This window comes from Microcoleus sp. S36b_A4 (genome assembly GCF_036700645.1).
Classification (GTDB): Bacteria; Cyanobacteriota; Cyanobacteriia; order Cyanobacteriales; family Microcoleaceae; genus Microcoleus.
Genome location: NZ_JAUBPI010000002.1, coordinates 1 through 162,539, shown reverse-complemented (window position 1 = coordinate 162,539; position 162,539 = coordinate 1). Strand labels below are relative to the sequence as shown.

The 162,539-nt window shown below is 45.4% G+C and carries 133 protein-coding genes, 29 tRNA genes and 1 pseudogene; 62 read left to right on the top strand and 101 right to left on the bottom strand.

Annotated features, from left to right (window positions below):
* Positions 1 to 89: 89 nt before the first annotated feature.
* Positions 90 to 887: a HEAT repeat domain-containing protein gene (locus QUA03_RS01720; protein WP_333209149.1), complete on the top strand. Its 798-nt coding sequence runs from the start codon at positions 90 to 92 to the stop codon at positions 885 to 887.
* A gap of 342 nt (positions 888 to 1,229) precedes the next feature.
* Entirely contained in the window at positions 1,230 to 4,046 is a 2,817-nt protein-coding gene (gene secA / locus QUA03_RS01715; RefSeq protein WP_333209147.1) for a preprotein translocase subunit SecA, read from the top strand.
* A gap of 72 nt (positions 4,047 to 4,118) precedes the next feature.
* Here secA and QUA03_RS01710 read toward each other — a convergent pair whose 3' ends face one another.
* The 4 genes from QUA03_RS01710 to QUA03_RS01695 all read right to left on the bottom strand — a co-directional run bounded on the left by QUA03_RS01710 (position 4,119) and on the right by QUA03_RS01695 (position 8,504).
* Positions 4,119 to 4,412 (bottom strand): DUF3288 family protein, encoded by a 294-nt coding sequence (locus QUA03_RS01710; protein ID WP_333209145.1) that lies wholly within the window; start codon positions 4,410 to 4,412, stop codon positions 4,119 to 4,121.
* Between the two features lie 143 nt (positions 4,413 to 4,555).
* On the bottom strand, positions 4,556 to 5,473 hold the full coding sequence (locus tag QUA03_RS01705) for a hypothetical protein (protein WP_333209143.1): 918 nt from the start codon (positions 5,471 to 5,473) through the stop codon (positions 4,556 to 4,558).
* Between the two features lie 55 nt (positions 5,474 to 5,528).
* Positions 5,529 to 6,098, bottom strand: coding sequence for a tetratricopeptide repeat protein (locus tag QUA03_RS01700; protein ID WP_333209141.1), 570 nt, complete (start codon positions 6,096 to 6,098; stop codon positions 5,529 to 5,531).
* 360 nt (positions 6,099 to 6,458) lie between these two features.
* Positions 6,459 to 8,504 (bottom strand): serine/threonine-protein kinase, encoded by a 2,046-nt coding sequence (locus tag QUA03_RS01695; protein WP_333209139.1) that lies wholly within the window; start codon positions 8,502 to 8,504, stop codon positions 6,459 to 6,461.
* Between the two features lie 496 nt (positions 8,505 to 9,000).
* On the opposite strand from QUA03_RS01695, the gene msrP reads away from it, so the two are divergent.
* Positions 9,001 to 9,984, top strand: a complete 984-nt coding sequence (gene msrP, locus QUA03_RS01690) for a protein-methionine-sulfoxide reductase catalytic subunit MsrP (protein WP_333209137.1) — start codon at positions 9,001 to 9,003, stop codon at positions 9,982 to 9,984.
* A 131-nt stretch (positions 9,985 to 10,115) separates the two neighbouring features.
* Here msrP and miaA read toward each other — a convergent pair whose 3' ends face one another.
* A complete protein-coding gene (gene miaA / locus QUA03_RS01685) occupies positions 10,116 to 11,036 on the bottom strand; it encodes a tRNA (adenosine(37)-N6)-dimethylallyltransferase MiaA (RefSeq protein WP_333209135.1) in 921 nt (306 codons plus the stop codon).
* Positions 11,037 to 11,293: 257 nt separating this feature from the next.
* On the opposite strand from miaA, the gene gyrB reads away from it, so the two are divergent.
* A complete protein-coding gene (gene gyrB, locus QUA03_RS01680; protein ID WP_333059513.1) occupies positions 11,294 to 13,234 on the top strand; it encodes a DNA topoisomerase (ATP-hydrolyzing) subunit B in 1,941 nt (646 codons plus the stop codon).
* 277 nt (positions 13,235 to 13,511) lie between these two features.
* Positions 13,512 to 14,228, top strand: a complete 717-nt coding sequence (locus QUA03_RS01675; RefSeq protein WP_333209133.1) for a heme oxygenase (biliverdin-producing) — start codon at positions 13,512 to 13,514, stop codon at positions 14,226 to 14,228.
* Positions 14,229 to 14,484: 256 nt separating this feature from the next.
* Here the strand turns inward: QUA03_RS01675 and QUA03_RS01670 are convergent, their stop codons facing one another.
* Both QUA03_RS01670 and mfd read right to left on the bottom strand, forming a co-directional pair.
* Complete coding sequence (locus tag QUA03_RS01670; RefSeq protein ID WP_333209131.1) at positions 14,485 to 15,150, bottom strand: S-layer homology domain-containing protein; 666 nt, start codon at positions 15,148 to 15,150, stop codon at positions 14,485 to 14,487.
* A gap of 114 nt (positions 15,151 to 15,264) precedes the next feature.
* Positions 15,265 to 18,828: a transcription-repair coupling factor gene (mfd, locus tag QUA03_RS01665; protein ID WP_333209129.1), complete on the bottom strand. Its 3,564-nt coding sequence runs from the start codon at positions 18,826 to 18,828 to the stop codon at positions 15,265 to 15,267.
* A gap of 423 nt (positions 18,829 to 19,251) precedes the next feature.
* On the opposite strand from mfd, the gene QUA03_RS01660 reads away from it, so the two are divergent.
* Complete coding sequence (locus tag QUA03_RS01660; RefSeq protein WP_333209127.1) at positions 19,252 to 20,580, top strand: hemolysin family protein; 1,329 nt, start codon at positions 19,252 to 19,254, stop codon at positions 20,578 to 20,580.
* Between the two features lie 67 nt (positions 20,581 to 20,647).
* On the opposite strand, the gene QUA03_RS01655 is transcribed toward QUA03_RS01660, so the two are convergent.
* From QUA03_RS01655 to QUA03_RS01615, 9 genes are all read right to left on the bottom strand, one after another.
* Positions 20,648 to 21,982 carry a hypothetical protein gene (locus QUA03_RS01655; RefSeq protein ID WP_333209125.1) on the bottom strand — a complete coding sequence of 445 codons (1,335 nt, stop codon included), beginning with the start codon at positions 21,980 to 21,982 and terminating at the stop codon, positions 20,648 to 20,650.
* A gap of 6 nt (positions 21,983 to 21,988) precedes the next feature.
* A complete protein-coding gene (locus QUA03_RS01650) occupies positions 21,989 to 23,314 on the bottom strand; it encodes a hypothetical protein (protein WP_333209122.1) in 1,326 nt (441 codons plus the stop codon).
* 13 nt (positions 23,315 to 23,327) lie between these two features.
* Entirely contained in the window at positions 23,328 to 24,560 is a 1,233-nt protein-coding gene (locus tag QUA03_RS01645) for an SGNH/GDSL hydrolase family protein (RefSeq protein ID WP_333209121.1), read from the bottom strand.
* A 4-nt stretch (positions 24,561 to 24,564) separates the two neighbouring features.
* Entirely contained in the window at positions 24,565 to 24,729 is a 165-nt protein-coding gene (locus QUA03_RS01640; RefSeq protein ID WP_190657062.1) for a DUF5989 family protein, read from the bottom strand.
* On the bottom strand, positions 24,730 to 25,137 hold the full coding sequence (locus tag QUA03_RS01635; protein WP_333209119.1) for an SxtJ family membrane protein: 408 nt from the start codon (positions 25,135 to 25,137) through the stop codon (positions 24,730 to 24,732).
* 86 nt (positions 25,138 to 25,223) lie between these two features.
* On the bottom strand, positions 25,224 to 27,200 hold the full coding sequence (locus QUA03_RS01630) for a carbamoyltransferase (protein ID WP_333209117.1): 1,977 nt from the start codon (positions 27,198 to 27,200) through the stop codon (positions 25,224 to 25,226).
* A 169-nt stretch (positions 27,201 to 27,369) separates the two neighbouring features.
* Positions 27,370 to 27,855 carry a hypothetical protein gene (locus QUA03_RS01625; RefSeq protein ID WP_333209116.1) on the bottom strand — a complete coding sequence of 162 codons (486 nt, stop codon included), beginning with the start codon at positions 27,853 to 27,855 and terminating at the stop codon, positions 27,370 to 27,372.
* A 236-nt stretch (positions 27,856 to 28,091) separates the two neighbouring features.
* Positions 28,092 to 29,012, bottom strand: coding sequence for an NAD(+) kinase (locus QUA03_RS01620; protein WP_333209114.1), 921 nt, complete (start codon positions 29,010 to 29,012; stop codon positions 28,092 to 28,094).
* Positions 29,013 to 29,113: 101 nt separating this feature from the next.
* Positions 29,114 to 29,272, bottom strand: coding sequence for a hypothetical protein (locus QUA03_RS01615; RefSeq protein ID WP_333209113.1), 159 nt, complete (start codon positions 29,270 to 29,272; stop codon positions 29,114 to 29,116).
* Positions 29,273 to 29,479: 207 nt separating this feature from the next.
* On the opposite strand from QUA03_RS01615, the gene QUA03_RS01610 reads away from it, so the two are divergent.
* A complete protein-coding gene (locus QUA03_RS01610; protein WP_333209111.1) occupies positions 29,480 to 31,558 on the top strand; it encodes a M64 family metallopeptidase in 2,079 nt (692 codons plus the stop codon).
* A 29-nt stretch (positions 31,559 to 31,587) separates the two neighbouring features.
* Positions 31,588 to 32,322 (top strand): hypothetical protein, encoded by a 735-nt coding sequence (locus tag QUA03_RS01605; protein WP_333209109.1) that lies wholly within the window; start codon positions 31,588 to 31,590, stop codon positions 32,320 to 32,322.
* Positions 32,323 to 32,427: 105 nt separating this feature from the next.
* Here the strand turns inward: QUA03_RS01605 and QUA03_RS01600 are convergent, their stop codons facing one another.
* The 5 genes from QUA03_RS01600 to QUA03_RS01580 all read right to left on the bottom strand — a co-directional run bounded on the left by QUA03_RS01600 (position 32,428) and on the right by QUA03_RS01580 (position 40,827).
* Positions 32,428 to 34,089, bottom strand: coding sequence for a hypothetical protein (locus QUA03_RS01600; protein WP_333209107.1), 1,662 nt, complete (start codon positions 34,087 to 34,089; stop codon positions 32,428 to 32,430).
* 85 nt (positions 34,090 to 34,174) lie between these two features.
* Complete coding sequence (cobN, locus tag QUA03_RS01595; protein WP_333209106.1) at positions 34,175 to 38,059, bottom strand: cobaltochelatase subunit CobN; 3,885 nt, start codon at positions 38,057 to 38,059, stop codon at positions 34,175 to 34,177.
* Between the two features lie 192 nt (positions 38,060 to 38,251).
* The gene (locus QUA03_RS01590; protein ID WP_333209104.1) at positions 38,252 to 39,112 is read right to left on the bottom strand and encodes an EamA family transporter; all 861 of its coding nucleotides are present in this window, start codon (positions 39,110 to 39,112) and stop codon (positions 38,252 to 38,254) included.
* Positions 39,109 to 39,846 carry an ABC transporter ATP-binding protein gene (locus QUA03_RS01585; protein WP_333209102.1) on the bottom strand — a complete coding sequence of 246 codons (738 nt, stop codon included), beginning with the start codon at positions 39,844 to 39,846 and terminating at the stop codon, positions 39,109 to 39,111. Before QUA03_RS01585 ends, QUA03_RS01590 begins: the two co-directional genes overlap by 4 nt.
* Positions 39,847 to 40,014: 168 nt before the next feature.
* Positions 40,015 to 40,827, bottom strand: a complete 813-nt coding sequence (locus QUA03_RS01580; RefSeq protein WP_333209100.1) for an ABC transporter ATP-binding protein — start codon at positions 40,825 to 40,827, stop codon at positions 40,015 to 40,017.
* Positions 40,828 to 41,042: 215 nt separating this feature from the next.
* Here QUA03_RS01580 and QUA03_RS01575 point away from each other — a divergent pair, with 215 nt between their 5' ends.
* The 5 genes from QUA03_RS01575 to QUA03_RS01560 all read left to right on the top strand — a co-directional run bounded on the left by QUA03_RS01575 (position 41,043) and on the right by QUA03_RS01560 (position 45,541).
* The gene (locus QUA03_RS01575) at positions 41,043 to 41,909 is read left to right on the top strand and encodes a HEAT repeat domain-containing protein (protein ID WP_333209098.1); all 867 of its coding nucleotides are present in this window, start codon (positions 41,043 to 41,045) and stop codon (positions 41,907 to 41,909) included.
* A gap of 46 nt (positions 41,910 to 41,955) precedes the next feature.
* Entirely contained in the window at positions 41,956 to 42,396 is a 441-nt protein-coding gene (locus QUA03_RS01570; RefSeq protein ID WP_333209097.1) for a hypothetical protein, read from the top strand.
* A 252-nt stretch (positions 42,397 to 42,648) separates the two neighbouring features.
* Entirely contained in the window at positions 42,649 to 42,801 is a 153-nt protein-coding gene (locus QUA03_RS28930) for a hypothetical protein (RefSeq protein ID WP_445304752.1), read from the top strand.
* A gap of 4 nt (positions 42,802 to 42,805) precedes the next feature.
* Positions 42,806 to 43,600, top strand: coding sequence for a Uma2 family endonuclease (locus QUA03_RS01565; protein ID WP_445304829.1), 795 nt, complete (start codon positions 42,806 to 42,808; stop codon positions 43,598 to 43,600).
* 72 nt (positions 43,601 to 43,672) lie between these two features.
* A complete protein-coding gene (locus QUA03_RS01560; protein ID WP_333209096.1) occupies positions 43,673 to 45,541 on the top strand; it encodes a tetratricopeptide repeat protein in 1,869 nt (622 codons plus the stop codon).
* Between the two features lie 194 nt (positions 45,542 to 45,735).
* On the opposite strand, the gene QUA03_RS01555 is transcribed toward QUA03_RS01560, so the two are convergent.
* Positions 45,736 to 46,371: a L,D-transpeptidase gene (locus QUA03_RS01555; protein ID WP_333209094.1), complete on the bottom strand. Its 636-nt coding sequence runs from the start codon at positions 46,369 to 46,371 to the stop codon at positions 45,736 to 45,738.
* Between the two features lie 670 nt (positions 46,372 to 47,041).
* Between QUA03_RS01555 and QUA03_RS01550 the strand changes: the two genes are divergently transcribed.
* Together QUA03_RS01550 and QUA03_RS01545 are read left to right on the top strand one after the other, a co-directional pair.
* A complete protein-coding gene (locus tag QUA03_RS01550; RefSeq protein ID WP_333209092.1) occupies positions 47,042 to 47,542 on the top strand; it encodes an autotransporter in 501 nt (166 codons plus the stop codon).
* A gap of 313 nt (positions 47,543 to 47,855) precedes the next feature.
* Positions 47,856 to 49,202, top strand: a complete 1,347-nt coding sequence (locus QUA03_RS01545) for a sorbosone dehydrogenase family protein (RefSeq protein ID WP_333209090.1) — start codon at positions 47,856 to 47,858, stop codon at positions 49,200 to 49,202.
* A 208-nt stretch (positions 49,203 to 49,410) separates the two neighbouring features.
* On the opposite strand, the gene QUA03_RS01540 is transcribed toward QUA03_RS01545, so the two are convergent.
* The 4 genes from QUA03_RS01540 to QUA03_RS01525 form a co-directional block, all read right to left on the bottom strand.
* Positions 49,411 to 49,977 (bottom strand): DUF924 family protein, encoded by a 567-nt coding sequence (locus QUA03_RS01540; RefSeq protein WP_333209088.1) that lies wholly within the window; start codon positions 49,975 to 49,977, stop codon positions 49,411 to 49,413.
* A 289-nt stretch (positions 49,978 to 50,266) separates the two neighbouring features.
* Positions 50,267 to 50,713 (bottom strand): peptidoglycan-binding domain-containing protein, encoded by a 447-nt coding sequence (locus QUA03_RS01535; RefSeq protein WP_333209086.1) that lies wholly within the window; start codon positions 50,711 to 50,713, stop codon positions 50,267 to 50,269.
* Positions 50,714 to 50,753: 40 nt separating this feature from the next.
* Positions 50,754 to 51,392: a ThiF family adenylyltransferase gene (locus QUA03_RS01530; RefSeq protein ID WP_333209085.1), complete on the bottom strand. Its 639-nt coding sequence runs from the start codon at positions 51,390 to 51,392 to the stop codon at positions 50,754 to 50,756.
* A gap of 40 nt (positions 51,393 to 51,432) precedes the next feature.
* Positions 51,433 to 52,260, bottom strand: coding sequence for a hypothetical protein (locus tag QUA03_RS01525; protein WP_333209083.1), 828 nt, complete (start codon positions 52,258 to 52,260; stop codon positions 51,433 to 51,435).
* Positions 52,261 to 52,412: 152 nt separating this feature from the next.
* Here QUA03_RS01525 and QUA03_RS01520 point away from each other — a divergent pair, with 152 nt between their 5' ends.
* The gene (locus QUA03_RS01520; protein WP_333082037.1) at positions 52,413 to 52,805 is read left to right on the top strand and encodes a DUF4189 domain-containing protein; all 393 of its coding nucleotides are present in this window, start codon (positions 52,413 to 52,415) and stop codon (positions 52,803 to 52,805) included.
* A 143-nt stretch (positions 52,806 to 52,948) separates the two neighbouring features.
* Here the strand turns inward: QUA03_RS01520 and QUA03_RS01515 are convergent, their stop codons facing one another.
* Positions 52,949 to 53,290 (bottom strand): hypothetical protein, encoded by a 342-nt coding sequence (locus tag QUA03_RS01515; RefSeq protein ID WP_333209081.1) that lies wholly within the window; start codon positions 53,288 to 53,290, stop codon positions 52,949 to 52,951.
* Positions 53,291 to 53,761: 471 nt separating this feature from the next.
* Between QUA03_RS01515 and QUA03_RS01510 the strand changes: the two genes are divergently transcribed.
* Positions 53,762 to 54,028 (top strand): DUF433 domain-containing protein, encoded by a 267-nt coding sequence (locus QUA03_RS01510; protein ID WP_333209079.1) that lies wholly within the window; start codon positions 53,762 to 53,764, stop codon positions 54,026 to 54,028.
* 74 nt (positions 54,029 to 54,102) lie between these two features.
* Here the strand turns inward: QUA03_RS01510 and QUA03_RS01505 are convergent, their stop codons facing one another.
* The 9 genes from QUA03_RS01505 to QUA03_RS01465 form a co-directional block, all read right to left on the bottom strand.
* A complete protein-coding gene (locus QUA03_RS01505; protein WP_333209077.1) occupies positions 54,103 to 54,426 on the bottom strand; it encodes a type II toxin-antitoxin system prevent-host-death family antitoxin in 324 nt (107 codons plus the stop codon).
* 47 nt (positions 54,427 to 54,473) lie between these two features.
* Positions 54,474 to 54,761, bottom strand: coding sequence for a Txe/YoeB family addiction module toxin (locus QUA03_RS01500; protein ID WP_333209076.1), 288 nt, complete (start codon positions 54,759 to 54,761; stop codon positions 54,474 to 54,476).
* A gap of 101 nt (positions 54,762 to 54,862) precedes the next feature.
* Entirely contained in the window at positions 54,863 to 56,302 is a 1,440-nt protein-coding gene (locus QUA03_RS01495) for a hypothetical protein (RefSeq protein ID WP_333209074.1), read from the bottom strand.
* A gap of 211 nt (positions 56,303 to 56,513) precedes the next feature.
* A complete protein-coding gene (locus QUA03_RS01490) occupies positions 56,514 to 56,999 on the bottom strand; it encodes a hypothetical protein (protein WP_333209072.1) in 486 nt (161 codons plus the stop codon).
* Positions 57,000 to 57,129: 130 nt separating this feature from the next.
* Positions 57,130 to 57,202 (bottom strand) — tRNA-Lys (locus QUA03_RS01485).
* A 383-nt stretch (positions 57,203 to 57,585) separates the two neighbouring features.
* On the bottom strand, positions 57,586 to 57,786 hold the full coding sequence (locus QUA03_RS01480) for a hypothetical protein (protein WP_333209070.1): 201 nt from the start codon (positions 57,784 to 57,786) through the stop codon (positions 57,586 to 57,588).
* A gap of 751 nt (positions 57,787 to 58,537) precedes the next feature.
* On the bottom strand, positions 58,538 to 59,500 hold the full coding sequence (locus QUA03_RS01475; RefSeq protein ID WP_333209068.1) for a GNAT family N-acetyltransferase: 963 nt from the start codon (positions 59,498 to 59,500) through the stop codon (positions 58,538 to 58,540).
* 227 nt (positions 59,501 to 59,727) lie between these two features.
* Positions 59,728 to 59,801, bottom strand: a tRNA-Lys gene (locus tag QUA03_RS01470).
* Positions 59,802 to 59,998: 197 nt separating this feature from the next.
* The gene (locus QUA03_RS01465) at positions 59,999 to 60,571 is read right to left on the bottom strand and encodes a dihydrofolate reductase family protein (protein ID WP_333209066.1); all 573 of its coding nucleotides are present in this window, start codon (positions 60,569 to 60,571) and stop codon (positions 59,999 to 60,001) included.
* A gap of 237 nt (positions 60,572 to 60,808) precedes the next feature.
* Here QUA03_RS01465 and QUA03_RS01460 point away from each other — a divergent pair, with 237 nt between their 5' ends.
* Together QUA03_RS01460 and QUA03_RS01455 are read left to right on the top strand one after the other, a co-directional pair.
* Positions 60,809 to 60,973, top strand: coding sequence for a ribbon-helix-helix domain-containing protein (locus QUA03_RS01460; RefSeq protein WP_333033738.1), 165 nt, complete (start codon positions 60,809 to 60,811; stop codon positions 60,971 to 60,973).
* A gap of 77 nt (positions 60,974 to 61,050) precedes the next feature.
* Positions 61,051 to 61,281, top strand: coding sequence for a hypothetical protein (locus QUA03_RS01455; protein ID WP_333209065.1), 231 nt, complete (start codon positions 61,051 to 61,053; stop codon positions 61,279 to 61,281).
* Positions 61,282 to 61,826: 545 nt separating this feature from the next.
* On the opposite strand, the gene QUA03_RS01450 is transcribed toward QUA03_RS01455, so the two are convergent.
* The 9 genes from QUA03_RS01450 to QUA03_RS01410 form a co-directional block, all read right to left on the bottom strand.
* Positions 61,827 to 61,909: transfer RNA gene (locus QUA03_RS01450), tRNA-Ser, on the bottom strand.
* 4 nt (positions 61,910 to 61,913) lie between these two features.
* Positions 61,914 to 61,987 (bottom strand) — tRNA-His (locus tag QUA03_RS01445).
* Positions 61,988 to 61,992: 5 nt separating this feature from the next.
* A tRNA-Ala gene (locus QUA03_RS01440) sits at positions 61,993 to 62,065 on the bottom strand.
* Between the two features lie 47 nt (positions 62,066 to 62,112).
* Positions 62,113 to 62,189: transfer RNA gene (locus QUA03_RS01435), tRNA-Ala, on the bottom strand.
* 7 nt (positions 62,190 to 62,196) lie between these two features.
* Positions 62,197 to 62,270, bottom strand: a tRNA-Arg gene (locus tag QUA03_RS01430).
* A gap of 335 nt (positions 62,271 to 62,605) precedes the next feature.
* Positions 62,606 to 62,678, bottom strand: a tRNA-Arg gene (locus QUA03_RS01425).
* Positions 62,679 to 62,760: 82 nt separating this feature from the next.
* Positions 62,761 to 62,832 (bottom strand) — tRNA-Gly (locus QUA03_RS01420).
* A 59-nt stretch (positions 62,833 to 62,891) separates the two neighbouring features.
* Positions 62,892 to 62,962, bottom strand: a tRNA-Gly gene (locus QUA03_RS01415).
* A 44-nt stretch (positions 62,963 to 63,006) separates the two neighbouring features.
* The gene (locus QUA03_RS01410) at positions 63,007 to 63,450 is read right to left on the bottom strand and encodes a retroviral-like aspartic protease family protein (RefSeq protein ID WP_333101624.1); all 444 of its coding nucleotides are present in this window, start codon (positions 63,448 to 63,450) and stop codon (positions 63,007 to 63,009) included.
* A 103-nt stretch (positions 63,451 to 63,553) separates the two neighbouring features.
* On the opposite strand from QUA03_RS01410, the gene QUA03_RS01405 reads away from it, so the two are divergent.
* Entirely contained in the window at positions 63,554 to 64,159 is a 606-nt protein-coding gene (locus tag QUA03_RS01405) for a macro domain-containing protein (protein ID WP_333209063.1), read from the top strand.
* Positions 64,160 to 64,179: 20 nt separating this feature from the next.
* On the opposite strand, the gene QUA03_RS01400 is transcribed toward QUA03_RS01405, so the two are convergent.
* The 18 genes from QUA03_RS01400 to QUA03_RS01315 form a co-directional block, all read right to left on the bottom strand.
* Positions 64,180 to 64,251 (bottom strand) — tRNA-Thr (locus QUA03_RS01400).
* Between the two features lie 95 nt (positions 64,252 to 64,346).
* Positions 64,347 to 64,420 (bottom strand) — tRNA-Leu (locus tag QUA03_RS01395).
* Positions 64,421 to 64,544: 124 nt separating this feature from the next.
* A tRNA-Pro gene (locus tag QUA03_RS01390) sits at positions 64,545 to 64,617 on the bottom strand.
* 4 nt (positions 64,618 to 64,621) lie between these two features.
* Positions 64,622 to 64,702 (bottom strand) — tRNA-Leu (locus QUA03_RS01385).
* 23 nt (positions 64,703 to 64,725) lie between these two features.
* Positions 64,726 to 64,802, bottom strand: a tRNA-Leu gene (locus QUA03_RS01380).
* Between the two features lie 29 nt (positions 64,803 to 64,831).
* Positions 64,832 to 64,905 (bottom strand) — tRNA-Gln (locus tag QUA03_RS01375).
* Between the two features lie 5 nt (positions 64,906 to 64,910).
* A tRNA-Gln gene (locus QUA03_RS01370) sits at positions 64,911 to 64,989 on the bottom strand.
* Between the two features lie 10 nt (positions 64,990 to 64,999).
* Positions 65,000 to 65,074 (bottom strand) — tRNA-Asn (locus tag QUA03_RS01365).
* A gap of 6 nt (positions 65,075 to 65,080) precedes the next feature.
* A tRNA-Phe gene (locus QUA03_RS01360) sits at positions 65,081 to 65,153 on the bottom strand.
* Positions 65,154 to 65,157: 4 nt separating this feature from the next.
* A tRNA-Ser gene (locus QUA03_RS01355) sits at positions 65,158 to 65,244 on the bottom strand.
* Between the two features lie 4 nt (positions 65,245 to 65,248).
* A tRNA-Tyr gene (locus QUA03_RS01350) sits at positions 65,249 to 65,322 on the bottom strand.
* Positions 65,323 to 65,356: 34 nt separating this feature from the next.
* A tRNA-Tyr gene (locus QUA03_RS01345) sits at positions 65,357 to 65,438 on the bottom strand.
* A gap of 13 nt (positions 65,439 to 65,451) precedes the next feature.
* Positions 65,452 to 65,526: transfer RNA gene (locus QUA03_RS01340), tRNA-Lys, on the bottom strand.
* A 5-nt stretch (positions 65,527 to 65,531) separates the two neighbouring features.
* Positions 65,532 to 65,606 (bottom strand) — tRNA-Glu (locus QUA03_RS01335).
* Between the two features lie 6 nt (positions 65,607 to 65,612).
* Positions 65,613 to 65,687, bottom strand: a tRNA-Trp gene (locus QUA03_RS01330).
* A 3-nt stretch (positions 65,688 to 65,690) separates the two neighbouring features.
* Positions 65,691 to 65,765 (bottom strand) — tRNA-Met (locus QUA03_RS01325).
* Between the two features lie 102 nt (positions 65,766 to 65,867).
* Positions 65,868 to 65,941: transfer RNA gene (locus QUA03_RS01320), tRNA-Cys, on the bottom strand.
* 206 nt (positions 65,942 to 66,147) lie between these two features.
* Positions 66,148 to 66,221: transfer RNA gene (locus tag QUA03_RS01315), tRNA-Asp, on the bottom strand.
* A gap of 496 nt (positions 66,222 to 66,717) precedes the next feature.
* Between QUA03_RS01315 and QUA03_RS01310 the strand changes: the two genes are divergently transcribed.
* The gene (locus tag QUA03_RS01310) at positions 66,718 to 67,542 is read left to right on the top strand and encodes a biotin--[acetyl-CoA-carboxylase] ligase (protein ID WP_333209060.1); all 825 of its coding nucleotides are present in this window, start codon (positions 66,718 to 66,720) and stop codon (positions 67,540 to 67,542) included.
* Positions 67,543 to 67,646: 104 nt separating this feature from the next.
* Here QUA03_RS01310 and QUA03_RS01305 read toward each other — a convergent pair whose 3' ends face one another.
* Positions 67,647 to 71,258, bottom strand: a complete 3,612-nt coding sequence (locus tag QUA03_RS01305; RefSeq protein ID WP_333209059.1) for an OmpA family protein — start codon at positions 71,256 to 71,258, stop codon at positions 67,647 to 67,649.
* Positions 71,259 to 71,378: 120 nt separating this feature from the next.
* Positions 71,379 to 72,476 (bottom strand): 4-hydroxythreonine-4-phosphate dehydrogenase PdxA, encoded by a 1,098-nt coding sequence (gene pdxA, locus QUA03_RS01300; protein ID WP_333209057.1) that lies wholly within the window; start codon positions 72,474 to 72,476, stop codon positions 71,379 to 71,381.
* A gap of 70 nt (positions 72,477 to 72,546) precedes the next feature.
* Here pdxA and petM point away from each other — a divergent pair, with 70 nt between their 5' ends.
* The 5 genes from petM to QUA03_RS01275 all read left to right on the top strand — a co-directional run bounded on the left by petM (position 72,547) and on the right by QUA03_RS01275 (position 75,540).
* Entirely contained in the window at positions 72,547 to 72,651 is a 105-nt protein-coding gene (gene petM / locus QUA03_RS01295) for a cytochrome b6-f complex subunit PetM (RefSeq protein ID WP_172189541.1), read from the top strand.
* 197 nt (positions 72,652 to 72,848) lie between these two features.
* Positions 72,849 to 73,826 carry an NmrA family NAD(P)-binding protein gene (locus QUA03_RS01290; RefSeq protein WP_333209055.1) on the top strand — a complete coding sequence of 326 codons (978 nt, stop codon included), beginning with the start codon at positions 72,849 to 72,851 and terminating at the stop codon, positions 73,824 to 73,826.
* A gap of 1 nt (position 73,827) precedes the next feature.
* Complete coding sequence (locus tag QUA03_RS01285; RefSeq protein ID WP_333209053.1) at positions 73,828 to 74,745, top strand: NAD(+) kinase; 918 nt, start codon at positions 73,828 to 73,830, stop codon at positions 74,743 to 74,745.
* Between the two features lie 191 nt (positions 74,746 to 74,936).
* On the top strand, positions 74,937 to 75,155 hold the full coding sequence (locus QUA03_RS01280) for a hypothetical protein (RefSeq protein WP_333209051.1): 219 nt from the start codon (positions 74,937 to 74,939) through the stop codon (positions 75,153 to 75,155).
* A 43-nt stretch (positions 75,156 to 75,198) separates the two neighbouring features.
* Positions 75,199 to 75,540: an aspartyl protease family protein gene (locus QUA03_RS01275; RefSeq protein ID WP_333209154.1), complete on the top strand. Its 342-nt coding sequence runs from the start codon at positions 75,199 to 75,201 to the stop codon at positions 75,538 to 75,540.
* Positions 75,541 to 75,701: 161 nt separating this feature from the next.
* Here QUA03_RS01275 and QUA03_RS01270 read toward each other — a convergent pair whose 3' ends face one another.
* From QUA03_RS01270 to QUA03_RS01260, 3 genes are all read right to left on the bottom strand, one after another.
* Entirely contained in the window at positions 75,702 to 75,932 is a 231-nt protein-coding gene (locus QUA03_RS01270) for a DUF2281 domain-containing protein (protein ID WP_333209050.1), read from the bottom strand.
* A 319-nt stretch (positions 75,933 to 76,251) separates the two neighbouring features.
* Positions 76,252 to 79,119, bottom strand: coding sequence for a type I restriction endonuclease subunit R (locus QUA03_RS01265; RefSeq protein ID WP_333209048.1), 2,868 nt, complete (start codon positions 79,117 to 79,119; stop codon positions 76,252 to 76,254).
* Positions 79,120 to 79,150: 31 nt separating this feature from the next.
* Positions 79,151 to 79,747 carry a Uma2 family endonuclease gene (locus QUA03_RS01260; protein WP_333209046.1) on the bottom strand — a complete coding sequence of 199 codons (597 nt, stop codon included), beginning with the start codon at positions 79,745 to 79,747 and terminating at the stop codon, positions 79,151 to 79,153.
* 242 nt (positions 79,748 to 79,989) lie between these two features.
* Between QUA03_RS01260 and QUA03_RS01255 the strand changes: the two genes are divergently transcribed.
* The gene (locus QUA03_RS01255) at positions 79,990 to 80,217 is read left to right on the top strand and encodes a hypothetical protein (RefSeq protein WP_333209044.1); all 228 of its coding nucleotides are present in this window, start codon (positions 79,990 to 79,992) and stop codon (positions 80,215 to 80,217) included.
* Complete coding sequence (locus QUA03_RS01250) at positions 80,214 to 80,570, top strand: type II toxin-antitoxin system PemK/MazF family toxin (protein ID WP_333209042.1); 357 nt, start codon at positions 80,214 to 80,216, stop codon at positions 80,568 to 80,570. Before QUA03_RS01255 ends, QUA03_RS01250 begins: the two co-directional genes overlap by 4 nt.
* Positions 80,571 to 80,595: 25 nt before the next feature.
* Here the strand turns inward: QUA03_RS01250 and QUA03_RS01245 are convergent, their stop codons facing one another.
* From QUA03_RS01245 to QUA03_RS01220, 6 genes are all read right to left on the bottom strand, one after another.
* Positions 80,596 to 81,786, bottom strand: coding sequence for a restriction endonuclease subunit S (locus tag QUA03_RS01245; protein WP_333209040.1), 1,191 nt, complete (start codon positions 81,784 to 81,786; stop codon positions 80,596 to 80,598).
* A gap of 66 nt (positions 81,787 to 81,852) precedes the next feature.
* Positions 81,853 to 82,812 (bottom strand): Fic family protein, encoded by a 960-nt coding sequence (locus tag QUA03_RS01240; protein ID WP_333209038.1) that lies wholly within the window; start codon positions 82,810 to 82,812, stop codon positions 81,853 to 81,855.
* Between the two features lie 12 nt (positions 82,813 to 82,824).
* Positions 82,825 to 84,447 carry a type I restriction-modification system subunit M gene (locus tag QUA03_RS01235; RefSeq protein ID WP_333209036.1) on the bottom strand — a complete coding sequence of 541 codons (1,623 nt, stop codon included), beginning with the start codon at positions 84,445 to 84,447 and terminating at the stop codon, positions 82,825 to 82,827.
* A gap of 388 nt (positions 84,448 to 84,835) precedes the next feature.
* Positions 84,836 to 86,410 carry an AAA family ATPase gene (locus tag QUA03_RS01230; protein ID WP_333209035.1) on the bottom strand — a complete coding sequence of 525 codons (1,575 nt, stop codon included), beginning with the start codon at positions 86,408 to 86,410 and terminating at the stop codon, positions 84,836 to 84,838.
* Between the two features lie 260 nt (positions 86,411 to 86,670).
* The gene (gene era / locus QUA03_RS01225; RefSeq protein WP_333209153.1) at positions 86,671 to 87,582 is read right to left on the bottom strand and encodes a GTPase Era; all 912 of its coding nucleotides are present in this window, start codon (positions 87,580 to 87,582) and stop codon (positions 86,671 to 86,673) included.
* A gap of 68 nt (positions 87,583 to 87,650) precedes the next feature.
* Positions 87,651 to 87,824 (bottom strand): hypothetical protein, encoded by a 174-nt coding sequence (locus tag QUA03_RS01220; RefSeq protein ID WP_333209034.1) that lies wholly within the window; start codon positions 87,822 to 87,824, stop codon positions 87,651 to 87,653.
* A 267-nt stretch (positions 87,825 to 88,091) separates the two neighbouring features.
* Between QUA03_RS01220 and QUA03_RS01215 the strand changes: the two genes are divergently transcribed.
* Positions 88,092 to 88,523, top strand: coding sequence for a hypothetical protein (locus QUA03_RS01215; protein ID WP_333209032.1), 432 nt, complete (start codon positions 88,092 to 88,094; stop codon positions 88,521 to 88,523).
* 439 nt (positions 88,524 to 88,962) lie between these two features.
* Here the strand turns inward: QUA03_RS01215 and QUA03_RS01210 are convergent, their stop codons facing one another.
* Positions 88,963 to 89,235 (bottom strand): hypothetical protein, encoded by a 273-nt coding sequence (locus QUA03_RS01210; protein WP_333209030.1) that lies wholly within the window; start codon positions 89,233 to 89,235, stop codon positions 88,963 to 88,965.
* Positions 89,236 to 89,519: 284 nt separating this feature from the next.
* Here QUA03_RS01210 and QUA03_RS01205 point away from each other — a divergent pair, with 284 nt between their 5' ends.
* The 4 genes from QUA03_RS01205 (at position 89,520) to QUA03_RS01190 (ending at position 92,345) form a co-directional block, all read left to right on the top strand.
* A complete protein-coding gene (locus QUA03_RS01205; RefSeq protein WP_333209028.1) occupies positions 89,520 to 90,206 on the top strand; it encodes an NUDIX hydrolase in 687 nt (228 codons plus the stop codon).
* Between the two features lie 184 nt (positions 90,207 to 90,390).
* Positions 90,391 to 91,146 carry an ATP-binding cassette domain-containing protein gene (locus tag QUA03_RS01200; RefSeq protein ID WP_333209026.1) on the top strand — a complete coding sequence of 252 codons (756 nt, stop codon included), beginning with the start codon at positions 90,391 to 90,393 and terminating at the stop codon, positions 91,144 to 91,146.
* Between the two features lie 53 nt (positions 91,147 to 91,199).
* Positions 91,200 to 91,661 carry a DUF29 domain-containing protein gene (locus QUA03_RS01195; RefSeq protein WP_333209024.1) on the top strand — a complete coding sequence of 154 codons (462 nt, stop codon included), beginning with the start codon at positions 91,200 to 91,202 and terminating at the stop codon, positions 91,659 to 91,661.
* 33 nt (positions 91,662 to 91,694) lie between these two features.
* Entirely contained in the window at positions 91,695 to 92,345 is a 651-nt protein-coding gene (locus tag QUA03_RS01190; protein WP_333209022.1) for an ABC transporter permease, read from the top strand.
* Here the strand turns inward: QUA03_RS01190 and QUA03_RS01185 are convergent.
* Both QUA03_RS01185 and QUA03_RS01180 read right to left on the bottom strand, forming a co-directional pair.
* Positions 92,332 to 92,967, bottom strand: a complete 636-nt coding sequence (locus QUA03_RS01185; RefSeq protein ID WP_333209021.1) for a DUF1802 family protein — start codon at positions 92,965 to 92,967, stop codon at positions 92,332 to 92,334. The genes QUA03_RS01190 and QUA03_RS01185 overlap by 14 nt on opposite strands.
* Positions 92,951 to 93,232 carry a hypothetical protein gene (locus QUA03_RS01180; protein WP_333209020.1) on the bottom strand — a complete coding sequence of 94 codons (282 nt, stop codon included), beginning with the start codon at positions 93,230 to 93,232 and terminating at the stop codon, positions 92,951 to 92,953. Before QUA03_RS01180 ends, QUA03_RS01185 begins: the two co-directional genes overlap by 17 nt.
* Before the next feature lie 226 nt (positions 93,233 to 93,458).
* Here QUA03_RS01180 and QUA03_RS01175 point away from each other — a divergent pair, with 226 nt between their 5' ends.
* A complete protein-coding gene (locus QUA03_RS01175; protein ID WP_333209018.1) occupies positions 93,459 to 99,392 on the top strand; it encodes an AAA family ATPase in 5,934 nt (1,977 codons plus the stop codon).
* A complete protein-coding gene (locus QUA03_RS01170) occupies positions 99,385 to 100,929 on the top strand; it encodes a response regulator (protein ID WP_333209015.1) in 1,545 nt (514 codons plus the stop codon). Before QUA03_RS01175 ends, QUA03_RS01170 begins: the two co-directional genes overlap by 8 nt.
* Before the next feature lie 661 nt (positions 100,930 to 101,590).
* On the opposite strand, the pseudogene QUA03_RS01165 reads toward QUA03_RS01170, so the two are convergent.
* Both QUA03_RS01165 and QUA03_RS01160 read right to left on the bottom strand, forming a co-directional pair.
* Positions 101,591 to 101,997, bottom strand: a pseudogene (locus QUA03_RS01165) (DUF4277 domain-containing protein); the annotation flags it as partial.
* A gap of 474 nt (positions 101,998 to 102,471) precedes the next feature.
* Positions 102,472 to 103,386, bottom strand: coding sequence for an alpha/beta fold hydrolase (locus tag QUA03_RS01160; RefSeq protein WP_333209011.1), 915 nt, complete (start codon positions 103,384 to 103,386; stop codon positions 102,472 to 102,474).
* 273 nt (positions 103,387 to 103,659) lie between these two features.
* On the opposite strand from QUA03_RS01160, the gene speB reads away from it, so the two are divergent.
* The 10 genes from speB (at position 103,660) to QUA03_RS01110 (ending at position 114,533) form a co-directional block, all read left to right on the top strand.
* Positions 103,660 to 104,589: an agmatinase gene (gene speB / locus QUA03_RS01155; RefSeq protein WP_333209009.1), complete on the top strand. Its 930-nt coding sequence runs from the start codon at positions 103,660 to 103,662 to the stop codon at positions 104,587 to 104,589.
* 133 nt (positions 104,590 to 104,722) lie between these two features.
* Complete coding sequence (locus tag QUA03_RS01150) at positions 104,723 to 105,280, top strand: thioredoxin family protein (protein ID WP_333068721.1); 558 nt, start codon at positions 104,723 to 104,725, stop codon at positions 105,278 to 105,280.
* A 179-nt stretch (positions 105,281 to 105,459) separates the two neighbouring features.
* Positions 105,460 to 106,266, top strand: a complete 807-nt coding sequence (modA, locus tag QUA03_RS01145) for a molybdate ABC transporter substrate-binding protein (protein WP_333209007.1) — start codon at positions 105,460 to 105,462, stop codon at positions 106,264 to 106,266.
* Positions 106,267 to 106,336: 70 nt separating this feature from the next.
* Positions 106,337 to 108,160, top strand: coding sequence for a molybdate ABC transporter permease subunit (gene modB / locus QUA03_RS01140; RefSeq protein WP_333209006.1), 1,824 nt, complete (start codon positions 106,337 to 106,339; stop codon positions 108,158 to 108,160).
* Between the two features lie 90 nt (positions 108,161 to 108,250).
* Entirely contained in the window at positions 108,251 to 108,649 is a 399-nt protein-coding gene (gene msrB / locus QUA03_RS01135) for a peptide-methionine (R)-S-oxide reductase MsrB (protein ID WP_333209004.1), read from the top strand.
* A gap of 130 nt (positions 108,650 to 108,779) precedes the next feature.
* Positions 108,780 to 109,508, top strand: coding sequence for a UMP kinase (gene pyrH, locus QUA03_RS01130; protein ID WP_333076369.1), 729 nt, complete (start codon positions 108,780 to 108,782; stop codon positions 109,506 to 109,508).
* The gene (frr, locus tag QUA03_RS01125) at positions 109,495 to 110,043 is read left to right on the top strand and encodes a ribosome recycling factor (protein ID WP_333209003.1); all 549 of its coding nucleotides are present in this window, start codon (positions 109,495 to 109,497) and stop codon (positions 110,041 to 110,043) included. Before pyrH ends, frr begins: the two co-directional genes overlap by 14 nt.
* A gap of 171 nt (positions 110,044 to 110,214) precedes the next feature.
* Positions 110,215 to 110,520, top strand: a complete 306-nt coding sequence (locus QUA03_RS01120) for a hypothetical protein (RefSeq protein WP_333209001.1) — start codon at positions 110,215 to 110,217, stop codon at positions 110,518 to 110,520.
* Between the two features lie 184 nt (positions 110,521 to 110,704).
* Positions 110,705 to 111,157, top strand: a complete 453-nt coding sequence (locus tag QUA03_RS01115; protein WP_333208998.1) for an NADAR family protein — start codon at positions 110,705 to 110,707, stop codon at positions 111,155 to 111,157.
* Between the two features lie 370 nt (positions 111,158 to 111,527).
* A complete protein-coding gene (locus QUA03_RS01110) occupies positions 111,528 to 114,533 on the top strand; it encodes a GAF domain-containing protein (RefSeq protein WP_333208997.1) in 3,006 nt (1,001 codons plus the stop codon).
* Between the two features lie 156 nt (positions 114,534 to 114,689).
* On the opposite strand, the gene QUA03_RS01105 is transcribed toward QUA03_RS01110, so the two are convergent.
* From QUA03_RS01105 to QUA03_RS01090, 4 genes are all read right to left on the bottom strand, one after another.
* Positions 114,690 to 115,466: a pentapeptide repeat-containing protein gene (locus tag QUA03_RS01105; protein ID WP_333208995.1), complete on the bottom strand. Its 777-nt coding sequence runs from the start codon at positions 115,464 to 115,466 to the stop codon at positions 114,690 to 114,692.
* Positions 115,467 to 115,725: 259 nt separating this feature from the next.
* Positions 115,726 to 116,370 carry a pentapeptide repeat-containing protein gene (locus QUA03_RS01100; protein WP_333208993.1) on the bottom strand — a complete coding sequence of 215 codons (645 nt, stop codon included), beginning with the start codon at positions 116,368 to 116,370 and terminating at the stop codon, positions 115,726 to 115,728.
* 36 nt (positions 116,371 to 116,406) lie between these two features.
* A complete protein-coding gene (locus QUA03_RS01095; protein WP_333208991.1) occupies positions 116,407 to 116,541 on the bottom strand; it encodes a hypothetical protein in 135 nt (44 codons plus the stop codon).
* A 358-nt stretch (positions 116,542 to 116,899) separates the two neighbouring features.
* A complete protein-coding gene (locus QUA03_RS01090; protein ID WP_333208990.1) occupies positions 116,900 to 117,022 on the bottom strand; it encodes a hypothetical protein in 123 nt (40 codons plus the stop codon).
* A 435-nt stretch (positions 117,023 to 117,457) separates the two neighbouring features.
* Here QUA03_RS01090 and QUA03_RS01085 point away from each other — a divergent pair, with 435 nt between their 5' ends.
* A complete protein-coding gene (locus QUA03_RS01085; RefSeq protein ID WP_333084315.1) occupies positions 117,458 to 117,895 on the top strand; it encodes a helix-turn-helix domain-containing protein in 438 nt (145 codons plus the stop codon).
* Positions 117,896 to 118,191: 296 nt separating this feature from the next.
* On the opposite strand, the gene QUA03_RS01080 is transcribed toward QUA03_RS01085, so the two are convergent.
* On the bottom strand, positions 118,192 to 118,548 hold the full coding sequence (locus QUA03_RS01080) for a metal-sensitive transcriptional regulator (protein ID WP_333084317.1): 357 nt from the start codon (positions 118,546 to 118,548) through the stop codon (positions 118,192 to 118,194).
* A gap of 179 nt (positions 118,549 to 118,727) precedes the next feature.
* Between QUA03_RS01080 and QUA03_RS01075 the strand changes: the two genes are divergently transcribed.
* Together QUA03_RS01075 and QUA03_RS01070 are read left to right on the top strand one after the other, a co-directional pair.
* Positions 118,728 to 119,972, top strand: coding sequence for an HhoA/HhoB/HtrA family serine endopeptidase (locus QUA03_RS01075; RefSeq protein WP_333208988.1), 1,245 nt, complete (start codon positions 118,728 to 118,730; stop codon positions 119,970 to 119,972).
* Positions 119,973 to 120,070: 98 nt separating this feature from the next.
* The gene (locus tag QUA03_RS01070; RefSeq protein ID WP_333208987.1) at positions 120,071 to 120,721 is read left to right on the top strand and encodes an RNA ligase family protein; all 651 of its coding nucleotides are present in this window, start codon (positions 120,071 to 120,073) and stop codon (positions 120,719 to 120,721) included.
* Positions 120,722 to 120,982: 261 nt separating this feature from the next.
* On the opposite strand, the gene QUA03_RS28925 is transcribed toward QUA03_RS01070, so the two are convergent.
* The 5 genes from QUA03_RS28925 to QUA03_RS01050 all read right to left on the bottom strand — a co-directional run bounded on the left by QUA03_RS28925 (position 120,983) and on the right by QUA03_RS01050 (position 127,518).
* The gene (locus QUA03_RS28925; protein ID WP_445304830.1) at positions 120,983 to 121,090 is read right to left on the bottom strand and encodes a type II toxin-antitoxin system PemK/MazF family toxin; all 108 of its coding nucleotides are present in this window, start codon (positions 121,088 to 121,090) and stop codon (positions 120,983 to 120,985) included.
* A 26-nt stretch (positions 121,091 to 121,116) separates the two neighbouring features.
* Positions 121,117 to 121,347 carry a hypothetical protein gene (locus QUA03_RS01065; protein WP_333208986.1) on the bottom strand — a complete coding sequence of 77 codons (231 nt, stop codon included), beginning with the start codon at positions 121,345 to 121,347 and terminating at the stop codon, positions 121,117 to 121,119.
* 111 nt (positions 121,348 to 121,458) lie between these two features.
* Positions 121,459 to 122,652: a glutathione S-transferase family protein gene (locus QUA03_RS01060; protein WP_333208984.1), complete on the bottom strand. Its 1,194-nt coding sequence runs from the start codon at positions 122,650 to 122,652 to the stop codon at positions 121,459 to 121,461.
* Between the two features lie 235 nt (positions 122,653 to 122,887).
* Positions 122,888 to 123,769: a tetratricopeptide repeat protein gene (locus QUA03_RS01055; protein WP_445242593.1), complete on the bottom strand. Its 882-nt coding sequence runs from the start codon at positions 123,767 to 123,769 to the stop codon at positions 122,888 to 122,890.
* 488 nt (positions 123,770 to 124,257) lie between these two features.
* A complete protein-coding gene (locus tag QUA03_RS01050; RefSeq protein ID WP_333208981.1) occupies positions 124,258 to 127,518 on the bottom strand; it encodes an ATP-binding protein in 3,261 nt (1,086 codons plus the stop codon).
* 396 nt (positions 127,519 to 127,914) lie between these two features.
* On the opposite strand from QUA03_RS01050, the gene QUA03_RS01045 reads away from it, so the two are divergent.
* The 6 genes from QUA03_RS01045 (at position 127,915) to QUA03_RS01020 (ending at position 134,764) form a co-directional block, all read left to right on the top strand.
* Entirely contained in the window at positions 127,915 to 128,850 is a 936-nt protein-coding gene (locus QUA03_RS01045) for a circadian clock protein KaiA (protein ID WP_333208980.1), read from the top strand.
* Positions 128,851 to 129,038: 188 nt separating this feature from the next.
* Complete coding sequence (kaiB, locus tag QUA03_RS01040) at positions 129,039 to 129,353, top strand: circadian clock protein KaiB (protein ID WP_006632119.1); 315 nt, start codon at positions 129,039 to 129,041, stop codon at positions 129,351 to 129,353.
* A gap of 345 nt (positions 129,354 to 129,698) precedes the next feature.
* Positions 129,699 to 131,261: a circadian clock protein KaiC gene (gene kaiC / locus QUA03_RS01035; RefSeq protein ID WP_333068315.1), complete on the top strand. Its 1,563-nt coding sequence runs from the start codon at positions 129,699 to 129,701 to the stop codon at positions 131,259 to 131,261.
* 421 nt (positions 131,262 to 131,682) lie between these two features.
* Positions 131,683 to 132,144 (top strand): EAL domain-containing protein, encoded by a 462-nt coding sequence (locus QUA03_RS01030; RefSeq protein ID WP_333209151.1) that lies wholly within the window; start codon positions 131,683 to 131,685, stop codon positions 132,142 to 132,144.
* Positions 132,145 to 132,326: 182 nt separating this feature from the next.
* Positions 132,327 to 133,142: an alpha/beta hydrolase gene (locus tag QUA03_RS01025; protein WP_333208978.1), complete on the top strand. Its 816-nt coding sequence runs from the start codon at positions 132,327 to 132,329 to the stop codon at positions 133,140 to 133,142.
* A 5-nt stretch (positions 133,143 to 133,147) separates the two neighbouring features.
* Entirely contained in the window at positions 133,148 to 134,764 is a 1,617-nt protein-coding gene (locus tag QUA03_RS01020) for a diguanylate cyclase domain-containing protein (protein ID WP_333208975.1), read from the top strand.
* 302 nt (positions 134,765 to 135,066) lie between these two features.
* Here the strand turns inward: QUA03_RS01020 and QUA03_RS01015 are convergent.
* Positions 135,067 to 135,139 (bottom strand) — tRNA-Arg (locus QUA03_RS01015).
* Between the two features lie 368 nt (positions 135,140 to 135,507).
* Between QUA03_RS01015 and QUA03_RS01010 the strand changes: the two genes are divergently transcribed.
* The 4 genes from QUA03_RS01010 (at position 135,508) to QUA03_RS00995 (ending at position 142,927) form a co-directional block, all read left to right on the top strand.
* Positions 135,508 to 138,375 carry a response regulator gene (locus QUA03_RS01010; RefSeq protein ID WP_333208973.1) on the top strand — a complete coding sequence of 956 codons (2,868 nt, stop codon included), beginning with the start codon at positions 135,508 to 135,510 and terminating at the stop codon, positions 138,373 to 138,375.
* Positions 138,368 to 139,804, top strand: a complete 1,437-nt coding sequence (locus tag QUA03_RS01005) for a response regulator (protein ID WP_333208972.1) — start codon at positions 138,368 to 138,370, stop codon at positions 139,802 to 139,804. The genes QUA03_RS01010 and QUA03_RS01005 overlap by 8 nt, the downstream gene beginning before the upstream one ends.
* Positions 139,805 to 139,928: 124 nt before the next feature.
* Positions 139,929 to 140,324 (top strand): response regulator, encoded by a 396-nt coding sequence (locus QUA03_RS01000; protein WP_333208971.1) that lies wholly within the window; start codon positions 139,929 to 139,931, stop codon positions 140,322 to 140,324.
* Positions 140,321 to 142,927, top strand: coding sequence for a PAS domain S-box protein (locus tag QUA03_RS00995; protein ID WP_333208969.1), 2,607 nt, complete (start codon positions 140,321 to 140,323; stop codon positions 142,925 to 142,927). Before QUA03_RS01000 ends, QUA03_RS00995 begins: the two co-directional genes overlap by 4 nt.
* Positions 142,928 to 143,031: 104 nt before the next feature.
* Here the strand turns inward: QUA03_RS00995 and QUA03_RS00990 are convergent, their stop codons facing one another.
* The 6 genes from QUA03_RS00990 to tkt form a co-directional block, all read right to left on the bottom strand.
* The gene (locus QUA03_RS00990) at positions 143,032 to 144,120 is read right to left on the bottom strand and encodes a response regulator (protein WP_333208967.1); all 1,089 of its coding nucleotides are present in this window, start codon (positions 144,118 to 144,120) and stop codon (positions 143,032 to 143,034) included.
* A gap of 124 nt (positions 144,121 to 144,244) precedes the next feature.
* Complete coding sequence (locus tag QUA03_RS00985) at positions 144,245 to 145,747, bottom strand: ATP-binding protein (protein WP_333208965.1); 1,503 nt, start codon at positions 145,745 to 145,747, stop codon at positions 144,245 to 144,247.
* 91 nt (positions 145,748 to 145,838) lie between these two features.
* Complete coding sequence (locus QUA03_RS00980; RefSeq protein WP_333056783.1) at positions 145,839 to 145,991, bottom strand: hypothetical protein; 153 nt, start codon at positions 145,989 to 145,991, stop codon at positions 145,839 to 145,841.
* A 306-nt stretch (positions 145,992 to 146,297) separates the two neighbouring features.
* A complete protein-coding gene (locus QUA03_RS00975; RefSeq protein ID WP_333208963.1) occupies positions 146,298 to 146,744 on the bottom strand; it encodes a response regulator in 447 nt (148 codons plus the stop codon).
* A 48-nt stretch (positions 146,745 to 146,792) separates the two neighbouring features.
* Positions 146,793 to 149,591, bottom strand: coding sequence for a PAS domain S-box protein (locus QUA03_RS00970; protein ID WP_333208961.1), 2,799 nt, complete (start codon positions 149,589 to 149,591; stop codon positions 146,793 to 146,795).
* A gap of 471 nt (positions 149,592 to 150,062) precedes the next feature.
* On the bottom strand, positions 150,063 to 152,078 hold the full coding sequence (gene tkt / locus QUA03_RS00965; protein WP_333208959.1) for a transketolase: 2,016 nt from the start codon (positions 152,076 to 152,078) through the stop codon (positions 150,063 to 150,065).
* Between the two features lie 540 nt (positions 152,079 to 152,618).
* On the opposite strand from tkt, the gene lysS reads away from it, so the two are divergent.
* The gene (lysS, locus tag QUA03_RS00960) at positions 152,619 to 154,172 is read left to right on the top strand and encodes a lysine--tRNA ligase (protein WP_333208957.1); all 1,554 of its coding nucleotides are present in this window, start codon (positions 152,619 to 152,621) and stop codon (positions 154,170 to 154,172) included.
* 144 nt (positions 154,173 to 154,316) lie between these two features.
* On the opposite strand, the gene QUA03_RS00955 is transcribed toward lysS, so the two are convergent.
* The 5 genes from QUA03_RS00955 to QUA03_RS00935 all read right to left on the bottom strand — a co-directional run bounded on the left by QUA03_RS00955 (position 154,317) and on the right by QUA03_RS00935 (position 159,087).
* On the bottom strand, positions 154,317 to 154,916 hold the full coding sequence (locus QUA03_RS00955) for a TerD family protein (RefSeq protein ID WP_333208955.1): 600 nt from the start codon (positions 154,914 to 154,916) through the stop codon (positions 154,317 to 154,319).
* An 81-nt stretch (positions 154,917 to 154,997) separates the two neighbouring features.
* Positions 154,998 to 156,452 carry a TerD family protein gene (locus tag QUA03_RS00950; RefSeq protein WP_333208953.1) on the bottom strand — a complete coding sequence of 485 codons (1,455 nt, stop codon included), beginning with the start codon at positions 156,450 to 156,452 and terminating at the stop codon, positions 154,998 to 155,000.
* Positions 156,453 to 156,551: 99 nt separating this feature from the next.
* Positions 156,552 to 157,124, bottom strand: a complete 573-nt coding sequence (locus QUA03_RS00945) for a TerD family protein (protein ID WP_333208952.1) — start codon at positions 157,122 to 157,124, stop codon at positions 156,552 to 156,554.
* Between the two features lie 54 nt (positions 157,125 to 157,178).
* Entirely contained in the window at positions 157,179 to 157,712 is a 534-nt protein-coding gene (def, locus tag QUA03_RS00940; protein ID WP_333208950.1) for a peptide deformylase, read from the bottom strand.
* Between the two features lie 133 nt (positions 157,713 to 157,845).
* Entirely contained in the window at positions 157,846 to 159,087 is a 1,242-nt protein-coding gene (locus QUA03_RS00935; protein ID WP_333208948.1) for an HhoA/HhoB/HtrA family serine endopeptidase, read from the bottom strand.
* 207 nt (positions 159,088 to 159,294) lie between these two features.
* On the opposite strand from QUA03_RS00935, the gene dnaA reads away from it, so the two are divergent.
* The 3 genes from dnaA to dnaN all read left to right on the top strand — a co-directional run bounded on the left by dnaA (position 159,295) and on the right by dnaN (position 162,445).
* Positions 159,295 to 160,665, top strand: a complete 1,371-nt coding sequence (gene dnaA / locus QUA03_RS00930) for a chromosomal replication initiator protein DnaA (RefSeq protein WP_333208947.1) — start codon at positions 159,295 to 159,297, stop codon at positions 160,663 to 160,665.
* Positions 160,666 to 160,676: 11 nt separating this feature from the next.
* The gene (locus QUA03_RS00925; protein WP_333208945.1) at positions 160,677 to 161,024 is read left to right on the top strand and encodes a hypothetical protein; all 348 of its coding nucleotides are present in this window, start codon (positions 160,677 to 160,679) and stop codon (positions 161,022 to 161,024) included.
* A 281-nt stretch (positions 161,025 to 161,305) separates the two neighbouring features.
* The gene (gene dnaN, locus QUA03_RS00920; RefSeq protein WP_333081191.1) at positions 161,306 to 162,445 is read left to right on the top strand and encodes a DNA polymerase III subunit beta; all 1,140 of its coding nucleotides are present in this window, start codon (positions 161,306 to 161,308) and stop codon (positions 162,443 to 162,445) included.
* The last annotated feature ends 94 nt before the right edge of the window (positions 162,446 to 162,539 follow it).

Genomic DNA, 162,539 nt, shown 5'->3' with positions numbered 1-162,539 from the left:
TTGATCGCTGGTATTTATAATTATGAACTTTTTTTGAAGACAAACTAGCGCTCGTCTGAGACTTTCGCAAGAGGTCTAATGCTTTACTGTTGTGTGTCGAAGATGGGGATAACTCGGTGCGTCGTGAGGCGGCAAAAGCTCTCGGCAACTTGAAAAATGCTTCAGAAATCGTGATTAATGCTCTACTGCTACGTCTTGAAGATGGGGATAACTCGGTGCGTCGTGAGGCGGCAAGAGCTCTCGGCAACTTGAAAAATGCTTCAGAAATCGTGATTAATGCTCTACTGCTACGCCTCAAAGATGGGAATTACTCGGTGCGTGCCGGGGCAGCATACGACTTGGGTGAGTTAGGAAATGCTTCAGAAACCGTCATTAATGCCATGCTGTTATGTCTCGAAGATGCAAATGAGAATGTACGTTTATTCACAGCACAATCCTTGGGCTTCTTGGGAAATGCTTCAGAAGCCGTGATCAGTGCCCTGCTGCTACGTCTCGAAGATGGGGATAAGGATGTGCGTGCCTGCACAGCACAAGCGTTGGGCAAGTTGGGAAATGCTTCAGAATCGGTGATTAGAGCCCTGCTGCTACGTCTGGAAGATGGGGATGAGGGTGTACGTCGCTCAGCACCACAAGCCTTGGGTAAGTTGGGAAATGCTTCAGAAGCCGTCATCACTTCGCTGCTTTTACGTCTCGAAGATGGGAATGAGTGGGTGCGTCGTGATGCAGTAGAAGCCTTGGGCAAGTTGGGGCTGAAATCTGGTGAGGTTTTGCCTGCTGTCGTGCAATGGATCGATCGCCATCAGGATACAGAATATGTCGGCTCAGGTATTGATGCGTTGTGGGATTTGGTGGCGGGTGAGGGAAATCGATCGCCGCTGGATTTTTAGAAGTATGTAGCTTTTGCGCCAGTAAAACCCGATCGCACTTCCGGAAATTTCACCAAAAATGCGGTCAGTCTGATGTTTGACGATTAGGGCCCTCCATCCCCTTAATAACCCGGAACAGAGGTCAACTATTCAATCGAAAATCCAAAATCCAAAATCCAAAATCGAGCGATTATTCAATCTAAAATCTAAAATCTAAAATCCAAAATCGAGCGATCGCCCGCAGCGACGGCCCAGGAGAGCCAATGGTTGCTACAATCGGGGAGGGTATATGTTGTGGCTAACACTACAGCCCGTAACCCTGAAAGCTAATAGCTAAATTATTAAAAATCTGCCTCTCCTGCCATGTTTAAAAATCTGCTAGGCGATCCCAACGCGCGCAAACTGAGAAAATTTCAGCCTTGGGTAGCTGATATCAATATTTTGGAAGAAGACTTCCGCGCACTCTCAGACGACGGCCTCAGAGGCAAAACGGCGGAGTTTCAAGAACGTTTGGCAAAAGCTAAATCTCTCAACGAGGAGAAAGAGATCCTAGACGAAATCTTGCCGGAAGCTTTTGCAGTGGTGCGGGAAGCGGGACAGCGGGTTTTGGGACTGCGCCACTTTGATGTCCAACTCCTCGGCGGCATTATTCTGCACAAAGGCCAAATTGCCGAAATGAAAACCGGTGAAGGCAAAACTCTCGTGGCGACGCTGCCGGCTTACCTCAACGCCCTCAACGGTAAAGGCGTACACATCATCACCGTCAACGATTATCTCGCAAGACGGGACGCGGAATGGATGGGACAGGTGCACCGCTTCCTGGGATTGACTGTCGGACTGATTCAGCAGGGCATGGATCAGGTGGAACGAAAGAAAAATTATAACTGCGATATTACCTACGCGACTAACAGCGAAGTCGGCTTTGATTATTTGCGCGACAACATGGCTACTGTCATGGAAGACGTTGTGCAGCGTCCTTTTAATTTCTGCGTGATTGACGAGGTTGACTCGGTGCTGATTGATGAAGCACGGACGCCTTTAATTATTTCCGGCCAGGTGGAACGCCCCAGTGAGAAGTATATGCGGGCGGCTGAGGTAGCTGCTGCTTTGAGAAAGGAAAATGAAGAACATTACGAGGTTGACGAAAAGGCTCGAAATGTGCTATTGACCGATGAAGGCTTTGGTGAAGCTGAGCGGTTGTTGGGTGTTACGGATTTGTACGACCCGGCTGACCCTTGGGCGCATTACATTTTTAATGCGATTAAGGCCAAGGAATTGTTTATTAAGGATATTAACTACATCGTCACTCCCGATCGCGAAGTGGTGATTGTGGATGAGTTTACCGGCCGGGTGATGCCGGGACGGCGCTGGAGTGACGGTTTGCACCAGGCGATCGAAGCGAAGGAACGGGCGGAAATTCAGCCGGAAACTCAGACGCTGGCGACGATTACTTATCAGAATTTCTTTTTGCTTTATCCGAAGCTGTCGGGGATGACAGGGACGGCGAAAACTGAGGAGACGGAGTTTGAGAAGATTTACAATCTGGAAGTGACGCTGATTCCCACTAACCGGATTACCAGCCGCACAGACCTTTCGGATATGGTTTACAAGGCCGAGGCCGGCAAGTGGAATGCGATCGCCCAGGACTGTGCAGAAATGCACGATATCGGTCGGCCGGTGCTGGTGGGTACTACTAGCGTGGAAAAGTCGGAGTTGCTGTCGCGGCTGCTGCAGGAACGGAAAATTCCTCACAATTTGCTTAATGCTAAACCGGAAAATGTGGAGCGGGAATCGGAAATTATTGCTCAAGCCGGACGCAAGGGTGCTGTGACGATCGCCACGAACATGGCCGGGCGCGGTACAGACATCATTTTGGGCGGTAATTCTGAGTACATGGGCCGCCTGAAGTTGCGCGAGTATCTGATGCCCCGGATCGTGCGGCCCGATGATGAGGACGGGTTTTCGCTGGTGCAAGCGCCCGGTATTGGCGGCCGCCCCGCACCTCAAGGTTTTGGTCAAACTGCCAAAAAGGTAAAGTCTTGGAAAGCTTCGGCGCAGATTTTCCCGACGCAGCTATCGAAAGATGCCGAGCAACTGCTTAAGGCGGCGGTGGAATTGGCGGTGAAAGAGTACGGCGAGCGATCGCTCTCGGAATTGCAAGCCGATGATATCGTGGCTATAGCTTCGGAAAAAGCGCCGACAAAAGACCCCGTAATTCAAAAGTTGCGGGAAGCTTACAATTTGACTCGCCGCGAATACGATGCTTTTACCAGCACCGAACACGATGAAGTCGTGCAGTTGGGAGGCTTGCACGTCATCGGTACCGAACGCCACGAATCGCGCCGGATCGACAATCAGTTGCGCGGCCGGGCGGGACGCCAAGGAGACCCTGGTTCAACGCGGTTTTTCTTGAGTTTGGAAGACAATTTGCTCAGGATTTTCGGCGGGGAACGGGTGGCCGGTTTGATGAAGGCTTTCGGTGTTGAGGAAGATATGCCGATCGAATCTGGAATGCTGACTCGTTCCCTCGAAGGCGCTCAGAAAAAAGTCGAAACCTACTATTACGATATCCGCAAACAGGTATTTGAATACGACGAAGTGATGAACAATCAGCGTCGAGCAATCTATGCGGAACGTCGCCGAGTATTGGAAGGTTTGGACTCCAAAGAACAGGTAATTAGGTATGCCGAACAGACGATGGATGACATCGTGGGAGCATACATCAATCCCGATTTACCGTCGGAAGAATGGGAACTCGACAAACTTGTGAGCAAGGTTAAGGAATTTGTTTATCTGCTCGCCGACATGACACCGGATCAGCTAGAAGATTTGTCCGTTGAGGAAATTAAAACATTCCTGCACGAACAAGTCCGCAATGCTTACGACATTAAAGAAGCGGAAGTTAATGCAATCCGAGCTGAATTAATGCGAGATGCGGAAAGGTTCTTTATTTTGCAGCAAATTGATACTTTGTGGCGGGAACACTTGCAGCAAATGGATGCTTTGCGCGAGTCTGTAGGGCTGCGCGGTTACGGTCAGAAAGACCCGTTAATTGAGTACAAAACTGAAGGTTACGAGCTGTTCTTGGACATGATGACGGATATCCGTCGCAATGTGGTTTATTCGCTGTTCCAGTTCCAGCCGCAGCCGGCAATGCAAGTTTCGCCAGAGATGGTTTGAAGATAGTTAACTGTTGACTGTTGACTGTTGACTGCAACTTCCAGGCTCTTCCTGGAAGTTGCATATTTGAGATTAAACCCAATCTTCTTGATCGCTTTTTTGCTTTCTATAAACCTCACCTGTAGCGTGAATTTTGCGGGTTTGTTCATAAAGAGTTTCTTCGGTATGATTCCATTTTTGCAGGACTTTTTTTAAGTCTGATTGGATATCTCTAGCGCCGGGAAAGCCTCGGTAGCGAATTATTAATCTTGCTAATTCCGATAAATTGTAGTCGGTTGCTTCTCCTGCTAATAAAGTATTGACACTGGCTCGATCGCGCTTGTATTGCGGATGCTGCTGATCTTGAGTTTTTGCTACTGAATCCATACTATTTTATGTTTCCCAATCATTTGAAAATGTTGCTACAAGCAACCGCCACCCAAAAGCGCGGACATAAATAACTATCATGAATAAAGTCTTAAATCCGCGCTTCATAAACGGTTTGATTCGGGTATCATAACAGTCAACAGTCAACTGTCAACTGTCAACTGTTCAGTCATTCCCAGAAATTTTTGTGTTTGTTCAGTAATACCAAATAGTCGATCGCCGTGACAAAAGATTTCCCAGGCGCGAATTCCCATAACACCAATACCTGCAACCGCCAAGGGCATCGCTGCGGCACCTAAAAGCGCGGCAATGGGGGGAAATATCATGCACAGCGTTAACAGAATGCCAGTAACAACACCCCCAGCAATGCCAGCTTTGGCGGTGGCAGTGGCGACTTGTTCGACTAACTCTGACTGCGTAATTTTGCCTTCCACGCACAGTAGCGAGTTTTCTAATATCGAAAATACTAACTCAATTACTGCGGCGGCGATCGCCCCTTTCATTGCAGCCCCAACGATTTCGGCAACTGCTGCTTTAAACGCTGCATCCGCTAAAACTTGCTTAGCGACTGCTAATTCTGCAGCAGTCATATCTACACCACCGCGAGCACGATTCACCCAAAAATGTTCAAAAATCCCGTTAGCAGCTTCGCTTCCGCCTCCATTGACGTGCGCTTGGATGTGACTCCAATCTTTATCTTGACAGAAGTTGCGAATTGCTTCTGGGCCTTGGGCACGAATTTGGGCGGGTATGGATTCAAATACTTTTGCTGCTTCTTGAACATCTCGGATGCCGTCACGTACCCCAGCCCTAGCAAATTTGGATTGCAGATTTCTGGGCAGGTTCTCAAAACGGATGTTGTGTGCTATTTTAAAAGCTTCTTGAGTGGCGATCGCCCCGGCACTAACCATTGAACTTGGCGCTGATTGTACCCACGCCGTTAATACAGTTGCATTTTCCTCAACTTTAGCAGCGATTTCGTTGGCTAAGTTTTGGGTATCGGCAACAGTTTTTTGTACTTTAGCCGTTAGGAATTCGAGCGGATTCTGGCTAATTTCCATGTTGATCCAGCTTGCATTGTTAATGATTGAATTATTCTGACTATAACATTCCTCTTCAGTAAGTGTTACTTTTTACTAAATTGCTTCTCGCTTCTAACTCCGGCTGTAAATTTAGAGCTTTTTTTTGATAAAATAAACCTTCATTGATTCGACCTTGCTCTTCCAAACTTTTGCCTAAATTCCAATAAGCGACTGCTAAATCTGGTTGAAGAACGATAGATTTTTGGTAGTAACTTATGGCCTCATCTAGCTGGCCTTGTTTGTAAAACATACTGCCCAAATTAACATAGGCTTCGACAAAATTAGGATCAAATTCGGTCGCCTTCGAGTAGGCGCGAATCGCCGCGTCTATTTTGCCTTGGGCTTGCAAGATATTGCCTAGAGTTTTGTAGGCGGCGGCGAAATTAGGTTGCTGGCGAAGTGCTTGGTAACAGGAGGCGATCGCCTCTACATATTTCTGTTGCGTATAATAAATTTCTGCTATCTTGTTGAGTGCGATCGGACTATCCGGTTGAATGGCTAGTGATTTTTGATATTGAGCGATCGCATCCTCAAGTTTTCCTGATTTCTGAAGGCTATCGCCCGCTGACAAATGCTGTGAGGCTAACTCGGAATTTGCGGTCATATATTTTAGTTTAACAGCCGAAACTACTTTACCACATGTGTTAGTTAGCAACCGGGATTTCTAGGGATATAGTGACTATTTGATATTTTAAATTTGTTTGTGTAGCAACATAGGACTTACGCAATCATTCCAGGTATGGGGGCAACCACGGGGGGTTTGCCCCTACAAAACACTATAGATTGAGGCTGTGCGTAAGTCCTGCAACAGTTCGGACAGTTTTTGATTACCAACAGCTTAGGAACCGGGTTGCTAACACCCATGCGTCAGCTTTGAAAAGGTGCGAAGTGTTGATAGATAAATTAACTCAATGTTCGATCGCCCTAGCTGTTCAAAACTGGATCGAACGGGCGATCGAAAAAATTAAGGAGACAGTCGCCACACCTTAATCGTGTCGTCAAAACTGCCACTGATCAGAGTTTTGTCTTGAGGATTAAAAGCCAAATCCACCCAGGTAGAATGACCCTTCAGCGTGCCCGCGATTTCGCCGGAACTCATGCGCCACAGCTTGATAGTCCCGCTCAAATCGGCGCTGGCCAGCTTGTCTCCGTCGGGACTGAAAGCCAAGGACTTAACCTTGTCGGAATGGCCGATCAAAGTCCGTAGCAAAAAACCGTTGGGCTGCCCGGAGTGATTATTTGCGCTGATATCCCACAGCTTCACCGTCTTGTCCCAACTGCCGCTGGCGAGAGTTTTACCGTCTGGGCTGATGGCCAAAGACCAAACCGCTTCGGAATGACCCCAAAGAGTTTCTTTCAATTCCCCAGTCTGCCAGTTCCACAGGTTGATCTTACCGTCGCTGCTGCCGATCGCCAAAGTTTCTCGATCGGGGCTGAAAGCCACCGACTGCACCTCGTCAAAAACCCGCTTGAGAGTTTCCAACTCGGCCCCGCCTTCGACTTGCCACAACTTCAAAGTTTTGTCCTTACCGACACTGGCGACGGTCTGGCTATCGGGACTGAAAACCACCGAGAACACGCCGTCGGTGTGTCCGTCCAAAGTCCGAATTAACTTGCCCGAATAGAAATTCCACAATTTAATCGTACCGTCAACGCCACCGCTGGCGATCGTCCTGCCGTCGGGACTAACAGCCACCGACCACACCGGCCCCAAATGTCCTGCTAAAACCTTCAGCAGCTTGCCGTGACGCTTGTGCAGCAGGTGAATTGTGCCGTCGTTGTTCCCGCTGACTATCACGCGGCCCTGGGGAGCAACTGCTACCGCCCAAACCGGGTTTTTGTCTTGATCCGCCAGAGTCCGCACTGCGGGCCGGGACGGCGATGCCTCACCCCTGAAATTCTGCATCGGGGGCGGATTGAACCGAATTTCGGGAATGCTAGAAACAGGCTCAGAAGAAGTGAAAGCCTGCGGTGCAGGAGATGGCAAGCGAACACCCAGCACTACGGACAGCAGGGCAACCGTACTTGCTCCCCACATGGCTAAACTCCACTTGGGTTTGCTGAGAATCACTTGTGCCGATGCCGGGCCGTAATTCATGTCTGTGAGAATTGCCTCGGTCGATCGATAGCGTTTTGATGGTTCTCGCTGCACCATTTTATCCAGAATGCGGCCGAGTCGCGCCGAAACTGGTACTTTCAAATAATGTCTCCAGGCCCAACTTTCGGATTTGATGTCAAACAAATCAAAGGGCGATATTCCCGTTAACAAGTGAATGCAAGTGACGCCCAAACTGTAGATGTCGCTGCTCTGAATCGCTTGGCCTTTAATTTGTTCTGGGGCCGCGTATTCTGCAGAACCTGTCACCGTTTCTGTTTTGATCGGGCCACTATTAGCCCGAATTGCCGCGCCGAAATCGACTAAAACTAGCCCAGAGGAACGTTCTTGGGACAGGGGATGTAGATCCTCTTTCCCTGCCAAAGCTGGGGATGCTTGGGGATTTTTGCGGTGAATAATATTCGACGGTTTGATATCTCCGTGAATCAGTTGATTTTCATGAACAAATTGCAGGACTGGCAACAATTCGCTCAGCAGATACCAAATTTGAATTTCTTTAACAACACCTTTTTCTGAAAGCCGATCGGCTAAATTACGGCCTTCGATGTATTCTTGCACTAAATACTGGCAGCCTTCGAGTTCAAAAGATGCCAGCAGTTTCGGTATTTGGGGATGTTGGCCCAATTTGTCGATAACTGAGGCCGAGCGGCGAAATGCCCAGTTTTCTTGTGTGCAACCTGCAGCCGGCGCGCATAACTGTTGAATGACGCAGGGGGGTTGCGAAGGTTGGTCTTCATCGACTGCTAAGAAGGTGCGGCAAGTGAGACTTTGACCGAGGGTGTGAAAGACTCGGTAGCGGCCTTTTAGCAGCAAGTTCGACTCGCAACTTTTGCATACTGTCGCGCGATCGAGATTTTGGGGATTCTGGCAATTGGGATTGGTGCAGTAACTCATTTGTCTTTCCGCTGGAGACCCCCGTCCGACATTATTGCTGGTGGGGGAGGAAAGCGGGGCGGTGCGTGCCGCTTCCTGTGGACAAATTAAATAATAGGAATCTTTGCTTGATCATAATTGTTTCCCAGATTTTCGCCACAATTGCTGCGGGCGATCGCACGTTAATTATTGCTGACTTTCCTGCGAGCGAGGTTTAATAGGTCGATCGTACGGGCGGGCTCTCCTGCCCCCCCCACAAGAAAATCATTCTTTGTGGAACAGGTGGGAAAGCCTGTTATTGAGAATAGTGCAATATCTCAGTTGTTACCGAATTAAGCTATACTGTCATTGCGAATACTTGCATTGCTATCGCTGCAAAGCAATCGCGAGGCCTTGCCAAATATCCGCGATTCTTTGTCCTATGGAGTTAATCTAAAACTACAAATCTCCAATCGACTAACAGATTAAAACTTAGGCAATTTTCGCCCAACTAGCTACTAACTTTTAACTATTACTTATGCCATTAATTCGCGTTCCCAAACCTTGGGAAATTCTCGAACCCCAAATTACTCCAGAAACAGCCTTTCTCAACCGCCGCCGCTTCATGACAAATTTAATTGGCGCCGGCGTGACAGCTTCGCTGCTGCCGCTGACCGGCTGCCAAAGCAATCCTAGCTCAAAAACCGCTCTGGATCAAAGCTCAACCCAAGCATATTCGGGATTGAGCCGGAATCCCGACTTTGCGAAAGTCGATCGAGCGATTACCGACGAAGCCTTAGCTACAAAATACAACAATTTTTACGAATACGGCGGCACAAAATCTATATGGCAAGCCGCTCAAGCTTTGCCAACAGAAAACTGGAAAGTAGAAGTAAACGGTTTAGTAAAAAATCCCCGCACTTATGATATTGACGACCTCTACAAAAAATTTCCTATCGAAGAACGAGTTTATCGATTTCGCTGTGTAGAAGCCTGGGCGATGGTAGTTCCTTGGGTCGGATTTCCCATGAAATTACTAATGGCTGATGTCGAACCGCAATCGAAAGCTAAATTCGTTCGCTTTACCTCATTTTACGACCCCAAAATTACTCCCGGCCCAGGTTTGATGTCGCAATTTTATCCTTGGCCTTATACCGAAGGTCTGCGAATTGAAGAAATGGCCAACGATTTAGCATTTTTTGCCACAGGCTTATATGGCCGAAGGCTACCAAAACAAAATGGTGCGCCGCTGCGGCAAGTGATTCCTTGGAAATACGGTTTTAAGGGCGCAAAGTCGATCGTCAAAATTGAATTTGTCGAACAACAGCCCGCCACTTTTTGGAATACAATCGGCCCCAACGAGTACGCTTTTGAAGCAAATGTGGAACCCGACAAACCGCACCCCAGATGGTCGCAGGCCAGCGAACGCATAGTCGGCCCCGGTAACAGTTGGTCGTGGGAAACTCGCCCAACTTTGCCCTATAACGGTTACGGCGAATATGTGGCGGGTTTGTACAGTTAATTGATGGATTTTCCCTGGTTTCTAGGCTCTGCCTAGGAACGCATATCCGGAGGCTCTGCCTCTCAATTCCCGCGAGGCAGAGCCTCGGATTCAGGCATTCCCAGGCTCTGCCTGAAAACGAAAAATTGAAATTACATCAGTCTTGATATGCGTCCCTCAAACTCTTCAACTCTCTGCCAAACTCTTTCTAGCAAATCTGGCGTGCTAACATCAAACCATTCAATTTCAGGATAGGCCCGAAACCACGTCCGTTGTCTCTTCGCAAATTGCCGCGTGTGCAAAATTGTTAATTCTTTGGCTTCTTCAAGCTTAATCTCGCCGGCCAAATATTGTTTCATTTCCTGATAGCCCAGCGTGTTCAACAGGGGCAAGTCGGAGCCGTATCTTTTACACAAATATTCTACTTCAGCCAGCCAACCGCATTCTAGCATTTGTTCGGTGCGCTGTTTGATACGATCGACCAAAACTTCGATCGCGCAATCCAACCCAATTTGTAAAATAGGATAATTGGGAGGATTTTCGCCCTGCTGTTCGGAAATAGGGCGACCGGTCGCATAAAATACTTCCAGTGCTCTTAAAGTTCTTACTGGGTCATTGAGGTGAATTTTCTCAGCGGCAGAGCGATCGACCTGCTGCAACATGGCGTAACATTGAGATTGTCCGAGTTCTGCAAGTTGCGATCGCAATTCGGGCATCGGCCCTACCCTCGGAATTTTTAAACCGCGCACGATCGATTTAATATATAAGCCCGTCCCTCCAACCAACAACAGAGGAGGAGACAGCGGAAAATCGACAGCAGCAATTAAATTTTGAGCTTGTTGCTGGTAATCTGCTAGTGTCAGAGTTTCTGTCGGATCGCAGATGTCAATTAAGTGATGCGGTACACAAGTGCGATCGACCGCCGTCGGTTTTGCGGTTCCGATGTCAAATTCGCGGTAAACTTGACGCGAGTCCGCACTCAGGATCGAAGATTGCAGTCGCCCCGCCAAAGCCAAAGCCACTCCCGACTTCCCCGTCGCCGTCGCCCCGCAAATCGTAATTAATCTAGGCATAAGCTGTCGCACATTTCCCTATAAAAACTTTCAAACCCTCTCCTCTCAATGCTTTCCCCTCTCTCCTACACTGATTCACCGCGCTACGCCTGGGGAGTCGCGAAGCAATATCAAAACTATTCCCCTCCGTCCCCCCGATAAATTTCCCTTCAGAAAGCCCTAGCATCGCCTTTAACGGTTTTGTGCTATAATTTTAGGAGTTTTCCCATTTTAGAAGCTTTCGGGGCTTTAGGCCTCATTATTGGAGCTATTTTTGTATGACCAGCAGCTACAGCGCCGACCAGATTCAAGTTCTCGAAGGTCTCGAAGCAGTCCGTAAACGACCGGGGATGTACATCGGTACCACCGGCCCGCGAGGACTCCACCATCTAGTTTACGAGGTTGTGGACAATTCCATAGATGAGGCGCTGGCTGGCCACTGCACTCACATCGAGATTGACATCAACGCCGACGGTTCCGTTACCGTGACAGACGACGGCCGGGGTATTCCCACCGGCATCGTTGCCAAGACTGGCAAATCGGGAATAGAAACAGTAATGACTGTACTCCACGCCGGCGGTAAATTTGGCGGTGGTGGCTACAAGGTTTCTGGAGGATTGCACGGTGTAGGTATTTCTGTTGTTAACGCGCTGTCCGAGTGGGTAGAAGTGACAGTTTGGCGCGACCAAAAAGAACATTTACAGCGCTACGAAAGAGGCAATCCAGTTACTGAACTTACTGCCAAGCCCAACAAAGGCACTCGCACCGGCACTTCAGTTTCTTTCTTGCCAGATACTCAAATATTTAGCACTGGCATTGAATTTGATTACACTATACTCGCCGGACGCTTGCGAGAATTGGGTTACTTGAATGCGGGCGTGAGAATTACATTCAGCGACCACCGTTTGGAACTGCTTAAAAGTAGCGAACCTCGCATCGAAACATACTGTTATGAAGGCGGAATCAAGGAATATATCGCCTACATGAACCGCGAAAAGCAGCCTCTGCACGAAGAAGTGATCTACGTGCAAGGAGAACGCAACAATGTGCAGATAGAAGTGGCTTTGCAGTGGTGCGTCGATGCTTTTAGTGACAACGTTCTCGGTTTTGCTAACAACATTCGGACGATCGACGGAGGCACGCACTTAGAAGGTTTGAAGGCTGTTTTAACGCGGACGATGAATTCGATCGCCCGCAAGCGCAACAAAATCAAAGAAAACGAGCCCAACCTCGCCGGCGAAAACGTTCGCGAAGGCTTGACAGCAGTCATTTCGGTCAAAGTCCCAGACCCGGAATTTGAAGGCCAAACTAAAACTAAGCTAGGAAATACAGAAGTTCGGGGAATTGTCGATTCCTTAGTAGGCGAAGTATTAACAGAATATTTGGAGTTTCGCCCCCAAGTAGCTGACGCTATTTTGGAAAAAGCTATTCAGGCATTTAAGGCTGCTGAAGCAGCCCGTCGTGCCCGCGATTTAGTGCGCCGAAAATCCGTCTTAGAATCGTCTCCTTTGCCCGGTAAACTAGCGGATTGTAGTTCCAGAGACCCGGCCCTGTCTGAGATCTACCTGGTGGAAGGGGATTCTGCAGGCGGATCGGCAAAACAAGGGCGCGATCGCCAATTCCAAGCAATTCTGCCTTTGCGCGGTAAAATTCTCAACATTGAGAAAACCGACGACGCCAAAATCTACAAAAATAACGAAATTCAATCGTTAATTACAGCCTTGGGTTTGGGCATCAAAGGTGAAGAATTCGATCCGGGTCAATTGCGGTATCACCACATCGTAATTATGACTGACGCTGACGTAGATGGTGCTCACATCCGCACGCTATTGCTGACTTTCTTCTACCGCTATCAGCGCGCCCTTGTAGACCAAGGTTACATCTACATTGCTTGTCCTCCTCTCTATAAAGTGGAACGGGGACGCAATCATTACTACTGTTACAGCGATCGCGAAATGAACAATCTCATCCGCAATGAATTTCCGGCGAATGCTAACTACACCATTCAGCGGTTCAAAGGTTTGGGTGAAATGATGCCGACACAGTTGTGGGATACAACGATGAACCCAGAAACTCGGACGCTGAAACGAGTGGAGATTGAAGACGCTGCTGAGGCCGATCGCATCTTTACGATCTTAATGGGCGATCGTGTCGCCCCTCGTCGCGAATTCATCGAAACCTACGGCCCCAAACTTAACCTCCTCGACTTGGACATCTAAATTAGTTGACAGTTGACAGTTGACAGTTGTTTGCTGGCGAGGATGAGTCATTAGTCATTAGTCATTAGTTAGTGGCTGATGACTACTGCCAACTGCCAACTGACTACTGACTACTGCCAACTGCCAACTGACTACTGACTACTGCCAACTGCCAAGTTTTGTTATAAAAATTAATACAATCTCTCATCAAATCGATCTAAGGTAAATGCTTAGGTAAATTTTAGATTTTTGGCGCATCCATCAGCTACCACAAAAATAGAAGGTTGGACAGTATAGCATGAGCATCAATTTAGCGACCAAATTGCGTGAGGGAACGAAAAAGTCCCACACAATGGCAGAAAACGTCGGTTTTGTCAAGTGTTTTTTAAAAGGCGTTGTAGAAAAAACTTCTTACCGGAAGTTAGTAGGAAACCTCTACTTTGTCTACTCGGCAATGGAAGAGGAAATGGAACGCCAAAAGCAGCATCCGGTTGTTTCAAAAATTTACTTTTCTGAGTTGAATCGCAAACACAGCTTAGAGCAAGATTTATTTTACTACTACGGTGCGAATTGGCGCGAACAAGTAGCCCCCTCAGCCGCAGCTAAAGCTTATGTGGAGCGAATTCGCGAGATTTCGGCGACCGCACCGGAACTGTTAGTAGCTCACTCTTACACTCGCTACTTGGGCGATTTATCCGGCGGACAAATCCTGAAGGGAATTGCCCAGCGCGGGATGAATCTTTCCGAGGGAGAAGGCACTGCTTTCTATGAATTCCAGGATATTCCTGATGAAAAAGAATTCAAGGCTAACTACCGTCAGGCAATGAATGAACTGCCGATTGACGAAGCAACAGCAGAACGAATTGTTGACGAAGCTAATGCAGCTTTTGGCATGAACATGAAGATGTTCATGGAGTTAGAAGGCAATTTGATTAAAGCAGTCGGTCAGATGCTTTTCAATACCCTGACTCGGAAGCGTGGCGGTGCCAGTACCGAATTGGCTACTGCTGATTGAGCCAACACCCATTGGCAATAATTTAAGCCTCGTTTAAGAGGAAAACTTTAAATCCTGGGGGTTTGATGGCTGCTTTTACAGTCACCAAAGCTCCGGGATTTTGCATAGTGTTTGAATTGCGGGCGATCGACTTTTTATAGAAGAAGGAAGAAGGAAGAAGGAAGAAGGAAGAAGGAAGAAGGAATAATGCCCAATGCCCCATCCCCAATGCCCAATTACCAATTACCCATTCTCATGCAAAGGAAACTTACTATATTTACCTTCCCACGCCGCGATTAGGAGGCTGCTCGTCCGGGACAGGCAAAGAAGTTGGCCTTACTTGCCGCTCCAAATACTTACTCAAAGCGTAAGCGATATCCCAGCGAGTCATCGGCTTCAAAGGATTAATCTTATTAGTTGGGATATCAACATTAACAAACCCTTCATAAAGTGCAGTAGCTATAGACTTTCTAGCCCAATTAGGAATTTCACCTGCATCGGGATACTTAGCTAAAATTTCGGAAATGCTGGCATCAGGAAACTGAAAAACCCCGTAAGCTTGAGCAAAAATAGCTAAAGCTTCCGCGCGAGTCACCCTTTGATTAGGGAAAAACATTCGGTCGCGATATCCACTCATTGTTCCCGTTTTCAAAACTGTTTGAATCGCACTGTAAGCCCAGTAACTCTTCGGTACGTCCGGCAATTCTTTATCCGGTTTCTGAGCGGTTTTCCGCCGTTCCAAACCAAAAGTTTTTACTAAAATCACCGCCAAATCAGCACGACTGACAAGACCCTCAGCATTAAAATTGCCACTGGCATCTTTATTCATCAACCCTGCACTCACAACCCGGTCGATCGGGTCAATTATTTCTTGAGATTGAACCGCCATAGGCACTCCTTGCAGTAGGGCGATCGCCAAAAAAATACTCACTAACCTTTTCACGATTTTAATCCTTTCTGTCGCTAAAACAATCATGAAAACAGCAGTAATATTTTTTCCAGTTTCCTCGGTATTATTCTGTGGTTTCCGCGGTGTGCTAGATTTGGGGATTATATATTAAAATCCAACATTTGCTTCCGGCAAAGCCCCCTGCATTTTACCCAACCAATCAATCAAATTATCCAATTGCTTTTGAGCCGTTAAAACCGCCATACCTCGAATAGTAACCTTCCCCTTGCTGTAGACAAAACGAGAGCGCAAATGTTCCGGCAAATTAGCCTTGAGCAAATTCCAAGCAGGCTCTTCCATCGCAGTTTCCAAAACTATGTTCTGCTTATTCTCCGGTTTGATACGAGAAAAACCGATTTTTTTAGCAATTTGTTTGAGTTCGACCACACGGATAAGTTGCTGGGCTGGCAGAGGAATTGGCCCATAGCGATCGCACCAATCAGCCTGAATCTGCTGTAATTCTTCAGGGGTATTAGCAGAAGCCACAGACCGGTAAGCGCTCATCTTTTGATCCAAATCTGCGATGTAATCGGCAGGAATAAACGCCGTCAAAGTTAGGTCAATTTGCGCGTCCTCAACTTTCGGAATTTCCTGACCCTTAATTTCCCGAATAGCTTCCTCTAACATTTCAGCATACAAATCAAAACCGATCGCCTCCATTTGACCAGATTGTTCAGTACCCAAAACATCACCCGAACCGCGAATTTCCATATCTCGGACAGCCAACTGATAGCCTGAACCCAACTGGGCAAACTCTTGAATTGCCCGCAGCCGCTGCCTTGCCGCATCAGAAAGTTGGTTCTGCTTGGGATAAAACAGCCAAGCATGAGCTTGAATCCCCGCGCGTCCCACCCGTCCCCGCAACTGGTAAAGCTGACCCAAACCAAACTTCTGCGCGTCTTCAATTAAAATGGTATTGACTCGCGGAATATCCAAACCCGACTCAATAATCGTCGTACACACCAAAATATCGAAATCTGCCGCACTGAAAGTCAGCATGATTGATTCTAGTTCCGAGGCCTCCATTTGACCGTGGGCGATCGCAATTCTGGCAGACGGAACCATCTCCTGCAACTGAGTGGCCAACTCATCAATCCCCTCAATCCGCGGTACCACGTAAAAAACCTGGCCGCCCCTGTCCAATTCTTGACGAATTGCCGATCGGACCGTTTCTGCGTTATAGGGAGCCAAATGCGTCTGAATCGGGCGTCTGCTGGGAGGCGGAGTCGCAATCAAACTCATCTCGCGAATCCCCGACAGCGACATATACAAAGTCCGGGGAATCGGCGTTGCTGTCAAAGTCAGAACATCTACCTCTGTTTTGAGAGATTTAATTGCTTCCTTTTGCTTAACTCCAAACCGCTGTTCTTCATCCACCACCAACAAGCCCAAATCCCGAAATTTAATCGCTTTGCTCAAAACAGCTTGAGTACCCACAATCACATCTAATTCCCCAGTCGCCAAACGCTTGTGAATCTCCCGGCGCTCGGTTTCCGTCCGAAAGCGATTGAGCAAACCAACTTCGATCGGATAAGGGGAAAAACGCTCCGAGAGCGTGTGATAGTGCTGTTGGGTCAAAATCGTCGTCGGCGCGAGCAAAGCCACCTGTTTGCCCGCCGTAACCGCCTTAAAAATTGCTCTCAGAGCAACTTCTGTCTTACCAAAACCAACATCGCCACAGACCAAGCGATCCATCGGTCGATCGCCCTCCATGTCGCGTTTCACATCCTGAGTTGCCTTCAACTGATCCGGCGTTGGCTGGTAAGGAAAAGAATCCTCTAATTCTTGTTGCCAAGGCATATCAGGAGGAAAAGCATAACCTGTTTGTTTAGCTCTTTTAGCATAAAGATTCAGCAAATCTACCGCTAATTTCTTAACAGCTTTGCGAACCTTTGTTTTAGTTTTTTCCCAAGTTTGGCCTGTCAGCTTGTTGAGATCCGGTACTTTATCGCCTACAGTCCGAAACCTCGACAAAGCGCCCAATTGATCGGCCGCCACTCTCAGAGTACCGTCAGCGTATTGAAGCACCAAATATTCGCGAGTTTCGCGATCGATCGTCAAACGCTCCAACTTGATAAATTTGCCCACTCCATGCTGGCGGTGAACCACATAATCACCAGGGCTTAACTTATTCGGATCTACTTGCTTAGAAGCAGCACGACGGCGCTTGCGGACGTAGCTAAAGGTAGCGAGAGAATGCTGACCGTAAAATTCCCGATCGGTAATTAAAACTATCCGAAAAGTCGGCAGAATAAAACCTTCCAATTCGGCCAGCCCGCTGTACTTCAAAGCAACCGGAACGTGCTGCAATTGCAACTTGTCGATCGCCAAATAATCGCGTGGATTCACCACAAACTGAGCCGGACAGTCGTGTTCCGACAGCAGAGAAACCGATCGACTCGGTTGAGCAGAAACCAGAAAAATGGTAAAACCTCGATCGCGCTCTTCCCTGAGCATTTGAGACAGCTTCGCAAATTGGTGAGGCATCACCGGCACAGGCCGAGAAGCCAAATTAATCGCAGACGGTAGCTGGTCGCCCTCGGCAGAGTTTTGAATTTTTTTAGTAGTAGAATCTTCTGCCAATTCTGAAAGTTCTAGCCGCTCGAAAGCTGCGACATCTGCCATAGATTCAGCAAAAGTGCGGTGAATTTTTGGAACTTTCAAATTAGCAATTGGCAATTTTTCTGTAGCCTCACCAGCAACTGCCGATTCCCGATTGCAATTATTCCACTGTTCCTGTGCATTCTCATACCAGCGGTCGCTGTGACCTTCGCACCCTTGCGGTTCGTCAATAACAACTAAAGTATTTTCTGTCAAATAATCCAACAAAGATGCAGGTTGCTCGAACGCTAAACCCAACAGCCTGCGGACAAATTTTTCGGCTTCATTTTCTGGATCTACAGAGCCTAGTTGGTTAATTTCGTCAATATTTTTTTCAGATAAAACTGCTTTAATAATTGTGTTAAAATTAGTGGGAGTTAAAACTAATCGATCGACCTTATCGAGCGATCGCTGGGAAGACGGATCGAACTCCCGAATTTGCTCCAAATTATCTCCGAACCATTCCAGCCGTACTGGCAACTCCGCCGCTACGGGAAAGACATCGACAATATCGCCCCGGCGACTCCACTGGCCCTCCATTTCCACCAGAGTCACCCGATCGTACCCCATCGATACCAGTTGACGATCCAGTATCTTTGAGTCTTGAACCGCACCTCGCTTCAGCGTCAGACAGTAGGGTTCAAAAGCATCCGGTGGGGGCAAGTGAGACTGGAGAGCTCTTTCGGTAGCTACAATCGCGATCGGCTTAGAATTAGCGTTTGTTTCTTGTTTCTCGACCAAATCCGCCAGCACCTGCATTTGCCCCCAAGTCATTTCGTTCTCGTCGGAGTAAGATAGCTCGTAGGGTGAAGCCTCCGAAGTCGGGTAAAAATGTACGGTTTGCCAGCCCATCGCCTCTAAAGAGGCAACCCAGCGGCCGGCTTCTTCCAGAGTTGCTGTTACTGCCAATAAGTTTCGCCCCTCTTGCTGTGCGAGGGCAGAAGCTACCAAAGCTTTAGGCAAACGGGCGAGGCCGGACAGTTGCACGTAGCGATGGCGCTTGAGCTTGTTGAGGAGTTCTGTTGCTAGGGGCGATCGCCCCAGGGTACGAATTATTGAAGAGAAAGTCATGCGCTTTTAATTTTAATCCCTGATCGGCGAAGGCTCTTTCCCTTTGCCTGTTAAGGAGATTGTACGACAAACATCCATGATTGTGCCGCTCTGCTGTTGAGGCATGGGAACTTAACTAGAGATAGATTTCTGCTTTAATATGTCGATCCTGCGATCGCGATCGAGCCAGTTCCGTTAATATAGGGCCAGGTTTAGAAAAAATTTCGATTTTGCGATCGAGATTCGCAGCTTCCAGACCTCTCCTGTGACTGCACCCAAAGACGGATACAAGCCCCCGACTCAAGTTGTGAAGATCGAAGAATTTTAGACATTAGGGAAATCCCCCAGATACTGGCGGCGTCGTCAATCTAAAATCTAAAATCTAAAATCTAAAATCGACTAACCGGGCACATCGCTTTGCCGTTACTACCGAAAATTTTAGAAATGTCCCCAAGTACCGATATTCTGATTGTTCTCCTGCTGGTTTTCCTCAATGGCTTATTTGTGATGTCAGAGATGGCCATCATCTCTGTACGGAAGGTGAGACTGCAACAGATGGCCAACCAAGGTTCGATCAATGCCCGTGTAGCCTTGGATCTGGCTAATGCCCCCAATCAGTTCTTGCCGACAGTTCAAATCGGGATTACGATGCTGGCCATTCTGTCGGGCGCTTTCGGAGAAACGACAATTGCTAAAAGGGTAGAGCCTTTGTTGCGGCTGATTCCTGCCCTGGCGCCCTATTCTCAGACGATCGCCTCAGTAGTAGCAGTTTTAACCATCACTTATCTGACCTTAATTATCGGCGAGCTTGTGCCGAAGCGCCTAGCCCTCAACAACCCGGAACCCATCGCCTCAAGCGTAGCAATTCCCATGCGAATGCTCTCAAAAATTGGCGCTCCTGCGGTTTATCTGTTAAGTTATTCCACTGACTTAGTGATGCGGATCATGGGGATTGTGCCTTCTACAGAACCGCAAGTTACAGAGGAAGAAATTAAAGTTTTGATCGAGCAAGGAACAGAAGCCGGAACCTTTGAAGAAGCCGAACAAGACATGGTAGAAAGAGTCTTTCGTTTGGGCGATCGGCGAGTCAGCGCCTTAATGACTCCGCGTCCCGATCTTACCTGGCTTGACCTCGACGACTCAGTAGAAGAAAACCGCCAAAAAATGCTCGGCAGTGGTCATTCTCGGTTTCCCGTGTGTCAGGGAGGACTCGACAACGTTGTCGGTTTAGTACACGTTACTGATATGCTGTCTCGGACTTTAACTGGTCAACCGCTAGATTTAAGCGCTTCTTTACGACGACCGTTATTTGTACCGGAAAGCACGCGAGGTTTAAAGGTATTAGAACTTTTCAAACAATCTAGCAATCAAATTGCCTTGGTAGTAGACGAATACGGCGTCATTCAAGGATTGGTTACAGTCAACGACATTTTAGTGGAACTCGTTGGCGACTTTCCCTCGATTGAAGATGCTGACGAACCTCAAACCGTGCAGCGCGAAGACGGTTCTTGGCTGTTAGACGGAATGCTAGCAGTCGAAGATTTTTTTGAGCTATTTGGAATCGAAGAGTCAGCAGAACACAAAGGAAGTTACCACACAATGGGCGGTTTTGTGATTACAAATTTGGGCAAAATTCCCACAGCAGCAGAGCATTTTGAGTGGAACGGTTTGCGCGTGGAAGTAGTCGATATGGACGGGAATCGAGTTGATAAAATCTTGGTAATGCCGATCGACTCAACGGGCGATCGACCTAAAACCCAACCAAAAACCTAAAATTTAAACTCAGCGGTAAGGTGCGCTAGGCGCACCCTATATCCACCATTCAGCGGATATTTCAGACCTACTTTTTTTTGCTTCTAGCCTCATCTTTCCGCAAAGATTCCACAATAGAACGACCCACATAATTGCTAAAAACCACCTCTCCAGCTTGATTGTAGTGGCAGCAGCTATCTACATAAACAGCTTCTTTAGTCTTGTCAAAAACATTAACAGCATTCACTAGAGTGATATTATTTTTTTCCAAATTCGGAAACTTCTTGAAAAGAGCCGGATATCCAATTTGTACAGATTTAGCATAAGGAGTATCCTTGTTAAAAGCAATCTGCTTTTCGGCTTCACCAAACACCCTTTTCGTCTGATAATATTGATTAGGCTGAAGAACATGAAAATAAGGCACGTTACTAGCAGACAGAACTTTGTGCATAAAAATTGAACTTTTCACCCAATTCTGTGCCATTTGCTCAAAAGCTAATGAATCTTGTAAAACAGACTTATTAGTATTGATGTAAATAACACTACCACTGTCATCTTTTTTTTGTTGAGTCCGTTCTTTTTCAAACTTAATGACATCGGTTTTATAGTTATTAACTAGATTTTGAACGTAAACCGAAGTCAAAGCATCGCACGCAGCTAAAGAGCAGTTTTGCAAACGTTCCAAACCCTGATTAATCCTAGATTTATTTTCTTGGATTCTGATAGTTGCTTTCATCGCTTTTGTAGAAAGGCTATTATTCGCCAAGCTAGTCAGTGGCAAAATATGCTGAATGCTTGGCATCGCCAAATCGACTTGATTTTTATTGTTTAAATTAGAAAGTGCTACTTCATTAAAACCATCTATATTGACGACCATATCCAGTTCTTGTCCTAAAGCCAAAAAATAATTTAAAATTAATAATTGCTGCGGTTGTTTATACCCTCCGGTAGCAAAAGACAAAATTATAAATTCTTTATCTTTCAAACCCGGAAGCTGCTTTAGGTATTGAGGTAAAATTTTGTTTTGAACTTCAAATACTCCATAATTAGAAGCCACAGAACCGCCAAAAACTCCGATAATAAATTGATTTTTCTTGGTTTTTTTCAAAGGGTAATCGTAAGGAGAGATAAATCCGTAGTTGTTAACCTTAAAACCAGGTCTAAAATCAGCGCTGGGTTTTTGAATAAACCCAAAAAAAGGATGAAACCTTTCAACAATAGACTGATTCAGCCGCACTCCTTCTAAATTAATTCCTAAAGCCGACTTATCTTGCGTCTTTTCTCTAGTATAGAAAAATTGCTTATGCTTGACAAAATACCATCCCAAGGAACCGAGTTCCAGGAAAACCAGTAAAAGGACTAAATTAATCAAAGTTATCTTGAGAAATTCTTGTCCTTTTTTGAGGAACTTTAAATCTTTCATAAACCTCTATTTCGACTCTCTTACTACTTTAATAATGGAACTAGAAACATAGTTTGCCAATACTTCGTCTCCGACTGAATTATAGTGGCAGCAGGCATCTTTGTAAACCGTCTCTTGGGTATTGTCTAAAATATTCACTGCGCTAAAAACATTAACCCCAGCTTTTTGCAAATCATCGACTTTGGACAACAATACCGGATAACCTTTTTTCACCCCTTCAATGTAAGGACTCTTCTGGTCGATCGCAATTTCATTTTCCTTGGCGGTAAACGCTCGCTTAGTGGGATAATACTGGTTGGGCTGGATAAAGTGAAAATACTTAATCTTTCTACTTGATAAAATTTGATTCATCCCGATCGACGATTGGTACCACATCGATGCCATTTTGTCAAAAGCAACGGCATCCTGCAAAACAAAGTCAGCTTTGGGAATGTATACTATACCGCTATTCGCGGTGTCTGGGTTAGATTGTTTGACTTGCGAATCGTACTTGACAACGGCTTGCTGGTAATTGTTGACTAATTGTTTCACCTGTAGCGAGGTGACAGCGTGACACAAAGCAAGTTGACAAGTTTGCAATTTGTCAATACCTGCTTTCAACTGTTTTTTGTTTTCGTTAATTTGCACGATCGAGCTCATCGCTTCCGGTGACAAGTTGTTGTTGGCTAAACCAGTCAGAGGCTGTATGTGCTGAACGCTGGGCATTCCTATTTCTACTTGGGCTTTGTTGTTTAAATTTGACAGGGCTACTTCGTTAAAACCATCAATATTTATGACTAAATCTAACTCTTGACCCAACGCCAGAAAGTAATTTAAAATTAATAATTGTTGGGGCTGTTTGTAGCCACCGTTGCCAAAATTTAAAACAATAATTTCCTTGTTGGCAAATTCTGAATAAGTCTTCAATTTGTTAGACAATCTGCGATTTACGTATTCATCGACTGCAAAGTTATTCGCAACTGAACCGCCAAAAACTCCGATAATAACTTGATTTTTATTGGTTTTAATAAACGGATATTCGTAGAGTGAAAAAAAGCCGTGTTTGTTGACTTTTAACTTTAATTTTTCATTAGTAAAAGCACCTTGTTTGAGTACATAGCCAAAAAGTGGGTGCAGTCTTTCTACGATAGATTCATCAAGTCTAATGCCGATCCTTTCAATATCTTCTACTACTTTTTCTTTGGCTTTAGTTCGGGTATAAAAAAACTGCTTTTGGTTGATAAAATAAAAAGCTAGCGATAAAGCTTCCAGACAAATAAAGGCGATCACCAAATTAACCGCGACTATAATTAATATGTTTTTGCCTTTTTTCAAAGCCGTTGAATCTTTCATGAAATTTGACTGATTACGGTTGTTTTTTGGGTACTTGAGACTGCTTCAAATTTTCGCACAAATTTCGGTTGATGAGGATACTAGCCAGTCGGTGTCCGAGTTCATTCCAGTGACCCCCACAGGGGACAGAATTATCAAAACCGTGGGCGCAGACTTGATATTTTTCAGTGTAACCTTGGATCTGTTCGGATAAATTCAGTACCCGAAAACCCTCGCGCGCGCCCAAATTTTCCAGCCGCCTATCGGGATAAAACAAATCCTGAATGTTGTTCTTTCTCATAAAATTTTTTCGCCTCTCGGCCTCCGGTATAACTTGCATCGGATCGCCGATCGTCACAACCAAGAAATCAGCATTTTTCTGCACGACTTCATTCCGCATCGTCACAATCAAACCCTCTGTCACCCTCCAAGCCTCTTCCCAAGCTGCATTTTGAGGTTCCTTGAGGTTCAGGGTACTTAAAGTGGTAAAGTGTCCCGATAACTCCCGCTTTTTCCGATCTAAGTCTACTTTTTTAATGACCTGCAAAATGCGCGAATTGTTGACGATAAAACTGGGCATTCTGTCTACGAAGGAAACTGCTCTTTCGTTGCGATCGATCGGCGCCAGATTGCGAAAAGACATATCTGGTACTAACTTGCCGCTAGCATCATAAGCAAAAAATGGTCGGTAGTGATCGTATTCCAATTGTGGCGAATTATTGATCACATCATTGCCAATAAAAAAAGCAAGAATTACTATATCAGGACTGTAATCCCATACTTTTTTTCGCAGCATTATCAATTCTTGAGCAGTACCGTAGCCCTGCACCCCGAAATTCATTACCTCAACATTTTTGCGTCCCTTAACAGCTTCGCAGTTGCCTAACTTTCGTTCCAATTTTGACCAGAAAGTTTGTTCGACAGGTACGTGAATTGCTTCGGTGAAAGAATCGCCCAAAACCGCAACGCGCAAAGTATTTGGAGGTTTTGCTTTTGTATGTTCACGATCGCGCAAACCCTCGCTATTCACCTGCACAAAACTCGCACCTTCCCCATTCCACTCCCCCGACGCGCCCGGTTTCAGCTTCCAGCCCAAATTTGGATCGGAAGTATGGAAACGAGTTGGCGCCGAGTCTACAAAATCTCCTATTTTTGGATAGCCCTCGACTTTAGCAACTCGCAATCCAATTTCGCCAATTACCACCCCCATCAATAAACCACCGAGTGTCAAGCCCAAATTGACACCCAAATTTTTCAACTTGCTCATTATTTCAAAACAGCGTGTAAATAAATGGAGCAATCACAGAACCCTGACTCAATACAATCAAAGCTCCCAAAAAGACTAAAGTCACAATGAGCGGCAACAGCCAATACTTTTGGCGTTCTTTCATAAACGCCCACAAATCTTTGAGAAAATCTAAAGTTGCTTCAAACACTTAAAAAGGACGCTCCATACTAACTTTGGTTCTTTCTTTACTTGGGACGCGGTAAGTATCCATTTTCGGATTTAGTTTTCGCCGCATTGCATCTTCGCCGAAAATCTTTTTGATTGCTCCCATCGGCCAAATTATAAGGTAAAAAACTATCCCTAAGACGATCGGCGTTTCGATTTTGTTAAGAATAATTCCAAAGCGCATCCACGCGTGATAGATGGGATTCAGCGATTTCGGCGCAACTAATCCTAGCACGATTAGGACTGCGCCGATTGCCCAGGGCCACCAAGGTAGAGAATGCCGCCGCAGTAAAGGTACTGCTAAACCGAACAGCACTGCAATCAAGCCGCCAATTAGCAGCCCGAAATCGCGCAAGCCTTTTTTGTCGAGTTTTTTAATTTCGTCGCTCATTAGAAATGGGGAATGGGGAATGGGGAATGGGGAATTAGTTATTAGTTATTCGTTCCAACTAATAACTAATGACTAATGACTAATGACTAATCTAGTTCAAATTCATTTTTCCAAGCATCATCTTGTTTCCAAGGAATTTGTTCGGACTTGGGAAGCAAGTAATTTTCCAAAACCAGATAGTCCATTTCGGTTCGCATGAAACAGCGGTAAGCATCCTCTGGAGTGCAAACAATGGGTTCCCCTCGGACGTTGAAAGAAGTATTTACCACAATAGAACAGCCCGATCGCTTTTCAAAATGGCTAATTAAGTCATAGTACCGAGGATTAGTTTCTTTGTGAACTGTTTGAATGCGAGCCGAGTAATCGACGTGGGTGACAGCCGGAATCTCGGAACGGGGAATGTTGAGCTTTTCAATGCCAAACAACTGCTCTTGTTCGGGAGTCATCGGAATGCGGAGACTGGATTTGACAGGTGCTACCAATAGCATATAAGGACTAGAATGGTCAATCTCGAAATAATCCGCAACTCGTTCGGCTAAGATTGACGGAGCAAAAGGTCGAAAAGATTCCCGATATTTAATTTTCAGGTTCATCACGGACTGCATTTTAGCACTGCGGGGATCGCCAATGATCGATCGACCGCCCAGAGCCCGCGGCCCAAATTCCATCCGCCCCTGGAACCATCCCACCACATTTCCCTGTTCCAAAATTTCAGCCAACTGCGGCATTAATTCAGCATCGTCCAATCGGTGATAGCTGGCTTTGACAGCATCCAAATATTCGAGAATTTCTGCGTCAGTAAACCTCGGCCCCAAATATGAGCCCCGCATTTGATCGTGACAAGTTAAATGAGCAACCGACTTCGCCACAGTTGCCACCGCTTGGTTGGCAGTGAGAACTTCAGTCCTCTCCTCAACCGCTACGTTTGTAGTGGCAAGTTCAGTTTTGAGGGATTCTATACTATTTGCTGTCGAGTTGGCGCTCACTGTGCGAGTTTGTTCGCAATACTGATACCAAATCGCCAAAGCCGCACCCAAAGCACCACCAGCATCTCCCGCTGCCGGCTGAATCCAAATATCTTTGAAAATACCTTCCCGCAAGAGTCTGCCGTTAGCAACACAGTTGAGAGCAACGCCGCCCGCCAGACAAAGATAATCGACATCCAATTCTTTTTTAACTGTTCTGCAAAGCCGCAAAACAACTTCTTCGGTAACAACTTGAATCGAAGCCGCAATGTCCATTTCTCGCTGAGTCAATTTTCCTTCAGCTTGGCGTGGCGGTCCTTCAAACAGTTCGTCAAACTTCTTGTTTGTCATGGTTAAGCCAACAGTATAGTTGAAATAATCCATGTCCAAACGGAAAGTTCCGTCATCTTTGAGGTCGATTAAATAGTTGAGAATCTTGTCTACATACTTGGGTTCGCCATAAGGTGCTAAACCCATGAGTTTGTATTCACCAGAGTTGACTTTGAAGCCAGTGTAATAGGTGAAAGCTGAATAAAGCAAACCCAAGGAGTGGGGAAAATCGATTTCCCACTGAGGTGTAAGTTGGTTCCCGTCTCCCAACCAAACCGAGGTTGTGGCCCACTCGCCCACGCCGTCGAGGCACAAAACTGCTGCTTTTTGAAACGGGCTGGGGAAAAATGCCGATGCTGCGTGGGATTGGTGGTGTTCGGTAAATAGCAGAGATGGCAGTTTATTTGTTTTGCAGTTTGCTATTGCTGCCAGATCTCTTTTGAGCATGGTTTTGAGGTAAAGCTTTTCTTTGAGCCATATTGGCATGGCTTTTAGGAAAGAGCTAAAACCTTGGGGTGCGTAGGCTAAATAAGTTTCGAGAAGGCGCTCGAATTTGACTAAAGGTTTGTCGTAAAAGACTATTCGATCAAGTTCCCGCAAATCTATTTTCGCTTCTTTCAAGCAATAAGCGATCGCATTCTTAGGGAATCTGGCGTCATGCTTTTTGCGGGAAAATCTTTCTTCCTGCGCTGCTGCTATAATTTCTCCGTCGCGAATTAAGGCTGCGGCGCTGTCGTGATAGTACGCCGAGATTCCAAGTATGTTCATCGCTCTCCTCACAAATCGCAATGCGTTTGCTTTTGACTATTTAGAATAGCTAACGATTATAGCTGCTTAAGTGCTGATTGGGAATTGAATTTTGCGATCGCCTCTAATTTTACCTGGATCGATGTCGGTGCAAAGTCCTCGGACGATCGGCTGTTGGACAGCATTGAAGCTAGCGTCGGCTTATCCTGCGCCTCCAAGCTCTGAAGTAAGTGACCACCGGGAATTGATAAAATTCACCTACCAACCACAGCACAATGCCTAAATGCGACAAAAAAGCTAAGCCTGTCCAAGCTAGGGGCAGCCATGACAACCGGCTGCCGGGAACCGGGGGAAAATAGTAAGCTGAAAGTCCCAGCAAGGTGGTGGGAAGGAAAATTAGACCCAAAGCCGCTGCCAAGTAGGGCCATCCGAATTCTACGCCTTCGAGGTGGGCTCCTATCCACTGTTTGCCGTTCCAGTGCCAAGTTACGGGCGGTTGGCGATCGGCCATTTGGAGCGATTGTCTTTCAACGCTTGCGGTATAAATGTGCTGGCAGAAGTTGCAAGCTAGGGCGTCCATCAGCGCTAGGGTGGAAATTTGACCGGTGCGGCACACGGGACAGGGATATGTATCTTGAGGGTTGAAAGGTCGGGTTGATTTTTTGAAAAGCTGCATAGATCAGGCTGTTTGTCAAGATATTGAGCGATCTTAACAAAGTACAAAGATTATGGGTTGGCTGAAGGTGGTTTTTGTATCTAGATTGTTGGTGATTTAACAGGTTTTTTCACGCTTACGGGCCCCACGGGTTAATGCGGGTTGATATTAGACCTCTCCAATCATTATTATGGTGGAACAGGCATCCTGCCTGTTCAAGACTAGCAATTCTTGCGATGTCTATTGAATGATTCGGATTAATTGCGGTGATTGTTGCTGTACCGAATTCGGGCTCCTGCCCAGTGAAGTTTTTCCCTCAAAGTGTTGAAATAAGAATAGTTTTCCCGCAAAATGATAAACTTGGCTTCGCAGTCCGCCCTCCGCACGTCTACGCGCTGTCCTGGCCAAATTGCAGTACCCAAAATGCCGTCTGTCCAGAGTTTGGTACTGAGTTCGTAATCTGCTAAAGGCCAAATGCTGACGACGGAACCGGGGGGGAGGACGATCGCCCGACTAGATAAACTCAAAGGGCAAATCGGAGTAACGGCGATCGCCTCCATTCCCGAGTGCATAATCGGCCCGTTGGCAGATGCGGTGTAGCAAGTCGAACCGGTGGGAGTTGCCACAATTAAACCGTCGCCTTGATACTGATCGACTACTTCGCCGTCAACTTCCATTTCTAGAATACAGCTCGGCATTCGATCGGCTGAAGCAGGTTTGACACACATTTCATTTAGTGCCAAAAATCGATCGCTTTGGGGTTCGAGATTGCTTCTGTTTCCCTCAAAAACTGTTGCCTGCAACATCATCCGCTTCTGCACAGCATACCTATCTTCCGAAAGTCTGTCCCAAATCTCCTCAGTATTTTGGAAATCCTCAAAAGACTCGGTTAAAAAACCCAGATGTCCCCCCACATTCGCTGCCAAAATCGGAATGCCGTCAGCCGCCAAATTCCGCGCGGCAGCTAGGGCCGTACCGTCGCCGCCCAGCACTACCGCTAAATCAATTGGGCTGTTACTAGAAGCTAAAAACACAGGATACGGGTTATCTTTCGGGCCACTGGGCCCCATTAAAACGTGACACCCGCGACTTTCTAATTGGCGAGCACACTGTTCTGCCCACCGCTGGCTGAGGGTATCTCTGGCTTTGTGGGCGATAATTACTTGTTTTAGTTGCACAACCTATCGATTTTAGATTTTAGATTTTGGATTGTGAGATTTTAGAGTGAGTGAAAGATCTTAAAATGTTCGATTGTCGATCGGCAAATACGGCAATGACATCAACCCTCTGCTCTATCGACACTGACAACTCCCTCTAATCCTTTCTGATTGTAATTTAAATCGCACTCACTGCGGTTAAATTGATAAATATTCATCATTGGGACGATATTGGGATTGCTATCAAACAACTTGCTGACATTTTTATCTGAATAAACCACAGCCCTGCCGCTCGTGGGGTGGTAACCACTAATAACAAGGAAACCCGGACGGTGGCTGTGATGGTGGTGCTGGAAAGGTTGAGGCTACTCAAAAGGTAGTTTGTTGCAATTTATTCATAATCATATACGCGGATCGTCGTATTGTTTCCAAAGTTTATTTTGAGCAGTATTGATCTACAACTAGCAGAAATAAAGGAGGCGTTAATTATGCCTGATAGCATGACGCAAATTCTCAAAGCTGGTCCTCCAGGAAATAAACGCAACATCGCTGTCCTTGGAGACGGCTTCGCAGAAGCCGACCAGAACGTTTATAACCAAAAAGTCAAAGAGATTCTTCTAGATGGAGTGTTCGGTCATGATTATTTCTATGAAGATGCTCAAGCTTTCAACATTTACCGAGTCAACCTGATCTCTAACGATTCAGGGGTCAGCCAGCGAGTTTATGACGAAAAGGGAACTCCCGCCGACCCCAGCGATGACGTAATTGTCAGTACGACCCTGCGAAATACAGCACTTAGGTACATTTTCAACGGTTCTTGGGCGCACTGTTGGTTGGAAGAGGGTGCTAACACGGCAACCCTCGTTCAAAATGCCCTCAACACCTGGGTCCCCGATTACGACCTTGTTTTGATTATCCTCAATGAATCTGGCTTCGGTGGCTGCGCGTGGGGGAATAAACAACACGTTACCCTTGGCTCAAGTTGGGAAGTGATGGCTCATGAATTTGGACATGGGATTGGCAATTTAGCAGACGAGTACTGCCAACCAGGCACTTATATTGGTGGAGAGCCAGGATCTGTCAATATTACCGTCAATAGTAACCGAGCAACGCTCAAGTGGAGGCGATTTGTCAACCCCGCGACCCCAGTTCCCACGGGAGTCAATGCCTCGCCAAACTCGGGAGCCTGCACTAACCATAATCAGGGAACGAAACCGTTAGGTTGGAGCAGTAGTCAGGATGTGGGTCTATTTGAAGGGGCACAATATCGCGACAAGGGTATTTACCGACCAGTGGAAAATTGTCGCATGCGCGGGAACTCGCCCCCATTTTGCCCGGTATGTTACACTGCGCTCAAAGAAAAACATCACCCGTATACGGGACGAACCTTTTCCAAGTGCTATGCGGGGGACTTTAACGGCGACGGTAAGGACGACCTGCTCGTTCATAACGACAACTCGATCCAAATCTACCGCTCCAATGGCTCTAAACTCGACATGGTTTTTAGTGTAGTGGAAAGAGTTCCAGGTTCCTGGCAATTTAAACCGAATGACCAATTCTATATCGGCGATTTTAATGGGGACGGTAAAGATGAAGTCGTAATTTACAATAGTACTGATTGGGGGATGGAATATCTTGGGTTGCTTGTCGATGATGGCAACAATGGTCTAGAGTTGGTTGCTCGTTACGATGACTCGATGCCCGGTTGGCAATTCCAAAAGAGCGATCGCTTTTATGTGGCTGACTTTGATGGCGATGGCAAGAAAGACCTGTTTGTCTTCAACGGTGTGGAGTGGCCTACCCCCTATCTGGGAATGTTGAGGTCTACAGGGTCAGGATTTTCCCTGGTGAAACGCTACGACGGTAGCCTCCCCAGTTGGCAGATGGGCAAGAACGATCGGCATTACGTGGGTGACTTCGACGGAGATGGAAAAGAAGACTTGTGGGTGTTCAATGGCTCAGACTGGTCCATACCGTATTTAGGCATTCTGCGTTCACAGAGTACCTTCCTATCCATGGTGAAGCGTTATGACAATACTCTACCGGGCTGGCAAATGAAACCCAATGACCAGCACTATGTGGGTGACTTCAACGGAGATGGGAAAGCGGATCTGTATATCTTCAATGGGCAGGACTGGTCGATGGCATACCTGGGGATGCTCAGCTCGAATGGTGCTGTCCTGAACATGGTGAAGCGTTATGATGACACCGTTCCTGGTTGGCAGATGCGTAAAAATGACTCTCACTACCTTGCCGATATCAATGGTGATGGCAAAGTCGATCTCTTTGTATACAACTGCAAAGACTGGTCGCGGGAATACCTTGGAACGATGATTTCCAATGGTTCTGCTCTAAGCTCTAATTGGGTTGAGGATTGGGTCGGCGAATGGAATTTAGGAGCAGTTGACCAGTTTATTCCTTGTAATTACGAGGGAGTTGCTGGCAAGCGCGATCTATTTGTTCATAACCAAAACTGGTTTGGCATGATCCGAGCAAATCCCGTCCTCTCACTCCAGAAAATTTACTACCGCTGGATTCACAACTATCGCTACGGTCGCAATTGGTAATAAGAAGGAGCCTAACCATGATTGATAAATTGACATCCAAATCTAGGAAGGAAGAGGAACTGCCTTCCTCCAGAGAGAACGTTCAACTTCCTCAGATGAGTGAGGTAGCCCAAATTCAACCGGGAGTCATGCCCAGCCAGCCAGAACCTGGTAGCGAAGGTCTGAGCTTCATGTCAGCCATATCAGAAGAAGAGGGTATGGGATTGATGGCTCCAGTATCGTTGGAAACCCAGGCTAGACCAGACCAAGTAGAGCAATCAGACAAGCTCATGCAGCAGCAGTTGGCTCAAGAGAAATATATTCGTTTGCGTTTGCACATTGAGAACGGAGAACTTTCTGTCATTGGTGTACGTGCAGTGGAAGGTTCCCTGACTATGGAGAAGCACTTACAAGGTGAGGTACTCTATGAAGTCAACTCTGGTCAGACGCTAATAGCGGTTGGCTCGCTCCCCACACTGGGTGAAGTGCGAGGACTACCATATCCTGATGGTCTTCCAGAACAGCAGATGCATCATATCACTGAGCTATCGAGCGATGAATTTACGGTTCGGATTCCGCAGCAGGATATCTCCTTGGCATCTCTACCGGATCTGCAAATCACCGTCTATCGAGCCAAAGGCGGTTCTCCAGGTCAAGAACTCACTGCTGAACCACTCAGCATACAGTTTGGTGAGCAACTGCGTAAGGTCGCTCAGCTCCAGGGCATTCACTTGGAGACATTGCCAAACACTCTACAAGGGGAACTACAACAGGCACTCCAATAAACTGTTTGTGACGGAAATTTCTTTCCTCAATAGAAAGCTGGATCTGCGTTACCAGGCAGAGCCTGGTAACGAGAAAAATTCCCCATTCTTTAATCGAAAATTGTATTACCCTTCCATACCTCGGGATTTCGGGCGGGGCCATGTAATGCTGGAGTCGGCCGCGAGTAGGCTAGAAACTGCACTCGCCCCAAAGCGGTTGAGGTGACTGGGGTCAACAAAATAGTCATTGCGGCCCGGCCACCGCTGCGAAAAGTCGCGGAAAGCGAAGCCTTTTTGCCGCGAGAGTTGCTGCATTCGTTGCCGGAACTGCTGTTCTGCCCGCAGGCGAGTTCCGTCTAAGTAGTCGTTGGTGAGGGGTAAATTGACGAAAATTAGGGGAATTTTGCGAGCTTTGGTAAATGCTACAACTGAGTTAAAGGCTACTGCTTGTTTGCCTCCGAGGTTGAAGTTTTTGTAGTCGCCATCGTACTGACCTGAAACGTAAGCGCGTTCTCGATAATAAGTGTTGGGATTGTACTTGCCCGACATTGCCATGAATCCGTTGGAGTCGATCGATTCTGCCAATTGGTTGAGTTGTCTGATGGCTACTGTTGTGCGTCGCGAAACTGGAATCAATTGTGCTTTATGAGTTGCTGCATTCGCTGCGATCGGTTTTAACTCATATCTTGTAGCATTTGAGGCAACGGGCAAGATGCCCGTTCCACTCGACAGGGATTTGATTGGGGGGTGGGTGTCAGCAATGGGCAAGATGCCCGTTCCACTCGACAGGGATTTGATTGTGGGGAATAGGGGTTGGGCATCTTCCCCGCCCCTGAAAGGTCGATCGACAGATGCCAATGCTTTGCGGAAAGTGTTGTTATCGCATGGCTGCGGGAATCTGTAACACTCGGGAATCACATTCGGTTCATCCAACTCTAGTTCGGGGCGAACGCCTGCGGCTAAAAGTTGACTGCCTTCAGAATCGACGATCGAATTAAAAGTGCGATCGTCCCGGCCGCTGTTAAATGCCCGCACACCATCGGCCCAGACAATCATTTGAGGCAAATGACCGGGCTGCAAAAGCCGCCGCAGTTGAAAGTCAACTACTTGTGCAGTTGCGCCATTGACTGAAAAGTTAAATACTTTTAAGCCCGGACGGCCCCTTTGGGCCAAAGATTGTTTTAGCTGTCTGGGATCGACCCCCTGCAATGCGCGGGAACTGCCGACAATCAAAACATCTGGTGGGCCGACTGCAGCAACGTAGGATAGGTAAAGTTGTAGTTGTTCGTTTAGCAAATCGCTGCTGAAGCTGACTGTACTGGCTTGCGATCTGGTTGCGCTCGCTTGCTGCTGGGAATAAACCAGGTTTCTCATGTACTCGATTACTTTTTTCTCCGCAAACGCACGTCTGGGACTGCCGGGGGGAACGGCTTGCATCCAAGCGACGGCCTGCACCCACAGGGCGGCTACTTCGTCCCAGTCTTGTTTTGAATTGGCTGATTGAGCCAAATTAGAAGCTTGGGTGGCAAAGTTAACTGACTCCGTGAAGGCATCGTTTTGCGGGCAAGAGGGAAGGCTGAGGGTTTTTCTGGTTTTGTTGCGGTTTTGAGCTAACAAAGACGTTGGGGACTGCGCTAGGACTGCGGATTCGTCGATCGAACCCGATGGCGCTGCGGTGTTGGGCGGCTTCGTTGACGAACATCCCAAAGTTACGGCTAATACAGCGGCTGCGGCGCAGGTACGTTTGAGGATGCTGGTGCTGATGCTAGCAATGTAGCGGCGAATCATAAAGCTTTCAGCGATCGCGAAACATTACTAGATATTACCGCAAACTGCCCATTCGTCTGCCGCCGCGATCGTGACTTTTGAGTATTTATGTATGGGATTCGATAACTGCTTCGGCTTGCAGGGCGATCGACCTCAATTTATCCAATGTATCCTGGTTCGCACTCTCCCACAACCCGCGCTGACGAGCTTCTAGCAATCTTTCCGCCATATCTCGCAGTGCCCAAGGATTGTTTTCTTGAATAAATGCCTGCACTTTCTCATCAAAAATGTAAGCCTCTGCGATTCCTTCATACATAAAATCCTCTACACAATTTGCCGTAGCATCGTAAGCAAACAAAAAATCAACAGTTGCTGCAATTTCAAATGCACCTTTATAACCGTGTCGCATCGCACCTTCTATCCATTTGGGATTTACAGCCCTGCTGCGATAAACCCGCGCAATTTCTTCTCTCAGTTGCCGCACTTTCGGATTTTCGGGAATCGAGTTGTCGCCGAAATAGGTTTCAGGATTTTTGCCTTGCAAATTGCGAATTGTGGCCGTCATTCCGCCTTGGAATTGATAATAATCATCCGAGTCGAGGATGTCGTGTTCGCGGTTGTCTTGGTTTTGCAGAACTATTTGCATTTGGCCGAGGCGTTTTTCAAATGCTTCGGGTGCAGAACATCCCCATTCACCCCCCCTAGCCCCCCCTTGTAAAGGGGGGGGACAAGAGTTGGAATTAGCCCCTCCTTGTAAAGGAGAAGAATTAGATTTAGCCCCCCCTTGATAAGGGGGGGTTGGGGGGGTACTTGTATAGGCGTAACTGCTCCAATTAATGTAAGCTTTTGCTAAATCGCTGTCGTCTGTCCAGTTTTGAGCTTCAATTATGCCTTGAAGTCCTGCGCCGTAAGCACCTGGTTTTGAGCCAAACACTCGAAATTGCGATCGCCCTTGCGCCGCTTCCTGACTCAAACCTGTAGATTCCCAATACAAAATCTCTTCCTTAACTTGTGCTGCTAAAGGGTTGTCTTCTGCCGATTCCTCTAAATCAGCCACAGCTTTTACCGCACTGTCAAACAAATCAATTAAATTAAAAAAAGCATCGCGGAAAAAGCCAGAAATTCGCAAAGTAACATCAACGCGCGGTCGCCCCAACACAGAAACGGGCAAGATTTCAAAATCTACAACCCGGCGCGAAGGGCCATCCCAAACTGGTTGAACTCCTATCAGTGCCAAGGCTTCGGCGATGTCGTCTCCCCCCGTCCGCATGGTGGATGTTCCCCACACTGACAAACCCAAAGTTTTCGGATATTCGCCATTTTCTTGGGTGTATCTTTCGATTAAATTTTCAGCAGCAACTCTGCCAACTCTCCAGGCGGTTTCTGTGGGAATGGCGCGGATATCTACTGAGTAAAAATTGCGACCGGTGGGCAATACATCTGGTCTGCCGCGAGTGGGCGCGCCGGATGCGCCGCTTGGTATGTGCCGCCCATCTAATCCGCGCAAAAGGTTGGTAATTTCTTGGTTTGTTTGGAGGAGGGAAGGTAAAAGATAGTTATTTATCCACTCTAATTCTTGTTGGGTTGCTTCTCCTATTTGTTGGATATTTTTAACCGCAGATAAACGCGGATAAACGCGGATATTTTCGATTAAGCTATCTACTAATTCAGCGGCTTTTTCTTCGAGTTCTGCTGTTAAATCACCTGCTGTACGGTGCTGAATTATCGACGTTGGATCGCAGGTTAAAGGGTCGAAATCGTAGCCTGAGTCTTCTGCTAGGGCGCGGGTTAGGCCCGATCGCCCGTTGGTGGGATGGCGGGCGATCGCAATTATCAAATCTCTCAACTGTCTACCTTCGGGACACTGCCCGAAAATGTGCAATCCGTCACGAATTTGGGATTCTTTGAGTTCGCAAAGATAGCCATCTGTGCGGGTGATAAATTCTGTAAATTCCGATTTATTTAGTTGTATTCCTAAGTCTTTATCTAAGTTTTCTTTGTTGGTGAGGGCGAGAATGCGATCGCGAATCATGGGCAATCTGGACGGATCTAAACTTTGGGCTTCGCAATACTCGTCAATTAAGGTTTCCAACTGCTGCAAAGGCCCGTAGAGTTCGGCGCGAGTCATCGGCGGTGTCAGGTGGTCGATAATCACAGCTTGCGATCGTCTTTTTGCTTGGGAACCTTCCCCCGGATCGTTGACAATGAACGGATAAAAATTCGGCAACGCCCCTAACGCTACTTCTGGATAACATTTGTTAGACAAGGCTATACTTTTACCGGGAAGCCATTCTAAATTTCCGTGTTTTCCAGCATGAATTATAGCGTCAATTCCCAACTTTTCGCGCAGCCAATAATAGTAAGCTAAATAATTGTGAGTTGGTTCTAAGTCTGGGGCGTGATAATTTAATGCGGGGTCAATTTCATATCCCCGCGACGGTTGAATTCCTACAAACACATTCCCAAACTGAATCCCCGGAATCGGAAAAGACCTATTGTTACTTATAAAGTCTTGTGCATAGCTGCCCGGAAGCCCCCATCTTTTACAAATTCCCTCTTGCACTTCCTGGGGCAAACTCGCAAAATATTCTTCATATTCTGCCAAATCCAAAGATTGATGAACAGGCCGCAATTCGCGTCCTTCCGGGTCATTTGTCACGCCCGAAGTCAGGAGTTCAATTAACTCGTTGCCGTTAGCAGGGATGTTTTCAATTTGATAGCCTGCTTGCTGCATAGCTTTGAGGATTTCGACACAGCTAGCGGGCGTATCTAAGCCGACGCCGTTGGCTAAGCGGGCGTTGCGGGTGGGATAATTTGCGAGAATTATGGCGATGCGTCTGTTAGTGGCTGGGGTTTGTTTCATCTTCACCCAATTCGCGGTTAAATCTGCTACAAATGAAATGCGATCGCCCGCTGCTACATAGCCTACTACATCTGTTTCTAATTCGCTGTTCCAAGTCTGTACCGCTTTAAAAGAAACAGCCCTAGTAATAATTTTTCCGTCTACTTCCGGCAATGCTACATTCATCGCCACATCGCGGGGAGAAAGTCCTTGTAATTCAGTTTCCCACTGTCCCAAACCGCCGCCGCTGAAGATTGCTTGCAATACAGGGACATCTAAGGATTTTAAACTATTTTGTTCCGGTTCTTGGCTGCTAAAACCGGAGACTGCAAAACTTGTAGTGTTGAGCAATAATTGAATAGGTTCTGATTCTTTGGGTTGAAAATATTCCAGCAATTCTATTTGCAAATCTGGTTCACGTAGAGAAGACACAAAGACGGGAACTGGTACTAAGTTTCGCTCTGCTAGAGCTTGACAAAGTGCATCAATTGGTGCTAAGTTTCCTGATAAGTAATGAGCGCGATAAAATAAAATCCCGACTTTAGATGTAGAACTAATATCCCCGTGTCCGCAAGTTGGAGACGATTCAATTTGCTTTTTCCAATCATAAATTCCGACGCGGGAAACTGTTTGAGGTAGGGGCGGATTATAAGCAGTTTTTAGGCAAGTATCGGCAGCAAATTGGAGTGCATTAACAAGGTTTTGGACTCCACCTTCTGTAAAATAGCGCCAAAGTTGATTTACTGCTGACAGCGATACATTGGAATGGCTGATTAAATCAGGGTCGGGACTGTCTTCTCCCGGCATTACAATCAGTGAGGCGTTAGTTTTTTGCACCGTTTCCCGCAGAATCTCTAACCCGTAAGACCAATAAGAACGCCCTCCTAAAAGTCTTAAGATTATGACCTCGGCGCGTTCTAAAACTTCTTCGGCATAAGTGTCAATTGTTAGTTGTTGCTGCAATTGAAGCAGGTTTACAGCGCGCACTTTGGGGAATGCTGCCGGCATTTTGGATGCCGCCGCTGCGAGAGTTTGAATGTCGGTGTCAGCAGCACTAATAAATACTATTGGTGCTGGGGTTTGCTGAATAAAAATTACTCCTTCTGATTCAGGGTTCCAACCTCCGGGTGTGGCTGCTATTTTGTGCATTAATTTTTTTTATTTTAATAAATAGTGAGAGAAAGTGCGATCGCCTTGAGTATAACATGACTTATACGTAAATAAAGACTAGGGCCTGTTTCCCAACCCGGTCATTCCCGCCCAACCGAGAGAGGGCCAACACGGGCGCACCGTCCCTACATTCGGGGTGAGAATGAGCCTCAAAGTCCCCGAAATCTCAACCTATAAACTGATAAATAAAACTCCTAAAATCATGATTCCGGCCCCTAATAATCTTTGCTGAATATCTTTTTCCTTAAAAATGAAATGACCGAACAATACACCCATTAACACGCTAGTGCGCTTAATCGCGATCACTTGCACTACCAAAGTTAATGTCAAAGCTTGCATTTGAAAAAGCACTGCAATAGCATTGAAAGACCCCATAGCAGCTAGCATGGGTAATTGTTTGAGAATTTTTTCTCCTGAATTTGGGGTTTTGTACAATAAAACTGGTAGTAGCAAGACAGTGATTGTACCAAACAAAGAGAATACCCAAAAAACAGGGGATGAATTTGTAACTCCTATTTTGTCAAAATTGGAGGCAATACTCCATAGTAATGCGACAATTAACATCAATTTGGGCCCAGGTTCATCCAGCAGTGCTTTGAATGGGGCTAAATATCCTTTATGTTTCTCTTTTATATTTAATAAATAAGAGCCTACTACGATTAGTAAAATGCCAATATAGTCAAAAAGTTTGGGATATTCACCGACAATTAGCGGTGAAGTTACCAACATGAATAATGGTGTCAAAGCTACCAGCGGTAGTGTGAGGGATAAATCTGATACTTTAATGGCTTTGATGTAGAGGAGGGATGTGACAGCGTTGATGCTACCTCCGATTAATAGAGCGAGCCAAAATTGAGAGTTTAATGGCGGAATTCCTGTATAAAATACCCAGGGAATCAAAAAGATGACTGAAAAAAATGAGAGAGACCAAGCTACAACATATTCGTCACTTTTTTTGAGGTTTTGTTTGCCAAAAACGTCTTTGACGGCTTCAAAGAAAGCGGTCAAGATTCCAAAAATTAACCAAGTCAACCTAAATATGCGCTCCTGACTCGCTCGTCGTTTAGCAAATCTGCTCCAATACCTGTGAGGGTAATATTACCAGCTTCTAGCACGTAACCCCGATCGGCAATTTGCAGCGCTAAACTGGCGTTTTGTTCCACTAAAAGGATTGTAACGCCCGTGGAGCGGAGGTTTTGAATGATTGCAAAAATTTCTTTGACGATCGCAGGTGCTAAGCCTAAACTAGGCTCGTCTAATAATAGCAGTTTAGGGCGCGACATCAACGCGCGGGCGATCGCCAACATTTGCTGTTCCCCACCGCTGAGGGTTCCTGCTAGCTGGCGGCGCCTTTCTGCTAAGCGCGGAAATATCTCAAATTGGCGCTCTAAATCGGCTTTTACTGCCGCTGAGTCCGATCGAATATAGGCCCCCAATTCCAAGTTAGTTAACACCGTTTGCTGGGCCAAAACCCGCCGCCCTTCGGGACTGTGGGCGATTCCCAATTTCACAACTTCGTGAGCTTGACGGCGGCTAATATCGCGCCCGCTATAAAGAATTTGTCCTTGCCGCAAATTAACTATTTTGGAAATCGCTCTCAGGGTGGTACTTTTGCCCGCACCGTTGGCACCGATGAGACTGACAACCTCGCCTGCATTAATCGTGAGATCAATATTTTGTATGGCTTGAATTCCGCCATAATTTACAGAAACATTTTTGAGTTCTAAGAGGATGTTTTTGTTTGTTTTAGGTGGGCTATGTTGCATTTTGTTTGACGGGATTTTTGATAACAAAACTGTCTCTTTTCTAGCAGTGGGCCAGGGGTTGAAACCTGGCTCATAGCTGAATTACTCTTCAGATGGCTGGAAGATTCATTTAAGGCTAACTATTAATTTTACTCGTTTCCCGTCAGAGCAGGCAAACATTTATATTTTTTACGTTTCATCTCCCAAATAAGCCTCAATTACCGCCGGGTCATTCCTCACAACAGCAGGTTCTCCCAAAGCAATAAGCTGACCGAAATGCAACACGGCAATCCGATCGCACAATCCCATAACTAGCGGTACATGATGCTCGATCAATATTACAGTTAAATTGAATTGCTGGCGTATTTCTCGGATAAATTCGCTTAATTTATGCTTTTCATTGGGATTCATCCCCGCGGCAGGTTCATCTAACAAGAGTATTTGCGGTTCTAGGGCTAAAGCGCGGGCAATTTCTAAGCGCCTCTGGTCGCCGTAGGGCAAGTTTTTGGCTTGTTCGCCCGCGCGATCGCCCAATCCGACTAAATCCAACAATTCTAAGGCTTTTCGCTGGGTTTTGCGTTCCATTGCGTTAGATGCTGGCAAGCCGAAAATCCCCGCCAGCACGGATAAAACTGGATTGCCCGATCGACTGTGGATGTGTCGGGCGATCGCCACATTTTCCACAGCAGAAAGTTCCCCAAACAACCGGATATTTTGAAAAGTTCTGGCAATACCTTTATTAGCAATTTGATAAGGCTTCAATTGGGAAATATTTTCATTTTGATAAATCAGGTTGCCACTAGAAGCAGGTATCAGTCCAGTCATTAGATTAAATAGAGTTGTCTTGCCCGCGCCGTTAGGGCCGATTAATCCAAAAATTTCGTGTTTTTCAACTGTAAAAGATACGTTGTTTACAGCAATTAAACCACCAAAACGACGAGTTAATCCTTTTGCCGCTAAAACAGGATTGCTTGTTGAGAGGGTAAGGGGTTCGGAAATCATAAACACATCATAGAACGAATATAAGATATCTAATTATGCCTTAGACTGCCGAATGTTCTTAAAGTCACCCTTTTTAAGCAGTATTTAGGGCGATCGATTGCACCACGGGCAAGCACAAATTTAGATCGCCCGGAGTCCTGAAACAGTTTGATGAGAATGTATACACAATTATTCAAATGGCTGAGACGGCTCATCAAACACAAGGATTCTAGCCCATGACGAAGCACTACCGACACAGATTAGCTGCCGTAATTGCCCTCTCGTTTCTATCTTTCACATCGCCTTTGCTGTTGACTCGCAATGCTGCGACTGGAATTGGGGAGGAACCCACAGCTAATCCCAAACAGATTGCCTTCCTCACCGAGAAGTTAAATATTAACGATGAAATAGCACTTGATCCAGCTATTAAGCTGTTACGAAAAATAGGTGAACCAGCCATCCCTGATAGGATGGAAGCTTTGCAGGATCAGAATTTGTCAGTCGCTCAGAGTGCTGCTGAGGTTCTAAGACAAATCGGTCTTCCTGCTATTCCTGCCTTTGTCAAAACCTTGAAAGACTCAGATGTGTCGGTTGGTGCAGAAACTAAAATTGCTGTGCCGCAGCTAATTCTGTTGCTGAAAGACTCCGATGCCACTGTGCGTAGCCGTGCTGACTATGCTTTGGGCAGGATAGGTGCAGAAGCTAAAACTGCTGTGCCGCACCTAATTCTGTTGCTGAAAGACTCCGATGCAACTGTGCGTAGCCGTGCAGCCAATGCTTTGGGAAAGATGGGTGCAGAAGCTAAAACTGCTGTGCCGCAGCTAATTCTGTTGCTGAAAGACTCCGATGCCACTGTGCGTAGCCGTGCAGACTATGCTTTGGCAAGGATGCGTGCAGAAGTTGAAACTGCACTACCACAGCTAATTTCCCTGCTTCAAGACTCAGATGCAACTGTGCGTAGTAGTGCAACCAATGCTTTGGGAAGTTTCGGTGCAGAAGCTAAAACTGCACTGCCGCAGCTAATTGTCTTGCTGAAAGACTCCAATCCAAATGTGCGTAGTAGTACAGCCTCTGCTTTGAATAAAATCCGTGCAAAAGCTTAAACTGCATTGCCGCAGCTAATAGTCTTGCTGAAAGACTCCAATCCAAATGTGCGTAGGTAGTGCAGCCTCTGCTTTGGGGACGATTGGTGCAGGAGCTAAAACTGTTGTGCCACAAATAGTTCCGCTGCTGAAAGACTCCGATGCCAATCTGCGTAGCCCTGCGGCCCCTGTCTTGCTAAGTATTGCTCTTCACCTTCAAGAAAAAGCAAAGACGCTAACCTCACCGGAGTTAAATCAGGCTGTATCAAACCTAGAATCAGCCTTAAAAATTTTGGATGAACCTAAAGCTAATTTGTCACAACCAAAAATCGCAAATCTCCGTGTATACATCAATGCTCTCAAAGCTGAACCAAGCAATTGCCACTGCATCAAATCACTTCCAAAAAGTCCCTACATCTGGGAAATTTACTTGTTTTTCCTCTTCCGAATCTTTGGCATCCGCCCACTGTGGCTGCTCAAAATCTACCAAACCTTAAAATCGAAATAGTCGGCGTCAGAAACATCACCGTTTTGCTAGCAAAACTCTATACCAAACAACTCATTGCCAAGAAAAAAGGCACAGCACAAGGCAATTCACCCGCTAGTATTTTTGAGTAAATACTGCACTATTTAAACCGAACAAACCGCAGCGTAACAGAGGATGAAGTCAGCGATTACACCGCTAGATATTAACGGCAACGATGAGAGTTAATGGCAAGATTTATTGAAGGTAGCCGACTCCCAAAATTAATCAGAAGCGATCGCAGGCTTTCTGTTAGCCGTAAAAAATTGCTATCTCGATAAAATTCCCGGTCCAAAAGATACTGACTTTCTGCCGCAAGAAATCACATCGCGCTATAATATTACAATTACCGTACCGCTTCAATCTCCTCAAGCCGTCTCGCCTGGGTAATCTTATGACGATGTACGAACCGGATTCGCCACCTTCCCAAACAAAAGTCCTCCCTACGATGTATGATTTACCCAGTGAAGACCCGGAGGAACCCGGTTTGCCTGACGAATTCCACGACTTTCAACCTGAACTGCTGCGTTTAACCTGTCGCCCCGCAAACCATCCGCCAGAACAAATATTTATAGCGAGAGACCTTAATCTCTACTACGATTCTAACCATCTCAATTGGTACAAAAGACCTGATTGGTTTGTCGTCTTGGGGGTTCCGAGATTTTATCGAGGTGACGAATTACGCCTCAGCTACGTGATGTGGCAAGAAAATGTCAGTCCTCTGGTAGTAATAGAACTGCTATCACCTGGAACTGAAGATGAGGATTTAGGAATTACAGAAGAATCCCGAAATAAACCGCCTACTAAGTGGCGAGTTTACGAACAGATTTTGCAGATTCCTTACTACTTTGTTTTCAGTCGGTACAACAATCAACTGAGAGTATTTCGTTTGATTAGCAATCGTTACCGCGAACAAGTTTTAACCGAACCCAGATTCTGGATACCGGAATTAGAATTAGGTATAGGTTTGTGGGAAGGTTGTTATCAAGGTTGTTCGAGGTTGTGGCTGCGTTGGTACGATGTCAGTGGCGATTGGGTTCTGACTCCAGAGGAGTTTGAAAGGCAGCGAGCCGAATTAGAAAGTCAGCGAGCCGAATCAGAAAGTCAGCGAGCTCAATTAGAAAGTCAGCGAGCAAATCGTTTAGCCGATCGCCTCAGAGCAATGGGCATTAATCCAGATGAGCTGTAAAATTAAATAGCAGCATGAAATGGTGCAAGCTGCAAGCGCTGTCCATAAAAACTTATTAACTAAAAATAAATTATGCCAGACTCTACCTCACTGCGCGATCGCTACCTAGCCCTAATCGACAAAATTGTCGAAATCACCCTCAAAGGTCAAATTCGCTCCAAAGAACAAGTTTATCAAATGCTGGTGCAAGACATTAGTACCGGTACTGGCGAAATCTTTGAACGCTGTTTCGGCGAACGCCTTGATGCCGCCGAAAATCAACTCAGAAATGAAAAAGACGAAATCAAACAAGCAAAGGCAAATCGCACCCTCAGAGCTCTCAAAACCATCCAAGGAGAATGGGAACGTTGGCAGAAAGATAACCGCGTCGATCGCGCAATTGCCTCCTCAATCCAACAAATCGTTAGTGCTGAATCTAATGCCCGCCTCTTGGCATTATTGCAAGTAATTGATCCGAATAAAGAACATCCGCTGACTCTAGATCAATTGCAGCAATTAGCCAAATCTCTGCACCAACAAATGCTGCAAACTGCCAATCCCGAAACCGAACAAGATTTGCAGCAAATCACCGCCGGCATCGCCAAAGGTTTAGAATCTTGGCAGCGTTTGGAACCGGAACTTGTGGGCTGGATTTATCAGCCGCAGCAGCTAGGATTTGCCGGTAGTCCCGAACAAAATGGGCCTTGGGCTTTTTGGGCAAAAAAAGTTAACAGTCCCTTTCCCCAGGCTCTTTTGAATACTATTGCGATCGGTGAATCTGTAGTTCAATTCGCAGCCCAGCAATCGAATTTAGATTTAGGCATATTGGTGGAATTAGCGATTATTTTGCAGTGCTTGCAGCGGGCGTTGGCGACATGGTTTGACAAGCAAGTTTACGATTCCAAAGTGTCAACAAAAGCTTCTATTTCTACTTACATTACTTTTGCGGTAATTTGGAGTCAGCTAGCTAGTGGGTTTAATAATTCTACCAAGAGCGGGGAGCAGTTAGCCAATGCTTGTTTTCAAGTAACTTTGCAAATTTTGCGGGCTTTTTCTCAACGAGAATACTTTCCGCTTTACGGGGGAATTTTTGCTTCATTTGATGGTAAAGCTCTGCGTCATACTTTGGATTATTTAGATGAACCGCTGCGGCGAGTTGAAGGCACTCAAGCAAAAGCTCGAATTCTGACGCTTTTGGGTTATTCGATGCAGGCGGCTGGGGCTTACGAGCGATCGATCTTGTTGCACAAGCAAGCGCTGGAAATTGCCCGTACCGAAGGAGACAAAGCTTGCGAAGTTGCCAATCTCAATCACATCAGCCGCAACTATGTTGCTCAAAAAAATTATCAGGAAGCGATTAATTACAGCCAGCGGGCTTTAATTATGGCACGACAAGCGGGAGAGCGACAAGGCGAGGCAAATGCTCTGGCTAATTTGGGTTACAGTGAAGTGTTTCAAGCGCGGCAGTTGGAGGAGGTGGAACCGGAGGTTTACGAGAGTGCGATCGGCTATTTGGAACAAGGTTTGTTGCTATCGGAAAAATTGGGCGATCGCCAAAGTCAAGCTTTTTGTTCCAGCAGTCTCGGTATCGCTAAAATTGCCCTGGAAAATGCTGAAGCTGCGATCGAATATTTGCTCAAAGGTTGGCAAGCGGCTCAATTCTCAGGGGATTTATATTTGCAAGGTCTGAATTTGGCTTACTTGGCTCAAGCTTATTACAGAATCAACTCACTAGAAAAAGCCATATTTGCTGGCAGTTTGGGGATGTATACTTTGGAGCAAATTGGTGCGATGGAGTGGCGTCAATCGGCTGGCTTGTTGACTATTTTGCGGGGTCAAATGGGGGCTGAATCTTTTAAACAAGCTTTGGCTAAAAGTCGAGCGAATATCATTCCGGCGATCGGTGTTGATGGGTACGATTACATCCCGGAGTTGCTGGAAAAATATCAGCAATCTATTTAACTCTTTGTGGAACAGGCCAAAAAGCCTGTTGCTGAGGGGGGTGCAAAATGTAAGTTTTAACTCACCCAATAGCTGCATTATCAATAAGTCTTTCATGGGCGGGCATGATGCCCAGCCCACAACCAAATTTAAGTCTTTGTGGAACAGGCATCTTGCCTGTTCATTTGTTTTTATGCACCCCAACCTCGGAATAACTAATGCTCAACTATCACCGGTGTGCCAACTGCGACTTTCTCAAATAAAGCCTGTGCGTCTTTGTCAAACATTCTGACACAACCGTGAGAAGCCGCCCCCCCGATCGACTCTGGATTCGGAGTACCATGAAAACCAATCACATTCTTGCCATCCGTCCAAAATCCCATCCACCTACTCCCTAATGGATTATCTGGCCCAGCAGGAATAAGTTCTCCTGTCCAAGGATTTTGCCAAACTGGATCTTTGATCATTTGCATCACTTTAAAATTGCCTGTAGGAGTTTCCCACCCGCCTTTTCCCACAGCAACCGGGAAACTGGTTTGCACCTTATTTTGTCGGTAAACATAGACGCGGCGTTCTCGCAATTTCAGGACTAAACGTACTTCCTCAATAGGATTTACCGCAGGCTTTGGTTCCTGGGGAATATAACGAAATGGTTCTCCCAAGGGCGGCAGTTCTGGGGTTCCAAGATTCGGCAATTGTGTCTCGGATGTGGGCCGCTGCGCTGCGATCGCACTATTACTTGAATTAGCCACCAATTCGGCAGTCGCCTGCTGCTGTAGGCCGACCGACAGCGCGGCTGCACTCAAGCTCAGTACAATTAACTTGTTAAACGAAAATTTGCTCTTCACCATTGTTTTCTTCGCTAAACTCCTCACCAGCATTTCCTACAAAGTTCCTATCTAATTATCCGCCAACCGCACCTGATGAGAAAATTTTTGAGATGGCTTTTTGACGGCAACTGCGCTGTACAGTTTTTAGTTGAAATTTCACCACTGATAACTTGTAGCTCAACACAAAGCTTAAGCAATAATACCAAAACAACAAGGTTTTTATAAGTAGCTCAGTGGAGTTACGCAATAGAATGTCGTTAAAAAACCCGGTTTATGGGTAAATCTTGCAAGAAAATGATTAAGTTTTCCCTCCGACTAATTGGATTTTTTAGTAATGGCCGACTGGCGATCGAGTATTCAAACTATGGCGCTGCTGTATCCGGCAAGCACAATCTGTCTTTGGGTAGAGTTCCCCCCAGCAACAGTTAGGTGGGCGGAAAAAAACTGCAACGGTCGATCGAATAAACTCAATATATCACGGCAACACTCTAGAGATGCAAACCGCTGAACTTGTTGTAAATCGGGAACTTATGATGTAAAATTTAGTCTTTCAATACTTGTTCGATAATCTTTTTTTGAGATTGTCATAAATTTCCTACTCTGGGGATTAAACTGGATTAGGTATAGAAGTTGGGACTTTCGTGCAGCGGAAGCAAACCCGACCCTGAATAGCAGTTAATGTGAGGTTTCAATGCGTCTTCAGAACATCAAATTATTGACAGGTGCAACACTGTCGGTGGTAATTTCGGCGGTCTCAGTAAATCCTGCGATGGCTAACCCTGCAACTCAAATAGCCCAAACGCAGACCACCACAACAGCAAACACTACAACCATTGTCGGTTTTGTCAAAAGTATTGTCGGCGATGTAGTAACTATTCGCGAAGAAAGCGCGCCGTACAGGACTCTCAGGATTCAAAGATGCGTCCTGAGAATTATTGGCTTAGTACCGGGAATGAAAGTCAGAGCCACCGTCGCCGGATCTCAGATCCAAAATATCGCGGTGATCCCCGATTATAAGGTGGTCGCCACAACGGTTGCTCGTCCCGCAACCCCAGCACCGGCACCGCGTCCGGCTCCAGAACCGCCACCGCGTCCGGCTCCTCGTCCGGCTCCGGCTCCGGCTCCTCGTCCGGCTCCCCGTCCAATTCCGGCTCCGGCTCCGGCTCCGGCTCCTGTGAGAGGACTTTGGTAGACCTAGGTTATACGATTTTAGATTTTTGATTGTCGATTTTCGATTGAAAATTGGCAATGACAATCAAGCAATTTGATCCGGGCCCCCCGGATTTATTAGTAGGATCGCTTTCTTCAATCAACAATCTAAAATCGCAAATCTAAAATCGATTGACTGATGAAGCTCAAGGTTTGAAACACGGGCCTACAGTTGCCTTCTTTTTTTGCAACTGGTATGAGTAAGCGAAATTAAGTCACCGCGCACGCGGTGGCTTCGCTGTTTAATAGCAGTTAGAATAATATAATTGTCTAGCAATTGTGGAGAAATCGCTGCTATGTATTACCTGCGTTTCTTGCTACTAATTCTGCTGTTGCCGATGATTGCGTGCGATCGAGCTACAGATGCGATCGCCCCTGCTGTGGGCGACAACGGCCCCGTGTCGCAAATTCCCTCCCGTGCACCGCTGGGAAATGTTGGGACAAATCAAATTGTACCGACCAAACCGCTTTCGCCGCAGCCAATCCGCATTGTTGCTACTTCTTTGCCGCGGCCAGGAGCCAGCGAAAGCGCCTCAAAACCTCCTCAAGTAATACCGATTCCCGCATCGCCAGTGCTGCGAGTGCCTCCTGGCTTTGTCGTCAACGTTTTTGCTGACAATTTAGACGCTCCCCGATGGCTGGCTTTGACGCCGACAGGCGATGTTTTGGTAACAGAAACCCGGCAGAATCGGATTACACTGTTGCGGGATGCCAACGGCGACGGCGTTGCTGAGGTTCGCAAGACTTTTGCAAGTGCTCAAAACGGGTTAAATATTCCCTTTGGCATGGCTTTTGCCGATCGCTATTTTTTCCTCGGAAATACCGATGAAGTTCGCCGATTTCCCTACACAAAAGGGCAGGAACAATTGACCGGTACTGGTCAAAAAATTGCTGATTTACCGGGCGGTGGCTACAACCAACACTGGACGCGAAATGTTGTCGTTTCCCCCGACAACAGCAAGCTTTTCGTCTCAGTTGGATCGCAGTCTAATGCCGATGTCGAACCGCTGCCGAGGGCGTCTGTTCAAGTGATGAATTTGGAAGGCAAGAACCAGCAAATTTTTGCTTCGGGTTTACGAAATCCGGTGGGATTGGATTTTCACCCAAAAACCAATCAACTCTACACGACAGTCAACGAACGCGACGGTTTGGGAGATGATTTGGTGCCGGATTACTTGACAAGAATTCGTCAAGGCGAGTTTTACGGCTGGCCTTACACTTATTTTAAGCCGAATTTGCTCGACCCGCGCCACTCCAGAAATGGCAATAGCGATCGACCTGATTTAGCGACTAAAACATTAATGCCGGACGTTTTGTTTCAGGCGCATTCGGCGGCTTTGGGGCTTCAGTTTTACGACGGCAAAACGTTTCCCAAAAGATTTCTCAACGGGGCATTTGTGGCGTTTCGCGGGAGTTGGAACCGGAACGCTGGAACTGGTTATAAAATCGTGTTTGTACCTTTTAATGCCGCGAACGGGCGCCCTCAAGGTTATTATGAGGATTTTCTGACTGGTTTTCTCACAGATCCGTCGGGCCCGACAACTTGGGGAAGGCCGGTTGGTTTGCTGGTTTTACCTGACGGGAGTTTGCTATTTACTGAGGAAGCGAACAACCGGATTTATCGGGTGCAGTATCGCGGGTGACGATGGGGGGATTAATAAATTCTTCACCAGCGTCTACTTTTTGTTGAATCAACAATGGATCTTCTTTTCTAATTTCTATTCAATTTGAGATTCGCTGGGTTGGGGCGGGTTTTGTAGACAGATTGCCTGCTGTTGGTTGTGATTGCGCGCTAAAACCGCCTCTACAACCTCGAATATATCAGAACGATCGAGATTTTGCGATCGCCCTTTAAAATCCAGAACCGGGTTGTTTGAGAAATTCCGCTTCTTCGGGGGTTGTTTCGCGTCCTAGAATTTCATTGCGGTGGGGAAATCTCCCAAAACGTTCGATTATTTCCAAATGCTTCTGCGCGTATTCAATGACTGAATCGCTGTCAGGTTCGCCGCTGAGTTGGCGAAATAGTTCCACAGATTTTTGCTGGTTTTCTAATTTTTCGCTGTGTTCAAAAGGCAGATAAATAAACCATTTTTGTACAGTAACCAATTCGCGATCGAAGTTATGATTAATAGCGTATTCGGCGGTGGCTAAAGCTTTGCTGTCTGTGGCGAATGCTTGGGGCGTTCCGCGAAACATATTGCGCGGAAATTGATCGAGCAGTATAATTAATGCTAGGCAGTATTCGGGGGAATCTTGCCATGAGTCGAGTTGACCGGAGGCGGCTAGTTCGTATTGCGGGAGAAAGCCCGATCGCACTTCTGCATCAAAATCCGCATCTTTTTCAAACCATTTCTTGTGGACTTTGCCAAACTCAGGAGAGTGCGCTCGACCAAACCAAAAATCTAAAACTTCATTCATTACCAATCTAGTGTGCGATTGATTCTTGATGGGAATTTAGGTATCTGTAGTTGCACAAAATCTACTTAATATGCAACTACAAATCCCAGGGATTAATTATTACCAAAGATGACTCCACCCAAACACAGGTATTTGCTTTCCGACGCTATCGAGGGTCGAGAAAAAAAATTAGATTACAGAGTTTAAGCTTCCAGATTCATCTGTTATCGAGTAAATCTAAAATCTAAAATCTAAAATCTAAAATCTAAAATCGACTGACTTAGGAACCTTTGTTGTCCAGTGCTTAAATTTACGAACTAGCAAACAATCTGTCCCAAGTTTTGCCTCCCACAACTCCGTCTACAGGAATATGAGCTTGCCGCTGAAATCTTTTCACTGCATCTTCGGTTGTCGGACCGAAAACGCCATCAATTACGATCGGGTGTCGGGACAAGCCCCGCGCGTTCAACAACTTTTGCAGTTTCTTCACATCGTGCCCTTTCGAGCCACATTTTAAAATCCTTTTATGGTGTCTTACTACTGGTTCGTGGCAATCATTAGTGGGGCAAATTGCGCTGCCCGCTGTATAGTTTGCTGCATTTGCGCCAGTCAAAACTAATAAGCCCAGAACTGCAAGTAAATAATAAAAAGTCTGCGATCCAACCATACTTTCCCTGTTAATTTTCTCAAGCGTTTTTTGCAAGTTGGACGATTGTTTGAGGGTGAGAAACCGGGTTTCTGGGATGGGGGCATCCAATCTCGATTCACCTGGTTTCTGGCAACAGTCAACCGACATTCTACAATATAAGTGGCTTTACTGCAAAATCTCCGATCGTGCAAGTTAAATTTTGTTGCTGTTTGGTAGCAGCAAAGGTAACAATAACTTCGCAGGCAACTGCAACTGTCAGGATTACCAAGTTTCGCGCCAGCGGGTAATCGCAAACGTCATCATTCGTCGCTGAAGGAACCCGATAGTGTTGGTTCCAAATTATTTCGGAGTAATCGGCAGCTAATCCGACGTGCACGCAGGGAAGGGAGACACTCGCACAGTAATCCTTGACTGCTTGCCGCCCGACACTGTTATCAAAAGTATCGATGATTGTGGCGCTGTTGGCAAGCAGCCGATCGACATTTGCGGGTGTCAATTCTTTTGAGTGCGCGTCAATGCTGACTCCCAAAGCGCGGTAGAGGTTGTTGGCGAGAATTTTGGCTTTGAATGCGCCGATGTCCGATCGATAATAGGGTTGAGTGGAAAGGTTGCGTTCCTCGATGCGATCGCGATCGATGACTTTTAACTGACAAAAGCCCGATCGCGCCAGACTTTCTGTAATATTCGCACCCAAAGCGCCCGCGCCGCACACCGTTACCGGAAAATTTTTGATCTGCGACATCACTGCGGCACTTCTGTAAAGTTGTTCGTGAAAAAATATACTCATGGTCAGTAGTCAGTAGTCAGTAGTCAGTAGTCATTATTTCCTATCTATCTTCAACTACTCCAACTAATGATTGCAAGTCGAAGTCTTTGTCCAATCCGCTGAGACAAATGCCAGCACTCATAACAGTCAAGTCATTTTTGGCGATCGCAGAAGTGTGGTGTTCTCCTGTTCCGCTAGTCCATTCAACTAGCCAATAATTTTCGCGATCGAAAAAATCCCGCAATTCACCGCCTCCCATTTTCAACGCCCGCTGCAAGCGCTTTTCTTCCCGCACTTTCGGATCGAAACCTTTAATATTTCGGGACACCAATTCGTAAACTGTTCGCATTTCCGGTGTCATCCCTTTGAAGCGAACTTCTTGAGGCAAAATCAACTTTTTTAAAGCTGCTTTCAACTTTTCAGATGGCAGCGGATCGGCGCGCCTGTCAATCTCTTCAAACCACAAACAATGACCGTCCCACCGCGCAACAATCGGCTCAAATTGCGAACCTTCAGTTACTAAATGAACTGGTACGGGTTTCGCAACACCTGTGCGCTGTTTAGCATCAGATTCGTTAACAGGATAAGCCAGCCAACTTTGCCCTTGCAGCACACAAGCCAAGTGCAAGCGAACAGGTACGAGCAGTTGCAAATACTCGGCCACTTGCGGCAAAATCGGCTCCTCAATTACCGCAACAATTTTCTCATTTACTGGCGCAAAAATAGCCCATCCTTCAAAGCTGCGTGGCTGCGGTTGAAAAGTATAAACCATTGAGCTAACTCTTATCCGCACGCTTCCCCCGCGCACGCAGGGAGCCAGGAATTGGGTATCGAGTAGTTGCCCTTCTTTGGCCGCAAGTTGGCTGAGAATTCTGCGAATATCTGCCAATGGATTGACCTCCGTAATCTTACTTATTGTACATAACGCACTTTTAATTAAAGCCACTACAAAGAATTGTAAACACTCTTGACACGAATGAATATCCTAATATAATATTGAGCGAGGATAGAATTTTAACCTTGTAAATATCTCAAGTAAATATGCTGCCAAAGCTTTTTTCTAAGTTGGTTGTAGTGACAGCTCTGACACTTCCTATTTTGGGGTCAGCCCAGGTAGCTAAAGCTCAGACCACCTATGGAGCTACTGCTTATTCTGCGACTTCTGGCGCCACTGGTATTAGTTGGAATCATGATTCACAGAGAGGCGCACTAAACGCAGCAGTAGCCGCTTGCAATGAAGAAACAGGAGGTGCTGACGACTGTGAAGCGCTGACCTATAATACCAATAATTGTGGAGCGATCGCATTAGGCGAAGGAGGAGCAGGTGCGGGCTGGGGTGACGACAAATCAGCAGCAGAAGCTCAAGCTCTCGCCGCTTGCAGCGAACTAGAGGGTGGCCGTTGTAAAGTGAAGCTTTCAGCTTGCAACGAATAATTAAACTGATAAAAATCGGTCGGAGTTGTTTATATTTTCGCTGGTAAAACAGCTTATAAAATGGTAAGTGTAAAGTGCTCTTCGGCGCACCTTCCACTTACCATTCGGCTAAACGTAGGGTGCTATCAGAGCGCACCTTACAGTTAATCTCCTACTTCGGAAGTAACTGCATCAGGTGGCAGCAAACTTTCTAATCTATCTTTAGACCAGTATTCAGTAGGATAAGCGAGTGCAATAATATCAGAGAGTCGAATCAGCCACGTAACTTGTCCGTAAGCATCGATATTTTCCGCCTGTTCGTTAGGGGGAACTATCACCAAAAGTTCCACGAAGTCCGCAAACAAATTAATCGGGATGCCGCCAAAACTGCTATTATTTGTTTTAATCCAAACTTTGCTGCCTCGATCGAGAGCTTCTTGCAGTCTGGTGCAAAGCAAACTGGATTTTTTGACCTGGGATTTTTTGGCTTTCGACTTTTTTCCCATAGTTTTAAGAAGTTAAAGTAGTTGTATTGTGGGTTGCACAGTTCGTTGAACCGTGGGTTGAGATTTAGTGCGATCCTCTTCGTTGGCGTAGCCCCCGTAGGGGCGGGCTTTCTTTCGGATCGCAACGCTTTCGCTAACGCGGTTTGGTATTGAAACGGACAAAAGGAAAAAGGGCGATCGCCCCCTCGCTACCCCATTACTCTAGTCTATAAGAAAGTGCTGTACTGCGATCGTAATAACAATTTAATCGCAAAATCGGGAAATGACACCAGTTCGCAAAAAATGCGACTCTAGCCAAGGTTCAAACCCTTAATTCATCAGTGATGCCCAATCTAAAATCTAAAATCTAAAATCTAAAATGGTAGGACCTGCGGTGGCACTGTTACAAAGTCAGTCCACAAGACCCGTGTTTCTACTGTGCCCAAATGCAGTATAATTGGCGGAATCTTCCCCAATCGTTTAAGTAAAACAATGGACTGGCGAAAGCTCATTAATCCAAACCCGAAAGCTTCAACAAGTCAACCAGCAGCCCCAGAAACTCGATTGTCTGTAGAATTTTTGCTAGGGCTCTTTGCTGCGGGATGGACTCAACAGCAGGTGTTAGAGAAATATCCTGCACTGACTGAGGGAAAGTTGCGCGCTGCTTTGGCTGCTGCTGATTCCCAGTTACTGTCATCCATCGCTAATCCAGAATTACAAGAAATTATCGCAGAAGGAAGAAGAAAGAAGTCGATGTGAAAATGCAATAATACGAATCGCTTGAGGAAAGGCAGTCGGGAGTTTGGGAATAAAGGGCGATCGGATTCCTCACTCTATGAGTTTACTCTCATTTGTAGGATTTTTTCAGTATCATTCTCTTCATCAAGCCCAAATTTTTTGCAAACTTCATCGAGTGTCTGAGGTTGAATGACTCTTGCTTTAGCTCTTTTTAATGCTGTAAACAAACGAGTTGCATTTGCAGGCGACCTCAGCAAATAAAGCGTTTCTAGCAAACTTTCTAATTCTGCCTCAGAAATCAAAACGGCATTTTTGCCGCTAGGCCTAGTAATAACTATTACTTCCCCAGTTTCAACAGCGCGATTACAGAGATTTTCTAAATTTGCTTCTGCTTCAGTGTATGTAATCTCAGTTGACATAAAATTCTAACTCCGACTAATTTAATGACTCAACTTTTCTCACTTTACTAATAGTGATAGCGCCCTTTCAGAAAATCAATACGGTCCTCACTTACTAAATAAACAATACGATGTTCTTTATTCAAGCGACGCGACCACGCGCCCGAAAACTCGTATTTCAAGGGTTCCGGCTTGCCAATGCCTTCAAACGGGTCTCGCAGAATTTCTCTGACCATTTTGATTAAGCGTAACGCCATCTTGCGGTCAGTTTGTACCCAATATTCTAGGTCTTCTAAAAACTCCGGCTGAAAAACGGCCTGACGTTCTACGCGATCGCTCTCACCCTCAGCACTCATCTGGCAAACCCTGAATCATTTTTTCAATTTTATGCTCCCTCCTAGAAAAAATAAAGTGAGCATTGGCCGCAAGCTTAACTCACGAGCCATGCTCAATTATATCACTTGTCATCCCTCACAGGCAGCGACGTGTCCATAATTTCCATCAACAATTCCAGTCGCGAAGGACGACTCAACATCGGCACTAAATTCGGCAAGGAGTAATAATCACCTGCAAAGGTAAAGGTTTCCACCGATACTTTTTTGTCCTTCAATTGCTTCTGGACATATTCGCACCAAGAACCAACTCGCACAATCACAACATCAGGATTTACCCCCAAACTGCGGCAGTAATTCTGATAAGCATCTGCAAAATAAGGTGCAGCATTTTCGCCTTCATCTGTTACGATAATGAATTGCTCGACAACCTGCTTTTTAATTCGCATTGCTTCCACCGCGCAACCGCAACTTGTGCCGCCGCCGCTGCGAATGTGTTTGAAAGCGGCTTCCCAGTCTGTCAATTCGCTGCCGTTTGCTTGCACTGGATACGGTATCGTGTCAAAGGCATAAACGAACAAAGCAGCGTCGGAGATGCCGGAAATCAAAGCAGCGAGACGCTTGCCGACTTCGATCGCACTTTCCATCGAACCCGACTTGTCAATCAACAAACCGGTTGCTTTCGCAATCTTGCCGCGCTTCTTCACCTGTTCGTTTGTCACCGCTTCCAGCTTCGCCGCCGTTGCTGCGTCGAAGTTCGCGCCCGCGCCCGCAACACTCGCTTTGTAAGCAGAAACCCGATCGCACTTTGCCGCTTCATCCAGCTTCGAGTCAATCAACTGCTTAACTTCGGCGTGATCCATCGCGCCACGCGACTGAATCGATTTCAAATTGTTGATGACTTCCTGCGGCGACATCGAATTAATCAGCGCGGCCAAAACCGTTGGCGTTAGCTGTCTGATCGCACCAACTGCGATCGTATACGGAATCTTGTACTCAACAATCAAATTCGCCTGTTCCGCAGGTGTCGCCGCCTTTGCTAACTGCTTCAAAACGAATGCCAGAGAGTCTTCCGGCGGATTGTCTTTAAACAGGATAGCATTAGCGCGATCGCTCGGCTTGACGTGCAGCGTTGCGTACAAATGCTTCATCGCCTTGCGGTTGCGGATGGCGGCGCGATCGAAAAACTGTGCATTCTTTTCCCGCGATTTCAGATAGCGAGTGACAGCAGTGCGCGCGCTGCGGGGAACCTTATTCTGGTGCTGCTTCATAAAGTCCACAATCCGCGAAACCTCGTAGGGAGGGAACTCTTGCAGCATCATAAAACCGGCATCTCGGTGTTCCGTCAGCGCCGAAGTCAGCAAATTTCCAGCAAAAACTTCCTTGTGATCGCGCACGTCGCCGTGACGTTGATACCACACTGCTAAATGACCGTAAAATATTGGGTCTAATTCGATAATTAACTTGTGAATTTCTGCTACTTTTTCTAATTGACGGTGCGGAGTTGTGAGGAGACTGTTGAACATTTCCAAACGCAAATCGCGCTCTGCTGTATTCATATTCATTGGTGTTACCTTCCTATTCGATTTTGGATTTTGGATTTTAGAAGTATTCAAAATCGGTGGTTGGCAGTTGTTGCACGCTAGCAAGTGAAATTTAAAAATCACCGCGCAAGTTTGGGGAGCTTTTTTTTAGTAAACCTATGGCTAAACCTAATAGGGTCTGTATGTAAGCTCTCGCGATTGGGGCGCGGCAAAAACTGCGATTTTAAATTAACTATTTCAGGGAAACTCTTTCTAATTCGATCGCTCTCAAGTCTGGTTCAACCCAGCTATTTCGGGCTTCCCAAGACATCAGCCGATCGCGCGTGTAGTAGCGAAATGGTAAATTGCGTGAAGCGGAGCTATCCCGTAGGGAATCGGCATATTTGGCAATCAAACCATTAGCCAGATATACGATCGAGCGATTTTGGCTTTCATCGGCGAGATATCGGCGAATAATTCGTACCCAAAACAGCGTTAGCGTTTCGTGATACCCACTGTTTTTTGTGGTTTCAATTCCTTGAGCCGAGTTGTAACTTTTAATGCCATTGCGAATCGCATTTATCACTTCTTGCTCCGAGTCATAACACAGATACCACAGGGCAACAGTTAAATGTGCTTCGTGGGTCCATTGACTTCGCGACAGGTTGCCTTCTTGGAAGGCATGAATCAGACTGTCTATCTCCTTGGGCGATCGGTAAATTGCCAGTTTTTTTCTCATGGCTAATACCCAATTTATTTTTGAGGACGGAAGTCTTCAATACAAACAGGATTACTTAATTATTATCCTGAATTAACAACAAGAGTTTATAGCGCCTAAAAGGTCACTTCGCGCAAGTCAAGAAAGCCGTTGGCACATACGCAGGAGTTGAACCCGCGACCAGTCCCTTAAGAGGGAATTGCTCTACCAATGAGCTAGTATGTAAGCTTCCTTTGTTGGGGCGCCAAGTGGAACTTTTAAGCGCCGGATAGATATAACAAATTCAGCTATAAGAGGCAGCGCACAAGTCAGAGAAGCTTTAGCCTCACGGCAAGTAGGAAGAGACTGTTGGCGAATTCGCAGGGGGTGTTACCCATCACCTCTGGGAGGCAGTATTTCCGTTCACTATTGGTAGTTAATGGCTATATGGTCAATTTGAAATTTAGTCTAGAACCACTATTTTTAGGGGTGAGAGGTGAAGCCCTTTATTGATTCGCCAACAGTCTCGTAGGAATTGAACCTACAATTCGATTTTAAGTCGAACGTATCCAGTTTGTAAGCTTCTTTTGTTAGGGTGCGCTGCCTAATACGTGCTTTAAATGAATTTCTAGCCGTAAACGGCTTCTGGGCGGACAATTAAATCGCCGCTGGGACGGCGATCCAGAACGTAAGACTCGAAGCGATCGCCTTTGACATCAAAATGATTTGCTAGACGTTCCTTAATAGCCTTGTCGCTCATGCCTGCCGCGATACCCAGTTGGTCTTCTGCCAGATCGTAGGAACGTCCTTCAAAACGAATGTGAACCATCACCGATACCTCCTAGAGCAATTTTGGATTTGGGATTAGTAGCTTATCTGCTCTCGACTTTGGCTTTTTGTGAGACTTAGCAAATTGCCAGTATCGGTAAAGATTCACGAAATCTGATAATCTTTACTGAAAGAAGCGCCGTTCTCAATGATAAGCTTGTTTGATTTTACGGATTTCCTCAGCCTTTTTGCTTGATTTAAATCTGGCTGAAATTGTCTGTTCTGAATCCGCATGAAATTCGTCGAAATTAGACTGATTTCGTACAATATCTGACTCTGTTCGAGTCAGTTTGTAACCGAACAGTCTCGTATAAAGTAACAACATGACCATCGAGTCTATATTACAAGACTTTCAAATTGATGTTCGTTGAAATTTTGAGCAATATTTAGTTGTCAACGTTCAGAATTTGCACGAAAAATACAGGTTTTTGCTTGTCCTGCGCTTTCCATACTTATATACTACATACATACTACACAGGTGTCAAGGGGGTAGCAAAAGTTTTTTAGATAAAACTTACACGAGTGGCGAGAAACCGGGTTTTTTCACGAAAATATTTGGTTGCTACCCGCATATCCGGTAAAAAACCGGGTTTCTTGGGTCGGAGTGCGTAAGTCCTGAGATATTGCACCATTCTCAATAAGCTTTTTATGAATAGGCAAGATGCCTGTTCCACAAAGAGTAAATTTTCTTGTGGAACAGGCATCTTGCCTGTTCGTGAGAATGGTGCAAGATGTGAGTAAGTCCCTATCAATTAAATATCCTTAACATAAGAAATGCTCTTGCGAATATTGTGAAAGCCTACTGATTCGTAAAGCCGCAGCGCACCGCAGGAATTTTCAGCATCGACGCCGAGAATAGCCGTCTCGACACCGGCAGCTTTGAGTCGATGCAAACCAGCCAGCAACATTGCTCGTCCCAATCCAATTTTGCGGAAGCCGCGCCGCGTACCGAGAACACCAATCCAGCCTTCGTTTCTGCCGGTGCGATCGTTTTCATCGGGGTTAATTTCGCAGTAGCAAAAAGCGGCAAAAGTGCCGTCTGCTGCAACAGCGATCGAATCTAGATCGTTTCTATAATTGGGTAGAGTTGAATAGTAATTGGATTTCTCTACTGTAAAATCGTGGTGGTTCCAGTGGTCGATAAACGACTGGTTGAACATTTCTACCCAAGCTTCCGCATCCTGTTCGCAGGAGACTTGACGCAGCAAGAAACCTTCGGGAAATTGCGGTTCTGGGATTGGTTCACAGAGCGATCGCGCCATGCGGAAAAAATAGCGATCGGCCCTGAAACCGCAACTTGCGAGCACAGAAATGCGATCGCAATCCTCAGCGCGAGCCCAAGATCGCAGCTTCACGGGCGCGCTCCGCATCGCAGACACCTCGCGCATCCGCACTTCACCCCAGGCGATCGCGGCTGCTTCCACATCGCCGGATCGCGCGTCGGGGTGGACGCGAAACCACAGCCAACCGTCAATTACTTCCCCCGGTTCAGAAACCGACAACTGAGCAAAACCGATTAATTTTCCTTCCGCATCTTCCCAAAGGCGGATATCGCGGGCTTTGTCTAGGGACGGTTGGTTAAATTCTTGTTCTAATTCCGAGATGGAAGTACCTTCATCGAGCCGATCAACTTCTTCGCAAGTATTGATTAAATGTGCGATCGCATCTAAATCGCGATCGCCCCCATAGCAGCGCGCCGAGAGACTTGCCATCATAGCTAATCACCATTTCCTGTTGTTATTCAGTTTAAAAATAGCTTGGGCGATCGCACTTTTATCGATCGGGCGGGTCGATTGACCTTAAAAATCCGAAAACGCAAACACTCACTGTAATCCAACCGCTACCGCCCTTGGCTGCTATCGTGAGCGAAAAATGGGCTAAAAGCGACATACTAGAGACAGTTTAAAGTCTCAAAGCCTTGTGAATAGTAGGTTATTGGGGATGGGAGTAGAAGGACTTGAACCTTCGACCTTGAGATTAAGAGTCACCTGCTCTAACCAACTGAGCTATACTCCCGCATCTAAGCTATTATAACACAACCGTTCTGAAAAATCAACTTTTTTTGTAAAAATTTGTGGCGATCGGTCTGACTCAACATTGAAATAGAGAAAATACCGCATACAATTTTTGTGTAATTCCTAGAAGATCATTTTGTAGTAAGGACTTCAGTCTTTTTTCGCCCGCAGTAATTGCAACTAATAAAGTCCTTATCGCTAATGCTTCACTCGATAATGAAGCAACATGAAACCGTTGCTGTAGATTTTGCGATCGGCAACTTCCAAATTGGTCGGCTCGATTGCACCGGAAAAAAGAGGAATTCCCGCTCCAATTACTACCGGATTCAACTTCACAATCATCTCGTCAATCTCAGAAAAAAGAGTTGCCGCTAAAGCCCCACCACCGCACAGCCAGATGTCTTTAGCTGTTTCTTTTTTCAATTCCCTAACAAATGCAACAGGATTGTCCGCAACAAGTTGAATATTCTCATCAGGACTGGCTTCCATAGTGCGCGAAAATACATACTGCTTCAAGCTGGGATAAGGATTAGTTACACCAACATTTAGCCCTACCTCATAGGTTTTCCGTCCCATCAAAACCGCATCAAACTGCTTGTTTTCTGCACGAATGCCTCGTGCTTCCTGAAAGTGAGCCGGAAAAGTTTCAGGAAAGGAATCGAACAAATCAGCGAAATGCTCTCCTTCCATGGGAAAACAATCAAATGAGCCATCTTCGCGAGCAATAAACCCGTCAACGGTGCAAGCAACGTAATATTTTAGTTTTCTCATGTTTCACCTTATTTTATTAAGTTGTTTGGTTACTGCTTGTTTCTGAATGTAACTAATATATCCAATCGCTCCCTTGGTTAGAGATTTGCGATCGACCTTTTTATTTGTTAGCGCACAGTTTCGCAGCAGCAGCCATTTTATCGCGCTGCGCCCGCATCCCTACAGACGATCAGAGCAAAGCGCGATCGGTACTCGGAAAGAGGATAAGCTGATGTCAACTAAACATGACTGCTTGAAATGGCTGACAAAGAAGAGACTGCTGTGATCAAAGTCACAGTTCCCAAGCGTTTGCACGAAAAACTGAGAAACATCTCCCAGCAGACAGGAGTTCCTATGTCCACTCTGCTAGTCATGGCGGCTATCAAGGAATACAACCTCGTGGAGGAAACTGAAAGTAAGTAACTAATAGCATACTGTAAGTACCCTTGAAAGGTACTATATGGTACAACCCAGGAATAGTCAGCCCTGGAGGTGTGCTTGTGAATCAAGAAGAACTCGAAGCCCTTGTCGATGAACTCGGCTTAGTGTCAGTCGTCAGCCTGCTGGCAAATATCTGCCACAACAAAGCCCGACAAACCTTGTGCCTGAAAGGACAAGGGGCTACTCCTTATACCGCTTGGAACAGCAATGGCTTCTTGCTGAAGCAGTTGATGACCAGACTGCGGCCAATCGGCAGCTACGATCGCGATTTAGACCTCAAGAACAACTGAGGTTCTGAGGTTCAACCCGTGCAAGTGCGTAAAGCATTGGTTTTGGTCGGTTAACAGCCGAGTATGTATGCTTTAACTGTTAGGGCACGGGTTGAAACTCTTCGATTTGGACTTGAACCTTGAATGGAGAGGACGGGACTCGAACCCGCATCGATCGACAGCAACTTTCAGGAAACGCGCTTCCTTACTGCCCGCAAGCAGACGGGAACTGCCCCCATCTCGGACTGTTAATTCCTTTCAGTGCCTCCGCAACCCGCTGCCAGTTTGCGTTTTCAGGGAACGTCGCGAAGCAACTTTTTACCCTACTCAACAAACCCGATCGTCCTTTTGGGAGCCGCTTTTCCAAAGTTTTTACGGTGCCATTCCACTTAGGTGACCTCCCCATAATTTTGCTCGCTGTATGATAGTAAATCTCGTGAAAATAATTAACCATAATTCTCCCTTATTTATATATAAAATCATAAGAAATCCACCGAGGAGGTACTGCCCCTCCTATCCCCGCGTTATCAGCACGGTGTCTCGCTTTTCGACTTCCGGTGGTTAAAAGGAAGATGAAGGAATCGAACCCTTACAGTTACCTGTACCCCAGTTTTCAAGACTGGTTGCCAACCATTTAGCGGCATCTTCCAAGGGGTGTCTGACGGGGATTGAACCCGCTATTACTGGTTCCACAAACCAGCGCCGCGACCGCTTTGGCTTCAGACACCGCAGTGGAATCAAGGAGAATCGAACTCCTAACCTCTTGCGTGCAAAGCAAGCGCTCTACCAATTGAGCTATGACCCCGGGTAAAAGATTCACCTGTCGAGTAAATCTAAAATCTAAAATTGGTGTGGTGGATTGCGATCGGATTTGAACCGATATCTTTCTAACAGCCAGTTAGATGCTTTACCAATTAAGCTACGAACCCCAGACAGCAGGAGCGGTAGGACTCGAACCCACAACATTCGAGGTAGAAGCTCGACACTCTATCCACTTGAGTTACACTCCCGTATTTTTTGTTGATTTGTACGATTCCCTACGGGATAGCTGCGCTTCACGCACTTTGACGTGCAAGTTATCAGAGCATTGCGTTTTCTCAGTTACTAGAGGGACTGGGCCGATGAGTTATTACACACTCTTTAAAGGATGGCTACCTTTAAGCCAACCTGCCGGGTTCAATGCACTCCTCGTTCTCAAACGCCCGCTGAATTTGACAGCGTTACCTTTCCTCTCGTACTAAAGTATGTAGGCTCCAAAGATAGGGACACGCAAAGGGCGATCGCTCTTACTAGAAAAAATTATCCATTCAATGGAATCAACCTCCTTAAATTAAAGCAAAAACAACGAGAGTGGCAGGACTTGAACCCACAACATCCGCGTCCGAAGCGCGGCGCTCTATCCATTGAGCTACACTCCCATAAATTAGTAGTCCTGACAGGAGATTACCCCGCGTCTGCTTGTAAGGCAAACGCTCTACCATCGAAGCTCAGGACTACAAAAGCGGATGATGGGACTCGAACCCATGCGCTGAGAATGGCATACTCAGATGCTAGCCGCTACATGACATCCGCAAACCGATTTTAGATTGGAAATTTGAGATTTTGGATTGAAAAAACCTCTCGTTTAGCCAAGCGGATAACGAGGCTCGAACTCGTGCCTAGAGTTTGGAAGACTCGAATGCTACCGTTACACCATATCCGCAATTAGTTTAGCGATTGTATCTCTTTAACCTCAACATACAGCCTTTACAAAATTGTCAAGTAAGTTTGCGTTGGACTGATGGGTAAAGTTACTAATCGCTGATTTTTTAAATCTAATTCAATTCCCAGGGCTTCGAGAGGAATCACGCCTAATAAAGGATTCATACCTCCGGGCAATTCCAAACACTCAAACGTGCCTTCGCGTCCTACTAAAGAAATTTTAGCATCCTGAAAAATTCTGGCTTTACCAATGCCATTAGCAGTCTCTACATCCACTTCTTTGAGCAATTCTAAACCGAGTTGTGCAATGATACTTGCAGGCAAACACAATGTTGTTGCACCTGTATCAACTAGCACATTATTTAGAGTGACTGAACGGATTTGGTCGGAAGGCATAAATCCTCTGGCTGCGACATTTTGATCGGCGCGGTTAGTCACGGTGAGTGTGGTAATAATTTTTCCCATTGAGGTGTTGTCAGTTGCTAGCATAGTTTAACCTTGAACTACTCAACCTCAATTATGACAAGTTTTTGGAAAAATGAGTACGATCGTCCTTAGCTATTTGCTAAACTAGCGTTCGGAGATAAAACACATGAAACTTATACTTACAGCACCAAATCCCGAACTATTCGCGGCATTCCAAGAACATTTTTTCTACTTACCCAATCTCGAAATTACCAACAAATGTTTCGAGGATTTAACCGAGTATGACTGTTTGGTGAGTCCCGCTAATTCATTTGGCATGATGGATGGCGGTATCGACGCAGCTATCGTTAGTTTTTTCGGTCATTCTCTGATGGTTAGGGTTCAGCAGCATATCTTGGAAGACTATTTAGGCGAACAACCAGTTGGCACGTCATTCATCATCGAAACTCACCATCCCAAACATCCTTTTCTCGCTCATACTCCCACCATGCGCGTACCTATGTCTGTTGTGGGTACAGACGTTCCGTATGTGGCAATGTGGGCAATGCTATTAACAATTCGGCGCTACAATCGACACGCAGAACGTAAAATTGAGAGTGTCGTTTGTCCGGGTTTAGGAACGGGGATAGGCAGAGTTCCTTATCGCGAAGCCGCGCGGCAAATGGCGCTGGCTTACGACTATTTTGTTTATCCCACGCCGTATGTAAACTGTTTTGTTGCCGCAGAACGACAACTGCAAATTTGGGAAGGTGGCGATCGCAATTCTGGCTAAATAGCGATCGTATTTTCCCAAGCAGGTGACAGGAGTTGAACCTGCAAGAAAGCTTTACAAGAGCCTCATGTTGCCAATTACATCACACCTGCATTTTTGGTGGCGGGGGCAGGAGTTGAACCTGCTATTAAGAGGCTTATGAGACCTCCAAGCCTACCCAGGCTACTTCACCCGCAATGTCACCAAATACCCCTGACTGGCATCGAACCAGCACTGACTAGATCCTAAATCTAGCGCCTCTCCCAATTGGGCTACAGGGGCAAAACCGATTTGAGATTTGAGATTTGAGATTGAATAAAACCTCATACCCCTGACAGGCCTCGAACCTGCAAAAAACACTCGTTCTGAGCGAGTGATGTTTTCCAATTACATCACAGGGGTAAAGTCGGGATGGTTGGATTTGAACCAACGACTCCATGCTCCCAAAGCATAGCTTCTGGCCGCTGAATTACATCCCGCTCATGCTCCTAGTGAGACTCGAACTCACACTCAAAATAAAACAGATTTTAAGTCTGCCGCGTCTGCCAATTCCGCCACAGGAGCAAGTAGAAACTTAGTTAAAAATTTGGTACTCCTGGTGAGATTTGAACTCACACAACACAATTTTTGAAATTGCGGCCTCTGCCAATTGGGCTACAGGAGTGTAATTTATCTGCTTTGGTAATAGCAGAACTGGGAAGGCAGGGATCGAACCTGCATTTTGCCGCTTTCAAAGAGCGGTGCCATACCGATTAGGCGACTTCCCAATTATTGGGTGCCGGGGTAGGCTTTGAACCTACAGAAACTCCTATTTCAGAGATAGGCGACTTTACCAATTTGTCTACCCGGCAATTAAAAAAATGGCTGCCCCAGTAGGACTCGAACCTACAACCTAGCGGTTAACAACCGCTTGCTCTACCATTGAGCTATAAGGCAATGCAATCCCCCAAGTCAGTATCGAACTGACGACCTCTTGTTCTTCAGACAAGCGCTCTACCAACTGAGCTATCGGGGGAAAACGGAGAAGGAGGGATTTGAACCCTCGACGGCTGTTAAACCGCTCTTTCTTAGCAGGAAAGCGCCTTAAGCCACTCGGCCACCTCTCCACAGCGAGAACGAAGGGATTTGAACCCTCAATCTTCAGTTTTATTCACTGAGATGTTATCCGGCTACACCACGCTCTCAAGATTGCAACTGCATATTAAATACAGTTACAAATGGGTCGGGCTGGAATTGAACCAGCAACGCTTTAAGCTACTGTTTTACAGACAGCTACCCACACCAATAGGAGGGCCGACCCAAGATAGAAATTTTGGTAGGTCGTCGAGGAATTGAACCTCGATCCATCCGCTTAAAAGGCGGCTGCAAAACCATTCTGCCAACGACCCACGAGAAGTGCTGACGGGAGTTGAACCCGCAAATCACTTGGGTGAAAACCAAGCGGCTTAAACCATTTGCCTACAGCACTATAAATTGGCACAGGAACTGAGATTTGAACTCAGAATTCTGGTTTTGGAGACCAGAGTGTTGCCAGTTACACCATCCCTGCTTTTGGTGGCAGCGGCGGGATTTGCACCCGCATTGACCAAGGTATGAACTTGGCGCTTTACTATTAAGCTACGCTGCAATGTCACTTTCGCTTCGTTCCTTTTCAAAGTTAAAAATTTCAATTAAAAGACTGTTAGTTTAATCTTTTAATTTCTAATTTTTAATTTCTGATAGGGAACAGAGGTTAGGGCGGGATTTGAACCCGCGAAAATCGGTTTTGCAGACCGACGCTTTGAGCCACTCAGCCACCTAACCTGGGAGTCCCGACGAGGTTTGCACTCGCAATCTTCACGCCAGAGGGGAAGACGGCTTGACTTTTGCCTACGGGACTTTGACCCGCCGAAAAACGGATACTTGCTTTCCGACAGGATGTGTGGATTTTAGACCAAAGTTCCAATTCCCAGATTCTTCTCCTGTGGAGTAAATCTAAAATCTAAAATCTAAAATCTAAAATCGACTGACGGGAGTAACGAGACTTGAACTCGCAACCTTTCGCTCGACAGGCGACTGCTCTGACCGATTGAGCTATACCCCCGCGAAAATGAACAATTTTCTGTCCTTGAATTACTCAAGTTGGGACAGGGTGGCGGTTGATTCCGCGTACTACAACCCGATCGGGCTATTGTTGCCGGAGTCTACACCGCCGATGTCCACAATTATGTGACATGATTAACTTCCTATTCAGTTTTCAAGGTTCATATTGCTTGAGGGGCAAGGCTTTGAAGCTCTTTCCCCTTCGCCATACATTTATACTACATTGCGTAATACAAGACTGTCAAGGGGGTAATACAACTTTTTTTTAAATTGGGTTTTTTAAAGGGGTGTTGATCGCTCCCCCCAACCCTCTACGTTCGCCAAAACCCTTATAAATAAAGAGATATTGCGGCTCAACTGATGTTGTAGCGTAAGGTAAATCTGATGCTGAAACTGTACTACACTCCAATTTCGCAGAATTCTCGCCGTCGCCCGAGGTGGCACTTCTGGAAAATGCGATAATCAGCTTTTAGATATCAAATACTACAAATCAAACCTTGTCGGAATTGCCCTTAACTCCCGTGCCCGCATCCCCAGAACCCGATCGCCCAAACGTCCATCACTGGCTACACTCGTTAGATACCTGTCCGAGTACCAACAGTTGGGCGATCGCCCGCGCGGCCGGGCTCCACCACGGAGATGCAGTATTTACGAAGCGACAAACCAGCGGGCGCGGCCAACACGGGCGCACCTGGCACGCCCCAAGCGGTGTCTTGACTGTTAGTTTTGTACTCGAAAACCTCAACCCTACTCTGTTGCCGGGACTCAGTTTAGCAGCGGGTTTAGCGGTGATTTACGCGATCGAAGATTTAGTTCCTGACTGTCGTGATATGCTGCGCCTGAAATGGCCAAACGATGTCTGGATCGATCGCCACAAATTAGCCGGAATTCTCTGCGAAGCCACTTCGGGCAATGCTTTGGGCACAACTCGCGCGGTTGTCGGAATTGGGCTCAACCGCTGCGTAGATTTCGCGGCTGCGGGATTGGATGAAAGGGATCTCGGCAATGCGGTAAGCTTGCATTCTATTGCTAGTACAGTACCAGATGAACTGTGTTTGCTCGATCGACTGCGGCACTATTTACTCGAACTAGCCGATATGTTTTCTACCACAGACAAGCCAGCCTCCAAGTCCGGTTTAGCGCTACTTTTGCCGGAATTGCGCCGCCGCGATGCGTTGATTGGCTGCCCGGTGGCGATCGAACTTTCCTCCGAAACCATCTGCGGAGAAGCCGCCGGCATTGATGGAAGCGGCCGCTTGCTAATATGCTTGGCGGGCGATCGAATACAAGCCTTTACCTCTGGGCGAGTTCGATTAATTTAAGAGGAAGAAGTCATTAGTCAGTAGTCATTAGTCAGTAGTCAACAGTCAACAATTCCCCATTCTCAATTACCAATTCCCAATTCCCAATTCCCCATTCCCTATTTCTAATTTATCACCTCAAATACTACCAATCTGCTCAGCCACAGCGGTTGATTGGCCTCCACACCTTCGGGACGACCCTTGGTAGAAGCAACTTGTATTCTGTTGCCATTTATCCCTTGTCTAACCAAAATATTTTTCACATTTGTCGCCCTTTCCAGTGCCAACTTTTGAGTTTCTACCGGAGTGCTTTTAAAATCGCTGTAGCCAACTACCCTTAAATTCTTCGTGCGATTTTTCTCCATATATTCCTTGACTTTGCTAAGCTTTTCTGCTACATCTTTCGCCTGCAAACTTGCCGAACCTGCACCGAAATATACGCGAACTGGCATTATTATCTTGGGTGGCGGTGGAGTTCCTATTATCACTGTATTTGTTACAGACTTCACCCCCGGAATTTTCTCAAAAGCTTGAGTTATTTTCTGAGCATCTGGTACTTTGCTTACGCTGCCTGCAACGGCGACTTTTCCCTCTGCATAGCGAGCTGAGATATTAATGCTTTCTACTTTATTCAAAAGAGCTGCTGTCCGCTTGACATCGGCTTCGACTAAAACCGGATCTGGCGGTACTTCAACGGCTATAATTTTATTTTCAATTCTTGATTGGGGAGCCGCTTGCTGAGCGATTTTTTCCGCTTTCGATCGCAGATTTTGATTCGGCACTCGTCCCGAAATCTCCAATACTCTATCTTTAACATCAGCCACGAGGCGATAAACTGATAAATCGGGAGCAGATTGTAATGCTAAATTTGTATCTGCTTCTAAGCTCGCTGCAACTCTGCTGCGGTATTGATGAATTCCCCAAGGTACGCCAATTAAACCTAACGCTGCCAAACCGATCATGGGTAAAATTGGACGTTTACGAGATTTAACTTTTACCTCTGTATCGATTAATTTTTGCAATTTCGAGTTTACTTCGGGTGGCACAGTCGCTGGATCGCCGTTGAATGACTGGATTCGATCCCCGTATTCTTGAACAATATTGTTGAATATCGATCGCATTTTATACTTAAACCACTGGCGGGTTTCTCCTTGCATAACTACGGCCAGATAACACGAACCCGCTACTTCCAATACTATCTTAGATGTCCCGTATTCGATAGCATCAATCTCTGCAATATTTCCCGACTGAGATATGCAATCGTTAACAAAAGCCCGAATAGCAGTCAGCATCCCTGCTACCATCTCTGATTCTAGCTGTTCGCGTTCAGACTTCTGCACTGCTGAAATTACTAAGCCCGATTGCGTTTGAATTAAAAAAACCGCTTTAACACTCAGTGGTGTTGTTTCTTTCATCAGCAATTCTGCTTCAGAAATGCCCTGTAATTTGGCTTTAATTTTGCGACTAATTCCCTCTGGACTTAAAGATGCTTCGAGTTTTTCATTAATCTCCCGCATCCTCTCGGCGATGTATTTTAAAATCGTGCTGCCGATGATCGGATAAAGTGCATCCGACATTGCTTCTCGCTTGAGATGAATTTGCTGTTTGATAGCGGCAGCCATTTCCGGCGCGATCGCCATGGCAATTTCATCGGGCGATTCACTCATTCTGTGGCTGATTCCCACAGGAAGGGCCGACGATATGGCTACTCCCATCGATTGTCTATTTTCTCGGGTTTTCGTATTAATTATTTCATCAATTATCGGACTTATGGTTTCGACAAATGATTTTCTCGACTCATTAATTGTTTGGAGCATCATTTCGGGAAACATGATTTTAATTCGGGCGATTAATTCTTCCCGATCGCCTCCCCATTCAGCATCAGTAATTTTGCGATCGAGTTCCCCTACTTTATCGTTGAGTCTGTAATTATAACTTACAACTTCATCTAACAATGGTAAAATAGATTCGATCACCGACTTTTGTAGTTGAGCGTGATGGCTAACCATCAGCTCGTCAATCAAAGGTTTCAGTAAATCGGTAAACAAGTCTGTCGATTCATAAATCCGGTGTTCGATCGCCACAATCTGTTGTTCGATCTTCGCGAGTCTTTGATCGATCCTTTTATTCTGAATGATGGCATCGACAGCCGGGGCGATCGCAGATTCTATCTCTAGCTGGGCTTCCCCGATGTTTCGAGACAGCATTTCTACAATCACTGGCATTATTCTTGCCATCAACCCTTCTATCTCGGCTAAAACTTGCTGCTGAACTTCGAGAATCTTAGTTTCATTATTTAATATTTGTGCTGCAATACCGCTGTTTTGAATAGCCGTATTGACACCAGGCGCGATCGCCTCTCTCACCTCTAACTTTGTCTCCTCGATTTTCCGGTTCAGCGACTCAATCATTAACGGCATTAGCCTTGCCATTATATCTTCCGGCTGAGTTTTTTGCTGTCGTTGAAGATTATTTAGTCTACTTTCTACGTCGCTCAATTTTCCTTGAACTTCTCTTTGAAGAATTGCTGATTCTATCAAAGGTTGGATCGTCGCTGCTACTTGTAATTTTGATTCATCGATTTTCTGATTCAGCAAATCAGTTATTGCCGGCATTAGCATCGCCATTATCTCTTCTGGCTTCTGAATTGGCGACTGTTGCGTAGCCAGCCGCCGCTCGATGATGCTCAATACTTTTTCTTCTATTTCTACCCAAGCTATTCTTACCTGCACTGAGGGGGCGACAGCTTCTACAACCTCTAATTTTAATTCACTAATTTTGCGGTTCAGTAAATCGCTAACTACTGGTACTAGCTGCTTGATTAAATCTTCCGGTTGCTGCTGGTAACGCTGCTGAATATTTGCAACTCTATCTTCAATTCTTACTACCTGTTCTTCAAGTCCGTTTTGATTGTGAATTACTTGATTGACTCTCGGTGCGATCGCCGAAGCTACCTCTAACTTAGACTCCTCTACCTTACGGTTGAGCAGATCGCCCACCACTGGCATCAGCCGTTGGATTAAGTGTTCTGTATTCGGCAGTGGCTGCTGGTTCAAGTTAGCAATTTGATTTTCCCAATCTGCTAATTTTGCCTCCAACTCGATGCGATTAATTTTATTATTGCTCGCGAGGTCGATCGCCTTTTTTAATTCCGACTTCAACTCCTCTAATTCTTCTCTCACTAATTCAGGAATTAACGGTTTCAGCAAAATCATCAATTCTTCGGGTTGAGACATCAATTTCTCAAAATTTTCTAACCTTTGTTCCACGCTCAAAACATTACTGTAAAATTCCGGTAAATCCCTTTCAAACAGTAGTTGTTGCAACTGCTTAAACTGCTCTACTGCTTGTTCTAATTCTTCTTCCGACGGTCGAGTTTTTTTAGCTACTTTCCCCGCTATAGATAAATCGGGTTCCTCATTATTGTTTTCTCGTCTTTGATGTGGGATCTCTTCCTCGTTAGTTAATACTTCCGGTACAATACTCGGTGATTCGATCCGAAAAGACAATTGTTTGCGCCGATTTTCCTCATCCTCCAACCGCTGCACAGACTTTTCCGAAAGCGGTAACTTCAGCTCGCTTGGTTCTTTTTTTGATTTCTTTAACAACTGAAATTCAGTCAGTATGGTTAGCAATTCCTGAAGTTGCTCTCCAGCTTTAGAACTTGCCAGAGTTGCATCAGAAACCTCTTTTTCTGACTGATATATTTTGCCTGAATTATCATTAGATGCTGCCATACTGCGCTACCAAAAGTTGATTTTAATCGACCGAAGGAAATTACCAGCTTGCTTGCCGCCTCACCCCAGCGAAAATCAATAGGAATGACACAATTGTTCCAAGCGTCAGGCGTACTAAAGCTATCGCCCTATTTTAACTGCTGCTCTGCGACTAGCCAACTGAGCCGCCAACTGCAATGCTGCCTTCATGCTGGAGGCATCCGCAATCCCTTGACCTACAATATCAAAAGCTGTGCCGTGATCCGGAGATGTGCGGACAAAAGGCAAGCCAATTGTAGTGTTGACTGCTTTATCGAAAGCCATCAATTTTACTGGAATCAACCCCTGGTCGTGGTACATTGCCAAGTAACCGTCGTGAGCTTCCTTGGCTAAACCGTACCAAACTTTAGCCGGTTTTACCCACAGGGTATCCGGGGGGACTGGCCCGTCTAACTGCACTTGAGGAAAGCGATCGCGCTGCGTTTCCAACCAAGGTATCATCCAGTCTTGCTCTTCATTTCCCAGTTTGCCATTTTCGCCGCTGTGAGGATTTAAGCCAGAAATCGCAATTTTCGGTCTTTCCAGCCCAAAATCTTCCCGCAAACAGTCTATCAGTAATTCTAGTTTTTCACTCAGTAATTCTGGACTCAAAGCATCGGGTACTTGACGGAGGGAAATATGTGTGGTAGCGAGTAAAGTTACGAGCGTCCAACCGCTGTGTGGAGATGTGGCGGCAAACAGCATTCCGAATCGCTGCGATTTCGCTCTTTCTGCGAGGAGTTCTGTTTGTCCGGGATAATTGTAACCTGCCGCCTGCCAGCAAGTTTTGGAAATCGGGCCTGTGACGATGGCCGAGAATTCGCCGGCGATGGTACGGGCGATCGCACTTTCCATATAAGCAAAGCTAGCCGCCCCGCTAGCTGCACTCCCGACACCGGGTACTATTTCGCCCCACTTGCTGTCTGGTTCGATATCAATAATATTTAATGTTTCGGGATTTACCGCTTCTGCTGCGGGATTGCTCGATCGCAACTTATCGTAAGTTTGCTGCAAAACTCTCTTAGATCCGAAAACCGTCACCATCAAAGCAGCAGCGGGATCTGCCAATGCCTTGAGAATCACTTCCGGGCCAATTCCCGCCGGATCTCCCAGAGTTACAGCTAGTTTTGATTCCCGATCGAGACTCAAGGCAGTTTTCTCCAACAAAATACAGGAATTGCGGCACTGAAATTTTAGCATTCATGTACCGGGTTGCCCCAAATTATATTATCTTTATTTAATGCGATCGCCCAATTAGACTTATCAAATCATGAATCCTGAAATTTTCAATGCAGCCTTTTTGTCCTTTTCCCTAATTTTCGTGGGTATAGGTGGAGGCTTCCTCCTGCTCAAATTGCAAGGCGGCGAAGAATAAGTTTTTTTCAACCAATCCTTCAGAAGCCTTCTACCTTCTGCCTTCTAGAGTCTACTTGCTGCCGAAAGCAAGCCTGCTGGCGAATATCTCAAGCCTAAAATGAGAAATTATCAGGTTTTTGTTAAGTTTTTATAACAAACTTAACAAAAACCTGATACCATCTTATAGAAAGTTTAAGATTCATAATTAATCCCTAGATGACTTTATTGATTTTAGGTGCCACCGGCACTCTCGGCCGCCAAATAGCCCGCCGCGCCCTAGACGAGGGCTACCAGGTGCGCTGTTTAGTCAGAAGTTACAGAAAAGCTGCATTTTTGAAAGAATGGGGCGCTGAACTCGTACCGGGAAACCTTTGCCAGCCAGACAGTCTGCCTCCGGCCCTAGAAGGCGTCAGTGCTATTATCGATGCAGCAACAGCCAGTGCAGCAGATTCTGTCAGCATCAAAAGAGTAGACTGGGACGGAAAAGTATCGCTGATCCAAGCAGCAGCAGCAGCAGGCATCAAGCGTTACATATTCTTTTCCTTTCTCGACGCCGAGAAATATCCCCAAGTCCCGTTGTTGGAAATCAAGCGTTGTACCGAACTGTTTTTAGCAGAATCCGGTTTAGACTACACAATCTTGAGACCTTGCGGCTTTTTGCAAGGACTGGTGAGCCTGTATGCAATGCCGATTTTGGACAATCAGGCAGTCTGGCTGCCCAACAAGCCATCCGCCCTTGCCTACATGAACACTCAGGACGTTGCTAAATTTGCCGTCCGGGCTCTTTCGGTTCCTGAAACCGAGAAAAAAAGCTTTCCGGTGGTGGGAAATCGCGCTTGGGATGCTGACGAAATCGTGCGGTTGTGCGAACGGCTGTCAGGGAAGCAAGCCAAAATTACGCGCACCCCAGACGCCTTGTTGAAGGCTACTCGTAAATTAGCTACCTTCTTTCAGTGGAGTTGGAACGTAGCTGACAGATTGGCTTTTTCAGAAGTTTTGGCAGCCGGAAAACCCTTGAAAGCTCCGATGGATGATGTTTACAGTGTCTTCGGAATCGACCCCAAAGAAACTACTACTTTGGAGTCTTATCTCGAAGAATACTTTAATCTGATTATGAAGAAGCTCAAGGAAATAGAGTACGAGCAGCTTAAGACTAAAAAACGGAGTAAACAAAAAATGCCCTTTACATTTTAAAGTGCCGAAAGCAGGGATTATATACAACGACGTTAAACCTGTGGCTTGTCGCATCGCCGCAGAGTTGGAAGACAAGCTGACTGCCCGCGGCTGGGAGGTTTGCTCGGTTTCTGGTTCCGGAGGAATTCTGGGCTATTCTAGCCCCGATCGCCCCCTGTGCCACACTCAGATCGAACAACTCGTCCCCCCCGGTTTTGACAGCGACATGGAGTTTGCAGTGGTTTTGGGCGGCGACGGTACGGTGCTGTCGGCATTTCGCCAAGTCGCTCCGATTGGAGTGCCGCTGCTGACTGTCAATACCGGTCACATGGGCTTTTTAACAGAAACTTACCTGAACTTGCTGCCGCAAGCTTTGGAAAAGGTAATCGCTGGAGAATACGAAATAGAAGAAAGATCAATGCTGGCGGTGCGGTTGTTTCGAGAAAACGACTGCCTCTGGGAAGCCCTTTGTCTCAATGAAATGGTGCTGCACCGGGAACCGCTGACTTGTATGTGTCATTTTGAAGTGGCGATCGGCCAGCACGCCTCTATTGACATTGCCGCAGATGGAGTCATCATCGCGACTCCCACAGGTTCGACAGCTTACGCCCTTTCTGCCGGTGGCCCTGTCATCATTCCCGGAGTGCCGGTGCTGCAGTTGCTGCCTATTTGCCCGCATTCAATGGCTTCGCGGGCTTTGGTGTTTTCCAACACTGAGCCGATCAAGATTTTGCCGGCGAGTCCAAACCGCCTGGTAATGGTGGTAGACGGGAACGGCGGATGTTATGTTCTGCCGGAGGATTGGGTGCAAGTCGAGCGAGCTCAGTACCCAGCCCGCTTTATTCGGGTGCAATCTTTTGAGTTTTTCCACATTTTGCGGGAAAAATTGGGCTGGGGCTTGCCTCACATTGCTAAACCGAGTTCGGTTGAGTTGCCTTGATATTTGTTGGTAATGAGCGGAGGGCTAAAGTCCCGTCCTTTTAGGGCGGCTTTTTCTTTGTTTTTGGGCAGGATAAAGTTTGATCGGAATCTCGTAAGGAATCCTTAATTCTCGATCGAGATTCCGAACCATCTCCAAACTCAGGCAGCGTTTATGATAGATGTATTCTCGTACTTCTGGGAGTTTAAACCATGTCTCTCGCTGAGTTAATTCCTTTGGTGAACAATCTGAGCCAGTCAGACAAATTATCACTCTTCAAACTCCTAGCAGTGCAAATCCCAGACGCTGAATTACAAGTCATCTTTTCTGCATCAGAGTATCCAGTTTGGTCGCCCTACGATGCAACGGAAGCTGCAAACATTATGATGCAGATGATTCAGGACGATCGAGAGGCATCTACTCATGCCTAGTTAGATCGAGTTTCCCTTTTCTGACGATGAAGCATTACCCACGATTCCCATCACTCTGATTCATGCAGGCTTTTCTGTCTCGGCGAATGCACTGCTAGATACTGGGTCTGCGGTCAATCTATTACCTTATGACATTGGTCTGCAATTGGGTGCAATTTGGGAGGAACAAACTGTCCGCTTGCCATTGGCTGGAAATCTGGCAACGGTTGAGGCGCGGGGTGTATTTGTAGATGTTCAAATTGGGAATCTGGAACCCGTTCGCCTAGCATTTGCTTGGGCACAAGCCTCTCAGGTTCCATTAATTCTCGGGCAAACCAACTTCTTTCGAGAATTTGATGTTTGTTTTGTGCGATCGCGAGGCACGATCGAAATTATTCGCTTCTAATAAGCATCGATGCAGAACTCGGAGTTTTATTTAGCTTAACTCTCGATCGAGCTTCCGAACCATCTCCAAAGTCAGGCTGCGTTTACGAGATAACGCTCCCAATCAGTGATTGTTTTTATAGAATTCGATGAGAATATTGGTGTCACACAAAATCATTGGTTTTATTTGCCCCAGGCGTCTTTGCGAATGTCGTCTAGAGTGATATTTTTTTCTTCCCAGATTCCAGCTAGCTCAAAAAAGGATTGTTCTTGATTGGAGTCATCTTTTTTTTGTTCTATCGTTTGAGTTTGGCTGGCTTGAAATTCTAGAAATTCGATAAATTCAATAACTTTATTGCGTTGTTCGGGGGAAAAATGTTTGATTTTTTGGATTGCCATTTCTAGGGTTAACATGGGTTTCTCCTTAATTGTTTTTGGTACTATTTTAACGATTTACACAAACATCTTTTTTTGGGATCTACTAGCTTGTTGCATGGGTGCGCGATCGAAGCGTATCTATTGATTCTACCAATTTTCTGTAGGTCAAGCTCTCGATCGAGCTTCCGAATCATCTCCAAAGTCAGGCAGCGTTTGCGAGATAACGGCTAAGATAAGCGGTGGCAGATAATCTCGGCATCCCCACTAGAATCTCTTGCCCGTCCGCTTTATCGACTTGTTAGACCACGTATGAAGATCGCCACTAATTTGGCGATCGCCTGCTTTGAGGGTTGTTTTATTGTTCCTCTTCAAATGCGCCAAGAGCATCATCGAACTTGTTGATAAGGTCGAGTAATTGCAACACGACGCGATCGAAGATTTTTTTGCGCTCTAATAGTTTGGGTTTTTCGTTACAGGCATTCAGAACTGTCTCGCGTAATGGTTCCTTGCCTGAGAATTTGTAGTCGGCGATCATTTGGTGGACGGCTTCGAGCTTCAGATTCTCCTTGAGACAGAGTTGGCGCACGGCGACCGTGCGTTCCTGATTCCAGAAGCTCTGAAATGCGGTTTCGATCGCATCTTCTGGCTTAATTGTGGGCATCTGCTCATCAATGAACTTTTCAATGAGATCGCGTTTACTGCGTAACTGGACTTCTTGCCCAACGAGGTCGAGGATAGATTCTTTTTTCTTCTGATAGTCTTCCTCGCTAGTTTTGATGTTTCGTCGGAGTTCTGCTAGGAGTTTGAGAATGTAGGAGACATTGATTTCATCGCGTTGAATCAATTCCAATTCAAAATCAACTTCTTCAATGAGAGACTTATCTTCTTCGTCATTGCGCGATCGCGTTCTGTCGTAAATGTCGAGGTACTTGCTCTTATAATCTTCAAAGGTCTGTTCGTCCATGTTCAGGTCAGTAAAATTAAACTCGGTGAAGGATTTAGTGACGTTTAATAGACGGATGAGATTACGAAAGGCTTTGACAAATTCCACTTGATCGTCTTCGCTGATCAGTTTATTGACATCGTTGGGGATAGTGGCGATCGCCGTCAATTCCTGCACGCCTTGATTAAATGCTTCAATGTAATGTTCGTAGGGTTCGATAAAGATTTCTTCATTGGCGTTGGCATCGGAGAAGAGGGCGACGGCTTGGTCGGTGTTCTCTTTGAGGTTACGGAAGCAGACAATATTGCCTTGGGATTTGAGTTCGCCCAAAATGCGGTTGGTGCGGGAATAGGCTTGAATGAGTCCGTGATACTGGAGGTTTTTATCAACGTAGAGGGTATTGAGCTTTTTGACATCGAAGCCCGTGAGGAACATATTGACGACTAACAAAATATCGGCCCGATCGCGATCCTGAGCGTTTTCCCGATCGCGGTCTTTCATCCGTTTGGAGATGTCTTTGTAGTAGGTGTAGAAAGCTTTGCTGTCTCTGACCGAATGCTGGGTTTGATAGAGGACGTTGTAATCGTTGATAAATTCGGCCAGTTTGTCGCGGCTGTGGGAACTGTTGCTGGTTTTTAAATCAAAATCGGGTTCGCCGATTAAGCCATTTGCCTCTTCGTCGTCTTCGTTAATGCTGGGGGTGAAAATCGTCACGACTCGCAAGTCATGTAAACCCTGTTTTTGCTTATTTTTAAAAGTTTCGTAATAGGTCAGTAAGCTATCAATATTACTGACGCAGAGTATGGCGGAGAATTTTTTATTGTGGGTTTTGCGATCGTGGTTGGCGATTATCCAATCAACGACACCTGCGATTCTCTTGGGGTCTTCAAAAAAGGTTTTATCGGATAGGGGTTGTAATTCTAAACTGCCATCTTTGCGGCGAATTCTCCCCCAATATTCAACGGAGAATTTAAGGACGTTTTCGTCGGCGATCGCATTAGTGATCACATATCTATGCAGGCATTCTTGGAATAGGTCTTTGGTGGTGCGTTTGCCATAGGCGTTACTGGCGGCATTGTCGGCGAAGATGGGTGTGCCAGTGAAGCCAAACATTTGGGCGTTGGGGAAGAATTTGACAATATTTTTGTGGGTTTCGCCAAATTGGGAACGATGGCATTCGTCGAAGATGAAGACGATACGCTGATTCCGCAGGGGTTCCATGACAGATTCATGGCGAGGGTTTCTGATGGCGTTATTGAGTTTTTGGATGGTGGTGACAATGAGATTGCTGTCGCCTGTCATCTGATTGACAAGTTCTTTGGTGTTGTCGGTTGTATCTACGCAGTCGGGGCTAAAGTAGTTGAATTCCCTGCTGGTTTGGTAGTCGAGGTCGGCGCGATCGACCACAAACAGCACTTTATGGACCTTGGGGAGTGCGGTGAGGATTTGGGCGGCTTTGAAGCTGGTGAGGGTTTTGCCTGATCCTGTGGTGTGCCAGATGTAGCCGTTTTTGTCGGTGTCTTTGACGCGCTCAATGATGGCTTCGACAGCGTAATATTGGTAGGGTCGCAGCACCATTAGCACTTTGTCGGATTGGTGCAGGACGATGTATTTGCAGATCATTTTGGAGAGGTGGCATTTCTCCAGAAAGGCGGTTGCAAAATCTTCGAGTGGGGTGATTAGGTTATTTTCCGCATCTGCCCAGTAGAAGGTTTGTTTGTATTCTTGTTTGCGGTTGTTGGCGTAGTAGCGGGTGTTGACTCCGTTGGAGATGACAAAAATTTGCACGTATTGAAATAGCCCAAAGTCTGCACCGTAGGAGTGGCGTTGGTAGCGGTTGATTTGGTTGAATGCTTCTTTTAGTTCGAGTCCTCGGCGTTTGAGTTCGATTTGGACGAGGGGGAGTCCGTTGATTAATAAAGTTACGTCGTAGCGGTTTTTGTATTTGCCTTGTTGGGCGATCTGGTGGGTGACTTGGTATTGATTTTGACACCAGTGTTCGGTGTTTAAAAATTCTAAATAAAGGGGTGTACCATCATCGCGGATGAGTTGCATTTTGTCGCGGAGGCGTTCGGCGCGATCGAAGACGTTGCCTTTGTCGAGGTGGTTGAGGACTCGTTTAAATTCTTCGGGGCTGAGTTGGGTATTGTTATGTTTTTCGAGTTGGGTTTTGAGGTTGGCGGTGAAGTCGGCGGCGTTGCGGATGGTGACAGGTTCGTAGCCGAGTCCCGTCAGGCGATCGATCAAGTTTTGTTCGAGTTCTTGTTCTGATTGAGTCATGGTTTAGGGAATGGGGAATGGGGCATGGGGTTTAGAGTAATTTAGTTGATTCAGATTCTGGGGTAAGGTCGAGATTGCGATAAATTTGCTCAATGGGAAAACTTAAATTGATGCTTTTGAGTTCTATAGTGTCGCCTGCTTGGTAGTTAATAATCAGCCATTCACCTGTATCTTTTTTATGATACAAATCTATTTCAATGCTGGTGGAACTTACTAATAAATAATCTTGTAAAACTGGATTTTTGCGGTACATCCTAAATTTGCCGCCTCTGTCGTAGGATTCCGTGCTAGGAGAAAGAACTTCCACGATTAGGCAGGGATAGGTAATGTATTGGGTTGTGGTTTTATCCCGTTCGTCGCAGGTTACACTAGCATCGGGGTAAGTAAAGTTACTGGTTTCAACGATGTTAATCTTGACATCAGAATTGCCCGTTATACAGCCGCTATTTTCTACATGATTATCGAACATAGCAGTAAGTCTGATGGCAATGCGTCCATGGTTTACGCTGCCGCCACTCATGGCGTAGACTTGACCGTCAATATACTCATGCTTTTCTAGCTGCTGTTCTTCCCAGGCAAAGTATGCTGCTGGGGTAAGTTGGGGCAAGTTTTCTTTGGCGGCGAGCATTTTTTTTGGTAATGGATAGTAGGTAATGGGTAATGGAGTTTATTTCTATTCCCTATTTTAGTCTCACACAAACATTTTTTGCAGCAAGCCTTTTTAAAGTTGTTCGATTAAATTGATTTGTTGCCCGATCGTAAAAATTGACATAAATTTCACGCACTCAGTACGGGACTTCTCTGAGATGGCAAGGAGTGGATTGTGCAGGGTGCTACACTAGGGAATATGGCGTTTGGGAGAGGTGTTTTATGGTGCAAGCGCAGTTTAATTTAGATGAGTCATTGTGGGCATTTGTGCAAAAATCGCGGCAGTATGGTTTTCAGAATCAGGATGAATTGATTCGGGTGGCGCTGGGGAAGTTGCAGCAGGAGTTAGATTCGTTGGAGATGTCGGCGGATTTATATACGGAGGTTTATGCGGAGGATGCGGATTTGCAGGCTTTGACGGATAGCGCGCTGGCGGGTTGGCCAGAATGAATAGTTTGCGGCGCGGGCAGATTATTGATGTTGATTTGGAACCGACGAGAGGTTCTGAAACGGGGAAGGTTCGGCTTTGTATCATTGTGACGAATGATGTTTACAATGCGCGTGTGCCTGTGATTCAGGTTGTGCCGATTACGGAATGGAATGAGAAAAAGGCGCGCATCTCGACGAATATTGATTTAGATCCATCGGCGATGAATGGACTGGCGAAACGATCGATCGCGGATTGTTTACAGACTCGTCCGATCGACCATCGGCAACGGCTGGTAAGGGTACGTGGAGAGTTGAGTGGGGAGGATTTGGCTAGGGTTGATGGGGCGATTAAGCAAGTATTTGGCTTTAGTTAACGATAAACAGCAGCAATTCCAGGGACTACACAAACATTTTTTGTAGTAAGCCTTTTTTGAATTGTTCTGTTAATTCGATTTGCTTGGCAACGGCTTCGATCTTTTGGTCGATCGCCGTCAAAAAATCAGCTATTTTCTCTTGTTCTTTAATACAGGGAATTGCAATCCTACAATTTCCAATTTCTCCCAAATTGATCTTTTTGGGAAATGCCACGTGAATCGTTCTCTTATGCAGTTCACGCTGAAAATAAATACTCGACATGAAATAAGTGAGAAAACCTGAAATAGCAATTTTGTTCGACTTAATCAGGGCCAGACTCACATAAAATGATGCTCGAACATCCCAATCTATTAAACGACAGGTTCCAATATCACCAATTCGAGTCATAAGAATATCACCTTTCTCTAAACAAACTCGCTTATTTTCCTGAATAAATACTTCTTCTGAGATCAACTTTGTGTCTGTAAAATTGTTAGAAGTTAGGTGTTCTACGCTGTAGAATGGAACCCCTTTGCTTACATAATTCGGAGTTTGATGTGTTCCATCATATATTTTGGTAATGCTCCCTAGTTTTTTCTTCTCCCAATCAGGAAAAGGCTTCCCACGATCGCACTTAAACCGAATTTGTTGCGAAAAGAGTTTCTGCATTACGCCCCGTTTATAGGTTTGCAGGAGTTCGTGCTTGCGGCGCAGTTGGGTGAGGCGGGTGTCTACTGCCCCCAGAAAACTCGCAATCTTTTCCTGTTCGGCGATCGAAGGGCAAAATATTTTTATCTTCAATATGTCATCAATGTTAATTCTCGTAACAGTTGATCCAATCACATATTCATATATTTCACGCCTACATTGTTTTGTCGTTAAATAGAAAGATAGAAAATGAGGATTAATGAGATTTTTGTTTGGGCGCAACAGTACCATTCTTTGACCCATGCAAATTTTTAGGGATGGAGGAACTAAGCAAGTCTCACCCGCCGGAGCTTCTCTTGTAAACAAGACATCTCCATGTTCAGGAACTGCTCTTTGTGTCCATTCAATAAATCCCTCTTTAGTTGTGTATTTAATATCGTCAAAAAGCAAAGCTCCATTACGGACATTGCTTGTTCGCACAACAAGATATTCTGAAAAATCTACATATGGAGCGGTTTTATGTTCACAATCAATTACCTCACAAAGTTGACTAACTGAATAATATGTTTTATTTGCCTTCCTACTCATAACGGCACCTCAATCCCCAACTCCTCACAAAACCCACGAATCACCCGATCGTTCCTCTCCATATCTTTATCCATCTGCCTCAACTCCTGCGCGAGCGAGAAAATCCGTAATTTCCTGATAAAAAGCCTCTCCCTTTCCCCTGCTACTGCTTGCCGTCACCAACAACCTTAAAACCTCTACCAGTGACGCGATCGCCGCCTCAAAAACCAAGTCATAAAGCTGACTTAAATCGTCTTGGTTTTGTTGTCCATAGGCTAAAGCATTAATATAATTATTGCGAACTTGGTTATTAATCACCACAATCGGATAGCCCGCTCGAATTAACAGTAAATTCATTAATAATCGAGCCGTTCGACCATTCCCATCCCGAAAAGGATGAATCGAAACAAACCGATAATGGGCGATACTTGCATATTCAACCGGATGGAGACTCAAAGCGGCTTCCGAATTGAGCCAACTCGCAAAATCTCCCATTAATTGAGACAGTAAATAGTGAGGAGGATAACGATAATTTGTCCCTGCTGCCATCACATCTAGAGTCCGATAACTCCCCGCCTCCTCTGGGTTGATTTTGCGGAGAATTAGATTGTGAATTTGCTTAATTTCCCATTCGTTAATTTTCGTGTCTTTTTGGGCTAAATGTTCGATATAATCGATCGCCTCCTTGTGCCCGATCGCCTCTAAATGTTCGTCTAGGGTTTTGCCCCCCACCGTAATCCCCTTGGTTAACACTAATTCCGTCTCGCTTTGAGTTAAAGTATTCCCCTCAATGGCATTTGAGTTATAAGTAAAGCGAACATCATAGAGCTTCTTGAGTTCGGCAACGATCGCAGGTTCAAATGGTCTAAACTCATCCAGCCAAGCTTTTAGTTTATCGATCCGTTCTAATTTAAGCCGATAATTCATCGTTAAATAATCCTCGATCGCAGCACTTAATGAAAAATTGGCTTGTTGACTTAAACCAATGAGCCGCCGCATAAAATTCTCATACAGATGAGAAGAAGAAAGCAATAACTGAGTATCCATATTCCCCATACCCTAAAACGGCACCTCAATCCCCAATTCCTCACAAAATCCCCGAATCACGCGATCGTTCTCCTCCATCGCCCGATCCATCGATTGTAATTGTAAAGCGATCGCCCCCAAATCAATCTCCTCCTCCTCCTCAAACGTATCCACATAACGGGGAATATTCAAATTAAAATCATTCTCCGCAACCTCCGACAGCGGTGCACAATAACTATATTTGTTTTCTTGTAACCGTCCTCGATAGGTCTCAACAATCTTCTCTACATCCTCATCCCGCAAAAAATTTTGATTCTTTGCCTTCTCAAAATTCGCACTCGCATCAATAAACAAAATATCATTCGGATGCTCGCGACACTTCTTAAACACCAACACGCAAGTTGGAATGCTCGTGCCATAAAAAATATTCGCAGGCAACCCAATCACCGCATCCAACCAATTGCGCTCATCGATCAAATACTTGCGGATCTGCCCCTCCGCCGCACCGCGAAACAAAACCCCGTGGGGCAGTACCACCGCCATTGTCCCATTATCATCCAAGTGATGCAGCATATGCTGCACAAACGCAAAATCTGCCTTAGAACTCGGCGCTAACCGCCCATACTGACTAAAGCGATCGTCTGACTCAAACAGCTTATTCGCACTCCAATGTGCCGAAAACGGCGGATTTGCTACCACCGACTCAAACCGCATCCCCTCATGCTGCGGATGCTCCAGCGTATCCTCTTGCCGCAGATCGAAATTCCGATAATGCACCCCGTGCAAAATCATATTCATCCGCGCCAAGTTATAGGTGGTGCGGTTCATCTCCTGCCCGTAAAAATCCCCGACAGACTCCACCTCTCGCGCCACCCGCAACAACAACGAACCCGATCCACAAGTCGGATCGTAAACAGACTTCAGCCGCCGCTTCCCCGTCGTCACAATTTTCGCCAACACCTTAGAAACCTGCTGCGGCGTATAAAACTCCCCCGCCTTCTTCCCCGCCCCACTCGCAAACTGCCCAATCAAATACTCATAGGCATCGCCCAGCACATCGCTCTCGCTGTCCTGCAACCGAAAATCAATCTTATTCAAATGCACCAAAATCTTCGCAATCAGTGCATTCTTCGCCTTCGGAGTTCGCCCCAACTTTGTCGAAGTCAGATCCAAATCCTCAAACAAATGGTCGAAATCCTCCTCACTCTCCTTCCCCATCGTCGATCGCTCAATGCTATTGAGCACCTGAGTCAAATCGTCCAAAATAAAAATGGAACTCGCTTCCAACTCCTCATCACTAATCTCTTCCTCCTCCGCCTTATTCCCCAATGCCCGCTTTGCCAAAGCACCAAACAACTCCGACGGCTTCAGAAAATACCCCAACCGTGCGATCGACTCCTCTTTGATTGCCTCTAAATATTCCTGCCCTTCTGCTGAAGATTCATCAAGCTCTAGAAAATCAATCTTATCCTCAGCCAAGATTTCATTAGCGTAAAGATACTGACGCTCCGACAGATACTTATAGAAAATAAACCCTAAGCAATAATCCCGAAACTCATCAGCATTCATCTTGCCCCGTAGCGAGTCGGCAATATTCCAGAGTTGAGTTTCTAATTTTTTCTTTTGTCCGTTTTGCCCGTTTTGTCCGTTTGCCATTTATTTCTCGTACTGGGCGATCGCTAGCACCGCCAAAAAGTATTGTCCGATCGGAGTATAGACCCTAACCAGTGTCTAAACATTGAAATCAGGCAAGGAAGCTTTACAGGAATCCAGTCACCCTCATCTCGAAACCCGTAATTGTGCTGCAAGGAAACCTCAAGGTTTTGACTGCGATGGGTTTAAGAGATGAAGTTGCCTAACTTATAATTGTATCGCAGTTGCGGTACAATACTGGATATAATCGAATAATACCGCAGCTTGATGATGTAGGTCAACCCGTTCTTGCTAGCCATCGCATCTCCTTTCCTCGATCGAGTTCGCCGCACGATTCGACTCAATCACTTAAGCCGTCGCACTGAAAATCGAAACATTCATCACAACTTCTTCACGCACGAATCACTGTAATTAACCGACCCATCGGGGTAGTCTGAATTTCAGTTTTCAGTCGTTCTTCTAACTCCGGTGCATTATCTCTGCGATCGAATATCACCAACCACCCTTCATCTTGTCCCAATCGAGCCAAATATCCATCTAACTGTTCCAACCCTTTACTCAACGGATACTCCTGCGGAGTCGCTGCGCTAACGACTTTCCGAGTTCGCCAAACCTTCAGTTCAATTCCCAATGTTACCTCACCATAACGCAAACATAAATCCATTCTGTCGCGTCCGATCGCATATTCCCGCTCCAATGTTCCCCCACCATTAATCACGCGATGCAGAAACGCCATCAACACTAAATGCGGTGCAATTTCGGGATAAGACGCACTTTTGAGTAACGGTTCGCCATGCTGTAGCCAAAAGGCGAGAAACGCTTGCAGAAGTGCCTCGGTTATCAGTTCGCCGCGATCGTTCAACCAACTCGGACTGATAATCGGTAAACTATCTTGCGGCCCTTGCGCCAAAACTCGCGGCAACACTTCTCGATAAATCGGATTGGCGATGACTAAACCCCCGGCTGGATCTCGTTTGAGCAAGCCCAAATCTACGAGATATTGGCGATCGTCACTAGAAGATTCTGGCAATTCTCGTCCGGCTAGCATCGGCTCAATAATGGCTTTAACTCGGTTTTCTCGCAGTCGTTCTGCCAAGCTATCTAAATGCGTATCTTGTCGTTTGATTAAAATTTCTTTGGCTGCCCAAATATGTTCTGATGTTATTTTTATAGATTCATCTGTAACTAATTCTTCTACGATTTCTTTAGCTAAAGCATTCACTAACCAAGGTTGTCCCTGAGTCAGTTCAAAAGCTAAGGCTACGGCTTCAGGTGTAAAAACTTGTCCGGTATCTTGGGTATGTTGCGCGTAGAGTTCGGCGACTTCTTCTGCATTAAAATCTCTCAGAGTAATCGATCGCACTTTAATATTAAACGGACTGGATGTATTGAGTCGATCGCTTCCCCCCGCAGCCACTTTGTAATCGCGAACATCCCGCAAACCAATTAAACCCACCGATTGCGGAAACGCTTTCGGGCGATTGGGATAACCATCGCGCAGTTGTCGCAGAATAGAAATCAACGCTTGGTCTTGCAATGCGTCAATTTCATCGATGAAAATGACCAAAGGACGAGGAGAAGATTGTGCCCACAGGCTGAGTACATGGCCGATTTGCTGTCCCGGTTCCGACGAGGGCCAAGCAGGCGGCTGCAATTCTGGGGGAAGTCGAATCGAAATCGCCCGTCGCCAAGCCCCCAAAATAGCCTCTTCTGCACCAGCAATGTCTTGACTGAAGGGTGCGCCGACTTCTACCGACAGCATCACGGCGGTGTATTGTCCGCTTTCGGTGAGTTGTTTAGCTAACGCTAGCATAGCAGTGGTTTTTCCCACTTGCCGGGGTGCATGGATGACGAAATAGTTGCGTTGAGCGATTAACCGTTCTAAGTTTGGTAAGCGTACCGTGGGCGACAGTGCGTAATGAATGTCTTCTTGGCATGGGCCAGCAGTATTGAACCAACGTGGCATAGGTCAACTGGGGCGAATGGGGCTGCTCTCAGTTTACTGTACTGTTATTGGAAAGGCGTTCTAGTTGTTAAGCGGGGGTTTGTACCGACTCTCGGTACCCGATGAAACTCTCTATGAGCGAAATTCGTGCTCGATTCTTGATTCAAAAAACCTCTTGCAAAAATAATTAGGACGGGCTCTCCGTCCCATCAATTGATGAAAAGGATTTTTTGCAAGAGGTCTAAAGAACGGAAGAACCCCAACTGCCAACTGCCAAAGTTTCACTCTTCCACCCGATAGCCCAATTCCGCCAAACGAGTGCGGGACTGCCGCCACTTCGGCTGTACCTTGACAAATAACTCCAAATATACTTTGCCTTCAATTAACTTTTGAATCTGTTCGCGGGCCGCACTGCCGATCGACTTGAGCATACTGCCGCTTTTACCGATTAAAATGCCTTTTTGGGAATCCCGTTCGACGTGAATTGTCGCCAGAATGCGAGTTATTTTTGCTTCTTCTTGAACTATGTCGATCGCAATTGCTACGGAATGCGGCACTTCTTCCCGCGTCAGCAGCAAAATCTGTTCCCGAATCAATTCGCCCATAATAAAGCGTTCCGGCTGGTCAGTCACCAAATCTGGCGGATAATAGTAAGGCCCAGCCTCCAAATGTTCGATTAACAATTGTTGCAGCGGCTCGACACCCTCGCCCGTGAGAGCGGAAAATTTCACCACTGGCCACTCAGGATTGACAATTTGCTCGTAAGTTCGATCGATCAACACGGAATCCTCCGGTTGTTCGTCCAACTTATTCATCCCCAAAATCACCGGAACTTTGCAATTGCTGAGAATTTCGATAATATATCGATCGCCCCCTCCCGATTCCACGGAACCATCCACCACAAACAGCACCACATCCACCGACTGAATCGCTGTGCGGGCATTCTGCACCAAAACCTTGCCCAATTGGTGGTGCGGCTTGTGAATTCCGGGAGTATCTACAAAAATAATTTGTGCTTCCGGTGTCGTTAGGATGCCCCGCAGCCTGTTACGTGTCGTCTGAGACACCGGCGAAGTAATCGCAATTTTCTGCCCCACCAACTGATTCATCAGCGTTGATTTTCCGACATTCGGGCGTCCGACAATACCCACAAAGCCCGATTTGTAACCCGCCGGAGCCGCGGGAACACCCATAATGTCCGATACGTCGATAAATTTACTGTCTTCCACTAAAATCACCTATTTTCAAGCCCCTTCTCTGTCTATTGTCGCCTGAAAATACTCAAACGGCCATTGGTGCACTCTAGCATCTTTCTCGCCCTGGTATAGCGCGCCACACTCAAAGCTCGATCGAGCCACAAACCAGTGTTAAAACGTGATACGCGATCGGCAAAACTTGATATCTGAGACAAAATTTGATAAAGTTCCAATGACATCGCTCAAAAATGAATCATTCTGGTAAAACCGACTCCCCAATGCTGTAACAACTTCAGATGTGTAAATGTCTAACTCAACTGAAACTCTTTTACAGTTTGTCATGCCAACCAGTTTTAACATTTTTGAAGATGTTTGGTAATAAATTAGGTAAGTTGAACTCAAACTCAAAAGCTCAATATCATCAGGCGCTTTCTCAATAAAAGCTAGTGTCTTTTGAGCATACCTAAATTAGTGCTAATCGTCATAAAGTTGAGGAGATGAATCAGATGAAATCGAAATTATTTTGGAGTTGCTGCACCGTTTTGGTAGCAAGCTTGCCTGTTTCCGCCTTGGCTCAAACAAGCCCTCCTACAAGCCCTCAAGCAGGTATTGACTACAAGGGTGGCTCTAAGAATTACCAGTTGGTACCGGGCAGAATCCAGGACAGAACCTTGCCCAGAGCCTTTGACTTTCCCATTATTACCAATGTTGGTACTGACACTAGCATCACCTCGGATTTCCTAATTACCGATCAGTTTCGTGCCCCAGCGGGTCGTACAGAATACACCGGAGCTCTCACCGCCTGGGCAACATCAATCAGAGAATGTCTGGCCAAACAACCACTCTTGATTCGAGCCAGCACTAAGAACCCGATTCAGATTAATGGTAGAGTAGGCACGATTGTCAGAAACGCAAATAACCGTGCAGTTTGCAAATAAGCCAGCAATATCACGGCGGCTAAATTGACCGTAATTGCTGTAAGGGCGGGTTCACCAATATCTCCCATGCAAGCATCGATACAGTAAACCCGTCACCGCAGCGATATTGGGGTCAATCGAAGCCAGTTGATATAACTTCCGCTATCTTAAAGATAAAAACTAGAGAGTGTTTTTGAACAAAAAGAGCAATAGAAAACCTATTGCTCTTTTTGTTGGCGAAATTGCAATTAATATCTATTAGGACTTCTATGATCGGCTGAAACGACATCATATAAGAGGTTTGTAGTGAGGAATGCAAGTCTTTATCAAAGTTTAAGGACTTGCATTCCTCACTGCAAACGAGATAATTACGCAGAAACCAGCTTTTTTCCCAAAAATCCCGTGAAACCCTAAGAATATGGATTTTAACACCTGGTTTATGAAAGTTTGTCTGCGTAATTCACGATTTAGTAGCGCAAAATTCATGTGTACTCAGTAAAATTTCGCCATAATCAGGAATCCAAGCTAGCCACTGTTCTTCCGAACATTCACACAACAGCCACGCTTCGTCAAAGCTGAATGCGGTTGGCGGATTGAACAATTTAACCCACATAGAAGGAGTCAATTTTGGTGCAGGTACGGCGCAGCCAAATCTTTCCCAGTCGCGGACACTAGCGAAGCTTCCGGGGGTTGGTTGGGATTGCCAAGTACGAATATCTGTTTGCAGTTGCATAACTACTCCTGTCTAGCTAAGAGTCTGCACCAGGGCGCGGTTGAAACAACCCAGAGCGAAGGCGCAGATAAATTTTGATTATGTAGTCTATGTTACCGAATTATATAGGCGAATGTGTAACGTTGTAGCAAAAATTTACAATCGAGAGGAAAAAACGGGCTCAAAGCTGAAAAGGTCGATCTTTTATTGTTGGGTTCGGCAACGATCGCCTACCATAACAAACAACACCTGATATCGTTTCCGGCTGCATCGGAATGATAAATTAGAGGGCAATTCATGAAGGATTGTTACAAGTCGCCACCTATCTCGGCGCAATTTTCAGTTGTTCGATTCACAGTCAACAGTCAACAGTCAACAGTCAACATCATTCCGGTGCAACCGGAATTGATATGATTTATTTCAAAAATTCCCACATGAACCCAACTGCCAAATCCCAGTGGAAAACTCTAGATCGCTTTGTAGAAATCAAGTCTCATTGGGTAAAACTAATCGCCGAACATCTCGAAACAACCGAAGGAAAAACAGTAGAATATTGGCGAGTAGAAAGAGCAGATTCAGTTGTAATCTTGACAATTAAAGCTGAAAAATTTGTGTTTCCCTCACCGATGTATCGCCCCGGCGTGGCATCCGCAACCCTGGATTTTCCCGGCGGTCGCGTACCAGCCGAAGCGACGCCAGCAGAAGCAGTTCCACCTATAATTCAGAGGGAACTAGGCGTGACAGAAAGTGCGATCGCCCGCATCGAACCGATCAACACCGTCGGCTGGGCAATAAACAGTTCCTTCTCCAATCAAAAACTCTACGGTTTTGTTGCAGAATTGCATCCGACAGCAATAGTAAACCCCGAACTGATCGGTGCTGAATATCCTGTCACCCCAGACGGAATTCGCGACTTGCTTAAAAAATTAACTTGCCTCCAGTGTCGAGCCTTACTGCTAGAATGGCAAAATCAAGTCGATTTTAGATTTTAGATTTTAAAATTGGGAATTGTCCCCCGATGCTCGCTGATTTGAATTTTAGGACTTACGCTCATCAACCCGGTTTTTCTGACAAATCTTGGGTTAAGCAGCAAATTATCTAAGAAAAAAACCGGGTTTATAGCCCCTTGTCTGTAAGTTCTAAAATTCCTGAAAACCCAAATCACCGGAACTAATCATGCCTCTTAATAATGAAGTTGCTGTCGAATGCCTCGACGTGACATATCGCCTTAACCGCAGGCATTTAGTAGAAAAACTCAATTTCAAAGTGCTGCAAGGTGAAGTTTTAGTATTGCTGGGACGCAGCGGGAGTGGCAAAACTACTACCATGAAATTGATTAACAATTTACTAACGCCAAGCAGCGGCGAAGTTCTTGTCATGGGAAAACCGACAACTCAGTGGAACCCAATTCAACTGCGCCGAAACATTGGTTATGTGATTCAAGAAATTGGTTTGTTTCCCCATTTTACCGTCGAGCAAAACGTCGGTTTAGTGCCGAAATTGGAAGGTTGGGAGGGCGATCGTATTCAATCTCGCGTCCGCCAACTGTTAGAATTAGTCAACCTAGACCCCCAGCACTTCGCCAAACGCTATCCCCATCAGTTATCTGGCGGACAGCGGCAGCGGGTAGGCGTCGCTAGAGCACTGGCGGCTGACCCTCCGATATTGTTAATGGATGAACCGTTTGGTGCTTTAGACCCGATTACTCGTCTGGAATTACAGCGGGAATTCGGTCAATTGCAGCAGCAACTCGGCAAAACTGTGATTTTTGTGACTCACGGCATTCAAGAAGCTTTTTTGTTAGCTTCTAGAATTGGTTTGATGCAAGATGGACGGTTGGTTGAATTGGGATCGCCGGATGATTTTCTAAAATCTCAGCATCCAGAAGCTGGGGCATTTCTTGAATGTTTGCAAGTAGCTAGATTTGAATAATTTTAGCAAAATTTTGATACTATAGTTTTAGTAACTAAGCTGATAATCAAACAATGCACAGTCTTTACGAGACAGACTTCTATGCTTGGACGCAAGAACAAGCCAAGTTACTTCGCAAGTGTCAGTGGAGTCAACTTGACTTGCCAAATTTAATTGAGGAGATTGAATCTTTGGGCAAACAAGAACGTCAAGAACTTAGAAATCGTTTGAGCATTTTGCTGGGACATTTGCTGAAGTGGCAATATCATCCCCAGCAGCGGAGTCGTAGCTGGCAGTCTACAATTCGAGTGCAGCGGCGGGACACTCAGAGACTGATACATGATAACCCAAGTCTGAAACCTTACTTGCAAGAAGCTTTCCAAGAAGCTTATCAAAACGGTAGAGATTTGGCAGTAGGAGAAACCGATTTACCTCTCAAAACATTTCCTCAAAATTGCCTTTACAGCTTAGAGGAAATTCTGGACTTTCACTTCTATCCTGGTGCACCAAGTCCTGAAATAGAAAATGATTTATAACGTTAACAGCAATCAGCAATAACCAATTACCCAATGATAATTTTTATCAACCGCTATGGCGCTGAGATAATTAAGCACGCAAGTGAACACTTATATTTAGTAACTGTTGCAATTTTTATCGCTATTATTGTGGGGATTCCTCTGGGGATTTTAGCCACGAGAAAACCCAAATTGAAAAAGTCCATTTTGGGATTTGCTAATATTATGCAAACAATTCCCAGTTTAGCTTTGTTTGGCTTGCTAATCCCGGTGCCGGTAGTGGGTGGAATAGGCGATCGCACGGCAATTATCGCCCTCACTCTGTATTCTTTACTGCCCATTATCCGCAATACTTATACTGGTATTGTCGGGGTCGATCCAGCGATTACGGAAGCCGGAAGAGGCATGGGGATGACTGATATGCAACTGTTATGGCAAGTGGAAATTCCCCTGGCGCTGGGCGTGATTCTGGCGGGCGTGCGAGTTGCTGCTGTAATTGCGATCGGACTCGCTACAATCGCCGCTGCAATTGGCGCGGGTGGCTTGGGGGTGTTTATTTTTCGTGGCGTTGCTACCGTCAACAATCAGTTACTTTTGGCTGGGGCAATTCCGGCGGCTTTAATGGCCTTAGCTGCGGATTTTGGGCTGGGTTTGGTAGAAGCGCGCCTCTCGAAAAGTACATTAAAAACTATTAATGAGGACTAGAATCCTGGCTACCTTCCGTCAGCGTTGTCACTATCTGCGAACCCGAAGCATTCGCAGGATTTGCTATCAGATTGCGGATTTCATTGGAGCGTTCCATGTACTCGCGATCGCTCAAAACAGCTTGGCTTCCCTCGATCGAAATAGCATCGGCTAAATCGATCCAAGAACGGCAACCGCCGTATTCAGGAAGGTATGGAATTTCGCGGCTTTCTGCAAGGCGATAAGCCCGCAGCAATAAAATATAAATTGGCTGAGCTTGTTTCCATTTTAGGCGATCGCTGACAAAACTTTCATTCCAAATATGGTAAGGAAATAGCGCAGTAATTGCCGGTTCCCAAGCTACCAAAAAAACATCAGTAATCTCCGCCCAACTGCCAATTCTAATAACTTCAGGATGCCAACCAGATTCGACAGTCTTGACTTGATGTGCAAACTCCGGCTTTAATAAACCCGGCTGTTGGTGTTCAAAAGTTGGATACAGCAAAACCTGTTTGTCAGTGACATTAAACTGTCCTGCTTGCTCGCGAATTCCCCCCTTCCGCAACAGCACAATCGTTTGACCTTGTTCCAAAGCATTAACTGCTACATCCCATTCTTTCAGCGCCCTAGTAGTTGATTTCATAAAAAGTTAGTTGAGTTTTAACCAAAATAACAAAAATCGGTAATTCCAAGCAAGTACAGCCATTTCTTCCTGTTAAAATAAGGTAGTGCTGACCATGCAAGACTACCTTATTTTGATAAAGACAATAATTGGTTGCACTACATACTGAGCTAACTACTTTTCTTTTTATTACTCTAACCGATAAAATAATCCTCTCTTCAGTGTCCCAGCTATCCTCTACTATCACACCCGGTAGATTCAGCAGTTTTGTCGTTAATTTTTTCATGAGTTTACTTAAATACTTAATAAAGTTTAAAGATTTTCGCATATATATTAAGTACCAAACAAGCATATTGAGATTTGTTAAAATTTAAATATTATTCAAAAAGCTTAGATTATACTTTTTTAAAGTGCATAGAAAATAGTTTTTTTAATTCGGTTCTGTCATAAATATCAGTATCTTTACTAAAATACCGCCTGCAGTTCAATTTTTTATTAGTGAAATTACGGACATGAGTATTACTATTTTCGGTTACAACCTCAGTGAAGCCATTTACGAAAGTGTCAATACTATTATTTATCGCGGCACCAAAGATATTGATGGAACCTCAGCAATTATCAAAACCTTCAAAGCTGAGTATCCGACAATCGAAGAAATTTCCCGCTTAAGACACGAACATAAAATCCTCAGACATTTAGACAGTGAAGGAATAGTTAAGCCCATAGCCTTAGAAAACTATCATAACAGTTTAGCACTGATAGTAGAAAATTTTAGCGGTCAATCTTTAAAAGATTTTCTTAACAATCAATCCTTGGCGATAGACGCATTTATAAAAATCGGAATTCAGTTGGCAACAACTCTTGGAGACATCCATCAGAGTAATGTTATCCATAAAGACATTAAACCCCAAAATATATTAATTAACCCAGATACAAACGAAGTAAAAATCATTGATTTTAGCATTGCTTCTCTCTTAGAGCGAGAAAATCCAACCGTCACCAATCCCAACGTATTAGAAGGAACTCTTGCTTATATGTCGCCGGAACAAACTGGCAGAATGAACCGCTCATTTGACTACCGCACCGACTTTTACTCTCTCGGTATTACATTTTATGAAATGCTGACGGGTAAGCTACCTTTTTCCGCAAAAGACCCCCTGGAATTCGTTCATTGCCATATAGCTAAAGCACCAATAGCACCTAAAAAGCTGAATCCAGAAATCCCGGATGCAGTTTCTGAAATTGTAATGAAATTATTATCTAAAACTGCTGAAGATAGATATCAAAGTGCTTTCGGAATAAAAATTGACTTGGAAACCTGCCAGCAGATGCTTTCTTCTGGAGAGATTTCCCACTTTATTATAGGTCAACTAGATTCCTACAGCCAGTTTCTGATTCCGCAAAAACTCTATGGACGGGAAATAGAAGTTGCTAGTTTGCTAGAAGCCTTCGCTCGCGTCAGTAATGGTACAACGGAAATGATGTTAGTTTCCGGTTATTCAGGTATCGGCAAATCTTCCTTAGTTAACGAAGTTGATAAACCTATAGTCGGAGCACGAGGGTATTTTATTTCGGGTAAATTTGACCAATTTAAGCGGAATATTCCTTATGCTTCTTTAATTCAAGCATTTCAAGGATTGATGCGGCAACTGCTGACTGAAAATTCGGATAAAATAGCAATTTGGAAAGCTAAAATTCTCGAAACACTTGGTACCAATGGGCAAATTATTATTGAGGTTATTCCCGAAGTAGAAAAGATTATTGATCCACAGCCTGCGGTTCCGACTTTGGGACCCACTGAATCTCAAAACCGATTTAATCGAGTGTTTCAAAAATTTATACAGGTGTTTAGTAAAGCCGAACACCCCCTAGTTATATTTTTGGATGACTTGCAGTGGGCAGATTCGGCTTCCCTCAAGCTTATCCAGCTAATTATGACCGATCCAGATAGTAAATATCTGCTATTAATTGGAGCTTATCGGGATAATGAAGTCAGTGCCACTCATCCCTTAATTTATACTTTAGAGCAAATTCAAAATACCAGGGCGATAGTAAATAATATTATCCTCCAACCTTTGGATATATCTCATGTCAACCAATTAGTGAGTGAAACCCTTCGCAGTCAAATTTCCCAAGTTTTGACCCTGGCTGAGTTAGTTTTTCAGAAAACCCAGGGGAATCCCTTCTTCTTAACTCAACTGCTCAAGTCTCTTTATCAAGACAAACTCCTATCCTTTGATTTCAATCAAGTTTGTTGGCAGTGGGATATCCAACTGCTTCAAAGCATTGATATCAGCGATAATGTTGTCGAATTGATGGTCAGCCAAATTCAAAAGCTATCGTCCCCGACGCAGAATGTCTTAAAATTAGCTGCTTGTATAGGAGATAAATTTAGTTTAGAAGTTGTGGCAATTGCTAATAAAAAATCTCAGTCAGAGACGGCAAGGGATTTATGGGAAGCGCTACAAGCTGGTTTCGTTATACCACTAAATAATTCCTACAAAATCCCCCTGCTATTTGACTCGGAAATATCTACAGAAGACTCAACGGATCAGTTTAATGTCACCTACAAGTTTTTGCATGACCGAGTGCAACAGGCATCTTATTCTCTGATACCCGACGAGCAGAAAAAAGAAACTCACCGAAAAATTGGTCAGCTACTGCTGAATTCCACAACCCCTGAAGAACGAAAAGAAAATATCTTTGCACTGGTTAACCAACTAAATTATGGAACGGATTTAATTACTTTGGAGTTGGAAAGATATGAGTTGGCAGAACTCAATCTGATCGCGGGACAGAAAGCCAAAACTGCCACAGCTTATGAGTCGGCTGTCAAATATTTGAATGTAGGTTTAGGACTACTCCCGGAGAATAGCTGGGAGAGTCAATATAATCTGACGTTTAACCTCCATCTGGAAGCAGCAGAAACTGAATATATAAACACTAATTATGAGCGAGCGGAACACTTATCTAAGACGACCCTGAAACAATCGAAAACTCTTTTGGAAAGAGGCAAGGTCTACGAACTTATAATTCAATTAGAGATGTCTCAAAATCGGAGAATATCAGCTATAGATAATGGACTCGTGGTTCTGGAAATGTTCGGGATTAGCTTAGAGCCAGAACCACCTCAAGAACTGATAGTTGATGATTTAGCAAACTTGCCGACAATGACAGCTCCCGATAAAGTCGCGGCTATGCGAATATTAAATCTTATTATAACACCAGCTTTTATTGTAAATCCGGCGATGTTTCCGCGAATTCTTTATACAAAAATAGCCTTGTCTATTAAGTATGGGAATTCGCCTGAATCGGCTTTTGCTTATGTTTGGTATGGAGTGCTACTCTGTGGAGGATTAGGAGACATAGATTCTGGATATCGATTTGGCAACTTAGCTATTTATTTACTAGAAAAATTTAACGCTATTACCCTTAAATCAAAAATAGTTTGTATATTTAATTGTCTAGCAAGGTTTTGGAAAGATCCGCTTAATGCCACCCTAGAATCTTTGGTTGATGCAATTCAAAGTGGTATAGAAACGGGAGATATAGAATATGCTTGTCACAGTATAGCAAATTATTGCAATCACTTACTTTTTAGCGGGGGAGAGCTACAAAAAATTGAGCTAGAACAGGCAAAGTATGTTTGTATGACCATTCAGCTCAAACAAGAATATGATACTTTGTTTGTGAAAGTTCACCAGCAAATAGTTGACAATTTACTGGACAAAAACTCAGACAAATACCATTTACTAGGCGCAAGCTTTAATGAAGAAGAACTACTGCCGGGAATTATAGCTTCTAATAATGGGACTTTGCTCTATGCCTATTATGCCGGTAAAATGATGCTATCTTATTTATTTAAAGAGTTTGATCAAACAGTGGTAATTGCTCATTTAGCATTAAAATATGCCAGCATGGGTGCCGGATTAATCCACATGAGTATCGACAACTTTTACCATTCTCTTTCCCTCCTAGCACTTTATCCAAAAGCCTCGCAAAAAGATAAAGAAAAATATCTAAGTGTAGTAGCAGCTAACCAAGGAAGAATGAAGACTTGGGCGTTCCATGCGCCGTGCAATTTTCAGCACAAGTATGAGTTAGTAGAAGCAGAAAAAGCGCGGATTTTGGGACAACCTTTAGAAGCCAGCGATTATTACGATCGCGCCATAGCAGGAGCCAAAGAACAGGGATATATCCAAGAAGAAGCATTAGCCAACGAATTAGCAGGAGACTTTTATTTTTCCCGGTCTAAAGATAAAATTGCTCGGATTTATTTAACTGATGCTCGCTACGGATATATTCGCTGGGGAGCTAAAGCTATAGTCAAAGATTTGGAAGCCAGATATCCTCAAATTTTTTCCCGGATAGCCAAGCCCGAAAGTCAAGGTAGCCAGGTCACGACGATCACTAGCTCGACGAGTGGAGGAAGTGCAGGATCTCTAGATTTAGCTACTGTGATTAAAGCATCTCAAGCTCTTTCTGGTGAAATTGTACTGAGTAGGCTGTTGGCGAAATTGATGAAAATTGCGATCGAGAATGCGGGTGCTCAAAGTGGCATTTTCATTTTAGACAAAGCTGGAAATCTACTGATTGAAGCTTATGGCACTGTAGATAGCGATGTAGAAGTGCTGCAAAGAATACCAGTGGAAAATACTAAGCAACTACCCCTATCTTTGATTAACTATGTTGCCAGAACTCAGGAAAATGTGGTATTAAACGATGCGAGTTGTGAAGGAACCTTCACGGCGGATACTTATATCGTCAACCAAAAACCCAAGTCAGTATTATGTACTCCCATAGTCCATCAAGGAAAACTTACTGGCATTCTTTACTTAGAAAATAATCTCACAACTGGTGCTTTTACTCCAGATCGTTTAGAAGTTTTACAACTTTTATCTTCTCAAGCAGCTATTTCAATTGAAAATGCCCGTCTTTATAACGATTTGGAAGGAGCAAATGCTACTTTAGAAGCGAAGGTGGCAGAAAGAACGCAACAGTTACAAGAAAAAAATATCGATTTACAAAAAGCAGAAGAATTAGCGAAGGCCGCCAACTCTGCCAAGAGTGAGTTTCTTGCTAATATGAGCCACGAGCTCCGAACGCCACTTAATGGCATTTTGGGTTACACCCAAATCCTCAAACGACAAAAAAACTTGGCTGACCAGCAAAAAGATGGTCTGAACGTGATTAGTCAGTGTGGCGAACACCTCTTAACCCTAATTAACGATATTTTAGATCTCTCCAAAATCGAAGCCCGAAAAATGGAAATCCACTTGAGTAATTTCCATTTCTCACAATTTTTGGAAGGTCTGGCTGAAATTTGCAATATTCGGGCAGAACAAAAGGGAATCTCCCTGATTTACGAGCCCATTACCCAACTACCTATTGCCGTCCAAGGTGATGAAAAACGCTTGCGTCAAGTTTTAATCAATTTACTCGGCAATGCGATTAAGTTTACCGAAAAAGGTGGCGTGGCATTCAAAGTAGGATATCAAGATGGCAAAATCCGGTTTCAAGTGGAAGATACCGGAGTGGGTATGGCATCAGAGCAATTGCAAGACATATTTTTGCCTTTTCACCAAGTAGGAGAAGCCAACCTGAAGGTTGAAGGAACCGGGTTGGGACTCGCAATTAGTCGCCAATTAGTCCAGATGATGGGCGGTGAAATAAAGGTGAAGAGTACATTAGGACAAGGGAGCATTTTCTGGTTCGATTTAGATTTGCCAGAGGTATCGGAATGGGCGACTAATGCAGCCAAAGCCAATGCCCACACAATCGTTGGTTTCAAAGGCCGAAAGCTAAAAATTCTCATAGCTGACGACAAGTGGCAGAATCGCTCGATCATAGCGGGAATGCTTCAGCCGTTAGGATTTGAAATTCTGGAAGCAACGGAGGGTCAGGACTGTTTAAACAAGGTGGTGGAGTATAATCCCGACTGTATTTTGATGGACTTGATGATGCCAGTAATGAGCGGCTTAGAAGCAACGCGCCGGATTCGCAAATCATCAGATCAGACTAATTTAGTGGTGATTGCTACTTCGGCCAGCGTTTTTGATTTCGATCGACAACAAAGTGTCGAGGTAGGTTGTAATGATTTTATTCCCAAACCGATACGGATAGAGGAGCTTTTAGAAAAATTACGTACTCATTTAGGGTTAGAATGGATTTATGAAGAAAATCTGGAAAAGATTAGGAAAGCAGAAGGAGAAAAAAAATCTTTAAGTTCTGAAATTGTAGCTCCCCCCGATGAGGAAATCGCCGTTCTATTCGATCTAGCGATGATGGGCGATCTCCGAGGGATTGCGGAGCGAGCTGCAAAACTAGAACAACTCAATGAGCAATGGGTTCCCTTTGCTACCCATCTGCGCCAGTTAGCGAAAGGATTTGAAGAACAACAAATCCTAGAGTTTATTAAACAATATAGGACGACAACCAATGAGTAGTGAAATTGCCGAACAAAGCACCATTTTAATCGTAGATGACACCCCGACTAATTTAGGTGTCCTGTTCGATTTTTTGGCTGATTTTGGCTTTAAAGTATTGGTAGCTAGGGATGGTCAAAGTGCTCTCCAGAAGGTCGCATATGCTGCGCCCGATCTGATCCTGTTGGATGTGCTTATGCCAGGAATAGATGGGTTTGAAACTTGTCGCCGTTTGAAAGCTAATGAATTAACGAGAGACATTCCCGTGATTTTTATGACGGCTCTTGCTGATACGGTGGATAAGGTTAAAGGTTTGAGTCTGGGTGCGGTCGATTATATCACTAAGCCTCTTCAGCATGAAGAGGTTTTGGCTCGTGTTAATGTCCACATGAAGCTCCGCAATTTGTCGAAGAAACTCTTAGAGCAAAATGTGTGCTTGCAAGCAGAAATCGAACAGCGTGTTAAAGCGGAATCTTTGCTCTTGAAGCTGGCATCGGAGTTGGAAAGGCGAGTTGAGGAAAGGACGGCTGAACTTTTCCAATCCAATCAATTGCTTCAACAGGAGATTCAAGAGCGTCTGCAAGCAGAGGCAGGATTGCAACAATCGGAAGCTTTATTGCGAACCCAAACTCAATGTTTAGAAAAGGCTTTTAGAGAATTGCAAATCACGCAGACTAAACTTGTGCAGAGTGAAAAAATGTCTTGTCTAGGTCAGCTTGTTGCAGGTGTAGCCCATGAAATAAATAATCCCGTTAATTTTATTTTTGGGAATATTTCTTATGCCGATGATTATACCCAAAATTTGATTGATCTCGTCAATCTTTATCACCAAGAATTTCCGGATGCAGGGCAAAAAGTTGAACAGAAAATAGAGGAAATAGAACTAGGTTTCTTGGTTGAAGACTTACCTAAATTGCTGAGTTCAATGAAGGTAGGTGTTGACCGGATTCGCGAAATTGTTCAGTCGCTGCGAATCTTCTCGCGATTGGATGAATCTGAAATGAAACCGGTGGATATTCACCAGGGTATTGATAGCACTCTGTTAATTTTGCACAACCGTGTTAAAGGAAGGGGCGATCGACCTGCAATTGAGGTGGTCAAAGAATTCGGCAATCTGCCTCTGGTAGAGTGTTATGCGGGTCAGCTTAACCAGGTGTTTATGAATCTTGTTGCTAATGCGATTGATGCCATAGATGATTATAATACGACGCGATCCTTAAGTGAAATGAAAGCTAATCCTTCTCAGATTTTTATTCGCACTGAGGTCACGGAATCTAATCGAGTGTTAATTCATTTTACGGATAACGGGCCGGGGATGACAGAAGAAATTAGCCAACACCTATTTGAGCCATTTTTTACTACTAAGCCTATCGGGAAGGGTACTGGTATTGGGCTGTCCATTTCCCATCAGATTGTAGTGGATAAACACGGGGGCAAGCTCAATTGTATTTCAGCTCCTAATCAGGGGGCAATCTTTATTATTGATATTCCAATTCACCAGAAAATTTTGGCTACTAATTTAATTACGATGTCTAAAACAGCTATGGGTATTTCTTAGTTAATTTTAACTGAAGGCGAGTTCAATAAGTTTTAAGGGTTGCACGACTATATCAAAATCGATCAGGCAGGGGGATATTCCCCTACTTTAGGTAATGAAGTAAGAGACGGATAGAAGCCTTCGGGAGCATCTCAATGAAAGCCGCGAAGCTAGAAATTGGAGTTTTGAGGCATGAGGCAGAAGGAAGGAACGAGAAGAAGTGTTTTTATAACCCACATTCGGCACCCCCAACTGGCACATACGCGGGTTGAGGGGGTAAAAGTGAATCATCCCAGATAATAGTGAGTAAAAACACCCGAAAATCTGTGCAACGCTCGCATCACCCAGTTAGGAATTCCTAAAAATTGCCATGAGCTCATGAATTAAATCTTCTTCAGCCATAAAAAGTCAAAAATCTAACCATTACTAACTATTACTTCCCAGCATATGTCGCCAGCATTATGACCATGAGGCATCACTTCTGTATCTACATTACTTAAATGTCAATAAGTTTTTCCAATCAATTTTAGACTTAATTCACAACAAGAAATAATCAAGCCTACAGGTGAATGCCAATAAAATTACTATCGCAAACCGTTCAGATATCAAATTAAAAACTTATTGAATTCTTTGAATACAAACGGTATGAATAAATTGTACAATTGGGAATGTCCAGCGTAGAGTAAAATGAGCTTGAGTCTAGGTGAGATGTGTCGGTATTTATCGGGAATTTTTGAGCCACTGACAGGGCAAGGGTTGTGAATATTTCGGTAAGTTCGGCTTTTATAATTTATCTAATACTCTTCCTAAACGGTCATCATTCAGATGTGATGCTTGAATTCCTGACCCCAGTAAATGTTCTATTGCTTTCCCTTCAAAAAATTTAGAGAATAAGTATAGTCGGGCCGAGACCAACCCTAATCCATTGATAATTATGGCTTTGACTACCAGGCCGGGACTGACTATATTGCCCGGTTGTTTGCCTACTAATTCATTGATTTTTTGGACACTTCCTAGGTCATCAATTAAACCTGCTACTAAGCCTAGATGATCTAAGTTTTCTATTGTCATCTCAGATGCTTTCTGCATGGTCTGCTGAATTCGGATTTGAGCGTTGATCGCGATCGCAAGTTTACGCTATTCTTGGTGATGATTGACTATGCTTGCCATCGCAATTAACGCATTTTCGTCATCAATCAGGTAACAGTGAGGTAATAAACTTGGTTTGTGACGATCGCAATTTTAACCTACATCAGATTTAACTCACGCCCTCATGTCTATTATCAGGAATGCTTAACTAGGTGATGCCAGCGTGACCGAAATAATTGAGTATTTTTACTCACTATTGTCTGGGATGATTCACTTTTACCCCCTCAATCCGCGTATGTGCCAGTTGGGGATGCCGAATGTGGGGTGTAATATCACTTCCGGCTGCACTCCTTATAATACTGAGGACACGGCACTGCCGTATCCTAATTTCTTCTTCCTACTTCTTCCTTCGTGTTCTTCGCGCCTGGGCGGTTCAATCAAACCAATTCTTCCCGCACCAAAGGAGCAAATGCACTAATTTTCTGCAATTACCGATCGCTCTTTAATCCAATCGAGTAAAATAGGATTGACCAATTCCGGCGCTTCATCCTGGGGACAATGGCCCACTCCCTCCAAAGGAATAAACTTTTCAACAGCCGGAAACTTTGCCAATTCTCGCCCCAATGCGATCGGCTCCCAAGGGTCATCCGTACCCCACAAAATCAAAGCCGGACAGCTTAAATGAGGCAACAAATCCTCCGGTAGCGGGCCTTGAGAATAACTGATAAATGCCACAAATACTTCGACTGCGCCGCTGTCTTTAGCAGGTTCCAGCAGCATATTGACCAGTTCGTCGCTGACAGCTTCAGGACGGCGATATGCTTGCAAAAGCACTTTTTTTACTGTTTTTGGCGTTGCTAATTGTTTAAAAAATAATTGACTTATCCACTTGACATTTAGAATTTTTTGTGCAATCGGCGCTCCAAAACTGCGATACCAAGGCAATTCGGCGCGTTTGCGCTCGTGCAGCAAGCGTAGGGAACAATTGAGTAAAATTACGCCCTCAGCAATATCGGGAAAATCAACAGCGGCTTGCATAATTGCTACACAGCCGATCGAATTTCCCACCAAAAAAGCCGGCCCGCCCGCAACTTCCCGACAAAAATCAGCAATTAGCTGTCCCCAAGTTTCAAAAGTATAGTCAATCTCAAGCTTGGGCGCGGGTTTAGCAGAACCGCCAAAACCGATGAGGTCGATCGCATAACAGCGACAATCAGCAGCCAGCGCCGGCAAATTCTTGCGCCAGTGGCCCCAAGACGCACCAAAACCGTGGACAAACACCACCGCAGGCCCCTGGGAACCCGCAGCCTGATAGCAAATCGGAAAGCCTTTCCACAGCCAAGTTTGAGGTGCAACAGCAGTTGACGAAGTGGGAGTAGAAGATGTCATACGATTTTAGATTTTAGATTTTAGATTTTAGATTGGGCATGGGGCATAGGGCATGGGGCATAGGGCATGGGGCATAGGGCATTGTCAACACTGCCAAGTGCCAACTGCCAAGTGCCAACTGCCAATTGCCAACTGCCAACTGCCAACTGCCAACTGCCAACTGCCAACTGCCAACTGCCAACTGCCAACTGCCAACTGACTACTTTGCAGTTAGAGCCGATATTATGTCACGATTAAACCTGCTGACTTCTTTGCTGTATTAAAATTTCCCTTATGCCAACGATCGTTTCCACTGCTGTCGTACCGTTTCTGGGGTCAGAAATTGTACCCGACTACGACACCGCCAAAGTAGTAATCTTGCCAATTCCCTACGAAGCTACCACCACTTACCGCCGGGGGTGCGAAAACGGGCCCGCTAAACTTCTAGAAGCTTCTCATCAACTCGAGTGCTACGACGAAGAATTGGATTCCGAAGTTTGCTACGATGTCGGAATTTATACAAAAGATCCGATCGCCGATACCCGCAACAGGCAACCAGTTTCATCCTCAGAAATGCTGCGAGTCACCCAAGCAGCAGTCTACCAGCTAGTTACCGAAAATAAATTTGTGATCTCCCTCGGAGGCGAACACAGCATCACTGCCGGCGTTGTTGAAGGTTATCGCCAAGCATACCCAAACGAACCTTTCACAGTCGTGCAAATCGACGCCCACGGCGACTTGCGACACGAATACGAAGGCTCGATTCACAACCACGCCTGCGTGATGCGACGTGTTGTAGATATGGGCTTACCGACACTGCAAATCGGGATTCGCGCTATCTGCAAGGAAGAAGCCGACTTGATTAAAGCAAAACAGCTAAACGTGATTCGAGCCAGAGAAATCGCTACTCAACCGGATTGGGCCGATCGGGCAATTGCCAGCATAACAACTAAGCGAGTATTTTTGACGATCGACTTAGACGGCATCGATCCGACTTTGATTCCAGGGGTGGGAACACCCGAACCGGGCGGGTTAAATTGGTATTCCCTCACCGCATTTTTGCGCCGCATCTTCGAGTCCTACGAAGTAATCGGGTGTGACATTATGGAATTAGCACCTATTGTAGATTCTGTAGTCTCAGAATTTACCGCCGCCAAATTAGCATACAAACTTATTGGATACCAAGCTCTGGCTCAAGGTTGGCTAAAGCCAGGCGAGGAATAAATCGCGAAGTACGAATCACAATAGGCTGTTGGCAAGGCTAGAATTAAGCTAAAGCCAAACCACAGCCAATTTTATTCGTGCTGACAGTTTCATCTTTCATGCTGGCAAATACTGCTCTTCACCTCCTGAAAACATGAGTTTACTAATCGATACAACGGGTACTCCCATTAACGGCTACGCTCCTGATTTTGAACTGCCGGGAGTTGACGAAGAAGTTCACCATTTAGCTCGATATTTAGAAAAATTTCGGGCGATAGCGGTGATATTTATGTGCAATCATTGCCCTTACGTGCAGTTGTATCTCAATCGTATGAAAGAACTTCAAGCAGATTTTCAAGATCGAGATGTTACTTTAATCGGGATTAATGCTAATGATGCAAACCAGTATCCCGACGACAGTTTTGAGAACATGAAAATTTTTGCCGCCAACAATCAACTCAACTTCCCGTACATCCGAGATGTTGCTCAAGATGTGGCTGAAAGTTTTGGGGCTTCTAAAACGCCGGAGGTTTTTTTGTTAGACCAAGACGGCAAACTACGCTATAAAGGTTTAATTGACGACAACGCTGACGATCCGGCGGCGGTGCAGGTTTCTTATCTGCGGAGTGCGATCGACCAATTGCTCAACAGTCAACCCGTTGAGCCTTCAACTACAGAGGCAATAGGCTGTTCCGTCAAATGGCGAGCATAGGCAGATTTAAAATTAACGTTCCGGCACTAATTATTAACTGGTTCCCTGGCTGTGCCTGGGAACCTATCTCCAGAGGCTCTGCCTCGTCAAAGAGTGGAGGTCAATTCGAGGTACACCCTCCGCATCTGCTTTACCAGGCAGAGTCTGGTAAGGAGTAAAAAGATTCAAAGCAATTTTCTGTGAACCTGAAAAGTAGACGTATTCCCAACTTAATTCTCGCAGTCGCCGTTATGCTAGCACTGCTAATTAGTTGGAACTTATTTCAGAACTTTTCCTCAGTCGATACGCAGCAGCGCACCTCTTTAAACGTATCCGCTGCTATCAGTCTCTCGAAAGCTTTAGGGGAAATCAAAACTGTTTATCAAAGCAGTAATCCGAATTTTACTATTACTTATAATTTTGGTGCTTCCGGCGCTCTAGAACAGCAAATTCAGCAAGGCGCTCCGGTAGATGTATTTTTCAGCGCCGCCACCAACCCAATGGATGCTTTGCAGCAATCTAACCTGCTAATTAACGACACACGCCGCAATTTGCTCACAAATCGTCTAGTTTTGATTACTCCCAAAAACGGTGTTGCTTTGAGCGATTTCAAACAGTTGACAGATGCCAGAATCAAGAAAATTGCGATCGGCGAACCCAAGAGCGTACCTGTCGGACAATATGCTCAGGAAATGTTAACTAAGCTTGGATTGTGGCAGCAACTCCAGCCAAAATTAGTGCTAGGAAATAACGTCCGCCAAGTGCTGACATTTGTCGAAAGTGGCAATGCGGATGCTGGCATAGTTTACACGACTGACGCCAAAGCATCGGACAAAGTAACTGTGCGGCTAACGGCTGCGGAAAATTTGCACTCGCCCATTGTTTATCCGCTGGCAGTTATCAGAAACACCCGCAATCCCGCTGCTGCAAAAGCGTTTGTTGACTTTTTGGCGGGCGATCGAGCTACAATAGTATTTCAGAAATACGGATTTGGCATAGTTCGATAACTCATTAATTAGGGATTTTTTACCGCTGATGGCAGCAGATAAGCGCTGATTAACGCGGATGTATTTATAGATGGAATTTGATATTTCTCCGCTCTGGATATCTCTAAAATCCTCCGCTATTGCGACATTTATCACCTTTTTTCTGGGAATAGTCGCCGCCCGGTGGATGCTTTCAACTCGCATCAGAGGTAAAGCTTTAATTGAAGGCATTTTCATTTCTCCCTTAGTTTTGCCGCCGACAGTAGTGGGATTTTTGCTGCTGCTGCTGTTTGGGAGGAATGGGGCGATCGGTCAATTGTTGCTACAATTCGACTTTACTATAATTTTCACTTGGCAAGCCGCCGCCATTACTGCCACAGTTGTATCATTTCCCCTCATGTACAAAACTGCTTTGGGAGCTTTTGAGCAAATTGATGCCAATCTTCTCAATGCAGCCCGCACTTTGGGAGCCTCAGAGTGGCAAGTTTTTTGGCGCATTATGTTGCCGCTAGCATGGCCGGGAATTTTAGCAGGAACTATTCTCGCATTTGCCCGCGCTTTGGGTGAATTCGGCGCGACGTTGATGTTAGCGGGGAATATTCCCGGACAAACTCAAACTATCCCGATGGCAATTTATTTTGCTGTGGAAGCTGGGGATATGAGGCAAGCTGCTATTTGGGTTTTGATTATTCTGAGTATTTCTCTGAGCGTGCTAACTGCTGTTAATTTTTGGATTGATTTACAAAGGATATCGCTCAAACCGAATTCGAGCCAAAGACTGCAATTAAATATTCCTAAATTCGCGTCTACTTTTACTACTACAAAATCCCAAAAACAACAACCGAAAAGCGGACTTTGTTTAAGCATTTTTAAACCTTTGTCCAGCTTTGCCTTGGATGTCGGCTTCGGTATCGGCACGGAAGTGCTCGGAGTTTTGGGCGCGTCGGGTTCCGGCAAAAGCATGACTCTGCGCTGCATCGCTGGTTTGGAAACTCCAATGAGCGGTAAAATTTCAGTCAATGGCAGGGTTTTGTTTGACTCAGCACAGGGTATTAATGTAGCTTCTAAAGACCGCCGCATCGGTTTTTTGTTTCAAAACTATGCTTTATTTCCTCACCTGACTGTTGCTCAAAATATTGCGTTTGGCTTGCAGCATTTATCTGAAAGCGAGCAAAAAATTCGGGTAAAAGAACAACTAATTTCGGTGCAAATGTCGGGACTGGAAAACCGCTACCCGCACGAACTTTCGGGGGGCCAACAGCAGCGGGTGGCTTTAGCTAGGGCGATCGCCCCTTCTCCAGAATTGCTACTGTTAGACGAACCGTTTTCTGCTTTGGATACTCATTTACGCAGTCAACTGGAACGGGAGTTAATGCAGACTCTGGCTAATTATCGGGGAATTACTTTGTTTGTCAGCCACAATTTAGAGGAAGTTTACCGGGTGTGCAAAAATCTGTTGGTGTTGGCGGAGGGAAAGCCGATCGCCTTTGATACCAAAGAGAACATTTTCGATCGCCCGCGCAACTTCACCGTCGCCCAGTTGACGGGCTGCAAGAATTTCTCAGCAGCTAAACCGATCTCCGTAACTCTCGTGGAGGCGATCGACTGGGGCTGTACTCTGACTGTAGTCGAACCAATTCCCAAATCTCTAGTTTCTGTGGGAATTCGGGCTCATCAACTGATTTTTGTTAGCGGGTGCGATCGTGAAAATACTTTTGCTTGTTGGATCGCCTCAACTGTGGAAACTCCGCACCGGGTGACATTATATCTCAAATTGCACTCGCCTCCCAATGATTCCCAAGATTATCACTTGCAAGCCGAAGTTTTCAAGGAAAAGTGGAGGACTATTAAGGACAATCCTTTTCCCTGGTATGTTCATTTGGAGCCAATTAGGTTAATATTAATGGAAGGCTGAGTTAACTAGCAATATACCGTTAACAGTCAACACTCAACAGTTAACAGTCAACACTCAACAGCTAAATCCCTCTTAACAAAACATCAAATCATGACTCAGAAAGTTCAAAAAACCGACGCAGAATGGCAACAACAACTCACGCCAGAACAATTTAAAGTCACCCGCAAAAAAGGAACGGAAAGAGCTTTTAGCGGCGAATATCACGACAACAAAAAAACCGGAATTTATAAGTGTATTTGCTGCGGCACTGAGCTATTTAAATCAGAAACCAAGTACGATTCCGGTACCGGTTGGCCGAGTTTCTACGCTCCAGTTAGCGAAGAAAATGTCAAGTGCGAGTCGGATAATACCTTGTTCATGCGCCGCACGGAGGTACTGTGTGCTGTCTGCGACGCTCATCTCGGTCACGTATTTAACGACGGCCCGAAACCTACGGGTCAGCGTTACTGCATGAATTCTGCTGCTCTTAATTTCGTCCCCAAGGATTAAATTTAGTCAACCGTTCTCAGTCAATTGCCCGGAACAGACTTTTGGGTCTGTTCCGGGCAATTGATGTTCAAAATGCACCCGTACTGCTATCTTATGGTGGAGGCAAAAAGAGTAAAAAAATAGTGGCGGCATGGGGATGGTATATCAGCGAGTTTTGCTGAAGCTCAGCGGTGAAGCGCTGATGGGCAGCTTGGGCTACGGCATCGATCCGATAGTCGTTCAGTCGATCGCCCAGGAAGTGGCCAAAGTCGTGTCCCAAGGCATTCAAATCGCGATTGTTGTCGGTGGCGGCAACATTTTTCGCGGGGTGAAAGCTGCTTCGGCAGGGATGGATCGGGCAACGGCTGATTATGTGGGCATGATTGCTACGGTGATGAATGCTATCACTTTGCAGGATGCTCTGGAACAAGCAGGAGTGCCAACGCGAGTGCAATCGGCGATCGCCATGCAAGAAGTAGCTGAACCCTACATCCGGCGGCGGGCAATTCGCCACCTAGAAAAAAAACGAGTAGTGATTTTTGGTGCCGGTTCTGGCAACCCTTTTTTTACTACTGATACTACAGCCGCTTTGCGGGCTGCTGAAATTGATGCAGAGGTGATTTTTAAAGCTACTAAGGTAGATGGGGTGTACGATTCCGACCCCCACCTCAACCCCAACGCGCGCAGGTATCAAACCCTCACCTATGCCCACGTCTTGAATCAAGATTTGCGGGTGATGGACAGTACGGCGATCGCCCTTTGCAAAGAAAATAATATTCCTATTATGGTATTTGACCTCTCGGTGTCGGGCAACATCTACCGAGCTGTAATGGGAGAATCTATTGGAACTCTTGTCGGAGGTTTTTGTGAAGTTAGCTGAATCAGAAGATCATATGCAAAAGGCAGTTGAGGCTACTCAACGGTCTTTTAATACTATTCGGACGGGACGGGCCAACGCCTCCCTCCTCGATCGAGTCATGGTAGACTACTACGGCTCTCCAACTCCGATCAAATCCCTTGCCAACATCGGCACCCCGGATGCGACTACGATCACCATTCAACCGTTCGATCGTACAGCGCTTACCTCGATCGAAAAAGCAATTTCCCTGTCCGATGTAGGACTCGTTCCCAACAACGACGGTTCAGTTATTCGCTTGAACATTCCGCCGCTGACGAGCGACAGACGCCAAGAATTTGTCAAAATGGCCAGTAAGTTTGCTGAAGAAGGTAAAGTTGCAATTCGCAATATCCGCCGCGATGCCGTTGACTCGATTCGCAAGCAGGAAAAAAGCAGCGATATCTCTAAAGATGAATCCCGCGACTTGCAAGATAAAATTCAAAAGCTGACGGACAAGTACATTGCCAAAATAGAAGAAGTTTTGGCAGCCAAAGAGAAAGATATCACGACTGTTTAGGGAATGGGAAATTGGGCAGGGGGAATAGGAAGAGTTTTGAGATTGCCGAGATACGGCCGCCAACAACGAGCAGACGCTTAATGATTTGTGAGTTGTGAGTTAAAAACTCAAGATTTAACACTCATTAACTTACCAATTCCTCCTGCCCCATGACCAATCACCCATTACCAGTTGTCCGCTGAAGGAATTCGTCCTGCCATTGTTAGCGGATTTAAGGTTGCTGAGGCGATCGATCGAGTTCTTGGAGGTGCCGACGACGCTAAGGAGCCGTACACTCAATCGATCGCCCAAGAATGGAACACTCATATGATTTGGGCCAGTCGCTTGGCTATAGCATTCTATCAGTTTACAGGAGCTGCTTACAGAGCGGGGGTCAAATTGCCGATGACTACTCAGTTGATGAGCAAAATTTTGTGTGGCGAACTGCGTTATGCCGATATCGCTAACCGCGCTCTTAAAAAGCTGATGCCGTTTTAGAACGAAGGAAGTTCGGCAACGGATTTAACACATGGATTTTGAGGGAAGAAAGAAGAGAGAATCTTCTTAAATTCCAATTCCTTATTCTCAATTCCTCATTCCCAATAGCGGTAAGGTGCGCCCCTAAGCACCCTAGATAATTGGATTTTGCCTAAATCCTGTAAAATTTAAAATCTAAAATCAAATGATAATTTATTTTTATAAAGTAGAGGAGCCTTATGGCTGCTTTTCTAATTTTTCACTACACGACATTTCTCTGCACGGTCAATATTGGTTGACTGTGGAACATTACTATCAAGCCCAAAAATTTGTCAGCACAGATAAAAGATTAGTGGCGGCGATTCAAGCCGTAGCAACTCCTCAAGAAGCCGCTAAGTTAGGTCGCGATCCCAAGCACCGGATTCGTGCTGATTGGGAAGCAGTGAAAATTCCCATTATGCGCGAAGCAGTTTTAACTAAGTTTCTCACTCATACAGACATTCAAGCTATTCTTCTTGCCACAGGGGATCGAGTGATTGTCGAGGATTCGCCAACGGATTACTACTGGGGGTGTGGCTGCGACAGAACCGGTCAAAATCATTTGGGTAAAATTCTGATGAGCGTGCGCCAAGAAATTAATCAGGGCCAGGGGCGCTGAGAGAAACTCAAATTCTTTCGTTAATTATCATTATATGAAGTTATACAACAAATGTCAAGTTATCCTAACAATGAAGAATTTTCATAGTGAAAGTTTAAGATTGCGAGAATTTTATAAGAGCATTAAAATAATAATAATTATTTGCTTAACTCGCTCTGCCTGTTGAAGGCAAGGATTAAACTGGCGCGATCGCAGATTTTCCTTACGCCAGTGCGCCAGAGGCGATACACCGTCGTCTGTCTACGTTGCGCTAGCCATTAATTGTACAGATCGGTTGAGTCAAAAACTCAGGGTGAGGCATTTGAGTTTGAACGATCCAACAGCACATCAAAACTTCTTATTATCATTGTATAAGTACAAAAGGAGATTTATGCAACTCAGAGAAAATACGCAAGAATTACATTATAAACTAGACAGAGAAGTTTTGATACGGCGGATAACAGAACGCATCCGCCAATCTCTAGAATTAGAAGATATTTTAACCAGTACGGTAGCAGAAGTGCGGTCTTTTTTGAAAACAGATCGCATTATGATTTACAGGTTTAGTGCTGACGGCAGCGGAGAAGTTGTTGCTGAGTCAATTAATAACAACCATCTCCCTTCCTTGAAAGGGCTGCACTTTCCAGCAGACGACATTCCCGCGAGCGCCAGGGAAATGTATGTCACTTTGCGCCAGCGGACAATAATAGATGTTAACTCAGGGACGATCGTCCTGAGTCCCCTCGATGCTGCAGACACCGGTCAACCTTTAGTAAAGGAAGAGATGCACTACAGATCGCTCGATCCTTGCCACACAGCTTACCTGATGGCAATGGGAGTGCAATCTTCCTTAGTCGTGCCGATTTTGCACCGCAGGATCGCGTCGGAAAACAGCAAAACAGATATTTGCGAGGCCGCGACGTGTCTGACTCGATACGAGCCAGGAAATAATCAAAAAATTCACATCGAACTGTGGGGACTTTTAGTGTCTCACCACTGTGCGCCCCTCAATATTTCACCAGCAGATTTAGAAGTAGTTCAGCTCGTATCAGATCAATTATCTAGCGCTATAGCCCACGCGCTCCTCCTCGAGCAAACCCGCTCTCAAGCCGCCCGCGAAGCTACCGTGAGCAGCATAGCAGCCCTGTTATATGGTCACGAAAACATTCAACTGCAACAGGGTTTAGAAGCCACCGTCACCGCTTTGGGCGGCAGCGGTGGCCGACTCTATCTCAACCCGCCGAAAATCAACGGTGAAAATTTATCCCCTCCCAATATTGAAGGAGGATTGCCAATTGCCCCGGCCCACAGTGATGCTACCTTTGAACTGTTCACCACAGGAGAACAACCGACACTTCCCAACTGGGAAAAAGTTAAGGCGCTCGAAGCTCACCTCCTCTGGCAGGAATGGCTAACCAAAGGATTTAAAAATCCTGAAGAACTTCCCAAAATTTCAATTTTTACTAACTGTCAATTCCCAGTTTTGATAATTACTGACTTATACAAAGAACCTCTATTTAGAGTTTTAGTTCCCGCTTTCCAATCTACTAAAATTAGGGGTTTGCTGGTAATTCCCCTCCACTACAAACAACAAGTAGTTGGCTGTTTGACCATTTTTCGTAATGCAATTGATACCGAAAAAATGTGGGCGGGGCGCTTTGACACCAGCGCTGCACAAACCCTTCCCCGACAATCCTTTGAAGTCTGGCGAGAAATAAAAAAAGGTCAGTCGCCCGAGTGGAAGTACGAGGAAATTGAGCAAGCTTTAGCTATAGGCAGCCAATTTTGTTCGGCAATTGGGCAGTACGTTCTTTATAAAGAAGTGCAGACCCTAAATGCCAACTTGGAGCGCCAAGTTCAAGAACGCACCGCCCAATTGCAAAAATCCTTGGACTTTGCCAAAGTATTGACTCGAGTTAGAGACCAGATTTGCAGCACCTTAGATTTAAAGATCATACTGCAAACTATTGTGCGAGAAGTCAGAGTTTTGTTGGATACCGATCGCACGGTAATCTACCAATTTGCGGCCGACAAACAGGGCGAGGTAGTTGTCGAAGCTGTTTGTGGCGAGTGGCGATCCATTTTAGGTATCACATCTCCAAAAGAATGCTTTCCCGAAGGCTCAGACTGCTTTTATCGAGCCGGACGGGTGCGAGCAATTAATGATATTTATACTGAGGATTTAACACCCTGTCACCGCGAATTTTTGGAAGAGTTGCAGGTGAGAGGAAGTTTAATTGTACCCATGAGAGGCAAAGATTCCCAATTGTGGGGGTTGCTGATTGCTCATGAGTGTTCGGGACCGAGAGTTTGGCACACAGCAGAACAGGAATTGCTGCAACATTTAGCGGCTCAAGCTGCGATCGCCATTCACCAAGCAGAACTTTATCAAGAAAGTCTCAATGCAGCAACTGCCGATCGATTAAAAGCCGAACAGCTAGCTAAAACAGTCACAGAATTGCACAATACCCAAGCCCAACTGATTCAAACCGAAAAAATGTCCAGTCTCGGACAACTCCTGGCCGGAGTCGCCCACGAAATCAATAACCCCGTTAACTTTATCTACGGCAATCTGTCCCACGCCAGCGAATACACCAAAGATTTACTCTGCTTGGTGGAACTCTACCGCCAGCACTACCCCAATCCCAACCCAGAAATTAGCGAGTGCTCCGAAGCAATCGACATCGAATTTCTTGCCGAAGATTTGCCAAAAATTTTGGGTTCCATGACAGTCGGAGTTGAGCGCATCCGCCAGTTAGTTGTATCTTTGCGTAATTTTTCCAGGAGCGATCAAGCCGAGAAAAAAGCCGTTGACATTCACGACGGCATTGACAGTACCCTGTTGATTTTGCAGCACCGGATCAAAGCCAATTCTGATCACAACACCGTAGAAATCATTAAAGAATACGGCAATTTGCCCTTAGTAGAATGCTATGCCAGCTCGCTCAATCAAGTATTTATGAATCTGATCGGTAATGCCCTTGACGCCCTAGAAATGGGAAAAAAAGAGCGAGTTATGAATCTTCCCTTGAAAGCGGCAAGTGCAGCAGCTACACATTTAAGCTCCCAAATACGGCCTATCGAGTCAGGAGATATAAATGCCACCACCGAGTGTTTGATTCCTGATTTCCCATCCCCTTGCATTCGGATTCGCACTGAATTAATCGATGAAAAAACGGTAGGAATTTGCATTGCCGACAATGGTCACGGCATCCCCAAAGAGTTAATCTCTCACATATTTAATCCATTTTTTACTACTAAACCCGTCGGTCGGGGCACGGGTTTAGGACTGTCTATCAGTTACCAAATTGTAGTTGAGAAACACCAAGGCGTACTTAAATGTGTTTCTGTACCCGGTCATGGTACAGAGTTCTGGATCGAGATTCCCCTGAATTAGGCAACCGTCAATCGATTTTAGATTTTAGATTTTAGATTTTAGATTTTAGAGGCGACCCCACGAATAAATGCGGGGGCTGGAGGATTTTCGATTTTCGATTTTGGATTGATTCCACGGATAAATCACGTGGCGGGTACCACCTTTGAAATTCGCTTGTCAAGGCAAGATTAGCTTCACCAGCACAGAACCGATCGAACCGAGAAGACTCATAAAGTCGCCGCGGCTGGAAGTGCGGGGTTCCGTAGGCTTTTGGCGTGCAACAATGGCTTCGCCTAACTGCTTTGACAACTCCTGACCTTGGGGATTTCCTTGATCTGCAAAGAGTTTGTTTGCTATTGCAGCGTCTTGAGTCGCGCCGGCGAAGTCTCCCAAGTCAGCGCGAGACATACTGCGCGCAAAATAAACGGCGGCTAAATCCGATTTCAGATTCAGCGCTTGATTGTAATAATCAATGGCGTTTCTGTAGTTTCCTGCTTGAGCTTCCAGCACTCCCAACCGGTAGAAGTCTTCAGCGGTGCCGATATTGGTTGGCATTCCTCTAACTCCGAGCAGTTGCGCGTTAGTTAAATTAGCGCCTTGCAAATTGGCGTCGCTGAGATAGGCACTTCTCAAGTCAGCACCGCTGAGGTTCGCACCGCTGAGGTTGGCCCCCGTCAGGTTGACGCCAAACAGGCTGGTGCCGCTGAGGTTGGCACCGCTGAGGTCAGCCCCGGTAAGGTTGGCTCGACTGAGGTTAGCCAACCTTAAGTCAGCACCTTTGAGATTGGCTCCGGTTAAATTGGCTAAAACCAAGCCCGCACTGCTGAGGTCGCAGTTGGGGCACTGTCGGGTGGCTAGTAATTGTTGCGTGTGTTGGATGTTCTCGGCGGGTGCAGGAGCGATCGGGGCGATCGCGCTCAGCAGCGTTGCAGCAGCGAGGATTCTGAGTTTCATTTTAACCGTCCCAAATCCAAAATATTAAATCTAAAATAGCTTTTCTCGAAGCAATTGAAAATCACCCTAACACAAGTTCACCCAACAAATCTTTGACTTGGCGTATGTAGGAGTTCTGTGCGCCATCAGCACCCTACATTGAAGTTCTCGGCCTTACCTTAGTGTCAAATAAAGATTTCGCTGCCAATAAATTAGGGTAATGAAAAGCTCATTACCCTTTAGCCGCTGTTCTCGGCAACCATAAAAATTAACAAATAAATTAGTCGTGAATCGTGCCGTCGGGCATCGTTGTACCCTTAAGATATACTCCGCTCAGGTTGACTTTTGTAAGGTTTGCTCCCAACAGGTTTGCTCCGCTTAAGTCTGACGCACTTAAAATCGCTTCAGTCAAGTCTGCCCTAATTAGACTCGCCCCCATTAAGTCGGCTCCGCTAAGGTCTACTTTACTCAAGTTTGCGCCAATTAAATCGCATTCTGTGAGCACCGCCCTACGCAAGTTTACTCCGTAAAGATTTACTCCGTGCAAGTCTGCACGGCCGAGTGTTGCGCGAGATATGTTGGCTCCAATTAATGTTGCTTGGATCAGGGAAGCTCCGCTCAAGTCTGCTTTGCTGAGATTTGCTCCCATCAACTCAGCTCGATTCAGGTTAGCTTCAAGTAAAAGTGCTTCTGTGAGGTCGGCTCCACCTAAGTCTGCTTTGCTCAAATTAATTTTGCACAAATTGGCTTTGCCAAAGTTGACTCTGTTGAGTTTGGCTTTGCTGAGATTGGCTCCAATCAGGTCGGCTTCATACAGATTGGCTCCAATCAATTCTGCTTCGTAGAGGTAGACCTCGTGCAGGTAGACCCCGCTAAAATTTCTTTCTCCTATTGCGTATAGCTTGAGCAGTTCGTCAACGTTCATTGTGGCTTCTCTACACCTTTTAAATGAAGAATACTGTCAGCAAGCTGGTTGCACCGGATGTTCTGCAATTTTAGATTCTGAAATATTCACACCCTGGGTGAAACTTCCCTCAATCTGCAAGGTTTGAGTATAAATTAGATGGTTTGGTGAGGGTGAAGGACAAAGCTGCATTCTCTTTTCCCTTTGGTTACCAATTAAAATTTAAAAATTTTAACAACAAGTTTGATCGCACTTCCTAACTAAAGCCCAAAGATTCTACGTGGAAACTCCGATCCCAGCCATAACTTTTTATGGGTAGTTGAGCTTACTGAGTAAGCGTGTGACCTAGATCACAAAAAAAAGCTAGTAGTATCACATAGAAACTTTGCTTTCGATCACAGCAGGCGGGCAAAAATAGCCCATACTTATACTGTAATGCTGATAAATTGACAATGCCACCCTTGTCGTGTTTTACTAAATTGGCGATAAAGCCAGTAGTTTCACGGATACTTGCCCGCGGCAAGAAAGTCGGTTGCAAGGTCACTCGGCGCTACGCGCTCTGACCGATGAGAGTGCTGAGATCTAAGGATTTTTCGCACAGCGAAAGCCAAAAATGTACTTCGGGGGCGAGGGAAATGTCTGTAGAAAAATGCGATCGCTGGTGTACAGACATTCCCCTGTTTGCTAGCACCTAATGGCTAAAAATCGCTTATACGTTCGCAAAAAATACCAATAAATACCAGGAAAACCATGATAAATGTTTAACAATAAGAGAATAAATGGTATTCCTTAAGAGTCACCTATTGCCGGTAATGTTACAGTCGAGCGGTTCACTGCTATCACTATTAGCAATGACGCTTGTCCATCAAATACAAAAATGATCCAGAAACCGGGTTTTTTACCCAAAAAAATCATGGCAACCTTGCTCCAGGTTAAAATAATCCGGTTTCTGAGCGTCTGACTGCCTCCAGGAAGGAAAAAGTTTAATGAGAACGATCGCTTTTGTATTGCTTCAGGGCAAACAAAAGGTCAGCATTTAGGATAGGAGCAGCTTTCGCTCCCTTGTCAAACAAAGGTATTGTAGAACGCGAATCGTGAGGTAATTGATATGGCTGGAGTATGTAAACTTAGCATCACAGAGACAAGTGAAGAGCTAAAAAACCTGTTAACTGAACAAAAAACGGCAAGCGGCTTTCAAAAAATTCAAGCACTTTACCTGTTCAAAATTTGTCATGTTAAGACAGTTAAAGAATTGGCAATGACCATTGGGGTAAATCGAATTACAGTGCAGCGGTGGCTGAGAAAGTACAGATCTGATGGACTAGAAGGACTCCTCGAAACAAAGCACAGCGGCGGCCGCAAGCCGGCCATTCCTCCGCTGGCACGCGCTAGTTTGGCAATGCGCCTCAGCGACCCCCATAAAGGCTTTAAAAGCTATGGAGAAATTCAAGAGTGGTTGCAGCAGGAATATAGCATCGAGGCTTCCTATAAAGCCGTTTACGCAACAGTCAGATACCAGCTCAAAGCTAAGCTGACGAAAGTCTAGACTGTTCATACCACGTAGGATTAAGCACCGATTATCTAATTGTTTGCCGTCAGCTTTTGAAGATTTTGAGGAGTTGCGTCATCACGACAAACCGGACTAATTCTTTTTTAACAAAACTCGCTCTCATAAACTGCGGAGCATATAAATTGTATGTTGTGGCAATGGGGTGAAGGGGAGAAGATTTGATGCTTTTCCCGCGTTTGTGAAAGATGCTTAAAAAATTGGTTAGAAAGCATAACTTGCAAGTTTTGTCTAATTTGCAAGTTTTGTTATATGGATGGAAAAATTGGCAGTGGCTAAGGCAAAAACCGATCCAAAGCCGCTTTCAATTCTTCGATTTCCGTATCGATATTACCTTCTTTAGCGGCTCGGGCAATGCACTCGGTTAAGTGTTCGTCAAGAATGATTCTCGCTACGCGATCGAGCGCGCCTCGCACCGCAGCAACTTGCACCAGAACTTCGGGACAGGGACGGTTTTCTTGAACCATTGTTTTAATGCCGCGGACGTGCCCCTCAATCCGAGACAAGCGATTTACCAGCCGTCGCATCGATTCTTCATCGTGATGGTGAGGGTGGACTGATTGATCGTCGTGATGGTGGTGGTGGGAATTTGAGGGCAAGGATTTGTCAGTAGAAGTATCAGATATAATCATTGGGGTTACGAGAGAAATTTTTAAAAGTTAGAATTCAGAATATGTTGAGTTGGTGCGGGCTCGTGACTCATGTATTGTAACTGTCTAAATACATTTAGGATCTTCATAATGGCAGATTATTGAGTCCGCACGATCGCACACCTTTACCAGACTAACCCAGACTAACAAAGATTGACGCTATGCGACTATTTAAGTTTTTTCGGCCCGCACCTCGAATCGGTGCTCGTTGGTTCGCCCTAATTTTAGGAATGACGATCGCCCTGAGTGCGTTAACAATCAATGCTGCACCCGCTGTCGCCGCTGATGGCACAAATCCGCCCAACTTACAGTTTCAGAGTTCCCCGGCCACTCCCCGGAATCCGCAACCGTTAGCGCTGCGGAGCTCGGAACTCCCGGCGGATACTGGCAGTTTTGTGACGGCGGCTGTCGATCGAGTCGGGCCAGCAGTTGTTCGTATTGATACCGAGCGCACTGTCAGTCGCAACCTCGACCCTTTAATGGAAGACCCCTTCTTCCGCAGATTTTTGGGAGAAGATTTACGGAGCATGACCCCCAGACAAGAACGCTTACGCGGTCAAGGTTCGGGCTTCATCATCGACAAAAGCGGGATTGTTTTAACCAACGCTCACGTAGTTGACAAAGCCGATCGAGTGACTGTCACCTTAAACGACGGCAGGACATTTCCAGGAGAAGTGCAAGGTACTGACGAAGTAACAGATTTGGCTGTTGTCAAAATTAATACTAAGCAATTAGACTTGCCGACTGCCATCTTGGGAGATTCCGACGCGGTGAAAGTGGGAGATTGGGCGATCGCCGTGGGCAACCCCCTCGGATTTGACAACACCGTCACCTTGGGCATTATCAGCACCCTCAAACGCTCTAGTGCAGCCGTCGGCATTCCCGACAAGCGCCTTGATTTCATTCAAACCGACGCCGCCATCAATCCCGGCAATTCCGGCGGCCCCCTGTTAAATAGCAGAGGAGAAGTGATTGGCATCAACACGGCGATTCGAGCCGACGCAATGGGTATTGGGTTTGCGATTCCGATCGCCAAAGCCAAGGCCATCTACGCGCAGTTAGCCAAGGGAGAACAAGTCAGCCATCCGTTTTTGGGGATTCAGATGATTGCTTTGACCCCTGAAATGGCCAGAGAGAATAATTCTGACCCCAATGCTCCTTTGATTGTCCCGGAAGTTAACGGAGTGTTAGTGATGCGAGTTGTGCCAAATACGCCTGCTGAGAAAGCAGGGATTCGCAAAGGGGATGTGATCGTTCAAATTGACGGTGAGGGAGTGACTGAGGCCGAACAGTTGCAAAGTTTGGTGGACAACAGTGAAATCGGTCAAATTCTAAAACTGAAGGTGCGCCGCGGTTCCCAGATTAAAGAAGTAGCCGTTCAAACTGCTCAATTGCAAGATTTTTAGATATGAAGAGGAAGGGGGGAAACTGTTAGAAAACCTTTCCTTCTTCGTTCTTCCTTCTTCCTTCTTCGTTCTTCCTTCTTCCTTCTTCCTTCCTCTATATGACACGAGTTCAACTTGCCTATCCCAAAATTCCAGATAGTAAAAATTGCCCTCACGAACAATGTATAGCTTTCGAGAAGTACGATGGCACTAATTTGCATTGGGTTTGGGAAGTTGAACTTGGTTGGTATGCTTTTGGTACGCGCCGCAGTAAATTTGATTTGGATGAGATGGGAATTGCAGAATTTAATGCTGCACATCCCGGTTTAGAAGCAGCACCTGAAATATTTAAAAGAGACTTTGCTAGTCCCTTAGAGTCTATATTTCGAGAGAACGAACAGTATCACTGCGCTGAAATTACTGTGTTTACAGAGTTTTTTGGTGCTAACTCGTTTGCGGGAATGCACCAAAAGGACGATCGCAAACAACTGGTTCTTTTTGATGTGGAAACTGAGGGCGGTATGGTTGTTCCCGATCGGTTTATTAAAGACTTTGGTACATTAAATATTGCGCGAGTGATTTATCGTGGTAAATTAACTGGCAAGTTTATGGATGATATTCGCAAGGGGAAATACGGTGTGGATGAAGGTGTTATGTGCAAGGGAGGCGGAAATGCTAATAATCTGTGGATGGTGAAGATTAAGACTGATGCGTATATGCAGAGATTACAGGAAGCTTTTAAGGATGATTGGGAAAATTACTGGGAGTAATATCAAATCTGAAGAGTAAGTTTTTTCATGAATCGATCGAGTAGTGCGATCGGATTAAACCTTATCTTTTGCATTTCCCTAGTCTTCAAGCTCTAAATATCGAGCCAAAATCTGTTTAATTTCTGGTATTTGGTGCAACCCCAATTGCCCAAGACAGCGGACAAGTCTGCGTTTATCAAAGGTTATCGGATCTACGCACACGATAAAACTCTCGGTACTCAGACCATTGAGAGTCGAAGGAATTACTGGCAAAACAACAGCTCATAAACCTTCGTTTGGAACAGCAGAAGTGATGGGCAGAACTGTGACTTTACTGCGTTGATTAAAAGCATTTCCTGAAATAATTACCGCCGATCGACTCTGGCGGATTTCTGTACCGACTCAACGATCGAAATTCACGAGCCAGATGCTTCCCAGTCGGTAATCGCTGCTTGCTGCCATGCTTCATCCTCATCGGTTAATCGATCGCTCAGTTCATCGAGCAATAAACAGGCTTCTACCATTGCCTGCTGTTCTTGTTGTTTGCGCCACGCTTGCAATAAAATCTCAATTAGCCGACTGCGATTTTCTACACGATCGTCAATGTAACGCACTAGCTCATCTGGCAAATAGATAGATACTTTCATATTATTTATGCCACTTTTAATACTACCATTGGTCGCACAACGATCGAGCAGATAGCAAGCTGATGAAGTAGAGCAGCAGCAACGCCGATTTTGTCTGATTCCGATCGCCCCCTACACAAAATTAGCCGGATCTTGATCTCGCCGATGCTTCAGCAGAATCGGAGAACCTTGACCATCACCCACCAAAGCCGCCGTTTCCTCCAACGCTTCCCTCAATCGCTTAGCCGCGTAGATCGACATATCGCGGGGCACATTCACCCGAGCGCGCAAATACCGCAAAGCCGCATCAGAACCAGCCGGCGGCGTACAAACTTCGCCAGTCATCATCAAAGTTAAAGCACAACGCAAAGCCTCATCAAATAAGTTGTCATCAGCAGGATTGACTCGAACGATATTGCGGTGGTGCTTAATGACGCGGTGAAGTGCTTCAGCGCGGGAGGTTTCCGGTTCTGGATACATCACATCCGGCAGTCCAGCCCAAGGCCCATTATCCACGCGGGCTTTATTGAGTAGCATCTGAGGTTCGCCGTTTTCATAACACCCGCCCATCTGAGGCGGTAAATCGTGGACGTGGGTGTGAAAATCGCTCTGAGTGCCCCGATAGGTAGGGCGGGTTTCCATCGCCGCAAACCAGTCAGCAAAGCGCGGGTTTTCTTCCCGCATCGAGTAGCCTTTGTAGTAGTAAAGACTGGCATTCATCCGTTCGACGTAGGGCGTAAAGATGACATCTGCAGTGCCAAATTCATCGAGGAAATAAGGCCCCGGAGTGCTGCCGAGAGCCTTTTCTACCTGGGCGACGACGCTGATAAATTGGTTGCGGTTGTGCTGTTCTACTTTCGCTGAACTTGCTGGGTAGCACAGCCAAGAGCACCAGGCCCTAAACAGCAGTCGCTCTAACCGCCGCATGGGTATTACTGCCGGGTTTTCCATGCCCAAACCCAAGGGGCCATAGACTCGTTCGAGGGCGATTAAGATATCATCGCTTTCGGTGATGATGCGGCCGTCTAGTTCGATCGCCGGTAGCATTCCCGATGGCACTTTGCGTTTGTACCAGCTTTCCTTTTCCCCATAGCAGAACATGGTAACTTTGTCAATACGGTAGGGGATTTGTTTTTCTTCTAACCACAACCAGATTTTTTGGCAGTAGGGACACCAAGCATGGTTATCGCGGTACAGAGTGACTCGCACATCGGATTCGGTTTTACCGAAGAGGCGCAAGCGGGATTGAGCGTTGGTGGGGCCGTTGGTGCGATCGACTTCAAAGTCTGTGAGGGCTTCTAATTCTGTCCAGCTTAGAGGGGTCATGCGATTTTAGATTTTAGATTTTAGATTTTAGATTGGAGAATTGAAGACAGCGACTGCTTCGTGGCAATAATAGAACTTACGCACCAACTCAATCGGTAGGGTGCGCTGTGCGCGCACCTTACCCCTACCGATAGCGCATTCAACTATTTTTTGGTCTTAGTCGTGAATAAGATAGTTGGTTCTCAGTTAAAAAAAGCTTTGAGGACTGAAGTCCTCACTACAAACTTAACTACAATTAAGGCGACATTTGGGGAGGGGGTGGGGCGTCTTGAATTTTAGCCAGTGCTGCTTTCATTTCAGGAGTGGCTAGCAACTTTTGCGTATCTGCGATTAAACGATCGCCCCAGAGGTTTTCTTTGAGATATTCTACGGTAGCATAACGTTTGTCGAGTTTCAGAGCTGCTTCTCCCATCGCTAAGCCTTTTTCTTTGTCACCTTTGGTGTAGAATGCTACTGCTAGAGCTAGCATTGCTTCGGCTGCTTTGTCGTCGATCGTGATCGCTTCTTGCCAGCGTTTGATGGCGCTATCAACATCTCCCATTTCGTATTTGACTAATCCGATATTGTTGACAGCAGGCCAAAGATTTTTTTCTAAAGCAAAGGCTTTTTCGTATTGGGCGATCGCCTGATCAAACCGCTTCAGCTTATAAAAAGCATTACCTAAATCAAATAATGCACCTGGAGTGTCTGGTTTGAGTTTTAATCCTGCTTGCAAATATTCAACTGCTTTCTCGTAGTTCGCTTTCCGAAAGTAAGCTTCTCCCAAGACAAATTTAATTGATGGATTTTCTGGCGACAGAGATTGAGCTTGCCCCAAAGCTTCAATGCCTTTGTCAAACTGTTCGACTTGAAGGTACAAGCTACCTAACAAAGTCCAAGTTTGAGCATTTTTGGGGGCTAACTGTGTGGCGAGTTCGGCTCTAGGTACCGCTAGTTGGTACTGCTGGAGTCTGGCTAGCTGGACGGCTTCTTCTGCAAGGCTCAAGGCCGTTTGTTCGAGTTGGGCCGAGTCGATTTGCAGGGTGTAAGGCAGGAGTGCCTGTGCCACAGCAGGCTGGGGCATTGCCCCCAAACCGAGTGCGAGTAGCAGAGATATTAAAGGAATGCGATTAGGCACTGTACAGCCCCAGAAAAAAATATAAGGGTTTCTCGATCGCCTATAATAACTCATATTTTTGAGTTTTGATATTGCTTCTTGACTCGCAACACTTTTGGGTTTTCATTTAAATATAGTAATCCTAAATGATTCAGATAAATTTGTAGGGGTAGTGCTAATAGTGCCTACCCCCTATCTATCGGGCAACCACGGGAGGATTGCCCCTACAATAATTATGCAAATGAATGATTTAGGATTGCTATACTTGTCAAATTATATTTACACTCAGGGTAGTCGTTTTTATTCACTGTTTTATAAACCACTGATCACCTCACTACAAATACGCAAAATGATGAGTTATTATAAACTTGACTGACTTGATAAATAACGCTTGGCGGTTGACAGTTAAATAGTTGCCCAATTGTGCTTTTCCTCATAAATAATAGTTAATTTTTACAGGTTGAGAAACGAGTTACTTCCTCACTAAAAACCTGGGAAATTCTTCATTTTTAGGAACTTGAATGAGTTAATAAACTCTGTTGAATTTTGTCTAACAATTGTGCTGCTGATAAGGAAGAAGGCAAAATTTTGGCAGATACTTCTTGCAGTAGAAAGTCGATCGCCTCGGATTCCGAATTTACAGCAGATCGATAATCCCAAACTAAAATTGGCAATTTTACTGCCATTTGGCGCAAGTTCGATAGCGCCTGCAGCATAGCGGTTGATTCTGAGGGGGCATCTCGCAAACACAGCAAAACTAAGTCAACGCTTTGATATTGCAACTGCTGCAAAACTTCTGTCCAGCTCTGAGCGATCGACCCTCGAAATCCTGCGGTTTGGATGTACTGAATCAAAGCTTGAAAGTTGGGAGTAGAAAAATGGGAATTGGGAAGGGGAATCTCGGCATTTGTCGATCGATCGCAATGTTCCAATTCTCCCGTCGGGTTCCCCCCAGAAGAGGAGTGCAAATCGGGTAAAGTCGAAATGTCGGCAAATAAAATGCTGGGTTTCCAACTCATGCCCGCAGCAACTTGAATCACTTGCCACAAAGCACTTGGTACCAAACCGGTTGGTGAAGTTTCACTGTCGTCGGGACTGCGGGTAGCCAAACAGGGAAATACCGACAATCCTTTGACTTGATTTGCCAGTTGCGTAGTGGTGGGGTCTAAAGTCACTAACGGGAGAGAACCCAAATTTCGAGACCGACTTAACTGTTCGATAAAAGCTAAGGGGTTTTGCAGTTGACTTGTACCATCCAAGACGATCGCATCGGGGCGCCAAATTCTGGCCACGAGTTCTGCTTGGCCGAGGTCGTCTGCTTCTAAAACCCGGCAGTAGTTGGGGTTGAGCAGTAAAGCGGAACCTTGAGACGAACTGTTTTGCGGGCTGAGCCACAAAACGGTTAAAGAACTCCTTACTTTGGGGCTACTAGAATTACTGTGGCCGATCAAGTCTGCCAGCAGCCGCCGCAAAGCGGGTTCTTCCACCGGCAAGGTCAAAAAGCCTTCAGCTCTGTTGACACTAGCCCGTTCTTTCTCCCCTCTGGTGGCTGTGACGATCGCCGGAATCGATCGGGTATCCGGGTCACTCTTGAGCAGCGTCAGCACGTCCCAACCCGACAGCAGCGGCAGCAGCGGGTTGAGGAAAATCGCTTCGGGACTGAACCTGCGAGCTTTTTCTAGCGCTTCGGTGCCGGAACGGGCGACTATTACTTGGTAGCCCAAACCTGAGATGACGTTGGTTAAATCTTCGATATATTTGGGAACTGCTTCGACTATTAATACTAAACGAGAGCGAGAATTGGCGGTCAGAGTCGGATATTGGGGTTGTAATAATTCTTCCTCAACGGCTCCCGATGCGGGGACTTCTTCACTGCTGTTTCCCGGAGGATTTGGTGGCAGCAGCAGGGTAAATTGAGAGCCTTGGTTTTCTGAGGAAATAAACGAAACGTCCCCGCCGTGGAGCCGAGCTAGGCGTTGAGTCAGTACCAGTCCCAGTCCGGTTCCTTGAAAGCGGCGGGTGAGGGGGCTTTCTAGCTGTTGGAATTTCTGAAAGATCAGATGCTGTTTGTCGGCGGGGATGCCGATGCCAGTGTCCCAAACTTTGAATGCGATCCAGCCTTCCCAAACATTTACTTTCAGTCCGATTTTGCCGCCGAGTTCGGTGAATTTTAGGGCGTTGGAAAGGAGGTTGACGAGCATTTGCCGCAGTCGCAGTTCGTCGGCAATTAATTGGCTCAGTCCCGGTTCTATTTCGAGTGTAAATTCTATTTGGGCGGAGGGTTCTGCGTTTGCTGTGCCATCAGTTTTGCTTGGTTCGGGTGGTTTTTTTTCTTCTTGCTGTTGCAGTTGTTTTGCTTGTTCAAACGCTCTTTGGCAGGTTGATTCTATTTCGACTGCTTCGGGAATTAGTTCTAGCTGCCCGGTTTCCATCCGGGTCAAGTCTAATATATCGTTAACTATTGTCATCAAATGCCGCCCGCTTTTATGAATTAGTTTGGCGTAGCGTGTTTGGCGATCGTTGAGTTCTCCGATCAATTTATCTTTGAGGAGGCTGGACAAACCTAGCACGGCGGTGAGTGGCGTTTTTAGTTCGTGGCTGATGCAGGATAAAAATTCGTCTTTGAGTCGGTTGAGGTGGATTAAATCTGCGTTTTTCGCTGCTAGTTCTTTGGCGACTAAATGTTCTTCGGTGACATCTTGTCCCATTACTAAAATTAGCTTGTCTGAGAGCGGCTGTTTGACAAATTGCCAGATCCGTTCTTGACCTTTTTGTACGGGACACTCGCAAATGTAGGTGTCTGGTTTGCCGGCCATGGGGCACCAAGCTGGAGCGGTTAATGTTGAGGGGGAGGCAGCAGCGTACAGGGGCAGCGGACAACTGGTGGCTGCGGTTGAATCACGCGCGGCGAAGCTATCCCGCAGGGAATCGCCCGATCTACTTGCTCCTACTAGGCTCCTGCAGTCGGTGGTGATGCCCTCTAACTGCAGGCTCTTATATTCGCTTGTTAAATGGCTTGGTTTGCGGGGCGAGTGTTTACCCAAATTTGCTGCTGGTTCTGGAACTGGTTCTGGGCCAGCTCCCAGCAAAATCCGCCACGCTGCGTTTTGGCTGACTATTTGTGCGGTGGGGGTTTGCAATCTCAGGGGCAGGGGTAGTTTTTCCAGTAGTTCGACTAGGGAGTTCAGGTTTTCCGAAGGTTTCAATCCTGCTTCTAGAAAGCGTACTTGAGCGTCTAGGACCGTGGCGATGGCTTCGGAAATTGGTTTTTTTAATTCGATTTCTTTGACTGCTGTTCCCTGCTCTGTGAGGCTGCAGAGCGAGCTGCTGTTGAGTGCGGCGAATTGCAGCAGGCTCAGGTTGTCTAGCATTCCTAAGAATTGACCACTGGCATCTGTGAGGGCGATCGGAGTTTTGGGGGGGGTGTCGGCGGTTTGGCGGTTTGGCCGGGCTGGGGTGTTCTGTTCCTCTGTTTGCAGGTACTCCCAGAATTCGCTGACGCTCATAGCGGCGGGTAATACCCTGACTGGTTCGATCGCGATCGAGCTTTCTGACAAAGGTTGCTGCCCGTCGTTTGTGCGATCGGCTCCCCAAGCCCAAAGGCTGCGGAGGTACACTAATCCCAGCGGCTGTAGCTGTTCGTTGACTACTGCAACTCGATCGCAGTTGCAGGATCTGAAAATTGACTGCAGCGATGCTAGCACACCCGTTTGGCGGCACAGCGGCACTGGCTCGATAAAATTTTTGAGACTGGGGGTGGTGAGTGGCATAACAAACCTGAGAGTCTGCTCACGAGAGCAGTAATATTTTTGATGCTCAATGTAGCTGCGAATTTCTGTATCTTATTAGTTTTATATCAGTTCGCTATCAGGCTCCGTATCTGCACCGACACCGGGGAGTTCGATGCCTACGCCTGATTTGAGGCGACTAGCAATTATTTTAAGGCTTAAGCTTAATTGCAGAAATCACGCTCAGGGTGCTTGACACAAAAACCACGGAGTACACTTTGATTCTTCTTCCGGTAGAAGCGCATCACTTATTTTGCGGTTAAGATTGGTTAAAATAAATGTTGAGATGATTGTTAAAATGTTAAGTTTTTTGTAAAGGAGATATCAACTCTGAGCGATCCAGCACTTTCAGGCAACTTAGGTGGTGCACCTACAGCTTTGCTTCCTCAACTTTCTATCGGTATTTTTGTCCGCTCTGAGGAAATTGCAGCCTCTGCGATCGAGCTTTTGAGAGGCGAGCGCTATACTTTAATGCACATTAAGTCGGCAGTGGAGCTTTTGGGGTTCCTTAAGCACAATTATCACCTTGATTGTTTGGTTTTGGAGGTGGATGGGGATCTGCGATCGCTTCTGGGCAAGCTGCAAGAACGATCGATCTTTTTGCCTGCTGTGATTTTTTCGCCTCACGCGCAGGTAGATGGCAAGGCCGAAGCACCATTTTCAGATGGTTTTGAGGCGGCAGCCAGTACCGCCAACCAGAGTCGAGACGAAAGCTGTGCTTTTTTTTATCACCCTGCTGAGGTGCAACTGGCAATCGCTCGATCAAGTGAAATAGCTGCCGGTATCGATCGGGCGATCGCACAATTTCTGAAACTTTCAACTCCGGTTCCTGTCAATTACCAATCCGTAACGGTAGATGCGACAGCCCAATTGACTGCTCAAAGTTTGCTCAGCCGACAGCAGCGGCGGCTGGCGGAAAAATTACGGGAGCGATTAGGATACTTAGGTGTGTATTATAAAAGAAATTCCCAGATTTTTTTGAAAAATCTGTCGGGACCAGAGAAGCAAAAGTTTTTGGAGCAACTCAAGTCAAGTTATCGCGACATCGTTTTGAATTATTTTTCTCAAGATGCTGCGGTCAACAATCAAATAGATGAATTTGTGAATTTGGCTTTTTTTGCTGACGTTCCTGTGACTCAAGTTGTAGAAATTCACATGGAATTGATGGACGAGTTTGCTAAACAGCTAAAAATAGAAGGGCGCAGTGAGGAAATATTGCTTGATTACCGTTTGACCCTGATTGACGCGATCGCTCATATGTGCGAGATGTATCGGCGATCGATTCCGAAAGAAACCTCTCAAGGTAGAATGTAGAAGGGATTCGGCATAATTTAAGAAACAAAAGGTAGAAGGTAGAATCTAACAAAAAAGAAAGGAGCCGAGCAACGGCCGCGCGAGGGCGAGGCGGAAATTATTATAAAATAACAAAGAACAGCGGATTTAAGACAAATAACAACTACAACTAACATCTGACAACTAATACTCAACATTTAAAAAAGTTCATGAGTCCTCTGAAGAAAACCTACGTTCTGAAGCTGTACGTTGCGGGGAATACTCCCAACTCAGTGCGAGCTTTGAAAACCCTAAAGGACATCCTAGAACAAGAATTTCAAGGCGTCTACGCGCTGAAAGTCATAGATGTTCTCAAAAATCCTCAGCTAGCAGAAGAGGACAAAATATTGGCAACCCCGACGCTGGCAAAAATCCTGCCGCCGCCGGTGCGAAAAATTATTGGCGATTTGTCCGATCGTGAGAAAGTTCTGATAGGATTAGATTTGCTCTATGAAGAACTTCGCGAAGAAGACCTCAATTCATAAGATAATCAAGTGAGAGTCTGTCGATTTTAGATTTGAGACTTCGGTTTGGCGTGAAACGTTTGGCGAGCGCTAAGTCGAAGCATCGAGTCGCGCTTAGTCGAACGATTTTAGGTTTTAGATTTACTCAACAGATGAACCGGGGAGGTTGAACAAAAGTCTAAAATTTTCATCTTTCCACGACAGAAGTACGTGGCACGGTATCGGTTTTTGAGCGGGGTTATTAGTCACCAGTCAGCAGTCATTAGTTATTGAGCAAGAGCCAAAACTAAAAGCTGGGTACAAAGACTCATGATCGGCGGTTAATGAGTGACAACTAAAGAATACTGAGAGTTGACAAAAATCGACATGAATGAAATTAGTCAAACGGTTAAACGAGAAGGATTGGTAACGGCAGGAGTTGAAAAAATTCGCACGATGATTGAGGGTTTCGATGACATCAGTCACGGCGGAATGCCGCTCGGCAGAACCACCCTAGTCAGCGGCACATCAGGAACGGGAAAAACTTTATTTGCCGTACAATTTCTCTATAATGGAATTACCCATTTTGACGAAGCTGGAGTGTTCGTAACTTTTGAAGAATCTCCCACAGATATTATTAAAAATGCTTGCAGTTTCGGTTGGGATCTGGCACAGTTAATCGAGGAAGGCAAGCTATTTATTTTGGACGCTTCCCCCGATCCGGAAGGTCAAGATATCGTAGGAAATTTTGATTTATCAGCCTTAATCGAGCGAATTCAGTACGCCATTCGTAAGTACAAAGCCAAGCGGGTTTCAATAGATTCTGTTACCGCCGTATTTCAGCAGTACGACGCCGCATCGGTGGTGCGCCGAGAAATTTTTCGCTTAGTTGCGCGCCTCAAACAAGTCGGAGCAACTACAGTTATGACGACGGAACGGGTGGAAGAATACGGCCCGGTGGCTCGGTTTGGAGTGGAAGAGTTTGTGTCGGATAATGTGGTGATTGTTCGCAACGTATTGGAAGGAGAACGTCGCCGCCGCACCATCGAAATTTTGAAGTTGCGCGGTACAACTCACATGAAGGGTGAATATCCTTTTACTATGACTAATGACGGAATTAATATTTTCCCATTGGGGGCGATGCGATTAACTCAAAAGTCTTCAAACGTGCGGGTTTCTTCAGGTGATAAAACTCTCGATGAGATGTGCGGTGGCGGCTTCTTCAAAGACTCGATTATTTTGGCTACGGGTGCAACGGGAACCGGCAAAACTCTGTTGGTGAGCAAGTTCTTGCAGAATGCTTGTATGAACGGCAATCGGGCGCTGCTGTTTGCGTATGAAGAGTCGCGCGCTCAGTTGTTCCGCAATGCTTATTCTTGGGGCATTGATTTTGAGGAAATGGAACAGAAAGGAATGCTAAAGCTGCTGTGTACTTACCCGGAATCTGCCGGTTTGGAAGACCACTTGCAGACTATTAAATCAGAAATTGCTGAGTTCAAACCTTCTCGAATTGCTATAGACTCGCTGTCTGCCTTAGCTAGGGGTGTCAGCAATAATGCTTTCAGGCAATTTGTGATCGGAGTGACAGGTTTTGCGAAGCAGGAAGAAATAACCGGCTTTTTTACGAATACAAGCGACCAGTTTATGGGTTCTAATTCGATTACTGACTCCCATATTTCTACGATTACTGACACGATTATTATGCTGCAGTATGTAGAGATTCGAGGAGAAATGTCGCGGGCAATTAATGTGTTTAAGATGCGCGGTTCGTGGCATGACAAAGGAATTCGGGAATACACAATTACTGAAAGAGGCCCACAAATTAAAGATTCGTTCCGTGGTTACGAACGGATTATCAGCGGTTCTCCGACTCGGATTACTATTAATGAGAAGAGTGAGCTATCGCGGATTCTCCAGGGTGTGCAAGGTCAAGACGATGAGGATATTTGAGAGTTGGCAGTAATTCATCGTTGTTAAAAGTAAGTTGGGTTGAGCTAGGAAACCCAACTTTTTTAATTTTTTAATTTGAGGAGTTTGGGAAGATTGATAGCAACCGCGACAATGTTTTACAGGTTCTTAATTGCGGAAATAGGAGTTCTTATTGCCTCTATAACCCAATACCTATAGTTTTTACACAGCAACAATAACTTTGGCCAAATCCAATACCCTGGCGATCGTAAATCTCTTGAATTGTGCTTGGAAAGCAAATACTTGCTGTATGATCAAACTCAGCTCGATTGGTAAACAGGTAACCTTGCTGGTGTTAAAGTTATACTAGGAGTGTATTCTCCTGAACTAGGTTGGATTCATCGCCATCGATGTATTCCCATTGCCGAAAAAACTGGATTGATTTTGCCCGAAGAGCAAATGGATTTTAGAGCAAGCTTGGCAATATCAGCAGTGGCTAGCAGCAGGACTAATTCTGCCTAATATCGCGGTGAATCTGTCGGCACGTCAACTCAGCCAACCGACTTTAATCGCTAAGAGCGATCGCATCCTTGAGCGCACCCAGATGAAGCCGAAATATCTAGGGCTAGAGATTACCGAAACGACAATGATGCTTAATTTTGACATTACATACAATGTTTTAAGCCAATTATCAAAGCGTGGTATTGGGATTTTAGTGGATGATTTTGGACCTGACTATGCTGCTTTTAACAAGTTGAAAAATTTTCTGATGAAGTCGCTCAAAATTGATCTTTCACTTGTCCGCGATTTAGCCAGCCTTCCGAGCGTTCGAGCGCGGAATTCACAAACCCATAGTTGTAATCCCAGATGGCTTAAATCGAGCACAATTGCCGAAGGAATGGAAACCCCAGCGCAATGGGAATAGTTACAAGCTAGCGCCTAGGAAATTCGGCTGCATTATATGTTGAGGAAGACGGCTATTGCTGAGTTTGCAATTCAATTAATCCGATATCCTGAATTGTTGTCCACCACTATGTGGGATCATCAATCCTCCCTCATAAAAGCGCGCCAAAGTCTTATAATTAATTTAATGCTCGTGTCGATCAAATGACTAAAAAATTTTTCTTACGGAATAATATAAAAGTGTTTGGACAAGGCACCCAGACGATGATGTTTGCTCATGGATTTGGGTGCGATCAAAATATGTGGCGTTTCGTAACACCGGCTTTCGAGAAAGACTACAAAATCATCCTATTTGATTATGTAGGTTCGGGACAGTCTGATATTAGTGCCTACAGTTATGAACGGTACAGCGACCTCAATGGCTATGTTCAGGATGTCCTCGATATTTGTAAAGAATTGGCGTTGACGGATGTGATTTTTGTCGGTCATTCGGTCAGCAGTATGATCGGCCTTCTGTCCTCAATTCAAGCTCCTAATTACTTTAATCGCCTGATTTTCGTAGGGCCTTCACCCTGCTACATCAATGATTTACCAAATTATTACGGAGGGTTTGAGCGCAAAGATATTGAGGATCTCCTCGATATCATGGAGAAAAATTACATTGGTTGGGCAAGCTTTCTGGCGCCAATGGTGATGCAGAATCAGGATCGTCCTGAGTTAAGTGAGGAACTTGAGACAAGTTTTTGCTCGACTGATCCAGTGATTGCAAGTCGCTTTGCCGAGGTGACTTTTTACTCTGACAATCGCAGTGATTTACCCAAGGTATCAGTACCTTCACTGATATTGCAATGCGCTGATGACGTGATTGCTCCCACCGAGGTAGGGGATTACCTCCACCGCCACCTACCTAAAAGTACGCTACGGCTGATGAAAGCTACGGGACATTGCCCGCACCTGAGTCATCCACAAGAGACGATCGAGATGATGAAGGAGTATTTGAGTGTACCTCATACTACCTGATTTGTATGGCAAACATGACCTACCAGATAGACGAGCTACTCAACACGTCACCCTGTGGATTCCTCTCGTTTGCTGACGATGGTACGATCGTAATGGTCAACGCCACATTACTGCAATTACTCGGATACGAAACCGATGAACTGCGGGAACGCAAAATAGACTCCATTCTGTCAATGGCCAGCCGGATTTTTTTTCAAACCCATTTCTTCCCCCTGTTGAAGCTCGACGGTAAAGTAGAGGAAATTTACTTCTCATTAAGGTCAAAGCAGGGTAGTGATATACCTATGCTGATCAACGCTGTGCGTCGGGAGAAGGGGGGAAGCTTCGTCAACAATTGCATCTTGATCTGTATCCGCCAGCGTATCCTATACGAAGGTGAAATTATTAAAGCCAAAAAAGCAGCAGAGGCAGCTATTCTCGCCCAAAAGCAAGCGGAAATTGCTCTGCGGCAACAGTACGACAAGGCTATATTACTTCAAGAGATTACTCAACACATCCGTCAATCTCTTGATTTGTCTACAATTTTTGAGATTGCTTCGCAGGAGATTCGCCTGTTTCTGGATGCCGAGCGCGTTGGCATATTTAAGTTCGATCCTGACAGTAAATTTGGATATGGTGAGTTTGTTTCAGAATCCGTAGGCGAAGGATGTAAATTGGTAAGCCGAAATCAATTTAACGACCCGTGTGGTGGTGAACAAGGTCCTGATTCATATAAAGAATGGAGAATGCAGGTAGTTGAAGATATCAATAAGATTGACCTTCAACACTGTTGCCGCGCTCTTTGGAAACAATTTCCGGTTCGGGCTAATTTAGTTGCGCCGTTGCTCAATGGACAAGATTTGTGGGGGTTGTTATGTATTCATCAATGTTCTGCTCCTCGGCAATGGGAAGAATTTGAAGTTGACCTTGTTAAACAAATTGCTAATCAGTTAGCGATCGCCATTAAGCAAGCGGATATTTTTCAGAAGTTACAGAAGGAATTGGCAGAAAGGCAGCAGGCCCAAGCGCGCATGAGAGAAATTAATCAGCAACTGGCACTCTCTAACGAAGAACTAGCCCGCGCTACTCACCTCTTAGAACAAGTGGTAAATATTGATGGGTTAACTCAAATTGCTAATCGCCGCTGTTTTAATGACCGCTTAGAGCATGAATGGCAGCGGCTATACCGGGAACAAAAACCTATTTCTCTTTTGTTGTTTGATGTGGATTATTTCAAACGTTATAATGATTGCTACGGTCATCAAATGGGGGATGATTGTCTGTTCAAACTTGCTCAGACTGTGCAAGAGGTGGTGTACCGTCCAGCGGATTTGGTGGCGCGTTACGGCGGAGAAGAATTTGCCATCATTTTGCCTAATACTGATCTTGAAGGAGCGAGTTCGGTGGCCCAACGGATTCACGCTGCTATTCAAGCTTTACATATTCCTCACAAAACCTCTGATGTGAGCGATGTAGTTACTATTAGTATGGGTATCGCCAACTTGATTCCGATTTCGGAACTATCATCGGTTGACTTAATTGCGATCGCCGATCGTTCACTGTACCGTGCTAAGGAACAGGGGCGGAATCAGTCCGCGATAGGCGACTACAGGGGCGATTCGATTTTTGACACTGGCGCTTAAATCACAATAATTGAGACCGAGGGTAAAAATTTGTCCCCGGTCTCTCAAAATCAGTCATTTTATAAATTTAAATAAGTACGGAGCTATTTGAAAACTCCGCTCCGACCGTCGCAGAATTTCCAGAGCCAGCCGACCTGCTCAACCAGTTGAAAGCCAGACGTCAAAAGTCCGGCGCAAACTTGGCAGATATGGAGGGGGTTTTGGAGATACTTGGAACAGATGGGAGCGAAATTTGAGCGGAAAATAGGAGTATCGGTAATACAATTAACCTGAAACCCTTACTCCACAAAATAAATATAAAATGAGCACGGAGGGATTTGAACCCCCGACCCTCAGGACCGGAACCTGATGCTCTATCCACTGAGCTACGTGCCCTCGACTTTTTAGAGTATAACACGTCTTGCGGAAAATGGCGAGTGCCGATCGCAAATTTCCTGGCAGGCCTCCAAACCGCTTGACCCATGCGGATTAAACTCGCCCGTGCGATCGAATATCAGCCTATTCTCGCAGGCAGAGACTGCAACTTTTAGCTAAATGGTAACAATAATACGACAATGGGTAAAATAATAGACTTTAATCGAGCAAACATTAGGTTCACATTCGATCGGGGTCGAGCATCTACCACAGCTAAAATAGCCCGCATCAATTCCTCCTAGCTAAGCGGCAGTAAATAAATGGTGCTGCTGTTAATACAGATTCTGCAAAGACGGTTGTAGACTAAGTTCACCAAACCCCTCAATCTTATGGTTGCTAAAATTTTAGACCAATTACCGCTGCGAACTGTTCTCATAGTTCCATTTGTATTGCAAATCGTGGGAACCGTGGGACTCGTAGGATATCTGTCTTTTAGAAACGGACAAAAAGCAGTTAATAACCTTGCCAGTCAGTTAATGAGTGAGGTGAGTTTGCGTGTCGAGCAAAACCTGCAAGTTTACCTGACTACTCCCCATCAAATCAATCAAACCAAGCTGGATGCTGTCAAGCTCGGCTTGTTAAAGATGGAAAAATTATCAGCTTGGGATAAATATCTTTGGCGTCAAGTACAATTATATCCATATATCAATTTTACCTCGGTTGGCAACAATAAGGGAAATTATAGAGGCGGTCAACAACTTTCTAACGGCTCCCGAATGATTAATGTGATAGACCCATCTACTGGGTTTAATTTTAATTCTTACAATACGAACGCTCTCGGCGATCGCACTACAATTACCACCCTGGCCAAAAACTATGATAATCGGCAACATCCTGCGTACAAAAAAGCCGTAAAAGTCGGCAAACCTACTTGGAGTTCTGTTTTTGTTTCCTTACTAGAGCCTACCTTAATTATCAGCGCTCTCCAACCAGTATACAGCGACAAAAATCAGCTAGAAGGAGTCTTATTTACTGCCTTGCGTCTAGACCATCTTGGGAGATTTCTTAACAGTCTCAAAGTTGGCAAATCCGGTCAAACATTTATTATAGATCGCCAGGGTACTATGTTAGCAACTTCCACCACCGAAAAACCATTTCGCACCAAAGATAATAAAAAACAATTGTTTAAAGTGGAAGAAAGCAGCAACCCCTTTACTCAAGCGACAGCTAAATATTTGACGGCAAAGTTTAAAAATTTAGACCAAATTAAAAAATCCGAGTTATTGAGCTTTGAAATAGATGACAAGCGACATTTTTTAAAAGTCTTGCCGTTCCAAGACGGCAAAGGTTTAGACTGGCTGATTGTCGTAGTTGTTCCCGAAGCAGATTTCACCAAAGAAATCGATGCCAATACCCGCACAGCGGTTTTACTTTGTTTCGCAGCTTTAGGAGTAGCTGTGGTAATTGGCATTCTGACTTCTCAGTGGGTGACAAATCCTATTTTGAGCTTAAATACAGCCGCCAAAAACATTGCTAAAGGTGAATGGGATAAAACAGTACAAAGCGAACGTTCTGACGAATTGGGGGAATTAGCAAAGTCATTTAACAGCATGGCTCAACAACTGCAACAATCTTTTGAAACTTTAGAAAATAGAGTACAAGAGCGGACGACAGAATTGGCTGTAGCTAAAGACAAAGCGGAAGTAGCAAATCAAGCTAAAAGCACCTTTCTGGCTAACATGAGCCACGAATTGCGATCGCCTCTCAATGCAATTCTCGGCTTTTCCCAACTGATGACTCGCAGCCAAACTCTATCCCCCGAACATCAAGAAAATATTAGCATAATTAGGAGCAGCGGAGAACACCTCCTTACCCTGATTAATAACGTGCTGGATTTATCTAAAATTGAATCGGGGCGCACCACCCTCAATCCCCATAAAATCGACCTCTATCGCCTCCTAAACGACTTGGAAGATATGTTTCAGCTCAAAGCAGATGACAAGCACTTGCAGTTGGTTTTTGACCGCAGCCCCGATGTGCCACAATACATAGAAACTGATGATTTAAAGTTGCGGCAAATCTTAATTAATCTGCTCAATAACTCTCTTAAGTTTACCGATGAGGGCGGTATAGCGGTCAGAGTTGGGAAGCAGTCATTCGGCAAAAATCAGCAGGCAGAAGGGGGAAACTTTGAGCAGTCGAAAGTATCAAAAAATACAAAAAGTTCCGCTATTAATGGTGTTAAAATATCTCAAGTCAGTCCGTCCAGCAACCAGATTATTGCAAACCCAGATGACGATGCAGCTTCTACCTGTTCCTTCTTCCTTCATTTTGAAGTCGAGGATACTGGTTCCGGTATTGCTATCAATGAATTAGACGATATTTTTGAACCTTTCGTGCAAACCAAGACAGGCAAAGATTCGCAAGAAGGTACCGGCTTGGGATTGCCAATCAGTCGCAAATTTGTGGAATTAATGGGCGGCGAAATGAGCGTCTGTTCTGCTGTTGGCACGGGAACTAATTTTAAGTTTGACATTCAAGTTATTGCGGTCGATCCGGCTGATATTGAAAGCCCAAAACCGAGCCGGAATGTTATTGCCTTGGCACCCAACCAACACACCTATCGAATTTTGATAGTAGACGATAAACAGCTCAATCGCCAACTGTTAATTAAAATCCTCTCTCCTCTTGGTTTTGAACTAAAAGAAGCTACTAACGGTCAAGAAGCTATTGAGATTTGGGATAGTTGGGAACCGCATCTAATTTGGATGGACATGAGAATGCCTGTGATGGACGGCTACGAAGCTACGCAATACATTAAAGGTACTATTAAAGGTCAAGCTACTGCGATTATTGCGCTGACAGCGAGCGTTTTGGAGGAAGAACGAGCAGTTATTTTGTCGGCGGGCTGCGATGCTTTTATGAGGAAGCCTTTCCGGGAAGCCGATATTTTTGATGCGATGCACAAACATATCGGAGTGCGCTATATTTATGAAGAGCTGGGTTTAACTAATTTATCGGCAATCAAAGAAGGCGATCGCGCTATGAGTGCGGCTGATTTCGTAAAATTGCCTGATTCACTGGTAGCTGATTTAAAGCTAGCAATACTGAATGCAGATATGGATTTAATTGATACCTTGATAGAGCAAATTCGATTAAAGGATGCAGTAACGGCAGGTGCGATCGCAAATTGTATGGAAAATTTTGAGTACGACAAAGTTTTAAAGCTAATATCTCAAGCAATATCACATGAATAACGACATTCCTAGCACCGATCGCGGTAATATTTTAGTAGTTGATGACACCCCAGCTAATTTGCGGCTGCTAGCCGGAATTTTGAACAGCAAGGGCTATAAAGTGCGCCCGGTACCTAGCGGCGAGTTAGCGCTTTCGGCGGCAAAAGGTATGCCTCCCGATTTGATTTTGCTGGATATTATGATGCCCGAAATGAATGGATATGAAGTGTGCGAAAAAATCAAAGCTGATGAACGAACTTGCGACATCCCGGTGATTTTTATTAGCGCGATTAATGACGTACTTGATAAGGTCAAAGCCTTTGCTGTGGGCGGGGTAGATTATATTACCAAGCCCTTTCAGGTGGAAGAGGTTCTAGTGAGGGTAGAAACCCATTTAGCAATATGCCAGTTGCGAAAAAAACTTCAACAGAAAAACAATGAACTTACAGTTACTTTAGACCAACTGCAAGCTACTCAGAATCAATTAGTGCAATCGGAAAAAATGGCGGCATTAGGGCAACTGATTGCGGGCATTGCTCACGAAATTAATACGCCGTTGGGGGCGATTCGGTCGTCTATTGGAAATATTACCAGCTTTTTGGATAACAATCTAGAAAAGTTGCCAGTTTTTTTTAAAGAACTGTCAGCAGAACGCCAGCAAGATTTCTTGCGTTTGATGTACAGTTCTAGCCAACAAAATTACTCTTTATCTACTAGAGAAAAACGGGTATTGAAAAAAGACGTGAAGCAGCAACTAGAGTCGGAAGGCATTGACAATTATGACAGCCTTGCTAGCATTTTAGTCAATATCGGATTGCAAGGAAATCTGCAAGAATTCTTGTCGTTGCTCAAAGATCCTGACAGCGAAAATATTATCAAAACAGCCTACGACTTTGCTAGCATTCACAGAAGCGCCCGAACCATCGCTACCGCTACTGAACGCGCTGCAAAAGTCGTCTTTGCCCTGAAAAATTATGCGCGTTACGATATAAATGGGGAAAAAATACAAGTGAATATTACGGATGGACTTGAAACTGTATTAACTCTTTATCAAAACCAAATCAAGCAGGGTGTGGAAGTTGTCAGAAACTATCAAGATCAATTGCCTGTGGTACTGTGTTATCCCGACGAACTCAATCAAGTTTGGACAAATTTAATTCACAATGCCTTACAAGCGATGGACAATCAAGGAACTTTAACAATTGACGTGGTACAACAAGATACCAGCGTCTTGGTAAAAATTAGTGACAGCGGTAAAGGGATGCAACCAGAGATTATTCCAAAAATTTTTGAGCCTTTTTTTACTACCAAACCTGCGGGAGAAGGCAGCGGGTTGGGGCTGGATATTGTCAAAAAAATAATGGAAAAACATCAGGGTAAAATTGATGTGGAGTCGATGCCCGGTAAAACAGCATTTACCGTGTCTTTGCCGATTAATTTAACTGAGTAGGTAAAGCGCCGGAGACTGAAGTCGGGGGCGAAAATTTGCAGTCTACCCGCGCAGAATGTAGAATTTGGAAAACGGTGTGCTGCCCATGGGGTGCACCCTGCCACACTAAAGAAGGAAACTAGCGATGTCTAAATCAGCAATTTTGTGTGTGGACGATGAAGTAGGAGTGTTGGAAAGTCTTGAAATTGAACTGCAACAGGCATTTAACGGTAAATATCTTTGCGAATTTGCTGAAAGTGCTGCCGAAGCCCTGGAAATTATTGAAGAGCTATGTGAAGCTGAGGTTAACATTTTAGTAATTGTCTCTGATTGGTTGATGCCCGGAATGAAAGGAGATGAGTTGCTGATTAAAATTCATCAAAAATATCCGCAAATTGTGACAGTGATGCTGACAGGACAAGCAGACCAAGAAGCAATAGAGCGCACAAAAAGTCAAGCAAATCTTCATGCTTTCATAGAAAAACCTTGGCAAAATCAAGAATTAATTGAAGCGATTAAGTCTGGTCTAGCAAATTTATGAAAAAACCAGTGATTATTTGTGTCGATGATGAGCAGACTATACTCGATAGTCTGGAAATAGACCTGCTAAAAGCCTTTGAAGATAAATATTTAATTGAAACGGCCCAAAGTGGCGAAGAAGCTTTAGAGTTGCTGTCCGAACTTTTAGCAGAACAGTATGAAGTTCCTTTGGTGATTTCGGATCATATCATGCCTAGTATGAAAGGAGACGAACTATTAAGGAGCGTTCATGCTATCTCGCCGAACACTCTCAAGATCATGCTGACGGGGCAAGCTGATTTGGATGCGGTAGCCAATGCTATTAACTATGCTAAATTGTACCGATATATACCTAAACCTTGGCAATGTGATGACTTAAAATTAACTGTAACTGAGGCAATATATAGATATTTTCAAGATAAAGAATTAGCTGAAAAACAAAGAGAACTTCAGGAAATGAATCAGGAGTTGATAAAATTAAACCGCAAGCAGGCGATGCTGATTGCCAAACTCCATGAAAACGAAAGTCGCTTGACACAGTATCTAGAAGCTATGCCATTGGGCGTGTGTGTACTTGATGCAAACGGGCAATCTTTTTACGCTAATCAGAAGGCGCGGGAGGTATTTGGCAAAGGCACTGTGCCACATATTAATTCAGAGCAAAAAGCAGCTATTTATCAATTCTATAAAACCGGGACTAATCAGAGATGCCCAGTGGAAGAATTGCCAATTATGCGGGCACTTAGGGGCGAAAATGTGCGGACTGAGGGTGTAGAAATTCGTACAGCTAATAAAATTACTCCTGTAGAGAGTTGGGCAACTCCAATTTATGATTCTACAGGCGACATTTCCTATGCGATTATTGCTTTTAGTGACATAACTGAACGCAAGGAAGCTGAAGCGGCGTTAATTCAAGCTGAAGAGAAGTATCGCGGGATATTTGAAAATGCTCTAGAAGGTATTTTTCAGACGACTCCGGACGGACATTTTATCAGTGCGAATCCTGCTCTGGCGGAAATTTACGGCTACGATTCCGCATCAGAATTGATAGAAAGTATTAATGATATTCAGCAGCAATTGTACGTGGAACCTAACCGCCGTCAAGAGTTTCTGGCGCTGATGAAACAGCACGGTACTCTGTGTGAGTTTGAGTCTCAGGTTTACTGTCGAGATGGCAGCATTATCTGGATTTCTGAGTATGCGCGCACCGTTTATGATGCTAACGGTGAAGTGCTTTACTATCAGGGTTTTGCTAAGGATATTAGTTTGCAAAGACAGGTAGAAGTAGAACGAGTCAGGTTTACTAATGATTTAGAAAAAGCTTTGGCAGCCGAAGAAAAGTTAAATGAGGCACTGTCAGAAAACGAAAGTCGATTGACTCAATTCCTGGAAGCGATGCCAGTGGGAATATTTGTTGTCGATGGTAAGGGGAAACCTTTTTACATGAATTCTTGGGGGGAAAGGATACTAGCCCAAGGTTTAATTTTTGATGGGGGTACTGACCAATTTCCTGAAGCTTATCATTTTTACGACGCTGCAACTAATCAATTGTATCCGAGGGATAGCCAACCGATTGTTCGGGCGTTGCGGGGAGAATTTGTGCGTATGGACGATCTAGAAGTTCATGGGTCGGATCGGATTGTGCCGATCGAGGTTTGGGCGACTCCAATCTACGATGAACGGAAAAACATAGTTTACGCGATCGCCGCTTTTCAAGACATCACGGAACGTCTAGAGGTAGAAACCGAACGCCGCCAATTCACAGACGAGTTACAAAAAGCTTTAGCAGCAGAAGAAAATTTAACAGATGCTTACGGGCGGTTTGTGCCGCACGAATTTCTCCACTTTCTGGGATATGAAAGTATTCTGGAAGTCAAATTAGGCGATCAGGTACAGAAAGAAATGTCGGTGCTGTTTTCAGATATCCGCGATTTCACTTCTCTTTCTGAAAGGATGAATCCCGAAGAGAATTTTCAATTTATCAATGGTTATTTGTCGCGAATGGAACCGGCAATTACTAATAATTTTGGGTTTATTGATAAATACATGGGCGATGCGATTATGGCGCTGTTCGATGGCAGTGCGGATGATGCTGTGAAAGCTGGAATTGCAATGCTAGAAGAGCTTAATGAGTATAATATTAGTCGCAATCGACCCGATCGCCCGCCGCTGCAAATTGGCATAGGAATCAATACGGGTTCTTTGATGTTAGGCACGGTTGGTGGCCAAAGTCGGATGGACAGCACAGTGATTAGCGATGCGGTAAACTTAGCCTCTCGTGTGGAAACTTTGACAAAAGAGTATGGAGTTTCCATGTTAATTACTCACCATACTTTTATACAGTTGAACGATATTTATGATTTTAGGTTGATCGATCGCGTAGCAGTTAAAGGCAAATCGCGAATGGTAACAATTTATGAAGTATTTGCGGCCGATCCGCCAGAGTTACGACAGAAAAAGTTAGAGACCAAGACAATCTTTGAGCAAGCTTTGGTACTCTACAATAGTGACAAGTGTGTCGAAGCTAAAAGATGGTTTTCGGCCTGCTTGGAAATTAACCCTAATGATAAGGTAGCTCAAATTTATCTGCAGCGGTGTCTGAAAGAAGCGATCGCTCCTGCATAATACCATTTGAGAGTTTAGATTTGAGAATAGGGAATGACTTATGCCATAAGAGTTGGGAGTTTACCTACAGTTGTATTCTTTTTGGAAACTGGTATAATCATTGTTTAGACAGGCAGGGAAACGCAAACTATGGTTTCTTGCTGCGGCAAACTTTCTATTTTAAATTCTCCTCCGTGTAATTCTACAAGTAGTTGAACAATCGCCAGGCCCAATCCCAAACCTGCTTGTTGGTAAAGTTTGCGATCGAACTGCCTGTAAGCTTCTAGCTGTGAAATCTGATCGGTAGTCATGCCGCGGCCTTGGTCTTTGACAGACAGAATAAAAGTCTGATTTTCGACGAAAGTGCTTAATAAAACAGGCGTTCCTTCTAAAGAAAATTTGAAGGCATTGTCCAATAGTTCTTCAACAATTTTTGCGAGTCTGACAGAATCAATAGCAACCGAGGAATCTTGCAAGTTTAATTGTAAATCGTCTGTTCTATTCGCGTGTTTTGCTTGCTGGCGCGCTTTTTGACTCAGCAAAGATTTTACACAGCTAAATTCGCTGTTACGCATCTCCTTTAACAGTTCGGGATTTGTAGCTGCTATCTCCAGTTCTGCATACAGCAAAAAGTTTTGAATGAGTCGATACAAGCGATGACCAGAAGTTTGAATTTGACCAATCATCTCTAAGATATCTGCTTCCTCTAAGACCTGATATTCTGACAAAATCAGCTCAGAAAAACCCAGAATTGCATTCAAAGGAGTCCGCAATTCGTGGGGCAGCGACATACTAATATTAGTGCGTAATTCGTCTAGCGTCTTTTGAGATTGTCGGCTAATTGTTTTTTGTTTCTCAAGTCTAATAGCAATGGCTTTTAGCAGTTCTTGCGGCGTACATGGCTTAGTAATGTAATCGTCAGCTCCCAGTTCCATGCCCGTGCGAATGTCAACTTTATCGGCTTTTGCTGTGAGGAAAATAAACGGAATTGTGGCAGTCAAGGGTTCCGAACGCAAAGCTTTGAGGACGCCGTGACCGTCTACTTCCGGCATCATCATGTCGCACAAAATTAAATCAGGGATTTGTTCGATCGCCAATTTGATGCCGAGTTTGCCGTTAATTGCTCCTATTCCTTCAAAATTCTCGGCTTCCAGCAACTCTAAAATATTCTCTCTAATCGCTTCTTCGTCTTCTATTACCAAAATCTTAGCCATGGTGATAGCTCCTTTTAGTTAGTAGTTTGTGGGATAAATCTGGGTTCAGATACTTGATAAGTTTGTTTGTTAGAGAGTTAATTAATCGTTAAATTACGGATATGTATAGTTGATAATTCAGTTGTTATTGATGGGGAGGGCAAATTAAAGGCAAGGTAATAGTGAAAGTTGTGCCTTTTCCTTCTTGACTATCGATCGCCAGTTTTCCGCCGTGAAGTTCCACAGCCCTCTTCACAATTGCTAAACCGAGACCTGTTCCCGAAATAGTGCCGACATTTGGAGAGCGGTAAAAAGTTTCTAATATCCGCTCTCGATCGGCTTGGGGAATGCCGATGCCCTGGTCTTGAACTTGGAACACAGCTTCGTTGTTTTGACAGTTGAGATGCAAAGAAACTGGACTGCCTACGGGGGAATATTTGATGGCATTTGAGAGGACATTTCCCAAAATTTGCTGCAACAGTTTTTCATCCATTTGAGCCTCGCAGTTGCCACCTTCATATTGAAAGGCGATCGGGTGTTGGTTGCTGTCGTTGAGCTGCTGCTCTTCTACCAGTTGACGGCAAAATTTTTCGAGATTTAAGGAAATCGGTTGAAACTGCAAAGTATTGGCTTCGATTTTGCCAATTACGAGGATATCTTCTAATAACTCTGTCATGCGTTTAATTGCTAATTGAATCCGCACAAAATGAGTAGATTTTTTATCTTGGGCCCACTGAGAACTGTAATCTTGCAGCAATCCAGCGGAAAATTGGATGGTTGTCAAAGGTGTGCGGAACTCGTGGGAAACCATTGTGACAAATTTAGCTCGCAGTTCTGAGAGTTCCTTTTCTCGTGCGAGGGCTTTGAGAATTTCCGCTTCTGCTCGTTTGCGATCGCTAATATCACGGGCTTCCGCTATCAGCAGCAAAATTTTTCCTGTCTCATTTTTAACAGGTTTCAGTGAGAAATCAACTGTCATGATTTGACCACTTTTGCCTAACAAGTCGATTTCGCTGCGGAAAAACTCGCCGCGACTTGCTTTGCCGATCGCGCATTGCAATTGTTCGGAAACCTGTGGCGACTGGGCCCAAATCGCCATTTCCCAAATCGGGCGGCCGACAATACCCTCCGATCGCAATCCGGCAAAATCGAGGGCTGTCTCGTTGACTTCCAGCACAATTCCTTCGGGAGTCAGCAGCTTGGTTAGCTGAAACGACGAGTCAAAAATCGCCCGAAAGCGGCGCTCGCTTTCCCGCAGCATTTGAAATGTTTGAGAACGTTCGATCGCATAGCGGATCGTCCGCACTAATAATTGAGTAGTAATTTGACCTTTAACAATATAGTCTTGAGCTCCCAAGCGAACTGATTCGAGGGCGATCGCCTCATCATCCAAGCCTGTCATTACCACCATTGGCACATCAGGAGCAACTTCTCGCAGGCGAGTTAGCGTTTCCAAACCGCGGCTGTCGGGCAAAGAAAGGTCGAGCAAAACGACATCAAAGGGTTGTTTACACAGTTGTGCGATCGCCTCATGCAGGAACTCAACAGACACCAGTTCCCACTCGACGCCCACAGATACTTCTAACAGTTCTGCAAGTAAATCAGCATCAGCAGGATTGTCTTCTACTAACAGAATCTTAATCCACATAGCTTAGACGTTTTTGACTGTAAAATTTTTACTCTACCAATCTTAGGTTAAACTTTTTTGCTTTCCCTTGCCATTTTCAACTTGAAAATTATTATTTGGGAACTGTCACCACCACCAGCCACCAATCCTCAATCCATCTCACCAGCTTAGCGACTTGACTAAAATCGATAGGCTTAGTGATGTAGCACCGGGCTGACAGGGCATAAGACTTGAGAATCTCTTCATCGGCTATGGATTTTGTCATAATTACCACCGGAATCATTTTTAACTTGAGTGCTGAATTAATTTATATCAATATTTACCAACCGTTTTTTTATACAAAATTAAGTCCAGCAGAATTAAATCGGGACGCAAACCCTAACAGAAAAGCCTTCTTTATTCAATAAATTTATTGCTATTACCATATTTCCTACTCTTATGCAAATTGTTAAAGATTGGCTGGTAGCCAGCTTTTATAAACCCCATTCAGCCTCGCTGAGCAAATCATCCACCAGCATAATTTCCTAGGTTAAAAAATTTTAGAGCATTCATAAGCAAAGCATCTGTTCGTTTAATTTAGAGGAAGTTTGACGACTGCCAGCCAGAATTCCTCGATTAACCTCACTACTTTAGTAAATTCTACGAAGTCTACCGGTTTTGTTATGTAACAGTTGGCGTGGAGCGAGTATGACTTAAAAATATCTTCGGGAGCTGCTGAAGTGCTGAGAATCACTACAGGAATTAATTTTAACTTTGGGTCAGTTTTAATTTCTTCTAGCACTTCAATACCGCTTTTTTTCGGCAGATGCAAATCGAGCAAAATCAAATCGGGACGAGGTACCCTGAGATAGGGTTCTTTTCGGCGCAAAAACTTGATTGCTTCGACTCCATCCTCCACAAAATGCAAGTTATTCAATATTTTACCTTGACTGAGGACTTCTCTTGCCAAATCCGCATCGCTGGGAGAATCCTCAATCAGCAAAATCTCTATAGGTCTAACAGTGCTTCGATCGCTCATAACCGGCGTATCCCTTTGAGTATAAAAACAGAATTGAATTTTGAGGCTTCAGGTACTAATTATAGGAATAGTGAAGTAAAAAGTCGCTCCTTTTCCCTCCTGAGATTCCACCCAGATCCGACCGCCGTGGCGTTCAACAATGCGCTTGCACATCGCCAAACCTATGCCAGTACCGGAATATTGGCGGCGGGAGTGCAGGCGCGCAAAAATGATAAAAATGCGATCGGCATACTGCGGATCAATGCCAATGCCGTTATCGCGGACACTGAACACCCATTCGTTCTCTTGCCTACGGGCAGCGATATGAATCAACGGAATATCTTGGCGACAAAATTTGATGCTGTTGGCGACCAAATTTTGGAATAATTGCACCAGTTGAAATTCATCCGCCATCACGGTTGGCATCACGTCGCAGGTGATTACAGCTTTTGTTTCGGCGATCGCAATTTGCAAATTGCACATAGTTTGCTTAACCACAGCGTTGCAGTCCGCCTGCTCAAACTCCTGACCCCTCGTTCCCAGACGTGAATACGCCAACAAATCGTTAATTAACTGCTGCATTCTCGTGGCGCCATCGACAATATAATGAATATACTTATCTGCGCGATCGTCCAAATTTCCTTGATAGCGCTGGGCAAGCAATTGAGTGTAACTGGTAACGGCTCGGAGCGGTTCTTGCAAATCGTGGGAAGCCACATAAGCAAATTGTTCTAATTCCTCGTTGGAACGCTTCAAATCTTCTGTAAGTTGCAGCATTTGCTGCTCTGCTTCTTTGCGGCTTGTAATATTGTAAACCAAGGCGCAACAAGACAGCAGATTACCCTGGGAGTCCATGACTGGACTGGTAGACATATCAGTCCAAATATCTTTGCCATCCTTGCTTTTGAATTTAAATTCGTGTTGTTCACGAATACCTTGCTTGCGTCGCTCGACATTATCAATAGCTTGTGGTTCTTCCGCTTTGTCCATGAAATCAAAAAGCGATCGCCCGAACATTTCTAATTCATTATAGCCGAGCATTCGCGCCATTGCGTGGTTCACATAAGTCGTGAGACCATTACTATCAATTACCCAAATGCCTTCTTCTGCTAATTCAACTATTTGTCTGTACTTGAATTCACTTTCCTGCAAAGCTGTTTCAGTTAGTTTGCGCTCGGTGATATCTTTCATAAAACAGTGGTTGCCGTTAAATATTCCTTGTTCGTCCCAAGCTTTTACCATTGTTACTTGCTTGTAAAAAAACGAGCCATTTTTGCGGACCCCTCTAGCTTCTACTTCTACTTTGCCAGAAATGACCATTTCCTGATAAGCTGAGAGCATCATCTCAACATCGCCCGGATGTACGGTGAGCTGCCATTCCATGCCAAGCATTTGTTCTGGTTCGTAACCACATTTATGAGCGTAAGCTCGGTTAACCTTCACGTAGCGTCCCTCAATATCCAGCCGCGAAATGCCTTCCACCGCATTTTGCATGGCATTAGTGAGGTCGCGCAGCTCTTTTTCAGCTTGTTTGCGATCGCTAATATCCTGACCGATACCCAAAAAACCGTTAATATTTCCGCTACTATCAAATAAGGCAGTCACCGACAACAGTACCGGAAACCGCGAACCATCTTTGCGAATGTAAGTCCATTCATTTTCGTCCGCGATTTTCCTGGACGGCAAAGCAAAAAATACTTGAATTCCCGGCTCTATTTGCACTCCCAATTCTTGAGAAAGAACTTCAGCTCTTTGAGCGACCTCCAGAGGATCGTGAATTATTGCTAGCGTGACTTTCCCGACTACTTCTTCTAGCGAATAACCTAAAAGTTGCTCTGCCGCCCGATTAAATGTTTTAATTGTACCATCGGGAGCTGTAGAAATAATTGTGTAGTTAGCGCTATTAAGAATTGCATTTTGCAGTTGCGTCAATTCCAACAAAGTGAGCGCAATTTTTTCCCGGTAGGCTATTTCTTTTTGCAATTGGTGGTTAGAAATTTCGATTTGAGCAGTGCGCTCAGCAACTCTGTGCTCCAGAGTTTCATTGAGCAGTCGATTTTCCTCTTCGACCTGCTTGCGTTCTGTAATATCAGTAATAGTACACACATAATTTTTAACCTCCCCATTTTCTCCGATTTGACCGACAGATTGACCGAATACCCAACTGATTTGAGTGTGATGAATGCCTTGAAAGCGGTACTCAGATTTAAATGGCAATTTCTCATGCGCGGCGCTATACCATTCAGAAAAAACCCGATCGCGGTCGTCTGGATGAATGCCTTGCAACCACCCTTTGCCCAAAGCTTCATCACAGGTAATTCCCGAAATTTGACACCAGCGCTCGTTGACATACAAGCAGTCTCCTCCAGCATCTGCATAAAATATTCCCACCGGCGAAGCTTCAGTTAAAGTTTGATAGCGAGCTTCCGTTTCTCGGCGTTCAATTATTTCTTTTTGCAGTATTGAATCGATCATCCCTAATTGAGTTGGACTCAGGAGAGTTAATGCTTGGGGAACGAAAGGGATTAATGCAAATGCGGTGTAACCAGAAATCGCGGCGGTAATAATTTTTAGAATGCCAGAAACCCAATAAACAGGATGCCAAAGCGTCCAAACTTCCATTATATGAGTAGTACCGCAAGAGATAATAAAGGCTGCAAGCAGCCAAAAGATGTTGCGGAAGGGCAAGTCTTTTCGCTGACCGATAAAATAATAAATTAACGAGAGGGGTATTGAATAGTAGGCCAGGGCAATGATAGAGTCTGACACTATGTGGAGCGCGACTAGCTCTCGCTGCCAAAGGTAACAGTAGCCTTGAGGAATATAATTCCCGGTGAATAACAACTGATTTAAAAAATTCCAAATCATAAATCGAATGAGTAATCGGGAATGGGTAATCGAGAATTGGTAATTGGTAATTGGTAAGCGGGAATTGGTAATTGGTAATTTAATCCAATGACTTATAACCTATCTCAAATTTTTGAAATATACAGCCTTGGACCCACCGGGCGGTAAAAACCCCGTTTCTGGCTAGATGCCTCATTGCCAAACCGAATATTGTCGTAGGGAACTGGTTTTTCTTCCGTAAGCCTTAATATAGCAATTCTCAATGATTCGCGATGTGTAGCGAGCTCTAGGTTGGGTAGAACGAAGTGAAACCCAATATTCCGATTTTAGATTTTAGATTTTAGCTTTTCCTTCCTTCTTCCTTCTTCCTTCTTCCTTCTTCCTTCTTCCTTCTTCCTTCTTCCTTCTTCCTTCTTCCTTTTTCTTCTTCCTTCTTCTATAAAAAATGGGGCGAGCTCGAAGCCCGCCCCACCAAAAATTATGCTGCTGCTATTAACCCAACAGCGCCTGAGCCTTAGCTACCACATTATCAACGGTGTAGCCAAACTTTTCTAAAGCAACGGGGCCCGGTGCAGAAGCGCCGAATCTGTCAATACTGAGGCTATCGCCTTCAGAACCCAAATAACGTCCCCAGCCGAAGCTAGAACCTGCTTCAACTGCCAACCGCTTAGTAACAGCTTTCGGCAGTACAGATTCGCGGTAAGAGGCATCTTGTAAGTCGAACAATTCCCAGCAAGGCATCGAAACTACGCGCACTTTATTGCCTGCAGCGCGCAATTTTTCAGCGGCATCAACGCAGAGGTAGGTTTCGCCGCCGGTGCCGATTAAAATGATGTCGGGAGTGCCCCCGTCGTCGGACAAAATGTAAGCACCTTTGGCTGTTCCTTCGATCGAGCTTCCAGCCAAGTTAGGCAAGTTTTGGCGCGACAAAGCCATTAAAGTTGGGCGGGTGCGGCTTTCAACTGCCACTTTGTAAGCGCCGGATGTTTCATTACCATCCGCAGGGCGCATTACCAACAAATCGGGAATTACTCGCAGAGAAGCGATGGTTTCCACGGGTTGGTGAGTGGGGCCGTCTTCGCCCAAGGCTACGGAGTCGTGAGTCATTACATAAATAACTCCAGCTTCCGATAGTGCAGAGAGGCGAATTGCTCCCCGCATATAGTCAGCAAATACCAAGAAAGTAGCGCAGTAAGGAATTAAACCGCCGTGCAGTACCATACCGTTCGCGATCGCACCCATGGCGTGTTCCCGCACACCAAAGCGCAGGTTACGTCCTTCGTACTGACCTTTTTGGAAGTCTTTTTCACCCTTGAGCAAAGTCATGTTAGAAGATGCCAAGTCAGCGGAACCGCCGATCAGTTCAGGTAACACACCTGCCAAAGCATTCAAACATTTTCCAGAATGATTCCGAGTCGAATCGGCTTTATCTTCTGCCTTGTATGTCGGCAAAACTTTATCCCAACCTTCAGGAAGTTTGCCGGCAACGCTGCGCTCATATTCTGCTGCTTCTGCAGGATATGCTGCTTTATAAGCATCAAAAGCTTTCTGCCATTCTTGCTCAGATTGAGCACCGCGATCGACTGCTTTGCGGAAGTGTGACAAAGCATCATCAGGAATCTCAAACGGTGCGTGTTCCCACTTCAAGAAATCACGAGTTGCTTTCACTTCATCGGTACCCAAAGCAGCACCGTGAGAACTGTAAGAATTGCGCTTGTTAGGAGAACCGTAACCAATAACTGTGCGGACTTTAATCATGGACGGTTTGTCCGTGACTTTTTTGGCTTCTTCAATAGCTTTGTGAACTGCTTCTAGGTTAGTATCTTCGTCTAGAGCGGTATTGTCTACTGTAATGACGTGCCAATTGTAAGCTTCAAAACGCTTGCCCACATCTTCAGTAAAGGCCAAGCTTGTGTCGCCTTCAATAGAAATGTGATTGTCATCGTACAAGGCAATTAATTTGCCGAGTCCGAGGTGTCCGGCCAAAGAACAAGCTTCGCCAGAAATGCCTTCCATGTGGCAGCCGTCACCCATGATGACATAGGTGTAGTGGTCAACAATTTTATGGTCGGGCTTGTTAAACTTAGCAGCGAGGTGAGCTTCTGCCATTGCCAAACCGACGGCATTAGCAATTCCTTGTCCGAGGGGGCCGGTGGTAACTTCTACGCCTTCGGTGACGAAGTTTTCGGGGTGTCCGGGGGTTTTGGATTCCCACTGACGAAATTGCTTGATGTCGTCGAGGGTGACGCTATCGTAGCCGGTCAAGTACATGAGGGCGTACTGTAGCATACAGCCGTGGCCGGCGGAGAGGACGAAGCGATCGCGATTAAACCACTTGGGGTTTTTGGGGTTGAACCGCATGAACCGATCCCACAGCACAAAAGCCATAGGGGCAGCGCCCATCGGCAGTCCCGGGTGTCCTGATTTTGCTTTTTCTACCGCATCGATGGCCAAAAAGCGGATAGAGTTGATGCAGAGTTCTTCGAGTGATTGCGTTGCAACAGCCATAATTCTGGTTTTTATATGTAAGAGAGAGAGTGTGTGGTCGATTCTGACAGAGGTGCGATGAGCCGAGTTCGATCGACGATCGTCTTTGCTGTTCAGTTTCGATGGAACTGCCGTGAGGCTGCACTACATATCATCTCACCTGTTGCGATCGACAGACAACTTAATTTTTTAATGTTTCGGTCGCTTTGTGCAGTCGATAACAATAGTTGTCTGTTGACTGTTGACTGTTGACTGTTGGGGAGAGGGAGTAGGAGGGATGGAGAGGATAGAAGACTTCCGTCAGGATTAAAACCTTACTGACCTTCCGCATCTGTCGATCGCCAGTGTGTCTGGATTATCTGACAAATTGGTCTATGTTGACCAGTTATGATAGAGTTTGGTGTTTCTGACATTTTGCAGCTCGATCGCGAACAGGCAAGATGCCTGTTCCACAAAGAGTGAATTTTCTTGTGGGGCCTTGCTTTGAGCAACGCTCGATCGCACGATCGCCAGAATAGTGCAAGATGTCAGATATTTGTAATTTTAATCAGGCAATAACTAATGACTCTCAGTGAAGCCGAAGTCCGCAGTCAAAAAGTAGACGAACTGCGATCGCAAGGCATAGAACCGTATCCCAGTGAATCCTACGCGCGATCGCACACAGCCAAGCAAGTTCGCGAAATATTTAGTCAGCCGGGAAAAGAACTCGAAAACGGACAAAGTGACCCCGAAGAAATTTCCCTGCGATTAGCCGGCCGCATCACTTCCAAGCGAGACAGCGGCAAAATTGGTTTCATCGATTTAAAAGACGCCACAGACAAAATTCAACTCAAAATCGAGAAAGCAATCGTCACCGGCGAAGTCGGTTTGAGCTTTGAACAAATTAAAAAATTGCTCGATGTCGGCGATTTTGTCGGCGTCGAAGGTATCGGCTGCCGCACCCCCAGGGGAGAACTTTCTATTTTAGTGAGGGAATTTAAGCTTTTATCAAAAGCTACCATTCAATTTCCCGATTCTTATTACGGAATTAACGACCCCGAAGTTTGCCGCCGTCACCGCGAAATGGATTTGGCAAGCAACCAAGATGCGCTCAACCGTTTTATGCTTCGCAGCCGCATCGTTCAAAGCATCCGTTCCTATCTCTGGAAAGCGGATTTTTACGAAATAGAAACGCCAACACTGCAAGCTATTTATGGCGGTGCTGCTGCTAAGCCTTTCATCACTCATCATAATGCTTTGGAGGTGGATTTGTTTTTGCGAGTTGCTCCCGAATTGTTCTTAAAAAGAGCAATTTGCGGCGGTTTCGAGCGAGTATTTGAACTAGGGAAAGCATTTAGAAATGAGGGCATTGACAGCACCCACAATCCTGAGTTTACCTCTTTAGAAGTTTACCAAGCTTATGCTGATGTTTTTGACATTTTAGGAGTAGTCGAAGACGTGATGTGTTTCGCAGCGGCGGCGGTATTTGGGGATGTCAAAGAAATTGAAAATCAGGGGGAAACGATTAGTTTAGAACGCAAGTTCGACTACAGCGAAAAATATCCCGGTTTCAGCGGGAAACACTGGCAAGTGAAAACGATGGTAGAAGCTGTCAGAGACGAGTTTGGGCTGGATTTTGACAGTTTGGACTTGGAAAGTGCGATCGACTCTGCAACCAAGTTAGAATTGCACCTGTCTAAGTTAGAACAACAGAGTTTAGGCTACGTGCTCTATGCAGTTTTTGACAAATTAGTTGTTCCCAAACTCATTCAACCTACATTCATCATCGACTACCCTGTTGAAGTCAGTCCCTTAGCAAAAGGACATCGCAGCAAGCCGGGATTTGTAGAACGTTTCGAGCTGTTTATCAACGGTACAGAATACTCGAACGGATTTTCAGAATTGAACGATCCGAAAGAGCAAAGAAAGCGGTTTGAGGAACAGTTGGCGCAGAAAAATGCCGGCGATGACGAAGCGCATCCAATGGATGAAGATTTTATCCAAGCGCTATCTTTGGGAATGCCTAATTGTGCGGGAATGGGTATCGGCGTAGACAGATTGGTGATGCTTTTAACTAATACTCAAAGCATCCGAGATGCCGTCATGTTTCCCACAATGCGGCCGATCAAAGATTGATTGGAGTAGGTTTTTTGCAGATGTCTAATAAGTACATGGGGATTTTTTAACCGCAGATATCAGCGGATTAACACAGATAAACGCAGATGGAATTTCATCTGCGTTTATCTGCGTTTACCTGCGGTTAAAACAACATTTTTAAGATCACCGCATAAATGAACCGACAACACCGTTCATATCTTCAGCCAAAGGATTTCCCAAAGCCTTAAACTTCCACTCGCCGCCTTCTCGATAGACTTCTCCCATCAACATATTTAATTTTCCTTCATAAGATGGGTCATTTGACAAGCGATAGCGAGCTATTTCTTTCCCGGCCGCATCTACAGCCCTCACGAAAGCATTTTGTACCAGGCCGAAATGCTGTTTTCTCTCTTTTCCATCGTAAATATTTACGCCCAAAATAATTTTGTTATATTCGGCTGGCAAAGAACTCAGTTTCACCACTATTTGTTCGTCGTCTCCGTCTCCAGCCCCCGTGAGATTGTCGCCTGAGTGAACAACTGTTTTGTCCTTTGACTCCAAATGAGAGTAATAAATTACATCCTCTTTGTAGTTCTTTATTTTGCCATTTTCTCCCAGCAGCATAGCGTAGGAATCTAAATCAAAATTGGCACCGCTGCTTCGACCGAAAAGACCTTTTTTAGCTTGGGCAACATCCCAGCCCAAACCCATTGTCAATCTGGATAAGTCGTATTCGCTTTTGCTGAGAACGATCGATTGCCCTTTTGTCAAGTTGATAGCCATAGTTTTGTGATTTTGTAAGGTTTATGGTGAAGTTGAATGATTGCCCTAAGCTAGCATTTTGTTGGCATTAAAAAGCTGTTTCTAGGGTAAGAGATTTTTGATTCGTGCTGATTTTACCCAATGTGGATATTCGGCTGTCAACAAATCGTATAATTCCTCATCGGCAATATGTTCTGGGTCTTCTAAACTGAAGAAATCGGCGTTGTCTAGGTAGCGATCGCCCATTTCGTCAAGCTGTTCTAAAAAGCTAAAATCGCTCGCTACGGCTCTTGCTAACCACCCGCGAGCTCCCTTACTTTTGACATCTTTCTGCGACTTGCCGATCGCCATAAACTGCCAAAATATCGGCTCGTAAGACGACCATTGTAGCTGCTGCTTGGTTTCCGATTCGTCAGCAGTGGCTCCATCCGTGACAAACATCACGTATACAGGTCGATCGGCTTTAATAGCTGCGTAGCGCCTGCTACCGCGAGCGTCAGGAAAATAGAAATTTCTAATTTCTTTCATTACTTTACCGTAGTAAGTACCTCCTTCTAAAGGATACGGTTGCAGTATATTGTGGATGAAGTTTGAGAAATTGTCGATCGACATTTCACCGGGATTGTGGGGGTTGACTCCAAACAGAAATATGTCGATTGATCCGTTGTCATCCAACCGACACCCCAAAGCCAAAATCTTCTCTGCCAAACGCTGAATTTTTCCTGAACGGTATAGGGAAGACATAGAAGCAGAAATATCGAGGCAAAGCGCTACTTGAGCATTGTGATTTGTGAGATTTGCTTTCTTGAGCGAGATATCGGCTTTCTTCGCGAGATTAAAAATGTGCGGCGCTTTCTCCTCAAGCTTTTTGTCTAACGCTATAGCTTTCTGACTTTTGTGGCTATCTTCAATAACTGGTAATTTAGGCAATTCTACTGTACGTTGTGCTGGTTTTTCTTGCTGTTGAATCTCAGAATGATACTTATCAACAAAACTCTGCAACCCTGCTTTATATCCTTGCCCTACGGCCTGAAATCTCCAAGCTGCATCTTTTTTATACAACCGTCCAAACTCGACTGCTGTTTCTTCAGAAAAAGCTTCGGTTAAATCATACCGCGCTAGTTCGCTGCCTGTTTGGCGATCGTACAATCGGATAAAAGCATTTCTGATTTGGCTGAAATTTTGATGTTTAGCTTGTGCGTCGTGAATCGTGACCACAAAAACCATTTCTTCAACAGCAGCCGTTACTTTTTCCAAGTCTACATCAATTGTCTCGTCATCCCCTTGAGTTTGACCAGTTTGATTATCTCCCGAATGGGCGATCGCTCCGTCCGGCGACTGCGAGTTATTGTAAAATACAAAGTATCTTTCATCGGGAATCTTGCCGTCCGCACCTAATGCAAAAACAGAGGCATCGATATCGCAGCTTTGCGGGTTTGAGTTCGGTAAGTTTAGTTCAGTTGCTATTTCCCACCCCAGGGCGATCGCAACTTTTGTTAAACTTGGAGATGTTTTAGAAAGATTAAATCTTTCGCCCTTCTTTAATTGAATTCCCATCTGGTTTATCACCTCATGAGTCTGATTGCTTAAAATCGAGGGAAACATTCCTGCTTCCGAATTTCCCCTCGATTTATTTAGCTGGGAGCGATCGCCTTTTTATGCGGCATACTTATCTACAAAGCTTTGCAAGCCGGAATTGTAGCCTTCTCCTACAGCTTGAAACCTCCACTCGCCGTCTTTCTTGTAAAGTCTGCCAAACTCTACCGCTGTCTCCCGAGAAAAATCCTCGTCTAAATCGTACTTCATTACCTCTGTGTTAGTAGTAGTGTCGTAAATCCTGATAAAAGCATTCCGCACTTGACCGAAGTTTTGCCTTCTCGATTCTGCTTCGTGGATAGTTACCACAAACACAATTTCTTGCACCGCCGGATCGACTTTGCTTAAATCGACTGTAACGGTTTCATCATCGCCAAATCCTTCTCCAGTTCTGCTATCTCCCAGATGTATTACAGAAGTGTCCGGCGACTCCTTGTTGTTGTAGAAAACAAAGTATTTTTCGCCGGGAATTTTGCCCGTAGCCCCCAACATAAACACGGAAGCATCTAAGTCAAACGCTGTGCCGGTATCTGTAGCATTGGTATCCCATCCCAAACCAATCCCGGCATTTTTTAGCCCCGGTGCTTCTTTAGAGAGATTGATTCTCCCGCCTTTTTCCAAATTGATAGACATTCGCCCTCCTATTCACAACATCACTGGTGTTACTACTAGCAATTATATCAAGTGTTATAGTAAGTTGACAATTTGCTTTTGGTACTCGTCCTCTGTGATTAGTTCGTGGGTATTTTCCACTCTGTCTAAAAACACGATTCCATCTAAATGGTCGTGTTCGTGTTGAAAAATTCGGGCCACAAAGTCTGTCAATTCTTGTCGGTGGAGTTTGCCGTCTCTACTGGTGTATTCTATCTCGATCGCCCTACTTCTCGGCACCAACCCTCGAATCCCCGGAATGCTCAAACAGCCTTCCCAGTCTTTGACTGTCTCTGTTGATGCAGCCACAATCCGGGGATTAATCATCGCTGTGGGTTCCATGTGGGGTGCTTGGGGATACCGTAAATTGGGACGGGATGCGACGATGAACAGGCGATCGGACTGAGCGGCTTGAGGGGCGGCAATCCCAACTCCGTTTGCCTGCTGTACTGTACAGATTAAGCTGTCAATCAATTGTTGAATGCGATCGTCCTTAATATTCTCGACAACTTGAGACTGGCGGCGCAGTACGGGATTTCCTAATTGAGAAATTTGTAATATTTCTGCCATAGCTATTGGTTAGTCGTTATTGGTTAGTCGTTAACTACTGACAAATTATTATTTTCTTCTTCCTTCTGATGTTCTTCTTGACCTCCGTTACATCTGTTACATCCCGTACATTGCTCGTTGCCGAACTTCCTTCTTATCCAACTTTTTGAACCGGCAAACTCCCCGGTTTAACACTCAAAATAACTATTTGCCCGTTGCGGTTAATTTCCATTTGCAACAGCCCGCCAACCTTAGCATTTTGCACGAACTCCTGAACAGCTTCCGACTGAATAATCGGCTGATTGTTAATCTTTTGAATCACATCTCCAGCCCGCAAACCTGATGCTGCTGCGGGAGAATTAGGAACAACGCTAACAATAGCCACACCCCGATCGACTGCAACTCGCAGACTGCTGGTAGCATTGCTGTTAATTTGCTCCTTAACATCGGGAGTCAGCGTCGCCATTTCAATACCCAAATAAGCGTGTTCGACTTTACCCGTCGAAATCAGTTCCTTCGCCACCTGTTGCGCCGCCTGAATGGGAATCGCAAACCCCAATCCTTGAGCACCTTGAATAATCGCCGTATTCATGCCAATAACTTGGCCCGAAGCATTCAGCAGCGGGCCGCCGGAATTCCCCGGATTAATTGCAGCGTCTGTTTGAATAAAACCGATCCGCTTGTCGGGTACGCCCACCTCTGAGCTCGATCGCCCCGTAGCGCTAATAATTCCCGCAGTTACGGAATTGTCCAAACCCAAAGGATTGCCGATCGCGATCGCCCATTCCCCAGGCAACAGCTTATCCGAATTGCCGATCGCCACCACAGGCACATTATTGGCTTCAATCTTCACCACAGCCACATCCGTCACCTTATCCGCCCCCAACACCCGCCCCTGAAAGCTGCGGCCGTCCTTGAGAGTTACATTTACGGTATCGGCTCCCTCTACAACGTGAGCGTTAGTGAGAATCAAGCCGTCGGCACCGATGACAAAACCCGAACCAGTGCCCCGTTCGATCCCGCCCCGGCCGCCCGAATTCGGTTCTATACCCAAAAAATCTTCCGGCGACAGCCCTCTATTTCCCGGTTTCACCCGGCGCGAAGCATCGATCCGAACCACTGCCGGGCCAACTTTTGCCACCGCAGCCACAATAAAATTCACATTAGTCCCGTCGCCGGACAAGGAAGCCGGCGGCAAGACTTTGCTAGCTTGATTCTTTGTATTAGGAGGCAGTTGCAATTTCGGTTCCAGCGCCCTTTGTCCCGAATCGCCAGAATTTCCACGAAATTGAGAAACCGTCAGACGATCGCCCAACATGGCGGCCCCGGCTCCCGTTACCAGCAGCAATATGTAAATTGCCGGTTGCTTCCAAAATTTGCCAGTAGAACTCTTCATGGCCATGTTTTAAGGCTTTCCTGCCACATCTAAATATTTGCTGAGCAGCTCCCCGATACCTGGCGCAGGGCTGCAGATCCGCCAAATTTTTGGGCGATGGCGTCGGGCCCCGCAAGCTACGGCAGACTCCCTTAAACTTTAGCATCTGACGACTAAACTCTCTAGAGTAGAATTAATATCTTGAATGCCGATCGGCAGAGGTGAGCAGTGGACATTCCCCTCGAAAGTCTGTGGAATCAGATACTTGAACGTCTCCAGGTACAACTTAGCAGACCTAGCTTTGAGACGTGGATCAAAACTGCTAGGGCCGAACAACTCGAAAATAACTGTTTGATTGTCAGCGCCCCCAACCCCTTTGCTCGCAATTGGTTGCAAAAATATTACAGAGAAATCCTTGCCGATGCAGTCGCAGAAATTCTCGGCTATCCCGTAGACATTTACTTGACAATTGCCGGGGGAAACGAAACAGGCGGCAGCAGCGACTCGGCCATAATTTGGCCATCCCCCATCGCCGATATCCCGGAAACCCACTCGCTTCACCCCCCCAAACCCGCCAATTTAAACCCGAAATACCTATTTTCCCGCTTTGTCGTCGGTTCCAACAACCGCATGGCTCACGCGGCTTCCCTCGCGGTAGCCGAGTCTCCGGGCCGAGAATTCAATCCCCTATTTTTGTGCGGTGGCGTCGGTTTGGGCAAAACTCATTTGATGCAGGCGATCGGTCATTATCGCTTGGAAATTGACCCCAACGCCAAGATTTTTTACGTTTCTACTGAGAAATTTACTAACGATTTAATCGCCGCCATTCGCAAAGACAGTATGCAAACTTTCCGCGACCATTATCGGGCAGCCGATGTTTTATTAATAGATGATATCCAATTTATTGAAGGAAAAGAATACACTCAAGAAGAATTTTTTCACACTTTTAATACTTTGCACGAATCGGGAAACCAAGTAGTTTTAGCTTCCGACCGTCCGCCACAGCAAATCCCCCGCCTGCAAGAGCGTTTATGTTCCCGATTTTCTATGGGATTAATTGCCGACATTCAATTGCCAGACTTGGAAACTCGGATGGCAATTTTGCAGAAAAAATCTGAGTATGAAAATATGCGGCTGCCGCGAGATGTGATTGAATACATTGCTTCTAGTTACAATTCCAACGTTCGGGAATTGGAAGGAGCTTTGATTCGGGCGGTAGCATATCTTTCAATTACCGGTTTGCCGATGACCGTGGAGAATATCACCCCGGTTTTGAACCCGCAAACTGAAAGCGTAGAGGCGACTCCCGATGCAGTAATTGCAGTTGTGGCCGAGGCGTTTGATGTTTCTGTTGAAGATTTGAAAGGCATTTCCCGCAGGCGAGAAATTAGTCTCGCCCGTCAAATAGGGATGTATTTAATTCGGCAGCATACTGGTTTGAGTTTGCCGAAAGTTGGCGAAGTGTTTGGCGGCAAAGATCACACGACTGTGCTTTACAGTTGCGACAAAATTGCTCAGTTGCGGAACACTGACCCGAATTTGGCTCAAACTTTGCGTCAGTTGAGCGATCGAATTAACGCTGTCAGCCGCAAAAGTTAATTTGAAGTCAGTTGTCTGTTGACAGTTGTCGGTTGACAGTTGTCAGTTGTCACATCAATGACTCAGTTGTCAGTTGTCAGTTGTCAGTTGTTATCACTCAATGCCGTCAACAGTCAACGCCGTCAACAGTCAACAGTCAACAGTCAACAATTCCCATTCCCAAATCCCAATGCCCCATAATAGACAATCTTGCCTGTGGAAAAACCTGTGGAAAAGTTGCCCTCCGTTTGTGGAAAACTTTACTTGATCGCCCAAAACAGTTTTTGCACAAAAATGGGCGGGCGATCGACCGCAACAGCTTTTCCACAAGTTTTCCACAAGTATTTATTACCTACAAGTCTTTCCCAGCAAGCAGTTAGCTTTTTTTTCCACAGTTTCCACAGGGCGATTGACACAAAAATAATTCAATAAATTAAAAAAAACTGGTGATCCCTACACACCCTACACACATAGTTCGCGACGCGCGCTGACTTCAGAAACCCGGTTTCTACGAAGATTTCTCGTTTTTACAGACAAAATTTTGCCGAGAAACCCGGTTTCTAGCCCCATGCTTAAGCCCTACACACAGAAAAACCGACCCGCCGGCTTTCTGTGATACCATTTGTTTCTGTTTCAAATCCGGTTAATTAACCTTCCTACAATGAAATTGGTTTGCACCCAAAGTGACCTCAACGCCAACCTCTCGTTGGTAAGTCGGGCCGTTCCCTCCCGCCCGACACATCCGGTACTAGCCAACGTGCTCTTAGTAGCGGATGAGGAAAATCAGCGGGTTAGCTTGACAGCTTTCGATCTCAGTTTGGGCATTCGCACCAGCTTCGCAGCAGAAGTAACAGGCGGCGGCAGTTTTACCATACCCGCTAAATTACTCAACGATATTGTTTCGAGACTCCCAGATGGAGAGATTACTTTAGAAGACGAAGCAGGGGACACCGTAGCATATCTCACTTGCAGTTCTGGCAGCTACCAAGTTAGAGGCATGGGCCCGGAAGAATTCCCAGAATTGCCTGCAATAGAAGGCGGAACAATCCTCAAATTGCCACCGGAAGCCTTGATAGAAGGACTCAAAGGAACTTTATTTGCTACTAGCCCCGACGAGGCAAAACAGGTACTTGCAGGCGTGCATTTAAAGGTATTGCAAGATTGCCTGGAATTTGCAGCTACAGACGGTCACAGATTGGCAGTAGTTCAAACTGCCAATGAAAAACCTGAAGGCGAAGAAACCCAAGAAGAATTTGAGGTGACAGTCCCCGCTAAAGCATTGCGCGAAGTAGAAAGAATGCTGGTGATGCGGCAGTGGACTGAACCTGTCACCCTGCATTTTGAACACGGTCAAGTAGTGTTTGAATGGGCAGATCAGCGGCTGACCACCCGCACCTTGGAAGGGCAATATCCCGCATACCGGCAGTTGATTCCGCCGTCTTTTGAGCGGCAAATTACCTTAGAAAGGCGATCGTTCTTAGCAGCAGTAGAAAGAATAGCCGTTTTTGCCGACCAAAAAAACAATATTCTCAAATGCAGCATCGACGAGGAGAATCAGGAAATTACTTTGTCTGTAGATGCTAAAGATGTCGGCTGTGGCAAAGAGTCAATGCCCGCACAGATTTCGGGAGATAGCATAGATATTGCTTTCAACGTGAAATACTTAATTGACATTTTGAAAACTGCTCAATCCCCCGAAATTCAACTGCAATTAAACGGTGCCTTAGCCCCCGTAATTTTTCAGCCATTAGGCGGAGTCAATGCTACATTCTTGGTGATGCCTGTGCAGCTAAGAGCTTAAAAAGAGTCATTAGTCAGTAGTCATTAGTCATTAGTCATTAGTCATTAGTCATTAGTCATTAGTCATTAGTCATTAGTCATTAGTCATTAGTCAT

Coding starts and splice junctions, on each gene's coding strand:
- secA (WP_333209147.1), top strand. CDS start 1,230: ATGTTTAAAAATCTGCTAGGCGATCCCAACGCGCGCAAACTGAGAAAA.
- QUA03_RS01710 (WP_333209145.1), bottom strand. CDS start 4,412: ATGGATTCAGTAGCAAAAACTCAAGATCAGCAGCATCCGCAATACAAG.
- QUA03_RS01705 (WP_333209143.1), bottom strand. CDS start 5,473: ATGGAAATTAGCCAGAATCCGCTCGAATTCCTAACGGCTAAAGTACAA.
- QUA03_RS01700 (WP_333209141.1), bottom strand. CDS start 6,098: ATGACCGCAAATTCCGAGTTAGCCTCACAGCATTTGTCAGCGGGCGAT.
- QUA03_RS01695 (WP_333209139.1), bottom strand. CDS start 8,504: ATGAGTTACTGCACCAATCCCAATTGCCAGAATCCCCAAAATCTCGAT.
- msrP (WP_333209137.1), top strand. CDS start 9,001: ATGCCATTAATTCGCGTTCCCAAACCTTGGGAAATTCTCGAACCCCAA.
- miaA (WP_333209135.1), bottom strand. CDS start 11,036: ATGCCTAGATTAATTACGATTTGCGGGGCGACGGCGACGGGGAAGTCG.
- gyrB (WP_333059513.1), top strand. CDS start 11,294: ATGACCAGCAGCTACAGCGCCGACCAGATTCAAGTTCTCGAAGGTCTC.
- QUA03_RS01675 (WP_333209133.1), top strand. CDS start 13,512: ATGAGCATCAATTTAGCGACCAAATTGCGTGAGGGAACGAAAAAGTCC.
- mfd (WP_333209129.1), bottom strand. CDS start 18,828: ATGACTTTCTCTTCAATAATTCGTACCCTGGGGCGATCGCCCCTAGCA.
- QUA03_RS01660 (WP_333209127.1), top strand. CDS start 19,252: ATGTCCCCAAGTACCGATATTCTGATTGTTCTCCTGCTGGTTTTCCTC.
- QUA03_RS01655 (WP_333209125.1), bottom strand. CDS start 21,982: ATGAAAGATTTAAAGTTCCTCAAAAAAGGACAAGAATTTCTCAAGATA.
- QUA03_RS01650 (WP_333209122.1), bottom strand. CDS start 23,314: ATGAAAGATTCAACGGCTTTGAAAAAAGGCAAAAACATATTAATTATA.
- QUA03_RS01645 (WP_333209121.1), bottom strand. CDS start 24,560: ATGAGCAAGTTGAAAAATTTGGGTGTCAATTTGGGCTTGACACTCGGT.
- QUA03_RS01635 (WP_333209119.1), bottom strand. CDS start 25,137: ATGAGCGACGAAATTAAAAAACTCGACAAAAAAGGCTTGCGCGATTTC.
- QUA03_RS01630 (WP_333209117.1), bottom strand. CDS start 27,200: ATGAACATACTTGGAATCTCGGCGTACTATCACGACAGCGCCGCAGCC.
- QUA03_RS01625 (WP_333209116.1), bottom strand. CDS start 27,855: ATGCAGCTTTTCAAAAAATCAACCCGACCTTTCAACCCTCAAGATACA.
- QUA03_RS01610 (WP_333209111.1), top strand. CDS start 29,480: ATGCCTGATAGCATGACGCAAATTCTCAAAGCTGGTCCTCCAGGAAAT.
- QUA03_RS01600 (WP_333209107.1), bottom strand. CDS start 34,089: ATGATTCGCCGCTACATTGCTAGCATCAGCACCAGCATCCTCAAACGT.
- cobN (WP_333209106.1), bottom strand. CDS start 38,059: ATGCACAAAATAGCAGCCACACCCGGAGGTTGGAACCCTGAATCAGAA.
- QUA03_RS01585 (WP_333209102.1), bottom strand. CDS start 39,846: ATGCAACATAGCCCACCTAAAACAAACAAAAACATCCTCTTAGAACTC.
- QUA03_RS01580 (WP_333209100.1), bottom strand. CDS start 40,827: ATGATTTCCGAACCCCTTACCCTCTCAACAAGCAATCCTGTTTTAGCG.
- QUA03_RS01575 (WP_333209098.1), top strand. CDS start 41,043: ATGACGAAGCACTACCGACACAGATTAGCTGCCGTAATTGCCCTCTCG.
- QUA03_RS01570 (WP_333209097.1), top strand. CDS start 41,956: ATGTGCGTAGGTAGTGCAGCCTCTGCTTTGGGGACGATTGGTGCAGGA.
- QUA03_RS01565 (WP_445304829.1), top strand. CDS start 42,806: ATGACGATGTACGAACCGGATTCGCCACCTTCCCAAACAAAAGTCCTC.
- QUA03_RS01560 (WP_333209096.1), top strand. CDS start 43,673: ATGCCAGACTCTACCTCACTGCGCGATCGCTACCTAGCCCTAATCGAC.
- QUA03_RS01555 (WP_333209094.1), bottom strand. CDS start 46,371: ATGGTGAAGAGCAAATTTTCGTTTAACAAGTTAATTGTACTGAGCTTG.
- QUA03_RS01550 (WP_333209092.1), top strand. CDS start 47,042: ATGCGTCTTCAGAACATCAAATTATTGACAGGTGCAACACTGTCGGTG.
- QUA03_RS01545 (WP_333209090.1), top strand. CDS start 47,856: ATGTATTACCTGCGTTTCTTGCTACTAATTCTGCTGTTGCCGATGATT.
- QUA03_RS01540 (WP_333209088.1), bottom strand. CDS start 49,977: ATGAATGAAGTTTTAGATTTTTGGTTTGGTCGAGCGCACTCTCCTGAG.
- QUA03_RS01530 (WP_333209085.1), bottom strand. CDS start 51,392: ATGAGTATATTTTTTCACGAACAACTTTACAGAAGTGCCGCAGTGATG.
- QUA03_RS01520 (WP_333082037.1), top strand. CDS start 52,413: ATGCTGCCAAAGCTTTTTTCTAAGTTGGTTGTAGTGACAGCTCTGACA.
- QUA03_RS01515 (WP_333209081.1), bottom strand. CDS start 53,290: ATGGGAAAAAAGTCGAAAGCCAAAAAATCCCAGGTCAAAAAATCCAGT.
- QUA03_RS01510 (WP_333209079.1), top strand. CDS start 53,762: ATGGACTGGCGAAAGCTCATTAATCCAAACCCGAAAGCTTCAACAAGT.
- QUA03_RS01505 (WP_333209077.1), bottom strand. CDS start 54,426: ATGTCAACTGAGATTACATACACTGAAGCAGAAGCAAATTTAGAAAAT.
- QUA03_RS01500 (WP_333209076.1), bottom strand. CDS start 54,761: ATGAGTGCTGAGGGTGAGAGCGATCGCGTAGAACGTCAGGCCGTTTTT.
- QUA03_RS01495 (WP_333209074.1), bottom strand. CDS start 56,302: ATGAATATGAATACAGCAGAGCGCGATTTGCGTTTGGAAATGTTCAAC.
- QUA03_RS01490 (WP_333209072.1), bottom strand. CDS start 56,999: ATGAGAAAAAAACTGGCAATTTACCGATCGCCCAAGGAGATAGACAGT.
- QUA03_RS01480 (WP_333209070.1), bottom strand. CDS start 57,786: ATGGTTCACATTCGTTTTGAAGGACGTTCCTACGATCTGGCAGAAGAC.
- QUA03_RS01475 (WP_333209068.1), bottom strand. CDS start 59,500: ATGATGGCAAGTCTCTCGGCGCGCTGCTATGGGGGCGATCGCGATTTA.
- QUA03_RS01465 (WP_333209066.1), bottom strand. CDS start 60,571: ATGAGAAAACTAAAATATTACGTTGCTTGCACCGTTGACGGGTTTATT.
- QUA03_RS01460 (WP_333033738.1), top strand. CDS start 60,809: ATGGCTGACAAAGAAGAGACTGCTGTGATCAAAGTCACAGTTCCCAAG.
- QUA03_RS01410 (WP_333101624.1), bottom strand. CDS start 63,450: ATGCTAGCAACTGACAACACCTCAATGGGAAAAATTATTACCACACTC.
- QUA03_RS01405 (WP_333209063.1), top strand. CDS start 63,554: ATGAAACTTATACTTACAGCACCAAATCCCGAACTATTCGCGGCATTC.
- QUA03_RS01305 (WP_333209059.1), bottom strand. CDS start 71,258: ATGGCAGCATCTAATGATAATTCAGGCAAAATATATCAGTCAGAAAAA.
- pdxA (WP_333209057.1), bottom strand. CDS start 72,476: ATGCTAAAATTTCAGTGCCGCAATTCCTGTATTTTGTTGGAGAAAACT.
- petM (WP_172189541.1), top strand. CDS start 72,547: ATGAATCCTGAAATTTTCAATGCAGCCTTTTTGTCCTTTTCCCTAATT.
- QUA03_RS01290 (WP_333209055.1), top strand. CDS start 72,849: ATGACTTTATTGATTTTAGGTGCCACCGGCACTCTCGGCCGCCAAATA.
- QUA03_RS01280 (WP_333209051.1), top strand. CDS start 74,937: ATGTCTCTCGCTGAGTTAATTCCTTTGGTGAACAATCTGAGCCAGTCA.
- QUA03_RS01270 (WP_333209050.1), bottom strand. CDS start 75,932: ATGTTAACCCTAGAAATGGCAATCCAAAAAATCAAACATTTTTCCCCC.
- QUA03_RS01265 (WP_333209048.1), bottom strand. CDS start 79,119: ATGACTCAATCAGAACAAGAACTCGAACAAAACTTGATCGATCGCCTG.
- QUA03_RS01260 (WP_333209046.1), bottom strand. CDS start 79,747: ATGCTCGCCGCCAAAGAAAACTTGCCCCAACTTACCCCAGCAGCATAC.
- QUA03_RS01255 (WP_333209044.1), top strand. CDS start 79,990: ATGGTGCAAGCGCAGTTTAATTTAGATGAGTCATTGTGGGCATTTGTG.
- QUA03_RS01250 (WP_333209042.1), top strand. CDS start 80,214: ATGAATAGTTTGCGGCGCGGGCAGATTATTGATGTTGATTTGGAACCG.
- QUA03_RS01245 (WP_333209040.1), bottom strand. CDS start 81,786: ATGAGTAGGAAGGCAAATAAAACATATTATTCAGTTAGTCAACTTTGT.
- QUA03_RS01240 (WP_333209038.1), bottom strand. CDS start 82,812: ATGGATACTCAGTTATTGCTTTCTTCTTCTCATCTGTATGAGAATTTT.
- QUA03_RS01235 (WP_333209036.1), bottom strand. CDS start 84,447: ATGGCAAACGGACAAAACGGGCAAAACGGACAAAAGAAAAAATTAGAA.
- QUA03_RS01230 (WP_333209035.1), bottom strand. CDS start 86,410: ATGCCACGTTGGTTCAATACTGCTGGCCCATGCCAAGAAGACATTCAT.
- era (WP_333209153.1), bottom strand. CDS start 87,582: ATGGGTGTTCCCGCGGCTCCGGCGGGTTACAAATCGGGCTTTGTGGGT.
- QUA03_RS01220 (WP_333209034.1), bottom strand. CDS start 87,824: ATGTCATTGGAACTTTATCAAATTTTGTCTCAGATATCAAGTTTTGCC.
- QUA03_RS01215 (WP_333209032.1), top strand. CDS start 88,092: ATGAAATCGAAATTATTTTGGAGTTGCTGCACCGTTTTGGTAGCAAGC.
- QUA03_RS01210 (WP_333209030.1), bottom strand. CDS start 89,235: ATGCAACTGCAAACAGATATTCGTACTTGGCAATCCCAACCAACCCCC.
- QUA03_RS01200 (WP_333209026.1), top strand. CDS start 90,391: ATGCCTCTTAATAATGAAGTTGCTGTCGAATGCCTCGACGTGACATAT.
- QUA03_RS01195 (WP_333209024.1), top strand. CDS start 91,200: ATGCACAGTCTTTACGAGACAGACTTCTATGCTTGGACGCAAGAACAA.
- QUA03_RS01190 (WP_333209022.1), top strand. CDS start 91,695: ATGATAATTTTTATCAACCGCTATGGCGCTGAGATAATTAAGCACGCA.
- QUA03_RS01185 (WP_333209021.1), bottom strand. CDS start 92,967: ATGAAATCAACTACTAGGGCGCTGAAAGAATGGGATGTAGCAGTTAAT.
- QUA03_RS01180 (WP_333209020.1), bottom strand. CDS start 93,232: ATGAAAAAATTAACGACAAAACTGCTGAATCTACCGGGTGTGATAGTA.
- QUA03_RS01175 (WP_333209018.1), top strand. CDS start 93,459: ATGAGTATTACTATTTTCGGTTACAACCTCAGTGAAGCCATTTACGAA.
- QUA03_RS01170 (WP_333209015.1), top strand. CDS start 99,385: ATGAGTAGTGAAATTGCCGAACAAAGCACCATTTTAATCGTAGATGAC.
- QUA03_RS01160 (WP_333209011.1), bottom strand. CDS start 103,386: ATGACATCTTCTACTCCCACTTCGTCAACTGCTGTTGCACCTCAAACT.
- speB (WP_333209009.1), top strand. CDS start 103,660: ATGCCAACGATCGTTTCCACTGCTGTCGTACCGTTTCTGGGGTCAGAA.
- QUA03_RS01150 (WP_333068721.1), top strand. CDS start 104,723: ATGAGTTTACTAATCGATACAACGGGTACTCCCATTAACGGCTACGCT.
- modB (WP_333209006.1), top strand. CDS start 106,337: ATGGAATTTGATATTTCTCCGCTCTGGATATCTCTAAAATCCTCCGCT.
- msrB (WP_333209004.1), top strand. CDS start 108,251: ATGACTCAGAAAGTTCAAAAAACCGACGCAGAATGGCAACAACAACTC.
- pyrH (WP_333076369.1), top strand. CDS start 108,780: ATGGGGATGGTATATCAGCGAGTTTTGCTGAAGCTCAGCGGTGAAGCG.
- QUA03_RS01115 (WP_333208998.1), top strand. CDS start 110,705: ATGATAATTTATTTTTATAAAGTAGAGGAGCCTTATGGCTGCTTTTCT.
- QUA03_RS01110 (WP_333208997.1), top strand. CDS start 111,528: ATGCAACTCAGAGAAAATACGCAAGAATTACATTATAAACTAGACAGA.
- QUA03_RS01105 (WP_333208995.1), bottom strand. CDS start 115,466: ATGAAACTCAGAATCCTCGCTGCTGCAACGCTGCTGAGCGCGATCGCC.
- QUA03_RS01100 (WP_333208993.1), bottom strand. CDS start 116,370: ATGAACGTTGACGAACTGCTCAAGCTATACGCAATAGGAGAAAGAAAT.
- QUA03_RS01095 (WP_333208991.1), bottom strand. CDS start 116,541: ATGCAGCTTTGTCCTTCACCCTCACCAAACCATCTAATTTATACTCAA.
- QUA03_RS01090 (WP_333208990.1), bottom strand. CDS start 117,022: ATGTCTGTACACCAGCGATCGCATTTTTCTACAGACATTTCCCTCGCC.
- QUA03_RS01085 (WP_333084315.1), top strand. CDS start 117,458: ATGGCTGGAGTATGTAAACTTAGCATCACAGAGACAAGTGAAGAGCTA.
- QUA03_RS01080 (WP_333084317.1), bottom strand. CDS start 118,548: ATGATTATATCTGATACTTCTACTGACAAATCCTTGCCCTCAAATTCC.
- QUA03_RS01075 (WP_333208988.1), top strand. CDS start 118,728: ATGCGACTATTTAAGTTTTTTCGGCCCGCACCTCGAATCGGTGCTCGT.
- QUA03_RS01070 (WP_333208987.1), top strand. CDS start 120,071: ATGACACGAGTTCAACTTGCCTATCCCAAAATTCCAGATAGTAAAAAT.
- QUA03_RS01065 (WP_333208986.1), bottom strand. CDS start 121,347: ATGAAAGTATCTATCTATTTGCCAGATGAGCTAGTGCGTTACATTGAC.
- QUA03_RS01060 (WP_333208984.1), bottom strand. CDS start 122,652: ATGACCCCTCTAAGCTGGACAGAATTAGAAGCCCTCACAGACTTTGAA.
- QUA03_RS01050 (WP_333208981.1), bottom strand. CDS start 127,518: ATGCCACTCACCACCCCCAGTCTCAAAAATTTTATCGAGCCAGTGCCG.
- kaiB (WP_006632119.1), top strand. CDS start 129,039: ATGAGTCCTCTGAAGAAAACCTACGTTCTGAAGCTGTACGTTGCGGGG.
- kaiC (WP_333068315.1), top strand. CDS start 129,699: ATGAATGAAATTAGTCAAACGGTTAAACGAGAAGGATTGGTAACGGCA.
- QUA03_RS01025 (WP_333208978.1), top strand. CDS start 132,327: ATGACTAAAAAATTTTTCTTACGGAATAATATAAAAGTGTTTGGACAA.
- QUA03_RS01020 (WP_333208975.1), top strand. CDS start 133,148: ATGGCAAACATGACCTACCAGATAGACGAGCTACTCAACACGTCACCC.
- QUA03_RS01010 (WP_333208973.1), top strand. CDS start 135,508: ATGGTTGCTAAAATTTTAGACCAATTACCGCTGCGAACTGTTCTCATA.
- QUA03_RS01005 (WP_333208972.1), top strand. CDS start 138,368: ATGAATAACGACATTCCTAGCACCGATCGCGGTAATATTTTAGTAGTT.
- QUA03_RS01000 (WP_333208971.1), top strand. CDS start 139,929: ATGTCTAAATCAGCAATTTTGTGTGTGGACGATGAAGTAGGAGTGTTG.
- QUA03_RS00995 (WP_333208969.1), top strand. CDS start 140,321: ATGAAAAAACCAGTGATTATTTGTGTCGATGATGAGCAGACTATACTC.
- QUA03_RS00990 (WP_333208967.1), bottom strand. CDS start 144,120: ATGGCTAAGATTTTGGTAATAGAAGACGAAGAAGCGATTAGAGAGAAT.
- QUA03_RS00985 (WP_333208965.1), bottom strand. CDS start 145,747: ATGTGGATTAAGATTCTGTTAGTAGAAGACAATCCTGCTGATGCTGAT.
- QUA03_RS00980 (WP_333056783.1), bottom strand. CDS start 145,991: ATGACAAAATCCATAGCCGATGAAGAGATTCTCAAGTCTTATGCCCTG.
- QUA03_RS00975 (WP_333208963.1), bottom strand. CDS start 146,744: ATGAGCGATCGAAGCACTGTTAGACCTATAGAGATTTTGCTGATTGAG.
- QUA03_RS00970 (WP_333208961.1), bottom strand. CDS start 149,591: ATGATTTGGAATTTTTTAAATCAGTTGTTATTCACCGGGAATTATATT.
- tkt (WP_333208959.1), bottom strand. CDS start 152,078: ATGGCTGTTGCAACGCAATCACTCGAAGAACTCTGCATCAACTCTATC.
- lysS (WP_333208957.1), top strand. CDS start 152,619: ATGACTCTCAGTGAAGCCGAAGTCCGCAGTCAAAAAGTAGACGAACTG.
- QUA03_RS00955 (WP_333208955.1), bottom strand. CDS start 154,916: ATGGCTATCAACTTGACAAAAGGGCAATCGATCGTTCTCAGCAAAAGC.
- QUA03_RS00950 (WP_333208953.1), bottom strand. CDS start 156,452: ATGGGAATTCAATTAAAGAAGGGCGAAAGATTTAATCTTTCTAAAACA.
- QUA03_RS00945 (WP_333208952.1), bottom strand. CDS start 157,124: ATGTCTATCAATTTGGAAAAAGGCGGGAGAATCAATCTCTCTAAAGAA.
- def (WP_333208950.1), bottom strand. CDS start 157,712: ATGGCAGAAATATTACAAATTTCTCAATTAGGAAATCCCGTACTGCGC.
- QUA03_RS00935 (WP_333208948.1), bottom strand. CDS start 159,087: ATGAAGAGTTCTACTGGCAAATTTTGGAAGCAACCGGCAATTTACATA.
- dnaN (WP_333081191.1), top strand. CDS start 161,306: ATGAAATTGGTTTGCACCCAAAGTGACCTCAACGCCAACCTCTCGTTG.